This window comes from Ramlibacter sp. AN1133, assembly GCF_037890035.1.
GTDB lineage: Bacteria > Pseudomonadota > Gammaproteobacteria > Burkholderiales > Burkholderiaceae_C > Ramlibacter.
Map to the genome: position 1 here is coordinate 110551 of NZ_JBBKTQ010000002.1, position 224560 is coordinate 335110.

214 protein-coding genes, 1 pseudogene and 1 riboswitch (2 of these 216 running past the window's edge) are annotated in these 224560 nt (G+C 70.0%); of the genes and pseudogenes, 110 read left to right on the plus strand and 105 right to left on the minus strand.

Going from position 1 to position 224560, the window contains the following annotated elements:
* From WG923_RS03010 to feoB, 6 genes are all read left to right on the plus strand, one after another.
* Positions 1-328 carry the 3' portion of an SDR family oxidoreductase gene (locus WG923_RS03010; protein ID WP_340349447.1) on the plus strand. Its footprint begins 374 nt before the window's first position, so the window shows 328 of its 702 coding nt (coding positions 375-702); the start codon falls outside the window, past its left edge; the stop codon is at positions 326-328.
* Between the two features lie 326 nt (positions 329-654).
* A complete protein-coding gene (locus tag WG923_RS03015) occupies positions 655-840 on the plus strand; it encodes a hypothetical protein (RefSeq protein WP_340349448.1) in 186 nt (61 codons plus the stop codon).
* A gap of 151 nt (positions 841-991) precedes the next feature.
* Positions 992-1810: a hypothetical protein gene (locus WG923_RS03020; protein ID WP_340349449.1), complete on the plus strand. Its 819-nt coding sequence runs from the start codon at positions 992-994 to the stop codon at positions 1808-1810.
* A gap of 139 nt (positions 1811-1949) precedes the next feature.
* Positions 1950-2264: a hypothetical protein gene (locus WG923_RS03025; RefSeq protein ID WP_340349450.1), complete on the plus strand. Its 315-nt coding sequence runs from the start codon at positions 1950-1952 to the stop codon at positions 2262-2264.
* Between the two features lie 508 nt (positions 2265-2772).
* Positions 2773-3093, plus strand: coding sequence for a FeoA family protein (locus WG923_RS03030; protein ID WP_340349451.1), 321 nt, complete (start codon positions 2773-2775; stop codon positions 3091-3093).
* Entirely contained in the window at positions 3090-4982 is a 1893-nt protein-coding gene (gene feoB / locus WG923_RS03035; RefSeq protein WP_340349452.1) for a ferrous iron transporter B, read from the plus strand. The genes WG923_RS03030 and feoB overlap by 4 nt, the downstream gene beginning before the upstream one ends.
* On the opposite strand, the gene WG923_RS03040 is transcribed toward feoB, so the two are convergent.
* Together WG923_RS03040 and WG923_RS03045 are read right to left on the minus strand one after the other, a co-directional pair.
* Positions 4945-6513, minus strand: a complete 1569-nt coding sequence (locus WG923_RS03040; RefSeq protein ID WP_340349453.1) for a UdgX family uracil-DNA binding protein — start codon at positions 6511-6513, stop codon at positions 4945-4947. The genes feoB and WG923_RS03040 overlap by 38 nt on opposite strands.
* On the minus strand, positions 6513-7787 hold the full coding sequence (locus WG923_RS03045; protein ID WP_340349454.1) for a putative DNA modification/repair radical SAM protein: 1275 nt from the start codon (positions 7785-7787) through the stop codon (positions 6513-6515). The genes WG923_RS03040 and WG923_RS03045 overlap by 1 nt, the downstream gene beginning before the upstream one ends.
* 347 nt (positions 7788-8134) lie before the next feature.
* Here WG923_RS03045 and WG923_RS03050 point away from each other — a divergent pair, with 347 nt between their 5' ends.
* Entirely contained in the window at positions 8135-10930 is a 2796-nt protein-coding gene (locus WG923_RS03050; protein ID WP_340349455.1) for a multicopper oxidase domain-containing protein, read from the plus strand.
* A gap of 48 nt (positions 10931-10978) precedes the next feature.
* Here the strand turns inward: WG923_RS03050 and gndA are convergent, their stop codons facing one another.
* Positions 10979-12388, minus strand: coding sequence for an NADP-dependent phosphogluconate dehydrogenase (gndA, locus tag WG923_RS03055; RefSeq protein WP_340349456.1), 1410 nt, complete (start codon positions 12386-12388; stop codon positions 10979-10981).
* A 79-nt stretch (positions 12389-12467) separates the two neighbouring features.
* Positions 12468-15101, minus strand: a complete 2634-nt coding sequence (locus tag WG923_RS03060; RefSeq protein ID WP_340349457.1) for an Ig-like domain-containing protein — start codon at positions 15099-15101, stop codon at positions 12468-12470.
* Positions 15102-15634: 533 nt separating this feature from the next.
* Here WG923_RS03060 and WG923_RS03065 point away from each other — a divergent pair.
* Positions 15635-16618 (plus strand): hypothetical protein, encoded by a 984-nt coding sequence (locus tag WG923_RS03065; protein WP_340349458.1) that lies wholly within the window; start codon positions 15635-15637, stop codon positions 16616-16618.
* 39 nt (positions 16619-16657) lie between these two features.
* Here the strand turns inward: WG923_RS03065 and WG923_RS03070 are convergent, their stop codons facing one another.
* Together WG923_RS03070 and WG923_RS03075 are read right to left on the minus strand one after the other, a co-directional pair.
* Positions 16658-17620 carry a transporter gene (locus WG923_RS03070; protein WP_340349459.1) on the minus strand — a complete coding sequence of 321 codons (963 nt, stop codon included), beginning with the start codon at positions 17618-17620 and terminating at the stop codon, positions 16658-16660.
* 70 nt (positions 17621-17690) lie between these two features.
* Positions 17691-18062, minus strand: coding sequence for a hypothetical protein (locus WG923_RS03075; protein ID WP_340349460.1), 372 nt, complete (start codon positions 18060-18062; stop codon positions 17691-17693).
* A 46-nt stretch (positions 18063-18108) separates the two neighbouring features.
* Between WG923_RS03075 and WG923_RS03080 the strand changes: the two genes are divergently transcribed.
* A complete protein-coding gene (locus WG923_RS03080; RefSeq protein WP_340349461.1) occupies positions 18109-18585 on the plus strand; it encodes a thioredoxin family protein in 477 nt (158 codons plus the stop codon).
* Here WG923_RS03080 and WG923_RS03085 read toward each other — a convergent pair.
* Positions 18582-19076 (minus strand): hypothetical protein, encoded by a 495-nt coding sequence (locus WG923_RS03085; RefSeq protein ID WP_340349462.1) that lies wholly within the window; start codon positions 19074-19076, stop codon positions 18582-18584. The two genes, WG923_RS03080 and WG923_RS03085, sit on opposite strands and share 4 nt — an antisense overlap.
* Positions 19077-19112: 36 nt before the next feature.
* Here WG923_RS03085 and WG923_RS03090 point away from each other — a divergent pair, with 36 nt between their 5' ends.
* The 5 genes from WG923_RS03090 to WG923_RS03110 all read left to right on the plus strand — a co-directional run bounded on the left by WG923_RS03090 (position 19113) and on the right by WG923_RS03110 (position 29280).
* Positions 19113-19772 (plus strand): response regulator transcription factor, encoded by a 660-nt coding sequence (locus tag WG923_RS03090; protein WP_340349463.1) that lies wholly within the window; start codon positions 19113-19115, stop codon positions 19770-19772.
* 33 nt (positions 19773-19805) lie between these two features.
* Positions 19806-22541, plus strand: a complete 2736-nt coding sequence (locus tag WG923_RS03095) for a response regulator (protein ID WP_340349464.1) — start codon at positions 19806-19808, stop codon at positions 22539-22541.
* 113 nt (positions 22542-22654) lie between these two features.
* Positions 22655-24397: an ABC transporter ATP-binding protein gene (locus WG923_RS03100; protein WP_340349465.1), complete on the plus strand. Its 1743-nt coding sequence runs from the start codon at positions 22655-22657 to the stop codon at positions 24395-24397.
* Entirely contained in the window at positions 24387-26204 is a 1818-nt protein-coding gene (locus WG923_RS03105; protein ID WP_340349466.1) for an ABC transporter ATP-binding protein, read from the plus strand. Before WG923_RS03100 ends, WG923_RS03105 begins: the two co-directional genes overlap by 11 nt.
* A 142-nt stretch (positions 26205-26346) precedes the next feature.
* Positions 26347-29280 (plus strand): ATP-binding protein, encoded by a 2934-nt coding sequence (locus tag WG923_RS03110; protein ID WP_340349467.1) that lies wholly within the window; start codon positions 26347-26349, stop codon positions 29278-29280.
* On the opposite strand, the gene WG923_RS03115 is transcribed toward WG923_RS03110, so the two are convergent.
* The 6 genes from WG923_RS03115 to WG923_RS03140 form a co-directional block, all read right to left on the minus strand.
* Positions 29264-33076 carry a Dyp-type peroxidase gene (locus WG923_RS03115; protein ID WP_340349468.1) on the minus strand — a complete coding sequence of 1271 codons (3813 nt, stop codon included), beginning with the start codon at positions 33074-33076 and terminating at the stop codon, positions 29264-29266. The two genes, WG923_RS03110 and WG923_RS03115, sit on opposite strands and share 17 nt — an antisense overlap.
* A gap of 101 nt (positions 33077-33177) precedes the next feature.
* Positions 33178-34419 (minus strand): ABC transporter substrate-binding protein, encoded by a 1242-nt coding sequence (locus WG923_RS03120; protein WP_340349469.1) that lies wholly within the window; start codon positions 34417-34419, stop codon positions 33178-33180.
* Between the two features lie 146 nt (positions 34420-34565).
* Complete coding sequence (locus WG923_RS03125) at positions 34566-35174, minus strand: hypothetical protein (protein ID WP_340349470.1); 609 nt, start codon at positions 35172-35174, stop codon at positions 34566-34568.
* Positions 35175-35223: 49 nt separating this feature from the next.
* Entirely contained in the window at positions 35224-36327 is a 1104-nt protein-coding gene (locus WG923_RS03130) for an enolase C-terminal domain-like protein (protein ID WP_340349471.1), read from the minus strand.
* Positions 36320-37243: a ketopantoate reductase family protein gene (locus WG923_RS03135; RefSeq protein ID WP_340349472.1), complete on the minus strand. Its 924-nt coding sequence runs from the start codon at positions 37241-37243 to the stop codon at positions 36320-36322. The genes WG923_RS03130 and WG923_RS03135 overlap by 8 nt, the downstream gene beginning before the upstream one ends.
* Before the next feature lie 42 nt (positions 37244-37285).
* The gene (locus WG923_RS03140; RefSeq protein ID WP_340349473.1) at positions 37286-37792 is read right to left on the minus strand and encodes a cupin domain-containing protein; all 507 of its coding nucleotides are present in this window, start codon (positions 37790-37792) and stop codon (positions 37286-37288) included.
* A gap of 126 nt (positions 37793-37918) precedes the next feature.
* Between WG923_RS03140 and WG923_RS03145 the strand changes: the two genes are divergently transcribed.
* The 3 genes from WG923_RS03145 (at position 37919) to WG923_RS03155 (ending at position 40458) form a co-directional block, all read left to right on the plus strand.
* Positions 37919-38884, plus strand: a complete 966-nt coding sequence (locus tag WG923_RS03145) for a Bug family tripartite tricarboxylate transporter substrate binding protein (RefSeq protein WP_340349474.1) — start codon at positions 37919-37921, stop codon at positions 38882-38884.
* Between the two features lie 220 nt (positions 38885-39104).
* Positions 39105-39782 (plus strand): hypothetical protein, encoded by a 678-nt coding sequence (locus WG923_RS03150; protein WP_340349475.1) that lies wholly within the window; start codon positions 39105-39107, stop codon positions 39780-39782.
* A gap of 64 nt (positions 39783-39846) precedes the next feature.
* Positions 39847-40458, plus strand: a complete 612-nt coding sequence (locus WG923_RS03155; protein ID WP_340349476.1) for an NADPH-dependent FMN reductase — start codon at positions 39847-39849, stop codon at positions 40456-40458.
* An 18-nt stretch (positions 40459-40476) separates the two neighbouring features.
* Here the strand turns inward: WG923_RS03155 and WG923_RS03160 are convergent, their stop codons facing one another.
* Together WG923_RS03160 and WG923_RS03165 are read right to left on the minus strand one after the other, a co-directional pair.
* Positions 40477-41097 carry a DUF937 domain-containing protein gene (locus WG923_RS03160; RefSeq protein WP_340349477.1) on the minus strand — a complete coding sequence of 207 codons (621 nt, stop codon included), beginning with the start codon at positions 41095-41097 and terminating at the stop codon, positions 40477-40479.
* A gap of 254 nt (positions 41098-41351) precedes the next feature.
* Complete coding sequence (locus WG923_RS03165; protein WP_340349478.1) at positions 41352-41654, minus strand: hypothetical protein; 303 nt, start codon at positions 41652-41654, stop codon at positions 41352-41354.
* A 204-nt stretch (positions 41655-41858) separates the two neighbouring features.
* On the opposite strand from WG923_RS03165, the gene WG923_RS03170 reads away from it, so the two are divergent.
* Positions 41859-42497 carry an MBL fold metallo-hydrolase gene (locus tag WG923_RS03170; RefSeq protein WP_340349479.1) on the plus strand — a complete coding sequence of 213 codons (639 nt, stop codon included), beginning with the start codon at positions 41859-41861 and terminating at the stop codon, positions 42495-42497.
* Here WG923_RS03170 and WG923_RS03175 read toward each other — a convergent pair whose 3' ends face one another.
* Entirely contained in the window at positions 42498-43334 is an 837-nt protein-coding gene (locus tag WG923_RS03175) for a M48 family metallopeptidase (protein ID WP_340349480.1), read from the minus strand.
* Between the two features lie 31 nt (positions 43335-43365).
* On the opposite strand from WG923_RS03175, the gene WG923_RS03180 reads away from it, so the two are divergent.
* Complete coding sequence (locus tag WG923_RS03180) at positions 43366-44763, plus strand: AmpG family muropeptide MFS transporter (protein ID WP_340349481.1); 1398 nt, start codon at positions 43366-43368, stop codon at positions 44761-44763.
* Positions 44764-44873: 110 nt separating this feature from the next.
* On the opposite strand, the gene WG923_RS03185 is transcribed toward WG923_RS03180, so the two are convergent.
* The gene (locus WG923_RS03185) at positions 44874-46337 is read right to left on the minus strand and encodes a class I adenylate-forming enzyme family protein (RefSeq protein ID WP_340349482.1); all 1464 of its coding nucleotides are present in this window, start codon (positions 46335-46337) and stop codon (positions 44874-44876) included.
* Positions 46338-46438: 101 nt separating this feature from the next.
* On the opposite strand from WG923_RS03185, the gene WG923_RS03190 reads away from it, so the two are divergent.
* Both WG923_RS03190 and WG923_RS03195 read left to right on the plus strand, forming a co-directional pair.
* On the plus strand, positions 46439-47152 hold the full coding sequence (locus WG923_RS03190) for a response regulator transcription factor (RefSeq protein WP_340349483.1): 714 nt from the start codon (positions 46439-46441) through the stop codon (positions 47150-47152).
* A 21-nt stretch (positions 47153-47173) separates the two neighbouring features.
* A complete protein-coding gene (locus tag WG923_RS03195; RefSeq protein WP_340349484.1) occupies positions 47174-48367 on the plus strand; it encodes a sensor histidine kinase in 1194 nt (397 codons plus the stop codon).
* 318 nt (positions 48368-48685) lie between these two features.
* On the opposite strand, the gene arsC is transcribed toward WG923_RS03195, so the two are convergent.
* The 7 genes from arsC to radA all read right to left on the minus strand — a co-directional run bounded on the left by arsC (position 48686) and on the right by radA (position 54036).
* Positions 48686-49120: an arsenate reductase (glutaredoxin) gene (gene arsC, locus WG923_RS03200; protein ID WP_340349485.1), complete on the minus strand. Its 435-nt coding sequence runs from the start codon at positions 49118-49120 to the stop codon at positions 48686-48688.
* A gap of 19 nt (positions 49121-49139) precedes the next feature.
* Positions 49140-50117, minus strand: coding sequence for a lipopolysaccharide heptosyltransferase II (gene waaF, locus WG923_RS03205; protein WP_340349780.1), 978 nt, complete (start codon positions 50115-50117; stop codon positions 49140-49142).
* 94 nt (positions 50118-50211) lie between these two features.
* The gene (locus WG923_RS03210) at positions 50212-50436 is read right to left on the minus strand and encodes a zinc-finger domain-containing protein (protein ID WP_340349486.1); all 225 of its coding nucleotides are present in this window, start codon (positions 50434-50436) and stop codon (positions 50212-50214) included.
* Between the two features lie 4 nt (positions 50437-50440).
* Complete coding sequence (locus WG923_RS03215) at positions 50441-51379, minus strand: branched-chain amino acid transaminase (protein WP_340349487.1); 939 nt, start codon at positions 51377-51379, stop codon at positions 50441-50443.
* A 49-nt stretch (positions 51380-51428) separates the two neighbouring features.
* Positions 51429-51851 (minus strand): glycerate kinase, encoded by a 423-nt coding sequence (locus tag WG923_RS03220; protein ID WP_340349488.1) that lies wholly within the window; start codon positions 51849-51851, stop codon positions 51429-51431.
* Entirely contained in the window at positions 51848-52657 is an 810-nt protein-coding gene (locus WG923_RS03225; protein WP_340349489.1) for a metallophosphoesterase family protein, read from the minus strand. The genes WG923_RS03220 and WG923_RS03225 overlap by 4 nt, the downstream gene beginning before the upstream one ends.
* On the minus strand, positions 52657-54036 hold the full coding sequence (radA, locus tag WG923_RS03230; RefSeq protein WP_340349490.1) for a DNA repair protein RadA: 1380 nt from the start codon (positions 54034-54036) through the stop codon (positions 52657-52659). The genes WG923_RS03225 and radA overlap by 1 nt, the downstream gene beginning before the upstream one ends.
* A 25-nt stretch (positions 54037-54061) precedes the next feature.
* Between radA and WG923_RS03235 the strand changes: the two genes are divergently transcribed.
* From WG923_RS03235 to WG923_RS03295, 13 genes are all read left to right on the plus strand, one after another.
* Entirely contained in the window at positions 54062-54352 is a 291-nt protein-coding gene (locus WG923_RS03235) for a cupin domain-containing protein (RefSeq protein ID WP_340349491.1), read from the plus strand.
* A gap of 176 nt (positions 54353-54528) precedes the next feature.
* On the plus strand, positions 54529-54990 hold the full coding sequence (hpaR, locus tag WG923_RS03240) for a homoprotocatechuate degradation operon regulator HpaR (protein WP_445322890.1): 462 nt from the start codon (positions 54529-54531) through the stop codon (positions 54988-54990).
* A complete protein-coding gene (locus WG923_RS03245) occupies positions 54987-55610 on the plus strand; it encodes a fumarylacetoacetate hydrolase family protein (RefSeq protein ID WP_340349492.1) in 624 nt (207 codons plus the stop codon). Before hpaR ends, WG923_RS03245 begins: the two co-directional genes overlap by 4 nt.
* On the plus strand, positions 55607-56356 hold the full coding sequence (locus WG923_RS03250) for a fumarylacetoacetate hydrolase family protein (RefSeq protein WP_340349493.1): 750 nt from the start codon (positions 55607-55609) through the stop codon (positions 56354-56356). Before WG923_RS03245 ends, WG923_RS03250 begins: the two co-directional genes overlap by 4 nt.
* A 1-nt stretch (position 56357) precedes the next feature.
* Entirely contained in the window at positions 56358-57815 is a 1458-nt protein-coding gene (gene hpaE / locus WG923_RS03255; RefSeq protein ID WP_340349494.1) for a 5-carboxymethyl-2-hydroxymuconate semialdehyde dehydrogenase, read from the plus strand.
* Position 57816: 1 nt separating this feature from the next.
* On the plus strand, positions 57817-58743 hold the full coding sequence (hpaD, locus tag WG923_RS03260) for a 3,4-dihydroxyphenylacetate 2,3-dioxygenase (protein ID WP_340349495.1): 927 nt from the start codon (positions 57817-57819) through the stop codon (positions 58741-58743).
* 2 nt (positions 58744-58745) lie between these two features.
* A complete protein-coding gene (locus WG923_RS03265) occupies positions 58746-59150 on the plus strand; it encodes a 5-carboxymethyl-2-hydroxymuconate Delta-isomerase (RefSeq protein ID WP_340349496.1) in 405 nt (134 codons plus the stop codon).
* Position 59151: 1 nt separating this feature from the next.
* Positions 59152-59961, plus strand: a complete 810-nt coding sequence (gene hpaH, locus WG923_RS03270; protein ID WP_445322891.1) for a 2-oxo-hept-4-ene-1,7-dioate hydratase — start codon at positions 59152-59154, stop codon at positions 59959-59961.
* Between the two features lie 14 nt (positions 59962-59975).
* Positions 59976-60788: an aldolase/citrate lyase family protein gene (locus tag WG923_RS03275; protein WP_340349498.1), complete on the plus strand. Its 813-nt coding sequence runs from the start codon at positions 59976-59978 to the stop codon at positions 60786-60788.
* Positions 60789-60798: 10 nt separating this feature from the next.
* Positions 60799-61581, plus strand: coding sequence for a class II aldolase/adducin family protein (locus WG923_RS03280; RefSeq protein ID WP_340349499.1), 783 nt, complete (start codon positions 60799-60801; stop codon positions 61579-61581).
* Positions 61578-62555, plus strand: a complete 978-nt coding sequence (locus WG923_RS03285) for a 2-dehydropantoate 2-reductase (RefSeq protein ID WP_340349500.1) — start codon at positions 61578-61580, stop codon at positions 62553-62555. The genes WG923_RS03280 and WG923_RS03285 overlap by 4 nt, the downstream gene beginning before the upstream one ends.
* Positions 62556-62639: 84 nt before the next feature.
* Positions 62640-63557 carry an EamA family transporter gene (locus WG923_RS03290; protein ID WP_340349501.1) on the plus strand — a complete coding sequence of 306 codons (918 nt, stop codon included), beginning with the start codon at positions 62640-62642 and terminating at the stop codon, positions 63555-63557.
* A gap of 94 nt (positions 63558-63651) precedes the next feature.
* Positions 63652-63858 (plus strand): hypothetical protein, encoded by a 207-nt coding sequence (locus tag WG923_RS03295; RefSeq protein ID WP_340349502.1) that lies wholly within the window; start codon positions 63652-63654, stop codon positions 63856-63858.
* Between the two features lie 124 nt (positions 63859-63982).
* On the opposite strand, the gene alr is transcribed toward WG923_RS03295, so the two are convergent.
* Complete coding sequence (gene alr / locus WG923_RS03300) at positions 63983-65077, minus strand: alanine racemase (protein ID WP_340349503.1); 1095 nt, start codon at positions 65075-65077, stop codon at positions 63983-63985.
* Between the two features lie 126 nt (positions 65078-65203).
* Here alr and lplT point away from each other — a divergent pair, with 126 nt between their 5' ends.
* The 4 genes from lplT to WG923_RS03320 are packed head-to-tail and all read left to right on the plus strand — an operon-like array spanning position 65204 to position 68360.
* Positions 65204-66487: a lysophospholipid transporter LplT gene (gene lplT, locus WG923_RS03305; RefSeq protein WP_340349504.1), complete on the plus strand. Its 1284-nt coding sequence runs from the start codon at positions 65204-65206 to the stop codon at positions 66485-66487.
* The gene (locus tag WG923_RS03310) at positions 66480-67373 is read left to right on the plus strand and encodes a DMT family transporter (protein WP_340349505.1); all 894 of its coding nucleotides are present in this window, start codon (positions 66480-66482) and stop codon (positions 67371-67373) included. Before lplT ends, WG923_RS03310 begins: the two co-directional genes overlap by 8 nt.
* A 4-nt stretch (positions 67374-67377) precedes the next feature.
* The gene (locus WG923_RS03315) at positions 67378-67863 is read left to right on the plus strand and encodes a glutathione peroxidase (RefSeq protein WP_340349506.1); all 486 of its coding nucleotides are present in this window, start codon (positions 67378-67380) and stop codon (positions 67861-67863) included.
* Entirely contained in the window at positions 67863-68360 is a 498-nt protein-coding gene (locus WG923_RS03320) for an RDD family protein (RefSeq protein WP_340349507.1), read from the plus strand. Before WG923_RS03315 ends, WG923_RS03320 begins: the two co-directional genes overlap by 1 nt.
* Before the next feature lie 12 nt (positions 68361-68372).
* Here the strand turns inward: WG923_RS03320 and WG923_RS03325 are convergent, their stop codons facing one another.
* Positions 68373-72614, minus strand: a complete 4242-nt coding sequence (locus WG923_RS03325) for an ATP-binding protein (protein WP_340349508.1) — start codon at positions 72612-72614, stop codon at positions 68373-68375.
* A gap of 157 nt (positions 72615-72771) precedes the next feature.
* Between WG923_RS03325 and WG923_RS03330 the strand changes: the two genes are divergently transcribed.
* On the plus strand, positions 72772-73548 hold the full coding sequence (locus WG923_RS03330) for a hypothetical protein (RefSeq protein WP_340349509.1): 777 nt from the start codon (positions 72772-72774) through the stop codon (positions 73546-73548).
* A gap of 1 nt (position 73549) precedes the next feature.
* On the opposite strand, the gene glcF is transcribed toward WG923_RS03330, so the two are convergent.
* From glcF to WG923_RS03365, 7 genes are all read right to left on the minus strand, one after another.
* On the minus strand, positions 73550-74788 hold the full coding sequence (glcF, locus tag WG923_RS03335; RefSeq protein WP_340349510.1) for a glycolate oxidase subunit GlcF: 1239 nt from the start codon (positions 74786-74788) through the stop codon (positions 73550-73552).
* On the minus strand, positions 74788-75873 hold the full coding sequence (gene glcE / locus WG923_RS03340) for a glycolate oxidase subunit GlcE (RefSeq protein WP_340349511.1): 1086 nt from the start codon (positions 75871-75873) through the stop codon (positions 74788-74790). The genes glcF and glcE overlap by 1 nt, the downstream gene beginning before the upstream one ends.
* Positions 75874-75917: 44 nt before the next feature.
* Positions 75918-76841: an SMP-30/gluconolactonase/LRE family protein gene (locus WG923_RS03345; protein WP_340349512.1), complete on the minus strand. Its 924-nt coding sequence runs from the start codon at positions 76839-76841 to the stop codon at positions 75918-75920.
* The gene (locus WG923_RS03350) at positions 76838-77692 is read right to left on the minus strand and encodes an aldose 1-epimerase (protein ID WP_340349513.1); all 855 of its coding nucleotides are present in this window, start codon (positions 77690-77692) and stop codon (positions 76838-76840) included. The genes WG923_RS03345 and WG923_RS03350 overlap by 4 nt, the downstream gene beginning before the upstream one ends.
* 112 nt (positions 77693-77804) lie before the next feature.
* Positions 77805-79355 (minus strand): ammonium transporter, encoded by a 1551-nt coding sequence (locus tag WG923_RS03355; protein ID WP_340349514.1) that lies wholly within the window; start codon positions 79353-79355, stop codon positions 77805-77807.
* 34 nt (positions 79356-79389) lie between these two features.
* The gene (gene glnK / locus WG923_RS03360) at positions 79390-79728 is read right to left on the minus strand and encodes a P-II family nitrogen regulator (protein WP_340349515.1); all 339 of its coding nucleotides are present in this window, start codon (positions 79726-79728) and stop codon (positions 79390-79392) included.
* Between the two features lie 22 nt (positions 79729-79750).
* Positions 79751-80497, minus strand: coding sequence for a TorF family putative porin (locus WG923_RS03365; RefSeq protein WP_340349516.1), 747 nt, complete (start codon positions 80495-80497; stop codon positions 79751-79753).
* A gap of 220 nt (positions 80498-80717) precedes the next feature.
* On the opposite strand from WG923_RS03365, the gene WG923_RS03370 reads away from it, so the two are divergent.
* Positions 80718-82253 carry a YifB family Mg chelatase-like AAA ATPase gene (locus tag WG923_RS03370; RefSeq protein ID WP_340349517.1) on the plus strand — a complete coding sequence of 512 codons (1536 nt, stop codon included), beginning with the start codon at positions 80718-80720 and terminating at the stop codon, positions 82251-82253.
* 26 nt (positions 82254-82279) lie between these two features.
* Here WG923_RS03370 and WG923_RS03375 read toward each other — a convergent pair whose 3' ends face one another.
* The 3 genes from WG923_RS03375 to WG923_RS03385 all read right to left on the minus strand — a co-directional run bounded on the left by WG923_RS03375 (position 82280) and on the right by WG923_RS03385 (position 86146).
* Positions 82280-84001 (minus strand): methyl-accepting chemotaxis protein, encoded by a 1722-nt coding sequence (locus WG923_RS03375; RefSeq protein ID WP_340349518.1) that lies wholly within the window; start codon positions 83999-84001, stop codon positions 82280-82282.
* Positions 84002-84141: 140 nt separating this feature from the next.
* Positions 84142-84447: a copper-binding protein gene (locus WG923_RS03380; RefSeq protein WP_340349519.1), complete on the minus strand. Its 306-nt coding sequence runs from the start codon at positions 84445-84447 to the stop codon at positions 84142-84144.
* 31 nt (positions 84448-84478) lie between these two features.
* Entirely contained in the window at positions 84479-86146 is a 1668-nt protein-coding gene (locus WG923_RS03385) for a methyl-accepting chemotaxis protein (protein WP_340349520.1), read from the minus strand.
* A gap of 232 nt (positions 86147-86378) precedes the next feature.
* Here WG923_RS03385 and WG923_RS03390 point away from each other — a divergent pair, with 232 nt between their 5' ends.
* On the plus strand, positions 86379-87566 hold the full coding sequence (locus WG923_RS03390) for an MFS transporter (RefSeq protein WP_340349521.1): 1188 nt from the start codon (positions 86379-86381) through the stop codon (positions 87564-87566).
* On the opposite strand, the gene WG923_RS03395 is transcribed toward WG923_RS03390, so the two are convergent.
* From WG923_RS03395 to WG923_RS03410, 4 genes are all read right to left on the minus strand, one after another.
* Positions 87563-88036, minus strand: coding sequence for a glycine zipper 2TM domain-containing protein (locus WG923_RS03395; RefSeq protein ID WP_340349522.1), 474 nt, complete (start codon positions 88034-88036; stop codon positions 87563-87565). The genes WG923_RS03390 and WG923_RS03395 overlap by 4 nt on opposite strands.
* 102 nt (positions 88037-88138) lie before the next feature.
* Positions 88139-90856, minus strand: a complete 2718-nt coding sequence (gene metH / locus WG923_RS03400; protein ID WP_340349523.1) for a methionine synthase — start codon at positions 90854-90856, stop codon at positions 88139-88141.
* 19 nt (positions 90857-90875) lie between these two features.
* A riboswitch (S-adenosyl-L-homocysteine riboswitch) is annotated at positions 90876-90957 on the minus strand.
* 9 nt (positions 90958-90966) lie between these two features.
* On the minus strand, positions 90967-91416 hold the full coding sequence (locus tag WG923_RS03405) for an Lrp/AsnC family transcriptional regulator (protein WP_340349524.1): 450 nt from the start codon (positions 91414-91416) through the stop codon (positions 90967-90969).
* Between the two features lie 281 nt (positions 91417-91697).
* Positions 91698-92744, minus strand: a complete 1047-nt coding sequence (locus WG923_RS03410) for a homocysteine S-methyltransferase family protein (protein WP_340349525.1) — start codon at positions 92742-92744, stop codon at positions 91698-91700.
* Positions 92745-92887: 143 nt separating this feature from the next.
* Between WG923_RS03410 and recQ the strand changes: the two genes are divergently transcribed.
* Positions 92888-94747, plus strand: a complete 1860-nt coding sequence (gene recQ / locus WG923_RS03415) for a DNA helicase RecQ (RefSeq protein ID WP_340349526.1) — start codon at positions 92888-92890, stop codon at positions 94745-94747.
* Between the two features lie 41 nt (positions 94748-94788).
* On the opposite strand, the gene WG923_RS03420 is transcribed toward recQ, so the two are convergent.
* A complete protein-coding gene (locus WG923_RS03420) occupies positions 94789-97086 on the minus strand; it encodes an ATP-binding protein (protein WP_340349527.1) in 2298 nt (765 codons plus the stop codon).
* Between the two features lie 125 nt (positions 97087-97211).
* On the opposite strand from WG923_RS03420, the gene WG923_RS03425 reads away from it, so the two are divergent.
* From WG923_RS03425 to WG923_RS03440, 4 genes are all read left to right on the plus strand, one after another.
* Positions 97212-98411, plus strand: a complete 1200-nt coding sequence (locus WG923_RS03425) for a threonine ammonia-lyase (RefSeq protein ID WP_340349528.1) — start codon at positions 97212-97214, stop codon at positions 98409-98411.
* Positions 98411-98845 (plus strand): PaaI family thioesterase, encoded by a 435-nt coding sequence (locus tag WG923_RS03430; RefSeq protein ID WP_340349529.1) that lies wholly within the window; start codon positions 98411-98413, stop codon positions 98843-98845. The genes WG923_RS03425 and WG923_RS03430 overlap by 1 nt, the downstream gene beginning before the upstream one ends.
* Positions 98846-98875: 30 nt before the next feature.
* Complete coding sequence (locus WG923_RS03435; protein WP_340349530.1) at positions 98876-99028, plus strand: hypothetical protein; 153 nt, start codon at positions 98876-98878, stop codon at positions 99026-99028.
* A gap of 297 nt (positions 99029-99325) precedes the next feature.
* Positions 99326-101179, plus strand: coding sequence for a phosphoenolpyruvate carboxykinase (GTP) (locus tag WG923_RS03440; protein WP_340349531.1), 1854 nt, complete (start codon positions 99326-99328; stop codon positions 101177-101179).
* Between the two features lie 62 nt (positions 101180-101241).
* Here WG923_RS03440 and WG923_RS03445 read toward each other — a convergent pair whose 3' ends face one another.
* Positions 101242-101754, minus strand: a complete 513-nt coding sequence (locus WG923_RS03445; protein ID WP_340349532.1) for a hypothetical protein — start codon at positions 101752-101754, stop codon at positions 101242-101244.
* A gap of 135 nt (positions 101755-101889) precedes the next feature.
* Here WG923_RS03445 and WG923_RS03450 point away from each other — a divergent pair, with 135 nt between their 5' ends.
* The gene (locus WG923_RS03450) at positions 101890-102237 is read left to right on the plus strand and encodes a hypothetical protein (RefSeq protein WP_340349533.1); all 348 of its coding nucleotides are present in this window, start codon (positions 101890-101892) and stop codon (positions 102235-102237) included.
* On the opposite strand, the gene WG923_RS03455 is transcribed toward WG923_RS03450, so the two are convergent.
* From WG923_RS03455 to WG923_RS03480, 6 genes are all read right to left on the minus strand, one after another.
* Complete coding sequence (locus tag WG923_RS03455) at positions 102234-103376, minus strand: sensor histidine kinase (protein WP_340349534.1); 1143 nt, start codon at positions 103374-103376, stop codon at positions 102234-102236. The two genes, WG923_RS03450 and WG923_RS03455, sit on opposite strands and share 4 nt — an antisense overlap.
* Positions 103377-103454: 78 nt before the next feature.
* The gene (locus tag WG923_RS03460) at positions 103455-103733 is read right to left on the minus strand and encodes a hypothetical protein (RefSeq protein WP_340349535.1); all 279 of its coding nucleotides are present in this window, start codon (positions 103731-103733) and stop codon (positions 103455-103457) included.
* Positions 103734-104006: 273 nt separating this feature from the next.
* Positions 104007-104207, minus strand: a complete 201-nt coding sequence (locus tag WG923_RS03465) for a hypothetical protein (RefSeq protein ID WP_340349536.1) — start codon at positions 104205-104207, stop codon at positions 104007-104009.
* Between the two features lie 166 nt (positions 104208-104373).
* The gene (locus WG923_RS03470) at positions 104374-104592 is read right to left on the minus strand and encodes a hypothetical protein (RefSeq protein ID WP_340349537.1); all 219 of its coding nucleotides are present in this window, start codon (positions 104590-104592) and stop codon (positions 104374-104376) included.
* Between the two features lie 11 nt (positions 104593-104603).
* Entirely contained in the window at positions 104604-104735 is a 132-nt protein-coding gene (locus tag WG923_RS03475) for a hypothetical protein (RefSeq protein WP_340349538.1), read from the minus strand.
* Positions 104736-104751: 16 nt separating this feature from the next.
* Positions 104752-105063: a hypothetical protein gene (locus WG923_RS03480; RefSeq protein WP_340349539.1), complete on the minus strand. Its 312-nt coding sequence runs from the start codon at positions 105061-105063 to the stop codon at positions 104752-104754.
* 118 nt (positions 105064-105181) lie between these two features.
* On the opposite strand from WG923_RS03480, the gene WG923_RS03485 reads away from it, so the two are divergent.
* The 4 genes from WG923_RS03485 (at position 105182) to WG923_RS03500 (ending at position 108369) form a co-directional block, all read left to right on the plus strand.
* Positions 105182-106135, plus strand: a complete 954-nt coding sequence (locus tag WG923_RS03485) for a LysR family transcriptional regulator (RefSeq protein WP_340349540.1) — start codon at positions 105182-105184, stop codon at positions 106133-106135.
* 82 nt (positions 106136-106217) lie between these two features.
* Entirely contained in the window at positions 106218-107198 is a 981-nt protein-coding gene (locus tag WG923_RS03490; RefSeq protein WP_340349541.1) for a Bug family tripartite tricarboxylate transporter substrate binding protein, read from the plus strand.
* A gap of 67 nt (positions 107199-107265) precedes the next feature.
* A complete protein-coding gene (locus WG923_RS03495) occupies positions 107266-108111 on the plus strand; it encodes a metallophosphoesterase (RefSeq protein ID WP_340349542.1) in 846 nt (281 codons plus the stop codon).
* 123 nt (positions 108112-108234) lie between these two features.
* The gene (locus WG923_RS03500) at positions 108235-108369 is read left to right on the plus strand and encodes a hypothetical protein (RefSeq protein WP_340349543.1); all 135 of its coding nucleotides are present in this window, start codon (positions 108235-108237) and stop codon (positions 108367-108369) included.
* Between the two features lie 7 nt (positions 108370-108376).
* On the opposite strand, the gene WG923_RS03505 is transcribed toward WG923_RS03500, so the two are convergent.
* Positions 108377-109291 carry a LysR family transcriptional regulator ArgP gene (locus WG923_RS03505; protein WP_340349544.1) on the minus strand — a complete coding sequence of 305 codons (915 nt, stop codon included), beginning with the start codon at positions 109289-109291 and terminating at the stop codon, positions 108377-108379.
* 79 nt (positions 109292-109370) lie between these two features.
* Here WG923_RS03505 and WG923_RS03510 point away from each other — a divergent pair, with 79 nt between their 5' ends.
* A complete protein-coding gene (locus WG923_RS03510) occupies positions 109371-110705 on the plus strand; it encodes a D-amino acid dehydrogenase (RefSeq protein WP_340349545.1) in 1335 nt (444 codons plus the stop codon).
* Between the two features lie 139 nt (positions 110706-110844).
* On the opposite strand, the gene WG923_RS03515 is transcribed toward WG923_RS03510, so the two are convergent.
* The 6 genes from WG923_RS03515 to WG923_RS03540 form a co-directional block, all read right to left on the minus strand.
* A complete protein-coding gene (locus tag WG923_RS03515) occupies positions 110845-113175 on the minus strand; it encodes a xanthine dehydrogenase family protein molybdopterin-binding subunit (protein ID WP_340349546.1) in 2331 nt (776 codons plus the stop codon).
* 186 nt (positions 113176-113361) lie between these two features.
* Positions 113362-114210: a M14 family murein peptide amidase A gene (locus WG923_RS03520; protein WP_340349547.1), complete on the minus strand. Its 849-nt coding sequence runs from the start codon at positions 114208-114210 to the stop codon at positions 113362-113364.
* Positions 114207-115454, minus strand: a complete 1248-nt coding sequence (locus WG923_RS03525; RefSeq protein WP_340349548.1) for an acyl-CoA dehydrogenase family protein — start codon at positions 115452-115454, stop codon at positions 114207-114209. The genes WG923_RS03520 and WG923_RS03525 overlap by 4 nt, the downstream gene beginning before the upstream one ends.
* Before the next feature lie 18 nt (positions 115455-115472).
* Positions 115473-116702, minus strand: a complete 1230-nt coding sequence (locus WG923_RS03530; protein ID WP_340349549.1) for a serine hydrolase domain-containing protein — start codon at positions 116700-116702, stop codon at positions 115473-115475.
* Positions 116699-117490: an alpha/beta fold hydrolase gene (locus tag WG923_RS03535; protein ID WP_340349550.1), complete on the minus strand. Its 792-nt coding sequence runs from the start codon at positions 117488-117490 to the stop codon at positions 116699-116701. Before WG923_RS03535 ends, WG923_RS03530 begins: the two co-directional genes overlap by 4 nt.
* The gene (locus WG923_RS03540) at positions 117487-118527 is read right to left on the minus strand and encodes a peptidase M29 (RefSeq protein ID WP_340349551.1); all 1041 of its coding nucleotides are present in this window, start codon (positions 118525-118527) and stop codon (positions 117487-117489) included. Before WG923_RS03540 ends, WG923_RS03535 begins: the two co-directional genes overlap by 4 nt.
* 32 nt (positions 118528-118559) lie before the next feature.
* Here WG923_RS03540 and WG923_RS03545 point away from each other — a divergent pair, with 32 nt between their 5' ends.
* The 3 genes from WG923_RS03545 to WG923_RS03555 are packed head-to-tail and all read left to right on the plus strand — an operon-like array spanning position 118560 to position 120440.
* The gene (locus WG923_RS03545; protein ID WP_340349552.1) at positions 118560-119096 is read left to right on the plus strand and encodes a flavin reductase family protein; all 537 of its coding nucleotides are present in this window, start codon (positions 118560-118562) and stop codon (positions 119094-119096) included.
* Entirely contained in the window at positions 119093-119518 is a 426-nt protein-coding gene (locus WG923_RS03550; RefSeq protein ID WP_340349553.1) for a MarR family winged helix-turn-helix transcriptional regulator, read from the plus strand. The genes WG923_RS03545 and WG923_RS03550 overlap by 4 nt, the downstream gene beginning before the upstream one ends.
* A gap of 22 nt (positions 119519-119540) precedes the next feature.
* Positions 119541-120440, plus strand: a complete 900-nt coding sequence (locus tag WG923_RS03555; protein WP_340349554.1) for a DMT family transporter — start codon at positions 119541-119543, stop codon at positions 120438-120440.
* A 218-nt stretch (positions 120441-120658) separates the two neighbouring features.
* Here the strand turns inward: WG923_RS03555 and WG923_RS03560 are convergent, their stop codons facing one another.
* Both WG923_RS03560 and WG923_RS03565 read right to left on the minus strand, forming a co-directional pair.
* Positions 120659-121438, minus strand: coding sequence for a class II aldolase/adducin family protein (locus WG923_RS03560; protein ID WP_340349555.1), 780 nt, complete (start codon positions 121436-121438; stop codon positions 120659-120661).
* Positions 121435-122538, minus strand: coding sequence for an aromatic ring-hydroxylating dioxygenase subunit alpha (locus WG923_RS03565; RefSeq protein WP_340349556.1), 1104 nt, complete (start codon positions 122536-122538; stop codon positions 121435-121437). Before WG923_RS03565 ends, WG923_RS03560 begins: the two co-directional genes overlap by 4 nt.
* Before the next feature lie 110 nt (positions 122539-122648).
* Here WG923_RS03565 and WG923_RS03570 point away from each other — a divergent pair, with 110 nt between their 5' ends.
* Positions 122649-123539: a LysR family transcriptional regulator gene (locus tag WG923_RS03570; RefSeq protein WP_340349557.1), complete on the plus strand. Its 891-nt coding sequence runs from the start codon at positions 122649-122651 to the stop codon at positions 123537-123539.
* Between the two features lie 208 nt (positions 123540-123747).
* Here the strand turns inward: WG923_RS03570 and WG923_RS03575 are convergent, their stop codons facing one another.
* Entirely contained in the window at positions 123748-125748 is a 2001-nt protein-coding gene (locus tag WG923_RS03575; protein ID WP_340349558.1) for an acetoacetate--CoA ligase, read from the minus strand.
* Between the two features lie 117 nt (positions 125749-125865).
* Between WG923_RS03575 and WG923_RS03580 the strand changes: the two genes are divergently transcribed.
* The 5 genes from WG923_RS03580 (at position 125866) to WG923_RS03600 (ending at position 130388) form a co-directional block, all read left to right on the plus strand.
* A complete protein-coding gene (locus tag WG923_RS03580; RefSeq protein WP_340349559.1) occupies positions 125866-126669 on the plus strand; it encodes a cyclase family protein in 804 nt (267 codons plus the stop codon).
* Positions 126670-126831: 162 nt separating this feature from the next.
* A complete protein-coding gene (locus WG923_RS03585; RefSeq protein ID WP_340349560.1) occupies positions 126832-127434 on the plus strand; it encodes a TetR/AcrR family transcriptional regulator in 603 nt (200 codons plus the stop codon).
* Positions 127435-127631: 197 nt separating this feature from the next.
* Positions 127632-128522: an alpha/beta hydrolase gene (locus WG923_RS03590; RefSeq protein WP_340349561.1), complete on the plus strand. Its 891-nt coding sequence runs from the start codon at positions 127632-127634 to the stop codon at positions 128520-128522.
* 82 nt (positions 128523-128604) lie between these two features.
* Positions 128605-129954 (plus strand): solute carrier family 23 protein, encoded by a 1350-nt coding sequence (locus tag WG923_RS03595; protein WP_340349562.1) that lies wholly within the window; start codon positions 128605-128607, stop codon positions 129952-129954.
* An 11-nt stretch (positions 129955-129965) separates the two neighbouring features.
* Positions 129966-130388 (plus strand): hotdog fold thioesterase, encoded by a 423-nt coding sequence (locus WG923_RS03600; RefSeq protein WP_340349563.1) that lies wholly within the window; start codon positions 129966-129968, stop codon positions 130386-130388.
* A 119-nt stretch (positions 130389-130507) separates the two neighbouring features.
* On the opposite strand, the gene WG923_RS03605 is transcribed toward WG923_RS03600, so the two are convergent.
* Positions 130508-131074: a cob(I)yrinic acid a,c-diamide adenosyltransferase gene (locus WG923_RS03605; protein WP_340349564.1), complete on the minus strand. Its 567-nt coding sequence runs from the start codon at positions 131072-131074 to the stop codon at positions 130508-130510.
* Between the two features lie 141 nt (positions 131075-131215).
* Between WG923_RS03605 and WG923_RS03610 the strand changes: the two genes are divergently transcribed.
* Positions 131216-131875 carry an EF-hand domain-containing protein gene (locus tag WG923_RS03610; protein ID WP_340349565.1) on the plus strand — a complete coding sequence of 220 codons (660 nt, stop codon included), beginning with the start codon at positions 131216-131218 and terminating at the stop codon, positions 131873-131875.
* 68 nt (positions 131876-131943) lie between these two features.
* Positions 131944-133368, plus strand: a complete 1425-nt coding sequence (locus WG923_RS03615; protein WP_340349566.1) for an FAD-binding oxidoreductase — start codon at positions 131944-131946, stop codon at positions 133366-133368.
* Here the strand turns inward: WG923_RS03615 and WG923_RS03620 are convergent.
* Complete coding sequence (locus WG923_RS03620; protein ID WP_340349567.1) at positions 133337-134161, minus strand: hypothetical protein; 825 nt, start codon at positions 134159-134161, stop codon at positions 133337-133339. The genes WG923_RS03615 and WG923_RS03620 overlap by 32 nt on opposite strands.
* Positions 134162-134252: 91 nt before the next feature.
* Here WG923_RS03620 and WG923_RS03625 point away from each other — a divergent pair, with 91 nt between their 5' ends.
* From WG923_RS03625 to WG923_RS03635, 3 genes are read left to right on the plus strand one after another with little or no spacing between them, the layout of a single operon-like run.
* Positions 134253-134966 carry an FCD domain-containing protein gene (locus WG923_RS03625; protein WP_340349568.1) on the plus strand — a complete coding sequence of 238 codons (714 nt, stop codon included), beginning with the start codon at positions 134253-134255 and terminating at the stop codon, positions 134964-134966.
* Positions 134967-134970: 4 nt separating this feature from the next.
* The gene (locus tag WG923_RS03630; RefSeq protein ID WP_340349569.1) at positions 134971-135942 is read left to right on the plus strand and encodes a Bug family tripartite tricarboxylate transporter substrate binding protein; all 972 of its coding nucleotides are present in this window, start codon (positions 134971-134973) and stop codon (positions 135940-135942) included.
* Between the two features lie 8 nt (positions 135943-135950).
* Positions 135951-137321 (plus strand): MmgE/PrpD family protein, encoded by a 1371-nt coding sequence (locus tag WG923_RS03635; RefSeq protein WP_340349570.1) that lies wholly within the window; start codon positions 135951-135953, stop codon positions 137319-137321.
* Positions 137322-137388: 67 nt separating this feature from the next.
* Here the strand turns inward: WG923_RS03635 and WG923_RS03640 are convergent, their stop codons facing one another.
* From WG923_RS03640 to mnmG, 7 genes are all read right to left on the minus strand, one after another.
* Positions 137389-138135, minus strand: a complete 747-nt coding sequence (locus tag WG923_RS03640; RefSeq protein ID WP_340349571.1) for a c-type cytochrome — start codon at positions 138133-138135, stop codon at positions 137389-137391.
* A gap of 213 nt (positions 138136-138348) precedes the next feature.
* Positions 138349-139278 (minus strand): ParB/RepB/Spo0J family partition protein, encoded by a 930-nt coding sequence (locus WG923_RS03645; protein WP_340349572.1) that lies wholly within the window; start codon positions 139276-139278, stop codon positions 138349-138351.
* 63 nt (positions 139279-139341) lie between these two features.
* On the minus strand, positions 139342-139881 hold the full coding sequence (locus WG923_RS03650) for an RBBP9/YdeN family alpha/beta hydrolase (protein ID WP_340349573.1): 540 nt from the start codon (positions 139879-139881) through the stop codon (positions 139342-139344).
* Between the two features lie 25 nt (positions 139882-139906).
* A complete protein-coding gene (locus WG923_RS03655) occupies positions 139907-140719 on the minus strand; it encodes a ParA family protein (protein ID WP_340349574.1) in 813 nt (270 codons plus the stop codon).
* A gap of 8 nt (positions 140720-140727) precedes the next feature.
* A complete protein-coding gene (locus WG923_RS03660) occupies positions 140728-141342 on the minus strand; it encodes a LysE family translocator (protein WP_340349575.1) in 615 nt (204 codons plus the stop codon).
* 30 nt (positions 141343-141372) lie between these two features.
* A complete protein-coding gene (gene rsmG, locus WG923_RS03665; RefSeq protein WP_340349576.1) occupies positions 141373-142053 on the minus strand; it encodes a 16S rRNA (guanine(527)-N(7))-methyltransferase RsmG in 681 nt (226 codons plus the stop codon).
* Between the two features lie 126 nt (positions 142054-142179).
* Positions 142180-144132: a tRNA uridine-5-carboxymethylaminomethyl(34) synthesis enzyme MnmG gene (gene mnmG, locus WG923_RS03670; protein WP_340349577.1), complete on the minus strand. Its 1953-nt coding sequence runs from the start codon at positions 144130-144132 to the stop codon at positions 142180-142182.
* A gap of 146 nt (positions 144133-144278) precedes the next feature.
* Between mnmG and WG923_RS03675 the strand changes: the two are divergent.
* The 4 genes and pseudogenes from WG923_RS03675 to WG923_RS03690 all read left to right on the plus strand — a co-directional run.
* Positions 144279-144368 (plus strand): annotated as a pseudogene (locus WG923_RS03675) (YkgJ family cysteine cluster protein); the annotation flags it as partial.
* Positions 144369-144459: 91 nt separating this feature from the next.
* Positions 144460-145647, plus strand: coding sequence for an ATP-binding protein (locus tag WG923_RS03680; protein WP_340349578.1), 1188 nt, complete (start codon positions 144460-144462; stop codon positions 145645-145647).
* Positions 145648-145667: 20 nt separating this feature from the next.
* On the plus strand, positions 145668-145925 hold the full coding sequence (locus WG923_RS03685) for a YkgJ family cysteine cluster protein (RefSeq protein ID WP_340349579.1): 258 nt from the start codon (positions 145668-145670) through the stop codon (positions 145923-145925).
* A gap of 51 nt (positions 145926-145976) precedes the next feature.
* A complete protein-coding gene (locus tag WG923_RS03690) occupies positions 145977-146732 on the plus strand; it encodes a class II aldolase/adducin family protein (protein WP_340349580.1) in 756 nt (251 codons plus the stop codon).
* 99 nt (positions 146733-146831) lie between these two features.
* Here WG923_RS03690 and WG923_RS03695 read toward each other — a convergent pair whose 3' ends face one another.
* Positions 146832-147725, minus strand: a complete 894-nt coding sequence (locus WG923_RS03695) for a transglutaminase-like domain-containing protein (protein WP_340349581.1) — start codon at positions 147723-147725, stop codon at positions 146832-146834.
* A gap of 128 nt (positions 147726-147853) precedes the next feature.
* Complete coding sequence (locus WG923_RS03700; RefSeq protein WP_340349582.1) at positions 147854-149134, minus strand: AsmA family protein; 1281 nt, start codon at positions 149132-149134, stop codon at positions 147854-147856.
* A 116-nt stretch (positions 149135-149250) separates the two neighbouring features.
* Here WG923_RS03700 and gstA point away from each other — a divergent pair, with 116 nt between their 5' ends.
* A complete protein-coding gene (gene gstA / locus WG923_RS03705; protein WP_340349583.1) occupies positions 149251-149856 on the plus strand; it encodes a glutathione transferase GstA in 606 nt (201 codons plus the stop codon).
* 124 nt (positions 149857-149980) lie between these two features.
* Complete coding sequence (locus WG923_RS03710; protein WP_340349584.1) at positions 149981-151093, plus strand: alkene reductase; 1113 nt, start codon at positions 149981-149983, stop codon at positions 151091-151093.
* 121 nt (positions 151094-151214) lie between these two features.
* Here the strand turns inward: WG923_RS03710 and WG923_RS03715 are convergent, their stop codons facing one another.
* Together WG923_RS03715 and WG923_RS03720 are read right to left on the minus strand one after the other, a co-directional pair.
* Entirely contained in the window at positions 151215-151799 is a 585-nt protein-coding gene (locus WG923_RS03715) for a hemerythrin domain-containing protein (protein ID WP_340349585.1), read from the minus strand.
* Positions 151800-152004: 205 nt separating this feature from the next.
* Positions 152005-154260: a heavy metal translocating P-type ATPase gene (locus WG923_RS03720; RefSeq protein WP_340349586.1), complete on the minus strand. Its 2256-nt coding sequence runs from the start codon at positions 154258-154260 to the stop codon at positions 152005-152007.
* Between the two features lie 157 nt (positions 154261-154417).
* Here WG923_RS03720 and WG923_RS03725 point away from each other — a divergent pair, with 157 nt between their 5' ends.
* Positions 154418-154615, plus strand: a complete 198-nt coding sequence (locus WG923_RS03725) for a heavy-metal-associated domain-containing protein (protein WP_340349587.1) — start codon at positions 154418-154420, stop codon at positions 154613-154615.
* Between the two features lie 74 nt (positions 154616-154689).
* Positions 154690-155031, plus strand: coding sequence for a MerR family DNA-binding protein (locus WG923_RS03730; RefSeq protein ID WP_445322892.1), 342 nt, complete (start codon positions 154690-154692; stop codon positions 155029-155031).
* Between the two features lie 6 nt (positions 155032-155037).
* Here the strand turns inward: WG923_RS03730 and WG923_RS03735 are convergent, their stop codons facing one another.
* Positions 155038-155388 carry a hypothetical protein gene (locus WG923_RS03735; protein WP_340349589.1) on the minus strand — a complete coding sequence of 117 codons (351 nt, stop codon included), beginning with the start codon at positions 155386-155388 and terminating at the stop codon, positions 155038-155040.
* A gap of 258 nt (positions 155389-155646) precedes the next feature.
* Between WG923_RS03735 and WG923_RS03740 the strand changes: the two genes are divergently transcribed.
* Entirely contained in the window at positions 155647-156177 is a 531-nt protein-coding gene (locus WG923_RS03740) for a Spy/CpxP family protein refolding chaperone (RefSeq protein WP_340349590.1), read from the plus strand.
* A gap of 75 nt (positions 156178-156252) precedes the next feature.
* On the opposite strand, the gene WG923_RS03745 is transcribed toward WG923_RS03740, so the two are convergent.
* Entirely contained in the window at positions 156253-156957 is a 705-nt protein-coding gene (locus WG923_RS03745; RefSeq protein ID WP_340349591.1) for a hypothetical protein, read from the minus strand.
* Positions 156958-157114: 157 nt separating this feature from the next.
* Positions 157115-157666 (minus strand): acyloxyacyl hydrolase, encoded by a 552-nt coding sequence (locus WG923_RS03750; protein WP_340349592.1) that lies wholly within the window; start codon positions 157664-157666, stop codon positions 157115-157117.
* Positions 157667-157955: 289 nt separating this feature from the next.
* On the opposite strand from WG923_RS03750, the gene WG923_RS03755 reads away from it, so the two are divergent.
* The 6 genes from WG923_RS03755 to WG923_RS03780 are packed head-to-tail and all read left to right on the plus strand — an operon-like array spanning position 157956 to position 162705.
* The gene (locus tag WG923_RS03755; protein WP_340349593.1) at positions 157956-158735 is read left to right on the plus strand and encodes an endonuclease/exonuclease/phosphatase family protein; all 780 of its coding nucleotides are present in this window, start codon (positions 157956-157958) and stop codon (positions 158733-158735) included.
* Positions 158736-158743: 8 nt separating this feature from the next.
* The gene (gene clsB / locus WG923_RS03760) at positions 158744-159997 is read left to right on the plus strand and encodes a cardiolipin synthase ClsB (protein ID WP_340349594.1); all 1254 of its coding nucleotides are present in this window, start codon (positions 158744-158746) and stop codon (positions 159995-159997) included.
* Positions 159997-160935: a lysylphosphatidylglycerol synthase domain-containing protein gene (locus tag WG923_RS03765; RefSeq protein WP_340349595.1), complete on the plus strand. Its 939-nt coding sequence runs from the start codon at positions 159997-159999 to the stop codon at positions 160933-160935. Before clsB ends, WG923_RS03765 begins: the two co-directional genes overlap by 1 nt.
* Before the next feature lie 55 nt (positions 160936-160990).
* Positions 160991-161389 (plus strand): hypothetical protein, encoded by a 399-nt coding sequence (locus tag WG923_RS03770; RefSeq protein WP_340349596.1) that lies wholly within the window; start codon positions 160991-160993, stop codon positions 161387-161389.
* Positions 161390-161411: 22 nt separating this feature from the next.
* Positions 161412-162092: a DUF4130 domain-containing protein gene (locus tag WG923_RS03775; protein ID WP_340349597.1), complete on the plus strand. Its 681-nt coding sequence runs from the start codon at positions 161412-161414 to the stop codon at positions 162090-162092.
* Positions 162085-162705: a UdgX family uracil-DNA binding protein gene (locus tag WG923_RS03780; protein WP_340349598.1), complete on the plus strand. Its 621-nt coding sequence runs from the start codon at positions 162085-162087 to the stop codon at positions 162703-162705. Before WG923_RS03775 ends, WG923_RS03780 begins: the two co-directional genes overlap by 8 nt.
* On the opposite strand, the gene WG923_RS03785 is transcribed toward WG923_RS03780, so the two are convergent.
* Positions 162601-163014 (minus strand): hypothetical protein, encoded by a 414-nt coding sequence (locus WG923_RS03785; protein WP_340349599.1) that lies wholly within the window; start codon positions 163012-163014, stop codon positions 162601-162603. The genes WG923_RS03780 and WG923_RS03785 overlap by 105 nt on opposite strands.
* Before the next feature lie 186 nt (positions 163015-163200).
* Here WG923_RS03785 and minC point away from each other — a divergent pair, with 186 nt between their 5' ends.
* From minC to WG923_RS03810, 5 genes are all read left to right on the plus strand, one after another.
* On the plus strand, positions 163201-163941 hold the full coding sequence (gene minC / locus WG923_RS03790; RefSeq protein WP_340349600.1) for a septum site-determining protein MinC: 741 nt from the start codon (positions 163201-163203) through the stop codon (positions 163939-163941).
* Between the two features lie 12 nt (positions 163942-163953).
* Positions 163954-164772 (plus strand): septum site-determining protein MinD, encoded by an 819-nt coding sequence (minD, locus tag WG923_RS03795; protein WP_340349601.1) that lies wholly within the window; start codon positions 163954-163956, stop codon positions 164770-164772.
* Complete coding sequence (minE, locus tag WG923_RS03800; protein ID WP_340349602.1) at positions 164769-165035, plus strand: cell division topological specificity factor MinE; 267 nt, start codon at positions 164769-164771, stop codon at positions 165033-165035. The genes minD and minE overlap by 4 nt, the downstream gene beginning before the upstream one ends.
* Before the next feature lie 92 nt (positions 165036-165127).
* Positions 165128-165613: an SRPBCC family protein gene (locus tag WG923_RS03805; protein WP_340349603.1), complete on the plus strand. Its 486-nt coding sequence runs from the start codon at positions 165128-165130 to the stop codon at positions 165611-165613.
* 108 nt (positions 165614-165721) lie between these two features.
* Entirely contained in the window at positions 165722-166015 is a 294-nt protein-coding gene (locus tag WG923_RS03810; protein ID WP_340349604.1) for a hypothetical protein, read from the plus strand.
* Positions 166016-166019: 4 nt separating this feature from the next.
* Here the strand turns inward: WG923_RS03810 and WG923_RS03815 are convergent, their stop codons facing one another.
* From WG923_RS03815 to WG923_RS03825, 3 genes are all read right to left on the minus strand, one after another.
* Positions 166020-166250: a hypothetical protein gene (locus WG923_RS03815; protein WP_340349605.1), complete on the minus strand. Its 231-nt coding sequence runs from the start codon at positions 166248-166250 to the stop codon at positions 166020-166022.
* 173 nt (positions 166251-166423) lie between these two features.
* Positions 166424-166819, minus strand: coding sequence for a VOC family protein (locus tag WG923_RS03820; protein ID WP_340349606.1), 396 nt, complete (start codon positions 166817-166819; stop codon positions 166424-166426).
* A gap of 125 nt (positions 166820-166944) precedes the next feature.
* Entirely contained in the window at positions 166945-167529 is a 585-nt protein-coding gene (locus tag WG923_RS03825) for an NnrU family protein (protein WP_340349607.1), read from the minus strand.
* 456 nt (positions 167530-167985) lie between these two features.
* Between WG923_RS03825 and WG923_RS03830 the strand changes: the two genes are divergently transcribed.
* Positions 167986-168174, plus strand: coding sequence for a hypothetical protein (locus WG923_RS03830; protein ID WP_340349608.1), 189 nt, complete (start codon positions 167986-167988; stop codon positions 168172-168174).
* A gap of 8 nt (positions 168175-168182) precedes the next feature.
* On the opposite strand, the gene WG923_RS03835 is transcribed toward WG923_RS03830, so the two are convergent.
* The 7 genes from WG923_RS03835 to WG923_RS03865 all read right to left on the minus strand — a co-directional run bounded on the left by WG923_RS03835 (position 168183) and on the right by WG923_RS03865 (position 173700).
* Entirely contained in the window at positions 168183-168395 is a 213-nt protein-coding gene (locus WG923_RS03835; protein WP_340349609.1) for a hypothetical protein, read from the minus strand.
* A gap of 5 nt (positions 168396-168400) precedes the next feature.
* Entirely contained in the window at positions 168401-168574 is a 174-nt protein-coding gene (locus WG923_RS03840; RefSeq protein ID WP_340349610.1) for a hypothetical protein, read from the minus strand.
* A 36-nt stretch (positions 168575-168610) separates the two neighbouring features.
* Positions 168611-168856 (minus strand): hypothetical protein, encoded by a 246-nt coding sequence (locus WG923_RS03845; RefSeq protein WP_340349611.1) that lies wholly within the window; start codon positions 168854-168856, stop codon positions 168611-168613.
* Between the two features lie 198 nt (positions 168857-169054).
* Positions 169055-169285: a hypothetical protein gene (locus WG923_RS03850; RefSeq protein WP_340349612.1), complete on the minus strand. Its 231-nt coding sequence runs from the start codon at positions 169283-169285 to the stop codon at positions 169055-169057.
* Positions 169286-169374: 89 nt separating this feature from the next.
* Positions 169375-170877 (minus strand): hybrid sensor histidine kinase/response regulator, encoded by a 1503-nt coding sequence (locus WG923_RS03855; protein ID WP_340349613.1) that lies wholly within the window; start codon positions 170875-170877, stop codon positions 169375-169377.
* Positions 170877-172358: an ATPase domain-containing protein gene (locus WG923_RS03860; RefSeq protein WP_340349614.1), complete on the minus strand. Its 1482-nt coding sequence runs from the start codon at positions 172356-172358 to the stop codon at positions 170877-170879. The genes WG923_RS03855 and WG923_RS03860 overlap by 1 nt, the downstream gene beginning before the upstream one ends.
* Positions 172359-172497: 139 nt before the next feature.
* Positions 172498-173700 carry an arabinose transporter gene (locus WG923_RS03865; protein WP_340349615.1) on the minus strand — a complete coding sequence of 401 codons (1203 nt, stop codon included), beginning with the start codon at positions 173698-173700 and terminating at the stop codon, positions 172498-172500.
* Positions 173701-173765: 65 nt separating this feature from the next.
* On the opposite strand from WG923_RS03865, the gene WG923_RS03870 reads away from it, so the two are divergent.
* The gene (locus WG923_RS03870) at positions 173766-174653 is read left to right on the plus strand and encodes a LysR family transcriptional regulator (RefSeq protein ID WP_340349616.1); all 888 of its coding nucleotides are present in this window, start codon (positions 173766-173768) and stop codon (positions 174651-174653) included.
* Between the two features lie 58 nt (positions 174654-174711).
* Here WG923_RS03870 and WG923_RS03875 read toward each other — a convergent pair whose 3' ends face one another.
* Positions 174712-175734, minus strand: coding sequence for a TerC family protein (locus WG923_RS03875; protein WP_340349617.1), 1023 nt, complete (start codon positions 175732-175734; stop codon positions 174712-174714).
* Between the two features lie 12 nt (positions 175735-175746).
* The gene (locus WG923_RS03880; RefSeq protein ID WP_340349618.1) at positions 175747-176712 is read right to left on the minus strand and encodes a Tim44 domain-containing protein; all 966 of its coding nucleotides are present in this window, start codon (positions 176710-176712) and stop codon (positions 175747-175749) included.
* Positions 176713-176996: 284 nt separating this feature from the next.
* Between WG923_RS03880 and WG923_RS03885 the strand changes: the two genes are divergently transcribed.
* From WG923_RS03885 to WG923_RS03910, 6 genes are read left to right on the plus strand one after another with little or no spacing between them, the layout of a single operon-like run.
* Positions 176997-177731 (plus strand): beta/gamma crystallin-related protein, encoded by a 735-nt coding sequence (locus WG923_RS03885; RefSeq protein ID WP_340349619.1) that lies wholly within the window; start codon positions 176997-176999, stop codon positions 177729-177731.
* 49 nt (positions 177732-177780) lie between these two features.
* On the plus strand, positions 177781-178092 hold the full coding sequence (locus tag WG923_RS03890; RefSeq protein ID WP_340349620.1) for a BON domain-containing protein: 312 nt from the start codon (positions 177781-177783) through the stop codon (positions 178090-178092).
* Complete coding sequence (locus WG923_RS03895; protein WP_340349621.1) at positions 178089-179750, plus strand: ShlB/FhaC/HecB family hemolysin secretion/activation protein; 1662 nt, start codon at positions 178089-178091, stop codon at positions 179748-179750. Before WG923_RS03890 ends, WG923_RS03895 begins: the two co-directional genes overlap by 4 nt.
* Positions 179751-179763: 13 nt before the next feature.
* Positions 179764-182505 carry a two-partner secretion domain-containing protein gene (locus WG923_RS03900; RefSeq protein WP_340349622.1) on the plus strand — a complete coding sequence of 914 codons (2742 nt, stop codon included), beginning with the start codon at positions 179764-179766 and terminating at the stop codon, positions 182503-182505.
* Between the two features lie 4 nt (positions 182506-182509).
* Complete coding sequence (locus tag WG923_RS03905; protein WP_340349623.1) at positions 182510-183160, plus strand: hypothetical protein; 651 nt, start codon at positions 182510-182512, stop codon at positions 183158-183160.
* A 22-nt stretch (positions 183161-183182) separates the two neighbouring features.
* Positions 183183-183563 carry a hypothetical protein gene (locus tag WG923_RS03910; protein WP_340349624.1) on the plus strand — a complete coding sequence of 127 codons (381 nt, stop codon included), beginning with the start codon at positions 183183-183185 and terminating at the stop codon, positions 183561-183563.
* Positions 183564-183576: 13 nt separating this feature from the next.
* On the opposite strand, the gene WG923_RS03915 is transcribed toward WG923_RS03910, so the two are convergent.
* Positions 183577-184293 carry a Crp/Fnr family transcriptional regulator gene (locus tag WG923_RS03915; RefSeq protein ID WP_340349625.1) on the minus strand — a complete coding sequence of 239 codons (717 nt, stop codon included), beginning with the start codon at positions 184291-184293 and terminating at the stop codon, positions 183577-183579.
* Positions 184294-184504: 211 nt separating this feature from the next.
* Between WG923_RS03915 and WG923_RS03920 the strand changes: the two genes are divergently transcribed.
* Positions 184505-184642 (plus strand): hypothetical protein, encoded by a 138-nt coding sequence (locus tag WG923_RS03920; RefSeq protein ID WP_340349626.1) that lies wholly within the window; start codon positions 184505-184507, stop codon positions 184640-184642.
* Between the two features lie 31 nt (positions 184643-184673).
* Positions 184674-193373, plus strand: coding sequence for a GH36-type glycosyl hydrolase domain-containing protein (locus WG923_RS03925; protein WP_340349627.1), 8700 nt, complete (start codon positions 184674-184676; stop codon positions 193371-193373).
* On the opposite strand, the gene WG923_RS03930 is transcribed toward WG923_RS03925, so the two are convergent.
* The gene (locus WG923_RS03930; protein WP_340349628.1) at positions 193360-193944 is read right to left on the minus strand and encodes a hypothetical protein; all 585 of its coding nucleotides are present in this window, start codon (positions 193942-193944) and stop codon (positions 193360-193362) included. The genes WG923_RS03925 and WG923_RS03930 overlap by 14 nt on opposite strands.
* Before the next feature lie 96 nt (positions 193945-194040).
* On the opposite strand from WG923_RS03930, the gene WG923_RS03935 reads away from it, so the two are divergent.
* Positions 194041-194763 (plus strand): Crp/Fnr family transcriptional regulator, encoded by a 723-nt coding sequence (locus WG923_RS03935; RefSeq protein ID WP_340349629.1) that lies wholly within the window; start codon positions 194041-194043, stop codon positions 194761-194763.
* Positions 194764-194831: 68 nt separating this feature from the next.
* On the opposite strand, the gene WG923_RS03940 is transcribed toward WG923_RS03935, so the two are convergent.
* A complete protein-coding gene (locus tag WG923_RS03940) occupies positions 194832-195410 on the minus strand; it encodes a hemerythrin domain-containing protein (RefSeq protein ID WP_340349630.1) in 579 nt (192 codons plus the stop codon).
* Positions 195411-195563: 153 nt separating this feature from the next.
* Between WG923_RS03940 and WG923_RS03945 the strand changes: the two genes are divergently transcribed.
* The 3 genes from WG923_RS03945 to WG923_RS03955 all read left to right on the plus strand — a co-directional run bounded on the left by WG923_RS03945 (position 195564) and on the right by WG923_RS03955 (position 196663).
* Positions 195564-195848, plus strand: coding sequence for a hypothetical protein (locus tag WG923_RS03945; protein ID WP_340349631.1), 285 nt, complete (start codon positions 195564-195566; stop codon positions 195846-195848).
* A gap of 75 nt (positions 195849-195923) precedes the next feature.
* Positions 195924-196214 (plus strand): FitA-like ribbon-helix-helix domain-containing protein, encoded by a 291-nt coding sequence (locus WG923_RS03950; RefSeq protein WP_340349632.1) that lies wholly within the window; start codon positions 195924-195926, stop codon positions 196212-196214.
* Positions 196211-196663, plus strand: a complete 453-nt coding sequence (locus tag WG923_RS03955; protein ID WP_340349633.1) for a type II toxin-antitoxin system VapC family toxin — start codon at positions 196211-196213, stop codon at positions 196661-196663. The genes WG923_RS03950 and WG923_RS03955 overlap by 4 nt, the downstream gene beginning before the upstream one ends.
* Before the next feature lie 23 nt (positions 196664-196686).
* Here the strand turns inward: WG923_RS03955 and WG923_RS03960 are convergent, their stop codons facing one another.
* The 3 genes from WG923_RS03960 to WG923_RS03970 form a co-directional block, all read right to left on the minus strand.
* Complete coding sequence (locus WG923_RS03960) at positions 196687-197781, minus strand: J domain-containing protein (protein WP_340349634.1); 1095 nt, start codon at positions 197779-197781, stop codon at positions 196687-196689.
* A 22-nt stretch (positions 197782-197803) separates the two neighbouring features.
* Positions 197804-198100, minus strand: a complete 297-nt coding sequence (locus WG923_RS03965; RefSeq protein ID WP_340349635.1) for a helix-turn-helix domain-containing protein — start codon at positions 198098-198100, stop codon at positions 197804-197806.
* Positions 198101-198469: 369 nt separating this feature from the next.
* Positions 198470-201517, minus strand: coding sequence for a hybrid sensor histidine kinase/response regulator (locus WG923_RS03970; protein ID WP_340349636.1), 3048 nt, complete (start codon positions 201515-201517; stop codon positions 198470-198472).
* A gap of 392 nt (positions 201518-201909) precedes the next feature.
* Between WG923_RS03970 and WG923_RS03975 the strand changes: the two genes are divergently transcribed.
* Both WG923_RS03975 and WG923_RS03980 read left to right on the plus strand, forming a co-directional pair.
* The gene (locus WG923_RS03975; RefSeq protein ID WP_340349637.1) at positions 201910-202227 is read left to right on the plus strand and encodes a hypothetical protein; all 318 of its coding nucleotides are present in this window, start codon (positions 201910-201912) and stop codon (positions 202225-202227) included.
* 51 nt (positions 202228-202278) lie between these two features.
* Positions 202279-203208, plus strand: a complete 930-nt coding sequence (locus WG923_RS03980) for a dihydrodipicolinate synthase family protein (protein ID WP_340349638.1) — start codon at positions 202279-202281, stop codon at positions 203206-203208.
* Positions 203209-203229: 21 nt separating this feature from the next.
* On the opposite strand, the gene WG923_RS03985 is transcribed toward WG923_RS03980, so the two are convergent.
* The 4 genes from WG923_RS03985 to WG923_RS04000 form a co-directional block, all read right to left on the minus strand.
* Entirely contained in the window at positions 203230-203844 is a 615-nt protein-coding gene (locus WG923_RS03985; protein WP_340349639.1) for a hemerythrin domain-containing protein, read from the minus strand.
* Between the two features lie 131 nt (positions 203845-203975).
* On the minus strand, positions 203976-204293 hold the full coding sequence (locus WG923_RS03990) for a VapC toxin family PIN domain ribonuclease (RefSeq protein ID WP_340349640.1): 318 nt from the start codon (positions 204291-204293) through the stop codon (positions 203976-203978).
* Positions 204294-204352: 59 nt separating this feature from the next.
* Positions 204353-204823 carry a hypothetical protein gene (locus tag WG923_RS03995; protein WP_340349641.1) on the minus strand — a complete coding sequence of 157 codons (471 nt, stop codon included), beginning with the start codon at positions 204821-204823 and terminating at the stop codon, positions 204353-204355.
* A gap of 133 nt (positions 204824-204956) precedes the next feature.
* A complete protein-coding gene (locus tag WG923_RS04000) occupies positions 204957-205637 on the minus strand; it encodes a hypothetical protein (protein ID WP_340349642.1) in 681 nt (226 codons plus the stop codon).
* A 170-nt stretch (positions 205638-205807) separates the two neighbouring features.
* On the opposite strand from WG923_RS04000, the gene WG923_RS04005 reads away from it, so the two are divergent.
* Positions 205808-206242 carry a response regulator gene (locus WG923_RS04005; protein WP_340349643.1) on the plus strand — a complete coding sequence of 145 codons (435 nt, stop codon included), beginning with the start codon at positions 205808-205810 and terminating at the stop codon, positions 206240-206242.
* A gap of 106 nt (positions 206243-206348) precedes the next feature.
* The gene (locus WG923_RS04010; RefSeq protein ID WP_340349644.1) at positions 206349-207317 is read left to right on the plus strand and encodes a DM9 repeat-containing protein; all 969 of its coding nucleotides are present in this window, start codon (positions 206349-206351) and stop codon (positions 207315-207317) included.
* A gap of 131 nt (positions 207318-207448) precedes the next feature.
* On the opposite strand, the gene WG923_RS04015 is transcribed toward WG923_RS04010, so the two are convergent.
* The 5 genes from WG923_RS04015 to WG923_RS04035 form a co-directional block, all read right to left on the minus strand.
* Positions 207449-207787 carry a HepT-like ribonuclease domain-containing protein gene (locus WG923_RS04015; RefSeq protein WP_340349645.1) on the minus strand — a complete coding sequence of 113 codons (339 nt, stop codon included), beginning with the start codon at positions 207785-207787 and terminating at the stop codon, positions 207449-207451.
* Between the two features lie 9 nt (positions 207788-207796).
* The gene (locus WG923_RS04020; protein ID WP_340349646.1) at positions 207797-208105 is read right to left on the minus strand and encodes a nucleotidyltransferase family protein; all 309 of its coding nucleotides are present in this window, start codon (positions 208103-208105) and stop codon (positions 207797-207799) included.
* 142 nt (positions 208106-208247) lie between these two features.
* Positions 208248-210692, minus strand: coding sequence for an ATP-binding protein (locus WG923_RS04025; RefSeq protein WP_340349647.1), 2445 nt, complete (start codon positions 210690-210692; stop codon positions 208248-208250).
* Between the two features lie 253 nt (positions 210693-210945).
* Complete coding sequence (locus tag WG923_RS04030) at positions 210946-212106, minus strand: ATP-binding protein (protein WP_340349648.1); 1161 nt, start codon at positions 212104-212106, stop codon at positions 210946-210948.
* Between the two features lie 107 nt (positions 212107-212213).
* Entirely contained in the window at positions 212214-212675 is a 462-nt protein-coding gene (locus tag WG923_RS04035) for a glycosyltransferase (protein WP_340349649.1), read from the minus strand.
* 118 nt (positions 212676-212793) lie between these two features.
* Between WG923_RS04035 and WG923_RS04040 the strand changes: the two genes are divergently transcribed.
* The 6 genes from WG923_RS04040 to WG923_RS04065 all read left to right on the plus strand — a co-directional run bounded on the left by WG923_RS04040 (position 212794) and on the right by WG923_RS04065 (position 218791).
* Positions 212794-213390, plus strand: coding sequence for a hypothetical protein (locus tag WG923_RS04040; RefSeq protein WP_340349650.1), 597 nt, complete (start codon positions 212794-212796; stop codon positions 213388-213390).
* Between the two features lie 216 nt (positions 213391-213606).
* On the plus strand, positions 213607-215397 hold the full coding sequence (locus tag WG923_RS04045) for a hypothetical protein (RefSeq protein WP_340349651.1): 1791 nt from the start codon (positions 213607-213609) through the stop codon (positions 215395-215397).
* Positions 215394-216329 carry a hypothetical protein gene (locus tag WG923_RS04050; protein ID WP_340349652.1) on the plus strand — a complete coding sequence of 312 codons (936 nt, stop codon included), beginning with the start codon at positions 215394-215396 and terminating at the stop codon, positions 216327-216329. Before WG923_RS04045 ends, WG923_RS04050 begins: the two co-directional genes overlap by 4 nt.
* An 18-nt stretch (positions 216330-216347) precedes the next feature.
* On the plus strand, positions 216348-217055 hold the full coding sequence (locus tag WG923_RS04055; protein WP_340349653.1) for a DUF6339 family protein: 708 nt from the start codon (positions 216348-216350) through the stop codon (positions 217053-217055).
* Entirely contained in the window at positions 217056-218360 is a 1305-nt protein-coding gene (locus tag WG923_RS04060; protein ID WP_340349654.1) for a DNA cytosine methyltransferase, read from the plus strand.
* A gap of 8 nt (positions 218361-218368) precedes the next feature.
* A complete protein-coding gene (locus WG923_RS04065) occupies positions 218369-218791 on the plus strand; it encodes a very short patch repair endonuclease (RefSeq protein ID WP_340349655.1) in 423 nt (140 codons plus the stop codon).
* A gap of 335 nt (positions 218792-219126) precedes the next feature.
* Here the strand turns inward: WG923_RS04065 and WG923_RS04070 are convergent, their stop codons facing one another.
* The 3 genes from WG923_RS04070 to gyrB all read right to left on the minus strand — a co-directional run.
* The gene (locus WG923_RS04070; RefSeq protein ID WP_340349656.1) at positions 219127-221889 is read right to left on the minus strand and encodes a phosphoribosyltransferase-like protein; all 2763 of its coding nucleotides are present in this window, start codon (positions 221887-221889) and stop codon (positions 219127-219129) included.
* A 12-nt stretch (positions 221890-221901) separates the two neighbouring features.
* Positions 221902-222285, minus strand: coding sequence for a hypothetical protein (locus WG923_RS04075; RefSeq protein ID WP_340349657.1), 384 nt, complete (start codon positions 222283-222285; stop codon positions 221902-221904).
* Positions 222286-222512: 227 nt separating this feature from the next.
* Positions 222513-224560 carry the 3' portion of a DNA topoisomerase (ATP-hydrolyzing) subunit B gene (gene gyrB / locus WG923_RS04080; RefSeq protein ID WP_340349658.1) on the minus strand. The gene runs 577 nt beyond the window's last position, so 2048 of the gene's 2625 nt are visible here — the last part of the coding sequence; its start codon lies beyond the right edge, outside the window — the gene reads right to left on this strand; it ends in the stop codon at positions 222513-222515.

Below are 224560 nucleotides of genomic sequence, written 5' to 3' on the forward strand. Positions count from 1 at the left end.
GATCGAACAGGGCGGCGGAAGCATCGTGACCGTCGGCGCCGGCGCGGCGCTCAAGGGCGCGGCGCACATGGGCGCCTACAGCGCCTCCAAGAGTGCGCTGATCCGCCTGACCGAGTCCATGGCCGCGGAATTGAAGGAGCACCGCATCAACGTGAACTGCGTGCTGCCCTCCATCATCGACACGGCGGACAACCGGGCCGCGATGCCCGAGGCCGACCCGTCGCGCTGGGTCGCGCCGGAAGCGCTCGCCCAGGTGATCGCCTTCCTGTGTTCGGACGCGGCCCGCGCGATCCACGGCGCGGCGATTCCCGTCACGGGGTGGCTCTGAGTCGACCGTCCCCTTGATGCGCGACAAGCCCTGCGCCGCCAGCGCTTGAACCTGGCCGCGCGCGACGCATACTTCATTCGAGGCAGCGAAGAGGGGAACACCCCGAGGCGCTGCCGGAAGTTCACGGTGCGCCCCCGAGCGCACCTGTAGCGCCTGGCGAAAGGCGCGAAGGCGCTGCTCCCGCTCACGCGGGGCGGCGCCAATCTCTTTTGGGGGCGCCCGGATCGCACCAGCCGAACGGCACCGCCGGGCCCCCGGACGGCATTCCCCTGCGCGACCTGCAACAAGATACTTACCTGTCGATACATTCTGTCACAGGAGCAGCAATGGTCAGGCACTTCAAGTCGGATGCAGCGCAGGCGCGCTGGACGTATCTGAGTTCCCTGTTCGTCTCGCTGGTGCGGTGGCTCGCCGAGCCGCCCACGTTGCCCCAGCCGCAGAAGCTCCCCGCGACCACGTCGCGGATGGGCGGCCTGCGGCCCGCGGCGCAAAGCACCTGGGGCGGCTTGTAGGCTTCCGGGGGAAGGCGACAGCTTTCCGGCCTCGCCACCGGCGGCTGCCGCACAGTTCGCCGTGCCCTGCTCCTACGCCGGGTCCTACCTCCCGCGCACGGCCCGGCCGCCGGTGCCTGCCTAAGCTGGGACCCGTCGCAGGAGGGCCGACATGGACAAGCAGGATCGTCCGGAGCCGCAACGCTCCGAATTCGTGAGGTGGGCCAGGAATGGCGTCGCGCTGGGGATGGCCGTGATCATCGCGGTGCCGATGCTGACCGCCGCGTGGAAGCGCCATCACCCGCCCGCGGCGCAGGCTCCCTCGGCCACCCGGCAGATGGGCGCGGCGCCGCAGCAGTCGCCGCTGCAGCTCGCGGATTTCCGCGGCGAGGAAGCGTCGCCGCAGGCGCGCCTGATGGCCAACTGGATCGTGGGCACCCGCAACAACCACAAGCGCGCCTTCATCCTCGTGGACAAGAAGGATGCGCGCGTGTACGTGTTCACGCCGGCGGGCCAGCTGGCGGACAGCAGCCCGGTGCTGCTCGGCGAAGCCCACGGCGACGACGTGCTGCCCGGCGTGGGCGACAAGCCGCTCGCCGCCATCAGGCCCGAGGAGAAGACGACGCCCGCCGGCCGCTTCGTCGCCGAGCCCGGGACGAACGCGGACAACGAGGACGTGATCTGGGTCGACTACAAGGACGCGATCTCGATGCACCGCGTGCGGCCGTGGGTTGCGGCGGAGCGCCGGCTGGAGCGCCTCGCGAGCCTCACCACCGACGACAACCGCATCTCCTTCGGCTGCATCAACCTGCCGGTGAGCTTCTACGAGGACGTCGCCAGGCCGGCGGTGACGAAGTACGGGGCGATCATCTACGTGCTGCCCGAAGTCAGGACGGTGCAGCAGGTGTTCGGCGCCTACGACGTGACAGATCCGGCCCAGGTCGCCGCGGCGCGCCCGCCGGCCGCCGCGAAGCCGGCGGCGCAGGGCTGACCCGGAATCCGGCGCGCCGAAGGGCCGCCGCACCCCTCGCCATCGCACGCCGACCGACCATCGTGTCGGTCGATTGACATTCCTCAATCCGTTGCGGCCACCCGCCCGTAGTCTGCCTTCCATACAGAAGGAGAACGACGTGGCAAAGATGCTGTCCGCACACGTGAAGAACAACCGGGTGGAAGTCGAACCCTGGGAACTGCAGGCCGTGGGCCGCCATGGCCTGCCGGTGCTGCACCGGATCGAGCAGATCAAGACGCAGGCCCGGCGCCTGGCCGGGCGCAACGACGACCGCTGCTTCCTGCTGCTGCTGGAAGAGCGGCTGCTCAACGACCTGGTGGTGGACATGGCGTCCGCCTATCTCGACATGGAACGCGTGGCGCGCCACATGCAGGCGGGCCGCTACCGCGTCGGCGAAACGGACACGGACCTGTACCGCGCGATCGTCCACTGACGAAAGGGCGCGGGGGCGGATGCCGGCAAGACATCCGCCCCCGCTGGCCAGCCTCGACGGGCTCAGATGCCCGCGCAGCGGTTGACGGGCTTGACGTACGAGGACACGGTGTTGTTGATGCTCTTGCTGCCGCCCTTGCCGGCGCGGAGATTGGATCTGATCTTCATGAAGGTACCTTTCGTGGATGGACGTGCTCGGCGCACTTGTGGGTCGCCAGCCCCATGCCGGCGATTTGCTCTCCCTGGGGGACTGCAAGACGCGCGCCTGCGTGCCGAGGCCCGTTCTTAAAAGCTTCGTCCTAACTTTGGCTCGCGGAGTGGGGAAACGGGGAAACGCATGTGGGTCAGAGCCCCCGCTTGCCCCATCCGGCGCCCGCCGCGGCCACGCTCGAACACCGGGGCAGAAAACACGCAATGGCTGCGAATTGCCCCGGCTGATTGAGCTGGGTCAAGCCGCGGAATGCGAACCGCTCGCATCGCCGCCTAGAATGAAACAAATCATCACTTCCATGAGCGTCCAGAGCGTGACCCATCCGGCCCTTCGTGCCGCCATCCCCGCGGCCGGCCCGCGAGAGGCGCAGCGGCTCGACCAGGCCGAACAGGGCCGCAGCTACACGGTGCGCCAGGTCTCCCCCGACCCGCAGGTGCCCGAGCGCGCGCGCCAGCTGGAGGAGATCGGCTTCCTGCCCGGCGAGCAGGTGATGGTGATGACGCGCGGCTTCCCCGGCGGCGATCCGCTGGTGGTGCGCGTGGGCCAGTCCACCTTCGCCTTGCGCGGCGCCGAGGCCGCCTGCGTGCACATCGAGGCGGGCGGCAGCGCCGGCGCATGAACGAAGCCGTCATCCACCTGCATCCGCCGGGGCGCCTCGCGGCGCTGGTCGGCAACCCGAACGCCGGCAAGACGGCGCTGTTCAACCGCCTCACCGGCAGCCGCCAGAAGGTGGCGAACTACGCGGGCGTGACCATCGAGCGCAAGGAAGGGCGGCTCACCCTGTCGTCCGGCAAGACGGTGCGCGTGCTGGACCTGCCCGGCACCTACAGCCTGAATCCCCGCTCGCCCGACGAGCGCATCACCTGCCAGGTGTTGCAGGGCAATGCCGCCGGCGAGAAGCGGCCGGACCTGGTGGTCTGCGTGGTCGACGCGACCAACCTGCGGCGCGGGCTGCGGCTCGTGCTGGGCGTGCAGCGCATGGGACTGCCCTGCGTCGTCGCCCTCAACATGGCGGACCTCGCGGCCAGCCGCGGCATGCAGGTGGACGCCGAGGCGCTCGCGCGCGAGCTCGGCGTGCCGGTGGTGAGCACCGTGGCCGTGCGCAGCGACGGCGATGCGCCGCTGCGCGAGCTGCTGGAGCGCCCCGGGATCTGGAAGACGCTGCCGGCCGGAGCGCCGGAGCAGCCCGCGGTGCGCGAGGAACTCCCGGACCACCAGGCGGTGCGCGCGATCCTCGAGCGGCTCGGCCTGGACGACGCGATGCCGCACCTCCTGAGCGATCGCATCGACCGCGTGGTGCTGCATCCCTTCGTCGGGCCGCTGCTGCTCGCGCTGCTCCTGTTCCTGATGTTCCAGGCGGTGTTCGCCTGGGCCGAGATCCCGAAGGCGCTGATCGAAGCGGCGACGCAGTGGGCGGGCCAGCAGGCCGGCAGCCTGTTGCCGGCAGGCCTGCTGCGCAGCTTCGTGGCCGACGGCCTGATCGCGGGCGTGGGCGGCGTGGTGGTGTTCCTGCCGCAGATCCTGATCCTGTTCTTCTTCATCCTGGTGCTGGAGGAATCGGGCTACCTGCCGCGAGCGGCCTTCCTGCTCGATCGCCTCATGGGCGGCGTGGGGCTGTCGGGGCGCTCCTTCATCCCGCTGCTCTCCAGCTTCGCCTGCGCCATCCCCGGCATCATGGCCACGCGCACCATCGCCAATCCGCGCGACCGGCTGGTCACGATCATGATCGCCCCGCTCATGACGTGCTCGGCGCGGCTGCCGGTGTATGCGCTGCTGATCGGCGCCTTCATTCCGCAGCGCAGCGTCGGCCCGGGGCTGGAGCTGCAGGGCCTGGTGCTGTTCGGCCTGTACATCGCCGGCATCCTCGGTTCGCTGGCCGTGGCCTGGGCGCTCAAGCGCACCACGGCGCACGGCCAGGTGCGCGCCCTCATGATGGAGCTGCCCACCTACCACCGGCCCCACGTGCGCAACGTGGCGCTGGGCCTGTGGCAGCGCATGGTGATCTTCCTGCGCCGCGTGGGCACCATCATCCTGGTGTTGACGATCGTGCTGTGGCTGCTCGCCAGCTTCCCGGCGCCACCGCTGGGCGCGACGCGGCCGGCGATCGAATACAGCCTGGCCGGCATGCTGGGGCACGGCCTCGCGGTGCTGCTGGGGCCGATCGGCTTCAACTGGCAGATCAGCATCGCGCTGGTGCCGGGGCTGGCGGCGCGCGAGGTGACCGTGAGCGCCCTCGGGACCGTCTACGCCCTGTCGGCGGCGACGGGCAAGGCGGATGCGGCGCAGGCCCTGGCGCCCATCATCGCGCACGACTGGAGCCTCGCCACCGGCCTGTCGCTGATGGCGTGGTTCGTGTTCGCGCCGCAGTGCATGGCGACGCTCGCCACCGTCAGGCGCGAGACCGGCGGCTGGAAGTGGGCGCTGGTGATGGCAGGCTACCTCTTCCTGCTCGCTTACGCCGCGTCCTTCGTCACGTACCGCGTGGCACTTGCCCTGGGATGGGGCTGAGCGCGGCGCGCAGGTCCCGCACGAAATCATCGAACGCGCGCGGCTGGTCCGGCGCCGGCATCCGCAGCAGCGCCGAAGGGTGCAGCGTGACCAGCACGCGCAGGCCGTCGGGGCGCGCGAACCACCGGCCGCGTTCGGTGACCACGGACACGGGCCGCCCCAGCAGCGCACGGGCGGCGGTGGCCCCGAGGGCCACCAACGCGTGCGGGCGCACCAGCGCGATCTCCTCCTCCAGCCACTGGCCGCAGGCCAGTGCCTCCTGCTGGGTGGGCGTCTTGTGGATGCGGCGCTGCCCGCGCAGTTCGTGCTTGAAATGGCGCACGGCGTTGGTGACGTAGACCGTCTCGCGCGCGATGCGTACCGCCAGCAGCGCGCGGTCGAGCAGCTGGCCGGCCGGGCCCACGAAGGGGCGGCCGCGCAGGTCTTCCTGCTCGCCCGGCTGCTCGCCCACGAACATGAGCGCCGGCCGCGGCGGGCCCTCGCCGGGCACGGCCTGCGTGGCCAGCGCGCCGAGCGGGCAGGCGCGGCATTGCTGCATGCGCGCGTGCAGCTGCGCCAGCGCATCCGGGCCCGCCTCGCCGGCGGGCGGCGCCACCGCGCGCGGCAGCCGCCGCAGCGGCACGGTGGGTGCCTGCGCGATCATCTGCCGGCTGCGCTCCTGCGCCGCGGCGGCCAGCGGCGCGATCAGCTGCGCTTCCGGCAGGTTGTGCCAGTAGCGGCGCGGCATTTCCTTGCGCAGCAGGGGCAGGTTCAGGCGCGCCGGATTGAAGGTGCTGCGGTAGTACGTGAGCCACAGCGCCTCCCCGGCGTCGGGTGGCGGCGCTTCGTCGCGGCGCGCGCCGGCGCGCAGGTGCAGGCGCTGGCCGTCCCACTCGGCGCAGCGCTCGGGCGTGAGGAGCGCCCAGCGCATGTTGGCGAAGCGGCGCGCGAACCAGGGCGCGTTGGCCTCCACGATGCGGTGCGCGGGCTCGAACCACGCCACGTGCAGCGGGCCGCGCGCCGCGTCGCCATCGCGCACCGGGCGAAAGCGCACGAAGGCGCGCATCTTGTGGAGGTCGTGTTGCACGGAACGCTCCATCGCGCGCGCCTGCAGCACGTCCGCATCGAGCGGGTCGTGGCGCAGCCCGGGCTCGTGCACCAGCCGCCAGAGCAGGCGATACAGCAGCGCGAAGCGTTGCGGCTCGCGGTGCAGGACCACCGATGCGCACAGGGCGACGAAGGCGGCGGGCACGCTGGCACCGGCGTCGCCGGCGGAGGGCGTTGCGGTGGCGACGGGGACGGAGGGCGTTGCGGTGGCGACGGGGACGGAGGGCGTTGCGGTGGCGCTGGCGACGGAGGGCACTGCGTTGGCGACGGCGACGGAGGGCATTGCGGTGGCGTCGTCGGCGCCGGCAGCGCAGAACAGGTCGTCGTCGCGACCAGGCCCCACCGACCACGCGACCGCGTCCGGCGCCACGCCCTGCGCGAGCAGCCGGCGCGCCTGGGCGCGAAAGCCTGCCAGGTCCGTCTCGTGCTCCAGCCGCACCAGCATCAGAACAGCGCGGCCTGCTGCGGCGCGGTGGGGCGCGGCCGCGCCAGCAGCCGCTGCGCATCGGGCGCACGGGACGGCCGATGGTCGGCCAGCACGACGAAGGGCAGCACCTTGCGCACCGGCACGTGCAGCCGCTGCAGGTCGTCGCAGCGCAGGCGCCGCGCCCGGCGCGCCAGCAGCAGCCGTTCGACGGCCTTCACGCCCAGGCCCGGCACGCGCAGCAGCAGTTCGCGCGGCGCGCGCTCGAGGTCCACGGGGAAACGCTCCGGGTGGGCCAGCGCCCACGCGAGCTTGGGATCCACTTCCAGCCGCAGCATGCCGCCGGTGCGCGGCGACGCGATCTCGTCGGCCGCGAAGCCGTAGAAGCGCATCAGCCAGTCGGCCTGGTACAGGCGATGTTCGCGCACCAGCGGCGGCGCCTTCAGCGGCAGCGCGGCGGAGGCATCGGGGATGGGACTGAACGCGGAGTAGTAGACGCGCCTGAGGCGGTAGGCGCCATAGAGCTGCGCGCTGGTGGCCAGGATGGTCGCGTCGTCGGCCGCATCGGCGCCGATGATCATCTGCGTGCTCTGCCCCGCGGCGGCGAACGCCGGGGCCAGCGCGCGAGCCGGCCTGGCCTGCGGCAGCGAACGCACCGGCTGCCGCTGCCCCTCCTGCGCCTGCGAGCGGGCATCGTCGATGTGCACGCGCAGGCGCGCCATCGAGCGGCGGATCGCGCCGGAGTCCTTCTCCGGCGCCAGCGCGGCCAGGCCGCGTTCCGTGGGCAGCTCGATGTTGATCGAGAGCCGGTCGGCGTGGCGGCCGGCGCGCTGCAGCAGTTCCGGCGCGGCGTCGGGGATGGTCTTCAGGTGGATGTAGCCGCGGAACGCGTGCTCCTCGCGCAGCCGGCGCGCCACTTCCACCAGCTGCTCCATCGTGTAGTCGGGGCTGCGGATGATGCCGCTGGAGAGGAACAGGCCCTCGATGCAGTTGCGGCGATAGAAGTCCAGCGTGAGCCGCACCACTTCGTCGATGGTGAAGCGGGCGCGCGGCACGTTGCTGCTGGCGCGGTTGACGCAATACAGGCAGTCGTAGCGGCAGTGATTGGTCAGCAGGATCTTCAGCAGCGAGATGCAGCGGCCGTCCGGCGCGAAGCTGTGGCAGATCCCCATGCCTTCGTTGGAGCCGAGGCCGCCGGACCGCGCCGAATCGCGCCGCACGCCGCCGCTGGACGCGCAGGAGGCGTCGTACTTGGCGGCGTCGGCCAGGAGGGCGAGCTTGGCGTTCAGGTCCACTGGATAATCGTACAGTGGTTCACGCGGTCGAGCCGTCGGCGCCGTCGTCCGCGCCTCGTTGGCTCCTCCCACTTCGGCACCCTGGTGCCGAATTCCCCGGCACCTTCGTGCCGCAGGTGTGGAATCCTCCCCACTGGTGGTGTTTTTCCCCGAGCTTGGGTAGTCAGACCCACGCCAGAAAGTCAAGCAAAGCCCCTACTGGCGTCGATTTACTACTGAATACAAACGCGGTAATCCACAACACGAAAGGTTTCATATTGGCACGCTTGCTGCGATATGGCTGACGCAGGAGACCAGGAGGCGTTGCCCACCGCAACGCGTTTCGTACCCACGAGGAGAGTCCTTTCATGAAGCCATACAACAGCCGGCGCGGTGCGGTTCCCCGTCCCGCCAGTTTCCTTCTGACAGCGGTCTGCATGGCCGCCATCACGTCGGTCAGCCTGAACGCGAATGCCGCGCTCGACGTGATCGCCGAGCCGCCCGCGACGGACGTGTCGCACTTCACCGACCAGCCCGCGGATCCCACCCAGGCCCTGCAGGACCTGCTGACCGCGCCCGAGGCCAACGAGGGCTCGTTCGAGATCCCCGGCGGCTTCGTGGCGGACAAGCGCGCGGTGGACATCAACAACGTGTTCCAGCGCGACACGCTGATGTCGACCAACTACCCCACCAACGGCCTGCCCAGCCCCCTGTTCGGCGCCAAGCCGTTCACGCAGCAGATGCTGATGTTCGAGGAGTTCGGTCCCGAGCCGCTGGACCCCAACACGCCCGCCGGCACCCTGCCCTTCCCGCGTCCGAAGGCCGGCCCGGAGCCCATGCAGTCCGCCGGCGTCGCGCAAAGCGCCCCGGACACGACCGAGATGGACGCGTTCCTGGCCCAGGCCGGCATCAACCCCTTCCCGCAACGCGAGTCCAACACCTCGCTCACCAACCCCTGGCAGCCGGACGTCGAGCAGTTCCTCGGCCGCTTCCTGACGAACCCGCCCGCCGAGGGCCGTCCGCCGGGAGAAGGCTGGGCCCACCAGCGCTGGAACGAGTTCTACCCGCAGGCCTTCTTCAAGACCGTGCAGGCCGGCTCGCGCATCAACGGCGGCATCCGTGACTCGCACCAGCGGCACAAGTACCAGGTCGGCGAGTTCGGGCCCGGCGGCCTGTACTACAACACCGTGGACAAGAACAACCCGGCGTTCAACGGCACGACCCGGGGGATCCCCATCAAGATCCACCCGAACATGCCGATCCAGGACCACAAGCACCTGTGGACCTTCGACGGCACGCTGCCCCCGAAGCTGCTGATGGCGCGCTACGGCCAGCCGACCCTCATGCGCCACTACAACGCGCTGCCGATCGACCCGCAGGCCAACGGCGGCATGGGCCTGCACACGATCACGACCCACGAGCACAACGGCCACTCGCCCGCGGAAAGCGACGGCTTCGCCAACGCCTTCTTCTTCCCCGGCCAGTTCTACGACTACCGCTGGCCCCTGCAGCTCGCCGGCTACGACTCCATCAACACGACGGCGTCGGATCCGCGTGCGTCCTTCCCCTGCGCGCCCGGCGAGACGCTGTTCGTCAACGACGCCAACCCCGGCCTGAAGACCTGCCAGAACGGCAAGATCAACATCCGCGGCGACTGGCGCGAGACGATGTCCACGCACTGGTTCCACGACCACATGCTCGATTTCACGGCGCAGAACGTGTACAAGGGCAACGCGGTCATGATGAACTACTACTCGGGCCTGGACCGCGGCAACGAGGCGATCAACGACGGCGTCAACCTGCGCTTCCCCTCCGGCCAGAACATGGCCTGGGGCAACCGCGACTACGACGTGAACCTGGTGATCGGCGACAAGGCCTGGGACCAGACCGGCCAGCTGTGGTTCAACCCCTTCAACACCGACGGCTTCATCGGCGACCAGCTGCTGGTGAACTGGCTGTACAAGCCGACGCTCGACGTGCGGGCCCGCAAGTACCGCTTCCGCATCCTGAACGGCTCGGTGTCCCGCTACCTGTCGCTGGCGATGGTCGCCGAGCGCCAGGGCAACACGGGTGAGTTCAGGGGTCCGCAAGGCTCCGGCGTGTCCTACGACCGCGTGCCCTTCCACCTGATCGCCAACGACGGCAACATCATGGAGCACGCCGTTCCGTTCGACGGCACCATGGACCTCGACGGCAACGGCAACGCCGACGAGCACAAGGGCTGGCTGCCGGCGCAGGGCATCGCGGAACGCTTCGACATCATCGTGGACTTCTCCAAGTTCGCGCCGGGCACGAAGCTGTACTTCGTCAACACGATGCACCACGACACCGGCCTGCTCGGCAAGGTGAAGATCCCGCTGGCGGACATCCTGTCCGAGAAGTACAAGGCCGTGCTGGATTCGAAGGGCACGAGCTGGATCAACGGTGACCCGACGGTGGGCAAGGCCCTGCAGCTGACGGTGCAGAAGTACACCGGCACCGACCTGAGCATGAATCCGGGCGAGTACGAGCCTGCCCATGCCGGCAAGCCCGAGGGCAAGACCATGATTCCGCTCTGGCTGCATCGCGACAACCCGGCCGACATCGCGGCCCTGGCCAACGCCCGCCATCGCTCCTTCGACTTCGGCCGGGCGAGCGGCACGGACCTGAACCCGTGGACGGTGAAGGCGGATGGCGGCGTGGCCTACGCCGCGGATCCGCGCCGCATCAGCGCCGCGCCGCAACTGGCCGCGGAGTCGGGTGATGCCGGCTTCTCCGGCGACGGCACGCTGGAGGTCTGGAAGATCTCCTCGGGCGGCGGCTGGAACCACCCGGTGCACATCCACTTCGAGGAAGGCGTCATCCTGTCCCGCGACGGCAAGGCGCCGCCGGAATGGGAGAAGTGGACCCGCAAGGACGTGTACCGCATCGGTGGCGGCCCGGACACGAGCGGCACGCTGGAAGTCGCCCTGCACTTCCGCGAGTTCCACGGCACGTACGTCGAGCACTGCCACAACACGCAGCACGAAGACAACGCGATGCTCGTGCGGTGGGACATCGAGCACCCTGGCCAGTTCCAGGTGATGCCGACCCCGCTGCCGACGTGGGACGGTGTCGAGTACGCCCCGTCGGTGGGTGTCCCGACCTTCCGCACCGGTGACGGCACGTTCAGCTCCACCCGCTGATCGGACCCCAGCCTGAAGGACGGCGCCGCAAGGCGCCGTCCTTCTTTTCTATTCCACCCAGTGCGTGTGGAACTTGCCGGCGCGGTCCAGCCGCTCGTACTTGTGGGCGCCGAAGTAGTCCCGCTGCGCCTGCAGCAGGTTGGCCGGCAGGCGCGGGGCGCGGTAGCTGTCGTAGTAGGCCAGCGCGCTCATGAAGGCCGGTGCCGGCACGCCGTGCAGCGCCGCCGCCGCGACCACTTCGCGCAGCGCCTGCTGGCAGCCCTCCATCACGCCCGCGAAGTGCGGGTCGACCAGCAGGTTGGCCAGCTTCGCGTCGCGCGCATAGGCGCGGCGGATGTCCTCCAGCAGGCGCGCGCGGATGATGCACCCCGCGCGCCACAGGCCCGCGATCGTGCCGAACGAAAGGTCCCAGCTGTACTCGCGGTCGGCCGCCCCCAGCAGCGCGAAGCCCTGCGCATAGGCGCAGATCTTGGCGGCCAGCAGGGCGCGGCGGATCTTCTCGGTGAAGGCCGCGCGCTCGCCGGTGAACGGCAGCTTCGGCCCGGCCAGCAGGCCGGCGGCGGCAACCCGTTCCGCCCGCACGGCGCTGACGGTGCGCGCGAACACCGCGTCGGCGATGGTCGGCGCGGTGACGCCCAGGTCCAGCGCGGCCTGGCTCGCCCACTTGCCGGTGCCCTTCTGTTCCGCCGTGTCGACGATCACGTCCACCAGTGCACCGCCGCTGTCGGGATCGGTGCGCGAAAGGATGTCCGCGGTGATGCCCACGAGATAGCTGGAGAGCTCGCCGCGGTTCCACTCGGCGAACACGGCGCTCATCTCGCGCGGCTGCAGGCCCAGGAGCTGCTGCATCAGGAAGTAGGCCTCGCAGATGGTCTGCATGTCGGCGTACTCGATCCCGTTGTGGACCATCTTGACGAAGTGGCCCGAAGCGCCGGGCCCGATCCACTCGCAGCAGGGCGTGCCGTCCTCGGCGCGCGCCGCGATCGCCTGCAGCAGCCGCTGCACCACGGGCCAGGCCTGGGCGTCGCCGCCCGGCATGATCGAGGGCCCGCGCAGCGCGCCCTCCTCGCCGCCGCTGACGCCGGCGCCCACGTAGAGGATGCCCGAGCCCGTGAGTTCGCCGATGCGGCGCTGGGTGTCCGTGAAGCGCGTGTTGCCGCCATCGATGACGACGTCGCCCGGATAGAGCAGCGGCCGCAGGTCGCGCAGCACCGCATCGACCGGGGCGCCGGCGGGCACCATCAGCAGCAGCACGCGGGGCGTGCGCAGCGACGACACGAGTTCCTGCATCGACCGCGGCGCGGCGGCCCCGGTGCGCTCGGCGAAGCTCTTGCGCTTGTGTTCCTCCAGGTCGAAGCCGGTGACCGCGAAGCCGTGGCCGTGGAGGTTCAGGGCGAGGTTCTCGCCCATGACGCCAAGCCCGACGAGGGCGACGTCGAATGACTGCGGGGAATTCATGCCCCGGATTGTCCCCCAGCGCCCAATGAAAAAAGGGGCGACGCTGGCGCGCCGCCCCTTGCGCCCCTTGACGGAGGCTTCAGCGGAACACGATGCTGATCGTCTGCGCACCACCCAGCACCGGGCTGCTGGAGAAGGTGCGGATGCTGGTCGGCGTGGCCGACCAGAAGGCCGTGTCGGTCGGGTCCTTGGCGCCGCCCGGCACGCCGACCACGTCGTAGGTCCAGGTGCCGGTGGCGTCCACCACCGCGGTGCCCACCACGCAGGCCAGGATCGTCGCCGTGCCGTTGCAGACCTGCCCGGTCGCGCGGATCGTGCCGTTGGCGTAGGCGATGGTCACGGTCTGGAACTCGCGCACCGTGTCCGTGCCGATCACCGTCCAGCGGGTGCTGGCGTTGCCGCCCACGTTGCCGGCGCCCTTGAAGTCCTGCCGCGTGTAGGTGATGGTCTCGGAGCCGATCACCGTGGACGTCGCCGTCGCGGTGTTGGCCGAGAGCGCACCGGCCTTGTCGACCGCCCGGAAGTTGATCGCGAAGTTGCCGGTGGACGTCGGCGTGTACGTGATCACGCCGTTGACCGGGACCGGCTGCGCACCGAGCTGCGCGGGCCACGTCGTGATCTGCGCATTGGCCAGGTCGGCGGCGCCGTCCGGGTCGCTGGAGGCCTGCAGCAGGTTCAGCACGTTGGCCTTGCCGACCACGGCGCCGATCGTCGTGTTGCCGGCCACCGGCAGGTCGTTGACCGGCGTGATGTTGATGGCGAGCTGGCCCTGGTTGGACACCCGGCCGTTCACCGTCACCGTGTACAGCAGGTTGTCCTGGCCGTTGGCGTTGGCGTTGGGCCGGTAGGTCACGAAGCCGTTGGAGACGGTCGCCGTGCCCAGGCGGGTGGCCTGCGTCACGGTCACGGCCACGGTCGCCTGGCCGCTGGTCACCAGCGTGCGCAGGTTGCTGGTCACGCCATTGAGCTGCACCGTGTCGTTGGCGAGCAGGTCGATGCTCACCGGCGTGGCGCAGGACGTCGCCGCGGTGGCGGAGCAGTCCTCGTTGATCGTGACGGTGTCGTTGTTGGCGACCGGCACGCCCACCAGCACGGCGGTGCCGAGGGCGGCATCCGTGTTGCGCACGTCCGCGCCACCCTTGTTGGACACCACCTGCACCCTGGAGGGCGGGGCGACCAGCGCGGAGACGCTGGCCGCGCCGGCCACCAGCTGCAGGCCGGTGCCGGCACCGCGACCCACGGAGGTGCCGGGCGTGGCCAGCGGCGCGGGGCCGTAGCCGGTCAGCGTCAGGACGGCGGTCGGGTCGGTGGAGGCGGCGTTGACCGTCAGCGTGCCGTTGTTCGGGCCGTTGTACTGCGACAGCGAGATCTGCACGTCGTCCGTCACCTTCTGCAGGAAGTAGGCGAGCACGACCTGGCCGGCGGTGTTGCGGGCCGTGGTGTCGACGATGCACAGGTGGCTGGGCGGCAGGCCGCCGGGCTGGCTCTGGCCCCAGTAGTCGGTGGCGCTGCTGGCCATCGGGTGCGCCAGGGCACCGGCGGGCGCCGTGTACGGGCCGGGGTTGACCACCGGCAGGCCGGTGACCGGGCTGACCGAGATCGCGCCGCCGCAGGGCACGTCGTAGAACTGCAGGATCGGCGTGACGGGCGCGAGCGGGGGCGACGCGGGCAGGCGTGCATCGGCGGTGGGCAGCGCGGTGGCGAAGGCGTCGAGGTCCGTCACCTGGCCCAGCGCGTTGGCGTGGTACGTGCCGCGCGCGCCCACGATCTCGCCGGGGATGGTGCCGGTCATGAGGCGGCCGGAGACCACGAAGTTGCTCTCGCCGTCGACGGTGTAGAGCACCGTGCCGAGGTGGTCGGGCTGCGGATGGCGGACCTCGATGCGGAAGGTGTTGTGGTCACGCAGCGTGGAGGTGCCGTCGGTGTTGAATGCGGTGAAGGGCGGCAGCGGGCTGCCGGTGACCGTGCCCACGCGGGCCGGGTCGGCCAGGTACTTCTTGCCGGTGCCCGGGTTGGCGGTCGGGCCGGCGCCGGCGGCGACCATGGCGTCGAACCAGGGATCGGTGCCCGCCGGGCGGGCAGCCAGGTCGGGCATGGGCGGCACTTCGGCGCCGCCCGCGGCGACGGAGGGCAGCAGGAAGGGGCCGATCACGGTGCCGAGCGTGCATTCGAAGGTGTTGATGCAGGCGACGCCGACGTCGGTCGTCTCGAAGATGCGGTCACCGGCGACCTGGTTGTAGTAGCTGGTGTCCGAATAGGGGGTGATGACGCGGTAGTCGCCGGCGATGGGCAGGTTCGGGATGAACACGCGCACACGGCCGAAGGTCATCTGGTCGCCGTCGATCACGTCGCCGTTGGCGAACGCCGCTTCCAGCGCAATCACCAGCCGGGCGCGGAAGCCGGTGGCCGTGTCCAGCAGCCCGTTGTCGGCGATGTAGTAGAAGTGCTCGTCGAAGTAGTTGCCGGGGAACGCTTCCGGGAAGACGGGCCCGGGCGGGATCAGGACGCACCAGCCGCCATCGAGTTCGGCCTGCGACTTCAGGTCGCAGAACTCCATGGTGATGCCGGTGGCGTCCTGGAACCAGGCGGGATAGCCGCCCACGGTGGGGGATTTGTCGATCGGGCCCATGCGGGTCAGGACGGCCTGGGCCGGGGCGGCGGCGAGGAGGGCCAGGGCCGCCGCCGTTGCGATCACACTGCGCTTGGTCTTCATGATTTTGCGGAATCCAGGGTGAAGGGGTGGGTGCTTGCTCGGCGGGCTTTGGCGGGGGTGACGCTGCCCGCTTGTTCGGGGGTTCTCGCGGTATGGCCCTTCCCCCCCCGGCTCCGCGAGAGCAACCGGGGGATGTCCCGCGCCAGGGGCAGCCTGGACAGGACCGGTCCGCGCGGCAGGCCAGCCTCACCGAGCCGTCCCGTCCGCCTGAATGCGTGTACTTTGGTATTGGCAAGGCGCGGACCAACCCGCCAGCTGACTGGAAGCTGAGCAAGTCGGGAGGGCGGGGAACGAAAGTGCCGGAGGGCCGCATCCGGGTCTGCCCGTACGGGCAGCCCCGGAATAAAGTCGCGTCACTCCTTGTCCGGGCCCTGCAGAAGCGGGCACTTTGGTTCTGTTTTGGTGCCGGGCAATTTCCCCCGCGCACGGGGAAATTCCACGCTTTCTTGACCCGCGACAGTCTTGCGGTCATGGCCTGTCGGGCAGCAAGGCCTTGCCTTGTTTCGCCCGACACAATTGCTCACAATTGGCGTATGCATCTCCCCCGCCTGCGCATGGCCCTGGTCGGCTTTCCCGACGCGGCCCTCCCCGAGTCGCTGCTGCGCGCCCGCAGCCACCCGGCCTGGGAGACGGCGTCGCTGGACGACGCCGATGCGCTGTGGGTGTCCGGCGGCTCCGCCCACATGGAGGCGGACAGCCTGGTGCGGGTTTGGAACGGCGAGGGCAAGCCGGCCGTGGTGCTGCACCTGAACACCCTGGAGCGTCCACTCGCTTTCACGCTGCCCCTGGCCGATGCGAGGCTGCACGACGTGGCCCGGGTGGACCTGCACAATCCCGCCAACGTCGAACACGCGATGCGCCGCACCGAGCAGGCGCTGCGGGCGGTGCTGCTGCAGCTCGCCATGGCCGAGCAGATCGCGCATCGCCTGCTGACGCTCACCGCCCACACCTACCACGTGACGCTGAACGAGAAGCTGGTGGCCGTGGTGAGCGTGCCCGGCCGCATCGGCATCGAACTGGGCATCGAGCCCGGGGACCTGGCCGAGGCGCGCTGGGTCGCGCGGCCCGCCTTCGCCAACGACATCCCGAAGTGGTTCCTGCCCACCAGCTTCGCCGAGTGCCTGTGGCTGTACGCGAGCCGCGTGGAAACGGCCCTGCTGCCGCCGCGCTACCGCACCGCGCCGCTGTACTTCCGCTGCGTGCCGCGGGTGCCGCAGAAGCTGATGCAGAACCTGCACTACGCCGTGCTGTCCGAACTGGCGATGGCGCCGCGCACCTTCGGCGAATTGCAGGAGTCCATCGGACTGCCGGAGCGCGACCTGAATGCCGCCCTGACAGTCCTCTATTTCTCCGGCAGCATCACCTGCAACCCGGAGCGGGCCGCACGCCGCGGCGGGGTCGCCAACCGCGACACGGTGACGGCCAGCGAGCTGCGCAACTCGATGTTCCCGCCGATCGGCCCGGCCTCGGGCGTGCCCGATGCGACCATGCCGGCGCCGCTGGAGTGGCGCCCCTAGGAGTCTGCGCGGCGGCGCAGCGGGCCTGGCCTCCCGGCCTCAGAAGCGCGTCGCCAGTCCGACCGCGACGGCGCGCCGCGCCGTCAGCTGCACGCCATTGACGCTCTGGTGCAGCGGGTGCTGGTAGAAGGCATAGACGCGCATCCGCTCGTTCAGCTCGTAGCTCACGCCCGGGCTGAGGAACAGCGAGCGGCTGCCGCTGTCCTCGGGCTCGGCCTGCGCCCCCCGGTCGCGCCGCTTGACCACCGCATTGAGCTGCAGCAGGCCCGCGAACTTCTCGCCGAAGCGGCGCGCGTAGCCCAGGTCCAGCGTGAGCTGCGCGCCGGGCGCGAATTCGTCATGCCGGTTCAGCGGATGCTGCAGTTGCGCCTGTGCGAACCAGGAGCCCGTGGCGGACAGCTGGTGGTGGAAGAAGGCGCCCAGGATCACGTCGGTGGTGCCGGTGCCCGGCTGCAGGCTGCGCTCGGCCACGTCGCCGTCGTCGTTGGCCACGCCGGTGCGGCCGGTCGGCAGCTTCACGCCGAAGATCACGCCGGCGGTGCTGGTGCCGCTTCCGAGCGGCTGCTGGTAGCGGCCGGTCAGGCGCAGGTCGCCGATCTCCCGGAAATCCCAGCGTTCCTCCACCTGACCACCCTGGTGGTTGTGGATGTGGAAGTGCTTGCGGTCCACGATGGGCAGGCCCACCGAATAGCCCCAGCCGGAGGCGAAACTGCGGCTGTAGTTCGCCAGCAGGTTGCGGTTGGCGGTGCTGACTTCGTCGTGGTGACGCGGAATCTCGCCCACGCCGATGCGGCGCGAGCCGGTGCGGGGCTGGTCCTGGTGGATGGACTCGTAGCGCAGGTCCAGCACGGCGCCTTCGGCCAGGCCGAGGGCATCGGAGGCCCAGTCGCTATTGACGGAACAGAAGGCCGAGCCGCAGCTCGCGTGCGCCGCGCCGGCGGCAAGAAGGAGGGCGGCGGCCAGCGTCGACGCGCGGGCCGCTGCGCCAGGGGTCTGGTGCAAGGTGATGTCTCCTGAAAGGCAGGGCAGGTCCGCCGCGCTCGGCGGCGGACGGGATCGGGAACCAGGCGGATCAGGAGAAGCGGGGCGGCCCGCGGGCGGGCGGCTGCGCCAGCGCCTGGCCGCGCGGGGCGGCGGCGCGCGGCGGCACGGGGGGCGCGGGTGGGGTGACGCCGTGCCCCGGCAGCGCGAAGTCCCGCGGCGGCGGCGCCGCCGAGAACAGGCAGGCCGGGCACTGGGCAAGGTGGTGGGCAGCGGTGTGTCCGCCCTGCCCGTGGCCAGGATGCTCCTCGTCGCAGTCCTGCTGCGAGTGCTGGTGGTGGCCGGCGGCCGTGGCCACCACCGGCAACTGCAGCAAGGCCGTGGCCTGCAGCGCCGCGAACCACAGCAGGACCCACGCCGCGGCGAGGCGGGCGAGCCGGCGGGATCGGGCCAGGGCGGGCATGGCGCCGATTGTCACTCGATCGTCCCCGCCTCCCTACAATGCCCTGATGGACAGACGCCGACTGCTCGGACTGCTGGCTGCCTTGCCGATCGCGCAGGCGGTGGCCGCGCCGCTGCAGGCCGGCCGCTTCGATCCCGAACGCGACGCGGTCGCCGACGTGGAGGCGGCGGTGGCCCGCGCCCGGGCGGAAGGCAAGTCGGTGCTGGTCGACGTGGGCGGCGAGTGGTGCGCCTGGTGCCACATCCTCGACCGCTTCATCGAGTCGCGGCCCGAGGTGCAGCGCACGCTCCAGGACCATTACATCGTGGTGAAGGTGAACTGGTCACCGCAGAACCGCAACGAGAAGCTGCTCTCGCGCTGGCCGCCGCCGGGCGGCTATCCGCATTTCTACGTGCTCGATGGCGAGGGCCGGCTGCTCGTGTCGCAGGCCACCGGCGAGCTCGAGGCCGGCCGCGACTACGACGAACGCAAGATGCTGGCCTTCCTGCGCCGGCATGCGCCATCCCGCGCGAACCGCAGCTAACGCGAACGCCGCGCGCGCAGCGCGAGCACCGGCGACAGCAGGGTGACCAGCAGCACCAGCGGCCAGAGGTTGCCGTCGCGGAAGGTGTAGGCGGCCAGCATCTCGTCCAGCGTCCGGTGCTGCACCAGCGCGCCGAAGCCGAATTCGAAGGCGAGCGTCATCAGCAGCCAGGCGACGCCGATGCGCCAGGCGCGCGCCGTGGAAGACGCCGCCAGCCAGGGCAGCGCCGCGAACGCCACGGCCAGGATCGCGAGCGAGAGCAGCAGGCCGCTCGCCAGCAGCCCGGCGGGACGGCCCCAGGCGGGCAGCAGGTACGCTTCGCGCAGGGCGCCGTTCGCGATCGCCAGCACGAGGATGGCCAGCCACGCCAGCACGGCGCGGATCCACCACCGGCTGTTCGCCTGCTGCTCGTCCATGGCGGGAAGTATGCGCCGGCCCGGTATTTCTTCGCGCCTGCCAAGCACGCGCAGCTCGACCAGGGTGGCGGCCACGGCAGCCCTTGCGCGGCGTACGATGCCCGCATCGCCATGGCCACGCCCTCCGAGAACGCCCCGACGGCCCCGCGCATCCGCGTGGTGCTGGCCGACGACCACGACCTCGTGCGCGGCGGCATCAAGGCCTTGCTGGAACTGATGCCCGAGGTGGAGGTGACCGGCGAGGCGCGCAACGGCGAGGACCTGCTCGCCCTGCTGGAGGAAGTCACGCCGGACCTGGTGATCACCGACCTGGCCATGCCCGGCGGCGACGGGCTCGCGGCGATCGCCCGGATCCATGCGCGCCACCCCGGCCTGCGCGTGCTGGTCCTGTCGATGTACGACAGCGTCGATTTCGTGCGGCGCGCCCTCTCCGGCGGCGCCAGCGGCTACCTGATGAAGGACTCGGCGCCGCAGGAGCTGGAACAGGCGGTGCGCGCCATGGCGACGACCGGCAGCTACTTCAATGCCACCATCGCGCGGGTGCTGCTGCAGCCGCCGCCGCCGCCCGACGACGACGGCCTCACGGAACGCCAGACCGAGATCCTGGTGCGGCTGGCCAGCGGCCTGTCGTCCAAGGAGATCGCGTACGAGCTGGGGCTGAGCTCCAAGACGGTGGACGTGCACCGCGGGCGCATCATGGAACGCCTGGACCTGCGCGACGTGGCGAGCCTCACGCGCTATGCGGTGCGCAAAGGATTGATCAAGGCCTGATGCGCGGCACGCCGGGGGTTCTACACTGCCTGCATGCGCCGCACCTGGGGACTCGCTGGCTTCCTGCTCGGAATGCTGCTGCTCGTGCTGGCGGGCGTCGCCGCCGCGCGGACCCCGCAGGCCGTGCAGGGGGTGCTGGCCGCCCCTGAGACCCTCCAGCGGCCGCTGCCCCTGGAGGGCCAGTGGGGCTTCGCCTGGCAACGGTTCGTCGATCCGAACTGGGACCAGCTCCCCACCCAGGCCTTCGCCCCGGTGCCTGCGAGCTGGAACGCCATCGAGGGCAAGCCCCCCGGCGAGAACGGCTGGGGCAGCTACGTGCTGCGGGTCGACTGCCCGCCGGGCCGCTCGCTGTCGGTCGAGGCCGTGGGCCAGCGCACCGCCTCGCGCCTGTTCGTCAACGGCACCGAGGTCGCGGCGCACGGCCGCCCGGGGCCCTCCCCGCAGGAGAGCTGGGCGGCCGTCCACAACCGGGTGCCGATGACGCGCGAGTTCGCCTGCCCGCTGCGCATCACGCTGCACGTGTCCAACTTCGACCACCGCGCCGGCGGCTTCGTGCGCCCCATCTGGGTCGCGCCGCGCGAGGTGCTGGCCCGCGCGCGCGAGGCCCGCCTGATCGAACATGCGGCGCTGCTCACCGTCTACCTCGTGACCGGCGCGGTGGCGCTGATCTTCTTCGCGGTGCGCCGGCGCGAGCGCATCCCGCTCGTGTTCGGCCTGTTCTGCATCGCCATCGCGGTCTACACCGACATGATCGGCGAGCGATTGTTCCTGCGGCCGCTGCCGGCGCAGGTTTCCTGGTTCGGGTACATGCGCGTCGAATACCTGTCGTGGCTGGCGGCCATGGCCTTGTTCCTGCTGACGCTGCGCGGCCTGTTCCCGGTGGAGATTCCGCGGCTGGCGGTGCGCGTCGTGCTGGCGATGCTGGGGCTCGCCGGCGTCGCGGTGCTGGCGCTGCCGCCGGCCATCTACTCCTACCTCGTCGTGCCGGGGCAGGCGATCGCGGTCGGGGTCTGCGTGCTGGTCGCGGCGGCCATGGTGCGCTCGGCGCGGCGGGGCAATACCGACGCGCGCGTGCTGCTGGCGGGCATGCTGGCCGTGCTCGCGTCGCTGGCCCTGGACCTGCTGCTGATCGACACGCCCGGGCCCGACCGCAAGTTCGCCACGCTGGGTTTCGCCGCGTTCCTGCTCTCGCCCGCCGTGGTGATCGCCCGGCGCATGAGCGCGGCGCTCAACGCGGAGGAACGCAGCCGCACGCTGGAGGAGAACGCGCGCCTGCGCGAGGACGTGGAGCGCATCTCGCGCCACGACCTGAAGACGCCCCTGAACAGCATCCTCGGCGCGGCGCGGCTGCTGCGCGACGACGCGCGCCTGGCGCCCGACCAGCAGGAACTGGTGGGCGTGCTGCAGCGCGCCGGCCTGCGCATGCTGGAGATGGTGAACCTGTCGCTGGGCCTGTTCCGCATGGAGACGGGCACCTACGCGCTGCGGCCGCAGGCCGTGAACCTGCGCGAAGTCGTCTCGCGGGTGCTGGTGGACCTGCATCCGTACGCCGAGGCGCACCGCGTGGCATTGCAGTGGGGCGCCTCGCATACGGCGCCGCTGCACGTGCGCGGCGAGGAGCTCCTGTGCTACTCGATCATCGCCAACCTGGTGAAGAACGCGGTGGAGGCGGCCGGCCCCGGCGCGGGCGTGGCGATCACGGTCACCGCCGGCGATCCGGTCACGCTGGCGGTGCACAACCCGGGCGAGGTGCCGCCCGAGATCGCGCGCCGCTTCTTCGACAAGTACGTGACGGGGCGCAAGACCGGCGGCACCGGCCTGGGCACCTATTCCGCGCGGCTGATGGCGCGTGCCCAGCACGGCGAGCTGCGCATGCAGACGGGCGCGGCAGGCACCACGCTCACGCTGACCCTGCCCGCGCTCAAGGGCGCGCTGCCGCTGCCCGCGCCGGCCAGCACCGCCGAGGCCCCGAAGGACGACTGGCTGCGCGCGCTGCCCGCGCGCGAGGTGCTGCTGGTGGACGACGACGAATTCACGCGCCTCGTCACCGGCCGCATGCTGCCCAACCCGCCCTTCCACGTCGAGACCGCGAGCAACGGCGAGGCCGCGGCCGAGGCGATGCTGCGACGCTGGCCGCACTACCTGCTGCTGGACATGGAGATGCCCCTGCGCGGCGGCGTCGACACCGTGCGCTGGGCGCGCGAGCGGGAGGCCGCGGAGAAGCGTCCGCGCTGCCGCGTCATCATGATGTCCGGCAACGACGACGAGGCCTCCGCCGCCCGCGCGATGCAATCGGGCGCCGACCGTTTCCTGGTCAAGCCGGTGAGCCGCGAACGCCTGCTCGCCGCACTGCGCGAGCTGGAGAGCACGCAGCCCGTGCCGCCGGCGGCCGCCCTGCAGCCCGACCTGTTCCAGCCGCACCCGGCCTCCGCCCCCGGTGACGTGCCGAGCGCGCAGGACGAACAGGTGGTGATCGATGCCGAGTGGGCCGAGGTGTTCCCCAACTTCCTGCAGTTGCAGCGCGAGACGGTCGACGCGATGGCCGGAGCGCTCGCGGCGGGCCGGCGCGACGAGCTGCGCTTCCTGGCGCACCGCGCCTACGGCGCGCTCGGGGCGATGGGCCTGAACTGGGCGGCGCGCCAGAGCCGCGTGCTGGAACACGGCGCCGGCGACGCGGCCCTGCAGGAACTGGAGCAGCGGGTGCGCGCCCTGCGGGCGCACCTGGACCGGCTGCAGGTGGAATACCGGCCGGCGGACAGCACGTCCTAGCGCTCCGGTGGCGCGGCGCCTGGCGCGCAGGGGCCCAACAGGCCCGCGCCGGCACGGCTTTCCGACCTGCGCAAGAATCGCGCTTTGTCCGCGCCCTGCGGGGCGCCGTTCGCATGTCCCTGTATCGCCTGGTCGGCCGCTTCGTGCTGCGGCACCGCACCGCGTATGCCGCTTCGGCCCTGATGCTGCTCGGCATCGCCCTCCTGATCGTCTGGATCCCGCGGCAGATCGGCCACGTGGTCGACGGCCTCGTGGGCGGCCAGTTGCAGCGCGCGGCGCTGCTGCGCGAGCTGGCCTGGCTGCTGGCCGCCGGCGCCGCCGTGTATTTCCTGCGCGTGGGCTGGCGCCTGCGCCTCTATGCGGCCGCCTACCGCATCGGCGTCGAACTGCGCGAGCGCCTCTACGCGCGCCTGTCGTTGCAGGGCGCGGGCTTCTACCAGGACCATCGCACCGGCAACCTGATGGCGCTGGCCACCAACGACATCGACGCGGTGGAGATGGCCGCGGGCGAGGCGCTGCTGGCCGGCTTCGACGGCACGCTCACGCTGGTGCTGGTGGTGGGGATGATGTCGCTGGGCGTGGACTGGCGGCTGGCGGCCTGCGCGATCCTGCCGTTCCCGCTGATGGCGTTTGCCTTCTGGCGCATCTCGCGCCACGTGCACGCCGCCTCGCGCCAGTCGCTGGAGCGCTTCGGCGCGCTCAACGACCACGTGCAGGAGACGCTCGCCGGCGTGCGCACGCTGCGCGCGCTGGGCCTGCAGGCGCGCAGCGAGGCGCAGTTCACCGTGCTGGCTTCCGGCGCCGCGGCGGCCAGCCTGGACGCGCAGCGCTGGGAGGCCGCGTACGAGCCGGCGGTGGGCTCCACCTTCGCGGCCGCCACGATGATGGTGCTCGGCGCGGGAACGTGGCTGGTGTGGCACGGCCAGCTCACGGTGGGCCAGCTCACCAGCTTCAGCATGTACCTCGGTCAACTCGTGTGGCCGATGTTCGCGGCCGGCTGGGTGCTGTCGCTGCTGGAACGCGGCAAGGCCGCCTGGGCGCGCCTGCAGCCGGTGCTCGATGCGCCGCTGAGCGTGGCCGACCACGGCACGGTGCCTGCGCTGCGGCCCGGGCCGATCGAGCTGCGCGACGTGCGCTTCGCCTATGGCGCCGGCGCGCGGGCCGCGCTCGATGGCGTGTCGCTCACGCTGCAGCCCGGGCGCACGCTGGGCCTGGTCGGCCCTACCGGCGCGGGCAAGACCACGCTGCTGAAACTGCTGCTGCGCCAGCATGCACCGGGGCACGGCGAGCTGCGCTGGAGCGGCGTGCCGCTGCAGGACTACACGCTGGCCGCCCTGCGCGCCGGGGTCGCGTGGGTTCCGCAGGAGCCCTTCCTGTTCTCGGCCTCGGTCGCGGAGAACATCGCGCTCGCCAGGCCGGGCGCCACGCGCGCCGAGGTGGAACGGGCCGCGCGCCTGGCCGCCGTGCACGAAGACATCCAGCGGCTGCCGCGCGGCTACGACACGCCGGTCGGCGAGCGCGGCGTGACGCTCTCGGGCGGCCAGCGCCAGCGCGTGGCGATCGCGCGCGCCCTGCTCGCCGACGCTCCGCTGCTGTTGCTGGACGACGCGCTGTCGGCGGTCGACACCGAGACCGAGGCGCGCATCCTGGCCCACCTGCGCGCGGCGCGCGTCGGCCGCACCGTCGTGATCGTGAGCCACCGCCTGAGCGCTGTGCTCGATGCGGACGACGTGGTGGTGCTGCGCGACGGCCACATCGCGGAACAGGGACGCCATGCGGCGCTCGCGGCCGCCCACGGCTGGTATGCGCGCCAGTGGCGCTACCAGCAACTGCAGGCGAGCCTCGATGCCAGCTGAATCCATCGCCGGCGCACCCGTGGCGGCCGCGCCTGCGCGCCGTCCGCGCTTTCGCGCCGAAGCCGCGGCGCTGCTGCTGCGCGCCGCCGCACCCGAGCGCCGCCACCTCTGGTGGGGCGTGGCCTGGCTGATGCTGGCCGCCGGCCTCGAAGCGCTGGGCCCGCTGGCGGGCAAGATCCTGATCGACCGGCACCTGCTGCCGCGCGATGCCAACCTGCCGCGCATCGCGGCCCTGCTGGTGGGTGCGCTGCTGGCCGGCATGGTCGCCAGCGCCGTGCGTTACCTGCAGCTCGTGCGGCTGTCGGGCGTGGCGATGCGCTCGGTGCAGCGCATCCGCGAGGAGGTGTACCGCCACGTGCTGCGGCTGCCGATGTCCTTCTTCGACCACGCGATCACGGGCCAGCTGGTGAGCCGCGTCACCAACGACACCGAGGCCGTGAAGACGCTCTACGTGCAGGTGCTGTTCGTGATCCTCGACAGCCTGATCCTGCTGGCCGGCGCGATGCTGGCGATGCTGTGGCTGGACTGGCGGCTGATGCTGATCGTCGCGGCGCTGGTGCCCGCCGTGGCGCTGATCGTGTATGCCTACCAGCGCCTGTCCGCGCCGGCCGTCACGCGCAGCCGCGAACTGCGCAGCGAGCTGAACGCGCACGTGGCCGAATCGATCGCGGGCATGGCGGTGCTCCAGGCAGCCAACGCCGCGGCGCGCTTTCGCGAACGTTTCGGCGTGCTCAACGAAGGCCACTACCGCTCGCGCCTGGGCGAGCTGCGCGCCAACGCCTGGCTGCTGCGGCCGGTGCTGGATTTCCTCAACGTGCTGCTGCTCGCCGTGGTGCTGTGGGTGTTCGGCCTGCGCGCGGGCAGCGGGGCGATGAGCGCGCTGGAGGTGGGCATCCTGTACGCCTTCATCAGCTACATCTCGCGCGTGATCGAGCCGCTGATCCAGATCACCATGCAGTTCTCGCAGCTGCAGCAGGCGCTGATCGGCGCCTCGCGCGTGCAGGCGCTGCTGACGGAGGTGGAAGCGCCGGTGGCCAGCGAGCGCGCTCGCGTGAGCCGCGGCGAGATCGCGATCGAGCGCCTGACCTTCGGCTACGACCCGCGGCGGCCCGTGCTGCACGAGGTGGACCTGCGCATTCCCGCCGGCAGCTTCCACGGCATCGTCGGCCACACCGGCAGCGGCAAGACGACGCTGCTGTCGCTGCTGCTGCGCTTCTACGTGGCCAGCCCCGGGCACATCCGCATCGACGGCGTGCCGCTGGAGGCGATCGGCGAGGACACCTTCCGCGCCAGTGTCGGCATGGTGCCGCAGGAGCCCTTCCTGCTGGCCGCCAGCGCGCGCGAGAACATCGCGATGGGCCGTGCCCTCACCGACGCACAGGTGGAGGCGGCCGCGCGCGCCGCGCATGCGCACGATTTCATCACGGGCCTGGAGCGCGGCTACGACACGCTGCTGGGCGAAGGCGGCGCGCGGCTGTCGGTCGGCCAGAAGCAGCTGCTGGCGATCGCGCGGGCGCTGGCGGGCGAGCCGCGCATCCTGTTCCTCGACGAGGCCACCTCGCACATCGATTCGGAGACCGAGCAGCTGGTGCAGCACACGCTGGCGGCGCTGCGCGGCCGCGTCACCGTGGTGGCCATCGCGCACCGCCTCTCCACCGTGCGCGACGCCGACCGCATCGTGGTGCTCAACCACGGCCGGGTCGCCGAGCTCGGCACGCATGGCGAGCTGATGGCCATCGAAGGCGGCCTCTACCAGCGCCTGTACCAGCTGCAGCAACTCGAGGAGGAAGACGAGCAAGTGCAGTAGCCGGGTTTCCCCCCGGTCCAGCGCTCTCTTCCGTCAGCCTGTCTACCTCATTATGATGAGCCCCTGGATGTAACACCCTGTGCCGATGACTGCCTTTCGTTTCAGGCGCGGCGCCAGGGTGAGTGGGAGTCTGTGAGGCATCATGAAGGACGACACGCACGGCGAGGCGACGGGCACCGAGCCGGGCAGGCGCTACCTGACCCTGCTCTTCGCCGACCTCTCGTATTCCACGGAGCTGGCGGAGGCGATGGTCACCGAGCACTACGCCGAGCTGCTCGGCGCGGTGCGCCAGATCTACCTGGACACGATCCCGCGCTACGGCGGCATGGTGGTGCGGGTGCAGGGCGACGGCCTGCTCGCCCTCTTCGGCTACCCCCAGACGCGCGAGGACGACGGCCGCAACGCGGTGGCCGCGACGCTGGAATTGCACCAGCGCGTACGCGAGCTCCCTATCCCGCTGCCGTCCGGCTTCTCACCCTCCCTGCACAGCGGGCTGCACTCCGGCCTCGTGCTGCTGCGCAGCGGCGACATCGACCTCGGTCGCTTCGAGCTGCTGGGGACGGTGCCCAACATCGCGGCCCGCCTCTCGTCCGCCGCCGCGCCGCACGAGATCATGGTGAGCGAGGAGACGCTGGGCCCCGCCAGCCGCTTCTTCGTGACCAGCCCGCCGCAGCTGCTGAAGGTCAAGGGCCGCGCCGATCCGCTGCTGGTCTACAAGGTCGACGCGCGCGCCAGCGCCAGCGAGACCTTCCAGCGCACGCGCCGCAGTCCCACGGATTTCTTCGGCCGCGACGGCCAGCTCGCCCTGCTGGAACGCGCGATGGACGACGCCCTGGGCGGCCGCATGCGCGCCGTGGCGGTCGCCGCGCCCCCGGGCATGGGCAAGACGCGCCTGATCGAACAGTTCCTCGCCCGCGTGCTGCAGCGCGGTTGCACGGTGCTGCGCGGTTATTGCGAAAGCAGCCTGGGCGCCGAGCCGCTGCAGCCCTTCCGGCACATGCTGCAGGCGGTGGCGGCCGAGGCACCGGCCACCACGCCGGCAGCGTTCGAGGCCCTCTTCGCCGGACTGGCGCAGGAGCAACCGCTGGTATTGTTCGTGGACGACTGGCAGTGGGCGGACAACGCCTCGCACCACGTGCTCGCGTCGCTGCGCCAGCGCAGCGGAGCCCGGCTGCTGGTGCTGCTGTCGATGCGCGACGACGCGCTGCGCGCCGGGCCCGCGGAAGTGGACCAGACCATCCTGCTGCCGCCGCTGACGGACGCCGAATCGCTGCAGGTGGTCGCCGCGCGGCTGCCGGGGGCCGACCCCTTCGTCGCCGAGCGCATCTGCCGGCAGGCGAGCGGCAACCCGCTGTTCCTGGAGGAACTGTGCCACTCGGCCGCCCTCGGCGACGTCGACCGCCGGCCCGGCCGCGCATCCGGCGCGGGATGGCTGAACCACCTGGTCGAATCGCGCGTGCAGCACCTGGCGCCCGAGCAGATCGAAGTGGTGCGCGTGGCGGCGGTGATCGGCAACGTGGTGCCGGCCTGGCTGCTGGAAGAGATCACCGGGCAGCCGGTCGAAGGACCGCTGCAGCGCGGCCTGGCGGAGCAGGACTTCCTGTTCGCCGGCGAGCGCGCGGGCACGCTGCGCTTCAAGCACGGCCTCACGCGCGACATCATCTACGAATCGGTGGGCCTGCACGCGCGCCAGCAACTGCACCTGCGCATCGCCGAGGCCCTGCGCCGGCAGGGCGCCTCCGAGGCGCCCGACGAATCGCTGCAGGCCCTGGCGCTGCACTACGACGCCGGCGGCAACGCGGCGCAGGCCGCGCACTTCGCGGAGCTGGCGGGCGACAAGGCACTGGCGGCCTCCGCGCTGGACCGCGCGCGGGCGCTGTACCGCGTGGCGCTGGCGGCGCTGGACCGCCTGCCGCAGACGCGCGAGGCGGCGCTGCGCTGGATCCGCATCGTGGAGCGCCTGGGCCGCGTGTGCGTGTTCGACCCCATGCGCAGCGAACTGGCGCTGGGCGAGCGCGGCCTGCAGCTGGCGGAACAGCACGGCGACCTCGCCACCGTCGCCCGCGCGCGCAACGTGCTGATGTACATCTCGTATTCGATGGGCGACGTGCGCGACGCCATCGCGCACGGCGAACGCGGCCTGGTCGAGGCGCGCGAGTCCGGCGACGAGAAGATGCTGGTGCAGACCGTCGCCGCGCTCGGGGAAGCCTATTGCGCCGCGGCGCAGTACGACCGCGCCCTGCCGCTGCTGGACGAAGCCATCGCGATCAAGAGCCGCTTTCGCACCGGGCAGCGGACCAACGTGGGCCTCGCCTTCACCCTGGTATGCCGCGCCTACCTGCTGGGGGACCGCGGCGAGTTCGCGCAGGCCGAGGCGTTGTTCCGGCAGGCGCGCACCTGCATCGCGGAGATCACCCACGAGATCGGCGCCACGCTCAATGGCTGGCGCGCCGCGGTGCTGCTGTGGCAGGGCCGCTGGGCCGAGGCCCGAGAAGCCGCCGACGAGTCGGCCCGCCACGCCGAGGCGACGCACAGCCTGGCGCAGCTCTCGATCGCGCGGGCGGAAAGCGCGTATGCCGACTGGATGCTCACGCAGCGGCCCGAATGCCTGGAGACGCTGCTGGAAGTGCTGGCCTGGCTGAAGCCACGCGAGAGCGCGCTGTACCGGTCGCTGAACCACGGCTGGCTCGCCGACGGCCTGCTGGCCGCCGGCCGCCGCGCCGAAGGCCGCTTCCATGCGGCGCATGCGATCCGGCGCGGCCGCCAGGGCGACCTGCTGGGGCTGGCCATGACGTACCGGGCGCTGGCGCGCGATGCCGCGCAGCATTGCCCCGACCGCGTCGACCATTACCTGCAGCTGGCGACGCAGGCCTCGCGCCAGCGGGGCTCGGCGCACGAACTCGCCGCCACGCAACTGTGTGACGCGCAGCTGGCATGGCAGGCCGGCGATGGCCCGCGTGCCACCGCGCTGCTCGGGGAAGCGACGGCCGCCTTCACGCGCATGGGGATGGCGTGGCATCGCGAGCAGGCGGCGGCGCTGCGCCGCCTGGTGGATGCCGCTATGTGTTCGGCGTGAGGATCAGCAGCACCGGCGAGCCGGTCGGGCGCAGGGTGCCGGCCTTCATCAGGCCCGCGATCATTCCGAGCAGGACGCCCATGGCCATGTGGTAGCCCGGGCAGCCGTGCACGGTGGTGTTGGTGCCCGTGCGCTCGTCGCGCCCGAACACCAGTTCGTCCGGCGCGGCCGCATCCGTCAGCGCGGAGCCCATGCCCAGGACGACCTGCCGCTCGGGCGAGAAGTCGACCGCGTCCTTGCCGTGTGCCGGGCAGCGCCACAACATGCCCGGCACGGGATCCTTGCGCATTGCCGCGAAGAGCGGCTTGCGCAGGGCCGCGGCGGCCTGGTCGTAGCTCAGATCGCGCGCCGGCGAGGCCTCGAACAGGTCCTGCTGGCGTTCCCACAGGCTGGCCTCCTCCTTGACCCACTTCTCCATCACGCGCAGGAAGTTCGGCTGCACGGTCGGGGGAAAGCCCAGGAGGACACCGGCGATGTTCACGGCCAGCGTCGACTCGTAGCCGCTCGCCGTCAGGCCTTTCAGGATCGCCGCGGTCAGGGGCGCGGCCGCCAGGTCCGGCTTGCCCTGCAGCCACTGCTGCACCGCTGCCAGCGCCGTCTTGCCCTGGGCCTGGCCGGCGTGCTCCACATCCGGGCGCGGATGCGGGGAGAAGATGTAGCGCGAGGCGCTCAGGAAATGCCCCGGGCAGCGCGCGGGCGTCGTGTCGTCGGGCAGGCGGCCGCCCGCCACCATCACCGGGTTCGGCACCTTCTCCGGATCCGGGTCCTGCGGCAGGCCGAACCAGATGCGGCACAGGGTGGCCAGCACGACGTCGCTGAAGTTCACCAGGTCGACCGGCTTGCGGACGATGTCGCCGGCGGAGCGGGGCAGCTCGGGACAGCCTTCGAGCACCTTGGCCACGATGCGGAGGGTCAGCTCGAAGGCGTCCTTCTCGGAGACGGACTCGATCACCTTGTTGACGACCAGCTGCGCGCTGCGCGCGGGGCCGGGGTCCATCCCGAGGATGTTCTGCCCGAGCGAAGCAGCCATGCGCCGGCCGTAGCCCTGCACGGAATAGTGGTCGCCCTGGTCGTTCATCGCCTCGAGCACGCCGGACAGCGTGCCCACCAGGCGGCCGTAGGGCGTGCCCTGGTACTCGCCGGCACGGATCTTCTCCCACACGGCCTTCGACCGGTCGCGGTCTTCGATCACCTGGCGCATCTGCTCCAGCCTGTCCATGGGCGCAGCGGCGGGAGGCGCCGGCGGCGCGGCGGGTTCGGCGCGGAACGCCGCCAGTTGCGCGAGCACCGGCAGCGAAGGCACGAACAGGTACAGGCCCCACTGCAGCTCCACCAGCGGCTTGTCGCCGAAGGCGACGCGCACGACCTGCCCGGCGGAGTCGAGGAAGCGGAAGGTGTTCGACTCGCCCTCCTGCGGCACGCGCAGCAGCGGATCGCCCTGCGCGGAACCGACGCCGCTGCTGTTGCCGCCGGCGACCCAGCGCTGGATGGTCTCGAACTGCTCCGCGATGCTGGCGCAGTACGCCATGAACATCACGCCGCGGTCGGCCGCGCCGCTGATCGGCGTCGGCAGCGGCCCGTAGGACATGCCGCGGCGCAGGATGCGCGGCGTGTACGCACGGCCGTCGCGCGGATTGGTGCGCCGGATGTGCGAGTGGAAGGGGCAGGCGTCGCTCGCGGCCTGGTCCGCATAGTCGAAATCGTTCTTGTCCGTGGCGCCCGGCGGCAGGGGGGCCAGGGGCGTGCCGTCGCGGCGGCGCCCGACCATCCGGGCCAGCAGTTCGTCGCGCTGGCGCGGCTCGAGCTGCGCCATCGCCTCCTGCAGGTGGTCCATGCGCTGGCGCAGCTTGCGCACGACGAGGAAGCTGCCGTCCTGCAGCAGGGGGGCGACACCGCCGGCCTGGTCGCCGCGGTCGTTGCCGTAGCCGAGCACCAGCTCGCCGGTGCTCACCAGGTCCTGGTACACCGAGCGAGGCCTGGGCGGCGCGCCGGTGGGGACTTCGGGCTGGCTGATGCCGTCGGCGACGTTCATGTGCCCGGAGACATAGCCATTGCTGCGGTAGGTGCGCAGGGGCTCGACGGCCAGCACGCGCAGCCCGGTGGTGGAGGCATCGAGCGCGGCGACCAGCGGTTCGAAATCCTTGTGCAGCGCGTAACCAGGGTCCTGCGCATCCTGCAGGCGCAGGTGGATCACCACGTGCACCGCGTTGAGGTCCACGCGCTGGGCGGCCTGCTGCTTCCACAGCAGGGGGCGCGTCCAGCGGTCCGGATGGTTGCCGCGCAGGTCGCCGAGCAGCGCGCTGCGCGCCTCCATGCCCTCGTAGAACTCCTGCGGGAAGGCATCCAGGCGCTGCGGCGGCAACCCGAGCTGCCGCAGGCCTGCGTAGGTGAAGGCGACCAGGTAGCGCACCGGGCCGCCGTGCGCCGCGTCGCAATACGGCGCCAGCCGCGCGATTTCCGCCAGCGCGTCGTCCGCGTTGCGCACGCGCAGCAGGACGACGCAGCCGTGCGTGACCTGCTCCTGCGCGCTGGCGAGGATGTGCGACTGCAGGCGTGCGGGGTCACAGGGAACGGGCGGTGGCGCGACTTCCGGCGCGACCTTGTCGTACTCGAGCCAGTCCAGTTCGTCGCGGAACGTGACCGTCCGGTTCTCTTGCCACACCCGGGCTTGCGGCGTGCCGGCAGGCAGCGCGTCCAGCGCGCGCATCACCTGCATGGACTCGGCCAGCACGGACTGCGCGAACCGGCGCAGGATCGCGAGGTCGTCCTTCGCGTGGTGGCCGGCCGGATCCGGGGGAAAGTAGAGGGACAGGCGGTACAGGCCCTTGAGCGTGCGCAGGGGCAGCACCAGAGCACGCAGAGGGTCCGCCATGGCGCGGGCCAGCGCGGCCTCCTGCTGCGCGCAAGACGAAGGCAGCGCCAGGCGAGCGAGATCGCGCTCGCAGCCCCCGCGCTCGCGCTGCGTCCTTTCGACTTCGGCCAGGTAGCGCTGGTCCTGCAGCGTCGTCGCGGCCTCGGCATAGAAGAGGCCGGCCTCGATCTCGTTCGTGCGCACCCAGTCGCAGTACTTCTCGAAGGTGGAGGTGCGCGAACCCGGATAGGTGTCGTTGTGGCAGAACAGCAGGTCCAGCAGCGGGCCGATGTCGCGGTAGATGACCCGCATGTACGGCTCCCAGCCGCCGTCGAAGGTGACGTTGAGCGACAGCTGCCAGGGACTGCCCGCCGCCTGGGGCTTCACGAGCGCATAGCGGAAGTGATGGATGATGTCGAGCCGGGCGACGGTGTCGACGAAGAACGAGGGCAGCAGCTCGGACTCGCGCAGGTTCTGCCGCGCCGACTGCAGCGCGTCGAGCACCTTGCGCAGCCGCTCCACGTACGAGATGGGCTCGAAGCTCTTGACGAGTCCTTCGCGCACCGGCGCGAGGACGGCGAGGTTGGTCACGCCACGCAGGCCGGTGGCACGCCGGCGCGGCCTCGGCTCGTACGGTGCGACGGTGGGCTGGTCGGCACGAGCCTGGGCCCCACCCGTGCCGCCCTGCGAGCCCGGCTTGCCCGGTCGTGTCGGCGACCGGTCACCCGGCCGCTTGCGATCGGCCTTCGCCTTGCTGGGCGGACGTGCCTCCTCGTCCCCCTTCGCCGCCGGCCGGACGGCCTCGAGCGAGACCGGCTTGCCGCGCAAGGGCTCGGCCGCCGCCTTCCCGATCGCCGCCTTCCCGATCGCCGCCTGCCGCACTGCCCCACCGCGCGCGGCCGACCGGCCCGCCGGCGCCTTGCGTGCCGTCGCCTTCCCATCCATGTCGATTCCCCTTGTCGATTGCGGCGCAGGCTAGCGCGCCCCTCTCCTCGTGACCATCCTTCATTGTGCGCACCCACCTTCGGGGGTACGCACAGTCGCTGCTATTCCAGGTTCCTGGCCGCCGGGCTCTCGCGCGAATACGCCGGCATCGCGAGGAAGGCCTTCGGCTCGTAGGTCCAGAACTGCGACACCTCGGGGAAGGTCTCCACGATGGTGTTCACCAGCTGGCCATCCTTGCGCTCCACCTTGCGCACGTAGATGTTGAGCACCGGCTTGCCATACTCGTCCAGGTGGATCGGCCCCATCGGCCCGCTGGCCAGCTTCGCCTGGTGCAGCGCGCGCACGAAGGCGGGCTTGTCCTCGAACCTGCCGTTGACCAGTTTCAGCGCCGCCTCGAGCCACAGGCTGGCCGTGTACGTGCCCGCGGTGTAGAAGCCGGGGGTGACCTTGTACTCGCCGCGCACGGCATCGACGAAGCGCCTGTTGTCCGGCGTATCGATCGCGGCCGAATACCAGCTCGCGGAATACACGCCCAGCGCCTCGTCGCCCATGAGGGCCAGGATGCCCTCGTCCACCGCGGTGGGGTTGCCGAGCACGGTCGGCTTGAGCTGGTACTCCTTGTACTGCTTCAGGAAGCGCACGCCGTTGGTGCCCGCGAAGCCGGCATAGACGCCGTCGACGTTCTGCTTGAGCTGCGAGATGTAGTTGCCGTAGTCGGCCACGTTCAGCGGCGGCCACAGGCGCTGCACGCCCTTGCCGCCGTTGTCCTCGAAGGCCTTGAAGAAGCCCGCCGCGCCTTCATGGCCGTAGGCGAAGTCGTCCGCGATCAGCGCGATGCGCTTCATGCCCAGCTTCTTCGCCGCCCATTGACCGAGCACGTGCGTCGGCTGCGCCGCGGTGCCGACGGCGTGGATCACGTACTCGTTCTTCTTCTGCTGCGCCAGGTCGTTCTGCGCCGCGGAGGTGGGCGTGATCAGCGGCACCTTCGCGTGCAGGATGTAGTCGTCGATCGCGATCGCCTCGAAGGTGGCCAGCGGCCCGATGATCACGGCCACCTTCTCCTTCTCGACCAGTTCCTGCGTCTTCGTCTTGGCGCCCGCGGGGTTGCCGCCCGTGTCGGCGATCACCAGTTCGACCTTGCGGCCGGCCAGCATGTTGCCGCGCTCCTTCAGCAGCAGCTGGATGCCCTGCTCCATCTGCCGGCCGCCGGCCGCCAGCGGGCCGGTCCGCACGGTGAGGAAGCCCACGCGCAGCGGCTCGCCCTGCGCCAGCGCGCTGGCGTGCCACCCGAGCGGCGCCAGCCCCAGGACAGCAAGCGCGAGGAGGGATGGGCGTCGCTGCATGGCGGTCTCCGGGGCGTGGGGGGCGGGAGAGCAGGATAGGAGTTTCGCCCCGGCGACGGACGCGGGTTAACACCAGCGTGCGGTCCCTGCGGTGCCCCTGCACCGGCGCGACCTTCCCTGCGCGCCGTGACGGGGTGCCAATCGCCTCAGGGCGCGCAGAACGCGCCGCTGGCGCTGGCAGGAGAGGCCGGCGCGGCGCCCGGCGCCAGCCGCTCGATGCAGGCGACGATGTCGCCCCGGTTGTTCCAGTAGAAGCCCGGCACGTCGTTGGGGTACAGCGCCAGCAGGCCGGTGTGCTGCACCTCCACCACCGGCTCGGTCTCGACGGGCTGGCCGTGGCCGATCCGCTGGCGGCCTTCCTTGTCGCGCACCACGGCGGCCATCAGCGTGAACCAGTCGGCATCGTCGCGCCGGAACCGCCGCAGCAGGTTCATCACCGCGCTGCCGGCGTCGCCGTGCGGCGGCGTGCTGCAACGCTGCGCATCGCACCACTTCTGCCCGGGTGCGACCTGGACCTGGTAGCGCTGGCCCTTCACGACGACGAGCGACGTGCTGGTGGCCATGCGGTCGGCATGCACCAAGACCTGGCAGCGTCGCCCTTCGTCGAGGAAGCCGCTGCACGTGGGCGCGGTGGCCACGGGCCGCACTGCGTCCCGCACCTCGTGCGCGCAGCCGGAGGCCAGCACGGCCAGGGCCACGGCGACGGCGCGCGCGGCGAGGGGCAAGGTGGGGCTGGGCAGGTCGGTGGGCGGCATGGAAGTCCTCCTTCGGGCCGGATGCGCGCAGCGCGGGCTGCGCAAGGGCTCATTCGATGCGCCAGCGCGCGACCTTGTCGGCGTCCCATTCCAGGCCGGTGCCGGGCTTGTCGCCCAGCGGCCAGCAGCCGTCGACGATCTCCACCGGCTCGGCGGCGACGGCATCGCTCCAGTCCACGTATTCGAGCCAGTGGGCCGTCGGCGTCGCGGCGAGCAGGTGCGCGCTGACCTCCGGCATCAGGTGCGAGCTCATGGGAATGCCGTGCGCCTCCGCCACGCCCGCGGCCTGCATCCAGCCCGTGACGCCGCCGATGCGCGCCACGTCGGGCATCGCGAGGTCGCAGGCCTGCGCCTGGATGGCGCGCAGCAGGTCCTTGGGGCCGTCGAAGTTCTCGCCGATCTGCACCGGCAGGTGCAGCTCGCGCGCGAGCTCCGCACAGCCCGCCAGGTCGTCCTGCCGGATCGGCTCTTCCAGCCAGCTCACGCCTTCGGACTGCAGCGCGCGGCCGCGCAGCAACGCCTCGTGCCGCGAGAGCGCCTGGTTGTAGTCCACCATCAGTTCCACGCTGGCCGGCAGGCGCGCGCGCACGGCCCGCGTGACGGCCAGGTCCTCGTTCAGCGTCGCGTAGCCCAGGCGCAGCTTCACCGCCCGCAGGCCGCCTTCGAGCAGCGCCTGCGCCTCGTCGGCCGCGGCCTGCGGGCTCATGAGCCCGAGGCCGCAGGAGTTGTACGCGCGCACCGGCCGCGGTGAGCCACCGAGCAGCGTGACGAGCGGCGCGCCGGCGGCGACGGCGAGCGCGTCCCACAAGGCCATGTCGAACACCGACAGCGCCATGCGCACCAGGCCCGTCACGCCGATCAGCGCGAAGCGCCGCTGCAGCTTGGCCGCGATCGCCACCGGCGCCACGGGATCGCCGCGCACGATCTCGCAGGCATCCTCCACCAGGGCCGCGATCGGCTTGGCGGCGCTGCGGCGGTAGCAGAAGATGTAGGCGCGGCCGGTGACGCCCTGCTCGGTGAGCAGTTCCAGCAGCAGCAGCGGCGCGGCCTGGATCGTGGCGGCGCTGGTGCCCAGCACGTAGCGCAGGGGCACTTCCACCGGCGTGCAGCGCACGCTGCGCACGCGCAGGGCGGCGAGCGGCACTTCAGGCATGGGGGGCTCCTTCCGCATGCAGCGCGAGGATGTCGGCGATCGCGCGATTGAGCGGCGTCGGCACGTCCTTCGCCTGGCCCAGTTCCACGACGCCGCCGGCGAGCCAGCGCACCTCCAGCCGGTTGCCGCGCTCCAGGTCGTGGTGCATGGAGGACGTCATGTCCGGCGACACGTCGTCGGCGAGCTGCAGCCGCACCTCGGCGTAGTTCTCCGGCAGCGGCACGCCGTGCGCGCGCCCCACGGCGACCACTTCGCGCATCACGTCCAGCAGGAAGGCGCGCGTCTGCGGGTTGCCGCGGATCGGGCCGATCGTCTTGCGGATCGTGGTCGTCGTCCCCGACAGGCCGACGAGGAAGACGAACTTCTGCCAGATCTCGCGCAGGATGTGGTCGGACAGTTCGGCCTTGATGCCACCGGCCAGGCAGGCCGCCAGCAGGGCCTCGCCGCGCGCCGAACGCGTGCCGTCGAATTCGCCGAACACGAGGTGCTGCATCGGCCCGGTCTGGCGGATCACGCCCGGCGCCGCGATGGTCGTGGCGACGTAGCCCACGCCGCCCATGACCTGGCGCTCGTCGAAGGCGGCGCGCAGGTACTGGTCCTTCAGCACGCCGTTCTGGAACGAGACGATGGTGGTGCGGGGACCGACCAGGGGCCGCATCTGCGCGATCGCCTGCTCGGTGTCCCACAGCTTGACGCACAGCATCACCACGTCCGCGACGCCGACGTCGGCCGGGCGGTCGGTGGCGTTCACCTTCGCCAGGTGCATGGGCTCGGGCCCTTCGATGCGCAGGCCGTCCCCGCGCATGGCCTCCAGGTGCCGGCCGCGGGCGATGAAGTGCACGTCGGCGCCGCCCTGCGCCAGCCGGGCGCCGAAGTAGCCGCCCAGTCCGCCCGAACCCATGATCGCGATACGCATCCTGTCTCCTTGTTGCTTGTTGCTTGTTGCCCGCGGCAGCGCCTACTCGCCCTGCCAGTAATCGAGGTTGTCCTGCTGCCGGCCCACGTGGCGGAAGCCGTCGGGCCCCATGCCATCGAGCACGGCGAACTTGCCCGAGTCCGGATAGTGGCAGACCTCGGGATGCAGCATGGTGCTGACCGCCAGCACCTTGAGTTCCGTGGCGCCGGTGTTCACGATCTGATGCGCCACCTCGGGCCCGCCGCTCGGGCAGGCGATGACGTCGCCCGCGCGCAGCGGATACGTCGCGCTGCCGAAGCGCAGCTGCCCCGTGCCTTCGATCACGAAGAACATCTCCTCGTTGAGGCGGTGGCTGTGGAAGGGGAAGGCGCTCTTGCCGGGCGCCACCGCGGTGACGTTGAAGCCCAGCCGCCTGGCGCCGAGCGCGGGCGCGAGCGCGGCGATGCGGCCGCCGAAGCGCTCCTGCGGCATCGCGCTGCCCCGGCTGCGCGACCGCTCCGCGAGGTCGGTGTACTGCGCATCGGCGATGTTCATGACGGGAGCGGGCATGGGGTCTCCTTGGCGTCGCCGCATTCTGCAGGAAAGCCCCGCGCGGCCGCCCTGGCCCGGCGAAAACGCCAATGGCGCGCGTGCGGGCTTGTCCGCAGAATCGCCGCGCAGGCTCCAGGGGACCCCATGCTCAGTCGAAGAGAACTTCTCGTCGCCGGCGCGGCCGGCGCGCTGGCCGGCAACGCGCTCGCGCAGGCCTTTCCGTCGCGCACCATGAAGATCGTGGTGCCGTTCCCACCCGGAGGGACGGGCGACGTGCAGGCGCGCGTCATCGGCGAATCCATGGCGCGCGCGCTGGGCCAGCCGATGCTGGTGGAGAACAAGCCGGGCGGCGGCACGATCATCGGCACCGCGCAGGTCGCGAAGTCCGCGCCGGACGGGCACACGCTGCTGCTCATGGCCAACAGCTTCGTGATCAATGCGAAGCTGCACGCGGCCACGCTGCCCTACGAAGGCATCAAGGCCTTCGAGCCGGTGGCGTGCCTCACCAACTCGCCGCAGCTGCTGGCGGTGAATGCGGCCAGCCCGTACAGGACGTTCAAGGAGTGGCTCGACGCCGCCAAGGCGAAGCCGGGCACGATTTCCTATGCCACGGTGGGCCCCGCGACCACGCAGCACATCGCCGGCGAGATGCTGCAGCGCGCCGCCGGCATCCGGCTGATCTACACGCCCTTCGCCGGCGGAGCCCCGGCGGTGAATGCGGTGCTGGCCGGCCACGTCGACACGGTGCTGGCGAACGTGAACGAGATCCAGGCCTTCCTGGAGGCGGGCAAGATGCGCGCGCTGGCCGTCACCACGCCACAGCGGCTGGACACCTTCAAGCAGCTGCCCACGGTGTCCGAGTCGGGCCTGCCCGGCTACGAAGCCTCCGCCTGGTTCGGCCTGTGCGCGCCGGCGGGCACGCCCAAGGCCGTGATCGACCGGCTGGCGCAGGCCGCCACCGGCGCGCTGGCGGACCCCGAGATCCATCGCAAGCTGGTGGGCGTGGGGCTGGAGCCCTATCCGATGGGGCCGGCGCAGTTCGCCGCGCATATCGCGGACCAGTACGCGAAGTACTCCAGGGTGATCGACGAGGCCGGCATCAAGGCCTGAGTCCGTTACAAGCGCGGGCCGGAAAACGCGTCGCCGCACCGCCCGGCGGTCGGGCGCCGCCGCCTGTCCCGGACTAACACCTAAGGGTTAGCTGCTTGTCAGCGACGCCCCGTAACGAATCGACCGTCTGGTCGGGGACTCCCCATTTCGTCACACTTGGAAACAACTAGGAGGACGCGATGGGAACGAGCAGTTGGGGACTTTCGCGAGAGGTGGCGCCATGCTGAGGGACCCCCTTGCAGCGGGCAACGGACTGGTGCCGGGTGACAGTGCAGCGGCGCTGCCGGCCGATCGCGCCGGCTGGCTCGACCTGCTGTCGGAGGAACTGCTCGCCGAGCTGCCGGTGGAGGCCTGGCGCAAGCTGTTCCTCGGCCCCGGCTACGAAAGCATCCGCTTCGTCCACGAAACCTCCACGCTCCTGTGCTGCGAGGCGCCGACGCCCGAATGGAGCGAGGACGACGTGCGCACGCTGGCCGCGCGTTTCGGCGGGTCGGTCGAGCGTTACGCCCAGCGCGTCGTGGTGGCATTCGCGCGGCCGCGCGCCGCACTGGAAGTCGCGATGCTGCTGCAGCGCACCTGCACCCGCCGCCTGCGCACCGCGCTGCTCACCGCGCCCTGCGTGGCCGCGTGCTTCGAGGTGGAGGGCGAAAGCCGGCGCCTGACGCTGGGCGATGCGCCGGGCGCGGCCCGCGCCTGCGCCGACAGCGCCCCACCCGGCAGCATCCACCTGTGCGCCGCGACCTGGCGCGCGCTCGGTCCCGCCGCGCTGGAGCAGCAGACGCAGCGCGCCCTCGTCACCACCGAATACCAGGGCGACGAGGTGATCTCCGCCTTCATCACGCCGGCCCCGCCGCCGCGGGCGGACCTGAGCACGTTCGCGGGGCTGGGGCTGGTCTGAGAAGCCGAGGCGAGTCGGTGCGTCGGCGCGCTCACGCGTGCGACGCGCGGGTAGCATGGCGCGGATGAACCAAGCCGCGCCCGCCCGCCTGCTCGTCATCCCCGGCAGCTCCCGCACCGGATCCCTCAACCTGGCCCTGGCGCACGCGGCCTGCCGCATCGCCGAGGCGCAGGGCGCGTCGGTGCGCCTGCTGGACCTGCGCACGCTGGCACTGCCGGTGTACGACGGCGACATCGAGGCCGGCCCGGGCGTGCCCGCGCAGGCCGGCGAGCTGGTCGAGGCCATCGTCGCGGCAGATGCGGTGCTGATCGTCACGCCCGAGTACAACGGCTTTCCGACGCCGCTCGTGATCAATGCGTTCGACTGGATTTCGCGCGCCGGCGCGAGCGGCACGCGGCCGGCGGGCCTCAAGGCCACGGCGGGCAAGCCGGCCGGCCTGCTCTCGGCATCGCCGGGCCCGCTGGGCGGGCTGCGCTCGATGAACTACCTGCGGCAGTACCTGCAGATGGCCTTCGCGATGATCGTGCATCCGCGCCAGTTCGCGCTCTCGCGCGCCGACCAGGCCTTCGACGCCGCGGGCGAACTCAAGGACGAGAAGGCCCGCGAGGCGGTCAAGGGTGTCGTGCAGTCGCTGCTGCAGCTGGCGACGGCACTGCGGGTGCCGGCACCAGCCTGATCGCGGCGCCGCGCGGCGCTAGCCGCGCGCCTTGCCGGCCAGGCGCAGGATGTCGTCGAGCGCGTTGCCGTCGCCGTTGGCATCGAGCAGCGCGCCCAGGCCGCCGAGACCGCCGAGGCCACCACCACCCTGGCCAGCCTGGGCTGCCTGGCCGCCACCGAGCACGCTGCCCAGCACGCCCCCGAGCATGCCGCCGAGGCCCCCGCCGAGCCCGCCGCCCTGCGCGGGCGCATCGGCCGCGGCGCCGCGCTTGCTCATGAAGCCGGCCACCAGCATGGCCAGCAGCGGCAGCATCTTCTTCAGCAACTCGGGGCTCAGCCCCGATTGCGCGGAGGCGCTCCGGGCCACCGTGCGGCTCACGTCGCGCGAGCCGAAAATCTCGCCCAGCACGGCGTCGCCGGCCGCCACGTTCGTCGGTTCCGGCGCCAGCACCTGGTCCATCAGGCCGCCGCCGCCCAGCTTGCCCAGGAGGTCGCCGAGGCCGCCCATGCCGCCCTCCTGCGCCTGGTTCTTGAAGCCGCCGAGGATCGCGGGCAACAGCGCTTCGGCGCCGTTGTGCGCCTCCTCCGGGGCGATCCCCAGTTCGCGGGCGATCGATTGCAGCCCTCCCGCCTGGGCCAACATGTCGGTGATCTGCATGGCGCTCCTCCGTCGTGATACCGGGCGGCGGCCGCCCGGCCACCGTCGTCGAGGCATGCTAGTCCCGTGGAAGGCCCGCCGGGGCGCCCACCCGTCGGGCCCGGCGGCCGTCCCCCGCAGGTTGCGTGGCGTCAAGGCGGGCCCGCCAGCACCCCGTCACGCGGCCGGGCTCACGTCGGGCGCGGGCCGCGGGCCGCGGGCCGCGGGCCGCGGGCCGCGGGCCGCGGGCGGCGATGCGGCGATGCGGCGGCGGATCAGACCCCGCCGAACGGCCGCCCGTTGGTCCGGTTCGGCTGCAGGGTGATCGGCGCGGCGGGGAAGCCGGGCACCGCCGGCGCGAAGCCGATGACGCTGCCGATCGGCGTGCCGGCCGGGACCACGATGTTCGTGCCGGGCACGGGCGTGGGCACGGTGATGACGCGCGGCGCGGGCGCCGGGCGGCCGCCCTGGCCGCCGCCGCCACCACCGCCGGGACCGGCGGCGTGGGCAAGCGGTGCCAGCAGCAGGGCGGCCAGCGCGGAGGCGGCCGAAAGGCGGATGCGGTTGTTTCCGGACATGACAAATCCCTTCAAGGATGAACGTGGTGGAAAGAAGGAATTCGCTAGCGACGTCGCGAAGCCCGTGCCCTTGGTGAACTGCAGGCACTCGGCGCCGACTCTAGACAGCTGCGCCTGGCCGCGACAGGCACCAATTGCGCGCAGCGGGTAGAACTTAAGTGGGAGCGGCGAACTATCCCCATCGGCCAGAACACAATCGAGCCCATGCTCGGCTACTTCACCCTTCCCGTCACGCCGTTCCAGCAGAACTGCTCCGTCGTCTACGACGATGCGACGCGGCAGGCTGCCGTGATCGACCCCGGCGGCGACCTCGATGCGCTGCTGGCCGAAGTCGAACGCCGCGGCCTGAAGCTCGAACAGATCTGGCTCACGCACGCGCACATCGACCATGCGGGCGGCACCGCGGAACTGGCGCGCCGCCTGGCGCTGCCGATCATCGGCCCGCACCCGGACGACCAGTTCTGGATCCAGGGGCTGCCGCAACAGGGCGCGATGTTCGGATTTCCGCCGGCCGAGACCTTCACGCCCACGCGCTGGCTGCACGACGGCGACACGGTCGAACTCGCGGGCCACACGCTGCAGGTGCGCCACTGCCCGGGCCACACGCCGGGCCACGTGGTGTTCCATTCGCCGGAGATGCAGCGCGCCTTCGTGGGCGACGTGCTGTTCGCGGGCAGCATCGGGCGCACCGACTTGCCGCGCGGCGATCACGCGACGCTGATCGCCAGCATCACGCAGCGCCTGTGGCCGATGGGGGACGAGACGGTGTTCATCCCCGGCCACGGGCCGGAGAGCAGCTTCGGGCGCGAACGCAGGACGAACCCCTACGTCCGCGGGACCTGATCAGCGGTTGCCCATGGCCTGCCGGTACAGGCCTTCGACGCGCGGGATGTTCTCGGCCAGCCGCCGCATGCGGTCGGGGCCCGAAGGGTGCGTGGAGAGGAAGGCCGGGCCGCCGCCATTGCCCGACACGCGGGCCATCTTGTCCCACAGCGAGAGCGAGGCCCGGGGGTTGAAGCCGGCACGCGCGGCCATCTCCAGGCCGACCAGGTCGGCTTCGACCTCGTCGTCGCGGCTGAACTTCATCGTCAGCAGCTGGGTGCCGATGTTGGCCGCCACGTCACCGAGCTGGCCCAGGCCGAACAGCTGCGCGCCCAGTGACAGCAAGGCACCGGTGCCCTGGCTCTTGGCGATGCGCTCGCGCGCATGCTCGCGCAGCGCGTGCGCCATCTCGTGGCCCACCACCATCGCGAGTTCGTCGTCGGTGGCGTGCAGCTTGTCGATGAGGCCCATGAAGACGGCGATCTTGCCGCCTGGCATGCAGAAGGCATTGACGCTCTCGCTGCCGATCAGGTTCACCTCCCAGCGCCATTGCCGCGCGCGCGGATTCCAGCGCGGCGCATCGGCGATCAGGCGCGAGGAGATCGCGCGCAGCCGCTGCAGCTGCGCGTTGCCCTCGGGGGCCAGGGCCCGCTTGGCGCGCGCCTCCTGCAGCAGCTCGTTGTACTGCTGCGCCGCGGCCTGCTCGAGTTCGGTGGCCGGAACCAGCGATCGCAGGCGCGAACTTTCACCGACCTCCACCTGGCTCAGGGCCGGACCGGCAACGACGGCGCCCGCTGCCAGCATGAAGGCACGCCGGCCGACCCACGGGGATGACTTGGCAGCACAGAGTTGGCACATGGGCAAATAATACTGACGAACCACCCCCACCATGTCGGACCCCATCGCCTCCTCCGCTCAGAGCACTCCTGCACAGCCAGCCCCCGAACCCATCGTCGCGGAGAAGCGCCGCAAGCGCTCGGCGATGGACGTCGTGCGCGCGCTGCGGCAACCGAAGATCGCGGTGATGATGGCGCTGGGCTTCTCGTCCGGCCTGCCCTTCCTGCTGACCGCCAACACCTTCGGCTACTGGCTGCGCGACGAGGGCACGAGCCTGAAGGCGATCGGCTTCATCTCGTGGGTCGGCTTCATGTACGCCTTCAAGGTGTACTGGTCGCCGCTGGTCGACCGCATGGACATTCCGCTGTTCGGCAAGCTCGGGCGGCGGCGCGGCTGGATGCTGTTCTGCCAGATCCTGGTGGCGATCGGGCTGGTCGCGATGGCGGTGGTCGGGGTGAAGGCGGGGCTGGTGGCGATCGGCGCCTTCGCGCTGCTGGTCGCCTTCGCGTCGGCGACGCAGGACATCGCGATCGACGCCTGGCGCATCGAGGCCGCGGACAACTCCGACGAAGTGGGCCTGCTCACGTCCGCGGCGCAGCTCGGCTACCGCCTCGCGCTGCTGGTGACGGACGCGGCCATCATCGCGGCCGCCGAACGCGTCGGCTGGCCGATCTCGTACGTGGCGATGGCCGTGCTGATGGGGGTGGGGATCGTGGCCACCTTTCTCGCGTTCGAGCCGCAACGCGCCGACGAGGTGCTGCACAACAAGCCGCCGCTGTGGAGCCGGCGCGGCCTGGTCGACGCGCTGATCGGGCCCTTCGTCGACTTCTTCCGCAAGCACAAGCTGGCCGGGCTGGTGATCCTGTTGATGGTCGCGCTCTACCGGCTGCCCGACTTCATCATGGGCCCGATGTACAACCCCTACTACCACGACCTCGGCGTGAGCAAGGACACGGTGGCGGTGGTGCGCGGGTCCTTCGGCCTGGTCGCGACCTTCGTCGGCCTGGGCGCGGCGGGCCTCACGGCGATCCGCATCGGCATCCTGCCGACGCTGATCGTCGGGCTGGTGCTGGAGGCCCTGGGCACCGGGGCGTTCGCGCTGCTGGCACTGCACGTCAACGACGTGATCTTCGCGATCGTGATGTCGCTCGACTCCTTCGCGCAGGCGTTCGCGGGCGTGGCGCTGGTGACCTACATGTCGAGCCTGACGAGCCTGGGATACACGGCCACGCAGTACGCGATGCTGTCGTCGACGTATGCGCTGCTCGGCAAGTTCCTCAAGGGCTTTTCGGGCGTGGCGGTGGACACGCTCACGCCGCAGTACGGGCTGCTGGGGGCGTACGCCACGGCGTTCATCGGGACGGCGTTGACGGCGATCCCGGCGATGCTGCTGATCGTGCTGCTGTGGAGGATGCAGGGGCGGCATGGGAGCCAGGGGGCGCCGGCTTAGTAGTTTTTCACGGGGGCTGTTGCCTCCGTAGGCTGGCGGTGAGCGCCGAAGGCGCGAACCCCAGCGATGCGCGAAGCGCTGGGGTTCGCGCTTCGCGGCTCACCACCAGCCTACGCGCACTGCTTCGCCAGCACCGCCCGCTGCACCTTCCCCAGCGCCGTCTTCGGCAGCTGCTCGACGAAGAACCACCGCCGCGGCACCTTGAAGCGCGCCACGTGCCGCTGCAGGTGCGCGACGAGTTCCCCTTCCACCGCCTGCGTGCCGCTCGCCCGCACCACCGCGACGGCGACGACCTCCCCCCACCGCGCATCCGGCAGCCCGAACGCCGCGCACTCCGCCACCGCGGGATGCAGCGCCAGCGCCTGCTCCACCTCGGCCGGGTGCACGTTCTCGCCGCCGCTGATGATCAGGTCGCGCGCCCGGCCGACGATGCGATAGCTGCCGTCTTCGTCGCGCTGCGCGAGGTCGCCGGTGGCGAACCAGCCCTCGGCGTCGCAGGCGGGCAGATCGGGCCAGTAGCGCTGGACGACGTTCGGCCCGCGCAGCAGCAGTTCCGCCGCGTCGCCGATCGGCGGGCCCAGCCGCGCCTGCACGCCCGGCGCCGGCCAGCCGCAGGAGCCGACGTGGTCCATCGCGTGCGCGGGCGGCAGGGCGACCGAGAACGGCCCCGTCTCCGTCGCGCCGTAGACATTGCACACCGGCACGCCCCGCGCGTGGAAAGCCTCCACCAGCGCTGTCGGCAGCAGGCTGGAGCCAGCCCACGCCGCGCGCAGGCACGACAGGTCGGTGGCGCCCCAGGCGGGATGCTCGACCAGCGCCTTCATCGCGGCGGGGACCAGCAGCGTGAGCGTGGGACGCGCGGCGGCCAGGGCCGCCAGCGTCTCGCCCGGATGGAAGCGCGCATGCAGCACCACGCGAGCCCCGGCGTACAGCGCCGGCAGGGTCTGGATGCACAGGCCGCCGACGTGGAACATCGGCAGCACCGTCAGGACGGTGTCGGCCGCGGTCATCTCCTGCACTGCGCTCGCGATGCGCATGTTGGCCAGCAGGTTGCCCTGCGTATGGACGGCGGCCTTGGGGCCGCCCGTGGTGCCGGAGGTGTGGACCAGCAAGGCGGGCGCCTCCGCCGTGGCGTGCACCGGTGCGGCCGGGGCATCGACCTGCGACAGGCTCTCCACCGCATGCGCGGTCACGCCGCACGCCGCTGCCAGGTCGCGGGCCGCCGGCGCCCAGTCCGCGTCGTGCACCACGTGCCGCGGCCCGCATTCGGCGGCGAACCGCTGCCACTCCGCGAAGGCGAGCCGGAAGTTCAGCGGCAGCAGGATGGCGCCGATGCGCGCGAGCCCGAACAGCAGGGCGACCTGCCCCGGATGGTTGGCGCCCAGCCAGGCGACCCGGTCGCCCGGGCGCACACCCCACGCGTGCCAGGCGACGGCCGCGGCGCGCTCGCCCGCCTCGCGCAGCTCGCCGTACGTGTGCCAGCGCCCGCCGAACTGCAGGGCCTGGGCGCCGGGCGCCTGCCGCGCCAGCACCTCGGGCAGCGTCGGGGAAATATGCGCAATGGAGACGGCCATTTACCTTACTTTACGGGAGCGACAAGCGGGTGCGGTGGCCACTGTCCACTATGACCGGGAAGGGCCCCGCGTCGGCGGCCCGCAGTAAGTAGTATTCGGACATGCACCAACTCCTGATGATCGAGGACGACACCCGCCTGGCCCAGATGGTCGGCGAGTACCTGGAGCGATCGGGCTTCGGCGTCACCCATGCCCCCGATGCGCGGCACGGGCTGCACCTGCTGGAGGACCCGCCCACCGGTACGGCGCCCGACCTCGTGGTGCTGGACCTGATGCTGCCCGACATCGACGGACTGGAAGTGTGCCGGCGCGTGCGTTCGCTGCCCGGCGAGACCGGCAAGGTGCCGGTGCTGATGCTCACCGCCAAGGGCGACCCGATGGACCGCATCGTCGGCCTGGAGCTGGGCGCGGACGACTACCTGCCCAAGCCCTTCGAGCCGCGCGAGCTGCTGGCGCGCATCCGCGCCATCCTGCGCCGCCGCCACGACGGCACGCCGCCGCCGGCCAAGCAGATGCGCTTCGGCTCGCTGGAGATCGACCGCGACGCGCGCACGGTCTCGGTGGCCGGCAAGCCGGCCGAACTGACCTCCTACCAGTTCGACCTGCTGGTGGTGCTGGCCGAGCGCGCCGGCCGCGTGCTCACGCGCGACCAGATCATGGAAGCCGTGCGCGGCCGCGAGCTGGAGGCCTTCGACCGCTCGATCGACGTGCACATGGGCCGCATCCGCGCGGCCATCGAGGTCGACCCCAAGAACCCCAAGCGCATCCTCACGGTGCGCGGCGTCGGCTACGTGTTCGCCAAGCAGCAGGACTAGGACAGGAGACCCCTCCACGGCATGACCGCCTGGAACGCCGGCTGGCGCTTCCCTCTCTACCTGCGCATCTGGATCGCCGTGATCGCCACGGTGGGCCTGCTCACGATCGCTTTCGGCTGGCTCTGGCGCGTCAACCAGGAGCAGACGCCGATGCGCGAGGTGGTGGTGCGCAACGAGGCCGGCGAGGTGATCGGCCAGAGCCACGTGCGGCCGGTGCGCGTGCCGGGCGTGGGGCTGGAATTCCCGATCGTGATGAAGGACGGGCGCAGCATCGTCGTGCAGCTGCCGCCGCGGCCGCGGCCGCCCGGCGACGGGCCGCCCGGGGGGCGTTCCTGGCTGCCGCGCGGCTCCACCGGTTTCCTCTGGCTGCTGGGCATCGTGGCGCTGGCGGTCGCGGTGGGCAGCTACCCGATCGTGCGGCGCCTCACGCAGCGCCTGGAGGACCTGCGCGTGGGCGTGGAACGCTGGGGCGAAGGCGACCTGAGCGTGCGCGTGCCCGAGCGCGGCAGCGACGAGGTGGCCTTCCTGGCGCGCCGCTTCAACCACGCGGCCGAGCGGGTGGAAACGCTGGTCAACTCGCACAAGTCGCTGCTGGCCAATGCCTCGCACGAGCTGCGCTCGCCGCTGGCGCGCATCCGCATGGGGCTGGAGCTGATGGATCCCGAGCCCTCGCCGCGCTCGCGCGAGGAGATCACCCGCAACATCGCGGAGCTGGACCAGCTGATCGACGAGATCCTGCTGGCCAGCCGCCTCGACGCGCGCGAATCCGACATCGGCACCGTGGAGTCGGTGGACCTGACCGGCCTGGCCGCCGAGGAGAGCGCCCGCGCCGGCGCCGAGCTGGAGGCCAGCGAGTCGGAACAGACGCTGGTGGTGCAGGGCGTGGCCAAGCTGCTGCGGCGGGCCATCCGCAACCTGCTGGAAAACGCCCGGCGTTACACGAGCGGCCCGGTGCGGGTGAGCGTGGTGCGGCACGGGTCCGAGGCCGTCGTGCGGGTGTGCGACCGCGGGCCCGGCGTGCCGGCCTCCGAGCGCGAACGCATCTTCGAGCCGTTCTACCGGCTGCGCGGCGCCAGCGAGCGCGAAGGCGGGGTCGGGCTGGGCCTGGCGCTGGTGCGTTCCATCGCGCAGCGCCACCACGGCAGCGCGCACTGCGAGGACAACCCGGGGGGCGGCGCCTGCTTCATCCTGCGGCTGCCCTGCTCGGCCGTGTAACCGCCCGTAAAAGCATTCCGGGGGCCTCGCCAAGGCCCGGAAAAATCACGAAGATCCATTCGTGCGCGGGTCCGTGCCATCCCCCTAAATGAGGATGGATGGGCACCCCGGCGAAGACTACAGTTGACCCATCTGCCGCGCGGGCGCGGCACCCGGTTTCTTCAAGGTTTCAAGTCTCCCAACGACGTCCTTCCAAGGACTTGATACAGCCATCGCAAGATGGCTGTTTTTTTTTGGGCGTCGGCAGGCTGGCGGTGACGACGGAACCCCAGCTGCGCTGCGCTCGCCGATCGCTGGGGTTCGTTCCTCACCGCCAGCCTACGGATCGCGCTGCAAGCGCTGCCCGCCGTCCACCACCGGCTCGCCATCCTCCTTGGTGAATGGCGCCAGCGGCCCCGCCACCGGCAGGATCTCCAGCACTTCCTCGGACGGCCGGCACAGCTTCGTGCCCAGCGGCGTCACCACGATCGGGCGGTTCATCAGGATCGGATGCTGCACGATGAAGTCCAGCAACTGCTCGTCGGTCCACTTCGGATCCGCCAGGCCCAGCTCGCCGTAGGGCGTGCCCTTCTCGCGCAGCAGCGCGCGCACGGGCATGCGCATCGCGGCCAGCAGTTCGCGCAGCTTCTCCTTGCCGGGTGGCGTCTTCAGGTACTCGACGACTTCGGGCTCGAGGCCCGCATGGCGCAGCAGCGCGAGCGTGTTGCGCGAGGTTCCGCAGGCGGGGTTGTGGTAGATCGTGACGCGGTCCATGGGGCCGCATCATGCCGCGTCACAGCAGCGCGCGCACGCGCTCCGCGCTCACGTCGTTCAGGCAGCGGAAATGGCCGAGCGGGCATTCGCGCTCGAAGCAGGGCGAGCAGTCCAGCGGCGGGGCGTACTCCGGATCCTGCTTCAGCCAGACGACCTTCGCGCGCTCGTTGAGCGGCGGCGTGTGCAGCGGGCTGGAGGAACCGAACAGCGCCACCTGGGGCACGCCGAAGGCCGCCGCCACGTGCATCAGGCCGGAGTCGTTGCTCACCACCGAGCCGGCGCCCGCGATCAGCGCGAAGGCGTCCAGCAGCGAGGTCTTGCCGGCGAGGTTGCGGGTGCGCCCGAGGGCCTGCAGGGCAATCGCCTCGCACAGTTCCGCTTCCTTGGCCGAACCGAGCAGGACCACGGGCTGCGCGAGACGCTGCGCCAGCGCGCCGAAGTGCGGCCAGCGCTTGGCCGGGCCGTATTCGGCGCCGGGCGCCATCACCACGTAGCTGCCGCGCGCCAGGCCCTGCGCGCGCAGCACCTCGTCGACCTGGGCCGGCGGCAGGGCGAGCTGCGGCCGGTCCGCCTCCACCCCTTCCTCGCCGCTCAGCGCCGAATAGAAGGCCACCATCGGCGGCTTGTGCTTCGGGTTCTTCAGGCGATGCGTGAGCAGGCCCACGCGGGCCTCGCCGAGATAGCCGACGCGGCGCGGGATGCTGGCCAGGAAGGGCAGCAGCGCGCTCTTGAGCGAATTGGGCAGCACGTAGGCCGTGTCGAACTGCCCTTCGAGCTGCCGGGCCAGGCCGCGCCGTTCGCGCAGCTGCAGGCCGCCGTGGCGGAACGGGAACTCGATCACCGCGTCGACGTGGGGCATCGCGCGGTACACCGGTGCGACCCAGGGCAAGGCGCCGACCGTGATGCGCTCGCCGCGCGCGCGCAGGCGGCGCAGCAGCGGCTCGGTCATCACGGCGTCACCGATCCATTGCGGCGCGATGACGAAGGAACGGGTCACGCCCGGCGAGCGCTGCGCCGCGGCGGTGGGCGGCTTGAAATTGGAATCTGACCCCAATTCGGGATTCCGGAGAAATTGGAATCTGACCCCAATATCAGTGGTGGCCGCCGAAGTGCTCGCCTTCCTTGAGCTTGTAGACGGTGCCGCAGTACGGGCACTTGGCGGCGCCGCTGCCGGCGACGTCGAGGTACACGCGCGGGTGGGTGTTCCACAGCTGCATGTCGGCCTTGGGGCTGGGGCAGAAGACGCCGCCGTTGGCGTTCAGGTCCTTCGCCAGCAGTTCGACGACTTTTTCGGGTTTGTTGTTGGGGTTCGCCATGCTCTCAGACGCGGGTCAGCCAGTGGGCGTACTTGGGGTTGCGGCCGTTGACGATGTCGAAGAAGGCGTTCTGCAGCTTCTCGGTGATCGGGCCGCGGCGGCCGATGCCGATCTCCACGCGATCGAGTTCGCGGATCGGCGTGACTTCGGCGGCGGTGCCGGTGAAGAAGCACTCGTCGGCGATGTAGATCTCGTCGCGCGTGATGCGCTTCTGCACGACCTCGATGCCGGCGTCCTTCGCGATGGCGAAGACGGTGTTGCGGGTGATGCCGTTGAGCGCGCCGGCGGACAGGTCGGGCGTGTAGATCACGCCGTCCTTGACCACGAACACGTTCTCGCCCGCGCCTTCGGAGACGAAGCCGGAGCTATCGAGCAGCAGGGCCTCGTCGTAGCCGTCGTCCAGCGCCTCCATGTTGGCGAGGATCGAGTTGCTGTAGTTGCTCACCGCCTTGGCCTGCGTCATCGTGATGTTGACGTGGTGGCGCGTGTAGCTGGAGGTCTTGACGCGGATGCCGCGCTGCATGCCCTCCTCGCCGAGGTACGCGCCCCAGGCCCAGGCGGCGATCATGGCGTGGATCTGGTTGCCCTTGGGGCTCACGCCCAGCTTCTGCGAGCCGATCCACACCAGCGGGCGGATGTAGCAGGACTCGAGCTTGTTGGCCTTGACGACGGCCTTCTGCGCTTCGTTCAACTGCTCCTTCGAGAAGGGCAGCTGCATGCGCAGGATCTTGGCGCTGTTGAACAGGCGGTCCGTGTGTTCCTGCAGGCGGAAGATCGCGGTGCCATTGACCGTGTTGTACGCACGAACCCCTTCGAACGCGCCGCAGCCGTAGTGCAGCGTGTGGGTGAGCACGTGGATCTTCGCGTCGCGCCAGTCGACCAGCTCGCCGTCCATCCAGATCTTGCCGTCGCGGTCGGCCATCGAGGGTACTACCGGGCTCATAGGTGTCCTTCAGGGGAATTGAGTGCGCGGGATCGCGGAACCCCCCATTTTAAGCGGCGGCCGGCGGCTCCCCTTCCGGCGCGGCCTGCGGGCGGAACAGCTCCCATTTCACGAGCTTGCCATTGGCGAACTCGCAGGTGACGTGCGAGCCGCTGCCGTCGGTCCAGCGGTAGACCTCCGGCTGCTGCTCCTTGGGGCTGACCTGCTCGCCCAGCGCGCGCGTCATCGCCATCACGTGCAGCAGGTTCACGCCCGGCTTGAGCTTCGCATTGAGCATCACGGCGCTGTCGACCCAGCCCACGGGCCGGTTCGAGGCGCGCTGCAGCACCTTCATCATGCGGGTGAAGTGCAGCAGCATCCACATCACGATGCCGCCGGCGGCCATGGCCACGCCCGGCCAGCCATAGCCGCGCCAGGCGATGACGACGATGACGACGCCCAGGATGGGCAGGACGATCCGCTGGAAATTCATGCGCCGATTGTGCCGCCGTCCTCGGGCAGGTTTCCTGTGGCGAGCGCGTACGCCCAGTCCGCGTGGCCGCAGTTGGCCGCCAGTTGCTCCATGCCGTCCCAGTCGTAGGCCACGCTGCAATGGCGGGCGTTCCACTGGCCGCCGCGCTTTTCCACGATCGCGTAGCGCGCGTGGGGCGTGCCGTTCTGCACGCGGTGGTACGCAGGATGATCGTCTTCGTACGCCTGCAGGCCCACGCTGCCGGGATTGAGCACCAGCGTGCGTCCGGCCATCGCGGCGCGCGGGTAGTGGCTGTGCCCGCACAGCACCAGGCTGGCACGGCGCCAGTCCTCCTCGCCGGTGCCCAGGCGCGAGGCGATCTCCTCGCGCGTGGCGGCGCGCACGCCCAGCGAGCCGTTCTGGCCGAAGTCGGGCGTCACCGTTTCCAGCAGGTACTTCAGGTCGCTGCCGGGCGTGCCGTGGACCAGGAGCACCTCCTCGCCGAGCCAGCGCGTGGGCGGCAGCGACTGCAGCCATTCGGCGTGCCGCGGCGCGATCTGCGTGGCCGCATAGCCGTCGCTCGAGCCCAGGTCGCGCTCGCCGGCCGGCCGCCGCCACTGCGCCAGCAGCTGGCGCTCGTGGTTGCCCGCGATGGTGACGAAATCGCGTTCGAGCAACAGGTCCGCCGTCTCGGCCGGCATCAGCGGGCCGCTCAGGCTGTCGCCGAGGTTGACCACCGCGTCCACGCCTTCGCCCTCCACTTCGTCCAGCACCGCCTTCAGCGCCGGCAGGTTGCCATGGATGTCCGACAGCACCGCGATCTTCATCAGGCCAGCCCCCGCACCACGTCCAGCGCCTCCTCGATCCGCTCCACCGGGTGGATCGTGAGGCCTTCCAGCTCGCGCACCTTGCCCTTGGGCGCATTGGCCTTGGGCACGATGGCGATCGAGAACCCGAGCTTGGCCGCCTCGCGCAGGCGCTCCTGCCCGCGCGGCGCCGGCCGCACCTCGCCGGCCAGCCCCACCTCGCCGAAGGCGATGAAGCCCTTGGGCAAGGCGCGTCCGCGCAACGAGGACGTGATCGCCAGCATCACCGCCAGGTCCGCCGCCGGCTCGCTGATGCGCACGCCACCCACCGCGTTGACGAACACGTCCTGGTCCATGCAGGCGACGCCCGCGTGCCGGTGCAGCACCGCCAGCAGCATGGCCAGGCGGTCGCGCTCCAGGCCGACGGACAGCCGCCGCGGGCTCGGCCCGCCGCTGTCCACCAGCGCCTGGATCTCCACCAGCATCGGCCGCGTGCCTTCCAGCGTGACGAGCACGCAGCTGCCCGGCACCGGCTCGCTGTGCTGCGACAGGAAGATCGCGCTCGGGTTGGCGACGCCCTTGAGGCCCTTCTCCGTCATCGCGAACACGCCGATCTCGTTGACCGCGCCGAAGCGGTTCTTGATCGCGCGCACCAGCCGGAAGCTCGAATGGGTGTCGCCCTCGAAATAGAGCACGGTGTCGACCATGTGCTCCAGCACGCGCGGGCCGGCGAGCGCGCCTTCCTTCGTCACGTGGCCCACCAGCACGATGGTGGTGCCGCCGGACTTGGCCGCGCGCGTGAGGTGCGCCGCGCATTCGCGCACCTGCGCCACCGAGCCCGGAGCCGACGTGAGCTGCTCGGAGTACACGGTCTGGATCGAGTCGATCACCGCCACCGCCGGCTGCTGCGCGGCGATGGTGGCCTGGATCTTTTCGAGCTGGATCTCCGCCAGTACCTTGACCTGCGACCGCTCCAGCCCGAGCCGGCGCGAGCGCAGCGCCACCTGCGCGCCGCTTTCCTCACCCGTCACGTACAGCGTGGGCACGCCGGCGCGCTGCAGCCCGTCCAGCGCCTGCAGCAGCAGCGTGGACTTGCCGATGCCGGGGTCGCCGCCGATCAGGACCACGCCGCCTTCGACGATGCCGCCCCCCAGCACGCGATCGAGTTCGCCGATGCCGGTCGGCGTGCGGGGCACTTCCGCCGCCTCGATGTCCGCCAGCACCGCCACTTCGGAAGCGGGCGCGAGCGACGCGAAACGGTTGCGGCTGGCCCCACTCACCGATTCGGCCACGGTCTCGATGAGGGTATTCCACGATCCGCAATGCGGGCATTTGCCCTGCCACTTCGCTGAGCTGCCGCCGCATTCCGTGCAGGAATAGACCGTCTTCTCCTTTGCCATTGACCCGAGTGTAGGCGCGAGTACCATGCGCCTCGTGAACGCTCCCCAGCCCTTTTCCGAATTCGAGGCGTCGGAACGAGCGCGCGGCTGCACCGAGGTGCTGGCCCGTTCGTACGAGCCGAACACCGTCGTTGCGGAGCACACCCACGAGTTCACCGCGCGCGCCCTGGTGGTGCAGGGTGAGATGTGGCTGACGCAGCACGGGGAGACCCAGCACCTCAAGCCTGGCGACCGCTTCGAGGTGATCCGCGGCACGCCGCACGTCGAGAAGTACGGGCCGCAAGGGGCCACGTACTGGGTCGCGCGGACGATGTAACTCGCGCGGGGCTCGAGGTTGGTCGGCTGGCGGTGGAGCGAAGCGAAACCCCAGCGCTTCGCGCATCGCTGGGCTTGCGCTTCGCTCCAGCGCCAGCCTACGAACTCCCGCAAGAGCAGGTGAGCCCCGTAGCGCGGCCGCAGGTCGCGCTTGACGGCGGCCGGCAAACATTTAACATGTTAAATATCGCCGCCTCCCTCCGCCCCGTGAGCCCCGCCTTCGCCCATCGCAACCTCCCGCGCCTGCTGCTGCAGGCCCGCGAATCGCTGATGGCGCGCACGCGCCCCAGCCTGCGCGAGCACGGCCTGTCGGACCAGCAGTGGCGCGTGCTGCGCGTGCTCGGCGAGCACGGAACGCTGGAGACGGGCCGCGTGGCGCGCGAAGCCACCATCCTGGGCCCCAGCCTCACCGGCGTGCTGGCGCGCATGGAGCGCGACGGCCTGATCCGGCGCGAGCGCGACCCGGCCGACCAGCGCCGCACGGTGGTGGAGGCCACGCCCAAGGGACTCAAGATGGTGGACCGCCTCTCGACCTCGGTCGAAGCGCACTACCAGTGGCTGGAACAGTCGCTGGGCAAGCAGAAACTGGCGCAGCTCTACGCGCTGCTCGACGAACTCATCGCACTGGAACAAGCATGAACCTGGCCAAGCGAGGCACGGTGTACGGCACGCTGCTGAACTTCCGCGGCGAGCTCGACGCCCTCGGCCCGAAGGTGAACGAAGAACCGTACAAGGCGCCGCCGCAGGCGCCGGTGCTGTACATCAAGCCGGCCAACACCTGGACGGAGAACGGCGGGGCGATCGCCCTTCCCGCGCACGTGACCGAAGTGGAAATCGGCGCCACGGTGGCGATGGTCATGAAGTCGGCGCGGGAGATCGCGGGCTTCGTGCTGATGAACGACGTCTCCATCCCGCACGAGAGCCTGTTCCGCCCGCCCGTGAAGTTCAACTGCCTCGACGGCTTCCTCGGCATCGGCGACCGCATCCGCGCGCGCAACGAGGCCGGCGATCCGGCCGTGTTCAAGCTCGAGGTGCGCGTCAACGGCGAGTTGAAGCAGACCGTGCGCTTCTCGCAGCTGGTGCGCTCCGCCGACAGGCTGCTCGCCGACGTGAGCGAGTTCATGACCTTCGGCGAAGGCGACATGCTGATGCTGGGCTGCGACGTGGGCCGGCCGCGGGTGCGCGCCGGCGACCGCGTGGACATCAAGATGCCGGCGCTCGGCACCCTCTCCAACACCTTCGTCGCGGAGGCCGCATGAAGCGCGCGCGCGTGATGTACCAGGGCGTCCTGCACAACGCCACCGAGCGGGACGGCCAATTGCTGCTGGAGGACGGCCAGCGCGTGTGGCCGGACCAGGTCACCTGGCTGCCGCCGCTGGCTGCGGTGGAAAAGCCGCGCACGATCCTGGCGCTGGGCCTCAACTACGCCGACCACGCCAAGGAACTCGCCTTCAAGGCGCCCGACGAACCGCTCGTGTTCCTCAAGGGCGAACGGGCGCTCACCGGCCACCGACAGTCGACGCGCCGGCCCGCCGGCGTGCAGTTCATGCACTACGAATGCGAGCTGGCCGTGGTGATCGGCAAGCGCGCGAAGAAGGTGAAGCGCGACGACGCCTACGACTTCATCGCCGGCTACACGGTGGCCAACGACTATGCGATCCGCGACTACCTGGAGAACTGGTACCGGCCGAACCTGCGCGTGAAGAACCGCGACGGCGCGACGCCGCTCGGCCCCTGGCTGGTCGACCGCGCCGACGTGCCCGACCCGATGGCGCTGGCGCTCAAGACCACCGTCAACGGCCAGCTCACGCAGCAGGGCAACACGAAGGACATGATCTTCGACATCCCCTGGCTGGTCGAATACTTCTCCGGCTTCATGACGCTGAACCCCGGCGACCTGATCCTCACCGGCACGCCGGACGGCGTGGTGGACTGCAAGGTGGGCGACGTGGTGGTCACCGAGATCGAGGGCATCGGCGCCCTCATGAACACCATCGCCTCCTGACATGCGCATCGAGCACCTGATCGCCGGCAAAGCCGTTGCCGGCCGCGAATACTTCGAGACCGTGAACCCGGCCACGCAGGAGGTGCTGGCCGAAGTCGCCGCCGGCGGCGAGGCCGAAGTGAACCAGGCCGTCGCCGCCGCGAAGGAGGCCTTCCCCAAGTGGTCCTCGCTCGCCGCACCGGAACGCGCCAGGCTCGTTCGCAAGCTCGGCGAGCTGATCGCGCGCAACGTCCCCGAGCTGGCGCGGACCGAGACCGACGACACCGGCCAGGTGATCGCGCAGACCGGCAAGCAGCTCGTGCCGCGCGCGGCCGACAACTTCTCCTACTTCGCCGAGATGTGCGTGCGGGTGGACGGCCACACGTATCCGACGCCCACGCACCTGAACTACACGCTGTTCCACCCGGTGGGCGTGTGCGCGCTGATCTCGCCCTGGAACGTGCCCTTCATGACGGCGACGTGGAAGGTCGCGCCCTGCCTCGCCTTCGGCAACACCGCGGTGCTGAAGATGAGCGAGCTGTCTCCGATGACGGCCGCGCGCCTCGGCGAACTGGCGCTGGAAGCAGGCATCCCGGCCGGCGTGCTGAACATCGTGCACGGCTTCGGCAAGCAGGCCGGCGAGCCGCTGGTGCGGCATCCGGACGTGCGCGCGATCTCCTTCACCGGATCGACGGCGACCGGCAACCGCATCGTCAAGGAGGCCGGGCTGAAGAAGTTCAGCATGGAGCTGGGGGGCAAGTCGCCCTTCGTGGTGTTCGACGACGCCGACTTCGAGCGCGCGCTCGATGCCGCCGTGTTCATGATCTTCTCCAACAACGGCGAGCGCTGCACCGCCGGCAGCCGCATCCTGGTGCAGAAGTCGATCTACGCGAAGTTCGCCGAGCGCTTCGCCGCGCGGGCGGGCAAGATCGCCGTGGGCGACCCCCTGGACGAGAAGACCGTCATCGGGCCCATGATCTCGCAGGGGCACCTGGCCAAGGTGCGCGGGTACATCGAGCTGGGGCGCAAGGAAGGCGCGACGCTGCTGTGCGGCGGACTGGACGCGCCGGCCCTGCCAGGTCGCGTGAAGAAGGGCAATTACGTGGCGCCGACCGTGTTCGCCGACGTCGACAACCGCATGAAGATCGCGCAGGACGAGATCTTCGGGCCGGTGGCCTGCCTGATCCCCTTCGACACCGAGGAGGACGCGATCCGCATCGCCAACGACATCCCCTACGGCCTGTCCTCGTACGTGTTCACGGAGAACGTCGGTCGCGCGCACCGCGTGGCCGCGGCGATCGAGGCCGGCATGTGCTTCGTCAACAGCCAGAACGTACGCGACCTGCGCCAGCCGTTCGGCGGCACCAAGGCCTCGGGCACGGGGCGCGAGGGCGGGACCTGGAGCTACGAGGTGTTCCTGGAGCCGAAGAACATCGCTGTGTCACTTGGCTCGCACCACATTCCCCACTGGGGCGCCTGACATGGGCAAGCTCGCGCTCGCGGCGAAGATCACGCACGTGCCGTCGATGTACCTGAGCGAGCTGTCCGGCCCGCGCCACGGCACCCGGCAGGATGCGATCGACGGCCACATCGAGATCGGGCGGCGCTGCCGCGCGCTGGGCGTGGACACCATCGTGGTGTTCGACACGCACTGGCTGGTCAACGCCAACTACCACGTCAACTGCGGGGCGCACTTCCAGGGGCTGTACACCAGCAACGAGCTGCCGCACTTCATCAGCAACATGGCGTACGAGTTCCCGGGCAACCCGGAGCTCGGCAAGCTGCTGGCCGAGGTCTGCAACGACTGGGGCGTGGAGACGCTGGCGCACGAACGCACCACGCTCGCGCCCGAGTACGGCACGCTGGTTCCCATGCGCTACATGAACCAGGACCGGCACTTCAAGGTGATCTCGGTCTCGGCGCTGTGCCAGGCGCACTACCTGAACGACAGCGCGCGCCTGGGCTGGGCGATGCGGCGCGCGGTGGAAGACCACTACGACGGCACCGTCGCCTTCTTCGCCAGCGGCTCGCTGTCGCACCGCTTCGCGCAGAACGGCCTGGCGCCGGAGTACGCCTTCCGCATCTGGAGCCCCTTCCTGGAGACGCTGGACCGCGACGTGGTGCGGCTGTGGGAAGCCGGCGAGTGGAAGACCTTCTGCGGCATGCTGCCGGAGTACGCGGCCAAGGGCCACGGCGAGGGCTTCATGCACGACACGGCGATGCTGCTGGGCGCGCTGGGCTGGTCCGCCTACGGCGGGCGCGCGGAGGTGGTCACGCCCTACTTCGGCGCTTCCGGCACCGGCCAGATCAATGCGGTGTTCCCGGTCACGCCGGTGGCGGACGACGCGATCCCCAAGGCGCAGGCCTCGTCCGCCGAGGGCTACACCCACATCAACCAGCGGCTCTGAGCATGCCCCACTGCGTCATCCTCTACACACCGAACATCGAAACCAGGACGGATGTCGGTGCGCTGTGCCGCAAGCTGGCGGACACCATGCTCACGATCCACGACGAGGCCGGCAAGCAGGTCTTTCCCACCGGCGGCACCCGCGTGCTGGCGTATCCGGCGGCCCATTACGCGGTGGCCGACGGCGAGGAGGACTACGCCTTCGTGTACATCAACGTGCGCATGGGCGCGGGCCGCAGCGCGGAGGTGCAGCAGAAAGCGGGCGACCGGCTCATGGAGGTGGTCAGGGAGCACTTCGCGCCCCTCTTCGCGCAGGAGCTGATCGGCATCACGCTGCAGATCGACGAGAGCCCGGGGCAGGTGTACGACGGCAAGCACAGCACGCTGCACCCGCTGTTCAACAAGTAGGATGCCCGCCGTGTTCGATGCGCAAACCATCCAGCAGCTCGCCCGCGAACTGCACGCCAGCGAGCAGTCGCGCGTGCAGGTCGAGCATTTCTCCAGGCGCTTCCCCGGCATGACGATCGAGGACGGCTACGCCGTCTCGCGCGCCTGGGTCGCGCTGAAGATCGCCGCGGGCCGCCAGGTGCGCGGCCACAAGATCGGCCTCACCTCGCGCGCCATGCAGCAGTCCAGCCAGATCGACGAGCCGGACTACGGCACGCTGCTGGACGACATGTTCTTCGAACCCGGCGACATCCCGACGCAGCGCTTCATCGCGCCGCGGGTCGAAGTCGAACTCGCCTTCATCCTCAGGCGCACGCTGGAAGGCGAGCAGGTCGGCATGGAGGACGTGCTCGCCGCCACCGATTACGTGCAGCCCGCCATCGAGATCATCGACGCGCGCATCGAGCAGTTCGACCGCCGCACCCGGGCGCCGCGCAAGGTGTTCGACACCATCAGCGACAACGCCGCCAATGCCGGGATCATCCTCGGCGGGCGCAAGGTCCGGCCGGACGAAGTCGACCTGCCCTGGGTGGGCGCCATCCTGCGCCAGAACGGCGTGGTGGAGGAGACGGGCCTGGCCGCCGGCGTGCAGGGACACCCGGCGATCGGCGTCGCCTGGCTTGCGCGTAAGCTCGCGCCCTGGGGCGAGCGGCTGGAAGCCGGCGAGGTGGTGCTGGCCGGCTCCTTCACGCGCCCGGTGCCGGCGCAGCGCGGCGACGTGTTCGACGCCGACTACGGCCCGCTCGGCCGCTTCACTTTCACATTCACCTGAGGGGAGACCAGCCCATGCAAACGCCCGTCAACACGTTCAAGCAGGCGCTGCGCGACAAGCGCACCCAGGTCGGCCTGTGGTGCAGCCTGCTCGGGCCGCTGCCCACCGAGATCTGCGCCGCCGCCGGCTTCGACTGGCTGCTGCTCGATTCCGAGCACTCGCCCAACGACCTGCAGAACCTGATGATCCAGTCGCAGATCATCGCCGGCTACCCCGGCGTGCACGGGATCGCGCGCATCCCCATGGGCCACGGCTACGTCGGCCAGGCGCTGATCAAGCAGGTGCTCGACCTGGGCATCCAGACGCTGCTGGTGCCGATGGTGGACAACGCCGAACAGGCGCGCGAGCTGGTGCGCTGCCTGCGCTATCCGCCCGACGGCATCCGCGGCATGGCGGCCACCCGCGCCTCCGGCTGGGGCCGCAACGCTGGCTACGCGAAGGAAGCCAACCGCGAGGTCTGCCTGCTGGTGCAGGTGGAGACGCAGGAAGGCGTGCGCAACGTCGACGCGATCGCTGGCGTCGAGGGCGTGGACGGCGTGTTCATCGGCCCCGCGGACCTGTCCGCCGCCTTCGGGCATGTGGGCGACCCGTGGCATGCCGACATGATGAAGATGCACGAGGACCTGTTCGCCCGCATCCGCAAGGCGGGCAAGGCCGTGGGCATCCTGACCCTGGACGAGGCGCTGGCACGCAAGCACATCGAGATGGGCGCGACTTTCATCGCCGTGGGGACCGACAGCAACCTGATGGTGAAGTCGACCAGCGCCCTGTGCGCGAAGTTCAAGGGGGGCGCGCAGCCGCAGCCCGCCGCCAAGGGCAACTACTGAGGCAGCGCCCATGAACGCCGTCCTGCAGCCGCGCGCGCCCGGCATGCATCCCGACGAGTGGGCCGCCCGCGTCCAGCTCGCGGCCGCCTACCGCATCTTCGACATGCTCGGCTGGACCGAGATGATCTACAACCACATCACGGTGCGCCTGCCGGACACCGTGACCGGCGGGCGCAAGCACTTCCTGATCAACCCCTTCGGGCTGCACTACTCCGAGGTCACGGCGAGCAACCTGCTGAAGATCGACGTCGCGGGCAACAAGCTGGATGCCGGCAACCCGTGGCCGGTGAACCCCGCGGGCTTCACGATCCACGCCGCGATCCACGAGAACGTGCCGGACGCGCACTGCGTGATGCACACGCACACCACCAACGGCCTGGCGGTGGCGTGCACCGAAGGCGGGCTGGCGCAGAACAACTTCTATTCGGCGCAGCTGCACGACATGGTGGCCTACCATGACTTCGAGGGCATCACGATCCACGCGGACGAGGCGCCGCGCCTGCTGGCCAGCCTGGGCCGCAAGCCGCTGATGATCCTGCGCAACCACGGCCTGCTGGCCGCGGGCTCCACGCTGCCGCTGACCTTCGTGCGCCTGTGGACGCTGCAGCGGGCCTGCGACGTGCAGGTGGCGCAGGCGGCCCTGGGCCGCGCGATCGCCGTCCCCGAAGCGGTCGCGCGCAAGACCACGCACGACTCCTTCCAGTTCGACCAGAAGTTCGGCGCCGGGCAGGACGTGTTCGACGCCATGACGCGGCTGGTCGAGCAGCGCCACGGGAGCGACTACAAGTCATGAGGAAAGTCTGCATCTACGGCGCCGGCGCGATCGGCGGCTGGGTCGGCGCCAAGCTGGCCCAGGCGGGCTGCGAGGTCAGCGTGGTCGCGCGCGGTGCGACGCTGCAGGCGCTGCAAACGGAGGGCCTGCGGCTCGACGAAGCCGGCCACACGCTGCGCGCGCCGGTGCGCGCCAGCGCCTCGCCGGCCGAACTCGGCGTGCAGGACCTCGTCGTGATCGCGGTGAAGGCGCCCGCGATGGCCGAAGTGGCCAGGGCGATCCGCCCGCTGCTGGGCCCCGACACGATCGTGCTGACGGCCATGAACGGCGTGCCGTGGTGGTTCTTCCAGGGCTTCGGCGGCCGCTTCGCCGGCACGCGCCTGAAGTCCATCGACCCGGACGGCTCCATCGCCGAGGCGGTGCCGGCACGCCACATCGTCGGCTGCGTGGTGCACGCGAGCTGCGCGCTGCGCGCGCCCGGCCAGGTGCAGCATCACTTCGGCAACAAGCTGATCATCGGCGAGCCTTCCGGCGAGAAGACGGCCCGCGTGCAGCAGCTCGCGTCGCTGCTGGCGCGGGCAGGTTTCGAAACGGTCGTCTCCGAGCAGATCCAGAAGGACGCCTGGTACAAGCTGTGGGGCAACATGACCGTCAACCCGGTCAGCGCCATGACGGGGGCCACGACCAACCTGATCCTCGATGACGAACTCGTTCGCGGCTTCATCTCCAGCGTGATGCTGGAAGCGCGGGAGATCGGCGAGCGCGTGGGCATCCCGATCGCGCAGCAGCCGGAAGACCGCCACCAGGTCACGCGCAAGCTGGGCGCCTTCAAGACCTCGATGCTGCAGGACGTGGAGGCCGGCAAGCCGGTGGAGATCGATGCATTGGTCACCGTGGTCAAGGAGATGGGCGAGATGACCGGCGTGCCCACGCCCTTCACCGACGCGCTCCTGGGACTCGCCCGCCTGCACGCGCGCGTGCACGGGCTGTATTGACATGGCCCCCACGCTCCGCACTTCGTGTCGTCGCTGCCCCCCGAGGGGGCTGATCCGCCTTGGGGCGGCCCGGCGGCGGATCTGATGTCGGCGGTCGCCCCGTCACCGGCACGCGCGATCAGCGGCGCCGCCTTCGGCACGCTGCTGCTGATCGCCCTGATGATGGGCGCCAACCACGTGGCCGCCCGCATCGCCTTCAACAACGGCGTCGACGTCGCGACGGCGGTGGTGTTCCGCAGCACCGTGACGGCCACCGTGATCATCGCGCTGCTCGCTTCGCAGGGCGTGCGGCCGCGCTTTTCCGCGCGCCACAAGCGCATGCTGCCGGTGATCGGCCTGCTGATCGGAGTGCAGAGCCTGTGCCTCTATTCCTCGGTGGCGCGGCTGCCGGTGGCGCTGGCGCTGCTGGCCTTCAACACCTACCCGATCTGGACGGCCTTCTGGGACGCGGTGGTGTACCGCCGGCGTCCGGAGAAGACGATGCTGGTCGCGATGCCGGTGATCCTGGTCGGCCTGGCGCTGGCGCTGGACGTGTTCGGCGCCGCGTCCGGACTGGGCGCCTCCGGCCAGTGGGCGCGCATCGGCGCGGGCGTGGCCTTCGCACTGTCGGCGGCGGCGACCTTCGGCCTCGCGCTGGTGCTCACGCAGCACGAAGCCGGCGACGTCGACGGGCGCGTGCGCACCGCGACCACCATGACGCTGGCGGGCCTGGTGGCGCTCACCATGGTCGCCTCGCAGGGCGGCTTCCACCTGCCGACGGCGCCGGCGGGCTGGGCGGGCCTGGCCACGCTGACCTTCCTGTACGGCACCGCGTTCACGATCATGTTCACGGTGCTGCCGCGCCTGGGTGTGGTGGGCAATTCCGCGATCATGAACGTGGAACCGGTGTTCGCCCTGGTGCTGGCCTGGCTGATCCTGGGCCAGTCGATCGCGCCGGTGCAGGTGGCGGGCGCCCTGCTCGTGGTGGGGGCGGTCGTGGCCCTGGGGTTGCGCAAACGTTGATCCGACGCAAAAGGACCGCACAGCCTGCGGCTGCTGTCAGCCAAAGGTACGCGCACGCCGCTTAGGATGCCCCTGCACCAAAGGGGAGACAACCATGGCCATGCAGCTCTCGGCGGAGATCGAGCAGCGGCTGGAGGCGCTGGCGCGGGAAACCGGCCGCAGCGTCGCCGCGCTCACGCGCGAAGTCCTGTTCCAGCGCATCGAGGCGATCGAGGACTTCTACCGGAACAACGGATCGGCCCTGCACGCACGGCACGCAGCGCCTTACGGCGCCGAGCCGGGTGTCGACTTCGGCCTTTGACGCCGACAATCGCGACCTGCACCCAGCGTTGCCCCCGTCGAGCGGCGGCTTGCCCGCCCGCGCTCCGCCTCCTGGCATGCCTTCTCGGGCCGAGGAGGGTCGGGGATGGAGCCGTATCGACTGGTCAGTCGACTACCACCGGCACCCGCGGCGCGAGCGCGCACATCAGCTCGTAGCCCAGCGTCCCGGCGCTGGCGGCGATCTCGTCGATAGCCAGCACGGTGCCGTTGTCCGCCCGCCCCCACAGCGTGACCGGCGTGCCGAAACCAGCCTGCGGCACGGGCGCCAGGTCCACTGCGCTCATGTCCATGCTCACGCGGCCGACCAGGCGCGTGCGCACGCCGTCCACCAGCACCGGCGTGCCGGTGCCGCAGTGGCGCGGGTAGCCGTCGGCGTAGCCGCAGGCGATCACGCCGATGCGCATCGGCTCCTCGGCGACGAAGCTGGAGCCGTAGCCCACCGTGTCGCCCGGCTGCAGCTGCTGCACCGCCAGGATGCGCGAAGCCAGCGTCATGGTCGGCTGCAGGCCCCAGTGCGCGATGTCGTGCTGCGGGAAGTCCGGCGCGCTGCCGTACACCGCGATGCCGGGGCGGATCCAGTCGCCGCGCGCGTGCGCATCGCCGGCGTGGCGCAGCGCCGCGGCGCTGTTGGAGAGGCTGCGTTCGCCCGGCAGGTCGCGCGTGGCCTCGTCGAAGGCGCGCACCTGGTGGGCGATGCCGCGCGCGCCGTCGGCGTCGCTGAAGTGCGTCATGAAGGAGATCTCCTGAACCTGCGGCAGGGCGTCCAGGCGGGCCCACGCGGCGCGGAAGCGCTGCGGCGTGAACCCCAGCCGGTTCATGCCCGAATTGAGCTTGAGGAAGACGCGGTGCGGCACCTGCGTCTTGTGCGCCGCCAGCCAGTCGATCTGCTCGTCGCAGTGCACGGTGTGCCACAGCGAAAGGCGCGAGCACAGCTCCAGGTCGCGCGGCTCGAACGCGCCTTCGAGCAGCAGGATGGGGCCGCGCCAGCCCAGGGCGCGCACCCGCTCGGCCTCCTGCAGGTCCAGCAGGGCGAAGCCGTCGGCGCCGCGCAGCGCCTCGTACACGCGCTCGATGCCGTGGCCGTACGCGTTCGCCTTGACCACCGCCCACACCCGCGCGTCCGGCGCGGCGGACCGCATGCGCGCCAGGTTGTGGCGCAGCGCCTCGATGTGGATGGTGGCCAGGATCGGACGGGGCATGGAGGCTCGCTTTCTGCCCGGATTCTGTCATTACCCAGCGTGATATAACCCCGTGTCGCTCGGAGACAGCAGAAGAATTTCGATGGCCCATCGCCACGCGGTGCAACCATCCACAAGCACGAACGGATGAAGCGCGGTTTCTACACCATCATGGCGGCGCAGTTCTTCTCGTCGCTCGCCGACAACGCGCTGTTCATCGCCGCCGTCGAACTGCTGAAGACGTCCCGTGCGCCGGCCTGGCAGGCCGCGGCGCTGGTGCCGATGTTTGCCCTGTTCTACGTGGTGCTGGCCCCGTTCGTCGGGGCCCTGGCCGACGCCAAGCCCAAGGGACAGGTCATGTTCCTCAGCAATGCGATCAAGGTGGTGGGCTGCCTGATGATGCTGCTGGGCATGCACCCGCTCGCCTCGTACGCGATCGTGGGGCTGGGCGCGGCAGCCTATTCGCCGGCCAAGTACGGCATCCTCACCGAGCTGCTGCCGGCCTCGCAGCTGGTCAAGGCCAACGGCTGGATCGAGGGCCTGACGATCGCCTCGATCATCCTGGGCATCCTGCTGGGCGGCCAGCTGGTGGGGCACGCGCTGTCGCACCGGATGCTGGCGATGGACTTCCCGATCATCGACACCGGCATCGACTCGCCGCCGGAAGCGGCGATCTTCGTGCTGATCTTCGTCTACTGCGTCGCCGCCTGGTTCAACACGCGGATCCCGCTCACGGGCGTGGAGATGCGGCCGATCCCGCACAACCCGCTGGAGCTGGTGCCCGATTTCTGGAGCTGCAACGGGCGCCTGTGGCACGACAAGCTGGGGCAGATCTCGCTCGCCACGACCACGCTGTTCTGGGGCGTGAGCGGCAACCTGCGCTACATCATCCTGGCCTGGAGCGCGGCGGCCCTGGGCTACAGCACCACGCAGGCTTCGTCGCTGAGCGGCGTGGTGGCGCTGGGCACCGCCGCCGGCGCGATCCTGGCCTCCATGAAGATGCGGCTCGATCGCGCCACCACCGTCATGCCCCTGGGCATCGCCATGGGCGTGCTGGTGATCTGCATGAACTTCATCACCAACGTCTGGGCGGCGGCGCCCTTCCTGATCCTGATGGGGGCGCTGGGCGGCTACCTCGTGGTGCCGATGAATGCGCTGCTGCAGCACCGCGGCCACAACCTGATGGGCGCCGGCCGCTCCATCGCGGTGCAGAACTTCAACGAGCAGGCCTGCATCCTGGGCCTGGGCGCCTTCTACAGCCTGTCGGCCGGCATGGGCCTGACGGCCTTCGGCGCCATCACCGCCTTCGGCCTGGTGGTGGCCGGCGTGATGTGGCTGATCAAGCGCTGGCATGCCCGCAACTGCGTGCTGCACAAGGACGAGGTGGAACACCTGCTGGAACTGGCCCGGCACGACAACGTGCATGGCTGACGGGCGGGCCGCGCCGGTCGCGGCGCTGGTGGCCAACGCCGCCGTCTGGGGCCTGTCGTGGTGGCCGTTCCGCGCCCTGCAGGACCACGGGGTGCACGCGCTGTGGTCCACCGCGGTGATCTACCTCGTGGCCTTCACCGGCTTCGTCGTACTGCGTCCGGCGGCCTTGCCCGAACTCCTGCGCACGCCCGGCCTGTGGCTGCTGGCCGCCGCCGCCGGCCTGACCAACGTCGGCTTCAACTGGGCGGTGACGATCGGCGACGTCGTGCGCGTCGTGCTGCTGTTCTACCTGATGCCGGCCTGGTCGGTGCTGATGGCGTGGGGCCTGCTCGGCGAGCGGCCCTCGCGGGCCGGCCTCGGCCGGCTGCTGCTGGCGCTGGCCGGGGTGGCCGCCGTGCTCGACACGGGCGGCGCCGGCCTGCCCTGGCCGCGCGCGCTGCCGGAGTGGCTGGCGCTGGCGGCTGGCTTCTGCTTCGCGCTCACCAACGTGCTGCTGCGCCGGCTGTCGCAGGTGACGGCCGGCTCGCGCGTGCTGGCCATGTTCGGCGGCGGCATGCTGATGGCGGGCGGGGTGGCGCTGGCCGGCCTGCTGCAGGGCACGATCGCGCCGCTGCCCCGGCTGGATGCGCACGGCTGGGGGCTGGCCCTGATGCTGGCCGCGGGCTTCCTCGTCGCCAACCTGTGCCTGCAGTACGGCGCCTCCCGCCTGCCGGCGCACACCACGGCGCTGGTGATGTTGTCGGAAGTGGTGTTCGCCAGCCTGTCCTCGGTGGCGCTGGGCGCGGCCGGACTCACGGCGCGCACGCTCGCCGGCGGGGCCCTGATCCTGGGCGCGGCCGCGTGGTCGGCCTGGCCCGGCAAGGAAAAGGCAGGCGGCGCACAATAGCCGCATGGCCAGCGTCTACGACTTCGAAGCGCAGCAGATCGGCGGGCAGACCGTGCCCCTGGCGCAGTTCCGCGGCAAGCCGATGCTGATCGTGAACACCGCCAGCGCCTGCGGCTTCACGCCGCAGTTCGCCGGCCTCGAGGAGCTGCACCGGCAGTACGGCCCGCGCGGGCTGGTGGTGCTCGGTTTCCCCTGCAACCAGTTCGGCTCGCAGGACCCGGGCAGCAACGAGGAGATCGCGCAGTTCTGCCAGGTGAACTACGGCGTGAGCTTCCCGATGATGCAGAAGGTCGCCGTCAACGGCGCCGAGGCGCATCCGCTGTACCGGTGGCTCACGGCGGAGGCCCCGGGGCTGCTCGGCTCCAAGGCCATCAAGTGGAACTTCACCAAGTTCCTGGTCGGCAAAGAGGGCAACGTGCTGCGACGGTATGCGCCGCAGGATGCGCCGGCCAAGCTGGCCAAGGACATCGAGGCGGCGCTTTCGGCCTGATGCATCCGGCGCAGCGTTACCAGACGGCCGGCCGCAGGGCCCTGGCCTTCGTGATCGACGCGCTGGTGCTGTCGTCGATGCACACGCTGCTGGAAGGCATGATCCGGCTCAGCCCCCATCCGCTCCTGAGCGTGCTGCTGGCCATCGCCTACAGCTCGTTCGGGGTGGCGTATTCGGTCTGGATGCACGTGCGCTTCGGCCAGACGCTGGGCAAGTGGATCGCGCGCGTGCGCGTGGTTTCCGTCAAGGGCGGCCGGCGCATCAGCTGGCGCCAGGCCGTGCTGCGCGACATCGTGCCCTGTGCGCTGCTGCCCGTGGCCTTGTGGTATTCGATGGCGTTCGCGGTCGGCTTCGCCCCGGAGCCCGCCTTGTACCAGGCGGCCTGGAACCTCGCCTGGCTGTGGGCCATCCTCGAGCTGCTGACGATGCTGCTGAACGACCAGCGCCGCGCGATCCACGACTGGATCGCCGGCACGGTGGTCGTGCGCGTGGACTGAGGACCGCCGCGCTCAGCGCTGCGCCTCGGCCGGACGCGGGCGTTCGGCCACCGTCACGAGCAGGTCCTGCAGCGCGGCCAGGTCGACCGGCTTGACCAGGTGGTGCTCGAAGCCCGCCTCGCGCGTCTTGCGGCGATCGTTCTCCTGCCCCCAGCCGGTCAGCGCGATCAGCGCCCCGGGCCAGCCCGGATGGCGCGCGCGCAACTGGCGCGCGACCTGGTAGCCGTCCATGCCCGGCATGCCGAGGTCCAGGAGCACCGCCTGCGGCGCGAACACATCGAACAGGCGCAGCGCGGACTCGCCGTCGTGCGCCACGCGCGACTCGGCACCCAGCAGGTCCAGCAGCATGTGCAGGGTGTCCGCCGCATCGCGGTTGTCGTCCACCACGAGCACGCGCAAGGACACGGCGCCGCCCGCCTCGCACTGCGGGGGCAGGGGGGCCTGCGGCTGCGGCGCCAGCGGCAGCGCCAGCGTGAAGGTCGACCCGCGGCCCAGGCCTTCGCTGTGCCCCTGCAGCGTCCCGCCGTGCATCTCCACCAGCCGCCGCGACAGGGCCAGGCCGATGCCCAGCCCCTGCGAGCGCTCGCCGCGGCGGAACATCTCGAACAGCTGCGCCGCCTTGTCCTTGTCGAAGCCGATGCCGGTGTCGCACACGGACAGCAGCACGCGTCCCGCTTCCACCCTGGCGTCCACGCTGATGCGGCCGCCCCGGTCGGTGTAGCGGCTGGCGTTGTTCAGGAGGTTGGACAGCACCTGGGCCAGCCGCGCCGCATCCCCCTCCACCCACAGCGGCTGCTCGGGCAGCATGACCTGCAGGGCGTGGCCGAATTCGCGCACCAGCGGCTCGCTGGTCTCCACCGCGTGCTGCACCACGTCGTGCAGCTCCACGCGGTCCCGGCGCAATTCCAGCGTGCCCTGGTTGATGCGCGCGACTTCCAGCAGGTCGTCGACCAGCCGCACCAGCTGGTTCACCTGCCGCGTCATCATCTCCAGGATGGGCGCGCCGGCCCCGGGCCCCTTGAGCTTGAGCAGGTGCAGCCCGTTGCGCAGCGGCGCGAGGGGGTTGCGCAGTTCGTGCGACAGGGTGGCGATGAATTCGTCCTTGCGCCGGTCCGATTCCTGCAGCTGCCCGATCAGGCGCAGGCGCTGCTCGTGCAGGCGCGCGTTGTCGATCGCCACCGCCGCCTGGGCGGCGATCCCCGCGACGATGCGTTCCGCCTCCTCTGTGAACACCCCCGCCCGGGAATGGCCGAAGAACAGGCCGCCCAGCACCTCTCCCGTGCGCGAGAGCACCGGCACCGCGAGGTAGCTGCGCACCGGCAGGTGGCCCTTGGGCATGCCGTGGTGCGGCGCGTTGTGGCCGTAGCGGGAATCCTGCGTGATGTCGGCCACGCGCACGATGCCTTCGCCGGCGAAGGTGGGACCGAACACCGCGGTGTTGCGCGGCATGCCGAAGCCCGCGAAGCGCTCGCGCGGCACGCCCGACAGCGTATAGAGCATGTACGACTCGCCCGCGGCGTCCACCACGTTGTAGAAGAAGGCGCCGAACTGCGCCGCGCTCAGGTCGGTGGCCACGTCGGTCACCGCCTGCACGATGCGCTGCAGCTGGGATTCGGCGGCCAGCGTGAGCCCCACTTCGTTGAGCTTCTGGAAGCGCTGCGCCTGCTCCTGCAGCCGCAGCTGTGCGAGTTTGCGTTCCGTCACGTCGTAGAGCACGGCGACGAAGCCGCTCACCCGCCCGCCCTCCCACTGCGGGATGTAGGTCCCGTGCATCCAGCGCTCTCCCAGCACCGGATAGGGCATCAGCACGTCGAACGCGACCCGGCGGCCGGCCAGCGCCGCGGCGACGTGCTCCCGCACCAGCGCGAACGCCGCCTCGCCGAGCACCTGCGCGATCGTGAGGCCCGCCAGGTCCTCCACGCGCCGGCCGACGCGCGCCGCATAGGGTTCGTTGACGAAGCGGTAGCGCCCCCGGTCGTCGAACTGCAGCAGCATCACCGGCGCGTTGTCGGTCACCAGGCGCAGCTGCTGCTCGCGCAGCTGCGCTTCGCGCGCCGCCGCCCGGCGCAGCTGCGCGATCTCCAGCCGCGCCGCGACCCGCGCCAGCAGCTCCTTGGCGGTGAAGGGCTTTTCCAGGTAATCGTCGGCGCCGGCGTCCAGCCCCTCGATGCGCGCGGCCTCGCCGGCGCGCGCCGACAGCAGCAGCACCGGCAGTTGCGCGGTGGCGGGCAGCTGGCGCAGCCGCCGCACCAGCTCCAGGCCGTCGATGCCCGGCATCATCACGTCGCTCAGGACGAGGTCGGCGCCGCGCGCCTGCACGCACTGCAGGGCGGCGAGGCCGTCCGCGAACGCCTCTACCTCGTAGCTGCCGGCCAGCAGGCTGCGGATGTAGTCGCGCATGTCCGCGTTGTCGTCGGCCAGCACGATGCGCGCGCGCGGGCCGGCGGGCGCGGGCGCCGGCGCGGCCTCGCCGGGAAGCCAGCGCAGCGCCTCCTCGACATACGACGAGGCGGCCACGGCGGTGCCGGGCAGCGTCGGCGCCGCGCCGACCCGGGCCGGGTCGAGGTGCGCGCTGCCGGCCGGGATGGTGACGGTGAAGCAGCTGCCCTCGCCTGCGCGGCTGGCCACCGCGACCTCGCCCCCGTGCAGCTGCGCCAGGTCGTGCACCAGGGCCAGGCCGATGCCCGAACCCTCGTGCGTGCGGCTGCGCGCGCCTTCGACGCGGTGGAAGCGGTCGAACACCCGCGGCAGTTCCTGCGCCGGAATGCCGACGCCCGTGTCCTGCACGGCCAGCTCGAAGCCGCCCGCCGTCTCGCGCAGGCGCACCGCGATCTCGCCTTCGAAGGTGAACTTGAACGCGTTCGACAGCAGGTTCAGGACGATCTTCTCCCAGAAGTCGCGGTCGACCCAGGCGAGGTTGCGCGCCGCGGGCGCGTCGACGACCAGCCGCAGCCCGGCCTTCTCGATGGCGGAGCGGAAGCTGCTGGCCAGTTCCGCGGTGAACGCGGGCAGGTCGGTGGCGACGAAGCGCGCCTGCGCGCGGCCGGCCTCGATGCGGGAGAAGTCCAGCAGCGAGTTGACCAGCTTGTGCAGGCGCGCGCCGCCGCGGCGGGCCAGCTCGAGCCGTTCGCGCTGCACCGCATCGAGCGGGCGGCCGGCGTCGGCCAGCGCGTCGTCCAGCGGCCCCATCAGCAGTGTGAGCGGGGTGCGGAACTCGTGGCTCACGTTGCTGAAGAACGCCGTCTTGGCGCGATCGAGTTCGGCCAGCATCTCGGCCCGCCGATGCTCGTGTTCGGAGCGCTGCGCGCTGTCCAGCGCGGCCGCGATGTTGGAGGCGACCATCGCCAGGAAGTCACGGTAGTCGTCGTCGACATGGCGTCGCGGGCTGGCGCCGCAGACGAGCCAGCCGTGGCCGGCCTCGCCGGTGCCGGCCAGGGGCAGCACCACCGCCTCGCGCACCGGCTCCGGCCAGGGGCCCCCGTGCAGCGGCCCCGGCCGCGCCAGCGACTCACCGCAGAGGAGGGTGAGTTCGCGCGCCAGCGGCCACGCCCCGCCGCTGGCCGGCAGGTGCGCCGGCGCCGCGGCGGATCCCTCCAGCCCGCACTGCGCCACCAGCGTCGCGCCGTCGCCTTCGCCGGGCGCGTACAGCAGCGCGAAGGGCAGGTCCTGCGCGTTGTCCTCCAGCACCGCTGCCACCTCGCCGAACACCTCCGCCGTGGTCTGCGCCTGCGCCGCGATGCGGGCCAGGTCGCGCAGGGTGCGCAGCCGGCGCTCGCCGATCACGCGGCCGGTCGTCTCGCTGACGATGCAGAACACGCCGCCGACGCGGCCGGATTCGTCGCGCACCGGGTCGTACGAGACGTCGAAGTAGGTCTCCTCCAGGTAGCCGTGGCGCTCCATGAAGAAGGGCAGGTCCCGGCCCCAGAACGCTTCGCCCGTCTGCAGCACGCCGTCGAACAGTTCCTTCAGGCCGGCGCGCCAGAGTTCGTCCCAGGCTTCGCGGATCGGGCGGCCCAGCGCGCCCGGGTGCTTGGCGCCGAAGACCGGCCGGTAGGCGTCGTTGTAGATGGTGACCAGGTCCGGCCCCCAGAACATCGCGATCTGGGCCCTGGACGGCAGCAGGATGCTGACGGCGCTGCGCAAGCTCTGCGGCCAGGCCGGGATCGGACCCAGCGGCGTGGCGGCCCAGTCGAAGGCACGGATGCGCTCTCCCATCTCGCCGCCGCCGGCGAGGAAATCCTGACCTGCTGTCATGTGTCGGGCCCGGTCCCGTGGCGTGGAGTCGGTGTTGTACACCAGGCGCGCCGGCCGCTGGCGTTGTCGCGCCGGCAAGCTCTGCCGTCATGCCGGCCTCCCGTGCCCAGGGCGCGGCGCCGGCTCGCAGGGGCAGCGGCGGTGCACAATGGCCCGCATGGGCCGCATCCTCCTTCTCGTCGCGCTGGCGTTCTGGCTCGCACCCTGCAGCGCGCAGGAGTACGTGAACGACGCCTTGCGGCCGCTGTTCCACGCGACGCTGCTGGCGCCGCAGGTCCGCGCTGCCTGTGCCGAGGTCGACCCGTCGTTCGCGACCGGCATCGACGCGGGACTCGCGCAATTGCGTGAACGCCATGGCCCGGCGCTGGCCGCGGCGCGGGCGGCCGCCGAGAGCCGGGTCGGTGCCGAGGCCGTCGAACACCTGGCGAAGACGCTGGCCACCCGCTTCGGCGAGCGCCTGCAAAAGCAGGACGCCGCCGGCATGCGCGCGCAATGCGCGAACCTCGTGACGTACCTCGAAAGCAGCGCATCCCGCTCGCGCCAGTCGCTCGTGGAGGAGAGCTTTCGCAAGTGGCTGGCGCGCCAGCAGCAGGCGCGCAACATCCAGTGCGCGAAGCTCGATGACACCGCGCGCGCGCTGTCGCGCCGGTTGTTGGCGGACCTCGCTGCGCGCGAGGGCGCGACAGCGCAGCCCGACCTGCTGCGCGCCGATGCCAAGATGGCGGAGCATGCCGCTGCCTGGTGCCTGCAGGTCCAGGAGACGGCCGCGCGCGAAGGCATCCGCCTCGCCGGCGACTTCGCACGCGTGCGGGACACCGCCCACGCGATTTCGGATGCGGCGCTGCCGCAGCTCTCCGGCCGCGACCCGGCCGCGGTCGTGCGGCGGGGCCGCGAGAGCGCGCTGCGCTACCTCGGCGAGGCGGACTGGATCTAGCCTAGGCGCCCGGGCCTCGGGCCAGCGCCTCGTCCAGCACCTCGACCCAGTGCCGCACGGGCATTTGCGTGCCGCTTTGCAGGTGCGTGATGCAGCCGACGTTGGCCGACAGGATCGCCTGCGGCTGCAACGCCCCCAGGTGCCCCAGCTTGCGGTCGCGCAGCGTGTGCGCGATCTCCGGATGCAGCACGGAATAGGTGCCGGCGGAGCCGCAGCACAGGTGCGATTCGTTGAGCGCCACGCGCAGTTCGAAGCCGAGCGCCGCCATCCATTGCTCCACCCCGCCCTTGAGCTTCTGCCCGTGCTGCAGCGTGCAGGGCGGGTGGTAGGCGAAGACGCCCGGCTGGGCCCGCACCTTGCCCTGGAGCGCCGGCACCATGTCCGGCAACAGCTCGCTCAGGTCGCGCGTGAGCTCGCCGATGCGCTTCGCCTTCGCCGCATAGGCAGCGTCGTGCTGCAGGTAGTGGCCGTACTCGCGCACGGTCACGCCGCAGCCGGAGGCGTTCATCACGATCGCCTCGACCTCGCCCCTCTCCACATAGGGCCACCAGGCGTCGATGTTGTGGCGCATCTGCGCGCGGCCGCCGTCCTGGTCGTTCAGGTGGAACTTCACGGCGCCGCAGCAGCCCTCGCCTGCCGCGACGATCGCCTGGATGCCCGCCGCATCGAGCACGCGCGCCGTCGCCGTGTTGACGTTGGGCATCATGGAGGGCTGCACGCAGCCGGCCAGCATCAGCACCTTGCGCGCGTGCGTGCGCGTGGGCCAGCCGCCCGCCTGGCGGCGCGCCGGCACCTTCTCGCGCAGCACCGCGGGCAGCAGCCCGCGCACGGCCTGGCCCACCTTCATCGCGGGACCGAAGGCGCTGGACGTCAGGCCTTCCTTGAGCGCCCAGCGCAGCGCGCGCGAGGGCGCGTCACGCGGCACCTTGCGCTCCACGATGGCGCGGCCGATGTCGACCAGCCGGCCGTAGTCGACGCCGCTCGGGCAGGTGCTCTCGCAGTTGCGGCAGGTGAGGCACCGATCGAGGTGCAGCTGCGTCTTGCGGGTGGGTTCGTGGCCTTCCAGCACCTGCTTCATGAGGTAGATGCGCCCGCGCGGGCCATCGAGCTCGTCGCCGAGGATCTGGTAGGTGGGGCAGGTGGCGGTGCAGAAGCCGCAGTGCACGCACTTGCGCAGGATGGCTTCGGCCTCGGCGCCCTCCGGCGTGCCCTGGAACTCGGGGGAGAGATGGGTCTGCATCAGAGATTCGGGTAGAGCCGTCCGCGGTTGAAGATGCGGTGCGGATCGAACTGCAGCTTGAGTTGTTCGTGGATGGCGGCCAGCGGCGGCGCCAGGGGGGTCATGCGGTCGTGCGCGTCGCTGCGCGCGGTGCGGAACAGCGTCGCGTGGCCGCCGGCGGCCAGCGCCTGCTGCCGCACGTGCCGGCCCTGCGCCGCGTCCACGCGCACCCAGCGCTGGGCGCCGTGCCATTCGACCAGGGGCGGCTCGGGAAGATCCAGCACCGGCGCGACCTGCGGCACGGACAGGCGCCACAGGTCGCGGCCGCCGGCTTGCGCGAACCAGGCCGTGCGCTGGTCGCGGCAGGCGTTCCATTCGGTCGCGGCGCCGCCGGTATCGAGTCGCTCGCCACCCAGGCTGCGGCAGGCCGCTTCCACCGCTGCCACCGCGCCGCGCAGGCGCAGGTACAGCACGCCGCCGTCGTCCGGCCCCCAGCAGCTCGCGTTCAGCGGCAGGGGCTGCCCGCCCCAGGCGTTCAGGCGCTTCAGCGCCTCGTCCTGCGGGATGCGAAAGCGCAGCGTGGCCTCGGCCGGCGCGATGGGCAGCACCTTCAGGCTCACCTCCGTGATCAGGCCCAGCGTGCCCATCGCCCCGGCCATGAGGCGCGAGACGTCGTAGCCGGCCACGTTCTTCATCACCTGGCCGCCGAACACCAGTTCCTCGCCGCGCCCGTTGACGAGGTTCAGGCCCAGGATGTAGTCCCGCACGGCGCCGACGCTGGCACGCGCCGGGCCCGAGAGCCCCGCCGCCACCATGCCACCCACGGTGGCGCCTTGCGCGAAGTGCGGCGGCTCGAAGGGCAGGCACTGCCCGCGTTCGGCCAGCACCTGTTCGAGTTCGGCCAGCGGCGTGCCGGCGCGCACCGTGACGACCAGCTCGCTCGGTTCGTAGTTCACCACGCCGTGCAGGCCGCGCGTTTCCAGCGGCTCGCCTTCGAGGCGTTCGCCGTGGAAATCCTTGGTGCCGCCGCCGCGGATGCGCAGGGGGGTTCCTTGCGCGCCAGCGGCGCGGATGCGGTCGGCGAGTTCGGCGAGGACGGGATCCATGGCGCGCAATGTTACGGCCATGGCGGGCGGCATCCCGTCCGGCATCAGTCGACGAAGAAGTTGGCGGGCAGCCCGGGCACGTCCACCCGCGTCGAGAAGACGCAGCCGGAGTCGGGGAAAGCGGCCAGTTCCCCGGGCCCGCGCCCATGGCGCGCGGTGGTGACGAACAGCGTGCGGCGGTCCGGCCCACCGAAGCAGGGCATCGTCGGGCAGCGCGCCGGCACCTCCAGTTCGGCGGCGACCTCGCCGGCCGGCGAGATGCGCAGCAGCCGGCCGCCCTCGAACATCGCGATCCAGTAGTGGCCCTCCTCGTCGACGGCGGCGCCATCGGGGCGGCCGCCATAGCCCGGCTGGCCGGGCTGCCAGCCGGCGGGCTTGGGGTCGAAGCGGCGGAACACGCGGTGGTGGCGCATGGCGTTGCCGCGCGCGCCCCAGTCCCAGGCATGCACCGTGTGGTCCGCGGTGTCGGCCCAGTACAGCGTGCGCTGGTCGGGCGACCAGGCGAGGCCGTTGGAGTTCATGGTGTTGGTGACCTTCAGCTGCACCAGCGGCCTGCCGCCGTTGCCGTTGTCAGGGCGGCAGTCGATGCAATAGAGGTCCGCCTTGCGCGCATCCTTGGGCTCGTAGTAGGTGCCGGCCCAGAAGCGTCCCAGCGGATCGGCCTTGCCGTCGTTGAAGCGGGAATGCGCGCCATGGCCGAAGCGCACCAGCGGCTCCAGGCTGCCGCCCCAGCGGCGGGCGCGGTAGATGCCGTCGCGCAGGCCCAGCACGAGGCCGCCGCGCGCCGCCGGCGCGATGCAGCCGGCCTCCTGCGGCAGCTCCCACTGCTCGCGCGCACCGGTGGCGGGGTCGAAGCGCCGCACCCGCCGGCCGCGGATGTCGACCCAGTACAGGCGCTGTTCGGTCGGATGCCAGAACGGCGATTCGCCGAGGCCGTCCGGCTCGGGAACGGCCACCTGCCAGGTCATGCAGCCGGCTCCGCCTCGATGGACATCTGCGCCATCATGCTTTCGCCCGGCTGCAGCACGCGCAGCCCCAGCTCCTGGGCCGCGGCGCCGCGCGCGTAGAGATGCACCGCGTTGTTCGCGTGGCTCACCGGCTCGATCGCGATGCCTTCCCGCCCGGGATTGGTGAACACCACCAGGCGCGTGAGCCCGGAGCGCACGACCGCGTGCATTCGCTCGTCGCGCAGGTGCGCCACGCCGTTCCAGCCGTCGAAGCAGTGGTCGACTTCCAGCGTGGCGCAGTCCGCATCGAGCCCGGGGCTGGCGCGCCGCTCCGTCGGCAGCTTGTCGGCGCCCATTTCCCAGCGCCCGCTGGCTTCGAACGTGACGTGGCTGCGCGGCCGCTTGAGGAAGTACGGGTGCCAGCCGAGGCCCGCCGGCGCCGGCTGGTCCGACTGGTTGGTCAGGGCCAGCGTCATCTCCAGCCCAGCGGGGGTCAGGCGCACCGTGTGCGAGCAGTCGAAGGCGAAGGGCCAGGAGGCGTCGGGGCGGTGCTCGTACGCGAGCATCACGGACGCCGCATCGCTGTCCAGCACCGACCAGGGCCGCTGCCAGCCCACGCCGTGGATCGCATGCGGCTCGTCGCCGTTGTTGCGCACCAGCGGATGCTGCGTGCCCTGCCACACCAGGCTGGCGTGGCCGATGCGGTTGGAGAACGGCACCAGCGGATAGCACCCGGACAGCCGGGCCGCCGACAGCTGCGCGGCAGGCGTGGAGCGCAGCACCGGATCGCCATCGAGCCACAGGCCCGCGATGCAGCCGCCGAGCTCCGGCTTGAGTTCGCAGCGCAACCGTCCGGCACGAAGTTCGATCATGGGCAGTGTCTCCTTTTGGGCCATTGTGCCCGTGCGCGCGCGGCCGCCGGGCAAAAAAAACGGCCCGCCGAAGCGGGCCGAACATCCAAAGGAGATTCTTGCTGCCGTGGGATCAGCGGCTGTAGGCGGTTTCGCCGTGGCTGCTGATGTCCAGGCCTTCGCGTTCCTCTTCCTCGCTGACCCGCAGGCCGACGAGCAGGTCCACGATCTTGTAGGCGGCGAAGGAGACCACGCCGGACCAGACGATGGTGGTCAGCACGCCCTGGAACTGGATCCAGACCTGGCTGCCGATCGAGTAGTCGGCCGCGACCTTGTTGGCCACGTAGTCGTAGATGCCGACGCCACCGAGCGAAGGCGAGGCGAACACGCCCGTCAGCAGCGCACCCAGGATCCCGCCGACGCCGTGGACGCCGAACACGTCGAGCGCATCGTCGGCGCCGAGCAGGCGCTTCAAGCCATTGACGCCCCACAGGCAGATCAGGCCGGCCAGCAGGCCGATCACGATGGCGCCCATCACGCCGACGAAGCCGCAGGCGGGGGTGATGGCCACGAGGCCGGCGACGGCACCCGAAGCGGCACCCAGCATGGAGGCCTTGCCTTTGGAGAGCGCTTCACCCGCGATCCACGACAGCGTGGCGGCGGCGGTGGCGAACAGCGTGTTGGCGAAGGCGAGGCCGGCGACGCCGGTGGCTTCCAGGTTGGAGCCGGCATTGAAGCCGAACCAGCCCACCCACAGCAGCGAGGCACCGACCATGGTCAGCGTCAGGCTGTGCGGCGCCAGCGATTCCTTGCCGTAGCCGATGCGCTTGCCCAGCACGAAGGCCCCCACCAGGCCGGCCACGCCGGCGTTGATGTGCACCACGGTGCCGCCGGCGAAGTCCAGCGCGCCCTTGGCCCACAGCCAGCCGGCGGCGGCGGTGACGGCTTCCAGCGACTTGGCATCCGTGATCGCGTCCGGGCCGTCCCAGTACCACACCATGTGGGCGACCGGCAGGTAGCTGAACGTGAACCACAGGGCGCAGAACAGCAGCACCGCGGAGAACTTGATGCGCTCGGCGAAGGAGCCGACGATCAGCGCGCAGGTGATGGCCGCGAAGGTGGCCTGGAAGGTGATGAAGGAGAACTCCGGGATCACCACGCCCTTGCTGAAGGTGGCGGCGACCGAGTCCGGCGTGATCCCCGCCAGGAAGATCTTGCTGAACCCGCCCATGAACGGCGTGCCCGCGGTGAACGCCACGCTGTAGCCGTAGATGGCCCACAGCACGTAGATCAGCGCGGTGACGACGAACACCTGCATCAGCACGGACAGCATGTTCTTGCTGCGCACCAGGCCGCCGTAGAACAGGGCCAGGCCGGGGATCGTCATCAGGATCACCAGCAGCGTGGCGACCGTCATCCAGGCGGTGTCGCCCTTGTTCGGCACCGGCGCCGGCGCGGTGGTGGCGGTGGCCTGCGCAGCGGCGGTGGCGGCCGCGGGCGCGGCAGCCTTGCCGGCGTCGGCGGCCGCAGCGGTGGCGGCCGCGGGCGCCGCGGCTTCGGCGGGCGCCGCGGTGGCAGCCGCCGCGGTCGGTGCGGTGGCCGGGGCAGGCGCCTGCGCGAGGGCCGTCGCGCTGCCGATCAGCAGTCCCAGGCCGAGGCCCAGGGAAGCGAGGAATGTCTTCATGTCAGTGCTCTCTCGGGAATGTTGTGGGGGTGCTTCAGAGCGCTTCCTTGCCGGTCTCGCCGGTGCGGATGCGCACGACCTGCTCGAGGTCGTACACGAAGATCTTTCCGTCGCCGATCTTGCCGGTGCGCGCGGCGCCCTCGACCGACTCGATGACGCGTTCCACCAGGTCGTCCGCCACCGCCGCCTCGATCTTCACCTTGGGCAGGAAGTCGACGACGTATTCGGCGCCGCGGTACAGCTCGGTGTGGCCCTTCTGGCGGCCGAAGCCCTTGACCTCGGTGACGGTGATGCCCTGGACGCCGATGGCCGAGAGCGCCTCGCGCACTTCGTCGAGCTTGAAGGGTTTGATGATGGCGGTGACGAGTTTCATGGTGTGCTCCAGGAGCGCAGGTTCAGAAGGAGTACTTCACGCCCGCGACGAGGCCCGCGCGGCCCAGGTTCTTGCCGCTGGGGGAGGGGTAGGCGAGGACGGGATCGGTCTTCGCGTTGGTGTCGACATAGGCGAGCGAAGCGCTGAAGCCGTTGCCGAAGTCCTTGCCGAGCGTGAGGGCCCAGTCGGTGTACGAGACGAAGGAGTTGTTCTTCACGCGCTGGTGGCCGACGTGCGGGGTGAGCGTCAGGCCGTACCAGGGCAGCTCGAAGGTGGCGCTCAGGTCCAGGTAGCCGCTGCCTTCGCTGTTGCCGAAGCCGAACAGGTTGGTGATCGCGTGCGAGTACTTCAGCGTGCCCGGGCCCCACGAGCCGGCGATGTAGGCCTCGGTGGTGTCGGCATTCACCGCGAGGTTGTTGTTCGGGTAGTAATAGCGCAGCAGGCCGACGTCGATGCCGACGCCGCTGAAGGTCGTCTTGTAGCCGCCGTACAGGTCGATCTCCACGTTCGAGTCGCCGCCCGCATCCTTGATCCACTTGATGGTGGACGCCCAGGTGCCGATGTAGAAGCCGCTCTTGTGCGCGAAGTCGATGCCGCCCTGCAGCGCGGGGCGCAGCCGGCTCTGCGAGATGCCGCGGTAGCGGTAGTCGGTGACGGCACCGACGTTGTACGACAGCGTGTAGTCGGGCTCGGGCGGCTTGGTGGCCTGCGCCATCGCAGCGCCCGAGGCAGCGAGCACCGAGACCAGCACCGCAAGTTTCGCTTTCATTGAATCTTTCTCCGTTCGCTTGTTGATGGTTTGCAGGAGGAGTTAGCAGGACGCATGCCATCGCCCGGAGGGATGAAACGGTGCGTCATCGGGCCGTCGTCGCCATTCGTTACCGCTTGAAGGGCGCGATGCCGTGCGCCGCCGCACCAGCGCGGTGCGATGCGGTAGGGCGCGCGCGCACCAGTCCCCGACATGCACCTGAATAGGGAGGAGCCCTCACGTGAGCCTTTGTCTGGTGCAAAGCCGAGCCCTGGTCGGGCTGGAAGCCGCCGCCGTCACGGTCGAGGTTCACCTCGCCAACGGCCTCCCGAACTTCACGCTGGTGGGCCTGGCCGAGACGGAAGTGAAGGAGGCGCGCGAACGCGTGCGCTCGGCGCTGCTGAACTCGGGGCTGGAGTTCCCGCACAACAAGAGGATCACGGTGAACCTCGCGCCGGCCGACCTGCCCAAGGACAGCGGCCGCTTCGACCTGCCCATCGCCATCGGCGTGCTGGCCGCCAGCGGGCAGATCGACGGCGCGCGGCTGGCGGGCCACGAGTTCGCGGGCGAGCTGTCCCTGTCAGGCGAGCTGCGGCCGGTGCGCGGCGCGCTGGCCACCAGCCTGGCGCTGCACGCGGGCGGCGTGGTGGCGCGGCTGGTGCTGCCTCCGGGCAGCGCGGAGGAGGCCGCGCTGGTCCCCGATGCACACGTGATCCGCGCCCGGCACCTGCTCGACGTCGTGCGCCATTTCACGCCGGCTTCCGATGCGGCGCCGGTCGTGGAGGAGCCGGGCGGCTGGACGCGGCTGGCGGCCAGCGCGCCGCCGGTGTCGGCCTGCTATCCCGACCTGGCGGACGTGAAGGGCCAGGCCGGCGCGCGCCGCGCGCTGGAGATCGCGGCGGCGGGCGGCCACAGCCTGCTGCTGGTCGGCCCTCCCGGCGCGGGCAAGTCGATGCTGGCGCAGCGCTTCGCCGGCCTGCTGCCCCCGATGACGGTGCCCGAGGCGCTGGAGAGCGCCGCGGTGGCGAGCCTCGCCGGCCGCTTCGACCTGCAGCACTGGTCGCAGCGGCCCACCGAGTCGCCGCACCATTCGGCGAGCGCGGTGGCGCTGGTGGGCGGCGGCTCGCCGCCGCGCCCGGGCGAGATCTCGCTGGCGCACCACGGCGTGCTGTTCCTGGATGAATTGCCGGAGTTCCCGCGCGCGGCGCTCGAAGCGCTGCGTGAGCCCCTGGAGACCGGCCGCATCACAATCGCGCGCGCCGCGCGCCGCAGCGAGTTCCCGGCGTGCTTCCAGCTGGTGGCCGCGATGAATCCCTGTCCCTGCGGCTGGCTGGGATCGGCCCGCGCCTGCCGCTGCAGCCCGGAGCAGGTCGCGCGCTACCAGGGGCGGCTGTCGGGGCCGCTGCTCGATCGCATCGACCTGCACGTGGAGGTGCCGGCGCTCGCGTCCGGCGAGCTGCTCGATGCGCCCGCGGGCGAGGCGAGCGCGCCGGTGCGCTCGCGCTGCGTCGCCGCGCGCGAACGGGCGCTGCGGCGCCAGGGCAAGGCCAACCATGCACTGCAGGGCGCGGAGATCGACGAACACGCGGGCCTGGCACGCAAGGCCTCGGAGTTCCTGCGCAACGCCTCGGCGCGCCTCGCCTGGAGCGCGCGCTCGACGCACCGCGTGCTCAAGGTCGCCCGCACGATCGCGGACCTCGCCGCTTCAGGCGGGGTGGAGCTCGTGCATGTCGCCGAGGCGGTGCAGTACCGGCGCGTGCTGCCGGCGGGACTCTGATCCCGCCGGCGGGGTACGCGCAGCGCTCAGAACTCCTGCCAATGGCCGTCGCCGCGCGCCGATGCGGCGACGGCGGGCACGAAGGCGATCGTCGGCGGCGGCGCGGCCGCGGCAGGGACCGCCGGCTGCGGCGCGCCTGCTGCTGCGTCCCCGATGCGGAAGCGGCTGACGGCGCCCACCAGCGCCGCGGCCTGCTGCTTCATGGCCTCGGTGGCTGCCGACGCCTCTTCCACCAGGCTCGCGTTCTGCTGCACGACGTGGTCCATCTGCGAGACCGCGCTCGTCACCTGCGCGATGCCCTGGCTCTGCTCCTGGCTCGCCGCCGCGATCTCGGTCACCAGCGCGGTGACCTTCGCGACCGCCGAAACGATCTCCTGCATCGTCGCGCCCGCATCGCTGACCAGGCGCGAGCCCGCCTCCACCTGCTGCACCGAGCCGCCGATCAGCGCCTTGATCTCGCGGGCCGCACCCGCGCTGCGCTGTGCCAGGCTGCGCACCTCCGCCGCCACGACGGCGAAGCCGCGCCCCTGGTCGCCGGCGCGCGCCGCTTCCACCGCCGCATTGAGCGCCAGGATGTTGGTCTGGAACGCGATCCCGTCGATCACGCCGATGATGTCGGCGATCTTGCGCGACGAGGCGGAGATGCCGTCCATGGTGCGCACCACGTTGCCCACCGCCTCGCCGCCCCTGGTCGCCACTTCCGAGGCACCGACGGCGAGCTGGCTCGCCTGGCGCGCGTTCTCGGCGTTCTGGTTGACGGTGGCCGTCAGCTCCTCCATCGAGCTGGCGGTTTCCTCCAGCGTGCTGGCCTGCTCCTCGGTGCGCTGCGACAGGTCGACGTTGCCCTGCGCGATCTGCGCGCTCGTGTCGGCGACGGCACGCGCCCCGCCCACCACCTCGCCCACCAGCGCCTTCAGGCTGCGTTGCATGGTATCGAGCGCCGCCAGCAGCTGCCCGACCTCGTCGCGCGAAGTGACCCGGATCGGCCGCGTGAGGTCGCCGCGCGCCACCGCCTCGATCGAATCCACGGCCTCGCGCAGGGGCCGCGTGATGGAGCGCGTGAGCAGCAGGATCACGGCGGCGGCGCCGGCGAGCACCGCCACGCCGACGAAGTGGACGAACCATTCCGAGCGCTTTAGTTCGAGGCCGTAGTAGTCGTCGGCCTTCATCACCTCGCGGTCCTTCAGGTCGATCAGCTTCTCCAGCGCATCGACCGCCTGCGCGCCGGCGGGCTGGATCCGTTCGCCCGCCAGCTTCAGCGCTTCCTCGTTGCGCCCCGCGTCCAGCAGCTCGAACCAGGGCCCGCGCGCCTCGCTCAGGCGGTCAAAGGCGCCGCCCAGCTCGCGCAGCAGCGCGGCCTCGCCGGTGCTCAGTTCGCCGGCCTGCTTGTAGTTGAACATCGCCGCGTCGAATTGCTTGCGCGTCGCGGCAGCCTGCTCCGCCGTCTTCTGGCGCGTGGCGGCATCGGGGGCCGCGAGCCCCTGCGCCAGGTGCGCGCGCAGCGCCCAGACGGCGCCGTTGGCCTGCGCCAGCGCCGCGGTCTGGTCGTGCCGCAGCGTGACCTCGCTGCTCAGGCCCCTGGCGTGCTCGATGTTGATGGCGGCCAGCGCCCAGAGCGCGCCGAACGCCACCAGCACGGCGGCGAAGCCGACGGCCAGGCGCTGGCCGATGGCAAGGCGGGAGAACAGGCGAACGGGCGCGGCGGCGTCGGCCGCGGCCCCCTCGGGTCGGCGTGGTGCATTGCGCATCGCATCTCCTTCGTTCCGGCTGGAGCATGCCCCCGGACAGGCTCCGCCGAACTGAGGTTCGTCAAGCGTGCGGAAGACGGACGGGCCCACCGGGGGTGGGCACGCCAGCCGGCGCCGGCGCGAGCGCGCGGCGCGCGCCGTTACCTCGCCGGCAGCATCTCGGTGATGGTGAACTTCCCCGCGTCGTTGATGGCGCGGAACTTCACCTTGTCGCCGGGCTGCAGCTGGTCCAGCATCTTCGCCTCGCGCACGTGGAAGGGCATCGTCATGGGCGGCATGTCGATGCTCTTGACCTCGCCGGCCTTCATCACGACCTGGCGCTTGTCCTTGTCGACGCTGCGCACCTCCCCCAGGCTGTACTCCCCCTGCGCCGCCAGCGGGGGCGCCACGCCGGCCGCCAGGGCCAGCAGCATCGTGACCGTCAGGGTCTGGGCTGCGTTTCTCATTGCGTTCTCCTTTGTCCGTATCGGGGTGCGCTCATTGCGGCACCGCCTGCCATGCGTCCAGGGCCGGCAGCGCGGACGCGCGCGCCAGCCGCCGCGCCTGCTGCGCCGGCGGCGGGCCGTCGTCCTCGCGCAAGCGGAAGGCGGAAACCAGCGCCAGCAGCCGGGCCGCCTCCTCCTTGAGCGACCCGGTGGCGGCGGTGGCCTCTTCCACCAGTCCCGCATTGCGCTGCACCGCGTGCTCCATCTGCACCAGGCCGGCGTTGATCTGCTGGATGCCGCCGCTCTGTTCCTGGCTGGCGAGCGCGCTTTCGGCGATCAGGTCGCTGACCTTCTTCACCGAGTCCACGATCTCGTTCATGGTCTCGCCGGCCGCCTGGACCAGGGCGCCGCCGGCCTCGACCTGGCCGACGGAGGCCCCGATCAGCGCGCGGATCTCCCGGGCGGCCTCGGCGCTGCGCTGGGCGAGGTTGCGCACCTCGGCGGCGACCACCGCGAAGCCGCGCCCCTGTGCGCCGGCCCGCGCGGCCTCCACCGCCGCATTCAGCGCCAGGATAATGGTCTGGAAGGCGATGCCGTCGATCACGCCGATGATGTCGCCGATGCGGCGCGAGGACTCGGAGATGCCGGCCATGGTGCGCACCACGTCCGCGACCACGACGCCGCCCTTGCGCGCCACCTCGGAGGCCGTCCGCGCGAGTTCGCTCGCCTCGCGCGCGCTGTCGGCGTTGCGGGCGACGGTGGAAGTGATCTCCTCCATCGAGCTGGCCGTTTCCTCCAGCGTGCTCGCCTGTTCCTCGGTGCGCTGCGAGAGCTCGACCTGGCCCTGCACCAGGTCGGCGCTGCTGCGGGCCACGACGCCCGCGGCTTCGGAGACCTGTCCCACCACGCGCCGCAGCTGCTCGCTCATGGCCCGCATGGCGAAGACGACGCTGGCCGTGTGCTGCGAGCGCAGGTCCACGTCCACCGAGAGGTCGCCCGCGGCGATGCGTTCGGCGACCGAGCGCGCATAGGAAGGCTCGCCCCCGAGTTCCGCCTCGAGCCGGCGCACCGCCAGCACGCCGGCGGCGCTCGCCGCCACGGCCAGCAACGCCACCAGCGCGCCCAGGAACAGCACGGCCCGCCGGGTGCTCGCCTGCGCCTGCGCGCGCAGCGCGGCCGCCTCGGCATCGGCGAACTGCCGCAGGTCCTGCACGATCGCGCCGATCTGTTCGTCGAGCTGGCGGTCCTTGCCGCGCACCAGGCGGTCGGCGTCGAGCGCGCTGTCCGCGCTGCCGACGCGGAAGGACTGCAGCGCATCGAGGTGGACCTGGAAGATGGCGGCATGTTGCTGGCGGGCCTGCGCGATGCGTTCGGGCGGCAGGCGCAACCCGGTCGCCGCGGCGGCGAGCGCGTCGAAGTCGCGGTCGACGGCCTGCCGCCCCTTCCGGAAGGCCGCCAGGTACCAGTCGTACTGCTCCTGGTCGTGCCCGCGCAGCAGCAGGTTCTTGAAGTCGTGCACCTGCACCTTGAACGAGACCTGCGCCGAGCGCGCGGAATCCACTGCGTGCAGCAGTTGCTGCGCGACGTCCATGCTCTGGCTGGTCGCGGCCTGCGCCTGCCGCAGCGCGAGGACGCCGTAGGCGCCCGCGATCCCCATGCCCAGGAGCAGCATGGCGATCAGCAGGAACAGCTTGGTCCGGACCCTCAGTTCGGCGAGCATGCGCGTCCTCCGGCGACCTCCCCGCTAGGCAGGTCCTGGTTGTTCTTGAGGCCCGGGGGTCCGGCCGCTTGAAAGGCAGAATGGAACACGTAACCACTTGTTTCAGTGACGTGGGTCAAGGTCTGGTCGGCCACCGGCTGCGGCTGCGCCAGGCGGTAGCGGGCAGGCGACGTGCGGGCGGCGCAGGCCGCGGCCTGCCACAATCCGCGTCCATGCCGTCGCGCCGCGCTTCATGACTTCGGCCCCCGGCCACGACCGCCGCCTCGTGGTGTGGCTCTCGCTGGCCCAGTTGATCACCTGGGGCAGCGTCTTCTATACCTTCGCGCTGCTGCTCGCGCCGGTGGAGCGCGAGCTGGGGCTCACCCGCGCGCAGTCGTCCTTCGCCTTCAGCCTCGCCCTGCTGGCCGAAGGCGTGTTCTCCTATCCGGTGGGCCGCTGGATCGACCGCGGCCACGAACGCGCGGTGATGACGGGCGGCTCGGTGCTGGTGATCGCGGGCCTGCTGCTGCATGCACAGGTGCATTCGGCCGCCGGCTTCTACGCCGTGTGGCTGCTGCTCGGGGCGGCGCTCGCGGCCACCCTGTACACGCCGGTGTTCGCGGTGGTCACGCGCCGCTTTCCGCGCGATTTCCGGCGCGCGATCATCACGCTGACCTTTCTGGGCGGGCTGGCCAGCAGCGTGTTCATCCCGCTGTCGGCGTGGCTCATTGCGGCGCTCGGGTGGCGCCAGGCGCTGCTCGCGCTGGCCGCCATCCACGTGTTCGTCTGCGTGCCGATCCACTTCCTGTGCCTGCGCGGCGCGCCGCCGGCGCGGCCGACGCAGCACCGCGAGGGCCATTCACCGTCGGTCCTGCTGCGCAGCGCGCCCTTCCTCTTGATCGGCGTCTTCGTGGTCGGGATGATGGCGATCACCGCGGCGATCCCGCCGCACCTGATCAGCCTGCTGCGCGAAAGCGGCCTGCCGGAGGCCTGGGTGATCGCGCTGCCGGCGGCGATCGGCGTGATGCAGGTCTTCGCGCGGCTGCTGCTGTTCTTCTTCGAGCACCGGTTCGACCTGCACCTGGCCAACCGGCTGATCCCGTTCCTCATCCCGCTGGCGCTGGCGGCGCTGATCGCCGGGGCCACGTCGCCCGCGGGCGGACTGCTGTTCGTGCTGCTCTATGGCATGGGCAACGGCATGCTCACGATCGTGAAGGGCACCGCGGTGGCGCAGTACGTGAATCGGGAGCATGTGGCGGCGCTCAATGGCGCGCTGGGGCTGCCGCAGGCAGTGGCGCGCGCGATCGCGCCGCTGGCGCTGGGGGTGCTGTGGAGCCCGCAGGTGGGCTACCGGTGGGGGCTGGCGGTGCTGCTGGTGGCGGGGATCGTGGCGGCGCTGGCGCTCGTGCTGGCGCAGCGCCGCTCGCTCCTGCCGCGTTAATTGACGACGATCGTCACCGAGTTCTTCGCGCCCAGGCGCACCAGCTGCCCGGTCTTCCAGGCCGGCTGCTGCTCGTGCTCCATGGTGCGCACCGAGCCGTCGTGCATCTTCACCTGCGTGATCCACACCTCCCTGGACGTCACGCGCTTCTGCACTTCGTTGCCGACGAAGCCGCCGCCCACGGCGCCGGCGACGGTGAGCGCCGTCTTGCCGTCGCCCTTGCCGAACTGGTTGCCCAGCAGGCCGCCGGCCGCCGCGCCCGCGACGATGCCGACCGCGCCGCCTTCGCCCTTGCGCTTCTCGTGGCGCACGCCGACCACCGTGCCGCATTCGTGGCAGACCGGGGCGGGCGCCGCGGCGTGTTCCTTGTGCATCTTCTTGGCGATGCCGGGCGGCAGGCCGTGCGGGTTGTCGGCGATGGCGGCAACCGCGGCGAGGGCCAGCAGGGTGGCGATGGCGTATTTCTTCATGGGACTCTCTCTCCTTCTTCCGTCCTTGCCGTGATTCAACGACAAGGCGGGCAGCACCGCCGACGGCCAGCCCAGCCGTTCGTGCAATGCTTCACGCCTGCTTCAGAGATTCGGTGCAAGCAAACGTTGCAGGTCCGAAACCGTGGCGCCCCTGCGACGCGCCTGGTCCTCCAGCTGGTCCTCGCCGATGCGGCCCACGTTGAAGTACTGGCTCTCGGGGTGCGCCAGGTAGAAGCCGCTCACGCTGGCCGCCGGGGCCATCGCCATGCTGTCGGTCAGCTCCATGCCGATCTCCTGCGGCTGCAGCAGCGCGAACATGTCGCGCTTGACGCTGTGGTCCGGGCAGGCCGGATAGCCCGGCGCGGGACGGATGCCGCGGTACTTCTCGGCGATCAGCTCCTCGGTCGCGAGTTTCTCGTCGGCGGCGTAGCCCCACAGGTCGCGGCGCACGCGCGCATGCAGCGCCTCGGCCAGCGCCTCGGCGAGGCGGTCGGCCAGCGCCTTGAGCGTGATGGCGGAATAGTCGTCGTGGTCGTCGAGGAAGTACTGGACCTTCTTCTCCACGCCGATGCCGGCCGTGACCGCGAACACGCCCACGTAGTCGTCGCGCACGCCCTTGGGCGCGACGAAATCCGCCAGGCAGCGGCTCGGGCGCATCACGCCGTCGATCACCTGCTTTTCGGCCTGCTGGCGCAGGCCGTACCAGGTGAGCACGGTCTCGGTCCGGCTTTCGTCGGCGTACAGCTGGATGTCGTCGTCGTTGACGGTGTTGGCGGGCCACAGGCCCATCACCGCATTGGCGGTCAGCCAACGGCCTTCGATCAGGCGCTTGAGCATGCGCTGGCCGTCGGAGTACACGCGCACCGCTTCGGCGCCCACCACTTCATCCTTGAGGATCTCGGGGAAGCGACCGGCCAGGTCCCAGGTCTGGAAGAACGGGCCCCAGTCGATGTAGCCGGCCAGCTCCGCCAGGTCGTAGTTCTTGAACACCCGCCGGCCGATGAACTTCGGCCGGGTCGGCACGTAGGTGGACCAGTCGATCGGCGTCTTGTTGGCGCGCGCCTTCGCCAGCGGCCACAGCGGCGTCTGCTTCTTGTTGGCGTGCAGCTGCCGCACCTTGTCGTAGTCGGCCTCGATCTCCGCGATGTACTTCGCGGCCTGATCCGAGAGCAGCGACTGCGCCACGCTCACGCTGCGCGACGCATCGGGGACGTAGACCACCGGGCCTTCGTAGTGCGGTGCGATCTTCACCGCGGTGTGCACGCGGCTGGTGGTGGCGCCGCCGATCAGCAGCGGGATCTTCTTCACGCGGAAGTGGTCGTCCTTCTGCATCTCGGCGGCGACGTACTGCATCTCCTCCAGCGAAGGCGTGATCAGCCCCGACAGGCCGACGATGTCCGCGCCCTCGACCTTGGCGCGGGCCAGGATCTCGTGGCACGGGACCATCACGCCCATGTTCACCACCTCGAAGTTGTTGCACTGGAGGACGACGGTGACGATGTTCTTGCCGATGTCGTGCACGTCGCCCTTGACGGTGGCCACGATGATCTTGCCCTTGGCGCGCACGTCCTGGCCGGCGGCCTCCTGCTGCCGCTTCTCTTCCTCGATGAAGGGAATGAGGTGCGCCACCGCCTGCTTCATCACGCGGGCGGACTTCACCACCTGCGGCAGGAACATCTTGCCGGCGCCGAACAGGTCGCCCACGATGTTCATGCCGTCCATGAGCGGCCCCTCGATCACGTGCAGCGGACGGCCGCCCCGGGCCAGCACCTTCTGGAACATCTCCTCGGTGTCGGGGACGATGTGGTCCGTGATGCCGTGCACCAGCGCGTGCGCCAGGCGCTGCTCCACCGGCAGCGCGCGCCACTCGTTCTTCTTGCCTTCGTCCTTGGCCGCGCCCTTGGCCTGTTCGGCAATCTCCACCAGGCGCTCTCCGGCATCGGGGCGGCGGTTCAGCACCACGTCCTCGACGCGCTCGCGCAGTTCCGGCTCGAGCTCGTCGTACACGCCCACCATGCCGGCGTTGACGATGCCCATGTCCATGCCCGCCTGGATGGCGTGGTACAGGAACACGGTGTGGATCGCCTCGCGCACGGGGTCGTTGCCGCGGAAGGAGAAGCTCACGTTGGACACGCCGCCGCTGACCTTGGCGCCGGGCAGGTTCTTCTTGATCCACTTGGTGGCTTCGATGAAGTCCACCGCGTAGTTGTTGTGCTCCTCGATGCCGGTGGCGATCGCGAAGATGTTGGGGTCGAAGATGATGTCCTCGGGCGGGAAGCCGAGCTCGTCGACCAGGATGCGGTAGGCGCGCGCGCAGATCTCGGTCTTGCGCTGGTAGGTGTCGGCCTGGCCCTGTTCGTCGAAGGCCATGACGACGGCGGCAGCGCCGTAGCGCTTGACCAGCGTGGCCTGGCGCTTGAACTCGGCCTCGCCTTCCTTGAGCGAGATCGAGTTGACGATGCCCTTGCCCTGGATGCAGCGCAGCCCCGCCTCGATCACCTCCCACTTGGAGGAGTCGATCATGATCGGCACGCGGGCGATGTCCGGCTCGCTGGCGATCAGGTTGAGGAAGCGCACCATGGCGGCCTTGCTGTCCAGCATGGCTTCGTCCATGTTGATGTCGATGACCTGGGCGCCGTTCTCGACCTGCTGGCGCGCGACCGCGAGGGCCTCCTCGAACTGGCCCGCCAGGATCATGCGGGCGAACGCCTTCGAGCCGGTGACGTTGGTGCGTTCGCCGATGTTGACGAACAGGCTGCCGGGCACGATGGAGACGGGCTCCAGGCCGGACAACTTCATGGGGGGGACTTGGGACTGCATTCCTTCTCACCTCGCAGGGGCCGGGTGAGCGCGGTTGGAATCCATCTCAAGCCTGACGGTGCGCCCGGTTTTCCGGGGCCGCTGCAGCGCTCCTTGAGCAGGGAACGATTTTACAGCGGCAGATCCGCCTTCTTCAGCGTCCGCAGCACGAACGAGGACTTGCTGTGGCGGATGCCCTTGATCTTGTACAGCTTCTCCCGCAGCAGCCGCTCGTAGTCGCGCGTGTCCTTCACCGCCACCCGCAGCAGGTAGTCGTACTCGCCGGAGACGAGGTAGGCCTCGACCACCTCGGGGATTGCCGCCAGCGTCTCGCCGAACTTCTCCAGCGTGTTGTCGGTGTGGCTGTCGAGGGTGACCTGTACCAGCACCGTGTCGTTCAGGCCCAGCCCCTGCGCGTTCAGGCGCACCGTGTAGCCCTCGATCACGCCGGCGGCCTCCATCTTGCGGATGCGCTCCCAGCACGGCGAGGCGCTCAGGCCGACGGCCTGGCCGACCTGCTGCAGGCTGGCCCGGGCATCCTGCTGCAGCACCCTGAGGATTTTCCGGTCAATGGCGTCCATGGCGCACGATTTTCCGGGAAATTGGAGGTCTCAGAAGGATTTTTTGCTTCCGCGCCGAAATGCCGGAGGTTCAGCAAGACTTTCTCCGCTCCGGGCGCCACACTTGCTGCATCGAAGCGGCGGCTTACCGGCCCCGCCCGAGATGCGAGGCGCCAGCGGGTCACCGCCCGCTGGCCGACCGGGCAGACATCCTCACGAGGGATCGCAGTGGAACGAAGGAGCGCCCAAGCTGGGGTCGCCTGCGGCGAGCCCAGCCCACGGGGCCTGCCGACGGCAGACCCTCAGGCGGCTTCCCGGTAGAAGAACTGCCGCTGCGTCGCGCGCGCCGGCATCAGGTGCACCGCCTGCCCGATCGCCGCGATGTGGTCCGGCGTCGTGCCGCAGCACCCGCCCACGATGTTCACCAGCCCCTCGGCCGCGAACTCGCGCAGCAGCCGCGAGGTGACCTCCGGCGTCTCGTCGAAGCCGGTCTCGCTCATGGGGTTGGGCAGGCCCGCGTTGGGGTAGCAGCTGATGAAGGTGTCGTGCGCGACCCGGTTCAGCTCCTGGATGTAGGGCCGCATCAGCGCCGCGCCCAGCGCGCAGTTCAGGCCGACCGCCAGCGGCTGCGCGTGCCGCACGCTGTGCCAGAAGGCCGTGACGGTCTGGCCGCTGAGGATGCGGCCGGAGGCATCGGTGACGGTGCCGCTGATGATGATCGGCAGCCGCTCGCCGCTGTCGGCGAAGTACTCGTCGATCGCGAACAGCGCCGCCTTGGCATTGAGCGTGTCGAAGATGGTCTCGACCAGCAGCAGGTCGACTCCGCCCTGCACCAGGCCTTCCACCTGCTCGTAGTAGGCGGCGCGCAGGGCCTCGAAGTCCACGTTGCGCGCGCCCGGGTCGTTCACGTCGGGGCTGATGCTGGCCGTGCGCGGCGTGGGGCCCAGCGCGCCGGCCACGAAGCGGGGCTGGTCCGGCGTGGAGAACTTGTCGGCGGCCTCGCGCGCCAGCCTGGCGGCGGCCACGTTCATCTCGCGCGCCAGCTCGCCCAGGCCATAGTCGTCCTGCGCGATGCGGTTGGCCCCGAAGGTGTTGGTCTCGATGATGTCGGCGCCGGCGGCGAGGTAGCCCTCGTGGATGTCGCGGATCACGTCGGGGCGCGTGAGCGCCAGCAGGTCGCTGTTGTTCTTCAGGTCCTTGGGGTGCTCGCGCAGGCGCTCGCCGCGGAAATCCTGCTCGGTCAGCTTGAAGCGCTGGATCATGGTGCCCATGGCCCCGTCCAGGATCAGGATGCGCTGGGCGAGCAGCTGCGGCAGGGCTTGTCCACGGGTGTACACGACGGGCTTCATGCCCCGATTGTAGGAAAGACGGTGAATTCGGCCGGCGCGCAGGGGCACCGGCGGCGCCGGCGTGCGCAGTTCACAGCTTTGCCGGTCGGCGTTCCGGGTCCGAGCGGCGTTACACCGGCAGGCTCAGGGACAATCGGGCGATCGTGTCTTCCCCCCAGCAAATCCTGCAGACCGTCTTCGGCTACCCCGCGTTCCGCGGGCAGCAGGCCGAGATCGTCGACCACGTCGTCGCCGGCGGCGATGCGCTCGTGCTCATGCCCACGGGCGGGGGCAAGTCGCTGTGCTACCAGATTCCCGCGCTCGTGCGCCAGCAGGCCGGCCACGGCACCACCGTGGTGGTGTCGCCCCTGATCGCGCTGATGCACGACCAGGTCGGCGCCCTGCACGAGGCCGGGGTGCAGGCCGCGTTCCTCAATTCCTCGCTCTCGATGGAGGAGGCCAACGCGGTGGAGCGGCGGCTGGCCCGCGGCGAGCTGACGCTGCTCTATGCGGCGCCCGAGCGCGTGACCACCCCGCGCTTCCTGGCGCTGCTCGATGCCATGCACGGCGCGGGCAAGCTGTCGCTGTTCGCGATCGACGAGGCGCATTGCGTCAGCCAGTGGGGCCACGACTTCCGGCCGGAATACCGGGCGCTGGCCATCCTGCACGCGCGCTATGCCGGCGTGCCGCGCATCGCGCTCACGGCCACGGCCGACGGCGTCACGCGCGAGGACATCGTCACCCACCTGCAGCTCGGTCGCGCGCGCCAGTTCGTCAGCAGCTTCGACCGCCCCAACATCCGCTACACGATCGCGGAAAAGAAGGATCCGACGCTCCAGCTCCTGCGCTTCATCGAGGGCGAGCACCAGGGCGAGGCCGGCATCGTCTACTGCCAGTCGCGCAAGCGCGTGGAGGAGATCGCGGAGATCCTGTGCCGCGAAGGCCTGGACGCCCTGCCCTATCACGCGGGGCTCGACGCCGGCGTGCGCCAGCGCCACCAGGACCGCTTCCTGCGCGACGACGGCGTGGTGATGACGGCCACCATCGCCTTCGGCATGGGCATCGACAAGCCGGACGTGCGCTTCGTCGCCCACCTCGACCTGCCGAAGAACATCGAGGGCTACTACCAGGAGACGGGCCGCGCCGGCCGCGACGGCCTGCCCTCGGATGCCTGGATGGCCTACGGCCTGCAGGACGTGGTGAACCAGCGCCGGATGATCGACGAGAGCCCGGCCGGCGACGAATTCAAGCAGGTGCAGCGCGGCAAGCTCGATGCCCTGCTCGCGCTGGCCGAGGCCACGGACTGCCGGCGCGTGCGGCTGCTGTCGTACTTCGGCGAACACTCGGAGCCTTGCGGCAACTGCGACAACTGCCTGAACCCGCCCGCTGTGTGGGATGGCACCGAGGCCGCGCGCATGCTGCTGTCCACCGTGTACCGCGTGCAGCAGGCGCGCGACCTGCATTTCGGCGCCGGCCACATCATGGACATCCTGCGCGGCAAGGAGACGGACAAGGTCAGGCAGTTCGGCCACCAGAGCCTGTCCACCTTCGGCATCGGGGCGGAATTCTCGGAGGCGCAATTGCGCGGGGTGCTGCGGCAGTTGATCGCCACCGGCGCGCTGGCGGTGGATGCCTCGGCGTTCAACACGCTGCACCTCACCGCCGGATCGCGGGCGGTGCTCAAGGGCGAGCAGCAGGTGCTGCTGCGCGAGTCGATCGGGCTGCCGGCCGGGCGTTCGCGCAAGCGCGCCGGCGGCGGCACGAAGTCCGCGGTGCCGGCCGCGGCGGCGAGCCTCACGGGTTCCGCGCAGCAGCGCTTCGCCGCGCTGAAGGACTGGCGCACGCGCATCGCGCGCGAGCACAACCTGCCGGCCTACGTGATCTTCCACGACGCGACGCTGGCCGCGATCGCGGCGCTGGACCCGCGCTCGCTGCCGGAGCTGGAAGGCGTGAGCGGGATCGGGGCGAAGAAGCTGCAGACCTACGGGCCGGGAGTGCTGGACGTGCTGCAGGCGCTGGGGTAGCGCAGCGCTGGGGTTCGGCGCTGCGCGCGCTCACCGCCAGCCTACGTGAACCCGATGCTGCGCGCCTCGCGCACTTCCGGCTTGATCCGGTGCTCCGCCTCCAGCTGCTCCAGGAATTCCTCCGGCGACAGCTGCGCGGCCAGGATCTCCACCTGCCGCTTCACCGCGGCGAAATCGCCGGGGCACAGCTGGTCCAGCCGCACGAGCCGTGCCGCCGCCTCCGGCGTGAGCGCTCCCGCATCGCCGGCCAGCGCCTCGGTCACGAACATCCGCTCGCGCTGCACCGCCGTCAGCGGCTTGAACCGGATCTTGAACGCGAAGCGCCGCAGCGCCGCCTGGTCGATCCGCTCCATCAGGTTGGTGGTGCAGATGAAGATGCCGGCGAAGCGCTCCATGCCCTGCAGCATCTCGTTGACTTCCGTGACCTCGTAGGTGCGCTGCGCGCCGCGCCGGTCCTGCAGGAAGCTGTCGGCTTCGTCGAGCAGCAGGATGGCCTTCTCCGACTCCGCCTCGCGGAACATGGCGGCCATGTTCTGCTCGGTCTCGCCGACGAACTTGCTCATGAGGTCGCTGGCCTGCTTGATCAGCAAGGGCTTGTCGAGGCTGCGGGCAATGTGCTCCGCCAGCGCGGTCTTCCCGGTGCCCGGCGCGCCGTAGAAGCACAGCGAGCCGTGGCCGCGCGAGCGCAGCGCCTCCACGATGCGCGGCACCTCGAAGCGCGACTCCACGTTCAGCATGTCGAGGTCGTAGGTCGTGACGCTGCGGCGCGCGCCGGCGTCCGAGCTGCGCGTGCCCAGCGCCCGGTCGGCGTTGCGCAGCTGGCGCTCGATCAGCTCCTCCATGCCGGCGCCCTCGGCCGAGGCCAGGCCGGCGAAGCGCACCGCGGTGCGGATCTGCGCCGGCGTGAGGCCCTTGCGCTCGGTCAGCTTGGCGATGAACGCGGCGGAGACCTCGACGCCTTCGAGCGTCTTGCGCACGATGCCTTCGCGCGCGCCCGGCGGCGGCGACTTCAGTTCCAGGTGGTAGGCGAAGCGGCGCCGGAAGGCCGGGTCGATCTGCTCGATGCGGTTGGTGACCCAGATGGTCGGCACCGGGTTCGACTCCAGGATCTGGTTGACCCAGGCCTTGCCGCTCACGCTGCCGGAAGGCGGCGCCACCACCTGCTCGGCCCGCGCCATCATCTGCGCGGCCTCGCTGGAGATCGGCGGGAACACGTCCTCCACCTCGTCGAACAGGAGGGCCGCCTGCGAGCTGCCCTTGAGGAACACCTGCGCGATCTGCAGCGAGCGGTAGCGGTCGCGGCCGGAGAGCGAGTTGCCGTCGCGGTCGGCATATTCCACCTCGAACAGTTCCAGGCCGGCGGCCTGCGCCACCACCTTCGCCAGCTCGGTCTTGCCGGTGCCGGGCGGGCCGTACAGCAGCACGTTGACGCCCGGCTCCTTGCAATCCACGGCGCGCTTGAGCATGTTGCGCAGCACGCTCGCGTCCTCGGCGACGAAGGAGAAGTCGTCCGGCGTCAGCGTGCTCTTGGCCGAGGGGCGGGTGAACACCGCCATCAGCTCGCTCTGGTCGCGGTATTCGCGCATCAGCACCGGCGGCAGCTTCTCGCTGACCTTCATCAGGTCCGCCAGGTCGGTGATGTTGTGCTCGGAGATCAGGTTCTCCACCAGCCCGATGCGCTCCAGCCGGGAGCCGGCGCGCAGGGCCTCGCCGACGTCCGCCGCGCTCACGCCGGCGACCTCCGCGATCGCGGCATAGGCCTCGGGCGCGTTGTTCACCTTGAATTCGACCAGCAGGCTGCGCAGGTCGCGCTGGTAGCGCGCCAGCGTCCCGTACAGCAGCAGGGCGCGCTCGGCCTTGTTCAACTGCAGCAGGTTGGCCAGGGCGTCGATGTTCTTCTCCACCAGCGTGGAGTGCTTCTTCAGGGCGTGGGTGAGCCACTCGCCGGTGACGGTCAGCACGGACAGCAGGTCCTTGGGCTGGTCCTTGGCGTATTCGTCCAGGTAGAAGAAGAGCGTGCCTTCCTCGTAGGGCCCGCGCCAGACGCCGTGGCGCTCCAGGAATTCGCGGGTGGAGAGCTGTTCGTGCCCGCGCCAGAACTCGTTGTCCTTGCAGCGGCGGACCAGGAACTCGCGCAGCCGCTCCAGCGAGGGCGGCGGCCACACGAGGTGCCGCCCGGCCAGCGACAGCAGGCCATTGAGGTCGCGCCGCACGTTGAACTTGGCCCCCTGCTTGGCCGCCAGCGTCAGCACGAAGTGCGAACACATCAGGTCCAGCACCGGGGCCTCCTTGAGGCCCGGCGAGGGCAGCACTTGCAGATCCAGCGAACGCTTGGCCAATCGACCTCCGTCAGGAAGGCAGGGGGGAAGCGCGCCAACGATAGCGCGACTTCATGCTACATGGAAGGACCGGCGACCGGACCCGCGCCCGCCGGCCGGGGGCGCCGCCGGTCACAATGGGTCCCATGACCGGCCTGCCCGAGATCCGCGCCGCCGCCGCCCGCCTGCAGGGCCAGGTGCTCACCACGCCCTGCGTGGAATCCCGCACCTTGTCGCAGATGGCCGGCTGCCAGGTGTTCCTGAAGTTCGAGAACCTGCAGTTCACGGCCTCCTTCAAGGAGAGGGGGGCCTGCAACAAGCTGGTGCAACTCAGCAACGACGAGAAGAAGCACGGCGTGATCGCCATGAGCGCGGGCAACCACGCCCAGGGCGTGGCGTACCACGCCCAGCGGCTGGGCTTGCGCGCCGTGATCGTGATGCCACGCTTCACTCCCATGGTGAAGGTGGAGCGCACTCGCAAGTTCGGTGCCGAGGTCGTCCTGCACGGCGACACCCTGGAGGAGTCCCGCGTCCACGCCATGGAGCTGGCCGAACGCGAACACCTCACGCTGGTCCACCCGTACGACGACGCCGCGATCATCGCCGGCCAGGGCACCGTGGCCCTGGAGATGCTGGAAGCGGTGCCGCAGCTCGATACCCTGATCGTGGCCGTGGGCGGCGGCGGGCTGATCGGCGGGATGGCGGCCGCGGCCAAGGGGCTCAAGCCCGGCATCCGCGTCATCGGCGTGCAGACGCTGCGCTTTCCCCATATGTACAACGCGATCAAGCACGCCCACGTGCCGCCGGGCGGGCCGACCATCGCCGAGGGCATCGCGGTGGGCGTTCCGGGCACGCTGACGCAGAAACTGGTGGAACGCTACGTCGACGACCTCGTGCTGGTCGACGAGGGCGACATCGAGCAGGCGATCGTGATGCTGCTGGATTACGAGAAGACGCTGGTGGAAGGCGCGGGCGCCGCGCCGCTCGCCGCGCTGATGAAGGATCCGGCCGCCTACGCCGGGCGCAAGGTGGGCCTGGTGCTGGGCGGGGGCAACATCGACCCGATGCTGCTGGCGGCCATCATCCAGCGCGGGATGGTGCGCGCCGGCCGGCTGGCGCGGCTGAAGGTGTGCGCGCGCGACGTGCCCGGTTCGCTGGCGAAGATCACCGGGGTGGTCAGCGAGGCGGGCGCCAACATCGACGAAGTGCACCACCAGCGCGCGTTCACGCTGCTGGCCGCGCAGAACGTGGAGATCGAGATCGTGGTGCAGACGCGCGGCCGCGAGCACGTGCAGTCGCTGCTGGAGGCCTTGCGCGCCGCCGGCTTCCAGGCCGAGGAGGAGTGATGGACCGCCAGACCCTGCAGGCCGCCCTGCCCGAATACTTCGCGCCCTGGGTGCAGGCCCTGGGGCTGCGGGTGGAAAGCTTCGACGGTGAAAGCGTCACCCTGCGGCTGCCGCAGCAGGAGCAGCTCTCGCGCGTGGGCGGCATGCTGTGCGGGCAGGCCATGATGGCCGCCGCCGATACGGCGATGGTGCTGGCGCTGATCAACCAGTCCGGCGGCTTCCGGCCCTGCACCACGGTGCAGATGAACACCAGCTTCCTCAAGCCGCTGTCCGGGCAGGACGCGCTGGTGCAGGCGCGGGTGCTGCGCAGCGGCAGGACGCTGGCCTTCGGGGAGATCGACATCCGCGGGGCGGAGGACGGCAGGAGCGCCTGCCGGGCGACGGTGACGTATGCGCTCTTGCAGGAAGACGGTCCGGCTGCCCGGCTTGGGTAAAATCGGCTGAATCCAGAGAACGAGGACCGCATGACCAGCCCCAACGAGCCCGCCCAGCACGGCGACGACTTCGAGCCCCACGACGCCGTCGAGTCGGTCGTCCCGGCCATCCCGATCGTCCTGCCCATGGTCGGCGCCGCCCTGATGTTCCTGCTCGCATTCATCGCCGTCTACCTGGCCTGACGCCGAGCTCTTCCGCGCCAAAGCCCCGTGCAGCCCTGCCGGGGCTTTTTGCTTTGCGTCCGCGCCCCAAACGCGCATAAGGCTATGCACGCTTTGCATGGAATCACGGCCGAACGACAGGAACGGTTTAGCTCCGCTCCCTAAAATGGGCACCCCTCCAGACGACCCCGCGGTGGCGCCCCGCCCCGCCCCCAGCCGACGGAGCCGAAGCCTGTTTTGAAAGGGCGCGCACCGGGCTGCCGAGACACAGCCCCCAAGCTCCCTTTGGAAACACGCTTTCATTTAGGAGCTCGAGGTATGAACTCTCCCGTGATGCAGGGCCTGAATCTCCAGACCCCCTCGTTCGTGAAGAACGCCCGCCTGATCGCCTGGGTGGCCGACATGGTCGCCCTGTGCAAGCCGGACCAGGTCTACTGGTGCGACGGCAGCCAGGAGGAATACGAGCGCCTGTGCCAGCAGCTGGTGGACAAGGGCACGTTCAGGAAGCTGAACCCGGCCAAGCGTCCCGGTTCGTTCCTGGCGCTGTCGGACCCGAGCGACGTCGCCCGCGTGGAAGACCGCACCTTCATCTGCTCGCAGCGCAAGGAAGATGCCGGCCCGACCAACAACTGGGTCGCCCCGGCCGAAATGCGCGCCACCCTGCAGCCGCTGTTCGACGGCTGCATGCGCGGCCGCACGATGTACGTCGTGCCGTTCTCGATGGGGCCGCTAGGCTCGCACATCTCCCACGTCGGCATCGAGCTGTCCGACAGCCCGTACGTGGCCGTCAACATGCGCATCATGACCCGCATGGGCCGCGCGGTATACGACGTGCTGGGCGTCGAGGGCGAGTTCGTGCCCTGCCTGCACACCGTGGGCGCGCCGCTGCAGCCGGGCCAGCAGGACAGCGCCTGGCCCTGCAACAAGACCAAGTACATCGTCCACTACCCGGAGACGCGCGAGATCTGGTCGTACGGCTCCGGCTACGGCGGCAACGCGCTCCTGGGCAAGAAGTGCTTCGCGCTGCGCATCGCCTCCAACATGGCGCGCGACCAGGGCTGGCTGGCCGAGCACATGCTGATCCTGGGCGTGACCAACCCGCAGGGCAAGAAGTACCACATCGCCGCCGCCTTCCCGTCGGCCTGCGGCAAGACCAACTTCTCCATGCTGGTGCCGCCCACGGGCTTCGAGGGCTGGAAGGTCACCACGATCGGCGACGATATCGCCTGGATCAAGCCGCATGACGACGGCCGCCTGTACGCGATCAACCCGGAAGCCGGCTACTTCGGCGTGGCCCCCGGCACCAACATGCAGACCAACCCGAACTGCCTGTCGAGCCTGGACCGGGACGTGATCTTCACCAACGTGGCGCTCACCGACGACGGTGACGTCTGGTGGGAGGGCCTGACGGAGCAGGCGCCCGCGCACCTGATCGACTGGCAGGGCAAGGACTGGACGCCCCAAACGGCCAAGGAGACCGGCGCCAAGGCCGCCCACCCCAACGCCCGCTTCACCGTGGCCGCCACCAACAACCCGGTGCTCGACCCGGCGTGGGACGACCCGAACGGCGTGCCGATCGACGCCTTCATCTTCGGCGGCCGCCGCTCCACCACCGTGCCGCTGGTGACCGAGGCCCAGAGCTGGGTCGAGGGCGTCTACATGGCCGCGACGATGGGCTCCGAGACCACCGCCGCCATCGTCGGCCAGGTCGGCGTGGTCCGCCGCGACCCCTTCGCCATGCTGCCCTTCACGGGCTACAACATGAGCGACTACTTCCAGCACTGGCTCGACATGGGCCGCAAGCTCCAGGCCCAGGGCGCCAGGCTGCCGCGCATCTTCACCACCAACTGGTTCCGCAAGGGCGACGACGGCAAGTTCGTGTGGCCCGGCTACGGCGAGAACATGCGCGTGCTCAAGTGGATGGTCGACCGCATCGAGGGCCACGCCGAAGGCGCGCGGAACGTGTTCGGCATCAGCCCGAAGTACGAGGAGCTGAACTGGCAGGGCCTGGCGTTCACGCCGGAGCAGTTCGCCAAGGTGATCGGCATCGACCGCGACGCCTGGATGAAGGAGCTGGAACTGCACCAGGAACTGTTCCAGCAGCTCGCATACCACCTGCCGCCCGAACTCAAGGCGACCAAGGCGCAGATCGAGCAGCGGCTCAAGGCCTGAGGCGCGCCGCGCCCAGGAAGAAGGCCACCTCGCGGTGGCCTTTTTTCATGCGTCTCGCCGCACTAGCCGAAGGTCGAAGGCCGCGTGAGCAGCGAGCTCGTGGGCCAGCACGAGGGCCTGGTGCGACCGAAGTTGATGACGCGGCTGCGGTCCTCGCCCGCGGCCTGCGCCTTGCGCGCCAGCGCGCGATCCACGTCGGAGCGCAGGTCCACGACGCGGCGGTGGTCGTCGTGCAGCAGCAGCAGGGTGGTGATCAGCGCCTCCCGCTCCTGCAGCTTGAGGGCCTTGCCTTGCGCCAGCGCCTGCAGCGCCCGTTCGCGCGCTTCGCGGGAACGCTGGCGAAAGACCACGCACGGGGGATCGTCGGCCGCGCCTTCCAGGTCGGTTTCGATGCCGGCCGCGACGCCGTCGATCTCGGCGGCGAGGCGCAGGATGTCCCGGGAGGTGTCGTCGTCCTGGCGCCGTTTCCAGACGAAGGCCGTTGCGCCGCCGATACAGGCCGCGCCCGCGGCTGCCGCGAGGGTGAGTGAAAGAAGTTCCAGAATCCGCTCCACCAGGATGCCTGGGTTGAACACGAGCCCATGCTAGGAGCGGGCCGCGCAAGCTTCCTGACACGGGCCGGGGCACGAGACGGGCGGTAGCTACCGTCGGGCTGGCCGGCGAGGACCGGGTTGTTTTACGCGTCGTTACCTCACTACACTTGCGGCTACATGTTTCGCGTTCCTTCCTGGAGTTGGTGGCAAGAGCCGCGCGACGACCGTGAGCTGGTGCGCCTCGACGTGGTCGGCCTGGCGGCGGAAATCGCCACCGTCGCCCGCAACATCGAGGACTTCCTTCCGCCGACGGGTGCCTACCGGCACGCCGACCAGGTGCGCGCCCGGTGCCGGTCGTACCTGCACATGGCGCTGCTGGTGCTGTCGGCGGAGCGCAGCTTCGAGGACGTGAGCGGGGCGGACCTGCTGGAGGCGCTGGACGTGTTCCGCGACCTGCAGCGCAAGGTCGTGGTGCTGCGGGAAGAGGCCGAGCGGCTCGGGGACAGCCTGCTGCCGGTCTGCTAGGCCGGCATGGCCTGCCGGTGCCGGCGCAGGCGGATGGTGAACACGCATCCTGTCCCTGGCACGTCCCGCACGCTCAACGTGCCCCCGGCCGCCTCCACGGTTTCCCGGGCAATCGACAGCCCGAGTCCCAGCCCGCTCCGGTCGTCGTGGCGTCGGGTGAAAGGCTTGAACATGACTTCGGCGGCGCCCGGCGCGAGTCCGCCGCAGTGGTCCGCCACGTCGATGAACACGGCTGCGTCCTCGCCCGCATGCGCGCTCAGCGAGACCTCCGTGTGCGGCCGCGTGAACTTGAAGGCGTTCTGGAGCAGGTTCACGAGCGCGCCCAGCAGAAGCTCGCGCGGCCCATCGACTGCGAGCCGGGGGTCCACGTTCCTCACCGTGAACGGACAGCCCCGGGCATTCGCGTCCAGGAGCGCGGCGTTGCCGGCGTCGGCCACGAAGGACGCGAGCGAGAACACTTCGCGGTCCAGCCGCGGCGCTGCGACCTCCCGCACCTCGTCGAGCGCGTGGTTGACGAGCGAGGTGAGCGCCACCAGGCTGCGACCCAGCACGGCGCCGGTCGCGCCGGAAATCGGCAACTGGCCGGTCTGCAATGCGGCGAAGGCGAGCGAGGCCGTGTGGAGGGAGTTGCGCAATTCGTGCACCAGGAAGCCCAGTCGCTCATTGGATTCCGCGGAGTGACGGCGGGACAAGGTCAAGTCCCGCTGCGCGCTGAACTCCGTCACCGCATCCGCAATGGCGTTGTCCAGGCAGCGGTTCAGCGTCCTGAATTCGTCGACGCTGAACGGCGCATCCCGTTCCACGGCCAGGTCGGTGATCGCCTGGCACAGGTCGCCATAGTCGTGGACGACCTGGTTGACCGTGTACCCGAGTTCCAGCAACTGCTTGCCGTGCGCGGTGGCCGTCACCCCGATTTCGGACAGCGCACTCGCATCGCCGCCCGCCGCGCCGGAAATTCGGAGGCTGTCACCGGCATCCCCTTCCTTCTCGGCACGCAGCGTCTGCGTCAACTGCTCCAGGAACAGGGGAACGCCGTTCTTCAGTTGTTCGGGAGTGGCGGCCCGTTGCGGGCGCTGGGCGACCTTGGCCTTGCAGCGCTCGATCAGCTCGTCCCGGTTGTGATTCAGGAATTCATGCATGGCTCGACCTCCGCCCAGACGTGTGAGCATGCGACCGTCTGACGATCCCAGTATGCGCTGGCGCAAAGGGCGAGCCGCCTAATCGGCAAACCGCAGCGCGTGAAGACACGCGTTCTTGAGCACGATGGACGCGCCCCGGCGGCGAATCCTGGCAGCGCTCAAGTCCCCTTGCGGACCGGAGCTGCCAGCGTCCTGGCGCCACAGGAGCGCAATGAGCTCCGCATGCGCAATGCACAGTTCGAGGGCGCGGACGCTGAAGTCCGCGAGTGCCACGCCGTGCGAGCGCACTTCCCAGATGGCGGCTTCGGCAGCGGCGTAGGAGCGGCTGTCGAACCAGTTCTCCGTGAGCTGCGACATGCACAGCTCGTACGCGTCGACGGCGGCAGCGAGCTGGAACACGCGCGCACGCCGGCTCAGAGATTCATTGGCGGCAAAGGGAGGAAATGGCTGTGGGGAAACCGGAGGGAAATCTTGCACTTCTGCACCTCGAAGGGAAGTGCTGGAGCGGAGATCCTGAGCAGATGCTCGGCGGCTAAGGGCACGAGGGTAGCCGGCTGGCGTGGGACAGAGGAGGCAGTGTACTCCCGGCCACAGCCGCATGCTGCGCAGCTGCAAGCTCGCGCCGCAGTCCTACAGCAGGGGCAGTTTCCCGGCGCGTCTCAGCAGTTCGTTCTTCCTGGCGCGCGCCAGCTCGCACCGCTTGTAGGCCGCCTCGACCCTGTCCCGTGACGCATGGGACTGCAGCAAGTCGACGGCCTCCCGCAGCGACTCGACCTCCTCGCGCTGGGCCCTCTCCAACGCCTGCTGAAAAGCGGGATCGAGGTCGCTCATATGCCGTTCGCTCCCAGGTCCGCTGCTGCTGCAATGCAGGAAGGATGCGAGCTTAGTCGCACCGGGGGCACCGCGGGGATGAAAAGGCCACCTCCCGGTGGCCTTTTCGCGGGGCTGTTGGGGGGCCCCGGGGTGCGCGGCTCGGTGGCCGCGCGAAACGCTCGCCTCAATCGCGCCAGGGCTTGAGGTGGTACGCCGCGGCAGGAGCGGCAGCGGCCGCCGCCTTGGCGGCCTTCTGCCGTTGCCACTTCTGCTGGCGCTTCAGGGCTCGGCGGCGGGCCACCCGGTGCGACCAGGCATCGAGGGCACGCAGCACCGGCGCCGGCAGGCTGCGGACCAGCTGGCTGGCCACGAGGATGAGGCTGTTGTGCAGGCTGGCAGTCATTCGCGGGTCTTTCAGAGATACCGGCTGCCGTCGCGCAGCGCTTCTTCGCTGTTCATGGAGCGCAGCAGGTCGTCGAGGCTGGGCAGCTGGGTGAGCAGGCGCATCGCGACGACAATGATTGCGTTGTTCAGGACGGCGGCCATGGCGGGTTTCCGGGTCTTAGAAGTAGCGGCTGCCGTCGCGCAGGGCGTCCTGGCTCATCGCACGGCTGAGGTCGGCCATGACGCGGGCGTCCGTGAGGGCCAGGTTCCACAGCTTGCGGTCTTCCTCGCGCTGCTTGCGCTCTTCGCGCCAGGCGGCCATGCCCAGGCGGGCGCGGGCGGCGAGGCGGGTGAAGGGGGTGCCCAGGACGGCCAAGCCGTGCAGCAGCGCGTGGGTGGCGCTGTAGCCGCCGATCGTCTTGATCGCCTGTTCGACGCGGGCGACGCCAGCGTGTTGGGCCGGGTAGTGAATGCGGATGAAGCTTGCCATTTTGTGATCCCCTTGGTTGGTCGCTTGTGGCGGTATTGCCAAGTGCGTGCTTGAATACTAGGGATGACCCTGATATTTGCCTACTTTTGATTAGTGATGCATATCATTCACTGATCGTATGAAAAGCCCCAACTTCCGGACCCTGGACCTCAACCTGCTGCGGGTCTTCGACCAGGTCATGGCCGAGCGCAACCTCACCCGGGCGGCCCGCAACCTGTCCATGACCCAGCCGGCGGTGAGCAACGCCCTGAACCGGCTGCGGGACGCCTTGGACGACCGGCTGGTGACGCGCAGCGGCTACGGCGTGGAGCCCACGGCCCGGGCGCTGGCCCTGTGGCCGTCCGTCAGCGACGCCTTGCGCCAGCTCGAGGCCACGCTCGCCCCGGGCCAGTTCGTGGCGGCCGAGGCCACCAACACCTTCACCCTGGCGATGGCGGACGCCACGGCGGCCGAAGTCATGCCGGGCCTGGTGGAGATCATGGAGCGCGAAGCGCCGGGCATCTCGGTCCGGGTGCTCCCCCTCACCACCCGCGACCCGCGGCGGATGCTGGAGGAAGGCGTGATCGACCTGGCGGTCGGGTATTTCCCGGCCGTGATCGCCGACATGACCGCCCAGGAGCAGGCCACCGGCATGGGCGCCTTCGAATACGAGCGGCTGTACGACGGCGTCTACATCTGCGTGATGCGCAAGGGCCACCCCCTGGCGGCCGACCCGCTGACGCTGGAGCGCTTCTGCAGCGCCCGCCACATGCTCGTGAGCTTCTCCGGCCGCCCGTTCGGCTTCATCGACGAGGCCCTGGCAGCCATCGGCCAGAGCCGGCGCGTGGTGCTGACGGTCAACCAGTTCTTCACCGCCGGCCTGGTGGTGGAGACCTCCGACCTGCTCACCGTGCTGCCCAAGCATTTCATCGGCTCCACCGGGCGGGCCGGCGCACTGGAGCAGCGCGAACTGCCGTTCCACGTGCCGCCGGTGCACGTGGACGCGCTCTGGCACCGCCGCCAGGGCCAGCGCAGCGACCACGCGTGGCTGCGCGTCGCGGTCGCCTCCGCCGCTGGCAAGGCTTTCCACTAAGCATTAGGCTTGCGTCAAGACGGCTGTGGCATGCGCGTTGCATGCTCGCGCGCCGGCGTTTTCGCCGATGAAGGACCCCCGCATGCACCGTACCTCCGCCCCCAGCCGCCGCCGCTTCCTGCAGGCGGTTTCCGCCGGCGCCGCCAGCGTCGCCCTGCCCGCCTTCGCCGCCTGGCCCGACAAGCCGGTCCGCATCGTCGTGACCTTCCCGGCCGGCGGCGCCAGCGACATCGTGGCGCGCACCCTGGCGGACCAGCTCGGGGCGAAGCTGGGCCAGGCCTTCGTGGTGGACAACCGCCCGGGCGCCGGCGGCAGCGTGGGCGGGCTGCTGGTCACGCAGGCGCCGGCGGACGGCTACACGCTGATGCTGTCGAACTCCACGCCGATCTCGATCGGGCCGTTCGCGCTGGAAAAGCAGCCCTACGACCCGGTGGAGGGCTTCACCCACATCGCCCTGATCGGCACCGCGCCCTGCGTGGTGATGGCCAACCCGAAGGCAGGCCTGAAGACGATCGCGGACCTGGAAGCGCTGGCGAGGAAGAACGGCCGGCTGGACTTCGGCTCCGGCGGCCCGGCCTCCATCGGCCACATCTACGGCGAGCTGATGAAGAAGGAGCTGGCCCTCAACATGGTGCACGTGCCGTACCGCGGTGGTGCACCGATGACGACGGACCTGATCTCCGGGGTGGTGCCGGTGGGCATCGACGTGATCACCGCCTTCGTCCCCTATTTCAAGAGCGGCCAGATCGTGCCGCTGGCAGTGACCTCCGCCAACCGCTCGCCGCTGGCGCCGGACGTGCCCAGCGTGGTGGAGACCGGCCACCGCAAGCTGGTGCTGGACAACTTCTTCGGCCTTTCCGGCCCGGCGAAGATGCCGGCCGACGTGGTGGCGCGGCTGAACACCGCCGTCAACGAGATCCTCGCCAGCGCCGACATCAAGCGCAAGATGGTGGAGCTGGGCATCACCACCTCGCCGGTGAGCCAGCCGGCCTTCGCCGGTTTCGTCCGGGAGCAGGTCGGCCAGCTCGCGCCCACCGTGAAAGCCGCAGGCGTGAAGCTGTAGTCGTCCGACACCCGGAAGGCGGGCCGCCCGGCGCGGCGTGCCCGGCGCGCGACTGCACAATGGGCGCGTGAAGATCCAGCTGATGTCCGACCTCCACCTGGAGGGCCATCCGTCCTACCGGCCGCGGCCCGCGCCGGAGGCCGACCTGCTGGTGCTCGCCGGCGACATCGGCTCCTACCAGCGCAACTCGAAGCTGGAAGACAGCGACTTCGGCCTGGCGCGCTTCTCGCCGCGCCTGGGCGCCTGGCCCGTTCCCGTGCTCTATGTGCCGGGCAACCACGAATACGACAACCTCGATTTCGACGCGACGCACGAGCGCCTGCGCGCAAGCTGCGAGCGTCTCGGCATCACCTGGCTGGAACGCGAGGTGCACGTGGCAGGCGACGTGCGCTTCGTCGGCACCACCCTGTGGGCCGACTTCGATGCCCTGCTCCACCGCCCCGGCCAGCCCGAACCCACGCTGCAGGACGCATTGAAGCAGCGCCACAAGGCCTTCCGCGCGGCCAACTTCTACCTGCAGAAGGCCGCGGCGATGCGCCACGGCGAGATGATGCTGGCGCAGGGCTGGCGCGAGCAGGCGCTGGTGTGCGAGGCTTGGCTGCGCGAGGCGCTCGCGCAGCCCTTCGAGGGCACCACGGTGGTCGTCACGCATTTCGCGCCCAGCCTGCGCAGTCACGATCCGCGCTACGGCATCACGCCGGCCGCCGCCGGCTTCTGCAATTCGCTCGAGGACCTGCTGGAGCAGGCGCAGTTCTGGCTGCATGGCCACCTGCATTGCCAGCACGATTACGTGGAACGCGGCTGCCGCGTGGTGGCCAACACGCTCGGCTACGCAGGCAAGGGCGAACAGGAAGGTTTTCGCGAAACGTTCGTCCTCGACCTCGCGCGTCTCGACGTTCCGGCGACGCTGTAAGCACGCTGCGTAAGCACGTGCGATTCGGAACAACTTTCCCGCGCCCTTTACATGCCCGATGCGTGAAGGATGCACGCGCAAGCGCACACTTCAACCGCAACAACAACTCCCGCGGAGGCTGTCATGAAGCCGCTCTGGACTCAGACCCTCGCCTGGATCGTTGCGGTGGTCGCTGCGGTCCTGCTCGCCTTCGCGTCCCCCGCGGGTCTGGGCTTCTTCGACGTCGAATCCTCGCACGGCGCCGGCACGCCGCGCTGAAGGCGCATCAGGCGGCGGTGAGCGCTTCGCGCGCCGCCCGCGTGAGCGCCGCGGTCAGCTGGTCCAGCACCGCGGACTCCAGGTTCCAGCAATGCCAATACAGCTGCACCGGCACCTGTGCCTGCGGTGCGACATTCACGAGTGCGCCCTGCGCGACCAGCCCGCGCACCAGCAGCTCCGGCACCACGCTCACGCCCCAGCCCGCAAGCACGGCGCGCACCTGCCCTTCCGAACTCGGGACGAACAGCTGGTGCAGTGACACGCGCCGCAGGCCGAAGGCGCGGCCCACGAATTCCGCCTGCATGTCGTCCTTGCGATTGAAGGCCACGAAGGGCGTGTCGCGGAAGTTGTGCGCCGTGAGGCCCTGCGGCAGCTTCTCGCGGGCATACGCGGCCTGCGCGATGCCCACGTAGTGCATCGCACCGAGCGGCAGCACCTTGCAGCCTCGCAGCGCCTGCTTGACGGTGGTCACGCAACCGAGCACCTGTCCCTCGCGCAGCCATTCGTGCGTGTGGTCCTGGTCGTCGGTGATGATCTCCAGCGGCAGGCCCTGGCGCGCGAGGGCATCGAGCGCAGGCAGGGCCCAGGTGGCGATGCTGTCGGCGTTGACGGCGATGGAGATGCGCCCTTCCTCGCGCGCGCCGCCCGCCGAGCTCGGCGCGAGCTCGCGCAGCTCGCGCTCGATGTCCACGCGCAGCAGCCTCATCTGCCGGGTGTGCTTGAGCAGCAGCTGCCCGGCTGCGGTGGGGCGGATCGGGCGGCTGCGCACCACCAGCACCGTGCCCACCTGCGCTTCCAGCGCGCGCAGCCGCTGCGAGACTGCGGATTGCGTGATGCTCAGGCGCTGGGCGGCGCGGTCGAAGCCGCCCTCCTCCACGATGGCGGCCAGGCATTCCAGCGCCGCGGGGTCGAACGACTGCATGGATTAGAAGATCTGATGATCCTGCAAACAGTTTAATTCGGCTTTTGGAATCGGCCGGCCTGCCCCAAACTTTCGGCCTATGAAGACCCTCGTTCTCGGCGCCGGCATCATCGGCATCAGCACCGCGTGGCACCTGGCCGAACGCGGCCACGAAGTCATCGTGGTCGACCGCCAGCCCGATGCCGCGCTGGAGACCAGCTTCGCCAACGCGGCGCAGATCTCGGTGAGCTACTGCGAGCCCTGGGCCAACCGGCATGCGCCGGCGAAACTGCTCAAGTGGATGTTCCGCAACGACGCGCCGCTGCTGTTCCGCCCGAAGCTGGACTGGCAGCAATGGCGCTGGGGCCTGGAATTCCTGGGCCAGTGCAACGACGCGGCCTTCGAGCGCAACGTGCAGCAGCTGGTCGCCCTGGGCGCGTACAGCCACGCCGCGCTGAAGGATGTCGTGGGCGCCACCGGCATCGAATACAACCGGCTCGAGAAGGGCATCGCGCACTTCTACACCGACCAGAAGGCCTTCGAGGACGCCGGTGTCGCGGCCGAGCTGATGCAGAGGTACGGCGTGGACCGCAAGGTGGTGAGCCGCGACGAGCTGTTCGCCATCGAGCCGGCCTTCCGCAACTTCGACAACATCGTCGGTGGCACCTACACGTCGACCGACGAGAGCGGCGATGCGCGCGTGTTCACGCAGAAGCTGGCGCAGCTGTGCGCGGCGCGCGGCGTGCAGTTCCTGTTCAACCAGGACGTCGAGCGGCTGGAAACCGCCGGCGGCGAGATCGCCGCGGTGCGCATCCGCGACCGCGCCACCGGCATCGTGCAGCGCCTCGCGGCCGACGACGTGGTCGTGGCCTGCGGCTCCTACACCGCGCCGCTGCTGCGCCAGGTGGGCGTGGACCTGCCGATCTACCCCGGCAAGGGCTACAGCGCCACCTTCAAGCTGAAGAAGCCCGCGGACGCGCCCCTCGTGAGCAGCATCGACGACGAGGTGAAGGTGGCGATGAGCCGGCTGGGTGACGAGCTGCGCGTGGCGGGCACCATCGAGGTGTCGGGTTACGACGCGACGCTGGACTCGCAGCTGGCGCAGGACCGCTGCCGCATGCTGGCCGCGCGCATCGAGAAGGTGCTGCCGGGCGTGTGCGACACGCGGCTGCCGGAAGAAGGCGGCGACCCGAAGTTCTGGAGCGGCCTGCGTCCCGCGACGCCGACCAACATCCCGTACATCGGCCGCACCCGCGTGGGCGGCCTGTGGGTCAACGCGGGCCACGGCACGCTGGGCTGGACGCATGGCGCCGGCTCCGGCAAGGCAATGGCGGAGCTGATCAGCGGGCGGATGCCGCGGATGAACTTCAGGTTCTACGGCTTCGAGCCGGCGAATAGCTTCCGGGGCGAGGGCGAGCTGTCGCTGAACGCGTAAGGGAATCCAAAACCCGACAGCCGGACGCAGAGGACGCGAAGGGTACGCAGAGGACGCAGAAGAACATCCTTTAAAGGCTTTCTTTGCGTCCTCTGCGTACCCTTCGCGCCCTCTGCGTCCGGTATTTCGGTTTTCCCCGTCAGCCGTTGAGCACCGCCCACACCTTCGCCGGCGTGAGCGGCATCTGGATCTCCGCCGCGGCTTCCTTGCGCCCCGCGCGCGCGAGCGCATCGGCCACCGCATTCACGATGCTGGGCGCCGCGCCGATCGTGCCCAGCTCGCCCACCCCCTTGGCCCCCAGCGGGTTGGTCGTGCACGGCACCGTCTGGTTCATCTCCGTCACGAATTCGCACTCCACGATGTCCGCGCGCGGCGCCGCATAGTCCATCAGGCTGCCGGTCACCAGCTGGCCGCTGGCGCGGTCGTAGACCACGTGCTCGTACAGCGCCTGCCCGATGCCCTGCACCGCGCCGCCATCGAGCTGGCCGCGCACGATCATCGGGTTCACCACCCGGCCGACGTCGTTCACGCTCGCATAGCGCACCACCTCCACGGCGCCGGTCCGCGGATCGATCTCCACCTCGCTCACGTGGCAGCCGTTGGGCCAGCTCGGCCCCTGCACGGAGCTGGTGTGGTCGGTGAAGATGTGCCCGCCCGGCTGCTTGGCCGCCAGCTCGAACAGGCCGATACCCACGTCGGTGCCCTTCACCGCGAAGCGCCCTTCCGTGTACTCCAGGTCCGCGGCGGAAGCTTCGAGCGACCTGGCCGCCAGCTCGCGCGCGGTGTCCAGCGTCTTGATGGATCCGAGGTGCAGCGCGGAGCCGCCGATGAAGAGCGAGCGCGAGCCGGCGCTGCCGAAGCCGTCGCCGCGGTCCGTGTCGCCCAGCACCACGCGCACCTGGTCGATGGGCACCTTGAACACGTCCACCACCAGCTGCGCCAGCGTCGTGGCAATCCCCTGCCCCATCTGGTTGACCGCGGAGAACACCTCGATGATGCCGTCGGCCTTGACGTCGACTGTGATGCGCTCCTCGAAGGAGTTGCCGCTGGTCCACTCGAGGAAGGTGGAGATGCCCAGCCCGCGCAACTTGCCGCGCGCCTTGCTGTCCGCCGCGCGCGCCTCGAAGCCGCTCCAGTCGGCCAGGTCCAGGCCTTCCTCCATGATCATCTCGAAGCGGCCGACGTCGTACACCTGCCCCATCGGATTCCTGTACGGCATCTGCTCGGGCCGCACGAAATTGCGCCGGCGCAGTTCGATGCGGTCGATGCCGGTCTGGCGCGCCGCCTCGTCCATCAGGCGCTCGATGATGAAGATCGCCTCGGGCCGGCCCGCGCCGCGATAGGCCGCGGTGCAGGCCGTGTTGGTCATCACGCAGCGGATGTGGAAGTCGATCAGGGGGATGTCGTACACGCTGGTCTGGACCCACGGGCCGACCACCATGGGAATCGTCATGCCCGTCGCCGTCGCGTAGGCGCCGACGTTGGCCAGGGTGCGCAGGCGCATCGCGAGGATGCGGCCGTCGCCCGCCAGCGCGAGCTCCGCCTGCGCCTGCTGGTCGCGGCCGTGGAAGGAGGAGAGGAATTCCTCGCTGCGGTCGGCGATCCACTTCACCGGCTTCTTCAGCGTCCAAGCGGCCCAGGCGGCGGCGGCGTCCTCCGGGTAGATGCCGGTCTTCATCCCGAAGCCGCCGCCGACGTCGCCCACCGTCACGCGCACCTTGTCGCGGCCGATGCCGAGGATGTCGTTGGCGAGCGAGTTGCGCACGCCCGAAGGCATCTGGCTGCTCATGCGCAGGGTGAGGCGGCCGTCCTCCGCCACCCAGGCCAGCACGGAGCGCGGTTCGATCGAGACCGCGGCGACCCGCTGGTTGACGATCTTCAGCTGCACGACGTGTGCGGCCTGCTCGAAGGCAGCGGCGGCCTTGTTCGCATCGCCGAAGCGCATCTCCGCCGCGACGTTGTCGGGGGCCTGCTCGCAGATCACGGGCGCCCCGGGCGTGGTGGCCTCCTCGAGGTCGACCACGCAGGGCAGTTCCTCGTAGTCGACGAAGATCGCTTCGGCGGCGTCGCGCGCCTGCTGCAGCGACTCGGCCACCACGATCGCCACCGGCTCGCCGACGTAGCGCACGCGCTCGTGCGCCAGCGCCCGGCGCGGCGCGGTGGCTGCCGGGGAACCGTCGGCACGCCTGAAGGCGGGATTGGTCGGGATTTCCTTCACGCCCGCCTGGACCAGCTCGGCCCCGGTCGCGACCTTCACCACGCCCGGCATGGAGGCGGCCGTGGAAGTGTCGATGGAGGCGATGCGCGCGTGCGGATAGGGCGAGCGCACGAACACGGCACGCAGCTGCCCCTCGGGTGCGATGTCGTCGGTGTACTGCCCCAGGCCCTTGAGCAGGCCTTCGTCCTCGATGCGCTGGACGGCCCGGCCGCTGCCGAAACGCGTCACGATGTCTGGGGTGGCGGTGGTCATGGGGGTGGAGTCTGCCCAAAAACCGGCGGACGTGCATCCCCGCACGCGGCGTGCATCCCGCATGCGGCGTGCGTTCCGCAGGCTGGCGGTGAGCGCCGAAGGCCGAACCCCAGCGCTTCGCGCGATCGCTGGGGTTCGCGAGGCTCACCTCCAGCCTGCGGCGAACCCGACCGGCGGGGAGCTCTTTTACCGCGGGTCGCCCGGAATCTTCGCCGCCGTCCAGCGCAGCAGGTCCAGCCACATCTGGCGCATCTCCGCGTCCAGCGGCGTGCGCAGGGCGTTGGGCAGTTCGACGGTCACGACCGGCACACCCTTGTGCACGCCGCCGTAATTGCCCAGCGACCCCGGGAAGATGCCGACCTGGTCGAGGTAGAGCCGGCCCAGCCGCGACGGCGGCACCGACGGCCCGTCGAAATCGAGCACGCCGTAGGGCGCGTGGATCGCCACGATCAGGTGCGGCTTGAAGCTCTGCATCTGCTCGTGCAGGAAGCGCGACTCGGGCTCCGACAGCGGCTTCGGGCCCGGCCAGCGGCGCGGGTCCTTCTTCGTGCGCTTCTGCCAGTACACGGGCGCGTCGCGCTCCCAGTTCGGCGTGGGGAAGTTGCGGTTCAGGTCCACCCCGTGCGCGTTGGTGCGCGTCGGCGGCTGGGCGAACAGGCCGTCCGGGTTCAGCACCGGCACGAAGCGCCAGTGCACCGCCTGCGGCATCTGCACCTGTTCCTCGGCGGCAAGGCGCATCCAGTGCAGCGCCACCGAGGCCGAGGACAGCTCGTCGCCGTGGATCGCCCCCGTGACCAGCACGCGCAGCTTCGCGTCGCCTGCCCCGATGTCGCGCATGTACAGCGGCGTGCCGTTCACCGATTTCGCCCCGCTTTCCACCAGCAGGCTGCGCTCGCACATCGGCGGCGTCACGTTCGGCAGGCGCCGCCCGAGCCGCTCGCACGCGGAAGGGCCCTTGGACACGACGCGCGGTACTTCTCCCTGCACCGCCCCCGCCAGTACCAGCGCGGCGGGCAGCACCCACAACTTCTTCACTCGTCCCTCTCTCCAGCCTCGTACAGGGTTTCGCGGCCCATCCGGTCCAGCACCAGTTCAGCCGTCCACGGCAGCATCAGCGAGCCGCAGCGGCTGTCGCGGTAGATGCGCTCCAGCGGCAGGTGCTTCATCATGCTCTGGCCGCCGCAGGTGCGGATGGCCAGCCGCGCGATGTCGTTCGCGCCTTCCATCACCGTGTACTGCGCGGCATACAGGCGCATCCTTTCGTCCTTCGAAGGGTTCGGCCGTGCTTCCAGCACGGCGCGCAGGAAGATGCTGCGCATCTGCTCCAGCTGGATGCGCATCTGCGCCACCGCGATCTGCTTGGTCGGATACATCCGCCGTTTCACGGGCGGCTCGCCAGGCACTTCCCCGCGCAGGTAGCTCACCGTGAAATCGTAGGCGGCGCTCGCCAGGCCCAGGTAGGTCGGCGCCAGCGTGAAGAACATCGCGGGCCAGGTCTGCGCACCCTTCCAGTAGACGCCGCGCGGCATCAGTTGTTCCGCATCGGCGACGAAAACTTCCTGGAAGCCGAGGTTGCGGCTGACCGTGCCGCGCATGCCCAGCGGGTTCCAGTCGCCGCTGACCGCCAGCCCCTCGCTGGTGGCCGGCACAGCCAGGTACAGGGTGTCGCGCGCATCGGGCTTCTCGTCGCCCTTGTCCTCGGTGCACAGCACGCCGTAGTAGTCGGCCGCCCCCGAGAGCGAGGCGAAGATCTTGCGGCCGTTCACGATCCAGCCGCCGTCGACCTTGCGGGCCGTGGTGCCGAAGGGCGCGCGCCCCGCCGCGGCGGCGCTGCCTTCCGAGAAGGGCTGGGCGTAGATCGCGCCGTCGTCGACCACCCGGCGGAAGTGCAGCTCGCGCCGCTGCGCGTGCTCGGCCCGCTGCGTTTCCGTCATGGGGATGCCGTCGGCCAGCACCCCCGTCCACAGCGTGGAGCAGATGTGCATGTTGTAGGTGAGCGCGGTCGCGCCGCAGAAGCGGCCGATCTCCGCCGCCACCATCATGTACGTGGGGTAGTCGGCGCCGAGGCCGCCGTGGTCACGCGGCACGCACAGCGCGAGCAGGCCGGCGGCGCGCAGGTCCTCGTAGTTGGCGAAGGGGAAGCTCGCCTCCTCGTCCCATTGCGCGGCGCGCGGCGCGAACTTCTGGCGGCCGAGCGTGTGGGCGAGCGCCAGCAGTTCGCGCTGGGCGTCGGTGAAGGCGTGGTCTCCCACGGCGGGGGTGAAGGCGAGGTCGGGCATGCGGGGGGCTCCTGTTTCTCAGTCGGTGCGGCCGCCCAGCGAACGCAGTACGCCCATCCACAGCGCGTTGCGTTCCTCCACCGGGGCCGGGTCCTGCTGGCCGCTGGCCTGCTGCCACACGGAGGTGACGACCAGGACGATGCCGCTGGCGGGCTGCACGTAGAGGCCCTGGCCGTACACGCCCTGCAGCGCGAACGTGCGCTCCGCCAGCGGCAGCAGCCAGAACTGGTAGCCGTAGCCGAAGAAAGGCGTGGCGCGCCGCGGCCGGAAAGCGGCCGGCTGGCGTTTCGCGTCGGTCGCATCGAGCAGGTACTCGCGCGGCACCACCTGTCGCTCGCCGACGCGCCCGTCGCGCGCCAGCAGCAGGCCGAGCCGCGCGTAGTCGCGCAGCGTGGCATTGAAGTAGGCGTAGGCGCCTTCCTGGCCATCGCCGCCGATGCGCCAGAAGGCGTCGCGCTCGGCACCGATCGGCGTCCAGAGCCACTCCGACGTGAGTTCGGCCAGCGTGCGCCCGGTGGCGCCGGCGAGCACGCGGCCCAGCACCTCGGTCTCCGCGCTCGCGTACTTGAACACGGTGCCGGCCGGGCTGTGCCGGTCGCTGATGGAACGCAGCACCTCCGCCGTGCCCCCGGGGGCGTCGAAGGCACGCGTCATGCGGGCCACGTCGTCGTTGCCGTCGTAGCGCTCGGTGAAGGTCAGGCCCGAGGACATGCGCAGCAGGTGGCGGATCGCCGTCTCGCCATACGGCGTGCCCGCGAGCGCCGGCGCGTACTTCGCCGCCGGGTCGTCGAGCGAGGCGATCAGTCCCTTGTCCAGGGCGACGCCCACCAGCAGCGAGGTGACGCTCTTGGCCATGGAGAAGGACAGGAAGCGGGCGTCCTCCTTGCGGCCGTAGCGGTAATGTTCCGCCACGATCTCCCCGTCTTTCAGCACGAGCAGGCCGGTGGCGCGCTGGCGTTCCAGGTAGTCCTGCAACGTGTAGCCGATGTTCCGGTAGCGGTAGCGGATCTCCACCGGCTGCGCGGCCCGCGGCAGGGGCTGCGCCTGCGCGGGTGCCGCCACGCGCCGCACGTGGAAGCCCTGTACCTGGTCCAGTGCCGACCAGGAGCCGACGCGGTACGGCACCTGGTACCAGGTGGCCGCGCTGCCCACGGGGTAGTCGCGCGCGGCGCCGAGCAGATCGGCGTCCGGCTCGGCCCGCGCCACGCCGCAGGCCAGCGCGAGCCACAGGAGCGCGCCGGCCTTCAATGCAGCAGCACGTTGGGCAGCGCCAGGAAGTTCAGCACCAGTCCGTCGAAGTCGTCGGGCGCTTCCAGGTTCTGCAGGTGGCCCACGCCCTTCATCTCGATGTAGGTGCTGCATGCGATCTCCTCGGCCATCTTCTTCATCACCGCCGGCGGCGCGTTGCGGTCGTGTTCGCCCGCGACCAGCAACGTGGGCACGTGGATCTCGCCGAGGTTGCGGCGGCGGTCGAAGGTCACGATGCATTCCAGCGCGCGCCGGTAGGTGGCCGCCGGCACCAGGCCCATGCAGTGCGTGGCCAGGCGCACGCCTTCCGGCAGCGAGCCGGGCCCCACCATCTGCGGCACCAGCGTTTCCGCCAGTTCCGCCATCGAGCGGCCGGCATCCAGCGGCGCGGTGCGCTGCGCGACGAACGCGCGCTGCCACTCGCCATCGGGCTTGCCGAAGGCGCTGGAGGTGCCGCACAGGATCAGGCGGCTCACCAGGTCGGGCCGGCGCGCCACCACTTCCTGCGCCACCATGCCGCCCATGCTGTGACCGAGCAGCACCACGCTGCCGCACTTGAGCGTTTCGATCAGCTGGATGCAGCTTTGCGCCAGGCCCTTGAAGGTATAGGGCTCGATCGGCGCGCTGCGGCCGTAGCCGGGCATGTCCCAGGCGACGGCGCGATAGCCCGCCGACGCCAAGGTTTCCACCTGCGGGGCGAAGGCGAGGTGACCGCCGCCGATGCCGTGCAGCATCAGCACGGTGGTGGCACCGCCGCCCAGGGCTGTGAAGGCCGGAGTCGAGGTCATGCGAGCAGCCTGCCGGCTTCGACCACCGCCGAGCCATCGAGGCGGACGGTGCATTGGCGCAGGGGCAGGTCGAAGTGGCCCGGCGTGTGGCGGCCGGCGACCTCGTTGGCGCCGGTGCTGTAAAGGAAGTTGCCGGCGAAGGCGCGCAGCTCGGTGCCGTTGAAGTCGCGCTTGTCGTACAGCGCCATGCTGTCCCAGCGCGCCGCGGCGTTGAGGCCGTAGCCCACGTGGCTCACCGCGTAGGCTTCGCGGTCGCCCCAGCCGGCGAAGTAGCTGCGCATCAGGTCGGCATCGAGCCCGGCGCCCTCGATGCGCGTGACGTGGTCGTCCTCGATGTGCAGGGTGACGGGCTTTTCCAGGTAGCGCTTGAAGGTCAGGTTGACGTCGCCCTCGGCCAGCACCAGCGTGCCGCGGACGCTGCCGCGCGCGGGAAAGGCCAGCGCGAGGCCGCCGGGCCAGTGGGTCATCGTGCCCGGACGCGTGGTATAGCCCCAGTTGCCGCCGCACACGGCACCCTGCAGCGAGATCGCGAGATCCGTTCCCGCGGGCGAGGTGACGCGCATCTCGCGCGCGCCGCGCAGGCGCTTGACGTGCTCCTTGACGAGCGGCTCCAGTGCGTCGTCCGGCAGCAGGCGCGCCAGAGCTTCCGGATGTTCGTTGCTGACGTAGAGCACGCGCGCGCCGCCCTGGAGGATGGCGGGCAGCTCGGGCGCATGCATCAGGCCTTCGACCGTGCAATCCACCACCAGCGTGCTGGCGGCCAGCGCGGAGACGACGGGGGCGATCTGGCGCAGGACCGGCGAGGCACCGGTGGAACGCGCCACCGGCAGCGCGGACTGCACAACGACGCTGGGCAGCACCAGGCTGAAGACCCGGGCGCCGCGGCGGGCGGCGGCGAGCCGGGCGAGCTCCGGCAGGACGGGACGGCTCTGGCTTTCGCTCAGCACCGCCACGGTGTCGCCGGGCTGCAGGCCGCAGCGGCCCAGCACGGACTCGAAGGCCTCCAGCCACGCGGGTTCCATGGTTTCCTGCAGCATGCGTTGACGCGTCTCTTCGTGAGTCATACTACATGAAATTTCATGCAATCCGCCACGTGATGAACCCGCCGCTGCAGGCGAAGCCGCCCACCTTCTCCGCCCAGGAATTCCGCGCCGCCCTGGGCATGTTCGCCACCGGCGTGACCATCGTCACGGCGCGCACCACGCAGGGTGGACTGATCGGGCTCACGGCCAATTCCTTCAACTCGGTGTCGCTCGCGCCGCCGCTCGTGCTGTGGAGCCTGTCGCGCGCGGCGGCCTCCATGGCGGTCTTCAGCGCCGGCTCGCACTACGCGATCAACGTGCTGGCGGCCGACCAGAAGGCACTGGCGGAGCGCTTCGCCACGCGCGGCGCCGATCGCTGGGCCGGCGTCGGCTTCGACGACGGCGCGGGCGGCGCGCCGCTGCTGCATGGCGCGGCCGCCACCTTCGAGTGCTTCAACCGCAGCCGCTACGAGGAAGGCGACCATGTCATCTTCGTCGGCGAGGTGGAGCGCTGCGCGCATCGCGCCGGCGCGCTGCCGCTGCTGTTCCACGGCGGGCGGTACTACACGGAACTGCCGCTGTGAGCACCGAGCGCTTCGTCGACGGCTACCTGGGCTACCTGCTCGGGCAGGCGAACCATGCCCTGTACAAGAACTTCGACAGCCAGGTGCGCGCCGCGGGCCTGAGCTCGATCGAGTGGCGCGTGCTGGCGACGCTGCACGACAGCCCGCCGCTCACCGTCAGCCAGCTCGCGCACGAGGTGCTCGCCAAGCAGCCCACCGTGACCAAGCTGGTGCAGCGCATGGCGGAACAGGGCTGGGTCACGCTGCTGGCCGACCCCGCCGACCAGCGCCGCACGATGGTCGGAGCGAGCGCGGCGGGCAAGCGGCTGGTGCGGCCGCTGCTGGAAAAGGCGCGGGCCCACGAGTCGCAGCTGCTGCGCTCGCTGGCGGCCTCGGAGCAGCAGAAGCTCAAGCAGCTGCTGGCCAAGCTGGCGGGTCGCTGAGCCTCGCCGCTACCATCGCGCGATGCGCGAACGAAAACAACACCTCGACGCCCTCGCCGTTTCGCTGCTGGTGGCCTGCTGCCTGTTCTGGGGCTTCCAGCAGATCCTGATCAAGACCACGGTGCCCGAAGTGCCGCCCCTGTGGCAGGCGGCGCTGCGCTTCGCCGGCGCCACGGCGATGCTGTGGGCCTGGTGCGCGTGGCGGGGCATCAGGCTGTTCGAGCGGGACGACACCTTGCGCGGCGGCCTGCTCGCGGGCCTGCTGTTCGCGGCCGAGTTCACCTGCATCTACCTGGGCTTGCGCGACACGGCCGCCTCGCGCCTCACGGTGTTCCTCTACACCTCGCCCTTCGTGGTGGCCCTGCTGCTGCCGCGCGTGGCGCCGTCGGAGCGGCTGCGGCCGCTGCAGTGGATCGGGCTCGGCATCGCGTTCGCGGCGGTGGCCCTGGCCTTCAGCGAAGGCTTCACCGGGCACAGCACCGCGCGGCAGTTGCGCGGCGACGCCTTCGCGCTGGCGGCGGGCACGCTCTGGGGGCTGACCACGATCGTGATTCGCGGTTCGAAGCTGGCGACCGCCAGCGCGGAGAAGACCCTGTTCTACCAAGTGGGCGTGACGGCCGCCGTGGCGCCTTTCCTGTCGATCGGGCTGGGCGAGCAGTGGTCGCTGCACTACTCCGCGTACGCGTGGGTGTCGATTGCGCTGCAGACGGCGATCGGCGCCTTCGCGAGCTACCTGGCGTGGATGTGGATGCTGCGGCACTACCCGGCGACGCAGCTGTCGTCGTTCACCTTCCTCGCCCCGCTGTTCGCGCTGCTGTTCGGGGTGCTGCTGCTGAACGAGAGGCTGACGCCGCAGCTGCTGGTGGCGCTGATGGCGGTGGCGGGGGGGATCGTGCTGGTGAACCGGAAGAAGGCGCGCTGACATCGCTGGGGTTCGCGCGCTGCGCGGCTCACCGCCAGCCTACGAACGTCGCGCGGCGCCACGACGGGCTGGAGGTGAGCGCCACCGTAGGCTGGAGGTGGAGCGCCACGGTGGGCTGGAGGTGAGCGCCACCGTAGGCTGGCGGTGGAGCGCCACGGTGCGCTGGAGGCGAGCGCCACCGTAGGCTGGCGGTGGAGCGCCAGCGAAACCCCAGCGCTTCAATGCGAGAACGACGGATCGATCTCCCACGCCCACCGCAGCATCGCATCCCACAGCAGCGTGTTCTGGTCCCCCTTGCGCGCCGTCCGGTCGTACTGCGCCGACGCGCGCCGGGCGATGTCGTCAGCGGGCATGACCAGCGGCATGCCGGCCGCCTGCGCCGCCACCTGCACCTCGCACGCCCTCTGCAGCATGTAGTGCTCGGCGAACGCATCGCCGATCGTGGGCCCGCACACCAGCAGCCCATGATTGCGCAGGATCATCACGTTGCGATCACCCAGGTCCGCCGCCAGCCGCTGGCATTCCTCGCGCTCCAGCGTGATGCCCTCGAAGTCGTGGTACGCCACCCGGCCCGCATAGAACATCGCGTTGAAGCTCAGGGGCAGCAGCCCGCCCTGCTGGCAGGCCACCACCTGGCCCGCCGTGGTGTGCGAGTGCATCACGCACTGCACGTCGGGCCGGGCGGCATGCACCGCGCTGTGCACGACGAAGCCCGCCGGGTTCACCGCCCACGGGCCCGGCTCCACCTTGCGGCCTTCGAGGTCGACCTTCACCAGGTTGCTGGCGCTCACCTCGCGGTACATCAGGCCGAAGGGGTTGATCAGGAAATGCTCGGTGCCGGGCACGCCCGCCGTGAGGTGGTTGTAGATCAGCTCGTGCCAGCCCAGGTGCGCGAACAGGCGGTACGCCGCCGCCAGTTCGCACCGCAGTTGCCATTCCTCGGCCGCCACAGTCTCTGGACGCCGCTGCGCGAAGCGGTCCGCGAATGCGCCGCTCACGCCTTCAACCCGATCTCGTGCGGCTTCACCACCTTGGGCGCGGCCGCCTGCTGCGTCGCGCGCCCGGCCTCCTCCTGCGCCACCAGCCTGGCCAGCGTCATGCGGAAGTGCGAGAGCGCGGCATCGGACGCGATGGCCTGCAGCTCGAAGGCCGGGTCGGAGTCGATCACGACCTGCTGCGCCTCGATCAGGTGCTTGTCTTCCATGAAGCCTTCGATCAGGCTGCCGTGCAGCGAGCGCGAGATGTTGGCGTCGTCACCTTCCCAGTTGTTCAGGTAGGTCCAGAAGAAGTGGGTGGTGCGCCGCGTCTCCGGCGTCATGAACTGGCAGTTGCGGTATTCCTTCGTGCCCTCGCGCCGACCCTGCTCCGAGCCGCTGCCGGCCGGCGAGAACATCGACTCGAGGAAGAAGATGCCCGGGATGTGCATGTGGCCGATGTTGCGGCGGTCGACGTGCTTGCCCTTCAGGTCGGCCGGCAGCACCTTGTCGTGGAAGGGCGGCGGCGGCGCGTCCATGTGCCAGCGCTCCACGCGGAAGCCGCGCGGCAGCCGCTCGACCGCCACCGGCTTGGTCTTGTACGCGTACTCCTCCGAGCCGCCCAGTGTCTTCGTGTGCACGAAGGCCAGGTGCGCGAAATCGGACAGGTTGTCGACGATCAGCAGCCAGTTGGCCTGGTAGTGCATGTAGTCGGGAATGCCCTTCCACTGCGGGTCGCGCAGGTAGGGGAAGTCGATGATCTCGGCCGGGTCCGCCTTGGCGGGGTCGCCCATCCAGATCCACACCAGGTGGTCCTTCTCCACCACCGGGTAGCTCCTGACGCCCAGCTTGGCCGGCACGGTCTCCTGGCCGGGGATCTGGATGCACTTGCCGCTCGGGTCGAACTTCAGGCCGTGGTACATGCAGCGGATGTCGTCGCCTTCGCGGCGGCCCAGGTGCAGGGGCACGCCGCGATGGCAGCAGCGGTCCTGCAGCGCGACAACCTTGCCGGTCTCCGACTTGTAGAGGAGCACGGCCTCTTCGAGGAGGGTGCGGGCGAGCAGCTTGCCGTCGATCAGTTCGTGGTCCCATGCGGCCACGTACCAGCAGTTCTTCAGGAACATCCGGGTTCTCCAGGGGGCGCGGGGGGTCGCGCGTTGAGACGAGAATCCTAGGAAGCACGGACGATTGCCGCAACCCGCTGGCGTGGTCACTGTGTTCCGGATCCTGAACGATGAACTGGGACGACTTCGATGCCTTCTGCCAGGTGGTGGACCATGGCGGCTTCAGCGCCGCGGCGCGCGCGCTGGAGCGGCCGAAGTCGAGCCTCAGCGCCTCGGTGGCGCGGCTCGAGGCCGCGCTGAACGCGCGGCTGCTGGAGCGCACCACGCGCCAGCTGAGGCTCACCGAGGCCGGCGAATCCCTCTACCGCGACATGGCCCGGCCCTTCGCGCAGCTGCGCGAGCGCGCGCTCGACGCGCTGGCGCAAGGGGAGACGGTGCAAGGCACCTTGCGGATCGCGGCGCCCTACGAGTTCGGCGCGCACCACCTGGCGCCGGTGGCGTGCCGCGTGATGCGGGAGCATCCGCAGCTGAAGATCCATCTCGACGTCGAGCATGCGCGGGTGGCGCTGTTCGAGCGGCACTACGACATCGTGTTCTCCGCCATCGCGCACGGCCTCGCGCCCGCCAGCGTGGTCACGCGGCGGATGTATTCGCTCGAGCGCGGCGTGTTCGCGGCGCCGTCGCTGCTGGCGGGGCGCGAGGCGCTGGCGCATCCGGAGGAGCTGGCGGCGTTGCCGTTGCTGGCGGGCGCGGACGACCAGGAATGGGCGTTCACCGATGCGGCCGCGGCGACCGCGGAGGTGGACGTGCGCAATCCGCGGCTGCGCAGCGGGAATGCGCAAGTGCGGCTGCGCGCTGCGGTCGCGGGGCTGGGCGTGGCGCGGATCACGGCGACGTTCTGCGCGGAGGCGGTGGCGCGGGGGGAACTCGTGCCCTTGCTGGCGGACTGGCGATGCGAGCCGCTGAAGATGCATGCGCTGCTGCCGGGGCGCAGGCTGGTGGCGGCGAAGGTGCGCTTGTTCCTGGACCTGCTGGAGCAGGAGGCGAGCGGGGTCTTGTAGGCTGGTGCTGAGCCGCGCCAGCGCGAAGCCCAGCGCTTGGTGTGCGCAGAACGCTGGGCTTCGCGCGCTTCGCGGCTCAGCACCAGCCTACGAATTCCTCACCCGCCGGCCCGCGATATCCGACCCGCCCGCCCGCGATATCCCGCCCGCCGGCCCGCGATATCCGACCCGCCGGCCCGCCATATCCCGCCCGCCGGCCCGCGATTCCTCACCCGCCGGCCTTCGCCTTCGCGAACGCCACATACGCCTCCAGGCAGCCCGGGTTCGCCATCGCGTCCCGGTTCACCACCTTCTCGATCGGCTGGCCCAGCATCAGCTTCTTGATCGGCAGTTCCTGCTTCTTGCCGGTGAGCGTGCGCGGGATCTCGGCCACCTGCACGATCTCGTCGGGCACGAAGCGCGGGCTCAGCGCCGTGCGGATCGCGTGGGCGATCTTCGCCTTCATCGCGTCGTCCAGGGTCACGCCCGGGCGCAGCACCACGAACAGCGGCATGTAGCTCGCGCGCCCCAGGTACTCCAGGTCGACCACCATCGAGTCGAGCACCTCGGGGATGCCCTCCACGGCGCTGTAGATCTCCGCCGTGCCCATGCGCAGGCCGTGGCGGTTGATCGTCGCGTCGCTGCGCCCGTAGATGACGCAGCCGCCCTGCGGCGAGATCTTCAGCCAGTCGCCATGGCGCCAGACGCCGGGATAGGTGTCGAAATAGCTGGAGAGATAGCGCTGGTTGCCGGGATCGTTCCAGAAGTACAGCGGCATCGAGGGGATGGGCCGCGTGCACACCAGCTCGCCCACCTCGCCGATCACCGGCTGGCCCTGCTCGTTCCACGCCTGCACCGCGCAACCGAGCATGCGGCACTGCATCTCGCCGGGCACCTGCGGCAGCTCGCGGTTGCCGCCGATGAAGGCGCCGGCGAAGTCGGTGCCGCCGGAGATGTTGCACCACCAGATCTCCGGCACGCCCAGCGTGCGGAACTGCGCCATGCCCCAGCGCTGCACGTCTTCGGGCAGCGGCGAGCCGGTCGTGCCCAGGGCCCGCACGGACTTCAGGCCCGGCCACTGCGCCAGCTCGATGCCCGCCTTCATGCAGTTGGCGAAGTAGGCGGCGCCGGCGCCGAAGAAGGTCACGCCCAGGTCGGCGGCGAAGCGCCACAGCACGCCCCAGTCGGGCTTGTCCTTGCTGCCGGCGGGATTGCCGTCGTAGATGCAGCAGGTGGTGCCATTGAGCAGGCCCGCCATCTGCGCGTTCCACATCACCCAGCCGGTGGAGCTGTACCAGAGGTAGCGTTCGCCACGGCTGTTCTCGTCGTAGCTGCAGCCGATGTCGTTGTGCAGCACGCACATCATCAGCATCACCAGCAGGATGCCTCCGTGCCCGTGCACGATCGGCTTCGGCAGCCCGGTGGTGCCGCTCGAGTACACGATCCAGACCGGATGGTCGAAGGGCAGCCACATCGGCTCGAAGGCCTCGACCTCGGGGCCGCTCGCGCCGGTGACGGCTGCGAATGCGGTGTGCGCCGGCAATTGCGAGCCGTCGACGCCGAGGATGCGGTGCACCAGCACGTGCTGCACGCTGGGCAGCGCCGCTTTCAGCTCCGCGACGATGCCGGTGCGGTCGTAGTCGCGTCCGCCGTAGGTGACGCCGTCGCACGCGACCAGGATCTTCGGATCGATCTGCTTGAAGCGATCCAGCACGGCGTTGGTGCCCATGTCGGGCGCGCAGATGCTCCAGATGCCGCCCAGGCTCACCACGGCCAGGAAGGCGATCATCGCCTCCGGGATGTTCGGCAGGTAGGCGGCCACGCGGTCGCCGGGCTGCAGGCCCTGCGCCTTCAGGTGCAGGGCCACCGAGGCGACCTGCCGGCGCAGCTCGGGCCAGGACAGTTCGCGGTTCTCACCCTTCTCGTTGCGGGCGACGAGCGCCGGCACGCCCGCGGCATGCGCCGCATCCACATGCCGCAGCACCTGGCGCGCGTAGTTCACTTGCGCGCCTTCGAACCAGCGGGCGCCGGGCATCTTCTCCTGCGCCAGCGCCTTGCCGTGGGGCGTCGGCGATTCGAGCTCCAGGTACTCCCAGATGCTGTCCCAGAACGCATCGAGGTCGCGCACCGACCATTCCCACAAGGCCTGGTAGTTCTCGAAGGCGAGGCCGCGATGGGCGCGCAGCCACTCCTGGTAGCGGCGGATCTGGGGAACGTAGGGGGCAGCCATGGCTTGCAGCGTAGCGCCGCACGGGGCGATTCCGGAACCGGGCCGCTCAGGGTTTCCACGAACGTGCGCGGCCCTGCGGGGGCGCGTCCAATCCGGCGCAGGCTCCCGGAGGACTCCATGCCGCGCAAGTTCGTCGACCTCTCGATCTACCTGGAAAACGACGTGCAGTCGGACCCGCCGGCGTTCGCGCCCAGGATCCAGTACCTGCGGCACGACGCCACGGCCGAACAGATTGCCAGCTTCTTCCCCGGGCTCAAGCGCGAGGACCTGCCGGACGGCGAAGGCTGGGCGGTGGAGTTCGTGCAGTTGAACACGCACAACGGCACGCACCTCGACGCGCCGTACCACTTCCACTCCACGATGAACCGCAAGGCCGGGGGCCAGGAACGCGCGATCACGATCGACGAGGTGCCGCTGGAGTGGTGCTTCCAGCCCGGGGTGAAGCTGGACTTCCGTCATTTCCCGGACGGCTACGTGGTGAGCGCGCGGGATGTCGAGGCGGAGTTGCACCGCATCGCGCACACCCTGCAGCCGCTGGAGATCGTGGTGGTGAACACGCGCGCCGGCTCGCGCTATGGCCAGCCGGACTACGTCGCCGCCGGCGCCGGCATGGGCTACGAGGCGACCATGTACCTGCTGGAGCGCGGCGTGCGCCTGACCGGCACCGATGCGTGGAGCTGGGACGCGCCCTTCGTGCACACGGCGAAGAAGTACGCGCAGTCGCACGACCCCACCCTGATCTGGGAAGGCCACAAGGCCGGCCGGGACATCGGCTACTGCCACCTGGAGAAGCTGCACAACCTGGAAGCCCTGCCGGCCGACGGCTTCTACATCAGCTGCTTTCCGCACAAGATCCGCGGCGCGTCGGCGGGGTGGACGCGGGCGGTGGCGATCTTCGACGAGGCGTTGCAGCGTTCGTAGGCTGGCGGTGGAGCGCAGCGGAACCCCAGCGATGCGCGGAGCGCCGGGGTTCGCTTCGCGCAGCGCTGGGGTTCGCGCGCTTCGCGGCTCACCGCCAGCCTACGAAAGCCGAGGGCGGCGCCGGGATTTGCTTTTTCGCACAGGCGTGCTAATCTGCGCGCCATGGACGCCCGAACCGCCAAGAGCGAGCTGACCCGCGCCGCCATCGTCGGCGCCGCGCTCGACCTCGCGGCCGAGGAAGGGCTGGAGTCGATCACGCTGCAGGCGGTGGCCGACCGGATCGGCCTGTCCAAGAGCGGCGTGTTCTCGCGCGTCGGCTCGCGCGAGGCGCTGCAGAAGGCCGTGGTCGAGGAGTTCGGCCGCCGCTTCATCGCGGACGTGTTCCTGCCCGCGATGCAGCAGCCCAAGGGCCTGCCGCGCCTGAACGAGATCATGCGCCGCTGGATCCGGCGCACCCGCGATGTCGAGGCCGAAACGGGCTGCATCTTCACCGCCGGCGCCTTCGAGCTCGACGACCGCGACGGACCCCTGCGCGAGCACCTGCTCGAGGAGGTCACCCGCTGGCGCGCCGCGCTGAGGCGCACCGTGCTGCAGGCCAGGGAGTGCGGCCATCTCAAGCCCGACACCGACCCCGAGCAGCTCGTCTCCGAGATGAGCGGACTCATCATGGGCCTGCTGCACGACGCCCGCTTCCTGCGCGACCACCGCGCCGCCGACCGTGCCCAGCTCACCTGGGCGCGCCTGCTGGACACCTACCAGAGCTGACACCACAGCCGATGCCGCCGACGGAGTTCTTCGCCCTCATTTCGCACGACCGTGCGCAGAAAGGATGCCCATGCTGTCCCTGCTGATCCTCCTCGCCGTCCTCGGTGGCTGGCGCGCTGCCCGCGCCGCGACGCAACTGCTGCGCGCCCTGCCGCGCAGCAACGACGACCTCGTCTTCTTCTGAAGGAGCGCGCCCCATGCAGTCCCGCAGTACCGCTGTCGACCTCACCGCCGGCTTCTATGGCGAAAGCCTGGGCATCCGCGTCTTCCGCCTGGCCCTGCGCGGCTCGCAGGCGGTGTGGCCGGCCCTGGCGGTCCGCGCCGCCGTGCGCCTGTTCTCCACGCCCTTGCCGCCCAAGTGGCTGCACCGGCGGGGTTGGCCGCAAGGGTGGCAGGTCGAGCGCTGGCCCTTCGAGCGCGCCGGGCTCACCCTGTACGCGCCGGCGGCGCAGGACGGCGCGCCGGTGGCCCTGCTGGTGCACGGCTGGGGCGGGCACGCCCGCCAGCTGCTGCCGCTGGCCGATGCGCTCGCGCGGCAGGGCTGGCAGCCGGTGGCGCTGGAATTGCCGGCGCACGGCCGCAGCGCCGGCAGCACCAGCAACCTGCCGCAGTTCGCCCGCGCGATCGAGTACGTGGCCAGCCGCCTGCAGGCGCAGGGCCGCGCCGTGCGGCTGCTCGCGGGCCATTCGCTGGGTGCCAATGCCGCGGCCTACGCGGCGAGCCGCGGCCTGCCCGTCGGCCGGCTGGTGCTGCTCGCGCCGCCGGCGTCGCCGCGCGCGTACACGCGCTACTTCGCCCAGGTGTTCGGGCTGCGCGAATCGACCCGGGCCGGCCTGCAGGAGCGCATCGAGCAGCGCGAAGGCGTGCTGATGCACCAGTTCGAGCCCCGTGCCGTGGGCCCGCGCATCGCCCTGCCCACGCTGGTGGTGCACGACCGCGGCGACCGCATCAACGGCTTCGCCGACGGCGAGGCCTTCACGGCGGCGATCGCGGGTGCGCGCCTCCTCGCCACCGACGGCCTCGGGCATCGCCGGCTGCTGCAGGACGAGAAGGTGCTCGCGCAGGTCGCCCTCTTTGCAGCGGACTGACAGCAGTCGCCTCCTTCCTTGCGTGGCCCCGGCAATGCTCCTAGCATCGACCGGTTTGCCAATGAAGCAAGGAGAACGACGGATGGCCCTGTTCGACTGGACGGAGAGGCCTGCAGCGGTGCTGCAGCAAGGGGGCGTGATCGCCCCGGACGAACGCCTGCCCTGGCCGCAGACCGCGGCGATGGGCGTGCAGCACGTGATCGCGATGTTCGGCGCCACGGTGCTCGCGCCCATCCTCATGGGGTTCGACCCGAACATCGCCATCCTCATGAGCGGCGTCGGCACGCTGCTGTTCTTCCTGATCACCGGCGGCCGCGTGCCCAGCTACCTGGGCTCCAGCTTCGCCTTCATCGGCGTGGTGATCGCGGCCACCGCCTATGCGGGCAAGGGCCCCAACGCCAACATCGGCGTGGCGCTGGGCGGCATCATCGCCTGCGGCGCGGTCTACGCGATCATCGGCGCGGTGGTGCATGCGGTCGGCACCGGCTGGATCGAGCGTTTCATGCCGCCGGTGGTCACGGGCGCCGTGGTCGCGGTGATCGGCCTGAACCTCGCCGGCATCCCGGTGAAGAACATGGCCTCCAACAACTTCGAGAGCTGGATGCAGGCCGTGACCTTCGTCTGCGTGGGCCTCGTCGCGGTGCTCACCAGGGGCATGGTGCAGCGCCTGCTGATCCTGGTCGGCCTGATCATCGCCAGCGTGATCTACGGCGTGTTCACGAACGGCCTGGGCCTGGGCAAGCCGATCGACTTCAGCGGCATCGCGAACGCCGCGTGGGTCGGGGCGCCGGCCTTCGCCGCACCGGTGTTCACCGGGCCGGCGATGCTGCTGATCGCGCCGGTCGCGATCATCCTGGTGGCGGAGAACCTGGGCCACATCAAGGCGGTGACGGCCATGACCGGCCGCAACCTGGACCAGTACATGGGCCGCGCCTTCCTCGGCGACGGCGTGGCGACGGTGGTGAGCGGCTTCGCCGGCGGCACGGGCGTGACCACGTACGCCGAGAACATCGGCGTGATGGCCGCCACCAAGATCTATTCGACGGCGGTGTTCCTGTTCGCCGCGCTGATCGCGGTCGTCCTCGGCTTCTCGCCGAAGTTCGGCGCAGTGATCCAGGCGATCCCGCTGCCGGTGATGGGCGGCGTGAGCATCGTGGTGTTCGGCCTCATCGCCGTGGCCGGCGCCAAGATCTGGGTCGACAACCGGGTGGACTTCTCGCAGAACAAGAACCTGATCGTCGCGGCCATCACGCTGGTGCTGGGCACGGGCGACTTCACGCTGAAGTTCGGCGGCTTCGCGCTGGGCGGCATCGGCACGGCCACCTTCGGCGCGATCATCATCTACGCCCTGCTCAATCGCAACACGTCCACCGGCGTGTCGGTGGCCGACGCACCGAACGTGGAGACCCCGACGCCGCAGCGCCCGCGCTAACATCGGCGCCCATGCCGATCTGGAAGCAGCCCATCTCCGTCGAGGAACTCACGCACCGCCACCGCAACACGGCACCCGAGCTGCTCGGGATCGAGTTCCTCGAGGTCGGCGACGACTACGTGAAGGGCCGCGTGCCGGTGGACCACCGCACGGTGCAGCCGTACGGCATCCTGCATGGCGGCGTGAGCGTGGTGCTGGCGGAGACGCTGGGCTCCACGGCCGCCGCGCATTGCGTGCCGGCGGGGCACCGGGTGGTGGGCCTGGACATCAACGCCAACCACATCCGCAGCGCGTCGTCGGGGTGGGTGACGGGGATGGCGACGCCGGTGCACGTCGGCCGCAGCACGATGGTGTGGCAGATCGAGCTGCGCAACGAAGCGGGGGAGCTGACCTGCGTGTCGAGGTTGACGCTGGCGGTGCTGGCGCCGAAGTGACTGGGCGGCGGTAACCCGTAGGCTGGCGGTGGAGCGACAGCGAAACCCCAGCGCTTCGCGGCGCCCGCGCATCGCTGGGGTTCGCAAGGCTCACCACCAGCCTACCGGAAGCCCCCAGCTCAATCCGCCTCGGCCTGCTTCAAGCGCTCGCTCTTCCAATACACATCGTCGCCGCCATTCATGCGGTTGAACACCCGCGCCAGCACGAACATCAGGTCGGACAGGCGATTGAGGTACTGCCGCGGCGTCTCGCGCAGCGGCTCGTGCGCGCCCAGCGCGACCACCGCCCGCTCGGCCCGGCGCGCCACCGTGCGGCAGACATGCGCCTGGGCCGCGGCGCGATTGCCCGCCGGCAGGATGAACTCCTGCAGCCTGGGCAGCTGCGCGTTGTGATGCGCCAGCGCCGCGTCCAGCGCGGCCACCGCATCGGCCTGCAGCAGCTCGAAGCCCGGGATCGACAGCTCGCCGCCGAGGTTGAACAACTGGTGCTGGATGTCGACGAGCAGTTCGCGCGCGTCGGCCGGCAGCTCCTCGCACAACAGCAGGCCGAGGTGCGAGTTCAGTTCGTCGACGTCGCCCATGGCGTGCACCCGCAGGTGGTCCTTGGACACCCGCGTGTTGTCGCCGAGGCCGGTGGTGCCATCGTCGCCGGTGCGCGTGGCGATCTGGGTCAGCCGCTTTCCCATGCCGTTCTCCTGTTGCAGCCATTGTGCGCGAAGCTCCTACAGCAAGTGCCGGCACGCCCGGCTGTGCCGTTATCGCGCCGGGCGCGAGCATGCAATCAGGCCGTCCGCGCCCGGACGGCAGCCTCAGCTACAGGAGTCGCCATGCTTGCCTCGACCCGCCTTGCCGCAGCCCTCATCTGCGCCCTGGCCGCCGCCTCTGCCGTGCACGCGCAGACCACGCGTGCGCCCTCCCGCGTGCAGCCCGCCACCAACACGATTCCCTCGTCCGCGTCGCGCATCGCGCAGACCGCGCCGCGGCCCACCGGCCTGGTGCCGGCCTTCCCCGCCGGGCTCACGTCCGGCAGCGGCGGCGCCGTCTCGACCAACCCGATCGGGCAGAGCACCACGATGATCCCGCCCGGCGGCAGCAGCGTCGCCACCACCACGTCGATCCCGAGCGAGATCCCGTCCCCGGACTCGACCCCCACGACGACGACCACGTCCGGCTTCCTCGTGCCGGGCACGACCATCGTCACGCCCGGGACCACCATCGCCACCCCCGCCGTCACGGCCGCCGTCGCGACCAACGTGATGGGTGCGGGCGCCACCGTGCGCGGCCCCGGCCAGACGGTGGGCGGCGCGGGCGGCTTCAGCGCCACCGACCAGGCGCGCTCCTTCTTCTTCGCCGACGGCAACCACGACGGCGACATCACGCGCGCCGAGTTCGGCCGGCTGAGCATCAGCACGATGACCTTCGAGGAGATGGACCGCAACTACGACGGCGTGATCTCGCGCTTCGAGTACGAGGATTCGATGCGCTGAGGGATTCCCCTCGGCCCGCCGCGCCACGGGCGGGCGACTACACTGCGGGCTGCCTCCGGAGTACCCCCATGAACGCACCCGCCGCCCTGTCGCACCTGGTCCCCGACATCCAGCAGCGCGACGTCCCGCCCGCGCTGATCGAGGCGCTCAAGCAGCGCTTCGGCGACCGGTGTTCCACGGCGCTGGCGGTGCGCGAACAGCACGGCCGCGACGAGTCCTCGTTCGAGGCGCCGCCGCCGGCCGCCGTGATCTTCGCGGAAAGCACGCAGGACGTCGCCGATGCGGTGCGACTGGCGAGCGGACACGACACCCCGGTGATCCCCTTCGGCGTCGGCTCCTCGCTCGAAGGCCACCTGCTGGCGGTGCAGGGCGGCATCAGCATCGACGTGGGCCGCATGAACAAGGTGCTCTCCGTCAATCCCGAGGACTTAACCGTGACGGTGCAGCCGGGCGTGACGCGCAAGCAGCTCAATGAGGAGATCCGCAGCACCGGCCTGTTCTTCCCGATCGATCCGGGCGCCGACGCTTCCCTCGGCGGCATGGCCGCCACCCGTGCCTCCGGTACCAACGCCGTGCGCTACGGAACGATGCGCGAGAACGTGCTGGCCCTCGAAGTGGTGACCGCCTCCGGCGAGACGATCCGAACCGGCACGCGCGCGCGCAAGTCCTCGGCCGGCTACGACCTCACGCGCCTGTTCATCGGCAGCGAGGGCACGCTGGGCGTGATCACCGAGGTGACGCTGCGCCTGTACCCGATCCCCGAAGCGATCTCGGCGGCGGTCTGTTCCTTCCCGAGCATCGCCGCCGCGGTCCACACCGTGATCCAGGTGATCCAGCTCGGCGTGCCGATCGCGCGGGTGGAACTGATCGACGTGAACTCGGTGCGCATGGTCAATACCTACGCCAAGCTGGGCCTGCGCGAGGAGCCCATGCTGCTGATGGAGTTCCACGGCTCGCCCGAGGGCGTGAAGGAGCAGGCGCACACCGTGCAGGAGATCGCGACCGAGCACGGCGGCAACGCCTTCGAATGGGCGACCACGCCGGAGGAGCGCACGCGTCTCTGGACGGCGCGCCACAACGCCTATTTCGCCGCCATCCAGTCGCGCCCCGGCTGCCGCGCGATCTCCACCGACACCTGCGTGCCGATCTCGCGCCTGGCCGACTGCCTGCTGGACTCGGTGGCCGAAGCGGACGCGAGCGGCATCCCCTACTTCCTGGTCGGCCACGTCGGCGACGGCAACTTCCACTTCGGCTACCTGCTGGACCCGAACCAGCCGCAGGAACGCGTGGTGGCCGAGGAGCTGAACACGAAGCTGGTCGCCCGCGCGCTGCGCCTGGGCGGCACCTGCACCGGCGAGCACGGCGTGGGCCTGCACAAGATGGGCTTCCTGGTCGACGAGGCCGGCGCCGGCGCGGTGGACATGATGCGGACGATCAAGCGCGCGCTCGATCCGAAGAACATCATGAATCCGGGGAAGATCTTCTCGGTGTAGCGGGCTTGAGGGCCGCGGGCTTCATCTCGCGGACCTTCCATTCCTCGTTCACGTTGCGCCGGAACACGACGCCGTCCACGCGGTCGCCGTGCACGACCAGGGCTTCCTTGTCGTAGTCGTCGCCCCACAGCACCTTCAATTCGCGGATGTTGGCGCCCATGCGGCGCAGGTCGGCGTCGGCCAGCCGCTCCAGGCGGTCGCCCATGGCGCGCGCCACGGGGCCGGTCACGCAGCGCATGACCGCCGCGCGGTCGGCCGCCAGCAGCGCGGCGACGAAGGCCTGCCAAGTCTTCTCCACGGTGCTGAAGCGCGCGTCGGGCTCGCGCGCCAGCGGCTCGATCTCGCGCAGCCAGTCGTCGCTGCAGGCGGCGGCATCGGGGCGGGTCACGCGGATCTTGGTGGCGAGCAGGTGGCTGTGCTCCGACAGGGTGGCGGCGTGGCGGCGCCGCCAGGACCGGTAGAGGTCGTCGGACTTGCCGGCGAACCCGGGCTGGTCGCTGCGGCAGCGCTCGAGCCGGGCGGTGAGGTCCAGCACTTCGCGCTTGCGCGGCGTGAGGGTGGAAAACGGGGCGTCGTCGCCCGCGCGTGGGGCCAGCGGCGCCATGGCCGGCTTGGGTGCCGGCTTGGGCGCCACGGCGGGCGGTGGCGGCAGGTCCGGCACCGCGCAAGGGGTCTGCTGGTAGCTCGCGATGCGGTCGGCCAGCTGGCAGCGGAAGGTCTCCGCCCGGGCCGCGCCCATCGCCCCCAGGGCCAGCACCAGGGCCAGCCCGATTCCGTACTGCTTCGTCTTCATCCGGTCTCCCGGTCAAGAACACGAAGCCATCCTAGGCAGCGGCCGCAAGGCACAGCTGAAGCAAAGCGTAATCGTATACAATATTTCGGATATGCTGCCATGGGACCCGCCCTCCGAAGCCGACCAGGCTTTTGCCGCCCAGGTCCGTGCCACCTCGCTCGGAAAGCTGGTGCGCGACGACGTGCTGGGCATGATCCTGCGCGGCGAGATCAAGGCCGGCCAGAGGATCAACGAGCCGGACGTGGCCAGCCGCCTGGGCGTCTCGCGCGTCCCGGTGCGCGAGGCGCTGCGCGAGCTGGAGAGCTCCGGCCTGGTGGAGGCACGCAAGCACTCCGGCGTGTTCGTGCGCCAGTTGTCCGCCGAGGAAGTGCGCGGGCTCTACGAGATGCGCGCCCTGCTCGACGGCTTCGCCGGCCGGCGCTCCGCCCAGCTGCCCGAGCCCGACCGAGCGCCGTTGGCCGATGCGCTGGACAGCTCCGTCGGTCGCATGGAGCAAGCCGCTCGTAGCCATAACGTGAGCGCCTACTACAGCGAGAACCTGCGCTTCCACTGGATCATGGTGGAAGCCACGCGCAATGGCGCGCTCGCCGACACCTATCGAAACATCGTCCAGAAGCTGCACCTGTCGCGTTTGACCAACTTGTCGCACGGCATGGGCATGGCCGCCTCCGTCGCCGACCACCGCCAGATCGCGGCGGCGGTGCGCGCCGGCGATGCCGCCCGGTGCGAGCAACTGGTCGCCGACCACGTGGAACGGGCGCACGAACGCCTGGCCGCCGCCCAAGAGATTCGACAAGGAGACTGAAGAAGTGAAACGACGTGCCCTCCTGCAGGCCGCGCCTGCGCTCGCGCTGGCACCCTGGACTGCCACACGCGCCCAGGGCTTTCCCGACAAGCCGATCCGCTACATCGTTCCCGTCGCGCCCGGCGGCGGCAGCGACATGGTCGGCCGCACCATCTGCGACCGCTGGGCGAAGGCGCTGAACACGACCTTCATCGTCGACAACCAGAGCGGCGGCGGCGGCGTGGTCGCCGCGCAGCAGACGATGCGCGCGCCCGCCGACGGCTACACGCTGATGCAGGGCTACGTGGCCACGCACGGCACCAGCCCCGCCACGCGCAAGCTGCCTTACGACCCGATCAAGGACTTCACGCCGATCGGCATGATCGGCGCCACGCCCAACGTGCTGGTGGTCGACGCCAACCTGCCGGTGAAGAACTTCAAGGAGTTCGTCGCCTGGCTGAACGCCAACAAGGGCAAGGTGAGCTACGGCTCCGCCGGCCCCGGCTCGCTCACGCACCTGACCATGGAACTGCTCAAGCAGCAACTGCACGTGCCCATGGTGCACATCCCGTACCGCGGCATCGCGCCGGCCATCACCGACGTGATCGGCGGCCAGACGCAGGCCATGTTCCCCGGCCTGGCTGCCGCCCTGCCCCACATCCGTTCCGGGCGCCTGCGCCCGCTGGCGCTCACCGGCAAGCGCCGCGCCGAGCAGATCCGCGACGTGCCGACGCTGGAAGAACTCGGCCTGAAGAACTTCGACGCCATGCAGTGGTACGGCGTCGTCGGTCCGGCCGGCCTGCCGCACGAGATCGCAAGCCGCCTGAACATCTCCCTGGCGCAGGTGCTCTCCTCGCCGGACCTGCGCGAGAAGCTCTCGGCCGAGGCCATCGAACCCCAGGCGATGAGCCCCGAGGCCTTCGGCAAGTACATCCAGGCCGACGTCGCGCGCTGGACCGCCCTGGTCAAGGCGCAGAACCTGCACATCGACGCATAAGGAAGCCCATGGCCCGCAACACCCAGGTCCCGGCCGACCACAACGCGCCTGCGATCACGAAGATCCTCGCCGAGTACGTCGCCTCGCATCCCTCGCGCGGCTGGAACGACGCCGTCGACCACGAGGCGCACCGCACCTTCCTCAACTGGCTCGGTTGCGCCGTCGGCGCGGCGAAGCACGAAGCCGCCGATGCGGCACTGGCCGCCGTCGCCGAACTGCAGCCCGCGCCGCAGGCCACGGTGGCCGGGCGCAGCGAGAAGGTGGACATGGCGAGCGCCGCGCTCGTCAACGGCATCACCTCGCACACCTTCGACTTCGACGACACGCACCTCAAGACGATCATCCACCCGGCCGGCCCGGTCGCCTCCGCGCTGATGGCGCTGGCCGAGCACCAGGGCATGAGCGGCCGCGAGGTGATCGACGCGCTGGTGCTGGGCATCGACGTCTCGTGCCGCCTCGGCAACCTGGTCTACCCCGAGCACTACGACCGCGGCTGGCACATCACCGGCACCACCGGCATGCTGGGGGCCGCCGCCGGCTGCGCGCGCCTGCTCAAGCTGGACGCGCAGCGCACGCAGATGGCGCTGGGCATCGCGGCTTCGCAGCCGATCGGCCTGCGCGAGCAGTTCGGCACGATGACCAAGCCCTTCCACCCGGGTGGCGCCGCGCGTGCCGGCCTGATGTCCGCGCTGCTGGCGGCCAAGGGTTTCACGGCGAGCCCGCGCGCACTGGAAGCACCGCGCGGCTGGGCGCAGGTCGTGTCGACGAAGACGGCGTGGAACGAGGCGACCGACGAACTGGGCAAGCGCTTCGAGATCTCCTTCAACAGCTACAAACCCTTCGCCTGCGGCATCGTGATCCACCCGAGCATCGACGCCTGCGCGCAGCTGCGCGAGCAGGGCGTGCGCGCCGAGCAGGTCGAGCGCATCGAGTTGCGCGTGCACTCGCTGGTGCTGGAACTCACCGGCAAGAAGGAGCCGGCCGACGGCCTGCAAGGCAAGTTCAGCGTGTACCACGGCTGCGCGGCGGGCCTGATCTTCGGCCGCGCCGGCGAATCGGAGTACGACGACGCGATCGTGAACCGGCCGGACATGGTGGCGCTGCGCCGCAAGGTGGTGGCCACGGTGGACAACAGCATCGACGAGGCGAGCGCCGACGTGACCGCGGTGCTGACCGACGGCCGCAAGGTGCACGTGTTCGTGGAACACGCGATCGGCTCGCTGCAGCGCCCGATGACGGACAGCATGCTGGAAGGCAAGTTCACGCAGCTGTCGGAGCCGGTGCTCGGCGCGGCGAAGACGCGCGAGCTGATCGCGGCGTGCTGGGGGCTGGGCCAGGCCGCGGACCTGCGCACGCTCATGGCGCTCGCGCGCCCCTGACGCGTCCCAAAGGAAAACCGCGCCCGAAGGCGCGGTTTTCACTCCCCCTCACCCCACCCCAAGAAACCTAAGGCGCCCGGAACTCGAAATTCGTCACGATCGGCTTGGGCAATCCCGGCCGCGTCACTTCGGCCTGGATGTTGTACGCGCCGCCGCTCGTGAGCTTGAAGAAGTCGCCGTAGCTCACCGCGTTGTTCGCCACCACCGGCGACAACGCACTGCTCTGCTCCGACATGCCGTCGGTGACGCGCAGCTTCACCTTCGCGTCCTTCACCTGCGCGCCGGTCTTCTGGTCGGCCAGCGAGATGTTCAGGTGGTAGTAGCCCTTGCCGGACGGGACGCCCGCCTTGCCCTGCCCGCTCGATCGCATGGCCTCGGCCGGCATCGCGCCGAAGTAGATGTCGGTGCCCGCGACCAGCTTGTGGCGCGGATCGGCCTTCGCCACCTCCGGCGGCGGCGCCACGGGCGGCAGGCCGTAATTGAACATGTAGAGGACGGCCGAGCGCAGTTCCTCGCGCTCCAGTTGCGACACGCCGCCGCGCGAGGGCATGCCGCCGTGGCCGTTGACGGCGGCGTCGATCAGGACGTCGAGGCCCTTGGCGAAGCGCGGAGTCCAGGCGCTGCGGTCGCCGATCTTCGGCGCGTTGTCCTTGCCCTGCGCGTGGCAGGCCGCGCAGACGGTGTCGACCACCTGCTTGCCATCGCGCATCTTCTGGGCGGCACCGAAGGCCGGCGAGCCGAACGCGAACGCCGAAAGCACGACGATCGCGGGCACGGTCGCCCGCACGGCGGATGTTCCAGCTTTCGTAGCCATTACTGCTCCTCGAGTCGCATGGGGAAGGCCCCGGTACTCAATCTACGCAGCGGGTGGGGAAGGGTTGTGACTTGCGTCAAGGGATCGCGGGAGCGGCGCGGTGCGCGTTGCGCCGCAGCAGATTCGGGGGCGAGTGGCACGGTGCGCTCGGGTGGCCTGCGAGCGCCCCCACCCCCGGCCCTCCCCCGGAGGGGGAGGGAGGAGCAGCCTGCCTCAGCCGCGCAGGCGGTCGATCAGGCCGTTGAGTTCGTCGAGCGAACCGAAGGAGATCGCGATCTCGCCCAGCTCCTCGATGCGGCCGTGGCGCTTCACGCGCTTCTTCACGCGCACTTCCACTTCCGCGGTGAGCAGGTCGGAGAGTTCCTCCTCGATGCGCCGCAGGTCGCGCGACTTCTCCTTCTTCGGCTTGGGCGAGACCAGGCTGAACTCGGCGCCGATGCGCTTGACCAGGCTTTCGGCCTCGCGCACCGACAGCTTCTTGTGCGCGATCTGGTTGGCGGCCGTGATCTGCGCGGCGCGCTCCAGCGCCAGCAGCGCGCGCGCGTGGCCCATGTCGATGTCGCCGGCCATCAGCATGGTCTGCACGGGGTCGGCCAGGTTCAGCAGGCGCAGCAGGTTCGATGCGGCGCTGCGCGAACGCCCCACCGCCTGGGCCGCCTGTTCGTGCGTGAGTCCGAAGTCCTTGATCAGGCGCTGCAGGCCCTGCGCCTCTTCCAGCGGGTTGAGGTCCTCGCGCTGGATGTTCTCGATCAGCGCCATCGCCGCCGCAGCCTCGTCCGGCACGTCGCGCACCAGCACCGGCACGCTGTCCAGGCCCGCCAGCCGCGCCGCGCGGAAGCGGCGTTCGCCGGCGATGATCTCGTACTTGCCGGCGTTGTCGCCCTCGCCGAGCCGGCGCACCAGGATCGGCTGCATGATGCCCTGCGCCTTGATCGATTCGGCCAGCTCGTAGAGCGCGCCCTCGTCCATGCGCGTGCGCGGCTGGTACATGCCGGGCACCATGTCGGCGAGCAGCATCGACATCGGCACGCCCGCGGTGGTGCCGGCGTTCTCGGCGCCGCCGGCGTGCGAGCCCTCCTCCACCTTGGGTCCGAGCAGCGCTTCGAGGCCGCGCCCGAGGCCCTTGGGTTTCTTCGTCACCATCGCGTTCACCATTTCATTCGTGCGCTTTTTCGCGCGACCGCGCCGGCGGCGCCGGCCACGTCATCAATCCTTCATCAGGTCCTGCAGCAGGACGTGTCCTTCCGGCCAGCTCGCGAGCCCGGACTCCGCGTTGATGTGGCCGCAGTCGCCGTAGTCCATGAACTGCGCGCCCCACGCGTGCGCGAACAGGCGGGCGCGCTCGAAGCTGCAGTAGGGATCGTCGCGGCTGGCGAGCAGCACGCTCGGAAAGGGCAGCGTCCGCAGCTCGATCGGCGACCACGAGGGCAGCTGCTCGCGCACCTCGGGACGCTCCACGTCGCCGGGCGCGACCAGCAGCGCCGCCTTCACGCGCTGGGTGTTGCGCGAGTGCGCGGCCCAGGCCGCCACCAGGATGCAGCCGAGGCTGTGCGCCACCAGCACCGCCGGCTCGTCGCAGGACAGCACGACGTCCTCCAGCCGCGCGACCCAGTCGCCGCGCAGCGGCCGCAGCCAGTCGTGCTGCTCCACCCGGCGATAGCCGTGCCGCTGCTCCCACAGGGTCTGCCAGTGTTTCGGTCCGCTGCCCTCCCACCCGGGCAGCACGAGCACGTTGCGAGCCTTCACCGCTACTGTTTTGCTAGCTGCCGACCTAGGCGGCGTGCGCCACCGGAGACGACCGCATGCTGCCGATGCGGTCCACCATCTCCTGCGCGAACTCGACGTACGCCTGGCTGCCGCGTGCGCCCGGATCGAAGGCCACGCCGGGCAGGCCATAGCTGGGGGCTTCGGCCAGGCGCACGTTGCGCGGGATCACGGTGTTGAACACCTTGTCGGCGAAGTGTGCCTTGAGCTGGTCGCTCACCTGCTGCTGCAGGGTGATGCGTGGATCGAACATCACGCGCAGCAGGCCGATGATCTCCAGGTCCTTGTTCAGGTTGGCGTGCACCTGCTTGATCGTGTTGACCAGGTCGGACAGCCCTTCGAGCGCAAAGTACTCGCACTGCATCGGGACGATCACCCCGTGGGCGGCGCACAGGCCATTGAGCGTGAGCATCGACAGCGAGGGCGGGCAGTCGATCAGCACGAAGTCGTACTCGCCCGCCACCTTGGCGATCGCGTCCTTCAGTCGGCGCTCGCGGCGCTCGACGTCCACCAGTTCGACCTCGGCACCGGCGAGGTCGCGGTTGGCACCGAGCACGTCGTAGGCGCAGCCGGCGTCGATCAGCCGCTCGCTGCGCGCGCGCGCCTCGGCGATCGACGCGGATTCGAGCAGCACGTCGTACACGGAGAGCTTCAACTGGCGCTTGTCGACGCCGGAGCCCATGGTCGCATTGCCCTGCGGGTCCAGGTCCACCATCAGCACGCGCTGGCCCACCTTGGCCAGGCCGGCGGAAAGGTTCACCGTCGTCGTCGTCTTGCCAACCCCACCCTTCTGGTTGGCGACGCAAAAGATCTTGGTCATTCTTGGAGTTACCTGGACACCGCCAGCTTGACGCCGAAGCCGATGAGGCAGACGCCGGCGAGCTTCTGCAGCAACCGCCCGATCGCCGGGTTGGCGCGCATGCGTTCGGCCAGGAAGTGCGTGAGCAGCACCGCCACCAGCCCGTACGCGAAAGTCAGCACCGCGATCGTCGCGGCCATCACGCCGAAGGTCAGCAGGCCCTGGTGGTGCGCGGGATCGACGAACAGCGGGAAGAAGGCCATGTAGAACACGATGGCCTTGGGATTGAGCAAGGTGATGACGGCCGCCTGCCGGAAATAGTGGCGCGGCTGGATGTGCAGCACGGGCTTGGCACCGGGCCTGGCGGTGAGCATGCGAAAGCCGAGCCAGGCGAGGTAGGCGGCGCCGGCCCACTGCACGGCCACGAAGGCCGCCGGCGAAGCCAGCAGCAGGGCGGCGACGCCGGCCACGGCGGCCCACATGAGGACCTGGTCGCCGGCAATGATGCCCAGGGTCGCGCCGATGCCGCCGGGGATGCCGCCCTTGCTGGTCGAGGTGATCAGCGCCAGGTTTCCCGGCCCGGGGATGGCCAGGAAAATCAGGATCGCGGCGACGAACGCGCCGTAGTCTGCAACGCCGAGCATGGCCCCTCCAGTTGAGCGACGAGTGTACCGTCAGGGCCTTGCGGCAGCTGTGGCACTTTGCGCACGCGCACGCTTGCGCATCCAGACGATGCAGCGCTCGGCGGCGAGCTCGGGGACGGTGAGTTGTTCCACGTGGAACACTTCCGACGCCGCGGGCAGTTCCGCGATCTCCGCATCGGGCCGCTTGCCCTTCATCGCCAACCACACGCCGTCATCGGCGAGTGCATGGGCGGACCAGGAGACGAAGTCCGACAGCGAGGCGAAGGCCCGCGAGCAGATCACGTCGTAGCGGTCGGCGAGGCGCTCGACGCGATCATGGGCGCCGCGCAGGTTGGGCAACTGGAGTTGCGCTGCCGCCTGCTGGATGAAGGCCGCTTTCTTGCCCACCGTGTCCACGCAGTCGACCCGGATCTCCGGGCAGCAGACGGCGATCACCACGCCCGGCAAGCCGGCACCCGACCCCACGTCCAGCAGGCGGACCGCCCTGCCCTGGGTGTGGCGCCGCAGCGGGCCGATCACCGCGAGGCTGTCGAAGAGGTGCTGGACCAGCATTTCCTCGGGATCGCGGACGGCGGTCAGGTTGTAGACCTTGTTCCACTTGGAGATGAGGGCGAGGTAGGCGAGGAGACTGGCGAGCTGCGATGCGTCGAGGTCCAGGCCGAGGGCTTGGGCCGCGGCGGCGAGCCGCGCTTCTGGCGGTTGGGTGTTCATGGTCTTACTCCCTCCCCCTTCGGGGGAGGGCTGGGGTGGGGGCACGCCCCAAGCCTGAATGGGTGCGCGAAAAGCGCCCCCACCCCGACCCTCCCCCAAAGGGGGAGGGACGAAAACCGGGTGCCCTCATGCCGCCGCCTGCGCCGACTGGTTCGCGGCTTCCACGAACCCCTTGAACTTGTTCTTCTTCAGGTGCACCAGCAACAGCGAGATCGCCGCCGGCGTCACCCCCGAGATCCGCGACGCCAGGCCCAGCGTCTCCGGCCGGTGCTTGCTCAGCTTCTGCCGCACCTCGATGCTCAGCGCCGCCACCTGCATGTAGTCCAGCTCCGCCGGCAGCTTCAGGTGCTCGTAGTAGGCGGCCCGCTGGATCTCGTCCCTCTGGCGTTCGATGTAGCCGGCGTACTTGGCGCCGATCTCGACCTGCTCCACCACCGGCGCGTACAGCTCGCCCAGTGTTTCACGTGAAACAGCCTCATCCTTCCAGCGGCCACCCTCCATCGACACCAGCGCGTCGTAGCCCACGTCCGGCCGGCGCAGCAGGTCGCCGAGGTTGTACTCGTGGTCGATGGTCGTCCCCAGCACGCGCAGGGCCTCGGCCTCCGACAGGATCTTGGGGTTCACCCAGGTCGACTTCAGCCGCGCTGTTTCACGTGAAACAGCATCGCGCTTGCGGCAGAACGCATCCCACTGGGCGTCGCCCACCAGCCCCAGGCGGCGCCCGTCCTCGGTCAGGCGCAGGTCGGCGTTGTCCTCGCGCAGCTGCAGCCGGTATTCGGCCCGGCTGGTGAACATCCGGTACGGCTCGGTCACGCCCTTGCTGATCAGGTCGTCGACCAGCACGCCCAGGTAGGCCTGGTCGCGCGACGGCAGCCAGGCCGGCTCGCCCTTGACCTGCAGCGCGGCATTCACGCCGGCGAACAAGCCCTGGGCCGCCGCCTCTTCGTAGCCGGTCGTGCCATTGATCTGGCCGGCGAAGAACAAGCCGCCGATGGCCCGGGTCTCGAACGAGGACTTCAGCCCGCGCGGATCGAAGTAGTCGTACTCGATCGCATAGCCCGGTCGCAGGATGTGCGCATGCTCCAACCCGGGCAGCGTGCGCACCAGCCCGAGCTGGATGTCGAACGGCAGGCTCGTGGAAATCCCGTTCGGGTAGAACTCGTTGGTGGTCAGCCCCTCCGGCTCCAGGAACACCTGGTGGCTGTCCTTGTCCTTGAAGCGGTTGATCTTGTCCTCGACGCTGGGGCAATAGCGCGGCCCCACGCCCTCGATGCGTCCCGTGAACATCGGGCTGCGGTCGAAGCCGGAGCGGATGATCTCGTGCGTGCGCTCGTTGGTGTGCGTGATCCAGCACGGCACCTGCCGCGGATGCATGTCGGCGTGGCCCATGAAGCTGAACACCGGCACCGGATCGAGGTCGCCCGGCTGTTCCTCGCAGCGGCTGAAATCGATGGTCCGCCCGTCGATGCGCGGCGGCGTCCCGGTCTTCAGGCGCCCCTGCGGCAGCTTCAGTTCCTTCAGGCGGGCCGACAGCGACACGGCGGGCGGGTCGCCTGCCCGCCCGGCGGCATAGTTCTCCAGCCCGACGTGGATCTTGCCGTCCAGGAAGGTCCCCGCCGTCAGCACCACGGCCCGGCCACGGAAGCGGATGCCGATCTGCGTGACCGCCCCGACCACGCGGTCGCCCTCCACCATCAGGTCGTCCACGGCCTGCTGGAACAGCGTGAGGTTCGGCTGGTTCTCCAGCCGCCGCCGGATCGCCGCCTTGTACAGGATGCGGTCGGCCTGCGCCCGGGTGGCGCGCACCGCCGGCCCCTTGCTGGAATTGAGGATGCGGAACTGGATCCCGGCTTCGTCGGTGGCGATCGCCATGGCGCCGCCGAGCGCATCCACCTCCTTGACCAGGTGGCCCTTGCCGATCCCGCCGATCGACGGGTTGCAGCTCATCTGCCCGAGCGTCTCGATGTTGTGGGTGAGCAGCAGGGTCCTGCAGCCCATGCGCGCGGAGGCGAGGGCCGCTTCGGTGCCGGCGTGGCCGCCGCCAACGACGATGACGTCGAATTCTTCGGGGTAAAGCATGGGAGGAGCGCCGTCCGGGCGCGGGGGCACGAGGGCCGATCGGGGAAGGGGGAGATTTTACGGGCGCGCCGGCGAGGCTGCCGGCCGTGGTCCAATGCACCCTCCCCCGCGTCGCCTTTCACCGACCAGCTACAGAAAAGAGAGCAATGCAGTGCCGTCCGGGTTGCGGTGCCTGCTGCATCGCGCCATCGATCCGTTCGCCCATCCCCGGCATGCCCCAGGGCAAGCCGGCAGGGTTCCAAGGAGATGCCGGCTACGCCAGTCTCAAGCGAGATTAGAAAGATTATCGCAATCCGCTAATCTCTCTAATCTCGCTAGAATGGCACCATGGATCCGATTCGCAACCCATTTGCACCTGGCGCAGGCACGCCTCCCCCTGAGCTTGCAGGCCGCGACCTGCTACGGTCGACGCTCCGTGTTGCCCTGGAACGATCGCGGATTGGCCGGCCTGCCAAGAGCGCGATGCTGGTCGGCCTCCGTGGAGTCGGCAAGACCGTGTTGCTGGACAGAGTACGCATGGACGCAGAAGCCTCAGGCATCCATACGATCCGGGTTGAAGCACCGGAGGGACGCTCACTGCCGGCATTGCTCGCGCCCCAGTTGCGCCAAGCTCTCCTGCGCTTGAGCCAGATCGAGGCGGCCAAGGACTATGCAATTCGTGGGCTGAGGGCGCTGACCGGCTTCGCCAGCAAACTCAAGGTGACGTACGGAGACATCGAGGTAGGCATTGACTATGAAGCTGAGCCGGGTCTTGCAGATAACGGTGACTTGGAACACGACCTGCAAGCTCTGATCGAACAGGTCGGGGCGGCCGCACAGGCCGCCGGTACCGCACTCGCGATCTTTGTCGACGAGCTCCAGTACGTTCCAGAGGCGCAGCTGGCCGCGCTCATTACCGCCATGCATCGCACCGAACAAAGGCAGCTTCCCGTGGTGCTTGTAGGCGCCGGGTTACCACAGCTGCGGGGCCAGATGGGAAACGCGAAGTCCTACGCGGAACGACTCTTCGACTTCCCCGAAATCGGCGCTCTACCTCCAGACGCTGCACGGCAGGCGATCGTCAAGCCGCTGGAGCATGAAGCCGTGGAGATCACTCCGGATGCGCTCGAGGAGATCTTGCGCGTTACCCGAGGCTATGCGTACTTCCTGCAGGTCTGGGGCAGCCACACGTGGCTGGCTGCCCCGAACTCGCCTCTCACAATCCACGATGTCCGGACCGCGTCGGCTGCCGCCGTCGCCACCATGGACGAAGGCTTCTTCCGGGTACGTTTCGACCGATGCACGCCCAAGGAGAAGAAGTATCTGCGATCCATGGCCGAGCTCGGACCTGGACCGCACCGATCCGGCGACATCGCAACCTGCATGGGAGAGAAAGTCTCCTCGCTCGCACCGACGCGCAGCTCGCTGATCGTGAAAGGCATGATCTGGAGCCCGAACTTCGGCGATACGGCGTTCACCGTTCCCATGTTCGATCAGTTCATGAAGCGCATCATGAACTGGGCGCCCCCCGCGTAGCAGGCAACGAGGGGAACGACGTGCATTGCCGACCCGGCTGCGGCGCCTGCTGCATCGCGCCTTCCATCACGAGCCCTATTCCAGGCATGGAAGGCGGCAAGCCGGCCGGCGTGCGCTGCGTGCAGCTCGATGCGGCGAACCGCTGCCGCCTGTTCGGCCGCCCGGAGCGGCCGGCCTTCTGCGCAGGCCTGAAGCCGGCCGCGGACATGTGCGGGGACTCGCCGGCGCAGGCGATCGCCTGGCTCACGGCCCTCGAACAGGCGACCAGCCCGGGTTGACCGGCCCGCGGCGGGGCCCAAGAATCGGCGGCTTGCGCAAGGAGTCCCGTCATGAACATCGCGTCCCTGCGAGAGGTGGTCAGCGAGCAGGAGTGGCAGCTGCGCGTCGACCTCGCCGCCTGCTACCGCCTCATCGCGCTCTACGGCTGGAGCGACCTCGTGTTCACGCACGTCAGCGCGCGCATCCCCGGGCCCGAGCACCACTTCCTGATCAACCCCTACGGGCTGATGTTCGACGAGATCACCGCCTCGTCGCTGGTGAAGGTGGACCAGTCGTGCAACAAGCTCATTGATTCGCCCTTCCCCGTCAATCCCGCGGGCTTCGTGATCCACAGCTGCATCCACGAAGCGCGCGAGGACGCCGGCTGCGTGCTGCACACGCACAGCCGCGCGGGGGTGGCGGTGAGCGCGCAGAAGTGCGGCCTGCTGCCCATCAGCCAGCAGAGCACCTTCATCCTGCCATCGCTGGCGTACCACGACTACGAAGGCGTGGCGCTGCGCGACGACGAGAAGCCGCGGCTGCAGCGCGACCTGGGCACGAACAACTTCCTCCTGCTGCGCAACCACGGCCTGCTGACCGTGGGCCGCACGATCGCCGATGCATTCCTGCACATGTACCTGTTCGAGAATGCCTGCCGCATCCAGATCGATGCGCAGGCGGGCGGCGAGCTGGTGTCCGTGGACCCGCGCATCCTGGGCGGCATGGAGGAGGTGATGAAGAAGGGCTCGGCCGGGCAGGGAGCCAACATCGCGTGGCCGGCGCTGCTGCGCAAGCTCGATCGAACCGATCCGTCGTACCGCACTTAGGCCGGGTGACGTAGGCTGGCGGTGGAGCGACAGCGAAACCCCAGCGCTTCTCAGCGCGCCATCGCTGGGGTTCCCGCGCTTCGCGCCGTCACCCCCAGCCTACGCAACCGCCGCACCAACCGCCGCACCAACCGCCGCACCAACCGCCGCAGCCGCCGCCGCAGCCGCCGCCGGAGCGCGCCCCGGCACCACGATCTCCGGCCGCGGATCGTGCTCCAGCACCATCACTTCCTTGCGCGTCATCTGCAGCTGGCCGAACATGGTCGCGAAGGCCACGTCCTTGGCGTCGCGGCCGGTGCCGATGCGCACCAGGCGGTCGGTCGGCGCCATGCCGGTCGGGTCGAACAGCACCCACTGTCCCCCGAGCCACGCCTCGAACACGGCGTGGAAATCCTGCGGCGGTTCGTCGAACCAGACGTAGCCCACCACGATGCGCGCCGGGATGTTCAGGGCGCGGCAGAAGGTGATCCCCAGGTGCGCGAAGTCGCGGCACACGCCCGTGCGCTGCTCGAACACCTCCTGCGCCGTCGTCGTCGAATGCGTGCTGAGCGGCTTGTACGTGATGTTGCTCCGGATCCAGTCCACGATCGCATCGACCCGCGCCATGCCCGGCGGCACGCCGCCGAACATGCGCACGACCTCGCCGCACAGCACGTCCGACTCGCAATAGCGGGTGGCCAGCAGGTAGGGAAAGATCTCGTCGGGCACCTCGCCCACGGGGACCTCGCGCAGGGTGGCGTCCGGCGCGCGAGCATTCACCTCCACCTCGGCCTTGTAGTGCACCCGCAGCGGACCCGGCTGGGCGTCGAAGCGGATGTAGCGGTTGCCGCCGGAGCGGTCCATGGAGCTGTGGGGCGTGACGCCGCTGGAGATGCTCAGGCGCTCCCCGAGGATCTTCTGTGTCGGCCAGTGCGCCGCCTCCAGGTTGAAGCGGAAGTGCGTGGGCGAAAGGACCTGGTATTCGAGGATCGTTTCGACCGTCGACAGGTGCATGCGGTTCTCCGGGCTGGGCTGTTGCCCTCGATTCTGCGACCGCCGGGCGCGCAATGGATCGGCTGGCGCAGAGCGCCGTCGTAGGACGCGGCCGATGAAGCTGGGGTTCGCTACCGCTCACCACCAGCCTACTTGCCGAAGATGCCCCGCAGCGTCTCGCCGATCTTGTCGCCCGCCGTCGCGCCGGCGGCCGTGCCCGCGCCCGGCACGATCAGCGTGCCGACCGCGGCGCCCACCATCGCGCCGCGCGTGAGCATCACGCTCGGCTCGTCGAGGGTGCCGCCCACCACCAGCGGAACGCCCAGCGCGCCCCCGGTGCTGGCCAGGTCCACGTTCACCCGGCCGCTCAGCGCCTTGCTCGCCGCGATCGACACGTTGCCGCTCGCGGACAGGGAGCCCGAAGTCGCGACCAGGTTGCTCAGGTGCACCGCCTTGCCCTGCGTGGTGACCTGGCCCGCCAGCGTGTCCAGGCGGGTCGTGCCGCCGCGGCTCAGGCCCACGGTCTGCACCGCCTTCTGCAGGTCGATGCCGTCCACCAGCGCGTCGCGCACGGTGAAGCGCGTCTGCGTGTTCATGGTGTCGGCCACGTGGCCGATCTCGCGGAACTCGGAGCGCAGGCTGGTCTGCGCCTGCAGCTTGCCGCTCAGCACCTTGCTGGGGGCGGTGAGCGCGGAGACTTCCACGTTGTCGGTGTTGAACTGGCCGTGCAGCACCTGCGTGCCCGCCGCCTTGCCGGCGGTGAGGTACAGCTTGCCGACGATGCGGCCGCCGCCGATGTCCACCCGCAGCGGCCACTGCTCGCCCTTGCGCTCGATGGACCCCTGCGTGCCGGCGAAGCGCCCTTGCAGGATCCTGAACGACGCGCGCTCCAGCATGCCGTCCTCGCCGAGGTCCGCCTCGGCGTGCACGGTCAGGCGCTGGCCCTTCTCGTCGATCCAGGTAATGTCGTCGAGGAGGGCGCGCCTGGGAAAGGCGACGACGGACGGGCCCTCCTCCGGCGCAGCGGGCGCCACCCGCTTCGGGGCGGCCTTGTCCCTCTTCTGCATGGCCGTGGCCAGCGCGGCGATGCCGGCCTGCGGCAGCACCGCCTTGCGCACGACCAGCGTGGCGATCTCCAGGCGCCTGGCGAGCAGGCCGCTCCACTCCGGGCGTGCCTCCACGCGGCCGACGGACAGCGCCGGCCGGGTCTGCAGCACCACGTCGTCCGCCGCCACGGCCGGCAGCGGCCACAGGTCGACCGACAGGCGGCCGAAGCGCAGCGGCACGCCCAGCGCCGCGCTGGCCTGCTGCTCCACCCGCGCGCGGAAATCGTCGGTGCGCACCCAGTGCTGGAGCGCCACGGCCACGCCGGCGAGCAGGAGCAGGAAGGCGGCCAGCAGGATCGCCGCCCATTTCACGAACTTGGCCATGGACCATTGTGGGCATGCCGGGCCGCAACCCCAACCGTGCAGGGCTTCCGCTTTCTGGCTAGCATCGATTTCTTCACGAATCCGTCACCCCCACCAGCGGAAAGGTAGAAACGCGAATGAAGCTCTATTACTCCCCCGGCGCCTGTTCCCTCTCGCCGCACATCGTGCTGCGCGAGGCCGGCCTGGCTTTCGAGCCCGTGCTCGCCCCCACCAAGACGCACAAGCTGCAGGACGGCACGGACTACTACAGCATCAATCCCCTGGGCTACGTGCCGATGCTGGAACTCGACGACGGCACGCGCCTGCGCGAAGGCCCCGCCATCGTGCAGTACGTGGCCGACCAGGTGCCGCAGAAGAACCTGGCCCCCGCCAACGGCACCCTGCCCCGCTACCGCCTGCAGGAGTGGCTGACCTTCATCGGCACCGAGATCCACAAGACCTTCTCGCCGCTGTTCAACCCCGCCACGCCGGAAGAGGCCAAGGGGCAGTTCCGCGACAAGCTGGCCAGCCGCTTCGAGTTCGTGGACAAGCAGCTCGAAGGCAAGGAGTACGTGATGGGCGACCACTTCACGGTGGCCGACGCCTACCTCTACGTCGTCACGCGCTGGAGCAAGCCGATGAACATCGACATCTCGCGCTTCAAGAACCTCACCGCGCACAACGCGCGGGTGGACGCGCGGCCGGCGGTGCAGGAGGCGCTGAAGGCGGAAAAGCTGGCCTGAGATCGAGCGCCGGGGTAGCGCGCGCTGGCGCGGCTCACCGCCGGCCTGCCCACGACACCAAGCGTTACGCGCAGCACCGGGGTTCGTTGCCGAACCCCGGTTTCGTTTTCGCCACCAACCTTCCATGAAATCACTGTTCGAACCCGTGCCGCTCGGAAAGCTGCAGCTTCCCAATCGCATCGTCATGGCGCCGCTGACGCGCAACCGCGCGCCCGAGGCCATCCCCACGCCCCTCATGGCGCAGTACTACGCGCAACGCGCTGCGGCCGGGCTCCTCATCAGCGAAGCCACGGCCATCACCCACCAGGGCCAGGGCTACGCGGACGTGCCGGGGCTCTATGGCACCGAGCAGCTCGATGGCTGGAGGCGGGTGACCGATGCCGTGCACGGCCAGGGCGGCCGCATCTTCTGCCAGCTCTGGCACGTGGGCCGCGTGTCGCACGTCGACCTGCAGCCCCATGGGCAGAAGCCGGTCGCGCCTTCGGCGATCACGGCGAAGACCAAGACCTGGCTGACGAAGGCGGACGGCAGCGGCAGTTTCGTCGCCACCTCGGAGCCGCGCGCTCTCGATGTGGGCGAGCTGCCGGGCATCGTGCAGGACTTCCGGCATGCGGCGCGCCACGCCGTCACGAGCGCGGGCTTCGACGGCGTCGAGGTGCACGGCGCCAACGGCTACCTGCTGGACCAGTTCCTCAAGACCGGTGCCAACCAGCGCCGCGACGACTACGGCGGCTCCATCCCGAACCGCGCCCGCCTGCTGCTCGAGGTGATGCGCGCGGTGGCGGAGGAGGTCGGCGCCGAGCGCGTGGGCGTGCGCCTGTCGCCCGTGACGCCCGCGAACGACATCGTCGACGAGAACCCGCAGGCCCTGTTCGACCACGTGGTGCGCGAGCTCGCCGGCCTGGGACTCGCGTACGTGCACGTGATCGAGGGCGCGACGGGCGGCCCGCGCGAGGTGGAGGGGCGTCCGTTCGACTACGGCGCGCTGCGGCAGGCCTGGCGCGATGCCGGTGCCAAGGGCGCCTGGATGGTGAACAACGGCTACGACCGCAGGCTGGCGGAACGCGCGCTGGAACAGGGCGCCGACCTGGTCGCCTTCGGCCGGCCGTTCATCTCGAATCCGGACCTGGTGGAGCGGCTGCGGGCGAACGCGCCGCTGGCGGCGATCGACAAGGCCACGCTGTATGGCGGTGGGGCGAAGGGCTACACCGACTACCCGGCGCTCCAACAGGGGTAAAGACTCCTCCCCCCGCCGGGGGGAGGTAGGGAGGGTGGCATCCCGGCCCTTGGAGATGGAACGAACTTCCGGGATGCCCCCACCCAACCCTCCCCCGCAAGGGGAGGGAGCGAAAACCAGTTCAGAAAGCCGGGCCGACCCCGATCGGCGCCGGCGTCTTCATCACGATGCGCGTGAACAGCCGGTCGTACACCGGGTCGTGGCTGCCGGTGGCGATCGGGTCGCGGTGCTGCTGGAAGGCTTCGTCGAGCTGGGCCCAGTCGGCATCCGACAGCATCTTCACCGCGGTCGGCAGGATCTCCGTTTCCTCCACCCGCATGTGCGACAGGTAGAACTCCACGTACTCGCGCGCGGCCTGCTGGAAGGCTTCACGGCGCGAGTCACCGAGCAGCTCCCAGGCGAGCAGCAGGTGCTGCAGCTCGCGCACGCGTCCTTCGCCCTGCATGTGGTCGTCCTCCAGCCGCCGGATCACGGGCATCAGCTGCGGCGCCACGCGGGCGATCTTGGGGAACAGCAGGTCCGATTCCTTCGGGTGATGGCGGCGCTCCGGAAATTCGTCGATGTAGAACAGCATGGCGCGCAGCACGTCGAAGAAGCGCTCCGGCTGTTCGTCCGGCGTGCGTTCCATCATCTGCAGCAGCGAGCGAAGGACCGCGGCGACGGCGGCATGCTCGTCGCGGATGATTTGCAGGGCAGGTCGGGACATGAACGCTGGATCTCCTGCGATCAGGTTCGCATGCAGGCCGCCCGCCTCGCTTGACGCACGTCAACCGGGCCGTACGCTGGTGGCCAGCCGCTCAGCCGGCCCCGACGCTGGTGGCCAGCCGCGCCAGCCGGCCCCGACGCTGGCGGTGATGCGCGCCAGCCGGTCCGTACGCTGGGCGCATCACCCGGCCCGTACGCGGGGCGCGTCAACCGGCCGGTACTTTGGGCGCATCACCGGCGCGTAGGCTGGCGGTGGAGCGCAGCGCAACCCCAGCGCTCCCCGGCGGCCGCCACTTCTTCAGCAGCAGCGCATTCGTCAGCACGCTCACGCTCGACAGCGCCATCGCCGCCCCTGCCACCACCGGGCTCAGGTAGCCCAGCGCCGCCAGCGGGATCCCGGCCACGTTGTACGCGAAGGCCCAGAACAGGTTCTGGCGGATCTTGCGCACCGTGCGATGCGAGATGTCCAGCGCGCCCGCGACCAGCCCCACGTCGCCGCGCATCAGCGTCACGCCGGCGGCGTGCATCGCCACGTCGGTGCCGGTGCCCATCGCGATGCCGACATCGGCGGCCGCCAGCGCGGGCGCATCGTTCACGCCGTCGCCCACCATCGCGACCACATGCCCGCCCTCGCGCAGGGCCGCCACGCGGGCCGCCTTCTCGCCCGGCAGGACTTCGGCCAGGACCTCGTCTTCGCGCAGACCCAGGCGGCGCGCCATCGCATGCGCGGCGGCCCGGTTGTCGCCGGAGATCATCACCAGCCGCAGCCCGCGCTGGCGCAGCGCCGCCAGGGCCTCGGCCACGCCCGGCTTCGGTTCGTCCGCGAATGCCATCAGGGCGCGCAACTGCAGGGCCTCGCCGCTGCGTTCGACCAGTGCCGACAGCGTCGCGCCCTCGCCTTGCAGCCGCTGCACCTGCGCGTCCCACCCTTGCAGCGGCAAGCCCAGCTCCTCGAGCCAGCGCAGGCTGGCGATCAGGTAGGAACGCCCGCCGACCTCGCCTTCGGTGCCCCGGCCCGCCACCGAGCGCACGTTCTCCGGCGCCTGGACGGCCACGCCGCGCTCGCGTGCCGCCGCGAGCACCGCCCGCGCCAGCGGATGCTCGCTGCCGCTTTGCAGGCTGGCGGCCGCGGCCAGCTGCGCTGCCTCGTCGCTGCCGGAAGCGGCGACGAAGGCGACCAGCCGCGGCTGGCCGACGGTGAGCGTGCCGGTCTTGTCGAAGGCCACCGTGCCCACCCGGTGCGCCAGTTCCAGCGCCTGGGCGTCCTTGATCAGGATGCCCTGGCGCGCGGCCACGCCGGTGCCGGCCATGATGGCTGCCGGCGTGGCCAGCCCCAGCGCACAGGGACACGCGATCACCAGCACGGCCACCGCGTGGATCAGCGCCGGCTCGATGCCCGCGCCGGCGAAGAGCCAGCCCGCCAGCGTGACGGCGGCGATCACCAGCACCACGGGCACGAACACCGCCGAGACCTGGTCCACCATGCGCTGGATCGGCGCCTTGCCCGCCTGCGCATCCTCGACCAGCCGGATGATGTGCGCCAGCACGCTCTCGCTGCCCACCGCGGTGGCGCGCATCACGAAGCGGCCCTCGCCGTTGATGCTGCCGCCGGTGACGCGGGCGCCCACGCCCTTGGGCACGGGCAGCGGCTCGCCGGTGAGCATGGCCTCGTCCACCTGCGTCTCGCCCTGCTCCAGCACGCCGTCGGCCGGCACGCGCTCGCCCGGCCGCACCACCAGCTGGTCGCCCGTCATCACTTCGGCCAGCGGCAGGTCGGCCTCCTTGCCGCCCTTGACCAGCACGTGCGCCGTCTCCGGCCGCAGCGCCTGCAGGGCCCGGATGGCGGACGTGGTCTGGCGCTTGGCGCGCGCCTCCAGCCACTTGCCCAGCAGCACGAGGGTGACCACGACCGCCGAGGCCTCGAAGTACAGGTGCTCGTGGCCCTGCACCAGCCACAGCCACGTGGACAGGCCCCAGCCGGCGCTGGTGCCGATGGCCACCAGCAGGTCCATGTTGCCCGTGCCCGCCTTCAGCGCATGCCAGCCGGCGCGGTAGAAGCGCGCACCCAGGATGAACTGCACGGGCGTCGCCAGCGCGAACTGCAGCCAGGCCGGCAGCATCCAGTGCAGGCCGGCCAGCTCGCCGAACATCGGCACGATCAGGGGCAGCGACAGCAGCAGGCCCAGCCCGACCGGCGCGAAGCCGGCCCAGGGCGACAGGTCCTCCTCCAGCGCGTCCTCGATGGCGCGCGGCTCGTAGCCCGCGTTGCGCACGGCGCGGCGGATCTGCGCCTCCATCTGCTCCGACGGCGCGAAGGTCACGCGGGCGGATTCGGTGGCGAGGTTGACGGAGGCGTCGGTGACGCCGGGCACCTTCTTCAGGGCGCGCTCGACGCGCGCCACGCACGAGGCGCAGGTCATCCCGGCAACGCCGAGATCGAGGGTGGTGGTGGAACTGTCCATGGCAGCGATCGTGGACCTTGCCATGATGGGAAGGTCAAGCCTTGACGCGGATCAACCCGGACCATTCGTCGGGTCATTCCGCCCCCGATTGACCTTACCATGGTGGCAAGGTTCAAGCTTCATCCCGTCATCCACCATCCGAGGAAAGGAAAACCCCATGAACCAGACATTCCAGGTCGAGGGCATGACCTGCGGCCATTGCGCCGGTGCCGTCACCGAAGCCGTGAAGTCCGTCGACCCGCAGGCGCAGGTCAAGGTCGACCTCGCCAGCGGCCAGGTCGAAGTGCAGTCGCAGCAGGACCACGCGGCCATCGCCCGCGCCATCGAGGAAGAAGGCTACAAGGTCGCCGCTTGAACAGGGATGCGGCCAGCGCCGCCTGGCCGGTCAACATCGGCGAGGCGGCGCGCCTGTCGGGTGTGTCGGCCAAGATGGTGCGGCACTACGAGGGCCTGGGGCTGCTGCCGCGCGTGGCGCGCACCGACAGCGGCTACCGCCAGTACAGCGAGGCCGACGTGCACACGCTGCGCTTCATCAAGCGCGCGCGCGACCTGGGCTTCTCGATGGAGGAGATCGGCGAGCTGGTGGGCCTGTGGCAGAACCGCCGCCGGGCCAGCGCCAACGTGCGCCGCGTGGCCCAGAAGCACGCCGACGAACTGGCCGGGCGCATCGCGCAGATGCAGGCGATGCAGCGCACGCTGCAGCACCTGATCCACTGCTGCCACGGCGACGAGCGACCGGAGTGCCCGATCCTCGACGAACTCGCGCGCTAGGCCCGCTTACTTGGGGACCTGCTGGTCCCGCCGCAGCGCCTCGTCCAGCGCGCGCTGCAGTTCCATTTCGTCCCGCGTCTGCGCCTCGCGCATGATCCGCGTCGGCCCGGCGCCCAGCGCCCGGGTGTCCACGGCGCTGCGCTCCTGCACGGCCAGCATGGCCTCGCGCTGCGCCAGCACCGGCTGGTCCATCATGATCACCGCGCCGAGGCTGGACCGTTCGCTCGCGGGCAGGGGTGCCGTATCCGTCATCACTTGCGGTTGCGGCTGCGTCTGCGCCAGCGCCGCGCCGGCGCCCAGGACGGCGGTAGCCAGCACTCCGGCCGCCGCTCGCACGAAAGCCTGGTACCTCTTCATGCTGCACTCCTTGAAAAGCAAAAAACTGCTTGGAGGCCACTGTCAACCTGCCCGGCCGTTCGCGGCGTCGCTGGCAGTGGACGCTTCCCGTAGGACCGCATCGACCCTGCCTGTACACCCCAGACCAGCGCAGCGTCCCGCGCCCGCCCGGTTCTTTACACAGCCGCAACCCCGGCGCGATGGCAGGGTTACATCCACTGCCCAGACTGCATGGCAACGGGCAACTGCGCCCGCCAGTTTGAAACGAAAGGACCCGAAATGAAAACACTGCACCGCCACCTGCTCACCGCCGGCCTGCTGGCCGGCCTGGGCCTGGCCGCCGTCGCGCAGACCCAGACCCCGCCCGCCCCGCCCGCCGGCCAGGGCGCGCCGCGCATGATGCAGGGCGAGCATGGCCGCATGGATCCGGCCCGCATGGAACGCATGCGGGCCCGCATGGAAGAGCGCATGGCCAGGCGCCTGGGCGACCTCAAGCAGAAGCTGCAGATCGCCCGCGGCCAGGAGAATGCCTGGGAAAGCTGGACGGCCGCCATCAAGCCGACGCAGTTGCAGCGCCCCGACCGCGCTGCCTTCGCGCGCATGACCACGCCCGAGCGCATCGACCGCATGAAGGCCCAGCGAGCCCAGCGCGCGGCCGAGATGGACAAGCGCCTGGATGCCACCAAGACCTTCTACGCCCAGCTCACGCCGGAGCAGCAGAAGGTGTTCGACCAGGAAGGCCTGCGCTTCGCCGCGCGAATGGGCGGCCACAAGGGGGGCCACTTCGGCCGCCACCACCACCACGGCTGATCCGCAACCCGCGCGCACAGCAGAAAGCCCGGCCTGGCGGCCGGGCTTTTTCCATTGCGCACCAGGGAAGCGGACTTAGTCCGGCAGGTAGTTGCAGGACATGTTCGAACCGCAGTCGTTCGAACCCAGCGTGTTGCCGCCGCCCAGGTTGACGCTGTTGTTCATGCCGTAGGTCGTCGTGCCGTACCACGTGCTGCTGCTCATGGTGCTCGGGCCGGCGCCCAGGGACGTCGTGTCGACCAGTCCGGGCGGCACGGTGGCCACGCTCTCGTTGGTGGTCACCAGGTTCGGCGCACCGGAGGTCATGGTGCTCGCTTCACCCGCGCGCGTCGGCGTGTCGAAGGTGGCGGCCGCCGTGCGGTCCATCTCCATCGAACGCACGTGCGACAGCATCGGATGCGGGCTGGCCAGCACGGTGCTGCGGTCGAAGTTGATGTTGGGGAACACGTACACCGGCGTGGTGGTCGTGACCGTCGTGGTCGTCATCCGGGCGGGGCCGGCGCCCAGGGTGGTCGTGTCGATTGGGTAGTCGTCGCTCGAGGCGATCATGGTGCCGTTCTGGTCGGCCAGCACGCCCATGGCGAGCAGGTCGTCCTGGCTGGGCGCAGTGGTGCTGCTGCGCGCCAGCACCGCATCGGCCAGGCCGTTCTCGACCGCGTTCGCGCCCAGTTCCACGTGCGTTCCGTCCGGATAGAAGATGGCGTCGGCCTGGGCCATGCCAGCGGCGGCGGCCATCAGGCCGGCAACACAGAGGGCGCGCGTCAGAGAGGTTTTTTTCATGGGATGCTCCGTACTGATCAGTGTGTGAATGCCCGGCGTTGCGCCGGGTGCGTGAGATCAAGTTAGGAGCACCCCCACCCCGGCCGTATCGGCGAGGCGTGACAGCGGGCGTAGGACGTGCCGCGCCGGCCGTGGGCCGGTATCGGAGAGCCTGCCCTCAGAAGCGGTGCACGTAGCGCAGCTGCAGGAAGTTCTCGCCCGGGTTGGGGTTCTTCAGGCCGGCGTTGGAATTGTGGTTCCAGCGCAAGCCCACCTCATGGCGGCCCTCCGGCCCGCCGACCGTGTGCCCGACGCCCACCACGTCGTAGAAATTCCAGCGGGTGCTGAAACGCTTGCGCGGCGTCTCGTAGTTGCGGTCCATGTAGCTGGCGCCTATGCCCAGTTCGATGAACCAGGGCGAGGCGCCGCGGTCCAGCCGCATGCGCAACGAGGGCAGCACCACGAGCTGCGTGAGCAGGTCGCTGCCGCCTCCCACGGCGTCGTAGCGCCAGCGGTTGACCAGCAGCTCGGTGTGCGCCGTGAGTTCCGCCTTGCGCCGCATGCGCTCGAAGTCCCAGTCCCAGCCCAGGCCCACGCCCGCCATGCGGGTGCCGTTCTTGCCGAAGCCCGCTTCCAGCGCAACGGCGTCGGGCCGGAAGTCCACGGCCAGGGCCGGGCCGGTGGCGGCCAGCAGCGCCGCGCCGGCCAGCAGCATCGTTGTACTTTTCATGTCAGACGCAGTGTGTTCGCGCGCCACGGCCCGGGGCGCGTGGCTGCGCCGCCATCCGTCGCGCGACGCAGGAAGAGCCTGCATCCCACGCCTGCACGCGGCGCCCACGGGCAGGCGCATGGGGGTGCATCCTACACGCGGGTCGCGCCCGCGGGCCGGAAGGTCGATCAGCCCCGCGCCACATGCCGACCCGCTGGCCGCCACAAAGACTTGGCCTGCCGTCCTACTTCACCATCCCAGCTGGGCACTTACAAAAGTCTCTCCCACAACGAGACAGATCGAAGCGCCCATGGACATGAGCGACCTGCCGCAGGAACCGAAGGCCCCGCAGCTGACCGTCATGACGGTCAACATCCACAAGGGCTTCACGACCTTCAACCGCAAGTTCATCCTCCCCGAACTGCGCGACGCCATCCGCAAGGTCGGCGCCGACGTGGTGTTCATGCAGGAAGTGCTGGGCACCCACCAGGACCACAGCAAGAAGATCGCGGACTGGCCGGAGGCGCCGCCCTACGAATTCCTCGCCGACGAGATCTGGCCGCAGCACGCGTACGGCCGCAACATGGTCTATCCCAAGGGGCATCACGGCAACGCGGTGATGTCCAAGTTCCAGATCGTCCACTACCAGAACCACGACGTGTCGATCGCGGGGCCGGAAAAGCGCGGCCTGCTGCACTGCGTGCTGAAGGTGCCGGACCACGACAAGGAAGTGCACGTGGTGTGCGTGCACCTGGGGCTGGCCGAGGCGCACCGCCAGCAGCAGCTGGACCTGCTGTGCCAGATCACGCACACCGAAGTGCCGGCGGATGCCCCGCTGATCGTCGCCGGCGACTTCAACGACTGGCGCCGGCGCGCCAACGACATCCTCTGGCGCGAAGCCGGCCTGCGCGAGATCTTCGTCACGGCCTATGGCGAGCCCGCCAAGACCTTCCCGGCGATCTTCCCCGTGCTGTCGCTGGACCGCATCTACGTGCGCAACTGCTCGGTGCACCTGCCCGTGGTGCTGCCGCGCAAGCCCTGGTCGCATCTCTCGGACCACGCACCGCTCGTGGCCGAGATCCACCTGTGAAGGGCTTCATGGACCGCCGCTGGATTCCAGGCAACGACTTCACCCTGCTGGAAAACGGGGAGGAGTTCTTCCCGCGCGTGTTCGCTGCCATCGCGAACGCCAGGCGCGAAGTGATCGTCGAGACCTTCATCCTGTTCGAGGACAAGGTCGGCCTGCAGCTGCAGCAGGCGCTGATCGCCGCCGCGCGGCGCGGCGCCCAGGTCGACGTCACCATCGACGACTGGGGCTCGCCGGACCTGTCCGCGCACTTCCTGGACGCGCTGCGCGCCGCCGGCGTGCGCATCCACTCCTTCAATCCGGGGCCGCGGCCTTTCGGGCTGCGCCCGCACCTGCTGCGGCGCATGCACCGCAAGATCGTGGTGGTCGACCGCGAAGTCGCCTACGTGGGCGGCATCAACTACTCGGCCGACCACCTCGCGGACTTCGGGCCGGAAGCCAAGCAGGACTACGCGGTGGAAATCCACGGCCCGCTGGTGACCGAGATCCACCGCTTCTGCCACGCGGCGCTGGCCGAGGGCCTGCGCCACCAGCGCGAGAAGCGCCAGTGGTGGCGCTGGCGCAAGCAATGGCGCGCCGCCGCCGAGCAGCAGCCGCACGTGGGCAGCGCCGACGCCATGTTCGTGGTGCGCGACAACCGCCGCCACATGGACGACATCGAGCGGCATTACCGCATCGCGATCCGCGCGGCCAAGAAGCGCATCGTGATCGCCAACGCCTACTTCTTCCCCGGCTACCGCTTCATCCGGGAGTTGCGGCGCGCCGCGCGCCGCGGCGTGGACGTGCGCCTGATCCTGCAGGGCGAGCCCGACATGGCCTTCGTGAAGACGGCCGCCAGCATGCTCTACCACCACCTGCTGCGCGCGGGCGTCAGGATCTACGAATACTGCGAGCGGCCGCTGCACGGCAAGGTCGCCGTGATGGACGACGAGTGGTGCACGGTGGGCTCGAGCAACCTCGATCCCATGAGCCTCCTGTTCAACCTGGAGGCCAACGTGATCATCCGCGACCGCGCCTTCACGCAGACGCTCTCGGCCAACCTCGACAAGCTGATGCGCAAGGCCTGCAACGAGATCACGGTCCAGAGCCTGGGCGAGCTCAAGGGCTGGGCGCTGGTGAAGAACTTCCTCGCCTACCACTTCACCCGCCACTACGCGCGCTGGGCCACCTGGCTGCCGCGCCACGTGCCGCGCCTGCTGCCGGCCGCGCCCGGCCAGGGCAAGCCGCTGGCGCCGGGGTTCGCCATGCTCAAGGAGAAGGCCTGATGCGGCACCACTGGTCCTGGCCGTGGATCAAGCGGGGAGTGGGCGTCGCCTTCATCGCGGTCGTCGGCTTCCTGCTGGTGCGCTATGCGCGCACCGTGGACTGGGCCCAGGTCAGGGCGAGCGTGCTGGAACTGCCGCGGGACGTGCTGCTGAAGGCCTTCGGCCTCGCCGCCGTGAGTCACCTGGTCTACAGCCTGATGGACCTGGTCGGCCGCCACTACACGGGCCACCGCATCGCCAGGCGCAAGGTGATGCTGGTCAGCTTCGTCTGCTATGCCTTCAACCTCAACCTCGGCTCGCTGGTGGGCGGCATCGGCCTGCGCTACCGGCTCTATTCGCGCCTGGGACTGCGCTACGGCAACATCACGCGCATCGTCACGCTGTCGATGATCACCAACTGGATCGGCTACATCCTGCTGGCCGGCCTGGTGTTCACCATCTCGCCGCTGCAGCTGCCGCCCAAGTGGGGCCTCGACAGCGAGGAGCTGCGCCTGATGGGTGTCGGCCTGCTCGCCGTCGCGGTGGTGTACGTCGTGCTGTGCGGCTTCTCGCGCGTGCGCTCGTGGAACGTGCGCGGCCACGAGATCGACCTGCCGACGCTGCGCATGGCCTTCGCGCAGTTCGCGATCTCCTGCACGCACTGGATGACCATGGCGGCGGTTCCCTGGATGCTGCTGCAGGGACAGGTCGACTATCCGACGGCGCTGGCGGTGCTGCTGATCGCCGCCATCGCCGGCGTGATGCTGCACATCCCTGCCGGGCTGGGCGTTACCGAAGCGGTGTTCATCGCCCTGCTGTCGCACCGCGTCCCCGAACACCAGCTGCTGGGCGCACTGCTCGCCTACCGCGCGCTCTTCTACCTCACGCCCCTGGTCGCGGGCGCCCTGCTGTACCTGAAGATGGAGATGCGCACTCGTAAACGGGAGGCGCACGCATGAAGCAATTGCATACCGTGAAAGCACAAAAAACGGCAAGGCGCTGACAATGCATCGCATGCAGACCCCCACCGACTCCCTCGCGCCGCGCGCGAACTGGCTCGACCCGTTCGGCAGCTGGGAAGCGGCCGGCCGCTGGAACGCGATCTTTTCCGAATGGATGACGCAAGGCTGGCAGCAGTGGCTGGAGCTGGTCACGGTGTGGCCGGCGCTGGAAGCCCCGGCCGCGGCGAAAGCCGCCAGCCCCGCGCAGGCAGGGACCCAGGAAGCGCGCAACACGCATTCCGTCCGGGCGCAGGCACCGGAGTCCCGCCGCCGCGCGGATGACGCGACGAGCAGCCCCACCCGCGCCAGTCGCGAGGCGCGTCCCGACGCCAAGGCGGCATCGAAACGCCTCGTGCGCAAACGCCCGGCCCGCCCCGAGGCCGGCGCGCGCCGCCCCCGGACGCGAGGTTGACCGCATGCAACCGAGTTCGGATATGCAAGTCAAGCTGGCAGGGCAGACCGATCTCGCGGGATTCCGTTCCGAAGCGAGGCAGCTCCTCGCGCACCAGGTGCCGCCGGACGAGGTCCAGTGGCAGCTCGAGCCGCCCGGGGATCCGTTCACCGACCCGCAGCTGCCGCAGGCCAGCCGCCCGCGCAACGTGGCGCGGGCCGCCACCGCGATCGTGCCGGCCTCGTTCACCCGCCTGTGCGAATTCGTCGTCCTGCACCGCGACGTGGAGCGCTTCTCGCTGCTGTACCGCCTGCTCTGGCGCCTGGTGCACGAGCCCCACCTGCGCAACGACCCGATCGACACGGACATGCTGCAGGCCCAGCACATGGCGCATGCGGTGCGGCGCGACATCCACAAGATGAAGGCCAACCTGCGCATGCACGCGATCCGCGACGCGCTGGGGCAGGCGCTCGAGGTCGGGTGCTACGAGCCGGCGCATCACGTGATGGAGGCGGTGGCGCCCTGGTTCGCCAAGCGGCTCACCGCGGCGCACTGGGCCATCTTCACGCCCGAGCGCAGCGTGCGCTGCGAAGACGGCCGCCTCATGTTCGGCCCCGGCGTGCCGTCCGAGGCTCTGCCCGGCAACGACGGCACCGAGGCGCAATGGCTGGCCTGTTACGAGCGCGTGTTCGCACCGCACGACAGGCCCGCCGCCCATGCCTGAGCCAGCGCCGCCACCCGCGCAGAGGATCCGCACACTGGCCCAGCTCAAGGCCGCCACCCTGGCGTGCCGCGAATGCCCGATCGGCCAATTCGCCACGCAGTCGGTCATCGGCGAGGGGCGGCTGCACGCCAGGCTGATGCTGGTGGGCGAACAGCCCGGCGACCAGGAAGATCTCCAGGGCCGTCCCTTCATCGGCCCGGCCGGCAAGCTGCTCGCCCGCGCACTCGACGCCGCCGGCATTCCGCGCGAGCAGGCCTTCGTCTCCAACGCGGTGAAGCACTTCAAGTTCGAGCTGCGCGGCAAGCGGCGCATCCACAAGAGCCCCACGCAGCGCGAGATCGCCGCCTGCCAGCACTGGCTGGAGGACGAGATCGCGCTGGTCCAGCCCGCGGGCCTGGTGGCGCTGGGCGCGAGCGCGGCGCGCTCCCTGCTGGGACGCGCCGTGCCGGTGCTGGCGAACCGCGGCCAGTGGCTGCCGCGGCCCGACGGCCTGCCGGTGCTGGTGACCCTACATCCGTCCGCGCTGCTCCGAGGTGATCCCGAGCAGCGAGAGCCGGCGTTCGAAGCGTTCGTCGCGGACCTGCGGCAGGCACAGCGGTTCTTCGCCCGCTGAGACGCGCGGCACGTCGGCGCAGGCCACCGGCGGCAACGGGCTCACCTGCTGCTCGATCACCCAGGGCCGGCGCAGGTTGCGCCCGGCGCCGTCGGAGCCCTGCAGGCCGATGCCGCCCTGCGGCGGGCCGGCCATCGCGCCGAGGCCGGCCTGGGCGCCCGCCATCGCGGGGCGGCCCTGGAACACCGCGCTCGCGTTCGCGCTCAGCTCGTGGTTCGGTGGCTGGCCGTACGCCTCGAAGGCCAGCAGGGCCAGCAGCAGCACCACGGCGATGCCGAGCCAGTGGGTGGGATGGTGCGGGGTCATCATGGGGAACTCCTGTCGCATGCGGCCAGTGTGGGCGGCTGCGCCGCGCGGGCAACGTCGCGGCTGCCAACTCCTGCCGTAGGAGCTTTCCTGCCGGTGCGGGACCGCCCGTCGCTCCCCTGCTGCGACTGGATACTTCTTCGCTGCACCGCGGCTGCTACACTGCGCGCGCTTTCACTGCCTCACCGAATGACCGTTGCTCTCGCAGGCCGCACGCCTGCCACGTTCGAGATCAAGAGCGCGAACCTCCCCCTCGTCGCGCTGCTGCTGAAGTCTTCCGACCTGCCACAGCTGGAGCAGGAACTGCACGCAAGGTTCGGGGAGATTCCCGAGTTCTTCGACAACGACCCGCTGGTGATCGACCTGGCGCCCGCGGGCGCGGGGGAGATCGATTTCCGCCGGCTGGTGGACCTGCTCAAGGCGTACCGCGTGATGCCGGTGGCGGTCAAGGGTGGCACGCAGGGGCAGATGGAGGCGGCGCTGGCTGCGGGACTGGCTTGTGCGCCGGAGGCAGCCCTCACCCCGGCCCTCTCCCGGAGGGAGAGGGAGGAACCACCGGAACCCCCGTCCGTGGCCGTCCAGGCGCCGCCGCCCACCTCCGCCCTCATCATCGACAAGCCCCTTCGCTCCGGCCAGCAGGTCTACGCGCGCGGGCGCGATGTCGTGGTGCTGGCGATGGTGAATGCCGGGGCCGAGGTCATCGCCGATGGCCACATCCACGTCTATGCACCGCTGCGCGGCAAGGCGATCGCCGGCGCCCGCGGCGATGCCCAGGCCCGCATCCTGACGCTGTGCCTGGAGCCCGAGCTGGTCTCCATCGCCGGCGTCTACCGCACCAGCGAACACCCGCTGCCCGACACACTGCGCGGCAAGCCGGCCCAGATCCGCCTCGAAGGCGAGAAGCTGGTCATGCAGCCGCTGAACCCCTAGACAGGAGCCTCCATGGCAAAGATCATCGTCGTCACTTCCGGCAAGGGCGGGGTCGGCAAGACCACCACCAGCGCCAGCTTCGCGAGCGGGCTCGCCCTGCGCGGGCACCGGACGGCCGTCATCGACTTCGACGTCGGCCTGCGCAACCTCGACCTGATCATGGGCTGCGAGCGCCGCGTGGTCTACGACTTCGTCAACGTGATCCACGGCGAGGCCACCTTGAACCAGGCCCTGATCAAGGACAAGCACAACGACAACCTCTCGGTGCTGGCCGCCAGCCAGACCCGCGACAAGGAAGCCCTGACCAAGGACGGCGTCGAGCGCGTCCTGCACGACCTGGCCGGCATGGGCTTCGAGTACATCGTCTGCGACTCGCCGGCCGGCATCGAGACCGGCGCCCTGATGGCCATGCACTTCGCCGACGAGGCCCTGGTGGTGACCAACCCCGAGGTCTCCTCGGTGCGCGACTCCGACCGCATCCTGGGCATGCTGGCCAGCAAGACGAAGCGGGCGATCGAGGGCAAGGAGCCGATCAAGGAGCACCTGCTGATCACCCGCTACAACCCGAACCGGGTGGACGCCGGCCACATGCTGTCGCTGGAGGACATCCAGGACATCCTGCGCATCCCGCTGATCGGCGTGATCCCCGAGTCCGAATCGGTGCTCCAGGCCAGCAACCAGGGCACGCCGGCCGTGCACCTGAAGGGCAGCGACGTCAGCGAGGCCTACCTGGACGTCGTCTCCCGCTTCCTGGGCGAGGACCGCGCCCTGCGCTTCGTCGACCCGGAGAAGGCCGGTTTCCTCAAGCGCCTGTTCGGGAGGAAGGGATGAGCCTGCTGCGCTTCCTCCTGGGGGAGAAGAAACGGACGGCCAGCGTCGCCAAGGAGCGGCTGCAGATCATCCTGGCGCACGAGCGCAGCGGCCGCAATCCGGGCGGGGCGCCCGACTACCTGCCGGCCCTGCAGCGCGACCTGGTGGCGGTGATCAGCAAGTACGTGAAGATCGACCCGGCCCACCTGAAGGTGAACGTGGAGCGCCAGGACAACCTGGAAGTGCTCGAAGTGAAGATCGAGCTGCCGGACGTCGCACGCTGACCGGGCAGATACCTGCCGGAAGTCACACGTTGACGCGATCTACATGATTGTCAGGCTTGACAGGTGATGGCCTGTCAAGAGATAAACCACGGATGAGTAGTCAGGTCGTCGTCAGCGTCACACATCGCTATTGCGCTCCTGCCGACAGGGTGTTCGATGCGTGGCTGACGCCCTGGCAGGCCTCCCGGTTCCTTTTCCGCAGCCGCGCCGGCACGGTCATGCAGTGCGAACTGCAGCCCGAGGTCGGCGGCGCCTTCACCGTCATCGAGCGGCGCAACGCCGCCGAGGGGGACGAAAGCGTCTTCAACGTGGTGCACAGCGGCCGCTACGTCGAAATCGCCAAGCCGCGCCGCCTGGTCTTCGACGTGAGCGTGCTCGCCTTCTCCGACGAGACGACGCGCGTCACCGTGGACATCACGCCGACCACCCCGCAGACCTGCGAGATCGCGCTGACCCACGCGCTGGGTTCCAGCCGCCACGCCCTGGCACTCGAGGAGAGCACGCGCCGCGAGTGGACCAACATGCTGGCCCTGCTCGAACGCGAGCTGTTCCCGCGCCGCATCGGCGTGCACCTTTGAACTTTCGCAGCACTGACTGCTGCTTTACCTGACGGCAACCGTTGCCGCAGGACAGACATGTCAACTGCGGCACTTCGCAACCGTTGAGGCTATGAGGAGAATGCTCCCATGGCCCTTGCAGTCGTCGTCGATCCCTATGTCACCGGCAGCGTCGTCGCGGCGCGGCTTGCCCGCGCCACGCTGGAAAGCTTCGATCCGGTGATGCGGCCGCTGCTGACGGGGCAGCAGTTCTTCATCAAGCTGGCCGATGGCCGCTGGCACCCGCAAGGCTGCCAGCTCGGTCTGTGCCAGTGCTTCGACTACGGCGACCTGCTCGCCCCGGTGGAACGCGGCTTCGACCGCCGCGCCGCCAACGAGACCTGCCACGCCGGCCGGGCCTGCACCTGCGGCCGCGGCTGCTAGCGCCTCACATCCCCTTCTTCGTCGGCTGGCCCGCGCCGCCTTGCGTGGTGCCGCGCCGCATCTTGCCCTGGTTGTTGCCGATGTGGTCCTCGCGGTCGTGACGGCTCTCGGGGGTGCGTTGCCCCTCGTTGACCTGCGACGTCTGGCCCTTTCCGAGCTTGTTGGTGTCGTTCTGCGCCTTGCCGGTATGGCCGGTCTGCTTGTCCTGCTGCGAGGGGTGGTACTTGTGGGTCATGGGTACTCCGTTCCTTTTCCGTGGACCAACCCATTCTGCGAAGCACCCTCCGCTGTCCGTGTCGGACAGCTTCGAGGCCCGGCGTGGTGCTTTCCAGCGGAGCCGCGATGCCTCATCCCTTGTCTTGCCCCTCCCCCTCCGGGGGAGGGCTGGGGTGGGGGCTCTCGCCGGCCTCACTCTTCCTTCACGAAGAACACCGCCTCGATCTTGTTTCCGTCCAGGTCGCGCACGAACGCCGCGTAATAGTTGTCAGCGTACTCGCGGCGCAGCCCCGGCTTGCCTTCGTCCTGCGCGCCCATCTCGAGGGCCTTGGCGTGGAACGCCTGGACCTCTTCCACCGAATGCGCGTTGAAGCACACGTGCACGCCGTTGCCGGGTGCCGCATCGGCGCCGTCATGGGGAAAGCCGACCCAGAACTCCGGCAGGCGGCGGCCGTAACCGGAGCCGTCCTCGGTATCCATCAGGCACTCGATCTGCAGGGTGGCCAGCACGGCGTCGTAGAAGACCTTGGCGCGCGGGAAGTCGTTGGTGCCGATGGAGACGTGGGAAAGGGCGGGAAGGTGCTGCATGGGTGGACCAGTGATCGCGTGACCCCCCGATGGTAGAGGCTCGCGTGCCGCGGCGTCAGCAAGGCCTTGGTTCGATCTCCTGACGCGGCCCTGTCGCAACCCAACGCCGGGCCGCGGACGGGGCTTTACACCCCCATCGGGCTTACCCCGATCAGCACCCGATGCAGCCAGAACGCGAACACCGCCCACGCCACGAGGCCCACCACCACCGCGATCGCCGTGCGTGACGCGCTGCCTGCCGCCGCCACCGTGGCCAGCGAACGATCACGCTTGCGGGCCGCGCGCAAGTCCAGCACCGCCCACGCCAGGAAGCCGCCGAACAGCACCAGGTCCGCCAGCGTGTTGTTGGCCACCAGGTGCGCCAGCGCCCAGACCTTCACGCCGAGGATCATCGGGTGGTGCAGCTTGGCCTTGAGCTGGTTGCCCGGCACGTAGGCCGCCACGACCAGCACGAAGGCCACCAGCGTCAGCAGCGCAGCCAGGTGGCGCGTCCACACCGGAGGCTGCGGCCACAGGACCACCGGGCTCTGCCGCGCCAGGCCGTAGCCCACCACGACCAGCACGAAGCCGGCGATCGAGACCAGCGAGTACACGCCCTTCCACGGCTTCTCGCCGACGCTGGCGATCGTCGCCGTCCGCCAGCCCTCGGCGAAGACCCGAACGGAATGGGCACCGAGAAACAGCAGCAGTCCCGCCACCAGCGTGAGCATCGAATCCCCCGAGTCCGTTCGTGAAGGGGCGGAATGTACGCCATGCGCGCCAGGACTCAAGCCCCCTCGTCGCTCCCCTGCCAGCGGTTCCCCGGGCTTGCTATTGAATGCATTCCTGAAAGGTAGTCGTAGTAGATAAGGGCCGCCCTGCTCTGTGGACAACCGCCTTTTCCCCCTTTGGCGACAGGCACCTGCGTGCGCTTGACGCCTGTGGGCACCCGGGTGTCCGAGCTGTCGCGCAAACTGGGACAACATTGCGCGGCAGCCTTCCGGTGTGGATAAGCCCGAAGTTGTGCCGGAACCCTCCACAGGCTTTCGGCGCGCAAAAAAAGTTGTGCGAGGCGTTTTTGTGGCGGCTGGACGACGCGGCAAGGCCCTGGCACTTGCGCAGTCCCGCCACCCGCCGACCATAATCCGCGCAACACGGGGCCACACCCGGCATGGAGGGCGCGCAGCATGAACGAGATCGTCGAGGACCAGGAGGACCGCACGCGCGGCTTCGTGCCGCCGGAGCCCCGCGGGCTCGGCGTGCGCTGGATCGTGCTGGTGGTGGCGGTGGTGCTGGTCGCGGTGTTCGCCGTGACCAGGCTGGTGCCGTCCGCGGACGGCCCGCAGGCCGCCCCTGCGGCCCAGGCAGGCAGGTAGCCCCGGGGCTAGCAGCCGTCGCGGCAGCGGTACTGCTGCGCGCCGGCGAACTTGAACGCCACCAGCCGCGAACGCGGCATGTGCCGGCCGCAGTGGAAGCAGCTCATGGTGGCGCCGTAGGCGCCCGGAAACGCGGTGCCGACGGACTTGGATTCGTAGCGAAGGCCCCCGGAGCGGATCCGGGTCTTGATGTCGTCCTTCACCGGGGTGCGCGGGGGCATGGCCTTCAGTCCTGGGGCTGCTGCTGGGGAGCAGCACCTTCGGCCGGCGGCATCGGCTGCCCCGGGTCGCCCTGCACGGGATCGCCGGGCGAGGCCTTCTTCAGGGCCTTTTCCTCTTTCTTGCGCTTCTTCGCCAGCTCGCGCTGCCGCTTCTCGAAACCGTAATTGGGTTTGGCCATCGTGCGGTCCTCCTTGTCGGCTGGTTGCAGGCAGTATCAGGCGGGACGGACGGCCCCGCGCCCGCCACCGATCCACTGCAGGCCTTCGGAGAGAGCATATTCCGCGGCGGTGACGGCGTCACGGAACAGGCGCGTGAGCCGCAGCACGCGATCGGTCGTCTGCTGGCCGCGGCCGGAGCGGATGGACACGGAACAGGCGTACCAGCCGTTGTCCAGCATGCGGATGATGGGCGATACGAGGTATTTGCCGACCGTTACCGGGTCGAAATTCTTGGGTGCCATCGGGCGTCTCCTTGTCGTTGTCCAAGAGCCGTGCGGCAATGCGCCAGCGCGGTGCGATGCGCCAAGAAGTTCAACAATGGGGTGTTCGACGACGTCACGCCGCTGCGGCGAGAGGGAGAAGAGGCCTGGTTGACGTCTTGATCACGTCGGGCAGGCCCATCGTACCTCATTGGGGGCAATCCTGCTGAGGGAATGCCCTCAGCATTCCGACATGGCGCTGAGGCGCTCGATCGCGATCTGCGCCTCGTGGATCGCGCCCGCGGCCTTGCGCTTGTTGGGCACGCAGCGCTTGCCGCGCGCGGTGAGCGAATCGTGGCCGCGCATCATCTCCTTGTCGCCGAGCCAGACGCTGTAGCTGCCCCGCTCGTTGGCGGAGATGTCGTAGGTGAGCCCGAGTCCCGAGCTCCGGGTGTAGCGAGTATTGACCATGGCCGGACCTTCCTCCCCCTGCCCAGCCGTCAGCGTGGGAGAAGGGCCCGCACGGGTGCAGTCAAAGCGACCGTCGTCGCCCGCGCGCCTCAGGATGCCGTGGCCGTGCGCGGCACCGACAGGCACGCGAGCAATTCCTCGATCGCCAGCGGCTTGACGAAGTGGAAGTCGAAGCCGGCCTGCGCCGCGAGCGCCTTGTCCGCGTACTGGCCCCAGCCGGTCAGGGCGATCAGCAGCGGCGTGCCGGCATGCAGGCACTGTCGCATCTCGCGCGCGGCGTCGTAGCCGTTCATCACCGGCATGCCGATGTCCATCACCACCGCATCCACCGCTTCGCGGCACACGTGCCGCACCGCCGACGCGCCGTCGTGCACCACCGTCACCTGCAGGCCGGCCAGGCTCAGCACCGCTTCCAGCGTGTTGGCCGCATCCACGTTGTCGTCGACCACCAGCACCTTCTGCGGCGGCGGCTGCACGGCGCGCGGCGCGGCGGGTTGCGGCACTTGCCGCGCGTGGACCACGATCGGCAGCGCCAGCGTGAATTCGCTGCCCTGGCCGAGGCCGGCACTGTGGGCGCGCACGCTGCCGCCGTGCAGCTCCGCGAAGGCCCGCGCGAGATGCAGGCCCAGGCCCAGTCCCGTCGAAGGCTCGCCCGGCTGGCGCGACTGCCGGAACATGGCGAAGATCGCCTCCAGTTCGTCCGGCGCGATGCCGCGGCCGCTGTCGCGCACCGCGAACTCCGCCATGCGGCCTTCGGCGCGCACCCGCAGCCGGATCTCGCCCCCGGGCTCGGTGAACTTCGCGGCGTTCACCAGCAGGTTGGCCACGCTCTGCACCAGCCGCACGTGGTCGCCCAGGAGCACCGCGGGCTCGTCCGGCTGCTCCACCACGAGGCGGTGCGCGCGCACGCCGATCGCGTCGCTGGCGATCTCCACCGCGTGCTGCACCACGTCCGCGGTGCTGGTCTCCGCGCGCCGCAGTTCGAGCTTGCCGCTGTTGATGCGCGCCACGTCGAGCAGGTCGTCGACCAGGCGCGTCAGGTGACTGAGCTGGCGGTCGACGATGGACAGCATCTTGCCGGTCTCCGGCGCCGGGTAGCGCCGGCGCAGGACCTCCGCCACGTTGCGGATCGGGGCCAGCGGATTGCGCAATTCGTGCGCGAGCGTGGCCAGCATCTGGTCCTTGCGCTCGTTGAGGGCGCGCACCTCGTACTGGCGGCGGCGCCCGCGCAGGGCCGAGCGCACCGCGCTCACCAGCGTCATGGTGCGCACGGGCCGCTCCAGGAAGGTCACGTTGCCCAGGCGCTCGAAGGCCCGCTGCAGCTCGGGTTCGGCGCTGCGCTGCGTCATCAGCAGGATCGGCAGGTCCGACCAGGCCGGCTGCGCGCCGACGTGCCGCACCAGGGCATCGAGCACCCCGTGCGCCAGGACCTCCTCGACCAGCAGCAGTGCGCCTATGCCTTCGGCCAGCCGCGCGCGCAGCTCCTCGCGGTCGGCCGCCACCGCAGCGGCGATGCCGGCCGACTCCAGCACGCGGCAGGCCATCGCCCCTTCCCGCGGCGAGCCGGTGAAGACCAGGACCGCGTCTTCCATCACGCGCCGCTGGCGTCCCGCCGTTCCACCGGCACCGGCACGCCGGTCAGCACGCCGCGGTAGCCGCTCAGGATACCGCCGACCTGGAGGCCCTCGGCCGTCAGCGAGAACTCGCGGATCGTGCGCTCGTGGCCGCTGCCGCGCTTCTTGAACACGGAGATCGCCTGGCGCACCTGGCCCTCGTGCTCGAAGTACCGCAGCATCAGCACGTTGTCGGCCACGTAGCTCGCGTCCAGCGCGCTGGTCATGTTGCCTCCCAGCATGCCCTGCTGCACCGCCACCAGCAGCGTCATCACCTGGTGCTGGCCGAGGTAGGTCAGCAGCTCGTGCAGGTACATGGTCAGGAAGCGCTCGTCCGGCACCGCGTTCATGTAGCCGTTCAGGCTGTCGATCACCACCACCTTCACGCCGGCGGCCACCGCCGCTGCCACGGTGGCGGAGAACTGGCCGGGCGACAGCTCCGCCGGGTCGACCTGCTGCATCGTGAGCAGGCCGCTGGCCAGGGCTTCGCGCAGCGGCTGCTGGATGCCGTCGGCGCGGTGCAGCACGCTGCTGGCCGTCTCCTCGAACAGGAACATCGCCGCGCGCTCGCCGCGCGCGGTGGCCGCCGCCGCGACCTGCGCCGCCAGCGAGGACTTGCCCGAGCCCGGCGGCCCGACGATCAGCGTGCTGGAGCCCTCCTCGAGGCCGCCTCCCAGCAGCAGGTCGAGCGCCGGCAGCCCGCTGGAGGCCTGCGCGCGGCGCTGCAGGGCGCGCGAGTCCGCCGCCACCAGGCGGGGATGGACCACCATGCCGCCGCGCACGAGGTTGTAGTCGTGCATGCCGCCCACCACGTCGCGCCCGCGGTGCTTGACGATGCGCAGGCGCCGCCGTTCCGAGCCGTAGTCCTTCACCGTGTGATCGAGCTGGATCACGCCGTGCGCGATGCTGCGCACCTGCAGGTCGCCGGCGGCCGAGGCGGTGCGGTCGTCCAGCAGCAGCACGGTGCAGTGGCGGTGCGAGAAGAACTGCTTCAGGGCCAGCACCTGGCGCCGGTAGCGCAGCGGGTTGTCGGCCAGCAACTGGAGTTCCGAAAGCGAATCCAGCACCAGGCGCGAGGGCTTGCGGTCCTCCACCACCTGCAGGATGGTGCGCAGCGTGTCCGCCATCTCCACCTCGGAGGCGTGGAAGAGGGGGCGGTCGTTGGCACCCAGCAGGTCCTCGTCGGGCAGCACCTCGTGCACGTGGATGCCGCTGAGGTCCCACCCGTGCGAGGCCGCGACGGCGGCGAGTTCCTCGCGCGTTTCCGCCAGGGTGATGTAGACCACGTTCTCGCCGCGCCGCACCCCTTCGAGCAGGAACTGAAGGCCGGTGGTGGTCTTGCCTGCGCCGGGCTCGCCTTCGATCAGGTAGATGCGGTGCGGCATGAGGCCGCCCCCGAGGATGCCGTCCAGGCCCGGCACGCCCGTGGAGCGCGGTTGCGCGTCCGCTGTCTCTTCCATGGTCCACCGCCCTTCCGCAATTGGCTCAAACCTTCGGCCGGGGAGGGGAAAGCGGCGCAATGAACCATCCTAGCAAAGCAGCGCGCTTCGAGGTTGCGCAGCGCGGCTCAGCGGGACGCAGCGGCGGTGGGTGGTCGCGCTAGCGGCGCTGGCGCAGGATGATCCATGCGACCGCGGCGGATCCCAGCGCGCCCACCGCGCCGCCGAGGAACACCGCCTCCAGCCCGGCGACCCTGGCCAGCGCCCCGTTCAGCGGCGGTGCGATGCCCATCGTGATGTCCTGGAACAGCACGTAGGCGCCCATGGCCGCGCCGCGGCTTTGCGGCGGCGAACGCTTGACCGCCTCCACGCCGAAGCCCTGGAAGCCGATGCCGTAGCCGCCGCCGGTGAGCGCCGCGCCCAGCCACGCGAGCGCCGGATGCGGCGCGGCCCAGATCAGCGCCAGCCCGATCGCCTCCGCCAGCACGCAGTACAGCGCCACCCGCGCGCCGCCCACCAGGTCCGGCAGGTGGCCCACCAGCAGCCGCGCCGCGATGAAGCCCGCACCCATGCTGGTGAGCGCGAGGGCGCCGCCGTCCCAGCCGCGCTGCACGAACAGCAGCACGGCGAAGGTGTTGATCATCGCGTAGCCCACACAGCACAGGGTCAGGCCCAGCCCCGGCAGCTTCAGCGCGTTGAGCACGTCGAAGAACGGCAGCCGCGCGTGGATGCTGGCCGGCGCGCCCGCCATGAAGCTGGTGCCGACCACGCCGACCATCCCGGTGGCGAGCACCGCGCAGGCCACGCCGCCGAAGCCGAACTGCGCGTTCAGCGCCGTGCCGATCGGGGCGCCCACGGCCAGCCCGCCGAACAGCGCCACGCCGATCCAGCCGAACACCTTGCCCGCGTGCATCGTGCCGACGCGCGCCAGCGCCCAGGCCATCGTGCCCGTGATGAGGAAGCTCTCGGTGATCCCGGTCAGCAGCCGGCCGGCCATCAGGAGCCCGAGCGACAGCGAGGGCGAAGAGACCGCGAACGGCACCGAAGCGAGATAGAGGATTCCCACCGCGCACGCCGCCACCAGCCCGGCGAGCGCCGCGCGCCGCGGCCCGCGCGCATCCGACAGTTCGCCGGCCCACATCCGCCCGAACAGCGACGACGCGTACTGGCAACCCATCACCACGCCCACCATCACCGTGCCCTGCCCCAGCACGTCGTGCACGTGCCGCGGCAGCACCGGCAGGGCCATGCCCATGGCGAGGAAGCCGTCGAAGACCGACAGCATGAAGGGCAGCAGGGGGAGGAAGACGGACCACAGGGAGCGCTGGGCGGGCGAGGCCCGGGACTGCAGATTCACCGTCATGCGCCAAGCATAGTGCCATCGGGCGGGCCGCTGCCGCCGGCCTCGACCGCGGGCACACTCGCGGGATGTCCACGCCCCTGAACTACCGCCACCTGCACTACTTCTGGGTCGTCGCCAAGGAGGGCGGCATGGCGCGCGCCGCGGAGCGGCTGGACATGGCGGTGCAGACGGTCAGCGCGCAGGTGCGCGCGCTGGAGCAGTCGCTGGGGCATTCGCTCTTCAAGCCGGCCGGGCGCGGCATCGTGCTCACCGAGGCGGGCGTGGCCGCGATGATGCTCGCGGACCAGATCTTCCAGCTCGGCGAGCAGCTTCCCGCCGCCGTGCGCGACGCCGCCACGGGCCAGGGCCTGCGGCTGGCGGTGGGCATCTCGGATGGCCTGCCCAAGCTCGTCGTGCGCCACCTGCTGCAACCCGCGCTGCAGGATCCGCGCGTGCGGCTGCTATGCCACGAGGACGAATTCGACCGGCTGCTGGCCGACCTGGCCCTGCACCGGCTGGACGCGGTGCTGTCCGACCGCGCCGCGCCGCCGAATCCCAACTTGCGGCTCTATGGCCACGCGCTCGGCGAGGCGCCCATGGCCTGGTACGCGCCGGCCGACATCGCGAAGCAGTGCAGGCTGCCCTTTCCCGCCTGCCTGGGCGAGCTGCCGGTGCTGCTGCCCACGCACCATGCGGCGGTGCGCGCGCGGCTGGACCAGTGGTTCGAGCGCCAGGGCCTGCGCCCGCGCATCGCCGGCGAGTTCGAGGACAGTGCCCTGCTGGCCGCCTTCGGCCGCAGCGGCATGGGCGCCTTCCCGGCCTCGCGCTGGTCCCAGGAGGAACTGCTGCAGGACAAGCGCATGCGGCTGCTGGGGGAAACGCCGGAGGTGGTGGAGCACTTCCACCTGATCTCGGCGGAGCGCAGGATCCATCATCCGCTGGTGCTGCAGCTGGTCGAAGCCTCCAAACACTGATCGTCTTCCTCCCTCCCCCTCCGGGGGAGGGCCGGGGTGGTGGCACACCCGCGCGCCGTCACCCCGCCTTCCTCGCCTGCCGCTCCGTCTTCTTCCCCGCGAACGGATACGCCCCCTTCGGCCCCTCGCCCCTGGGCGCAATCCGCAGCGACAACACCATCGTCGCCGCCAGCACCGCGAACGTCATTCCCAGCGACCACGCCACCGGCACCTTGTAGACGTCGATCAGCAGCATCTTCGCCCCGATCAGCACCAGCACGATTGCCAGGCCGTACGACAGCAGGTGGAAGCGCTCGTGCATGCCCGCCAGCAGGAAGTACATCGCCCGCAGGCCGAGGATCGCGAACACGTTCGAGGTGAGCACGATGAACGGATCGGTCGTGATCGCGAAGATCGCCGGGATCGAGTCCACCGCGAAGATCACGTCCACCACGCCGATCAGCAGCACGACCACCAGCAGCGGCGTCGCCATGCGCACCCCGTCGACGTGCGTGAAGAGGCGCTCGCCGTCGAAGCCGGGCGCCACCTTCATGCGCCGGTTGATCCAGCGCAGCACCGGGTTGGAGGCCAGGTCGGGCTCCTGCCCGGCCGCCCACCACATCTTGATGCCCGTGAACACGAGGAAGGCGCCGAAGACGTACATCGTCCAGTGGAACTGCTCGATCAGCCATGCGCCGGCGAAGATCATGCCGGCGCGCAGCGCCAGCGCGCCGAGGATGCCGATCATCAGCACCCGCTTCTGGAACGCGGGCGGCACGCCGAAGAAGGTGAACAGCATCAGGAAGACGAAGATGTTGTCCACCGCCAGCGCCTTCTCCACCAGGTAGCCGGTGACGAACTCGAGCGCCTTGTCGGCGGCCACCTCCTGGCGCGCCGCGTCGCCCGAGGTGCCGCCCAGGTACCACCACAGCCAGCCGACGAACACCAGCGACACCAGCACCCACACCGCGGACCAGATGCCCGCCTCGCGCATCGACACGGTGTGGGCGCCCTGCCGGTTCAGCGTGACGAAGTCGACGACCAGCGCCGCGACGACGAACGCGGCGAACAGCATCCACATCATCGGCGTGGCGGTCATCATGCGAGGGTCTCCTCAGGCGCCCTGCTGGATGCCGGCGATCAGCCAGCCGCCGAAGCCGCTCTTCGGCTTGGCCAGGTGCCACACTTCATCGAGATCCTCCGGCACCGCCCCGGCCTGCTCGCGCACGCTGCCCGTGAAGCGGACGCTCACGACGTAGCGGTCGGCGTCCTCCGCCACGTCCAGCACCTGCGCGTTCAGGCCGAACACCTCGGTCCGCTGCTGCGCATCCCCGCGCTCGGCGATCTCGGAGCGCACGACCTCGAACATCTCGGGCGACAGGTAGTCGCGCAGCCGGTCGAGGTCGCGCGCATCGTTGGCGGCCTGCAGCGCCATGAACTGGTCGCGCGCGGTGCGCTCGAAGGCGGCGACGTCGAAACCCGCCGGGATGTGCCCCACGCCCGCGGCCGCGGCACCCGCCACGCCGGCACCGATCCCGGAGCCGATCAGCGAAGTGCCCGGCCCCTGCGAGGCCGGCTGCGCGTCGCGCAACGCGATGTCCTGCGGCTGCTGGCGGAACATGCCGCCCGCGTTGCCCATCGCACCCGCACCCGCGAGCGCGCCGCCCTGGCTGGCCGCGCGCTTGCGCAGCACCAGGCCGATCACGAACATCACCGCCATCACCAGCAGCGCGATGGTGAGCATGTTGGCCAGCGCCTCGCCGAAGCCGAAGTGCGACGCGAGCGCGGCGATGCCCAGGCCGGCCGCGATGCCCGCGACGGGGCCGAGCCAGCTGCGCTTGGCCGTGGCGGCCGCGGCCGCACCCGGCATGGCGGCGGCGGCCGGGGCGCCGGCGACCGGGGCTGCCTGTCCCGGCGCGCCGGGCGTGCCGGCGGGCGCCGCATTGCCGGGGGGCGCGGTCACGCTTTGCCGCTGCATGCCGGCGGACTTGCCGCCGCCCAGGCGCTTGGCCTCGGCGTCGAGCCCCAGTGTCAGTCCGAGCGAGAGGATGACGGCGAACAGGGCGAGGGTCTTTCTCATGAGGGTCTCCTTTGCCAATGAGTCGGAAGCGTGAAGCTAACCGCGCGACGCCCCGCGAAAAAGCAGATGTTCACTGCGGGTCACTCAGGAAAAACCGAAATGTCGCCGCGCCGGGACGCGCCGGGACGCGCCGGGACGCGCCGGGACGTGCCGGTGCGCCGCCGGCCTGCCGGGGCCCGTGCCGTGCCCCGTGTAGGAGAACACCCCGAGTGGGGACCATCGGTTCGGTACCGTACAGACCCTTCGTGGACTCGTCCTTACTCTGCGCTGTGAAAGAGGTCCCCATGAATACCATCGTATCCGTCCTGTTCGCCACCACCGCGCTGGCCTGCGCCGCGCAGGCCTCCGCCCAGGTCACCTTCTACGAGCAGGAGGGCTTCCAGGGCCGCACCTTGACGACGCAAAAGCGCGTGGGCAACCTGGAGCGCTCCGGGTTCAGCAACCGCGCCTCTTCCGCCGTGGTCGTCGGGCAGCGCTGGCAGGTGTGCGACGACGTCCGCTTCGACGGCCGCTGCACCGTGCTGCGCCCGGGCCAGTACCCGTCGCTGCAGGCGATGGGCATGGACAACCGGATCACCTCCGTGCGGCCGCTGCCGGCCAACGAGCGTGTCGCCGATGCCGATTACGCGCCGATGCCGGTCGTGGCGCAGGATTTCCGCCGCCGCCGCAACGAGCGCCTGTTCGACGCCGAGGTCATGTCCTCGCGCGCCGTGGTCGGCACGCCCGGCCAGCGCTGCTGGATCGAGCGCGAACAGGTCAGCCAGCAGCCCCAGGGCAACATGAACTCGCAGGAGGCGGCGATCAGTGCCGTCATCGGCGGCATCCTCGGACACCAGTCGGGCGCCACCCAGGCGCGGGTCGCCCAGGACGTGCGCCGCTGCGACAGCAATCCCGTGCAGGCCACCCCCAGTTACTGGGACGTGACCTACGAGTTCCGCGGCCAGCAGCACCGCGTGCAGATGGCGACGGCCCCCGGCCGCACCATCGTGGTCAACCGCAACGGCGAACCGCGCGGCTGACGCGGCACCTTCCCCGACATCGACCCCCCTCATCACTGAAGAAGAAATCATGAACACTCGCATCGCCTTCACCTCCGCGCTCGCCGCCTCCCTCATCGCCCTGGCCGGCTGTGCCGTCACCCGCGGGCAGGAAACCGTCGGCGGCTACGTCGACGACGCCGGCATCACCACCAGCATCAAGGCGCGCTTCATCGACAATCGCGACGTCGACGCGTCCAGCATCAAGGTCGAGACGCTCAACGGCACCGTGCTGCTCTCCGGCTTCGCCAAGAACACCAACGAGCGCAACACCGCGGAGCTGATCGCACGCAACGTCACCGGCGTACGCGCCGTCCGCAACGAGATCGCCGTCCGGCCGTGACCCGCGCGCTGTACGCACTGGCCCTGCTCGCGCTGGGGCCGGGCGCGCTGGCGCAGCAGCCCCCCACCGGCGGCGCCTTGCAGGTTCCGCCGGCGCCGCAGGTGCCGCGCACCGAGCCCGAGATCCGCATCGAGCAGCGAACCAGCCCCGCGCCCGTGCCGCCGGGAGACGCCGTTCGCATCGTCGTCAGGTCGCTGAGGGTGGAGGGTGCCACCCTCTTTCCCGAGCCCGAGCTGATTGCGCTCACCGGTTTCCGGCCGGGCAGCGAGCTCGCGCTCGTCGAACTGCAGGCGATGGCGGCCCGCATCACGGACCACTATCGCCGCAACGGCTACTTCGTCGCCCAGGCCTACCTGCCGGCGCAGGAGATCCGCGATGGCGCGGTGACCATCGCCGTGAGCGAGGGGCGCCTGGGCAACGTGCAGTTGCGCAACCGCAGCAACCTCAGGAACGGGGTGGCCCAGAGCGCGCTGTCCGGCCTGCAGCCGGGCGAGGTGCTCGCCATCGCGCCGGTGGAAAGCCGGCTGCTGCTGCTGTCCGACCTGCCGGGACTCGACGTCCATTCGACACTCGTGCCCGGCACGTCCCCCGGCACGTCCGACCTCATCGTCGACATCGACCAGGGGCGGCGCGTCACGGGCAGCGTCGATGCCGACAACGCGGGCAACCGCTTCACCGGCGCCTGGCGCGTCGGCGCCACGGTCAACCTCAACGAGCCGTTGGGGCTGGGCGACGTGGCCAGCCTGCGCCTGCTCACGTCCGGCGAGGGGCTGAAGTACGCCCGCGCCTCCTACCAGCTGCAGGCCGGGCGGGCCCAGCTCGGGGCGGCGTACAGCTGGCTGGAGTACCGGCTCGGCAAGGAATTCGAGAGCCTGGGCGCGCACGGCACGGCGCAGATCGCCAGCGTGTACGGCCGCTACCCCGTGATCCGCAGCCGCAACAACAACCTGTACCTGCAACTCGCGTTCGACGCCAAGAAGTTCGACGACTTCGTGGATTCGGTTCCCGCGGAGACGGAGCGCAACTCGCGCGTGCTCATGGCCAGCGTGTTCGGCGACCACCGCGACGGCATCGGCGGCGGCGGCGTGAGCTCGTACTTCGTCACCTGGTCCACCGGCCGGCTGGAGATCGAGACGCCGGCGGCGCTGGCGCAGGACGCTGCCACGGCCCGCACCAACGGCCACTTCAACAAGCTGTCGTACAGCGCGATGCGCCTGCAGCGGGCCGGCGGCCCGTTCTCGGTGTACGCGGGCGTGAGCGGCCAGCTGGCGTCGAAGAACCTGGACGTCTCCGAGAAGATGGAGCTCGGCGGCATGAACGGCGTGCGGGCCTACCCGGAGGGCGAGGCCTATGCCGACCAGGGCTGGCTGTTCACGATCGAAGGCCGCATGGACCTGCCGCCCTTGCCGGCGCCGATCCCCGGCCGCATGCAGCTCGTGGCCTTCGCCGACACGGGACACGTGACCCTGAACCGCGATCCCTGGCTCGCCGGCGACAACCACCGCACCCTCAGTGGCGCCGGCGTCGGGGTGAACTGGGCCGATCCCGGCAACTTCCTGGTCCGCGCGTTCTACGCCCACAAGCTCGGCAGCGAAAAGGCCACCTCGGCCCCGGATCGCTCCGGCCGCTTCTGGATCCAGCTCGTCAAGTATTTCTGAGCAGGCTTTCATCATGAACAAGCGCTTCCTTCCGGGCACCCGCCCGCCGCATGCATTGGCTGTCCTGGCGCTGATGATGTTCTCCTTCGAGGCGGCCCACGCCGCACCGGTCGGCGGCGCGGTCGCCGCGGGCGCCGCGGGCATCGCCACCACGGGCGCCAGCACCACCATCACGCAGACCACGCCCAGCGCGGTGATCAACTGGCAGGGCTTCGGCATCGCCGCGGGCGAGTCGGTGCGCTTCCAGCAGCCGGCCAGCAGCTCCGTGATGCTGAACCGCGTGGTCGGGCCCGACCCCTCGGCCATCTTCGGCAGCCTGTCCGCCAACGGCAAGGTCTTCCTGGTCAACCCGGGCGGCGTGCTGTTCGGCCCCGGCGCTTCGGTCAACGTGGGCGGCCTCGTCGCCTCCACGCTGGACATCGCGGACGGCGACTTCATGGCCGGGCGCTACAGCTTCAGCGGCAGCGGCCGGGGCGCGGTGGTGAACCAGGGCACGATCAACGCCGACGGCGGCTATGTCGCGCTGCTGGGCACCGACGTCGCCAACCAGGGTGTCATCTCCGCCCGCCTGGGCTCCGTGGCACTGGCGGCGGGCCAGGCGATCACGCTGGATGTGGTGGGCGACAACCTGCTGAACGTGGCGGTCGACCGCGGCGCGGTCGACGCGCTGGTGAGCAACGGCGGGCTGATCCAGGCCGACGGCGGCCGGGTGCTGATGACAACGCAGTCGGCCGGGAACCTGCTGTCCACTGCGGTTAACAACACCGGCGTGATCCAGGCCCGCACCATCTCCAGCCGCGACGGCAGCATCATGCTACTGGGCGACATGCAAAGCGGTACCGTCAGCGCCGGCGGAACGCTGGACGTGTCGGCCGCGGGCGCTGGCCAGGTTGGCGGCAGCGTCACACTCACGGCTCACAACGTGGGCCTGTTCGGCGCCTACGTCGACGCCTCCGGCGCCGGCGGCGGCGGCACGGTGCTCGTGGGAGGCGACTACCAGGGCAGGAACGCCGGCGTGCCCAACGCCACCGCGGCGTACATGAGCGCGGACTCCACCATCACGGCCAGCGCGACGATTGACGGCAGCGGCGGCAAGGTGGTCATCTGGTCCAACGAATCGACCCGCGCCTATGGCAGCATCACCGCGCGCGGCGGCCCGCAGGGCGGCGACGGCGGGCAGGTCGAGACGTCCGGCGGCTGGCTGGATGTGGCCGGCATTCATGTGGACGCCGGTGCATCGGCCGGAACGCGCGGCATGTGGCTGCTCGACCCGGCGGACATCACCATCGGGCTGGGGGCGACCACCGGCGCAACCGTGACCGGCGGCGTGTTCGCGCCCAACTCCGGCGTCAGCACGGCGACCATCGCCGTCGCCGACCTCACGACGGCACTGGGCGTGGGCGCGGCCGGCACTGACGTCACCATCACCACCACCAACAGGGGCGCGGCGGGGTCCGGCGCCGGCAACATCACGATCGCCACGCCGCTCAGCTGGTCGCCCACCACGCCGACCACGCTGACGCTGAACGCGGCCGGTGACGTGAACATCAATGCGGCCGTCACTACCACCCGGGGCAACCTGGTGGTCTGCTGCGGCAACGACGTCAACGTCAACGCGCCGATCGTGACCACCAACGGCAGCGTGCTGCTGAGCGCGGGCCGCGACGTCAACATCGTGCGCGACCTGCTGCATCCCACGGCGGGCCTGACAACCACCACCGGCAACATCATGCTGTGCGCCGCCCGGGACATCAACCTGACCAACACCGCCAACGGCGCAGCGCTGATCGTGCTGACCACCGGCAGCGCCACGGCAGGTGAGAGCCTCGCCAACCTCGGCGTGCCGCGCGGACTCTCGCTGCGCTCGGGCACGGGCTCCACCGGACCGGGCGCGGCCAACGGTACGGTGAAGTTCGGCGTCGGCGCCTACGCCACTGTCACCGGGCCGGCCGGCATCGCGCCGATCGACATCGTCTACAACCCGACTTCCTACCTGACGCCGACCGATTACACCGGTTTCTTCGCTACCGGCAACGGCGGGCCGTTCACCTCGCGCATGCTGGTCCATCCCGCCGTCCCTGACCGGTTCGAAAACGGGACATCCGTGGCCACGCTCACCGGCCTGCAGGGATCGCCATCAGGCGTGACGCTGGTGGCAGGACCGCTGGCGACGGCCAGTTTCGCCGACGGCGCGCCAGGCACGGGCAAGACCGTCATCTACAGCGGCTACACCGTCAGCGACCCGGCCAACTTCGCCTTGCCCGTTAGCTGCTGCGCGCCGATCCAGTCCACTACCACCGGCACCATCAAAGCCGCTGCCGTGGTGCCACCGGTCGTGGTCCCGCCGGTGGTGATCCCCCCCGCCGTGGTGCCGCCGGTGGTGATCCCGCCGGTCGTGGTGATCCCGCCGATCCCCATCGCGCCGACGCCCATTCCCCCGGTGCCGATCGCGCCGGTGCTGCTGCCGGAGGTGGAGGTGCCGATCGCGACCTCCGACACCGTGCTGCCGCAGTTCGCGCCCTTCATCGTCGCGCCGCTGCTGCTGCGCCCGCCCTCGCCGCTGCTGGTGGTGTCGCCGGTCGCGCCGCCGCCCATGCAGCTGGTGCTGGTGCAGCCGCCGGTGCCGGCTCCGGTGGTCGCTCCCGCGGCTGTGCGGGCGCCCGAAGCCGCACCGGCGCCGGCCGCACAGCCCGCGCCGCCCGCTCCCGCGCCGTACGTGGCGCCGCCCCGGCCCGCCAGGCCGTACCGGAACTAGGCCCGTGAGCCGGTCCGCGTCGTCGCGCCTTGGCTGGGCCCTGGTGGCTGCGGCCTGCCTGGCCTGGGTGCCGGCGGCCGCCGGCGAGCGCGCCGACTTCGGGCAGCAGGCCGTGTCCGCCGAGGCGCGGCATGTCGCCGACTGGGTGATCGGTTCCAACGACCACGCGGGCCGGCCCTTCGTGGTCGTCGACAAGGTGCATCCGCGCGTCTTCGTCTTCGACGGCCAGGGCGTGCTGCAGGGGACGGCGCCGGCGCTGGTCGGGCTCGCGCGCGGCGACGAAACGGCGCCGGGCGTCGGGCAGCGGCCGATGGCGGGCATCCGGCCCGAGGAGCGGACCACGCCCGCCGGCCGCTTCATCGCCTCGCTGGAACGCAGCCTGAAAGGCGAGGAGATCCTGTGGGTCGACTACGACGCCGGGGTGGCCCTGCACCCGGTGAGCGTGGCGGTGGCCAAGGAGCGGCGGCTGCAGCGGCTGGCCAGCCTGGCCCCCGCGGACCACCGCATCACCTACGGGTGCATCAACGTTCCCGCGCAGTTCTTCGCCGAGGTGGTGGCGCCGCTGTTCCGCGGCGGCATGGGCGTGGTCTACGTGCTGCCCGAGACGCGCTCCGCGCGCGAGATCTTCGGCACGCATGAACCGGTGCGCCGCTGAAACCGAATCCAAGGAGAAGTCCATGTCCCGTTTCGCATTCCGCTGCACGATCGCGCTGGCCCTGGCCGCCGCCGTCGCCCCCGCCTGGTCCGCTGGCAAGGGCCAGGTGTCGCAGGCGCAGGCCGACTACCGGCAGGAGCGCGCGCGCTGCCTGCGCGGCGACAGCGGCCAGGCGCTGGCCACCTGCCTGAAGGAGGCGGGCGCCGCCTACGAGGAGGCCCGCCGTGGGCGCCTGGGGGACGCGGCGCCGGCGGACCTGGAACGCAACGCGACGCAACGCTGCGCCGCGCAGCCGCCGGCCGACCGCGAAGCCTGCAGGCAGCGCATCCTCGGCGCCGGCAGCAGCGAAGGCAGCGTCAGCGGCGGCGGCATCCTGCGCCGCAGCGAAACCCCCGCCAACTGAGAATCCCGGGCCGCTACGCACGCATCCCGCTCGCATACGCAGCGCAGTCGGCGGCGTAGCAGCTGCAGGACGCACCCTGCAGGCCATCGCGGTCGAGGACGGTCATGACGCCGCGGTGATAGGCGATCAGCTGCCGCCTTTGCAGCACCGCTGCCGCGCGGGTGACGCCGGCACGGCGCACGCCGAGGGTGGCCGCCAGGAATTCGTGGGTGGCATGCACGGGATGGCCGGGGGCGCGATCCTGCGTCATCAGCAGCCAGCGCGCGAGCCGTTCCTCGACGCGGTGGTAGCGCGTGCACAGGGTCGCCTGCGCGAGCTGGGTGAGCGTCACCAGCACGTACTGCTGCATGCGCTTGCGGAAGTCGTCGCTCTCGCGCAGTTGCGTCCGCAGCGCCACCACCGGGATGCGCAGCGCCGCGCCCTCGCGCACCACCACCGCGCGCAGGGACGAGGCGGTCGACCCGAGCAGCAGCGGAATGCCGACCATGCCTTCGGCGCCGACCATCGCCACGCTCAGGGAATGCGGCTTGCCGGCCGCGGGCATGCTGAGCGAGACGATCGCGTCCAGCGGGAACCAGGCGTGCGTCGTGCGCAGTCCGGGGCGCATCAGGACCTGGTCCACCTCCAGCTCGGCGGACTCGCAGTGCGCCGCCATGCGCGCGCGGTCCTCCCCGGCGAGGCGCGCCAGCAGGCGGTTCGCGCGCGGTCCGGTTTCGGGGTCGGCAAGCACGAGGTTCTCCTTCGTTGCACCGGGAGCCTGCACGCAAATCTCCGGCCTGTCTGCGCGCTGGAGCACACAGCGGCCTTCGTACGCTGGCGCACAGACGCCGGGCCGCGGCCGGTCCAAAGTGGTCCGGTGCGACCGCGAAAGGATTGCCAGGGACCCGGCGAACACCTGGGGTCGCCTGCAGTACGGCTCATGAACCACCGAGGAGAAGACGATGCCCAAGGGACAACAGCGCGGCAACAAGGAAGCCAGGAAGCCGAAGAAGGCGCCGGTGCCGGCGCCCATCGCGGTGGCCAGTGCCGCCGTGACGCCCGTCCAGAAGGCCTCGCCTGCGCGCTCGCAGAAGAAATAGCGCGCCGGCCGGCGCCCCGAAGCGGGGCCGCGTGAAGGCATCGACCCACTCCCGCGTGCGACCGCGCCGCGCCGGCGCCGGCAACGCACCGCCGTGGGCCACGGTGGATGCGGCGTATGGCGACGCGCCCCTGCGCGCGGAGCTGCTCAGCGCCGACCAGATGGAGCGGCACGGCCGCTCGCTCGCCGAAACGCACGACTGGGAACTCTCGCGCGCCCCCGACCGCCTGCTGCCTCGCCTGGCCGACAACCGCCACACGCTCGCCGCGGTCTGCGAGCTGCTGTGCGAGGGCGAAGGCTCCCAGCGCCGGAGCACGCCCGCCGGCGAATGGCTGGTCGACAACCACTACCTGCTGCAGGAGGAAACGCGCAGTGCCGCGCGCTTCCTGCCCACCGGCTACAGCCGCGAACTGCCGCGCCTGCGCACCGGCCCGGGCGCGGGGCTGCCGCGCGTCTATGACCTCGCGGTGCAGTCCGTCTCGCACGGCGACGGCCGCCTCGAACTCGCTTCCCTGACCGGCTTCGTCGCGGCCTACCAGTCGGTGCGGCCGCTGCTGCTCGGCGAGCTGTGGGCCTTCCCGATCATGCTGCGGCTGGCGCTGATCGAGAACCTGCGCCGCGTCGCGGTGCAGGTCGCCGCCAGCCGCGCCGAGCGCAACCTGGCCGGCGAGTGGTCCGACCGCATGTTCGAGATCGCGGAGCGCGACCCGAAGGGGCTGATCCTCGTGGTGGCCGACATGGCGCGCTCCGAACCGCCCATGACCGCGCCCTTCGTGGCCGAACTCGTGCGCCGCCTGCATGGCCACACCGCGGCCCTCGCGCTGCCCCTGAGCTGGCTGGAGCAGCGGCTGGCGGACAACCAGCAGAGCGCCGAGCAGCTCGTGCAGATGGAGGCGCAGCACCAGGCCGCCGAACAGGTGTCGGTCAGCAACAGCATCGGCAGCCTGCGGCTGCTGGCCGCCACCGACTGGCGCGAATTCGTCGAGACGCTCTCCACCGTGGAGCGCACCCTGCGCGGCGACCCGATCGGCGTGTATGCCCGCATGGACTTCGCCACCCGCGATGCATACCGGCACGCGGTGGAGCGCATCGCGCGCCACAGCGAAGCCAGCGAGGACGCGGTGGCCGAGGCGGCCCTGGGGCTCGCCGGCGGCGCCAACCGCCAGGATCCCGGCGCGGACCAGCGCCAGGCCCACGTGGGCTACTACCTGGTCGGCCCCGGCCGCAGCGAGCTCGAGGCGCGCGTGGGCATGCGCCCCGATGCGGCCGCGCGCGTGCGGCGCGCCCTGGCGCGCCAGCCGCTGGCCTGGTACGCCGGCAGCATCGTCGGCGCCAGCCTGGTCCTGCCGGCGCTCGTGCTGTGGTGGGCCGGTGGCGCGCCCTTCGCCTGGCTGCGCGCGCACCCGGCCGGCTGGCTGTTCGCGGCGGTGCTGGCGATCGTGCTGGTGCTGGCGGCCAGCCAGCTCGCGGTGGCGGTGGTGAACTGGCTGATGGGCCTGCTGGCGCGGCCCGAGGCCTTGCCGCGCATGGATTTCTCCCATGGCATCCCGCCGGCCTCGCGCACGCTGGTGGTGGTGCCGACCATGCTGGCCAGCGAGGAGGGCATCGCCTCCCTGGTCGACGCGCTGGAGGTGCGCTTCCTCGCCAACCGCGATCCGCAACTGCGCTTCGCCTTGCTGACCGACTTCCAGGATGCACGCTCCGAGCACGAACCCCGCGACGAGGCGCTGCTGCGCGCCGCGCGCGCCGGCGTCGACGCCCTGAACGCGCGCTATCCGGATCCTCCCGGGGCGGCCGGCGGCAGCCGCTTCTTCCTCTTCCACCGCGCGCGCAAGTGGAATGCGCGCGAGCACACCTGGATGGGTTACGAGCGCAAGCGCGGCAAGCTCGCGGACATCAACGCGCTGCTGCTCGATGGCGACACGGGCCGCTTCGCCGCCGTCGTCGGCGACCTGTGGCTGCTGTCCGGCGTGCGCTACGTGATCACGCTCGACACCGACACCCAGCTGCCGCGCGACGCCGCCTGGAAGTTCGTGGCGACGATGGCGCATCCGCTGAACCGCCCGCGCTTCGGCGGTGCCCCGGGGGCGCCGCGCGTGGTGGAGGGCTACGGCATCCTGCAGCCGCGCGTGAGCGTCAGCCTGGTCGCCGCCAACCGCTCCCTCTACGGCCGCCTGTTCGGCGGCGACTCGGGCGTCGACCCCTACACGCGCGCCGTGAGCGACGTCTACCAGGACGTGTTCGGCGAGGGCTCCTTCATCGGCAAGGGCATCTACGACGTCGAGGCCTTCGAGCACGTGCTGGCCGACCGCATGCCCGAGAACCTGATCCTCAGCCACGACCTGCTGGAAGGCTGCTACGCGCGCAGCGGCCTGCTCAGCGACGTCGAACTGGTGGAGGACTCGCCCTCGCGCTACGACGCCGACGTGCGCCGCCGCCATCGCTGGATGCGCGGCGACTGGCAGATCGCCGGCTGGCTGCTGCCGCGGTTGCGCCTGCCGCTCACCGACGCGGCCGGTGCCGTGCGCGAGCAGCTGGTGGCCGTGCCCAACCCGCTGTCTTCGCTGTCACGCTGGAAGATCCTGGACAACCTGCGGCGCAGCCTCGCGCCCGGCGCGCTCACGGCGCTGTTCGTGCTGGGATGGACCGTGCTGCAGCCGGCGTGGCTGTGGACGCTGGCCGGCCTGGCGGTACTGTTCGTGCCCTGCCTGCTCGGCGTCGTCGCGGACTTCGTGCGCAAGCCCGAGGAGCAGACGTGGCGGCAACACCTTGCGGCCATCGTGCCCGCGTCGCAGCGCGCCCTGGGCCAGCCCGTCCTCGCGCTGGTATGCCTGCCCTATGAAACGTGGGTGAGCTTCGATGCGATCCTGCGGACGGTCTGGCGCATGCGCCTGTCCGGCCGCCGCCTGCTCGAGTGGCAACCCTCCATCGAGACGGACCGCTCCGGCGCCGGCTCCCGCGCGGACGACCTGCTGGCCACGCTGCGGCGCATGTGGGTCGCGCCCGCCTTCGCGCTGGCCGTCGCCGCCGTCCTCGTGGCCCGGCGTCCCGACGCCCTGCCCGCCGCGCTCGCCGTGCTGCTGGCGTGGCTGGCCGCGCCGGCGATCGTGTGGTGGATCAGCCTGCCGCTGGCGGCCGCGCGCAACGTGCTGGCCGCGAGCGACTACCCCGAGCTGCGGCAACTCGCGCGCCGCACCTGGGCCTTCTTCGAAACCTTCGTCACCGCCGAAGACAACTTCCTGCCGCCGGACAACATGCAGGAGCTGCCGGAGCAGCGCGTGGCGCACCGCACCTCGCCCACCAACATCGGCCTGTCGCTGCTGGCCAACCTGGCCGCGCGCGACTTCGGCTACCTCACCGAGCACCAGCTCGTGGAGCGCACCACCGCCACCTTCGACACGATGGACCGGCTGGAGCGGTTCCACGGCCACTTCCTCAACTGGTACGACACGCGCACGCTGCAGCCGCTGCGGCCGGCCTACGTGTCCAGCGTGGACAGCGGCAACCTCTCGGGCCACCTGCTCACCCTGCGCTCGGGCCTGCTGCTGCTGGCCGAGGAGGCGCCGCAGTGGCAGCCGCTGTTCGAGGGCCTGCGCGACACGCTGGCCGTCCTGCGCGAAGTCGCCGACGGGGATCTTCCCGGCGCCGCCGCGGTGCGCTTCGCGGCGCTGCTCGCGGGCGCGCAGGATGCGCAGGCCGCGCCCGACCCGCACGCCTTCGATGCCCTGCATGCCTGCGCCGTCGACATGCTGGAGCAAGCCGACCTGGGCCCGCAGGCTCAGCGGGTCGAGGTCATTCGCTGGCTGCGCGCGCTGGTCGACCAGTGCGCGGCGGCCCGCAACGCGCTGCTGCGCCTGGAACCCTCCGGGCACCGCGGCGCCGCCGGCACCTGGGACCCCGCGGCGCTGCGCGTGCGCCGGGCCGCCTTGCAGGCGCTGGCCGAGCGCGCCGGCGCGCTGGCGGAGGCGGACCCGACCTTCCTGTACGACCCGAGCTGCCACCTGCTGACGATCGGCTACAACGTCGACGACCGGCGCCGCGACGCCGGCTACTACGACCTGCTGGCCTCCGAAGTGCGGCTCGCGGTGTTCGTGGGCATCGCGCAGTCGCAGCTGCCGCAACAGAGCTGGTTCGCGCTCGGCCGCCAGTCGGCATCGCTGGGTCGAACCGCCGTGCTGCTGTCCTGGAGCGGCTCGATGTTCGAGTACCTCATGCCGATGCTGGTGATGCCGACCTACGCCAACACCCTGCTGGCCGAGGCGATGCACGGCGCCGTGCAGCGCCAGATCCAGTACGGCCGCCAGCGCGGCGTGCCCTGGGGCATGTCCGAGTCGGGCTACAACCTGACCGACGCGCACCTGAACTACCAGTACCGCGCCTTCGGCGTGCCGGGGCTGGGGCTGCAGCGCGGGCTGGCCGAGGACCTGGTAGTCGCGCCCTACGCCACCGTGATGGCGCTGATGGTCGCCCCCGCGGCCGCGGTGCAGAACCTGCGCCGCCTCGCCGCGGAGGGAGCCGCGGGCCGCTTCGGCTTCCACGAAGCGATCGACTACACCGCCACGCGCCTGCGGCACGGCGAGACGCGGGCCGTCGTGCGCTCCTACATGGCCCACCACCAGGGCATGAGCCTGCTGGCGCTGGCGAACGTGCTGCTCGATGCCCCGATGCAGCGGCGCTTCGAGGCGGAGCCGCGCCTGCGCGCCACCCTGCTGCTGCTGCAGGAGCGCATTCCCAAGGGCGTCGCCTTCCACCGCGAGGCACCGGAGGCGGCGGACGACCGCGCCAGCATCGGCGCCGCGGCGACGCCGCTGCGCGTGATCACCACGCCCGACACGCCCACGCCGGAGGTGCAGCTGCTGTCCAACGGCCGCTACCACGTGATGCTCACCAACGCCGGCGGCGGCACCAGCCGCTGGAAGGACCTCGCGCTCACGCGCTGGCACGAGGACGGCACGGCCGATGCGGCGGGCAGCTTCTGCTACCTGCGCGACCTGGACACGGGCAGCTTCTGGTCCGCGACCCACCAGCCCGCGCGCTCGCCGTCGGACCACCACGCGACCATCTTCACCGAAGGCCGCGCGGAGTTCCGCCGGCGCGACCAGGACATCGAGGCCTACACCGAGGTGGTGGTCTCGCCCGAGGACGACATCGAGCTGCGCCGGCTGCGCCTGACCAACCTGGGGCGCACCCGACGCACGATCGAGATCACGAGCTACACGGAACCGGTGCTGGCAACGGCCGCCTCCGACGCGCAGCATCCCGCCTTCAGCAAGCTGTTCCTGCAGACCGAGATCGTGGAGGATCCGCCGGCGCTGCTCTGCACGCGCCGCCCGCGCTCCGCCGAGGAGGCCTCGCCGTCGATGTTCCACCTGGTCGCGGTGCACGGCGCGCCGGCGGGCCCGCCCTCGCACGAGAGCGACCGCGCGCGCTTCATCGGCCGCGGCCGCAGCCTGGAGAGCCCGGCGGCGCTGCGCGGTGCGCAGCCGCTTTCCGGCAGCAGCGGCGCCGTGCTCGACCCGGTGCTGGCCACCCGCCGCGTGGTGACGCTGGAGCCCGAGCAGAGCGCGGTGGTCGACCTGGTCTGGGGCGCCGCGGACACGCGCGAGGCCTGCCTCGCGCTGGCGCACAAGTACATGGACCGGCGCCTCGCGGACCGTGTGTTCGAGCTGGCATGGACGCACAGCCAGGTGAGCCTGCGGCAGCTCAATATCAGCGAGGCGGAGGCGCAGCTCTATGCGCGCCTGGCCAACAGCGTGGTGCACGCCGATGCCACGCTGCGGGCGCAGCCCGCCATCCTGCTGCGCAACCGCCGCGCCCAGTCGGGCCTGTGGGGCTACGCGATCTCCGGCGACCTGCCGATCGTGCTGCTGCAGGTGAGCGAGGCGGCCAACATCGGCCTGGTGCACCAGCTGGTGCAGGCGCACGCCTGGTGGCGCCTCAAGGGCCTGCAGGTGGACCTGGTGATCTGGAACGAGGAGCGCGACGTGTACCGCCAGCGCCTGCAGGAACAGATCCTGGGGCTGATCGCGGGCAGCATCGAATCGCACGAGGTCGACCGGCCGGGCGGCATCTTCGTGCGCCAGGCGGAGCAGATCGCGGTGGAAGACCGCGTGCTGCTGCAGTCGGTGGCGCGCGTGATCCTCAGCGACCGGCTCGGCTCCCTGGCCGAACAGGTGGGGCGCAAGCGGGCACCGCTGCGCCTCGTGGCGCCGTTGGAACCGACCCGCGCGCCCGCCTCCGTGCCGGCGCCCGGTGCGCCCGCGCGCCCCGCCCTGGTGTTCGACAACGGCCTGGGCGGCTTCACGCCCGACGGCCGCGAGTACGTGATCGCCGCCCCGGCCGGCCAGCGGCCGCCGGCGCCGTGGGTCAACGTGATCGCCAATCCGCGCTTCGGCACCGTCGTCTCCGACGGCGGCAGCAGCTACACCTGGTGCGAGAACGCGCACGAGCTGCGCCTGACGCCCTGGAACAACGACGCCGTCATCGACGCCTCCGGCGAAGTCCTCTACCTGCGCGACGACGAGACCGGCCAGGTGTGGAATCCCACCTCGCTGCCGCAGGCCGGAAGCGACGACGACCCCGCGCCGTACGTCACGCGGCACGGCTTCGGCTACAGCGTCTTCGAGCACGCCGCCAACGGCATCCACAGCGAGCTCACCGTGTTCGTGGCCACCGACGCGGCGGTGAAGTTCTCGCGCCTGGTGCTGCGCAACGACAGCGCGCGCACCTGCCAGCTCTCCGTGACGGCGTACGTCGAATGGGTGCTGGGCGACATGCGCGCGCGGACCGCATCGCACCTGCACACCGAAGTGGCCACCGACAGCGGCGCGGTGCTCGCGCGCAACCGCTACAGCAACCAGTACGGCGACTGGGTGGCCTACCTCGACGTCGACGAGGCCGACCGGCTGGCCGGCACCATGACCTGCGACCGCGGCGAGTTCATCGGCCGCAACGGCTCGCTGCGCCATCCGGCCGCCCTGCGCCGCGCGCACCTCTCGGGCCGCAGCGGCGTGGGGCTCGACCCGTGCGCCGCGATCCAGGTGCCCGTGCGGCTGGCGCCGGGCGAGTCGCGCGAGGTGAGCTTCCGCCTCGGCATGGGCCGCAGCGTCGACGAAGTGCAGCAGCTGGTGCGGCGCTTCCGCGGCCGCGCCGCCGTGCAGCAGGCGCTGGCCGACGTGCACGCGCACTGGAAGCACCTGCTTGGCGCCGTGCAGGTCCGCACGCCCGACGCGGCGCTGGACCTGCTGGCCAACGGCTGGCTGGTCTACCAGACGCTGGGCTGCCGCATGATGGCGCGCAGCGGCCACTACCAGTCGGGCGGCGCCTTCGGCTTCCGCGACCAGCTGCAGGATGCGATGGCGCTGGTGCACGCGCGCCCGCAGGTGCTGCGCGAGCACCTCGTCACCTGCGCGGCGCGCCAGTTTCCCGAGGGCGACGTGCAGCACTGGTGGCATCCGCCCTGGGGCCACGGCGTGCGCACGCACATCTCCGACGATTACCTGTGGTTGCCGCTGGCGCTGTGCCGCTACGTGGAGGCGACCAACGATACCGGCGTGCTGGACGAGATCGCGCCCTTCCTCGACGGCCGCCCGCTCGCGCCGGAGCAGGAATCCTGGTACGACCTGCCGGCCCGCTCCGGCCGCGGCGCCAGCGTGTACGCGCACGCGGCGCTCGCGCTGGAGCACGGCCTGCGCTTCGGCGCCCACGGCCTGCCCCTGATGGGCGGCGGCGACTGGAACGACGGCATGAACCGCGTCGGCCACGGGGGCCAGGGCGAGAGCGTGTGGCTGGGATTCTTCCTGTGCGAAGTGCTGCGCCAGTTCGCCCCGCTCGCGCGCCGGCGCGGCGACCTGGCGCTGGCGCAGCGCTGCGAGACCGAAGGGCGCGCGCTGCGCGAGCGGCTCGAGGCCGCGGCCTGGGACGGCCAGTGGTACCGCCGCGCCTGGTTCGACGACGGCACGCCGCTGGGCTCGAGCACCAGCGTGGAATGCAGCATCGACGCGATCGCGCAGAGCTGGTCGGTGCTGGATGGCATGACGGACACGCCGCGCACGCGCGAGGCGATGGCGTCGCTGGCGACGCGGCTGGTGCGGCCGGAAGCGATGCTGGTGCAGCTGCTGGACCCGCCGTTCGACCGCAACGGGCCGGACCCGGGCTACATCGCCGGCTACCTGCCCGGCGTGCGCGAGAACGGCGGCCAGTACACCCATGCCGCGGTGTGGGCCGCGATGGCGTTCGCGGCGCTGGGCGACGCGCGGCGCGCCTGGCAGCTGATGGACATCATCAACCCGCTGCACCACGGGCGCACGGCGCAGGAAGTCGCGGTGTACCAGGTGGAGCCCTACGTGGTGGCGGCGGACGTCTACAGCATGCCGCCACACACCGGGCGCGGCGGCTGGAGCTGGTACACGGGGTCGGCCGGGTGGATGTACCGCCTCGTCCTCGAATCGCTGCTGGGGCTGCGCCTGCGCATCACCGACGAAGGCGCCTGGCTGGCGATCGCGCCCTGCGTGCCGGAGCACTGGGAGTCCTTCGAGGTCGACTATCGCTTCCGCGATACCACCTACCGCATCGAGATCGTCTTCGCGCCGGAGGCCGGCGCGCTGGCGGCGATCGAGCTGGATGGGCGGGAGCAGCCGGGCCATGCGCTGGCGCTCGTCGACGACGGCAAGGCCCACGTGGTGCGCGTGCGCACGCCGCGGACCGCGAGGGCAACGGTTACGGCTGCTTGAGGAAGTGGTTGCGGGTCTGCGTGAGGCACCGCTCCCTGAGCTTGTCGACGTAGGCCTCGCATTGCATCCGCGCCGCCGAGTAGCGCGCGGCCAAGGTGTCGCTCGATGCCTCCTCGCGGTCATCGTCGGCCTGCTCCGTCGCCCTGGCACGGGCCGCGGCGTTATTGAGCAGCACCCTGGCCTGGTCGCGCTCCGCGGTCCGCAGCGCGGTGGCCGCCGTCATGCAGGCGTCCCGGGCCACGCCGGTGCGATCCTCGCAGCGCACCCGCGCCACCGCGTAGCGGCTGTCCGCCGCCACGACGAGCGCGTGGTGGCGCGCCTTGGCGGAGGGACGGTACTGCGCCTCGAGGTCCACGCGGGCGATCCGCTCTTCGGCCTCGGCCTCGGCGAGGCACACGTCCTCGCCGTGGCCCTCCAGCGGCGCGCAGGCCGCCACCGCCGTGCGGTAGCGGGCGGTGATCCGCAGTTCTCGCGCCTCGTGGTCCCTGCTGGAGAACACCTGCGCCGTGGCGGCGGTGCAGAGAGCAAGCCCCGCCGCCGCGGCGAGCCGGGGGATCCGGATGTGGGTCACTTCGTTTCCTGTTACCCGTCCAGCTTGGCAGATCCCGCCGCCGGTGTCTGTACGGTTGCGAACGGATGGGCACCGGGCCTCTTATACTGAAACGGCATGTCCATACCATCGCCCGACCCGCGGAAGAACCTCCTGCTCGCCGCCCTTCCGCCCGAGGAGTGGGCCCGCTGGGAACCCGAGCTGGAGCCGGTGACCATGCCCCTGGGGCAGGTGCTCTCCGAATCCGGCGTGGCGATGACGCACGTGTACTTCCCCACGACCGCCATCGTTTCCCTGCTGTACGTGATGGAAGACGGCGCGTCGGCGGAAATCGCGGTGATCGGCAACGAGGGGCTGGTGGGCATCTCGCTCTTCATGGGCGGCGAGACCACGCCGAGCCGCTGCGTCGTGCAGAGCGCGGGCGAGGGCTTCCGCCTGCGGGGCCAGGCGCTCAAGGCGGAATTCAACCGCTCGGGGCCGGTGCTGCATCTCCTGCTGCGCTACACGCAGGCCCTGATCACGCAGATGGCGCAGACCGCGGCCTGCAACCGCCATCACTCGCTGGACCAGCAGCTGTGCCGCTGGCTGCTGCTGAGCCTGGACCGGCTGGCCGGCAACGAACTGGTGATGACGCAGGAGCTGATCGCCAACATGCTCGGCGTGCGGCGCGAGGGCGTGACCGAAGCGGCCCTGAGCCTGCAGCGCGACGGCCTGATCCGCTACCAGCGCGGCCGCATCACGGTGCTGGACCGCGCGGGGCTGGAGCAGCGCACGTGCGAGTGCTACGCCGTCGTGCGCCGCGAATACGAGCGGCTGCTGACGCCCCTGCCGCTGTTGTAGGCTGGGCGGCGCGAAGCGCACCCCGGCTGTGGGCCGCCCAGGCCGGTGTCGCCGGCGGCGAGCCCGGCCTACGCGGATGTCGCTGGTGCCGCCCGATGATGCGGCGGCGTCTCGCCGGCGATCCTGCGCCGCAGATGCCTGAACCGATCCCCCGCATCGCCCCCCACCAGGGGATCCGCCTTCGCGGGCGCGGCCTCCTTCGCCGCCAGCCAGTCGTCCTCCGTCAGGGAGCGGGCCGCGACCGGAAGCACTTCCTTTTCCTCCGTCGCGATGTGGTTGCGGTAATAGACGATGTAGGTGGACGCGGCGGCCTCGATGTCCGCCCGCGGCAGCACGGCATCGCTGACGGCCTCCTCCACCAGTTCGCGCAGGCGGTCGCCGGACTGCGCGATCACGCGGTGTTCCTGGTGCAGGCGCACGAGGATCGGCCGCAGCTCCGGGCTGCGGCGGGCCAGGCGCTTGAAGGCCTCGTCCTCGCGCGGGTGGTGCACCTGGTCGCTGTACTCGCGCAGGTAGGACACGATGTCGAGCAGCAGTTCGTAATTGGGCGTCTGCCCCGTATAGAGCGTGTCGACTTCCTCCTGCAGGACCTGCAGCAGGCGAGCGAAATAGGCGTGCTCCTCATGCCATGCCATGACCGGGTTCATGCGTCCTCCTGAGCTTGCGAGCCTCAGGATGCACTGTGAAGGCCGGAACCGATTTGATTGCGCTCAAGGAAAGAGGGCCGGCCGAGTGCGTCCGCCTACAGCCGCGGCGCGCGCCAGCACTCACAGTGTCCCCATGCACCCACGAAGCCCCCAATGAACAGCCCCTCCAGTCCACCGGCGGACGATGGGCAGCGCCTCGCCGCCGTCCCGGTCTTCATGGGCGAGGACGGGGACTTGCCGCCCGAGGCGAACCAGCCGCTCTCCACCCCCGTGGCGGCCGACCTCGATGCGATGGAAGCCCTGGGCATCCGCTTCGATGGCGGCGCTTACTGCTTCGCGGGCTATCGCTACCGCGACCTCGCTGACGCGCTGAGCGACGCGCGGCGCGTGCACGCCAACGGGCCCAGCTCCGAGGCCTGGCATTGGGTCTTCAAGTGAGCGAAAGGATTCGAGGAGGGCGGCGCCGCAGATCTTGACGTTGGAGCCATTCCGGAGCCAGAATGGCTTCGAGCCATGCCCAACCTCTCGATCAAGGATGTTCCCGAAGAGCTCGCACAAGCACTCCGCGAGCGGGCGGCGCGCAACCACCGTTCGCTGCAAGGCGAACTGATGGCCATCATCCACCAGGCCGTGCAGGCGGGCGGCGTGGCCGGCCCGACCCCGAATGCAACGCCCTTCGAAGGGCGAAGGGGCACGCGCACGATGGAAGACTTCGCTCGCGAATCACGCATCCTCTTTCCCGAGCCCGTTCGCGGCGGTCCTCAAGCCGTCGACATCATTCGCGCTGACCGCGACAGCCGGTGACCGCGCGATCTCCCGGCAAGCCTCTCCTCCACGTCGCGGAGCCGCCGCCCGCCTTCCTCGGCCGACCGCCCATCGTGGTGGATTGCAGCGTGCTGAGCGCGGCGCTCTTCGAGGAGCAGACACGCGACGAGGCATTGCGCGCGCTCCTTGGCAAGACCTTGCATGCGCCGTTGCTCCTTGACAGCGAGTTCGTGAGCGTCGCGGCCAAGAAGCAACGTGCCGGCGTGCCCGAGGCAGTCATCGCACGCGCGCTTTCCGAGTACGTCCAGCAAAGTATCGAGCTGCATCGGCCCGACATCACCGCGCAGTATGGTCTTGCACTGCGTTATGGCGTCTCGACCTACGACGCGGCATACCTGTGGGTCGCGCAACGCCTGCAGGCGCCGCTGGCCACCTTCGACGCGAAGCTGGCCAAGGCGGCGCGGGCGCACCTGGCCGGGCCTCGCTAGGACGCGATCACTCCGCCTCGCCCTCAGAACGGAAGGTCGTACCCGTTGCGCGCCAGCCGCTGCCGCTGCTGCTTGAGCCATCTCTTCGTCGCCGCCGCATCCGCGAACATGCGCAGGTCCTTCTGCAGCTGCGCGAGCTCGGCGCGCCAGGCGCGCTTCATCTGCTCGATCACTTCACCGAGCCGGCGCGGGTCCGCCTGCGTGAAGGGCGGCAGGTTGAATTCGACCGACCAGCCGATCCCGGCGTCCTGGATCTCGGTCTTGAGCTCCTCCAGCTGCTCCGCAAGCACCTTGTTGTAGTGCTTCAGCCGCGACTCGCTGGCGGTGGCGACGTGGCTTGCATCGATCTGCTCGATGCGCAACTGCAGCTCCAGCAGCGCCAGCAGGTCGCCGGCGGCATAGGCCTGGTTCACCTGCTGCATCAGCTGCGTCTTCGCGGCGCGTTCGCGCTCGTCGGTCTCGCGGTCCGGATGCAGCGAGCTGGCCAGCTTGCGGTAGATCTCGCGCACCGACTGCGTGGCCTGCTGCGCCTCGGCCTCGCGCCGCTGCTGCGCGGCGGTCTTGGTCTTGCGCGCCGCCCGCGCCTGGCGCCTGGCCTCCTGGGCGGCCGACTGCTTCGTGAAACCCTCGCGCATGCGCTCGAACAGCACGTCGTCGGAGTGGATCTCGTCGTCCCCGAGGTCCAGGCCGGTCACTTCCTCCGCCAGGGCCTTCATCACGAGCGTCATCTCGCGCTGTTCGGTGTCGAAGTCGACGTCCGCGTGCTTGTCGTACAGCGCCTTGATCCCGGCGTCTTCCCCGCGCGCCAGCAGCATGTTCTGCGCGCTGTCGCAGATCAGTTCGCGCAGCGTGGAGCGCTCCGCCTTGCTCCAGCCCTTCTGGTCCACCAGGATGTCCAGGGCGGACAGCCATTGCCGGAAGGCCGCCTGCAGTTCCTGCTGCAGCGGCACCAGCACGTGCTGGTGCGCCTGCCGGTACAGGGGGACGTTCTCCTTCCACGCAGCCAGCGTGCCGCGGGCCTGCTCGATCTGGCGGATCAGCGTGTTGAAGCGCTTCTGCTGCGGCCCCAGCGGGCCGGCCTTGGCAGCGGGGATCTGGAGGGTGGGGAGGCGGGACATCGACAATCGATACTCCCTTCGTTCAGTCCAGGGCCTCCCTGACCACCTCCGGATGCCGCCTGGCGATGCGAATCAGCGTCTGCGCCGCGCCCGACGGGGAGCGCCGGCCTTGTTCCCATTCCTGCAGCGTGCGCTTGGAGATGCCCAACGCTTCTGCGAACTGGGTCTGGGACAAACCCGATTGCTGGCGCGCTTGAGCGACCTCATTCGGCTCCACCTTCGTCACGCGAGCGGCCTGCGCTGCCTTCATCTCGCGAACGGACTGCAGCAGCTTGAGGCCCAGCTCCTCGCCCACAGGGACTTTCTTGCGACTAGCCATGTTCAATTTCCTCACGTACGGCCTTGAGCAGATGGCCAGGGACGTTGTCTCGAGCCGATTTCGAGTAGATCAAGAGGAGCCAGATTTCCCCTGAGGTGAGGCGCGTGAAGTAGATGACCCGTACCCCGCCTCGTTTGCCGGAGCCTGTACGCGACCATCGAACCTTTCTGCATCCGCCACTTCCCGGGATGACGTCCCCGGCATCGGGATGATGGGCCAGCCATTCGAGAAACTCGAGCCGCTCCTCTACGCTCCAGAGTTTGTCCGCTTCAGCGACAAACGTCGGAGTTTCGATGAGTGTGTACACTGAGCATGAGTGTACGTCACTGACGGATAGACTACAAGTCGCCGACCGGGCCGCGCAAGGGGCTACTTCGCCACCCGCTCCCGCCCCGCCCAGGCCGCCAGCACCTGCTCCATCGCCGCCGGCTCCACCGGCTTGGTCAGGTGCAGGTCGAAGCCGGCGTCCAGGCACTTGCGCTTGTCTTCGTCGGAGCCCCAGCCCGTGACGGCCACCAGGATCCCCTCGCGCAGTTCCGGATCGGCCTTGAGCGTGCGCGCGACCTCGTAGCCGCTCATGCCCGGCAGGCCGATGTCCAGGAAGGTCACGGCCGGGCGGAACTCGCGCGCGCCCTTGAGCGCCGACTGGCCGTCCGCCGCCACCCGCACCTCGTGGCCGGTGAGCTCCAGCAGCAGGCTCATCGCCTCCGCCGCATCGACGTTGTCGTCCACCACCATCACGCGGATCGGACGCACGTCGCTCGCGGCCGCAGCGGGCGCGACCGGCGCGGGCTCGCTTCCCGCGGCAAGCGGCGCTGCCGGCAGGCGCACGGTGAACGTGCTGCCCTGCCCCTCGCCCGCGCTGTGCACGCGGATCGAGCCGCCGTGCAGTTCCACCAGCCGGCGCACCAGCGCCAGGCCGATGCCCAGTCCGCCCATGCCCGGCTGCCACTGCGTGCCCACCTGCACGAACAGGTCGAACACGCGCGCCTGCATCTCGGGCGCGATGCCCAGGCCGTTGTCGGCCACGGACAGCTCCACCTCGCCGTCCGCCTCGCGCACCGTGGCACGGATGTCGCCGCCGTCGGGCGTGTACTTTGCCGCGTTGAGCAGCAGGTTGGCCGCCACCTGCGCCAAGCGCGTCGCATCGCCCGTCACGCACAGCGGCTCGGGCGGCAGGTCCAGCGCGAGGCGATGGCCGCGCGCCTCGATCAGCTCGTGTGCGGTCTCGATCGCCTGCGCGAGCACGTCCGCCATGTCCACGCGCTCGCGGCGGATCGCCAGCTTGCCCTGGCTGATGCGCGAGACGTCCAGCAGGTCGTCCACCAGGCGCACCAGGTGCGTGAGCTGCCGCTCCATCATGCCGTGCGTCTTCTCCTGCTGCGGCGCGGCGCTGCCCTGCGTGACCTGCAGCAGGTGCAGGCCGCTGCGCAGCGCGGCGAGCGGGTTGCGCAGTTCGTGCGCCAGCGTCGCCAGGAATTCGTCCTTCAGCCGGTCGGCCTGGCGCAGCGCCTCTTCGGCGCGGTGGCGCTCGCTCACGTCGCGCACGCTGCCCACCAGCTTGAGCGGCCGGCCGTCCTCGCCGCCCACCAGTTCCGCATCCGACTCCAGCCACGCCACGCTGCCGTCCGCGCGCATGGTCCGGAACTCGTCGTGGAAATGGCGCGTGACGTAGGCGTCGCACAGGTGCTGCTGGATGCGCGCCAGGTCCTCGGGGTGGATCGCGTCGCGCCAGAATTCGTCCGGTACCTGCTCCAGCGACGGCGGCCTGCACCCCATCAGCGTCGCGGTCTGCTCGGTCCAGAAGGCCAGCTGCGTCTCCATGTTCCATTCCCACACGCCGATGCCGCCGGCGCGCTGGGCGCGGCGCAGGCGCTCCTCGCTGGCCGCGAGCGCCTCCTGCGCCTGCTGCAGCTCGTGCACGTCCACGGCGGTGCCGATCCAGCTGGCCAGCTCGCCGGACGGATCGAGGATCGGCTGGCAGCGCACCTTGAACCAGCGGTACGTGCCGTCGGCGCCGCGCACGCGGCACTCGACGTCGCAGCCTTCCTTGCGCGCGAGGGCCCAGTCGAAGCGCGCGACCATCGCGGGCCGGTCGTCGGGATGCAGCGCGGACGGCCAGCTGTGCCCCAGGAGCTGGCTGCTCGGGATGCCGGTGTACGTCTGCCACTGCTCGCTCAGGTAGTCCCACCAGCCGTCGCGCGTGGTGGTGAAGGTCATGCCGGGCAGCGACTCCAGCGTCTGGCGGTAGAAGGATTCGCTGCGGCGCAGCGCCAGCTCGGTGTGCTTGCGATGCGTGATGTCGACGCAGGCGCCCGTCATCGATGCGGGCCGGCCGGCGTGGTCGCGGAAGGTCCGGCCGCGGTCGTACAGCCAGCGCTCGCTGCCGTCCGGCCGCACGATGCGGAACTCCATGTCGAAATTGGCGCCGTCGGTGCGGCAGCGCTCGCAGCGCGCGATCACGCCGGCGCGGTCGTCCGGGTGCACGCGCGCGATGAACTGTTCGAGCGAGCGCACCGAGGCGCCGGGCGTCAGGCCGAACAGGCGGTCCAGCGCGTCGTCCCACCACAGCTCGTTGGTGCGGATGTCCCAGCGGAAGGTGCCGGCGCTGCTGGCCTCCAGCGCCGCCTGCATCGCCAGTTCGGCGTGCCGCGTGGCGGTCACGTCGGAGATCGTGCCCAGCATGCCCACCGCGTTGCCGTCGGCGTCGTAGCGGGCGCGGCCGCCGTTGGCCACCCAGGCGATCGAGCCGTCGGGCCGCACGATGCGGAATTCGCACTGGTACCGGTGGTTGCGCGCCAGCGCCTCCCGCACGGCCTGCTCGACGCGCTGGCGGTCCGCCGGATGCACCAGCGCGAAGAAGGCCGCGCCGGTGCCGCCGAAGGCGTCGTGCTCCAGCCCGTGGATGCGGTACGCCTCGCTGGACCAGGTGACCGCCTCCGTCGCGAGATCCCAGGTCCACAGGCCGATGCCCGAGGATTCGACCGCCAGGCGCAGTCGCTCCTGGCTGTCGTGCAGCACCTGGCGCGTGTGCTTCGGCTCGGTGATGTCGCGCATCGAACCCGCCATCCGCTCGGGGGTGCCGTCGTCGCCCGCGATGCAGCGGCCGCTGGCGGCCAGCCAGCGCAGCGCGCCGTCGGGTCGCAGCGCGCGGAACTCGGTGGCCAGGGTCTGGCCCGAGCGCACGCACTGGGCGATCTCCTCGCGCACGCGGGCGCGATCGTCCGCGTGGATGCGGGCCAGGAAGGCGTCGAAGGTGAGGGCCGCGTCGTCCTCGGGCAGGCCGAGGAGCCGGTAGCACACGGAAGTCCAGGTGACGCCCTGGCCGGCGAGATCCCAGGTCCAGAGCCCCGTGTCCGAAGCGTCCAGGGCAAGAAGCAGCTCCGCCTGGGGACTGCCGGTGAACGCACTATCCAAATCGATCCCCACGCGCTGGTTTGCCGAGCTTGAAACTATACGGGCCGAGGCCCTGCCTTACGGCAGCGCGTCATTGCCGCGCCGCCGCATTCCAGCGTCGGAGGCGTCCTACGCCGCGCAAAGGTTGGGGCTTCTCACCCACGGTCGGGCCCACTTCCCCAGCATTGCGGAGGAAACGTGGCAGGAATGCGCAGAAATGGGCGCGTTGGCGCAGGCCCGATGCTTGCAATATCCCCTGCAAGAGATAGAGCCGGTGGCGCGCAGGAAGGCACCCCCGGCGACCCGTTGCACAGGTCCCGGGATTCGTCCCGGGGCCTTTGCAGGGGCGGATGGCTCACCGGCATCCGCCCCACCTTTCATCGAAGCCTGGAACAGGGAAAAGGAAGGCAGCTATGTGGAGCAGCGCGGCGTTGGCGCCGCAAGGCCAAGCGGACGAGATCTGCATCTTCGATCCGATCGACGACGCCTACGACGCCTGGAAGGCGGCCGATGCCGCAGCGCGCGTCATCGAGCGCGAGGTGCAGGAAACGTGGCAGCGCTACGAGCGCGGCGTCGGCGCCGGCCCGTCCCGGGGGCTGCTGCGCGAGGTGGCCTGCCTGCGCCTGGAAGCCCGCGACCGGCTGCGGCACGCCATCCGGCTGCTGCACGAGGCCGGCTACATCCAGCCGGTGCCCGGCGCCAAGCGGGTCAGGGCGACCAGCGTCGTCTAGCGGCTAGCATGGGTGCCCCGCGCACCCCCGCCGCACGATGCCCGTCGCCCCATGACCACCGCCCGCACGCCGCGCTTTCGCGGCCTCTTTCCCGTCGTCCCCACCACCTTCACCGAGGCCGGCGAACTCGATCTCGCGAGCCAGAAGCGCTGCGTCGACTTCATGATCGACGCCGGCTCCGACGGCCTGGCCATCCTGGCCAACTTCTCCGAGCAGTTCCTGCTCGCCGACGAGGAGCGCGAGGTGCTCACGCGGACCATCCTGGAGCACGTGGCCGGCCGCGTGCCCGTGATCGTGACCACCACGCACTTCAGCACCAGGGTGTGCGCCGGGCGCTCGCGCCGCGCGCAGGAGATGGGCGCGGCGATGCTGATGGTGATGCCGCCCTACCACGGTGCGACCTTCCGCGTGCCCGAGGCGCAGGTCCGCGACTTCTATGCGCGCCTGTCGGATGCGGTGGACATCCCCATCATGGTCCAGGACGCGCCGGCGGCGGGCACGCCGCTGTCGGCGGAGTTCCTCGCGCGCATGGCCCGCGAGATCGAGCACGTCGCCTACTTCAAGATCGAGACGGCCGGCGCGGCGGCGAAGCTGCGCGAGTTGATCCGCCTGGGCGGCGATGCGGTCGAAGGCCCGTGGGACGGGGAGGAGGCGATCACGCTGCTGCCGGACCTGGAGGCGGGGGCCACGGGGTCGATGACCGGCGGCGGCTACCCGGACGGCATCCGCACGATCCTGGATCCGTGGTTCGCGGGCCGGCGGGAGGAGGCGATGGCCGCCTACGAGCGCTGGCTGCCGCTGATCAACATCGAGAACCGGCAGTGCGGCTTCCTCGCCGCCAAGGCGCTGATGAAGGAAGGCGGCATCATCGCCTGCGAGGCGCCGCGGCATCCCTGGCCGGGGATGCATCCCGAGAGCCGCAGGATGCTGGTCGAGGCGGCGCGCAGGCGGGACGCGCTGGCTTTGCGCTGGGGCCCGTAGGCCCGGACGGTCCGCGGTCGTTCAGGCGCCGTCCGGCCGCCAGCTCAGTCCACGCAGGGCAGCCGGCCGGCAGTGAAGCGTGCGCGGTGCGGAGCCCGCCTCGGTCGCGATCCTCCTGCGCAGGCTCCTGAACCGGTCGTCCCCACCCTCGCCGGCCAGCGGATTGCCCCGCGACGGCGCGGCGTTGCGCGCGGCGGCCCAGTCGGCGGCGGTCAGCTCCCGATTCGCGGCAGGCAGGATCTTCGTCTCCTCGGCCCCCATGTGACTGCGGTAGTAGACGGTGTAGGTGGCCGCGGCGGCCACGATGTCCGCGCGCGGCACGACCGCGTCGGCGGCGGCCTCCTCCACCAGTTGGCGCAGGCGGTCGCCGGCCTGGCCGATCACATGGTGCTCCTGGCGCAGGCGCGCGATCGTCGGCCGCAGTTCCGGGCAGCGTTGCGCCAGGCGCCTGAAGGCCTCGTCCTCGCGCGGGTGGTGCACCTGGTCGCTGTAGTCGCGCAGGTAGGAGACGATGTCGAGCACCAGCTCGTAGTTGGGCGCCTGCCCCGCGTACAGGGTGTCGACCTCCTCCTCGAGCACGTTCAGCAGCCGGTTGAAATAGGCGTGCTCCTCATGCCATGCCTTGACGGGATTCATGAGACCTCCGGGGGGCTAGAGAATCGCAGGATGCGCCGCGGGCCCCGGGCGGGCTTTGACAGTGCTCAAGGAACGGTTCATCGTCACGCGACCGATCCGGAGTCACGGGTGTGGCATCGACCCCTGAAGCGTCAGGACGCGAGCGTCGGCTGGTATGCGCGTCCGATTTCTGCGGCCACGGCCGCGAGGCGCTGGTCCCAGGTCCAGAGCTTCGTGCGCGCGTCCAGCAGTGCCGAGGCGAGCAAGCCGATATCCACGAATCCGCACCCGCGACCGAACAGCGTTCGCTGCCGCAGGAGCTCCAACACCTCGGCTGTGGTCGCTACCGGGGCACTCTCGAGTTCGGGCAGCATGGCGACGACTTCACCCCGCCTGGGCGGGGTGCCACAAGCCACCTCCACGACCACACAAGGATGGCTCACGACCAGTCCGGCCTCCAGCAGGCTCACGAGATGCTCATCTCGTTGCCTGAAGAGCCCGGGGGGAGAGGGAGCAAGACCGCAGGCTTCTACGGCTTGCCCTTCGCGGTGCGGTAACGGTCGCTCGCTTCCGACTGCTCGATGTCGGTCCAGGCGTGCGACAGCGCGCAGCGCAGGCCCGTCTGGCGCTGCAGGTAGCCGCTCGAGGCCTCTCCCGGCAGCGGCGCAATGCCGGCGAGCGAGGTGATGAATGCGGCCTGGTGCCGCTGCAAGGCCGCGCGCACGGCGGGGTCCATCGTCGACACCATGGCCGCATCGAACTTGCCGGCGACGGCGCTCTTCGCCTCCGCGGCGCATCGTGCGGAGGCGGCGTCCCGGGCCCGCGCCGAGGGAGCGGTCTCCGCAACGGCCTTGCTGCAGCCGTGCAGGGCACGGCGGGCGGCGTTGCGGTAGTCGTCGACGCTGCGGTCGGGGGGTGTCTGGGCCTGCGCGGCGGAGACGGGAAGCAGCAGGGCAGTCACGCAGGCCAGCACGAGTGGGCCGCGGCGGGGTCGTCGCATGCGCTTGTCTCCTCTTTGTAGTTGTCGGGACGGCGCGATGCGATGCAGCTTCGGAGGCGTGACCGCGCCGGGCCCGTCGGCGGGATTCTAGGCCCTGGTGCGGCGCGCGATGTCGATCGCGCCGGGGAGGGCGTCAGGCTGTGCGCGCCGCCGTGAGTTCCAGCACGAACGCGCCGTCGTCCGCGCGCCGCAGCGCCGCGTGTTCCAGCTGCGCCAGCGCGATGAGGTCTTCCCACGCCATCGGCGCCTGCCGCGGCCGCAGGAAATCCGCCGCCACGGCGCCGGCGTCGGGCCGGTGGGAGACGCGCACCGCGCAGACGCCATCGTGGTGCTCCAGCCTGACCCGCATCGCGCCCGGCCCCCCCGCGTGGTCGCCCGCGTGCGCGAGCACCGCGCAGATCATCGTGCGTGCCTGGTCCCGGTCGATCGGCAACGGCTTGCCTGCGGACGAGAGCTCGATGCGCAGCCCGCACAGCTCGAATTCCGGCCGCAGCAGGGCCGCGCACTCCGCCGCCAGGTCCGCGGAAGGCGTGCTGGCGCCCGCCTGCGGCAGCAGCCATTCCGCCGCCGCGGTGCCGGCGTTCATCGCGCACTGCACCGCGGGCCCGATCCGCTGCGCGTGCCCGCGCAAGGCCGCGAGGTCGGGCGCGGGCCTGGCCAGCGCCACGCGCAGGACTTCGTGCAGCAGCAGCAGCGGCTGCAGCTGGGCCAGCAGGTCGTCGCCGACCGCGCCCCCCACGCGCCGCAGCAGCATGAGCTTCGCGGCGCTGCCGCCGTGCGCCGTCCGGGCGGGACTTCTTTCAGCCGAAATCATCTGGACTCCTCCAGCGCATGGGACGCCGCCGGCCGCCCCCGGTTCCCCGTCGCCGCCAGAACCTCGCACGCCGTGGCCGTGCCTGCGCAGGACTACACAGGTGTGTAGGTCGCAGGCCCAAGATCGGAACGGCTGGGGCAGCGCCTCGGGATAATCGAGGACCGCAAGGAATGGGCAGCAACGTGGCGAGCCGGAAACGCAGCGTGGAAGTGCGGGTGTTCCTCGTCGAGGACCTTCAGACCATGCACACCCTGCTGAAGGGACTGTTCGCGGCGCTCGGCGGAATCCGGCTCGTGGGTGGCGCGGGCACCGAAGCGGAAGCCAACCTGTGGCTGCTGGAACACCCCGGCGCCTGGGACGTCGCGCTCGTCGACCTCGTGCTGCAACAGGGTTCGGGCATGACCGTGATCCGGCGCGCGCGCGAATCGCACCCTCCCGGCAAGGTCGTCGTCTTCAGCGCCTATGCGAGCCCCGCGGTGTGCAGCCATTGCCTCGGCCTCGGCGCCGACGCCGTCTTCAACAAGTCCGACACGGAGCCCTTCATCGCCTGGCTGTCCAGCCAGTGCGGCCACCCGCCGCTGCCCGGCCAGGGCGCTTGCGCCTGAACTTCCTCCCCCTTCCGGAGGAGCCTTTCCTCCTCCATCGAGCCGAAGCCTGCGCCCTCCTCGTGACCGAACATGGCGGCACCAGTCAGGTGGCGAGGAGGGCTCCATGCGCACTGATCACCCCCAGCAGCTGGACGAAGTCCTGGCAGGAGGATTCCTGCGCTGGGACGCGAGTTCGAAACAGCGCTTCCTGGTCGGCGGGGTGGGCGCGTGCCTGCCGATGGTGCTGCAGTTCCTGGCACTGGACAACACGGCCTCCCTCAGCGACGCGAACATGGCCGGCGTATTGATCCGCAACGGCTTGCTGTTCGGCCTCGGCGGCCTGCTGGCCTACCTCCACACCGACGAAGTCAAGCCGATCAAGCTGCTGCAGATCGGCATCGCGGCGCCGGCGCTGATCACGGTGATGGTGACGGGCAATGCGGCGAAGTCTCCGCAGGCCAGGCCCGTGCAGGCCGCAACGGCGGCCGAGCACCGCAGCGCGTCGCCGGCGCTGTCCTGGGACTTCTTCCTGTCCTCCGCCCATGCGCAGGCCTCGCAGCAGTTCGTCCGCGGCCGCGGCGCCGGCGACATCCTGTCGGACGTCGTCGACGGCATCACCGGGCGTGCCTACCGCGGAACAAGCTATCCCACGGAGACGGATTGGGTGCCGGCGGCCCGCGGCGCGCTTCCCGTGGGCCTCGCGCCCGCGGGCCGCGAGGCACCGCCCGCCAGCACGGAGCTGTATATCTGCCGTGCGGTGTTCGCCAACGGCGTGCACCCCGGCAAGATCCGGCCCGGCTTCGCCGGCTGCAACGTCGGCTGGGGTGGGCGGGAGTACACCAGCCCCGACTACCAGGTCCTCGTGAAGCACGATCTGAGCTGGGCGCCGGCCACGGGAGGGTCCGTCCCGAGCAACGCGATGAAGGCGGGCGAGGAAGGCACGCCGGGGCGCGAGCCGCTCTTCATCTGCCGCGCCAGCTACCGCAATGGCGTGCATCCGGGCAAGGTCCGGCCGGGGTTCGGCGGGTGCAATATCGGATGGGGCGGAAGGGAAGAGGTGGTGGCGCGGTACGAGGTGCTGCTGGGGCCGTAGAGGGCAGCGAGCGCCACCTGCTCGAAATCGTGAAGCCGGGCCGCTTCGCCCGCCGACGCCAGGGACTTAGACGACGACGTCCGGCACGCGCCGGCCTTGACGCTGGAGATACAGAGCGGCGGAGGAGCTCGTCAGCCGCCTTGATCCGCGAGGCCGTCCAGAATCTGTTTGACTGCTTCGCGCAGCTGCGGCAAGGACTTCTGGATCGCATTCCAGACGACGTCGTGGTCCACCTCGGCGTACCCGTGAACCAGCACATTCCTGAATCCCACGATGGCGCGCAAATCCGGAATCCGTGCGGCGGTTGAGGGGTTGGCTCTCGAGAGTTGGTTCAGCGCCTCGCCGACGATGAGGAACTTCCGTTCGACGGCGGAGTGCACCAATGGCTGCGCAGCATATGCGGCAGCATCCAACCCATGGACGAAGGACTCGATATCGTGCGCTGCATCGAGTACGTCCCACAACCCCATGAACGCACGTCACGATCCATAGACCACTTCACGCGCCCGGTTGATACTTGCCAGCACATAGGGGTTTCGCACCGCGCGTGCCTGGAGGAGATCCACTTTCCTCCGGAGGAGCGCCTCGAGGTCGTCCTTCAGCCCGAAGAACGTGTCCAGCCCCGGGTGCGACCCAGGCTCGAACTCCACCAGGAAATCGGCATCGCTGCGTTCCGGGTCGAAGTCGATCCCCCGTGCTGCGGAGCCAAACACCTCCAGACGCCGAACGCGGTGGAGCCGGCAGACGCGGGCGATTTCCGTGCGTTTCTGTTCAATGAGGGGGTGCATCGCGGCTCGATCCTGGACCTTGAATGCGATCGTATCAGTCGGATCAGGTCAGACAGGATGTTGTCGTCGCTTTTGGCGGTCAACAAGACTACCTGCAAGCAGCGCGCGCGTACCTCGCGGGCCCGCGCCGAGCCCTGCCCCTTCAGCCACCCAGCTCCATCTGAACGCGTGCCGTGGCCGCGCCACCGTGCTGGCGCACTGAAGACCGCGTGATCACGCCGCGCACCAGCAGCAGTTCGATCGTGCGCTCCATCGTCTCGCGCAGCGCGACGACCTGCTGTTCGACGTCCGCGGCGTCCGGCGCGGACTCCAGCCGGCCCGCCTGCTCGGAAATCGCGCGCAGTCCGAGCATGCCCGCCGTGCCGCGGATGTGGTGCGCCTCGCGCCGCACACCTTCAGCGCCGGCGGCGCGTTCGAGCATGCGCGCGCAAGCGGGGCCGAAGCTGTCCAGGGCGCGCCGCAGCAGCGCCTCGACGTCCTGCGGATCACCCATTTCGGCGAGCGCGGCCAGCGTCGGTGCGTCCAGCAGGGTGGGCGCCGCGAGGATCTGCGCGCCCGCCTCCCTGCGCGGGGCCGCGGCAAGGCCCGCCCCGTGGCGGGCGACCGCGGCGACGAGCTGCCCCCAGTCGAAGGGCTTCATCAGGCAGTCGTTCATGCCGGCCGCAAGGTATTGCTCCCGCTCGCGCGCCATCACGTTCGCCGTCAGGCCGAGGATGGGAACGGCGGCCCCGCGGCCCCCGAGGCGGCGGATGCGGCGGGTGGCCTCGACGCCGTCCATCACCGGCATCTGCACGTCCATGAGCACGAGGTCGAAGTCGCTGCCCTGCACCTGCTGCAGGGCCTCCTCGCCATTGGCCGCGAAGGCGAGCACGTGTCCCTGCCGCTCCAGCCCCACCTGCAGGATGCGCCGGTTGGTCTCCACGTCCTCGGCCACCAGGATCCGCAGCGGCTTCACCGGCGGCGCGTGCAGGTCGCCTTGCGCCGCCGGCTGCAGGAACCGCCCGACCCCGACCGGCAGCTCGAAACGGAACACGCTGCCCCGCCCGGGCGTGCTTTCCGCGGCGATGCGTCCGCCCATGCGTTCCACCAGGCGCTTGCTGATGGCCAGGCCCAGGCCGCTGCCGCCGTACTTGCGCGAGATGGAGCTGTCGGCCTGGACGAAGGGGGCGAACAGCCGTTCCAGCTGATCGGGCTCGATGCCCACGCCGGTGTCGCGCACCTCGAAGTGCAGCCATACCGCATCGGGCTCCTGTCCGGGCCGCCGCTCGATGCGCACGTGCACCCCGCCGGCGCTCGTGAACTTGATCGCATTGCCGATCAGGTTCAGCAGCACCTGCCGGATGCGCAACGCGTCCCCGACCAGCGTCGAGGGGAACGGGGAGGCCAGCTCGATCTCCAGCGCGATGCCGCGCTCCGCGGCCAGGGGATGCATGATGGAGCGCACGCCCTCCGCCAACTCCGGCACTTCGAACTCGGCCTGCTCCAGCTCCAGCCGGCCGCTCTCGATGCGCGAGAAGTCGAGGATGTCGTTGACCACGCAGAGAAGGTGGCGCCCGGAGGTCCGCATCGAGGCCACGTAGCCTTGCTGCCGCGCCGTCAGTTCGTCGGCGGCCAGCAGGTCGGCCATGCCCAGCACGCCCGTCAGCGGCGTGCGGATCTCGTGGCTCATGGAAGCGAGGAATTCGCTGCGGGCCTGCGCGGCGCTGCGCACCCGCTGCGTCAGCTCGTTCTGCTTTTCGTGCAGGACGGCCAGCGACACGCTGGAGAGCAGCAGGGCGGCCAGATAGAGCTGCACCGACTCCAGTCCCTCCACCACCCCGCTTCCGGGCGGCGCCAGCAGGGTGAACGCGCCGTGCCCTTGCAGCGTTTCGATCACCGCGGAGAGCGTGGTGAGCAGCAGGCCCGCGGTGGCGCCGAGCAAGCCGAAATACCAGGTCACGGCGAACATCAGGGGAAAGGTGAGGAAGATCGCCGCCTGGTGGTGCCGCTCGTGGACCAGCAGCGCGCACACGAGCGCGCCGCCCACCAGCATCGCCGTGCGGCGGCGGGAAAGCTGCTGCATGAAGGCCTTGCGCAGCGCAGCGTCCGTCCAGCCCAGCAGGCTCACGCCGCCCACCAGCAGGCCCAGGGCGGAGGCCAGGTACCAGGCCTGGAAGGCATCCGGGAAGGAGACCGCCTGCGTCCAGGCGCCGACCAGCGCCGCGGCGGCCGCGCTGGGCGCGGGAACGAGCAGGAAGACGGCCGCCATGCGCGCGAAGCGCGTGCCTTCCAGCAGCGGGCCCGGCATGCCCGCGAAGCGCTGCATCAGGAACCCCACCAGGCCGATTTCGACGGCGTGGCAGGCGGCGTAGAGCAGCGCCGGACCGTCCCCGAAGAAGGAGAAGGCCAGCGCGTTGGCGGCGTAGATCGCCGCCAGCAGCACCGGCCAGGTGCTGCGCGGATGCCGCAGCAGCGCGACCACCCCGACGGCGTTGGCGTACCACAGGGGCGTGAAGCTGCCGAAGGCGAGGAGGAGGCCCGCCGCCAGGACGAAGGACGCCAGGCAGACGGCGGCCAGGCTGCGCAGGGGAGGAGATCGGTGGAGCACGGGTGTGATCTCGGGGCGCGTCGGGAGGGGACGCGGTGGGGATATGCAAGGGGTGGGCCATCGACCTTCGCTCGGCGCGGGCGCGGTGTGGATGGGCCGGCGACCGTGAACTCGCGCGGTGTGGCGGGCGTACCGCCGGTCCTCCCGCGCAGCGTGGAGAGGTGCCCTGCGCCGTGGCGCTGGTGAAAGATGGGGAAGTTCCCCCGATGGCGGGGGGGGCTTGCGGCGAGCGGCGCGGTGCCGGATCGACGGACTAGCTGCTTCGGCCGGGAAGCACTGCCCACAGCGGCACCGCTTCGACGCCGTCTGCCAGCGCGTATCGGTGCCGGCCCGGATACACGACGTAAAGCGCGTCGAGCCTCAGGTCGTCCCTGGCGATGCGCATCGAGGGCGTCATGCGCGGCGCATCGCTGCGCTTGAACTCCACGCCGATGCGGCGCTCCCCCCGGAACATCAGGAGGTCCAGCTCCGCGCCCTGGTGCGTCGCCCAGAACCAGGCGTGATCCGGCCTTGCCAGGCGCAAGACCTGTTCGAGCGCGAAGCCTTCCCAGCTTGCGCCAGAGCGCGGATGCACGAGCAGCTGCGGCAAAGTGCGCACATCCAGCATCGCGTGCAGCAGGCCGCAATCGCGGAAGTAGATCTTCGGTGCCTTGACCTGGCGCTTGCCCAGGTTCTCGTGCCAGGGTTGCAGCTGGCGCACCATCATGGTCTGCGTCAGGATGTCCAGGTAGCGGCGGATGGTCGGCTCCGACACCCCGAGCGAGCGGGCAGGATCCGCCGCCGACCAGACCTGGCCGTGGCAGTGCGCCAGCATGGCCCAGAAGCGCAGCATGGCGGGCGCCGCCACATCGAGGCCGAACTGCGGCAGGTCGTTCTGCACGTGCATCGCGATGGCGCCCTGGCGCCACGCAAAGCTGTCGTCGCTGGCCGCGAGCCACGAAGGCGGGAAGCCACCCCGAAGCCAGAGCTGGTCGGCGCGGCCGTCGTCCCACTTCCCCTGGGCCGCCACCTCCTCCAGGTCGAAGCCGCCCACTTCGATGGTCTCGACGCGCCCCAGCAACGATTCACCGGCCTGCCTTGCCAGGTTGGGGGAAGCGCTCCCCAGCAGCAGGTACTGTCCGGGGCGGTCGGACCGGTCCATCAGCACGCGCAGCAGGGGAAAGAGCCCGGGCATGCGCTGGACCTCGTCGATGACGACGAGCCCTTCGAGCCGCTCCAGGACCTGCGCCGGCTGCGACAGGCGCTGGACGTGGGCCGGATACTCCAGGTCGAAATAGTTCGGCGATTCCCGCGGCAGGATGGATCGCGCCAGGGTGCTCTTGCCGGCCTGGCGCGGCCCGACGAGGACGACGCCGGGGGAACGCGCGAGCGCGCGCCGGACGGCGGATGCGAGGCGATCGCGCGACAGCAGCATGGCCGAGGGACTCTACACCATGAAAAAGGAAAGAGCCACTTTCGAATTTCATGGTGCGGCGCGCGCGGCGCCGAAGGAGGCACGCGCCTGGATGGAGAAACCCGCCCTCAGCGCGCCGCGGCCAGCCTCTGCTCGATCGCCGCGACCACCACGCGCACGCCGTCTTCCTGCGCCATCGCCGCCCCGAGCCGCGCCGCATTGCGCGCGAGGTCCGGCGCGTCGAGCACGGTGCGGATCGCGGCCTGCAGCCGCGCCGGGCGCAGGCCATGGCGGCGCTGCGTGGGCCCGGCCACGCGCAGGCGCTCCAGCTCCTGGCCCCAGAAGGCCTGGTCGACGATGTGCGACACCACCACGCTCGCGCGGCCCGCGCGCAGCGCGGACTGCGTCGTGCCCGCGCCGCCGTGGTGGACGATCGCGGCGCAGCGCGGAAAGAGCAGCCGGTAGTCCGCCCAGTCCACCGCGAAGATGCGCGCATCCTGCGGCACGAGGGGAAGGAAGGCCGCGGGCAGCTGGAACACCGCGCGGCGGCCCAGGGCGGCGGCCGTGCGGACCCACAGCGCAGCGTGCATAGTCCTGAGCCTGCAGGGGCAACAGACTGCGAGCATTCAGGCCTTCAGTGGTGTACATACCTTGTTGCAGAGTCAATAAGGGTGGTATATAGTCCCCGGACGCCCCCTTATAAGTGCTATGGACAGAGTTCCCAACGACAAGCTAGTGGAAGCCGCCTTAGCAATGACTGCCGCGGTGGGAAAGCCGCTAACTCGACTCCAGACGGGGACGAGGGCGATGAAGTACTCCATGGCCGACGGGAAGACTGTGCGGATCAGGACCTGCAATGACCACGTACTCGTCGTCCTGGCCAGCAGTGCCGAGGACGACGCAACCCTGAACATCGAGGGGACTGATTACCTCTTAGTCGCCATGCCAGAGGTTCCGAGGAGGGACGGTCCCGTCGTGGCGTATTTCCTGCCTACATCCGTCGCCGTCGCGGACGTCCGCTCTGCGCACACCCAGTGGTTGCAATCCGGACCGGCAACGAGAGGCAATAACAAGACATGGAATCTGTGGTTCGACGATGGTCCACCTGGCTGCTCCGGGTTCGCCGAAAGATGGGCGCAGTACAGACTCCCAACCTTCAAGACACCAGCGAAGCGCTCGGACGCTTCCGTGTTGGGAGCTGGGGGCAAGACTCTTGGTGACGTGATTGCCCGAGCGCGAGCGGAAATCGCAGCAGCTGCTGGAGTACCAGTGGAAGCGGTGAAGATCACCGTAGCTCTTGCCTGAGTCGGCCAAGCTGGCCGCGGAAATAGACCGTCGAGATCAAAAGCAAATGGTGCGGACTATGCTCGGCTCCGAGTTAGACACGCTTGCTGTTAGGGAAGCACGACTTCTCAGATGCATTGAGGCTCAACGGTGGGAAGTGGCCGCAAGCAAAGTGTCAAGCTGGTGCTGCGCAGGTGGGAAAGAGATGAATTCAAGCTGTAATGAGGGAAGGGAAGCATGAGCTGGATTTTCGAGAGGAGCGGTCCTATGGGGGGAGCCGCCGGGGAAGCCTACGCGAACACTTTGAAGTCGCCAGGCATGCCGCCGGCGCACGTGCTCGCACGTGAGGCGATACAAAACTCTGTAGACGCGGGCAATGGCGCGAAAGTAGCGGTGCGCTTCCGGGCCACGAGCCTGGCAAACACCGCCAAGAGAAATTTTGTGGAGGCTGCGGGGTTAGTCGACATCGTGTCGCGGGCCGAAGCGTTGAAACTCGGCCCCAACTCACTCTCGACGCTCGAGAAGGCCCGCACGCCCCTGCGCCTGCTCTACGTAGAGGACTACAACGCCGAAGGCCTGTCGGGCGAGCCGCACGACAGCGGCTCTAACTTCTACCGACTCCTGCTATCTCTCGGAGATCGCGCGAAAGCGCGGGGGGGCAAGGGAACCGGTGGCTCCTATGGGTTCGGCAAGTCGGTCTATTCCTCGAGTTCCGCGATCCAGACCATCTTCGCCTACACCCGCTTCGAAGATGGAGACGGCAAGGAGCGCACGCGCGTTTTCGGCTGCGGATACTACGCCAGTCATGAGTTCAGGCACCAGGGATACAGCGGGCGCGCCTGGCACGGGACGAAGGAGCGAATGGAGAACGGGTTCAGGGTAGTCGACCCGCTCGAAGGCCTCGCCGCTGAGCGTTTGGCGGAGAAGCTCGGGTTCGAACTGCGCGCCGAAGGAGAAACCGGAACCTCGATACTGATTGTGGATGCCGACGTCGACACCCAAGAGATCGTTAGGGGCGTCGAAGACTGGTGGTGGCCCCGGCTCGTGGAGAATCGCCTTGACGTCGACATCTTGGATGCGGACGGCAACAAGCATCTGCCCCGGCCGCGCAAGCGCGCGGACTTGAAGCCCTTCATCGATGCCTTCGACATCGCCCGGATGCGTGCCGAGCCCAAGGGGGGTACCCAAGCGCGCTTCGAGCCGAATCGCGAGCTCGGGGTGGATATCGGGACGTGTGGGGTCGTCGTCGTCCCGGCGGAGGACTCGGGAGCGCCCGTCGTCCCCGGGGAGCGATGCAATTGTGTTGCACTCATCCGCTCGCCCTTGATGGTGGTCGCCTACAAGAGCGTCTCCGAATCTGCTCCGCCAGTTGTCGGTGCGTTTGTCGCTTCTGGCAACGACGAGCTCGAAACCGCGCTCAAGAACAGCGAACCTCCCGCGCACGACCGCTGGGACCCTGACTCGACGAACCTCCGCGATGAGACTGGGCGCGGGCGGCGTCTAGTAAATGCGGTCCTGAGCAGGGTAAAAGCAGGCGTTCGGAGGTTCCAGCAAAATGCCGCTCCCCCGACTCCGCCGAAACAGCGTCGGTTGACGCTCTTAGAGCGCGCGCTGGGCAGCCTCTTCAAGCCTCAGGGTCACGGGGGCGGAATTGGACCCGATCCCACAGCCTCGCCGCTGCACCTGGAATTCACGAAGCAGCCGTACGCGGAGGCAACCGAGGACGGCATGCTGCGCGTCAAGAGCACGTTCATGGTGAAGCTCGACGACCACGCCGCGGACGACCTCGTGGAACTCCGGCTGCGGGTTAATTGCCCCGTGCTCGAGGACGATAACGAGGAAGGCGACGATCTCCCTATCGAGGTGAGCTGCGAGGGCGTGCGGGCTCTGGTTGACGAGGCGGACCCGTTCCTCTTTCGTTTCAGACTGGCTAAGGGCGAGAAAGCAAAGTTCAGCGTCGCCTCGGAAAAATATGATCCGGCGTGGACGGTGCGGTTACGCCCAGACATCGATAGGGAGGAGGCATGAGCAGTCCGAAGATTACTTGGCGCAAATCGGCAGCGCGCGACGTCCGTCCCTTCTTCGGGGCCATCGCCCTTACCGAGAGTCTGAACAGGGCGGAATTGCGTTTATTCGCCGACGGCAAGTTCAGCGCGGAACCTGCATATTTGGTCGAACCTTCCGCTGCGGAGCGTCTGGCGCTGTCGCTCCGGCTCAATTTCGACGCGAACGTGGACTTCGGAACCATCCATAAGAATGATCTGGTGATCGCCGTCACGGCCGCACAGCCCTTCTTGAAGAAGACCCAGCTGGTTGCAACCCTGCCGCTGTCGAAGGGGTTGCCGCCCGAGCTCGAAATCGGAGACGAGGTTCTCGCGCAGCTCGGAGGCGGCGCTAACATCGACGTCGTCGTGGTGCTTTGCCTGGCTAAGCGACTGGAGAAGCGCCCCGGCTCGCCCTTCCTTCTCGGGCATTGGCTGGCCAAGAAAAGCTTCTCGCTGCGCGCGCCGCAAGTTGCCGAGGAGTTCGACGTCGATCCCACCGACGATGAGACATGGGCCAAGCTTGGTTATCCCCCGAGAACGCTCTACGCAGTCGAATACCTTGGGGGTATGAACGAGCCAGCTCAGAAAGACGGGAAGACGGCCCGCGTCCGGGTGCACGCTGACATCTTCAAGAAGTTGACGGGCGAAAGCAACCAAAAGCTGGCGCGACCGGTCCTCGGCAACATGGCGGCCGAGATCGCCTGCCAGATGCTCGCCGCGAGCTTTCCGGACTGGGAGGGCGCCGAGGAGGTCACGCAGCATAGTCCGTTGTCTGCGTTTATCAAGCGGATCGAGAAGGTCCAGCCCTGCGATTTAGACGGCCTTAAGAAGCTTGTGAGGGAGCCGGGCCAGGTCAAGCTCCGCGCGATCCTTCACGCCGATCAACAATGCGTCCGAGCCATCGTGGAGGCGTAAACCATGCGATACCTAGCAATGTCCGCTCCCGATGCGAGCATCTACCTCACCGCCAAGCGCAACGGGGCTCCGTTCGAGAGCGAAGGTCTCGTGAAGACAAAGGGCTCCGGCGTCGAGTTCGATACTTCCTTTGTGGAGGAGCTGCGTGCGGAACTCGCCGCCGTACAAGCCCGATGGCCCAATGGGCTCAAGAACGACGGCGAGCGCAACACGTTCGAGGGTACCGCCGCGCGGCTAGTTCACAGCGTGGTGCCTTGCGAGCCCGAAGTGTTGAGCGATCCGGAGTTCTGGATTTGGCTCGCAGTCGTTAGTTTCCCGGACGTCATCGAATGGCGCTACGGCAACAAGCACGGGGGCACGAAACCGGCGAACTACGGAATTGGATCGAAGACCGAGAATTTGCTGTATCGCCTCTGGCTCCGAGCGGAGCTCGTGCTCGACGAGCAGCACGAGGACCGGTATCATCTAGCGGACGCCGGCCAGATCGACTTTTACCGAAGCCATCTTTTTCGCCAGGGCTACGCCAATGCCAGAACGTTCGCGCGAGCCTTGCTGCGCTTCCAGTATCCAAAGACGGACTCGGCGCCCAACTTGAAGATTCTAGAGATCCGAGAGCTCGTAAAGCGTCTCAGGCGCCTACGAGCGAACCTGTTTTTAGAGATTCTGCCTGAGGAGGAATGCCGGGCTGTCATCGAATCGGAGGCTGCCGTCGTATTGGCAGCGTAAATGAAATTCGACTTTGTTGAGACATACGGCTTTAAGGAAGGACAGATCGTCCGGGCGCTGACCGCTCGTGACGGCTTGCCTATCGGCTCGGCGGTGCAAAACCGTGCCGATGAACAAGTGCCAGGATCCTCTGCTTGGTGGCAGAGTTTTCTGCGCGGAGGGCAGGTGTTCACCGACGCGCGCGCACAGGAGCGGCCCGTGATCCGCAGCGTCGATGTGTTCTGCGGCTGCGGCGGGCTGACGCTCGGCGCCATGCAAGCGTCGCTAGGCATGGGCAGGCGCTTCGAGTCGGTGGCCGCGATCGACGTTGACGACGAAGGTCTCGAGGTGCACAGGGCGAACTTCGGGACCAAGCACGTTCTGCACGCCAACGCCTCCAGCCTCGTGGATTGGCACGTCAGCGGGGACGGCGTGCAGGCGGAATTCGCCTACGAGCCCGAAATCGTCGATCCGGTCCTGGCCGAGGAAGTGGGCAAGATCGATCTCTTGCTGGCGGGGCCGCCTTGCCAGGGGCACTCGAACCTGAATAACCGCACGCGCCGAGAGGACCCGCGCAACCTCCTCTACATTACGGCCGTCGCACTCGGCGCCGCACTGCGGGCCCGAGCCATCGTGATCGAGAACGTCCCGGACGTTGTAAACGACCGGAGTGATGTCGTGGCCACCGCTCGCGCGCTACTCGCAGCGTCAGGATACAAGTGGATCGACAGTGGCGTGCTCGCGACCGATCGACTTGGGGGCGCGCAGACTCGCAAGCGCTATTTTCTCGTCGCCACCTTAGACGATGCGGACGGAGCGGCCGACATCAAGCACATCGCGCAGCGGTTGAAGCAGCCACCGCGCCCTCTGAGTTGGGCGATTTCGGACCTCCTGGATCGGGAGAATGAAGGGCCCCACGTGGGCATCATGGACACGGTCCCTGCGATGTCCGCCGAAAACGCGATTCGCATCAAGCACTTGTTCGATAACGATTTGCACATCCTGCCCAACGAGGTCCGTCCGGACTCGCACAAGAACGGCCACACCTACCCGTCCGTATATGGGCGTCTATGGTGGGACAAGCCAGCGGGGACCGTGACCACCGGCTTCTTGACACCTGGCCGCGGCCGGCACATACACCCTTTGAAGCCGCGGGTGATCACGCCGCGTGAGGCGGCTCGCATCCAGTCGTTTCCGGATACCTTTAGCTTCGTGGTGAACCCCGAGGTTCCTCCAAGCCGGGCGGCATTGCAGAAGTGGATCGGGGACGCCGTACCGCCGCTCCTAGGGTATGCGGCGACGCTGCCGGTTATCCTGCGTCTATAAGGAGGCTCGTGGATCGGCTGTCGAAGGAGCAGCGCTCAGCCTTAATGAAACGGGTGCGGCGCTCCGATACCGCACCGGAGTTGAAGCTACGCAAGGAGTTACATCGGCAGGGCCTTCGCTATGTTGTTAGCGACAGGCGCCTCCCGGGATCGCCGGACCTGGTGTTTCCTAAGTACCGCGTGGTGATCTTCGTTCACGGATGCTTTTGGCACGGCCACGAATGTCGCCAAGGGCGGGCGCCATCAAGTAACGAGCCATTCTGGCTGCCAAAGATCGAGGCCAACAGGCGACGCGATCATCGCAAGTGCGAAAACCTTGAGGAACTGGGGTGGCGCGTGCTTACGGTTTGGGAATGCGAATTTAAAAGACTTGAAGGCCTTGCTATGACGAGCTTCGCTTCGGATTTAAGGTCTCGAATTATTTCGGGCTGAAAGCGGGGCCGACCGCCGTGTCTACAATCCCCGCCGCTACGAATGCCGAGCGCTGCTTTGAGAGCCATGATGCAGTATTTCCGCAAGCTGGCACGAACTCCGTAAGCATGCGTCAATCCCAGTCGGGAGCGCCGCGGCCCGGACACACGTCCGGCAAGTGCTTGCAGGACCCAGGCCTTCGTTCCGTTGTAAGCGAGTAGATCGTTCCACCGCCGGCCGATATTGAGCTCCCGTGCTTCAACGGAGGGCACCGTCCGCAAAGTGCTGAGCGCCATGCACACCGTATTTGCGTCTGCACGGCGCAGCACAGCAGCTCACGTAGCCGTTGGGCGCGACTACAACTTCTTTCTGCGGGCGAAGAGAGGAATCCAGTCCACTCCTCCAACCCTTCCGCGCGCCCAAATCGCCGTTAGAGTCTGAGTGGGAACGTTGAACGGCGAAGCCAAGAGCATCGCCCTATTACCGTATCCCAGCGCACGCTGCCCGACCCTTTTTAGGGCGGTGGAGTCGTGGCTGCGACCATCCTGCTCAAGCTGTGAGATCAGCAACGATTCGCCTATCTCTTGGCAGCGGTTCATAAAGGCCTCCACTATCTGTGGTTCAACTCCTTCAAGCGCGTCCTCCGCAAATGGGATGGCATCTTCTCCAATGTGTCGGTAAACACGAGAGTCCAGCTTCAAGTCGCATGCCGCATTTTCCACCGCTGCTATACCCGAGTCCCATGCAGCGGTGAATACGAACCCGATCTTTGCCCGGCGGAGATACGCCTGAACGTCATCCTCGAAAATCGTCCGCTGTTCATTTAGCGAATCGACCCGAAGCCCCACTTGGCCAAAGCCCGCACCCAGTATGTCGCTAGCTTGGCCACCGGAGCCTACAAAATCGTCAATGAAGATGAGGGGCCGGCCGTCCTCACGTCGTGCTGCCTCTTCCAAGGTCAAACAAGAATGGATCAGCGACCCGAGCAGATCCGCCGTGAAGTAGGTCTGGACTGCCCCGCTGTCCTTAGCGCTGCCGAACGGTACCACGCACGCACCACGGAATTCAGGATTTTGAGTTACGAAGGCTTCAACGGCTGCTACGGTGTTCGCGCGGGTTAGCATTTTGAACTTGGACAGCAGCCGCAGGGCGCAGTCTATGTTTTGGTCATCACCGAATTGCCGCAGCCAAGCATGGGTTCGCTCCGGGCCCGCCGGGGCAAGGTCACCGGCTAGCTCCGGCGCGCGCGGCTCTAGGTACATGGAACGGACGCGCTCAAAGTCGTCAAGTACCTGAGGAATGTCCGCTTTGAGCAGCCTGTCCGGAGTAGGGCGTATATCGAACGGTACTCCCTTATAGTAACCCGCGTGTTCCAACTGACGTTTAACTTGCTCTAGAGATGCGGCGTCTCGTTTACTGGTCTCGCGGGCAGATTGAGGAAGCCGCACTTGGTATCGCATGCGAAGCAGTTTTTCAACTGCAAGAAAGACGGCATCAGCAATCTTCGCATCGGCGAAGATGAAGCCCTTAGGCTGGTCGGACAAGTAGCTATCCGCCCAGGCAGACCGGTTTACCGTGTACTCGCGAAACGGTAACGGCCTGCCGGACGATGGCAGCAGGTACGCGCGCGCAATCTTTGTGCCCCCAGGGGTAGGCCCAAGGGTATGAAGCATGACCAAGGACTCCAGCTCAAGGCGGCTCGGACCCTGAGTGGCATCAAGCAACGAAAGGATCCGATGCACTTCATCAAGCAGGACGCCCATGAAGTCGTTTCGCTTCTGAGGATGCTCAACGTCTTCTAAGAACTGAATTAGTGCATCACGGTGCGCTTCATTTCCCTCCAGGGGATCAGCTGGGTAGCGACGATGAATTTGGAAGCCTCTCACCCAGAGGCGCCTATCTCGAACGGCGCGCAACGTGCGGACCGCATACTCAAGGCGGTGTTTCGCGTCAGACTCCAGGTTGCTGTAGTCCACGTTGAGCGCAGACGCGAGAGCTGCTGAAGTCATATTAAGCAGCGCGTCATCACAATGCTCATATAAGCATTTAATCACTGCACTCGGGGCCGCGATATGCGTCATCGTAAGTACGACCGCGCGCAACATCTGTTCGATTGCGGCCACCTTTGGGTGGCGATAAATCTTGGCAAAGAGCAGTACCCGCGCCAGCAAGAGCTCGTCAATTACGGCCACGCCAGACCACTTCAAACCGAAAAGGCAGTACTTGCCTTCAATACGGTTCACATTCGTGCTGATGTCGCGCGGAAGTTCGCTCCCGTCAAGGAACCGGACGGTGAGCTTCTGAACGAGCCTGGATATATCGACTAGGGAGGGCGTCCCCGCAAGCTTTGCATCGCGAACGAAGTAGTCTAGCTTGTCGGCGTCAAACGGCCCTGAGATAAGCTCGTGCAGTAGCGGTAGGCGATCATCAATCTTTTTTCCAATGATCGCGTCCGAAATCTTCTCAATAATGGCCGTAAGATTTCTAGAGCGGTCGGAGTCGAGCTGGATATGCAGCTGAGATCTGTCGAGAAGGAGTTCAAACAGCGCCTGCATTGCAGGTGAGCGAACAATATAATAGGCAAAGATCTCCGAAAGCTGCCTTTGTTCGACGCGCGTAACTGCCGAGAAGGCGGCTCCGATAGGGCTCACGTCGGGGACGCTTTCAATCGCCATTTCCGACACATGAGAAAAGGCGGCGTGACCCACATCGTGTAGGATCGCACTTAGCCGCAATAGCTGCAGCATGCCGTTGTCGATAAGGGGGGGACTGCCAGGAAGCTGCGACGCAGCGTCGGCATTTAGTGCAGAGACGAGATGCTGTACTTGATAGATTACGCCTAGCGTGTGCTCAAAACGCGTGTGCCCGGCTCCAGGGTAAACCCAGTGGACAACACCGAGCTGCCTGATGTACCGCAGGCGCTGAAGAAGGGGCGAGTCAAGCAGAACGACTTCGGCTGCTGTCAGACCGATCGTGCCCCAGAGAGGATCATTAACCTCTTTGCGACTGGGCGAGCGGCGCGAGCGCGTAATCTCGACCACATACGCATCCAGATATTGGCTTGCGAACTCAGTCGCCAGGCGCTCAACTTCACCGAGAATTCCGGCCAGCTTCGCCACAACAGAAGCAGACTAGCTGGTGAAGTTCTCGTCTACTATGCGATTTAAGAACTCGGCTGGCAGGGGCAGGTTCTGCAAATATCGATTTGCCCGCTGATCGCTCAACTTGATGTCGAACGTGTGGAAGCTTGGATTGTTCAGGGCAATAAGTTCTTTTTCCTTGGCGGCAAGTAGCGTTTCTCGCAACGCCACAGAGTCGCCGTGGAGAGGATCACTGATAAATGTAAAGTTCGGCGTGACTTCAAGTGAGCCTTCTTCCGCCACTAGGGCCTCAAATGCTCGCTCAAACTTCTCATCTAATTCCGTATCCTTCAGCACAAAATGCTTCCTCCCACGCAGGGCGAGGACGGAAATTATTCCAGCGACAAACTGATCGGCTGTGATAATGGTGGGCATGGTGGCAGTGAGACTGTCGGTCGGCCGTTCGGCAGCCAAGGAGAGCCGTTAGTTGTAATTATGAGACGCGGGCGGGCGCGAGCACGCCGGTAAACGGGCTGTATGGTCGTACGGATGGACTGACAACGCAAGGGGGTTTCGGACGAGCGTCGACAAACCCCACCCAAATGGGACCGCAAAGCCACAAGATGGCGCGATTTCTGGTAAAGCGTCCCGTCTGGAGTCAGCTATACGTCAATGTTGGCCGCGCGTAGGGCATTCGTCTCGATGAAGTCTCGCCGCGGCTCCACCTCATCCCCCATCAGCATCGTGAACACCTTATCCGCCTCAATCGCATCCTCGATCTGCACCCGCAGCAATCGACGCACATTCGGATCCATGGTGGTCTCCCACAACTGCTCGGGATTCATCTCCCCCAGCCCCTTGTAACGCTGACGCGAAGTCGACCGCTCCGCCTCCGAAATCAACCACTTCATCGCCGTCCGGAAGTCCCCAACCTTCTCCTCCTTCGCCCGCTCCCCCTCGCCGCGCATCACGCGCGCGCCGTCGCCAAGCAGGCCACGGAAGGTATCCGCCGCATCCGCCAGCGCCTTGTAATCCGCCCCATGCACGAAGTCCTGCGTGATCACGGAGGACTTGATGTTGCCGTGGTGACGACGCGAAATCCGGAGAATCGGCTTGTCCGTCCGCGCATCGAACTCCCCCGCCACTTCCGCCGGAGCCGCATTCGTCAACCGATCCAGCTCCTGCAACTTCGCCTGCAGCTTCACCGCACTGGCCTCCGCTTCCACCACGGTATCCAGGTTCAACTGCACGCCATCCGCGATCGCCCGCAAGCCTTCCCGATCCATGAACCCCGACAGCCGCTCGATCACCCGCTCCGCCGCCTGGTGCTTGCGCGCCAGCTCCGCCAGCGTGTCGCCCTGCAGCACGGTGGGATTGGGGCCACCCGTGTCCACCTTCGCGCCCAGCAGCGCGATGCGCAGCAGGAAGCCGTCAAGCTCGGTGCCGTCCTTCAGGTACAGCTCCTCCTTGCCCGCCTTCACCTTGTACAGCGGCGGCTGCGCGATGTAGATGTGGCCGCGCTCCACCAGCTCGGGCATCTGGCGATAGAAGAACGTGAGCAGCAGCGTGCGGATGTGCGCGCCGTCCACGTCGGCGTCGGTCATGATGATGATGCGGTGGTAGCGCAGCTTCGCCACGTCGAAGTCGTCGACGCCGCTCTTGCCCGATTCGACCGCGGCCTTGCCGATACCGGTGCCCAGCGCCGTGATGAGCGTCACGATTTCATTCGACGTCAGCAGCTTCTCGTAGCGCGCCTTCTCCACGTTCAGGATCTTGCCGCGCAACGGCAGGATGGCCTGGAACTTCCGGTCGCGGCCCTGCTTGGCGCTGCCGCCGGCGGAGTCGCCCTCCACGATGTAGATCTCGCACAGGGCCGGATCCTTCTCCTGGCAGTCCGCCAGCTTGCCGGGCAGGCCCATGCCATCGAGCACGCCCTTGCGGCGCGTCATCTCGCGCGCCTTGCGCGCGGCCTCGCGCGCGCGCGCGGCTTCGACGATCTTGCCGACGATGATCTTGGCGTCGTTGGGTCGCTCGGCCAGGTATTCGCCCAGCTTGGTGGCCACCACGTCTTCCACCGGGCCGCGCACTTCGCTGGAGACCAGCTTGTCCTTGGTCTGGCTGGAGAACTTGGGCTCGGGCACCTTCACGCTCAGCACGCAGGTCAGGCCTTCGCGCATGTCGTCACCGGAGATTTCCACCTTGGCCTTCTTGGCCAGGTCGTTCTCGTCGATGTACTTGTTGATCACGCGCGTCATCGCCGCGCGCAGGCCCGTGAGGTGGGTGCCGCCGTCGCGCTGCGGGATGTTGTTGGTGAAGCAGATGACCTGCTCGTTGTAGCCGCTGTTCCACTGCATCGCGACTTCCACGCCGATCATCGTGCCCTGGTCGCTCTGCTTCTCGCCGATGGCGGTGAAGGCGTTGGGGTGCAGGATCTGCTTGCCCTTGTTGACGTAGTCGACGAAGCCCTTGACGCCGCCGGTGCCCGAGAAGTCGTCTTCCTTGCCGGTGCGTTCGTCCAGCAGGCGGATGCGCACGCCGTTGTTCAGGAAGGAGAGTTCGCGCAGGCGCTTGGCCAGGATCTCGTAGTGGAAATCGTTGTTTTCCTTGAAGATCTCGGTGTTGTCCGGCAGGAAGTGCACCTCGGTGCCGCGCTTGTCCGTCTCGCCCAGGATGTGCATGGGGCGGATCAGCGCCATCTCGCCGGTGACGG

Coding starts and splice junctions, on each gene's coding strand:
- WG923_RS03015 (WP_340349448.1), top strand. CDS start 655: ATGGTCAGGCACTTCAAGTCGGATGCAGCGCAGGCGCGCTGGACGTAT.
- WG923_RS03020 (WP_340349449.1), top strand. CDS start 992: ATGGACAAGCAGGATCGTCCGGAGCCGCAACGCTCCGAATTCGTGAGG.
- WG923_RS03030 (WP_340349451.1), top strand. CDS start 2,773: ATGAGCGTCCAGAGCGTGACCCATCCGGCCCTTCGTGCCGCCATCCCC.
- feoB (WP_340349452.1), top strand. CDS start 3,090: ATGAACGAAGCCGTCATCCACCTGCATCCGCCGGGGCGCCTCGCGGCG.
- WG923_RS03040 (WP_340349453.1), bottom strand. CDS start 6,513: ATGCTGGTGCGGCTGGAGCACGAGACGGACCTGGCAGGCTTTCGCGCC.
- WG923_RS03050 (WP_340349455.1), top strand. CDS start 8,135: ATGAAGCCATACAACAGCCGGCGCGGTGCGGTTCCCCGTCCCGCCAGT.
- gndA (WP_340349456.1), bottom strand. CDS start 12,388: ATGAATTCCCCGCAGTCATTCGACGTCGCCCTCGTCGGGCTTGGCGTC.
- WG923_RS03060 (WP_340349457.1), bottom strand. CDS start 15,101: ATGAAGACCAAGCGCAGTGTGATCGCAACGGCGGCGGCCCTGGCCCTC.
- WG923_RS03065 (WP_340349458.1), top strand. CDS start 15,635: ATGCATCTCCCCCGCCTGCGCATGGCCCTGGTCGGCTTTCCCGACGCG.
- WG923_RS03075 (WP_340349460.1), bottom strand. CDS start 18,062: ATGCCCGCCCTGGCCCGATCCCGCCGGCTCGCCCGCCTCGCCGCGGCG.
- WG923_RS03080 (WP_340349461.1), top strand. CDS start 18,109: ATGGACAGACGCCGACTGCTCGGACTGCTGGCTGCCTTGCCGATCGCG.
- WG923_RS03090 (WP_340349463.1), top strand. CDS start 19,113: ATGGCCACGCCCTCCGAGAACGCCCCGACGGCCCCGCGCATCCGCGTG.
- WG923_RS03095 (WP_340349464.1), top strand. CDS start 19,806: ATGCGCCGCACCTGGGGACTCGCTGGCTTCCTGCTCGGAATGCTGCTG.
- WG923_RS03100 (WP_340349465.1), top strand. CDS start 22,655: ATGTCCCTGTATCGCCTGGTCGGCCGCTTCGTGCTGCGGCACCGCACC.
- WG923_RS03105 (WP_340349466.1), top strand. CDS start 24,387: ATGCCAGCTGAATCCATCGCCGGCGCACCCGTGGCGGCCGCGCCTGCG.
- WG923_RS03110 (WP_340349467.1), top strand. CDS start 26,347: ATGAAGGACGACACGCACGGCGAGGCGACGGGCACCGAGCCGGGCAGG.
- WG923_RS03115 (WP_340349468.1), bottom strand. CDS start 33,076: ATGGATGGGAAGGCGACGGCACGCAAGGCGCCGGCGGGCCGGTCGGCC.
- WG923_RS03120 (WP_340349469.1), bottom strand. CDS start 34,419: ATGCAGCGACGCCCATCCCTCCTCGCGCTTGCTGTCCTGGGGCTGGCG.
- WG923_RS03125 (WP_340349470.1), bottom strand. CDS start 35,174: ATGCCGCCCACCGACCTGCCCAGCCCCACCTTGCCCCTCGCCGCGCGC.
- WG923_RS03130 (WP_340349471.1), bottom strand. CDS start 36,327: ATGCCTGAAGTGCCGCTCGCCGCCCTGCGCGTGCGCAGCGTGCGCTGC.
- WG923_RS03135 (WP_340349472.1), bottom strand. CDS start 37,243: ATGCGTATCGCGATCATGGGTTCGGGCGGACTGGGCGGCTACTTCGGC.
- WG923_RS03140 (WP_340349473.1), bottom strand. CDS start 37,792: ATGCCCGCTCCCGTCATGAACATCGCCGATGCGCAGTACACCGACCTC.
- WG923_RS03145 (WP_340349474.1), top strand. CDS start 37,919: ATGCTCAGTCGAAGAGAACTTCTCGTCGCCGGCGCGGCCGGCGCGCTG.
- WG923_RS03150 (WP_340349475.1), top strand. CDS start 39,105: ATGCTGAGGGACCCCCTTGCAGCGGGCAACGGACTGGTGCCGGGTGAC.
- WG923_RS03155 (WP_340349476.1), top strand. CDS start 39,847: ATGAACCAAGCCGCGCCCGCCCGCCTGCTCGTCATCCCCGGCAGCTCC.
- WG923_RS03160 (WP_340349477.1), bottom strand. CDS start 41,097: ATGCAGATCACCGACATGTTGGCCCAGGCGGGAGGGCTGCAATCGATC.
- WG923_RS03165 (WP_340349478.1), bottom strand. CDS start 41,654: ATGTCCGGAAACAACCGCATCCGCCTTTCGGCCGCCTCCGCGCTGGCC.
- WG923_RS03170 (WP_340349479.1), top strand. CDS start 41,859: ATGCTCGGCTACTTCACCCTTCCCGTCACGCCGTTCCAGCAGAACTGC.
- WG923_RS03175 (WP_340349480.1), bottom strand. CDS start 43,334: ATGTGCCAACTCTGTGCTGCCAAGTCATCCCCGTGGGTCGGCCGGCGT.
- WG923_RS03180 (WP_340349481.1), top strand. CDS start 43,366: ATGTCGGACCCCATCGCCTCCTCCGCTCAGAGCACTCCTGCACAGCCA.
- WG923_RS03185 (WP_340349482.1), bottom strand. CDS start 46,337: ATGGCCGTCTCCATTGCGCATATTTCCCCGACGCTGCCCGAGGTGCTG.
- WG923_RS03190 (WP_340349483.1), top strand. CDS start 46,439: ATGCACCAACTCCTGATGATCGAGGACGACACCCGCCTGGCCCAGATG.
- WG923_RS03195 (WP_340349484.1), top strand. CDS start 47,174: ATGACCGCCTGGAACGCCGGCTGGCGCTTCCCTCTCTACCTGCGCATC.
- arsC (WP_340349485.1), bottom strand. CDS start 49,120: ATGGACCGCGTCACGATCTACCACAACCCCGCCTGCGGAACCTCGCGC.
- WG923_RS03210 (WP_340349486.1), bottom strand. CDS start 50,436: ATGGCGAACCCCAACAACAAACCCGAAAAAGTCGTCGAACTGCTGGCG.
- WG923_RS03215 (WP_340349487.1), bottom strand. CDS start 51,379: ATGAGCCCGGTAGTACCCTCGATGGCCGACCGCGACGGCAAGATCTGG.
- WG923_RS03220 (WP_340349488.1), bottom strand. CDS start 51,851: ATGAATTTCCAGCGGATCGTCCTGCCCATCCTGGGCGTCGTCATCGTC.
- WG923_RS03225 (WP_340349489.1), bottom strand. CDS start 52,657: ATGAAGATCGCGGTGCTGTCGGACATCCATGGCAACCTGCCGGCGCTG.
- radA (WP_340349490.1), bottom strand. CDS start 54,036: ATGGCAAAGGAGAAGACGGTCTATTCCTGCACGGAATGCGGCGGCAGC.
- WG923_RS03235 (WP_340349491.1), top strand. CDS start 54,062: ATGCGCCTCGTGAACGCTCCCCAGCCCTTTTCCGAATTCGAGGCGTCG.
- hpaR (WP_445322890.1), top strand. CDS start 54,529: ATGTTAAATATCGCCGCCTCCCTCCGCCCCGTGAGCCCCGCCTTCGCC.
- WG923_RS03245 (WP_340349492.1), top strand. CDS start 54,987: ATGAACCTGGCCAAGCGAGGCACGGTGTACGGCACGCTGCTGAACTTC.
- WG923_RS03250 (WP_340349493.1), top strand. CDS start 55,607: ATGAAGCGCGCGCGCGTGATGTACCAGGGCGTCCTGCACAACGCCACC.
- hpaE (WP_340349494.1), top strand. CDS start 56,358: ATGCGCATCGAGCACCTGATCGCCGGCAAAGCCGTTGCCGGCCGCGAA.
- hpaD (WP_340349495.1), top strand. CDS start 57,817: ATGGGCAAGCTCGCGCTCGCGGCGAAGATCACGCACGTGCCGTCGATG.
- WG923_RS03265 (WP_340349496.1), top strand. CDS start 58,746: ATGCCCCACTGCGTCATCCTCTACACACCGAACATCGAAACCAGGACG.
- hpaH (WP_445322891.1), top strand. CDS start 59,152: ATGCCCGCCGTGTTCGATGCGCAAACCATCCAGCAGCTCGCCCGCGAA.
- WG923_RS03275 (WP_340349498.1), top strand. CDS start 59,976: ATGCAAACGCCCGTCAACACGTTCAAGCAGGCGCTGCGCGACAAGCGC.
- WG923_RS03280 (WP_340349499.1), top strand. CDS start 60,799: ATGAACGCCGTCCTGCAGCCGCGCGCGCCCGGCATGCATCCCGACGAG.
- WG923_RS03285 (WP_340349500.1), top strand. CDS start 61,578: ATGAGGAAAGTCTGCATCTACGGCGCCGGCGCGATCGGCGGCTGGGTC.
- WG923_RS03290 (WP_340349501.1), top strand. CDS start 62,640: ATGTCGGCGGTCGCCCCGTCACCGGCACGCGCGATCAGCGGCGCCGCC.
- WG923_RS03295 (WP_340349502.1), top strand. CDS start 63,652: ATGGCCATGCAGCTCTCGGCGGAGATCGAGCAGCGGCTGGAGGCGCTG.
- alr (WP_340349503.1), bottom strand. CDS start 65,077: ATGCCCCGTCCGATCCTGGCCACCATCCACATCGAGGCGCTGCGCCAC.
- lplT (WP_340349504.1), top strand. CDS start 65,204: ATGAAGCGCGGTTTCTACACCATCATGGCGGCGCAGTTCTTCTCGTCG.
- WG923_RS03310 (WP_340349505.1), top strand. CDS start 66,480: ATGGCTGACGGGCGGGCCGCGCCGGTCGCGGCGCTGGTGGCCAACGCC.
- WG923_RS03315 (WP_340349506.1), top strand. CDS start 67,378: ATGGCCAGCGTCTACGACTTCGAAGCGCAGCAGATCGGCGGGCAGACC.
- WG923_RS03320 (WP_340349507.1), top strand. CDS start 67,863: ATGCATCCGGCGCAGCGTTACCAGACGGCCGGCCGCAGGGCCCTGGCC.
- WG923_RS03325 (WP_340349508.1), bottom strand. CDS start 72,614: ATGACAGCAGGTCAGGATTTCCTCGCCGGCGGCGGCGAGATGGGAGAG.
- WG923_RS03330 (WP_340349509.1), top strand. CDS start 72,772: ATGGGCCGCATCCTCCTTCTCGTCGCGCTGGCGTTCTGGCTCGCACCC.
- glcF (WP_340349510.1), bottom strand. CDS start 74,788: ATGCAGACCCATCTCTCCCCCGAGTTCCAGGGCACGCCGGAGGGCGCC.
- glcE (WP_340349511.1), bottom strand. CDS start 75,873: ATGGATCCCGTCCTCGCCGAACTCGCCGACCGCATCCGCGCCGCTGGC.
- WG923_RS03345 (WP_340349512.1), bottom strand. CDS start 76,841: ATGACCTGGCAGGTGGCCGTTCCCGAGCCGGACGGCCTCGGCGAATCG.
- WG923_RS03350 (WP_340349513.1), bottom strand. CDS start 77,692: ATGATCGAACTTCGTGCCGGACGGTTGCGCTGCGAACTCAAGCCGGAG.
- WG923_RS03355 (WP_340349514.1), bottom strand. CDS start 79,355: ATGAAGACATTCCTCGCTTCCCTGGGCCTCGGCCTGGGACTGCTGATC.
- glnK (WP_340349515.1), bottom strand. CDS start 79,728: ATGAAACTCGTCACCGCCATCATCAAACCCTTCAAGCTCGACGAAGTG.
- WG923_RS03365 (WP_340349516.1), bottom strand. CDS start 80,497: ATGAAAGCGAAACTTGCGGTGCTGGTCTCGGTGCTCGCTGCCTCGGGC.
- WG923_RS03375 (WP_340349518.1), bottom strand. CDS start 84,001: ATGCGCAATGCACCACGCCGACCCGAGGGGGCCGCGGCCGACGCCGCC.
- WG923_RS03380 (WP_340349519.1), bottom strand. CDS start 84,447: ATGAGAAACGCAGCCCAGACCCTGACGGTCACGATGCTGCTGGCCCTG.
- WG923_RS03385 (WP_340349520.1), bottom strand. CDS start 86,146: ATGCTCGCCGAACTGAGGGTCCGGACCAAGCTGTTCCTGCTGATCGCC.
- WG923_RS03390 (WP_340349521.1), top strand. CDS start 86,379: ATGACTTCGGCCCCCGGCCACGACCGCCGCCTCGTGGTGTGGCTCTCG.
- WG923_RS03395 (WP_340349522.1), bottom strand. CDS start 88,036: ATGAAGAAATACGCCATCGCCACCCTGCTGGCCCTCGCCGCGGTTGCC.
- metH (WP_340349523.1), bottom strand. CDS start 90,856: ATGCAGTCCCAAGTCCCCCCCATGAAGTTGTCCGGCCTGGAGCCCGTC.
- WG923_RS03405 (WP_340349524.1), bottom strand. CDS start 91,416: ATGGACGCCATTGACCGGAAAATCCTCAGGGTGCTGCAGCAGGATGCC.
- WG923_RS03410 (WP_340349525.1), bottom strand. CDS start 92,744: ATGAAGCCCGTCGTGTACACCCGTGGACAAGCCCTGCCGCAGCTGCTC.
- WG923_RS03425 (WP_340349528.1), top strand. CDS start 97,212: ATGACCGGCCTGCCCGAGATCCGCGCCGCCGCCGCCCGCCTGCAGGGC.
- WG923_RS03430 (WP_340349529.1), top strand. CDS start 98,411: ATGGACCGCCAGACCCTGCAGGCCGCCCTGCCCGAATACTTCGCGCCC.
- WG923_RS03435 (WP_340349530.1), top strand. CDS start 98,876: ATGACCAGCCCCAACGAGCCCGCCCAGCACGGCGACGACTTCGAGCCC.
- WG923_RS03440 (WP_340349531.1), top strand. CDS start 99,326: ATGAACTCTCCCGTGATGCAGGGCCTGAATCTCCAGACCCCCTCGTTC.
- WG923_RS03450 (WP_340349533.1), top strand. CDS start 101,890: ATGTTTCGCGTTCCTTCCTGGAGTTGGTGGCAAGAGCCGCGCGACGAC.
- WG923_RS03455 (WP_340349534.1), bottom strand. CDS start 103,376: ATGCATGAATTCCTGAATCACAACCGGGACGAGCTGATCGAGCGCTGC.
- WG923_RS03460 (WP_340349535.1), bottom strand. CDS start 103,733: ATGTCGCAGCTCACGGAGAACTGGTTCGACAGCCGCTCCTACGCCGCT.
- WG923_RS03465 (WP_340349536.1), bottom strand. CDS start 104,207: ATGAGCGACCTCGATCCCGCTTTTCAGCAGGCGTTGGAGAGGGCCCAG.
- WG923_RS03470 (WP_340349537.1), bottom strand. CDS start 104,592: ATGACTGCCAGCCTGCACAACAGCCTCATCCTCGTGGCCAGCCAGCTG.
- WG923_RS03475 (WP_340349538.1), bottom strand. CDS start 104,735: ATGGCCGCCGTCCTGAACAACGCAATCATTGTCGTCGCGATGCGCCTG.
- WG923_RS03480 (WP_340349539.1), bottom strand. CDS start 105,063: ATGGCAAGCTTCATCCGCATTCACTACCCGGCCCAACACGCTGGCGTC.
- WG923_RS03485 (WP_340349540.1), top strand. CDS start 105,182: ATGAAAAGCCCCAACTTCCGGACCCTGGACCTCAACCTGCTGCGGGTC.
- WG923_RS03490 (WP_340349541.1), top strand. CDS start 106,218: ATGCACCGTACCTCCGCCCCCAGCCGCCGCCGCTTCCTGCAGGCGGTT.
- WG923_RS03500 (WP_340349543.1), top strand. CDS start 108,235: ATGAAGCCGCTCTGGACTCAGACCCTCGCCTGGATCGTTGCGGTGGTC.
- WG923_RS03505 (WP_340349544.1), bottom strand. CDS start 109,291: ATGCAGTCGTTCGACCCCGCGGCGCTGGAATGCCTGGCCGCCATCGTG.
- WG923_RS03510 (WP_340349545.1), top strand. CDS start 109,371: ATGAAGACCCTCGTTCTCGGCGCCGGCATCATCGGCATCAGCACCGCG.
- WG923_RS03515 (WP_340349546.1), bottom strand. CDS start 113,175: ATGACCACCGCCACCCCAGACATCGTGACGCGTTTCGGCAGCGGCCGG.
- WG923_RS03525 (WP_340349548.1), bottom strand. CDS start 115,454: ATGCCCGACCTCGCCTTCACCCCCGCCGTGGGAGACCACGCCTTCACC.
- WG923_RS03535 (WP_340349550.1), bottom strand. CDS start 117,490: ATGACCTCGACTCCGGCCTTCACAGCCCTGGGCGGCGGTGCCACCACC.
- WG923_RS03540 (WP_340349551.1), bottom strand. CDS start 118,527: ATGCTGCAGGAAACCATGGAACCCGCGTGGCTGGAGGCCTTCGAGTCC.
- WG923_RS03545 (WP_340349552.1), top strand. CDS start 118,560: ATGAAATTTCATGCAATCCGCCACGTGATGAACCCGCCGCTGCAGGCG.
- WG923_RS03555 (WP_340349554.1), top strand. CDS start 119,541: ATGCGCGAACGAAAACAACACCTCGACGCCCTCGCCGTTTCGCTGCTG.
- WG923_RS03565 (WP_340349556.1), bottom strand. CDS start 122,538: ATGTTCCTGAAGAACTGCTGGTACGTGGCCGCATGGGACCACGAACTG.
- WG923_RS03570 (WP_340349557.1), top strand. CDS start 122,649: ATGAACTGGGACGACTTCGATGCCTTCTGCCAGGTGGTGGACCATGGC.
- WG923_RS03575 (WP_340349558.1), bottom strand. CDS start 125,748: ATGGCTGCCCCCTACGTTCCCCAGATCCGCCGCTACCAGGAGTGGCTG.
- WG923_RS03580 (WP_340349559.1), top strand. CDS start 125,866: ATGCCGCGCAAGTTCGTCGACCTCTCGATCTACCTGGAAAACGACGTG.
- WG923_RS03585 (WP_340349560.1), top strand. CDS start 126,832: ATGGACGCCCGAACCGCCAAGAGCGAGCTGACCCGCGCCGCCATCGTC.
- WG923_RS03590 (WP_340349561.1), top strand. CDS start 127,632: ATGCAGTCCCGCAGTACCGCTGTCGACCTCACCGCCGGCTTCTATGGC.
- WG923_RS03595 (WP_340349562.1), top strand. CDS start 128,605: ATGGCCCTGTTCGACTGGACGGAGAGGCCTGCAGCGGTGCTGCAGCAA.
- WG923_RS03600 (WP_340349563.1), top strand. CDS start 129,966: ATGCCGATCTGGAAGCAGCCCATCTCCGTCGAGGAACTCACGCACCGC.
- WG923_RS03605 (WP_340349564.1), bottom strand. CDS start 131,074: ATGGGAAAGCGGCTGACCCAGATCGCCACGCGCACCGGCGACGATGGC.
- WG923_RS03610 (WP_340349565.1), top strand. CDS start 131,216: ATGCTTGCCTCGACCCGCCTTGCCGCAGCCCTCATCTGCGCCCTGGCC.
- WG923_RS03615 (WP_340349566.1), top strand. CDS start 131,944: ATGAACGCACCCGCCGCCCTGTCGCACCTGGTCCCCGACATCCAGCAG.
- WG923_RS03620 (WP_340349567.1), bottom strand. CDS start 134,161: ATGAAGACGAAGCAGTACGGAATCGGGCTGGCCCTGGTGCTGGCCCTG.
- WG923_RS03625 (WP_340349568.1), top strand. CDS start 134,253: ATGCTGCCATGGGACCCGCCCTCCGAAGCCGACCAGGCTTTTGCCGCC.
- WG923_RS03635 (WP_340349570.1), top strand. CDS start 135,951: ATGGCCCGCAACACCCAGGTCCCGGCCGACCACAACGCGCCTGCGATC.
- WG923_RS03640 (WP_340349571.1), bottom strand. CDS start 138,135: ATGGCTACGAAAGCTGGAACATCCGCCGTGCGGGCGACCGTGCCCGCG.
- WG923_RS03645 (WP_340349572.1), bottom strand. CDS start 139,278: ATGGTGACGAAGAAACCCAAGGGCCTCGGGCGCGGCCTCGAAGCGCTG.
- WG923_RS03655 (WP_340349574.1), bottom strand. CDS start 140,719: ATGACCAAGATCTTTTGCGTCGCCAACCAGAAGGGTGGGGTTGGCAAG.
- WG923_RS03660 (WP_340349575.1), bottom strand. CDS start 141,342: ATGCTCGGCGTTGCAGACTACGGCGCGTTCGTCGCCGCGATCCTGATT.
- rsmG (WP_340349576.1), bottom strand. CDS start 142,053: ATGAACACCCAACCGCCAGAAGCGCGGCTCGCCGCCGCGGCCCAAGCC.
- mnmG (WP_340349577.1), bottom strand. CDS start 144,132: ATGCTTTACCCCGAAGAATTCGACGTCATCGTCGTTGGCGGCGGCCAC.
- WG923_RS03680 (WP_340349578.1), top strand. CDS start 144,460: ATGGATCCGATTCGCAACCCATTTGCACCTGGCGCAGGCACGCCTCCC.
- WG923_RS03690 (WP_340349580.1), top strand. CDS start 145,977: ATGAACATCGCGTCCCTGCGAGAGGTGGTCAGCGAGCAGGAGTGGCAG.
- WG923_RS03695 (WP_340349581.1), bottom strand. CDS start 147,725: ATGCACCTGTCGACGGTCGAAACGATCCTCGAATACCAGGTCCTTTCG.
- WG923_RS03700 (WP_340349582.1), bottom strand. CDS start 149,134: ATGGCCAAGTTCGTGAAATGGGCGGCGATCCTGCTGGCCGCCTTCCTG.
- gstA (WP_340349583.1), top strand. CDS start 149,251: ATGAAGCTCTATTACTCCCCCGGCGCCTGTTCCCTCTCGCCGCACATC.
- WG923_RS03710 (WP_340349584.1), top strand. CDS start 149,981: ATGAAATCACTGTTCGAACCCGTGCCGCTCGGAAAGCTGCAGCTTCCC.
- WG923_RS03715 (WP_340349585.1), bottom strand. CDS start 151,799: ATGTCCCGACCTGCCCTGCAAATCATCCGCGACGAGCATGCCGCCGTC.
- WG923_RS03720 (WP_340349586.1), bottom strand. CDS start 154,260: ATGGACAGTTCCACCACCACCCTCGATCTCGGCGTTGCCGGGATGACC.
- WG923_RS03725 (WP_340349587.1), top strand. CDS start 154,418: ATGAACCAGACATTCCAGGTCGAGGGCATGACCTGCGGCCATTGCGCC.
- WG923_RS03730 (WP_445322892.1), top strand. CDS start 154,690: ATGGTGCGGCACTACGAGGGCCTGGGGCTGCTGCCGCGCGTGGCGCGC.
- WG923_RS03735 (WP_340349589.1), bottom strand. CDS start 155,388: ATGAAGAGGTACCAGGCTTTCGTGCGAGCGGCGGCCGGAGTGCTGGCT.
- WG923_RS03740 (WP_340349590.1), top strand. CDS start 155,647: ATGAAAACACTGCACCGCCACCTGCTCACCGCCGGCCTGCTGGCCGGC.
- WG923_RS03745 (WP_340349591.1), bottom strand. CDS start 156,957: ATGAAAAAAACCTCTCTGACGCGCGCCCTCTGTGTTGCCGGCCTGATG.
- WG923_RS03750 (WP_340349592.1), bottom strand. CDS start 157,666: ATGAAAAGTACAACGATGCTGCTGGCCGGCGCGGCGCTGCTGGCCGCC.
- WG923_RS03755 (WP_340349593.1), top strand. CDS start 157,956: ATGGACATGAGCGACCTGCCGCAGGAACCGAAGGCCCCGCAGCTGACC.
- clsB (WP_340349594.1), top strand. CDS start 158,744: ATGGACCGCCGCTGGATTCCAGGCAACGACTTCACCCTGCTGGAAAAC.
- WG923_RS03765 (WP_340349595.1), top strand. CDS start 159,997: ATGCGGCACCACTGGTCCTGGCCGTGGATCAAGCGGGGAGTGGGCGTC.
- WG923_RS03770 (WP_340349596.1), top strand. CDS start 160,991: ATGCAGACCCCCACCGACTCCCTCGCGCCGCGCGCGAACTGGCTCGAC.
- WG923_RS03775 (WP_340349597.1), top strand. CDS start 161,412: ATGCAAGTCAAGCTGGCAGGGCAGACCGATCTCGCGGGATTCCGTTCC.
- WG923_RS03780 (WP_340349598.1), top strand. CDS start 162,085: ATGCCTGAGCCAGCGCCGCCACCCGCGCAGAGGATCCGCACACTGGCC.
- WG923_RS03785 (WP_340349599.1), bottom strand. CDS start 163,014: ATGATGACCCCGCACCATCCCACCCACTGGCTCGGCATCGCCGTGGTG.
- minC (WP_340349600.1), top strand. CDS start 163,201: ATGACCGTTGCTCTCGCAGGCCGCACGCCTGCCACGTTCGAGATCAAG.
- minD (WP_340349601.1), top strand. CDS start 163,954: ATGGCAAAGATCATCGTCGTCACTTCCGGCAAGGGCGGGGTCGGCAAG.
- minE (WP_340349602.1), top strand. CDS start 164,769: ATGAGCCTGCTGCGCTTCCTCCTGGGGGAGAAGAAACGGACGGCCAGC.
- WG923_RS03805 (WP_340349603.1), top strand. CDS start 165,128: ATGAGTAGTCAGGTCGTCGTCAGCGTCACACATCGCTATTGCGCTCCT.
- WG923_RS03810 (WP_340349604.1), top strand. CDS start 165,722: ATGGCCCTTGCAGTCGTCGTCGATCCCTATGTCACCGGCAGCGTCGTC.
- WG923_RS03815 (WP_340349605.1), bottom strand. CDS start 166,250: ATGACCCACAAGTACCACCCCTCGCAGCAGGACAAGCAGACCGGCCAT.
- WG923_RS03820 (WP_340349606.1), bottom strand. CDS start 166,819: ATGCAGCACCTTCCCGCCCTTTCCCACGTCTCCATCGGCACCAACGAC.
- WG923_RS03825 (WP_340349607.1), bottom strand. CDS start 167,529: ATGCTCACGCTGGTGGCGGGACTGCTGCTGTTTCTCGGTGCCCATTCC.
- WG923_RS03830 (WP_340349608.1), top strand. CDS start 167,986: ATGAACGAGATCGTCGAGGACCAGGAGGACCGCACGCGCGGCTTCGTG.
- WG923_RS03835 (WP_340349609.1), bottom strand. CDS start 168,395: ATGCCCCCGCGCACCCCGGTGAAGGACGACATCAAGACCCGGATCCGC.
- WG923_RS03840 (WP_340349610.1), bottom strand. CDS start 168,574: ATGGCCAAACCCAATTACGGTTTCGAGAAGCGGCAGCGCGAGCTGGCG.
- WG923_RS03845 (WP_340349611.1), bottom strand. CDS start 168,856: ATGGCACCCAAGAATTTCGACCCGGTAACGGTCGGCAAATACCTCGTA.
- WG923_RS03850 (WP_340349612.1), bottom strand. CDS start 169,285: ATGGTCAATACTCGCTACACCCGGAGCTCGGGACTCGGGCTCACCTAC.
- WG923_RS03855 (WP_340349613.1), bottom strand. CDS start 170,877: ATGGAAGACGCGGTCCTGGTCTTCACCGGCTCGCCGCGGGAAGGGGCG.
- WG923_RS03860 (WP_340349614.1), bottom strand. CDS start 172,358: ATGGAAGAGACAGCGGACGCGCAACCGCGCTCCACGGGCGTGCCGGGC.
- WG923_RS03865 (WP_340349615.1), bottom strand. CDS start 173,700: ATGACGGTGAATCTGCAGTCCCGGGCCTCGCCCGCCCAGCGCTCCCTG.
- WG923_RS03870 (WP_340349616.1), top strand. CDS start 173,766: ATGTCCACGCCCCTGAACTACCGCCACCTGCACTACTTCTGGGTCGTC.
- WG923_RS03875 (WP_340349617.1), bottom strand. CDS start 175,734: ATGATGACCGCCACGCCGATGATGTGGATGCTGTTCGCCGCGTTCGTC.
- WG923_RS03880 (WP_340349618.1), bottom strand. CDS start 176,712: ATGAGAAAGACCCTCGCCCTGTTCGCCGTCATCCTCTCGCTCGGACTG.
- WG923_RS03885 (WP_340349619.1), top strand. CDS start 176,997: ATGAATACCATCGTATCCGTCCTGTTCGCCACCACCGCGCTGGCCTGC.
- WG923_RS03890 (WP_340349620.1), top strand. CDS start 177,781: ATGAACACTCGCATCGCCTTCACCTCCGCGCTCGCCGCCTCCCTCATC.
- WG923_RS03900 (WP_340349622.1), top strand. CDS start 179,764: ATGAACAAGCGCTTCCTTCCGGGCACCCGCCCGCCGCATGCATTGGCT.
- WG923_RS03910 (WP_340349624.1), top strand. CDS start 183,183: ATGTCCCGTTTCGCATTCCGCTGCACGATCGCGCTGGCCCTGGCCGCC.
- WG923_RS03920 (WP_340349626.1), top strand. CDS start 184,505: ATGCCCAAGGGACAACAGCGCGGCAACAAGGAAGCCAGGAAGCCGAAG.
- WG923_RS03935 (WP_340349629.1), top strand. CDS start 194,041: ATGTCCATACCATCGCCCGACCCGCGGAAGAACCTCCTGCTCGCCGCC.
- WG923_RS03940 (WP_340349630.1), bottom strand. CDS start 195,410: ATGAACCCGGTCATGGCATGGCATGAGGAGCACGCCTATTTCGCTCGC.
- WG923_RS03945 (WP_340349631.1), top strand. CDS start 195,564: ATGAACAGCCCCTCCAGTCCACCGGCGGACGATGGGCAGCGCCTCGCC.
- WG923_RS03950 (WP_340349632.1), top strand. CDS start 195,924: ATGCCCAACCTCTCGATCAAGGATGTTCCCGAAGAGCTCGCACAAGCA.
- WG923_RS03960 (WP_340349634.1), bottom strand. CDS start 197,781: ATGTCCCGCCTCCCCACCCTCCAGATCCCCGCTGCCAAGGCCGGCCCG.
- WG923_RS03965 (WP_340349635.1), bottom strand. CDS start 198,100: ATGGCTAGTCGCAAGAAAGTCCCTGTGGGCGAGGAGCTGGGCCTCAAG.
- WG923_RS03975 (WP_340349637.1), top strand. CDS start 201,910: ATGTGGAGCAGCGCGGCGTTGGCGCCGCAAGGCCAAGCGGACGAGATC.
- WG923_RS03980 (WP_340349638.1), top strand. CDS start 202,279: ATGACCACCGCCCGCACGCCGCGCTTTCGCGGCCTCTTTCCCGTCGTC.
- WG923_RS03985 (WP_340349639.1), bottom strand. CDS start 203,844: ATGAATCCCGTCAAGGCATGGCATGAGGAGCACGCCTATTTCAACCGG.
- WG923_RS03995 (WP_340349641.1), bottom strand. CDS start 204,823: ATGCGACGACCCCGCCGCGGCCCACTCGTGCTGGCCTGCGTGACTGCC.
- WG923_RS04000 (WP_340349642.1), bottom strand. CDS start 205,637: ATGATTTCGGCTGAAAGAAGTCCCGCCCGGACGGCGCACGGCGGCAGC.
- WG923_RS04005 (WP_340349643.1), top strand. CDS start 205,808: ATGGGCAGCAACGTGGCGAGCCGGAAACGCAGCGTGGAAGTGCGGGTG.
- WG923_RS04010 (WP_340349644.1), top strand. CDS start 206,349: ATGCGCACTGATCACCCCCAGCAGCTGGACGAAGTCCTGGCAGGAGGA.
- WG923_RS04015 (WP_340349645.1), bottom strand. CDS start 207,787: ATGGGGTTGTGGGACGTACTCGATGCAGCGCACGATATCGAGTCCTTC.
- WG923_RS04020 (WP_340349646.1), bottom strand. CDS start 208,105: ATGCACCCCCTCATTGAACAGAAACGCACGGAAATCGCCCGCGTCTGC.
- WG923_RS04030 (WP_340349648.1), bottom strand. CDS start 212,106: ATGCTGCTGTCGCGCGATCGCCTCGCATCCGCCGTCCGGCGCGCGCTC.
- WG923_RS04035 (WP_340349649.1), bottom strand. CDS start 212,675: ATGCACGCTGCGCTGTGGGTCCGCACGGCCGCCGCCCTGGGCCGCCGC.
- WG923_RS04040 (WP_340349650.1), top strand. CDS start 212,794: ATGGACAGAGTTCCCAACGACAAGCTAGTGGAAGCCGCCTTAGCAATG.
- WG923_RS04045 (WP_340349651.1), top strand. CDS start 213,607: ATGAGCTGGATTTTCGAGAGGAGCGGTCCTATGGGGGGAGCCGCCGGG.
- WG923_RS04050 (WP_340349652.1), top strand. CDS start 215,394: ATGAGCAGTCCGAAGATTACTTGGCGCAAATCGGCAGCGCGCGACGTC.
- WG923_RS04055 (WP_340349653.1), top strand. CDS start 216,348: ATGTCCGCTCCCGATGCGAGCATCTACCTCACCGCCAAGCGCAACGGG.
- WG923_RS04060 (WP_340349654.1), top strand. CDS start 217,056: ATGAAATTCGACTTTGTTGAGACATACGGCTTTAAGGAAGGACAGATC.
- WG923_RS04075 (WP_340349657.1), bottom strand. CDS start 222,285: ATGCCCACCATTATCACAGCCGATCAGTTTGTCGCTGGAATAATTTCC.